General features: G+C 72.4%; 170 protein-coding genes, 5 tRNA genes and 1 riboswitch. Of the genes, 128 read left to right on the plus strand and 47 right to left on the minus strand.

Annotation, left to right across the window (positions count from 1 at the left end; translation table 11 throughout):
• Both IEY71_RS08135 and IEY71_RS08140 read right to left on the minus strand, forming a co-directional pair.
• Window positions 1–812, minus strand: an 812-nt coding sequence (locus IEY71_RS08135; protein ID WP_189084722.1) for an alpha/beta fold hydrolase, incomplete at its 3' end; no start/stop codon positions are given.
• Entirely contained in the window at window positions 799–1,314 is a 516-nt protein-coding gene (locus IEY71_RS08140; protein WP_189084723.1) for a hypothetical protein, read from the minus strand. The genes IEY71_RS08140 and IEY71_RS08135, both read right to left, overlap by 14 nt.
• 146 nt (window positions 1,315–1,460) lie before the next feature.
• Here IEY71_RS08140 and phnD point away from each other — a divergent pair, with 146 nt between their 5' ends.
• From phnD to IEY71_RS08220, 16 genes are all read left to right on the plus strand, one after another.
• Complete coding sequence (gene phnD / locus IEY71_RS08145; protein ID WP_189084724.1) at window positions 1,461–2,363, plus strand: phosphate/phosphite/phosphonate ABC transporter substrate-binding protein; 903 nt, start codon at window positions 1,461–1,463, stop codon at window positions 2,361–2,363.
• Entirely contained in the window at window positions 2,360–3,184 is an 825-nt protein-coding gene (phnC, locus tag IEY71_RS08150) for a phosphonate ABC transporter ATP-binding protein (RefSeq protein ID WP_229781583.1), read from the plus strand. The genes phnD and phnC overlap by 4 nt, the downstream gene beginning before the upstream one ends.
• Entirely contained in the window at window positions 3,171–4,040 is an 870-nt protein-coding gene (phnE, locus tag IEY71_RS08155; protein ID WP_229781584.1) for a phosphonate ABC transporter, permease protein PhnE, read from the plus strand. Before phnC ends, phnE begins: the two co-directional genes overlap by 14 nt.
• Window positions 4,037–4,798, plus strand: coding sequence for a tyrosine-protein phosphatase (locus IEY71_RS08160; protein WP_189084725.1), 762 nt, complete (start codon window positions 4,037–4,039; stop codon window positions 4,796–4,798). The genes phnE and IEY71_RS08160 overlap by 4 nt, the downstream gene beginning before the upstream one ends.
• On the plus strand, window positions 4,795–5,445 hold the full coding sequence (locus IEY71_RS08165) for a TetR/AcrR family transcriptional regulator (RefSeq protein WP_229781585.1): 651 nt from the start codon (window positions 4,795–4,797) through the stop codon (window positions 5,443–5,445). Before IEY71_RS08160 ends, IEY71_RS08165 begins: the two co-directional genes overlap by 4 nt.
• Window positions 5,446–5,543: 98 nt before the next feature.
• Window positions 5,544–6,209, plus strand: a complete 666-nt coding sequence (locus IEY71_RS08170; RefSeq protein ID WP_229781586.1) for a GntR family transcriptional regulator — start codon at window positions 5,544–5,546, stop codon at window positions 6,207–6,209.
• Between the two features lie 108 nt (window positions 6,210–6,317).
• Window positions 6,318–7,091: an MBL fold metallo-hydrolase gene (locus IEY71_RS08175; RefSeq protein ID WP_189084726.1), complete on the plus strand. Its 774-nt coding sequence runs from the start codon at window positions 6,318–6,320 to the stop codon at window positions 7,089–7,091.
• A gap of 25 nt (window positions 7,092–7,116) precedes the next feature.
• On the plus strand, window positions 7,117–7,902 hold the full coding sequence (locus IEY71_RS08180; RefSeq protein WP_189084727.1) for an NAD-dependent epimerase/dehydratase family protein: 786 nt from the start codon (window positions 7,117–7,119) through the stop codon (window positions 7,900–7,902).
• Window positions 7,899–8,885 (plus strand): phosphoglycerate dehydrogenase, encoded by a 987-nt coding sequence (locus IEY71_RS08185; protein WP_229781587.1) that lies wholly within the window; start codon window positions 7,899–7,901, stop codon window positions 8,883–8,885. Before IEY71_RS08180 ends, IEY71_RS08185 begins: the two co-directional genes overlap by 4 nt.
• Window positions 8,882–9,688: a hydroxypyruvate isomerase family protein gene (locus IEY71_RS08190; RefSeq protein ID WP_229781588.1), complete on the plus strand. Its 807-nt coding sequence runs from the start codon at window positions 8,882–8,884 to the stop codon at window positions 9,686–9,688. Before IEY71_RS08185 ends, IEY71_RS08190 begins: the two co-directional genes overlap by 4 nt.
• Entirely contained in the window at window positions 9,685–10,353 is a 669-nt protein-coding gene (locus IEY71_RS08195; protein WP_189084728.1) for a hypothetical protein, read from the plus strand. The genes IEY71_RS08190 and IEY71_RS08195 overlap by 4 nt, the downstream gene beginning before the upstream one ends.
• Window positions 10,350–11,576 carry a 3-oxo-tetronate kinase gene (otnK, locus tag IEY71_RS08200; RefSeq protein WP_189084729.1) on the plus strand — a complete coding sequence of 409 codons (1,227 nt, stop codon included), beginning with the start codon at window positions 10,350–10,352 and terminating at the stop codon, window positions 11,574–11,576. The genes IEY71_RS08195 and otnK overlap by 4 nt, the downstream gene beginning before the upstream one ends.
• A complete protein-coding gene (locus IEY71_RS08205) occupies window positions 11,573–12,238 on the plus strand; it encodes a class II aldolase/adducin family protein (RefSeq protein ID WP_189084730.1) in 666 nt (221 codons plus the stop codon). The genes otnK and IEY71_RS08205 overlap by 4 nt, the downstream gene beginning before the upstream one ends.
• Window positions 12,235–12,912: a substrate-binding domain-containing protein gene (locus tag IEY71_RS08210; RefSeq protein ID WP_189084731.1), complete on the plus strand. Its 678-nt coding sequence runs from the start codon at window positions 12,235–12,237 to the stop codon at window positions 12,910–12,912. Before IEY71_RS08205 ends, IEY71_RS08210 begins: the two co-directional genes overlap by 4 nt.
• Before the next feature lie 90 nt (window positions 12,913–13,002).
• Window positions 13,003–13,974 carry a nucleoside hydrolase gene (locus IEY71_RS08215; protein WP_194483596.1) on the plus strand — a complete coding sequence of 324 codons (972 nt, stop codon included), beginning with the start codon at window positions 13,003–13,005 and terminating at the stop codon, window positions 13,972–13,974.
• 86 nt (window positions 13,975–14,060) lie between these two features.
• Window positions 14,061–15,398: an MFS transporter gene (locus IEY71_RS08220; protein WP_189084733.1), complete on the plus strand. Its 1,338-nt coding sequence runs from the start codon at window positions 14,061–14,063 to the stop codon at window positions 15,396–15,398.
• A 99-nt stretch (window positions 15,399–15,497) separates the two neighbouring features.
• On the opposite strand, the gene IEY71_RS08225 is transcribed toward IEY71_RS08220, so the two are convergent.
• Window positions 15,498–16,220: a GntR family transcriptional regulator gene (locus IEY71_RS08225; RefSeq protein ID WP_229781589.1), complete on the minus strand. Its 723-nt coding sequence runs from the start codon at window positions 16,218–16,220 to the stop codon at window positions 15,498–15,500.
• Between the two features lie 121 nt (window positions 16,221–16,341).
• Window positions 16,342–17,178, minus strand: coding sequence for a BtpA/SgcQ family protein (locus tag IEY71_RS08230; RefSeq protein ID WP_189084734.1), 837 nt, complete (start codon window positions 17,176–17,178; stop codon window positions 16,342–16,344).
• Window positions 17,179–17,470: 292 nt separating this feature from the next.
• Here IEY71_RS08230 and IEY71_RS08235 point away from each other — a divergent pair, with 292 nt between their 5' ends.
• A complete protein-coding gene (locus tag IEY71_RS08235) occupies window positions 17,471–18,355 on the plus strand; it encodes an endo alpha-1,4 polygalactosaminidase (protein WP_189084735.1) in 885 nt (294 codons plus the stop codon).
• 88 nt (window positions 18,356–18,443) lie between these two features.
• Complete coding sequence (locus IEY71_RS08240) at window positions 18,444–19,805, plus strand: exodeoxyribonuclease VII large subunit (RefSeq protein ID WP_189084736.1); 1,362 nt, start codon at window positions 18,444–18,446, stop codon at window positions 19,803–19,805.
• Here IEY71_RS08240 and IEY71_RS08245 read toward each other — a convergent pair.
• Window positions 19,802–20,737, minus strand: coding sequence for an EamA family transporter (locus IEY71_RS08245; protein WP_189084737.1), 936 nt, complete (start codon window positions 20,735–20,737; stop codon window positions 19,802–19,804). The two genes, IEY71_RS08240 and IEY71_RS08245, sit on opposite strands and share 4 nt — an antisense overlap.
• Window positions 20,738–20,802: 65 nt before the next feature.
• Between IEY71_RS08245 and pdxR the strand changes: the two genes are divergently transcribed.
• From pdxR to IEY71_RS08260, 3 genes are all read left to right on the plus strand, one after another.
• The gene (pdxR, locus tag IEY71_RS08250; RefSeq protein WP_189084738.1) at window positions 20,803–22,254 is read left to right on the plus strand and encodes a MocR-like pyridoxine biosynthesis transcription factor PdxR; all 1,452 of its coding nucleotides are present in this window, start codon (window positions 20,803–20,805) and stop codon (window positions 22,252–22,254) included.
• 40 nt (window positions 22,255–22,294) lie between these two features.
• Window positions 22,295–22,879 carry a YdeI/OmpD-associated family protein gene (locus IEY71_RS08255; protein WP_189084739.1) on the plus strand — a complete coding sequence of 195 codons (585 nt, stop codon included), beginning with the start codon at window positions 22,295–22,297 and terminating at the stop codon, window positions 22,877–22,879.
• Window positions 22,880–22,967: 88 nt separating this feature from the next.
• Window positions 22,968–23,945: a cytochrome b/b6 domain-containing protein gene (locus IEY71_RS08260; RefSeq protein ID WP_373292258.1), complete on the plus strand. Its 978-nt coding sequence runs from the start codon at window positions 22,968–22,970 to the stop codon at window positions 23,943–23,945.
• Window positions 23,946–23,984: 39 nt separating this feature from the next.
• Here IEY71_RS08260 and IEY71_RS08265 read toward each other — a convergent pair whose 3' ends face one another.
• From IEY71_RS08265 to IEY71_RS08275, 3 genes are read right to left on the minus strand one after another with little or no spacing between them, the layout of a single operon-like run.
• Window positions 23,985–24,743 (minus strand): ankyrin repeat domain-containing protein, encoded by a 759-nt coding sequence (locus IEY71_RS08265; protein WP_189084741.1) that lies wholly within the window; start codon window positions 24,741–24,743, stop codon window positions 23,985–23,987.
• Window positions 24,740–26,008: an MFS transporter gene (locus IEY71_RS08270; protein ID WP_189084742.1), complete on the minus strand. Its 1,269-nt coding sequence runs from the start codon at window positions 26,006–26,008 to the stop codon at window positions 24,740–24,742. Before IEY71_RS08270 ends, IEY71_RS08265 begins: the two co-directional genes overlap by 4 nt.
• Window positions 26,001–26,678, minus strand: coding sequence for a FadR/GntR family transcriptional regulator (locus tag IEY71_RS08275; protein WP_189084743.1), 678 nt, complete (start codon window positions 26,676–26,678; stop codon window positions 26,001–26,003). Before IEY71_RS08275 ends, IEY71_RS08270 begins: the two co-directional genes overlap by 8 nt.
• Window positions 26,679–26,783: 105 nt before the next feature.
• On the opposite strand from IEY71_RS08275, the gene IEY71_RS08280 reads away from it, so the two are divergent.
• From IEY71_RS08280 to IEY71_RS08315, 8 genes are all read left to right on the plus strand, one after another.
• Window positions 26,784–27,878, plus strand: coding sequence for an amidohydrolase family protein (locus IEY71_RS08280; RefSeq protein ID WP_229781590.1), 1,095 nt, complete (start codon window positions 26,784–26,786; stop codon window positions 27,876–27,878).
• Window positions 27,879–27,941: 63 nt separating this feature from the next.
• Window positions 27,942–29,570 carry an ABC transporter substrate-binding protein gene (locus tag IEY71_RS08285; protein ID WP_189084744.1) on the plus strand — a complete coding sequence of 543 codons (1,629 nt, stop codon included), beginning with the start codon at window positions 27,942–27,944 and terminating at the stop codon, window positions 29,568–29,570.
• Between the two features lie 4 nt (window positions 29,571–29,574).
• Window positions 29,575–30,525, plus strand: a complete 951-nt coding sequence (locus tag IEY71_RS08290) for an ABC transporter permease (protein ID WP_189084745.1) — start codon at window positions 29,575–29,577, stop codon at window positions 30,523–30,525.
• Entirely contained in the window at window positions 30,522–31,412 is an 891-nt protein-coding gene (locus tag IEY71_RS08295; protein WP_189084746.1) for an ABC transporter permease, read from the plus strand. Before IEY71_RS08290 ends, IEY71_RS08295 begins: the two co-directional genes overlap by 4 nt.
• Window positions 31,409–32,263: an ABC transporter ATP-binding protein gene (locus tag IEY71_RS08300; RefSeq protein ID WP_189084747.1), complete on the plus strand. Its 855-nt coding sequence runs from the start codon at window positions 31,409–31,411 to the stop codon at window positions 32,261–32,263. The genes IEY71_RS08295 and IEY71_RS08300 overlap by 4 nt, the downstream gene beginning before the upstream one ends.
• On the plus strand, window positions 32,260–33,126 hold the full coding sequence (locus IEY71_RS08305; RefSeq protein ID WP_189084748.1) for an ATP-binding cassette domain-containing protein: 867 nt from the start codon (window positions 32,260–32,262) through the stop codon (window positions 33,124–33,126). Before IEY71_RS08300 ends, IEY71_RS08305 begins: the two co-directional genes overlap by 4 nt.
• The gene (locus IEY71_RS08310) at window positions 33,123–34,604 is read left to right on the plus strand and encodes a chlorohydrolase family protein (protein WP_229781591.1); all 1,482 of its coding nucleotides are present in this window, start codon (window positions 33,123–33,125) and stop codon (window positions 34,602–34,604) included. Before IEY71_RS08305 ends, IEY71_RS08310 begins: the two co-directional genes overlap by 4 nt.
• Window positions 34,605–34,763: 159 nt before the next feature.
• The gene (locus IEY71_RS08315; RefSeq protein ID WP_189084750.1) at window positions 34,764–37,109 is read left to right on the plus strand and encodes a transglycosylase domain-containing protein; all 2,346 of its coding nucleotides are present in this window, start codon (window positions 34,764–34,766) and stop codon (window positions 37,107–37,109) included.
• A gap of 71 nt (window positions 37,110–37,180) precedes the next feature.
• Here IEY71_RS08315 and IEY71_RS08320 read toward each other — a convergent pair whose 3' ends face one another.
• On the minus strand, window positions 37,181–37,819 hold the full coding sequence (locus IEY71_RS08320; RefSeq protein WP_189084751.1) for an MBL fold metallo-hydrolase: 639 nt from the start codon (window positions 37,817–37,819) through the stop codon (window positions 37,181–37,183).
• 178 nt (window positions 37,820–37,997) lie between these two features.
• Between IEY71_RS08320 and IEY71_RS08325 the strand changes: the two genes are divergently transcribed.
• A tRNA-Glu gene (locus IEY71_RS08325) sits at window positions 37,998–38,070 on the plus strand.
• 187 nt (window positions 38,071–38,257) lie between these two features.
• Here IEY71_RS08325 and IEY71_RS08330 read toward each other — a convergent pair.
• A complete protein-coding gene (locus IEY71_RS08330; protein WP_189084752.1) occupies window positions 38,258–38,956 on the minus strand; it encodes a TIGR00645 family protein in 699 nt (232 codons plus the stop codon).
• 210 nt (window positions 38,957–39,166) lie between these two features.
• Here IEY71_RS08330 and IEY71_RS08335 point away from each other — a divergent pair, with 210 nt between their 5' ends.
• From IEY71_RS08335 to IEY71_RS08410, 16 genes are all read left to right on the plus strand, one after another.
• Window positions 39,167–40,189 (plus strand): TerC family protein, encoded by a 1,023-nt coding sequence (locus tag IEY71_RS08335; RefSeq protein WP_189084753.1) that lies wholly within the window; start codon window positions 39,167–39,169, stop codon window positions 40,187–40,189.
• 124 nt (window positions 40,190–40,313) lie between these two features.
• Complete coding sequence (locus IEY71_RS08340; RefSeq protein WP_229781592.1) at window positions 40,314–41,174, plus strand: PP2C family protein-serine/threonine phosphatase; 861 nt, start codon at window positions 40,314–40,316, stop codon at window positions 41,172–41,174.
• Window positions 41,171–42,289 (plus strand): FHA domain-containing protein, encoded by a 1,119-nt coding sequence (locus tag IEY71_RS08345; RefSeq protein WP_189084754.1) that lies wholly within the window; start codon window positions 41,171–41,173, stop codon window positions 42,287–42,289. Before IEY71_RS08340 ends, IEY71_RS08345 begins: the two co-directional genes overlap by 4 nt.
• Window positions 42,289–43,926, plus strand: coding sequence for a serine/threonine-protein kinase (locus IEY71_RS08350; protein WP_189084755.1), 1,638 nt, complete (start codon window positions 42,289–42,291; stop codon window positions 43,924–43,926). Before IEY71_RS08345 ends, IEY71_RS08350 begins: the two co-directional genes overlap by 1 nt.
• Window positions 43,923–44,642, plus strand: a complete 720-nt coding sequence (locus IEY71_RS08355; RefSeq protein WP_189085140.1) for a hypothetical protein — start codon at window positions 43,923–43,925, stop codon at window positions 44,640–44,642. The genes IEY71_RS08350 and IEY71_RS08355 overlap by 4 nt, the downstream gene beginning before the upstream one ends.
• Before the next feature lie 150 nt (window positions 44,643–44,792).
• Window positions 44,793–50,114, plus strand: a complete 5,322-nt coding sequence (locus tag IEY71_RS08360; RefSeq protein WP_189084756.1) for an Ig-like domain-containing protein — start codon at window positions 44,793–44,795, stop codon at window positions 50,112–50,114.
• Window positions 50,115–50,142: 28 nt separating this feature from the next.
• Entirely contained in the window at window positions 50,143–51,111 is a 969-nt protein-coding gene (locus IEY71_RS08365; protein ID WP_189084757.1) for an AAA family ATPase, read from the plus strand.
• Window positions 51,108–52,418, plus strand: a complete 1,311-nt coding sequence (locus tag IEY71_RS08370) for a DUF58 domain-containing protein (protein WP_189084758.1) — start codon at window positions 51,108–51,110, stop codon at window positions 52,416–52,418. Before IEY71_RS08365 ends, IEY71_RS08370 begins: the two co-directional genes overlap by 4 nt.
• A complete protein-coding gene (locus IEY71_RS08375; RefSeq protein WP_189084759.1) occupies window positions 52,415–54,757 on the plus strand; it encodes a transglutaminase-like domain-containing protein in 2,343 nt (780 codons plus the stop codon). The genes IEY71_RS08370 and IEY71_RS08375 overlap by 4 nt, the downstream gene beginning before the upstream one ends.
• Window positions 54,758–54,766: 9 nt before the next feature.
• Window positions 54,767–55,324: an FHA domain-containing protein gene (locus IEY71_RS08380; protein ID WP_189084760.1), complete on the plus strand. Its 558-nt coding sequence runs from the start codon at window positions 54,767–54,769 to the stop codon at window positions 55,322–55,324.
• A gap of 124 nt (window positions 55,325–55,448) precedes the next feature.
• A complete protein-coding gene (gene leuC, locus IEY71_RS08385) occupies window positions 55,449–56,897 on the plus strand; it encodes a 3-isopropylmalate dehydratase large subunit (protein WP_189084761.1) in 1,449 nt (482 codons plus the stop codon).
• 2 nt (window positions 56,898–56,899) lie between these two features.
• A complete protein-coding gene (gene leuD, locus IEY71_RS08390) occupies window positions 56,900–57,517 on the plus strand; it encodes a 3-isopropylmalate dehydratase small subunit (protein WP_189084762.1) in 618 nt (205 codons plus the stop codon).
• Window positions 57,518–58,888 carry a UDP-N-acetylglucosamine 1-carboxyvinyltransferase gene (gene murA / locus IEY71_RS08395; RefSeq protein WP_189084763.1) on the plus strand — a complete coding sequence of 457 codons (1,371 nt, stop codon included), beginning with the start codon at window positions 57,518–57,520 and terminating at the stop codon, window positions 58,886–58,888.
• A gap of 44 nt (window positions 58,889–58,932) precedes the next feature.
• Complete coding sequence (locus tag IEY71_RS08400) at window positions 58,933–59,700, plus strand: lysophospholipid acyltransferase family protein (RefSeq protein WP_189085141.1); 768 nt, start codon at window positions 58,933–58,935, stop codon at window positions 59,698–59,700.
• A 37-nt stretch (window positions 59,701–59,737) separates the two neighbouring features.
• On the plus strand, window positions 59,738–60,829 hold the full coding sequence (locus IEY71_RS08405; RefSeq protein WP_372458615.1) for an NAD(P)H-dependent glycerol-3-phosphate dehydrogenase: 1,092 nt from the start codon (window positions 59,738–59,740) through the stop codon (window positions 60,827–60,829).
• Window positions 60,729–61,835, plus strand: coding sequence for a D-alanine--D-alanine ligase family protein (locus IEY71_RS08410; RefSeq protein ID WP_189084765.1), 1,107 nt, complete (start codon window positions 60,729–60,731; stop codon window positions 61,833–61,835). The genes IEY71_RS08405 and IEY71_RS08410 overlap by 101 nt, the downstream gene beginning before the upstream one ends.
• Before the next feature lie 9 nt (window positions 61,836–61,844).
• Here the strand turns inward: IEY71_RS08410 and IEY71_RS08415 are convergent, their stop codons facing one another.
• A complete protein-coding gene (locus IEY71_RS08415) occupies window positions 61,845–62,348 on the minus strand; it encodes a DUF3515 domain-containing protein (protein ID WP_189084766.1) in 504 nt (167 codons plus the stop codon).
• 24 nt (window positions 62,349–62,372) lie between these two features.
• Between IEY71_RS08415 and thiL the strand changes: the two genes are divergently transcribed.
• On the plus strand, window positions 62,373–63,368 hold the full coding sequence (gene thiL, locus IEY71_RS08420; RefSeq protein ID WP_189084767.1) for a thiamine-phosphate kinase: 996 nt from the start codon (window positions 62,373–62,375) through the stop codon (window positions 63,366–63,368).
• Here the strand turns inward: thiL and rsmD are convergent.
• Window positions 63,338–63,940: a 16S rRNA (guanine(966)-N(2))-methyltransferase RsmD gene (rsmD, locus tag IEY71_RS08425; RefSeq protein ID WP_189084768.1), complete on the minus strand. Its 603-nt coding sequence runs from the start codon at window positions 63,938–63,940 to the stop codon at window positions 63,338–63,340. The two genes, thiL and rsmD, sit on opposite strands and share 31 nt — an antisense overlap.
• Window positions 63,941–64,035: 95 nt before the next feature.
• Here rsmD and IEY71_RS08430 point away from each other — a divergent pair, with 95 nt between their 5' ends.
• Genes IEY71_RS08430 through mutM form a run of 10 tightly spaced genes read left to right on the plus strand, consistent with a single transcriptional unit; the run spans window position 64,036 to window position 74,738 of the window.
• Window positions 64,036–64,839, plus strand: coding sequence for a tetratricopeptide repeat protein (locus IEY71_RS08430; protein ID WP_189084769.1), 804 nt, complete (start codon window positions 64,036–64,038; stop codon window positions 64,837–64,839).
• Entirely contained in the window at window positions 64,836–67,037 is a 2,202-nt protein-coding gene (locus IEY71_RS08435) for an ATP-dependent DNA helicase RecG (protein ID WP_189084770.1), read from the plus strand. The genes IEY71_RS08430 and IEY71_RS08435 overlap by 4 nt, the downstream gene beginning before the upstream one ends.
• A 42-nt stretch (window positions 67,038–67,079) precedes the next feature.
• Window positions 67,080–67,571, plus strand: coding sequence for a pantetheine-phosphate adenylyltransferase (gene coaD / locus IEY71_RS08440; RefSeq protein WP_189084771.1), 492 nt, complete (start codon window positions 67,080–67,082; stop codon window positions 67,569–67,571).
• A 29-nt stretch (window positions 67,572–67,600) separates the two neighbouring features.
• Entirely contained in the window at window positions 67,601–68,584 is a 984-nt protein-coding gene (locus IEY71_RS08445) for an AAA family ATPase (protein ID WP_189084772.1), read from the plus strand.
• A 2-nt stretch (window positions 68,585–68,586) separates the two neighbouring features.
• Entirely contained in the window at window positions 68,587–69,963 is a 1,377-nt protein-coding gene (locus IEY71_RS08450; protein ID WP_189084773.1) for a DUF58 domain-containing protein, read from the plus strand.
• Window positions 69,953–72,259, plus strand: a complete 2,307-nt coding sequence (locus IEY71_RS08455; protein ID WP_189084774.1) for a transglutaminaseTgpA domain-containing protein — start codon at window positions 69,953–69,955, stop codon at window positions 72,257–72,259. Before IEY71_RS08450 ends, IEY71_RS08455 begins: the two co-directional genes overlap by 11 nt.
• A gap of 11 nt (window positions 72,260–72,270) precedes the next feature.
• Window positions 72,271–72,831, plus strand: coding sequence for a YceD family protein (locus tag IEY71_RS08460; RefSeq protein ID WP_373292251.1), 561 nt, complete (start codon window positions 72,271–72,273; stop codon window positions 72,829–72,831).
• A 9-nt stretch (window positions 72,832–72,840) separates the two neighbouring features.
• A complete protein-coding gene (gene rpmF, locus IEY71_RS08465; protein WP_067950558.1) occupies window positions 72,841–73,044 on the plus strand; it encodes a 50S ribosomal protein L32 in 204 nt (67 codons plus the stop codon).
• A 28-nt stretch (window positions 73,045–73,072) separates the two neighbouring features.
• The gene (gene rnc / locus IEY71_RS08470; protein ID WP_189084775.1) at window positions 73,073–73,783 is read left to right on the plus strand and encodes a ribonuclease III; all 711 of its coding nucleotides are present in this window, start codon (window positions 73,073–73,075) and stop codon (window positions 73,781–73,783) included.
• A 1-nt stretch (window position 73,784) separates the two neighbouring features.
• On the plus strand, window positions 73,785–74,738 hold the full coding sequence (mutM, locus tag IEY71_RS08475; RefSeq protein ID WP_189084776.1) for a bifunctional DNA-formamidopyrimidine glycosylase/DNA-(apurinic or apyrimidinic site) lyase: 954 nt from the start codon (window positions 73,785–73,787) through the stop codon (window positions 74,736–74,738).
• A gap of 9 nt (window positions 74,739–74,747) precedes the next feature.
• Here mutM and IEY71_RS08480 read toward each other — a convergent pair whose 3' ends face one another.
• Complete coding sequence (locus IEY71_RS08480; protein ID WP_189084777.1) at window positions 74,748–75,908, minus strand: variant leucine-rich repeat-containing protein; 1,161 nt, start codon at window positions 75,906–75,908, stop codon at window positions 74,748–74,750.
• A 51-nt stretch (window positions 75,909–75,959) separates the two neighbouring features.
• On the minus strand, window positions 75,960–77,069 hold the full coding sequence (locus tag IEY71_RS08485) for a GNAT family N-acetyltransferase (RefSeq protein ID WP_189084778.1): 1,110 nt from the start codon (window positions 77,067–77,069) through the stop codon (window positions 75,960–75,962).
• 127 nt (window positions 77,070–77,196) lie between these two features.
• Here IEY71_RS08485 and smc point away from each other — a divergent pair, with 127 nt between their 5' ends.
• The 5 genes from smc (at window position 77,197) to ffh (ending at window position 84,539) form a co-directional block, all read left to right on the plus strand.
• The gene (gene smc, locus IEY71_RS08490; RefSeq protein ID WP_189084779.1) at window positions 77,197–80,715 is read left to right on the plus strand and encodes a chromosome segregation protein SMC; all 3,519 of its coding nucleotides are present in this window, start codon (window positions 77,197–77,199) and stop codon (window positions 80,713–80,715) included.
• Window positions 80,716–80,780: 65 nt separating this feature from the next.
• Window positions 80,781–81,455: a hypothetical protein gene (locus tag IEY71_RS08495; protein WP_189084780.1), complete on the plus strand. Its 675-nt coding sequence runs from the start codon at window positions 80,781–80,783 to the stop codon at window positions 81,453–81,455.
• Between the two features lie 52 nt (window positions 81,456–81,507).
• Complete coding sequence (gene ftsY / locus IEY71_RS08500) at window positions 81,508–82,383, plus strand: signal recognition particle-docking protein FtsY (RefSeq protein WP_189084781.1); 876 nt, start codon at window positions 81,508–81,510, stop codon at window positions 82,381–82,383.
• A 22-nt stretch (window positions 82,384–82,405) separates the two neighbouring features.
• Window positions 82,406–82,894, plus strand: coding sequence for a hypothetical protein (locus IEY71_RS08505; protein ID WP_189084782.1), 489 nt, complete (start codon window positions 82,406–82,408; stop codon window positions 82,892–82,894).
• 61 nt (window positions 82,895–82,955) lie between these two features.
• Window positions 82,956–84,539 carry a signal recognition particle protein gene (gene ffh / locus IEY71_RS08510; RefSeq protein WP_189084783.1) on the plus strand — a complete coding sequence of 528 codons (1,584 nt, stop codon included), beginning with the start codon at window positions 82,956–82,958 and terminating at the stop codon, window positions 84,537–84,539.
• Between the two features lie 3 nt (window positions 84,540–84,542).
• Here ffh and IEY71_RS08515 read toward each other — a convergent pair whose 3' ends face one another.
• Window positions 84,543–85,694, minus strand: coding sequence for a glutamate--cysteine ligase (locus IEY71_RS08515; RefSeq protein ID WP_189084784.1), 1,152 nt, complete (start codon window positions 85,692–85,694; stop codon window positions 84,543–84,545).
• A gap of 289 nt (window positions 85,695–85,983) precedes the next feature.
• Here IEY71_RS08515 and rpsP point away from each other — a divergent pair, with 289 nt between their 5' ends.
• From rpsP to trmD, 4 genes are read left to right on the plus strand one after another with little or no spacing between them, the layout of a single operon-like run.
• A complete protein-coding gene (rpsP, locus tag IEY71_RS08520; RefSeq protein WP_189084785.1) occupies window positions 85,984–86,415 on the plus strand; it encodes a 30S ribosomal protein S16 in 432 nt (143 codons plus the stop codon).
• 4 nt (window positions 86,416–86,419) lie between these two features.
• Window positions 86,420–86,656, plus strand: a complete 237-nt coding sequence (locus IEY71_RS08525) for an RNA-binding protein (protein ID WP_189084786.1) — start codon at window positions 86,420–86,422, stop codon at window positions 86,654–86,656.
• A gap of 1 nt (window position 86,657) precedes the next feature.
• On the plus strand, window positions 86,658–87,269 hold the full coding sequence (rimM, locus tag IEY71_RS08530; protein WP_229781595.1) for a ribosome maturation factor RimM: 612 nt from the start codon (window positions 86,658–86,660) through the stop codon (window positions 87,267–87,269).
• A gap of 16 nt (window positions 87,270–87,285) precedes the next feature.
• Window positions 87,286–87,978 (plus strand): tRNA (guanosine(37)-N1)-methyltransferase TrmD, encoded by a 693-nt coding sequence (trmD, locus tag IEY71_RS08535; protein ID WP_189085143.1) that lies wholly within the window; start codon window positions 87,286–87,288, stop codon window positions 87,976–87,978.
• Window positions 87,979–87,990: 12 nt separating this feature from the next.
• Here the strand turns inward: trmD and map are convergent, their stop codons facing one another.
• Complete coding sequence (gene map, locus IEY71_RS08540; RefSeq protein WP_189084788.1) at window positions 87,991–88,758, minus strand: type I methionyl aminopeptidase; 768 nt, start codon at window positions 88,756–88,758, stop codon at window positions 87,991–87,993.
• Window positions 88,759–88,880: 122 nt separating this feature from the next.
• On the opposite strand from map, the gene IEY71_RS08545 reads away from it, so the two are divergent.
• The 10 genes from IEY71_RS08545 (at window position 88,881) to IEY71_RS08590 (ending at window position 97,301) form a co-directional block, all read left to right on the plus strand.
• On the plus strand, window positions 88,881–89,381 hold the full coding sequence (locus tag IEY71_RS08545; RefSeq protein WP_189084789.1) for a hypothetical protein: 501 nt from the start codon (window positions 88,881–88,883) through the stop codon (window positions 89,379–89,381).
• Window positions 89,382–89,578: 197 nt separating this feature from the next.
• Complete coding sequence (gene rplS, locus IEY71_RS08550) at window positions 89,579–89,926, plus strand: 50S ribosomal protein L19 (protein ID WP_189084790.1); 348 nt, start codon at window positions 89,579–89,581, stop codon at window positions 89,924–89,926.
• Between the two features lie 91 nt (window positions 89,927–90,017).
• Window positions 90,018–90,767, plus strand: a complete 750-nt coding sequence (lepB, locus tag IEY71_RS08555; RefSeq protein ID WP_189084791.1) for a signal peptidase I — start codon at window positions 90,018–90,020, stop codon at window positions 90,765–90,767.
• The gene (gene rnhB / locus IEY71_RS08560; RefSeq protein WP_189084792.1) at window positions 90,767–91,456 is read left to right on the plus strand and encodes a ribonuclease HII; all 690 of its coding nucleotides are present in this window, start codon (window positions 90,767–90,769) and stop codon (window positions 91,454–91,456) included. The genes lepB and rnhB overlap by 1 nt, the downstream gene beginning before the upstream one ends.
• Window positions 91,457–91,462: 6 nt before the next feature.
• Complete coding sequence (locus tag IEY71_RS08565; protein ID WP_189084793.1) at window positions 91,463–91,786, plus strand: DUF2469 family protein; 324 nt, start codon at window positions 91,463–91,465, stop codon at window positions 91,784–91,786.
• A 111-nt stretch (window positions 91,787–91,897) separates the two neighbouring features.
• Entirely contained in the window at window positions 91,898–92,254 is a 357-nt protein-coding gene (locus IEY71_RS08570) for a YraN family protein (RefSeq protein WP_189084794.1), read from the plus strand.
• On the plus strand, window positions 92,254–93,792 hold the full coding sequence (locus tag IEY71_RS08575; protein ID WP_189084795.1) for a YifB family Mg chelatase-like AAA ATPase: 1,539 nt from the start codon (window positions 92,254–92,256) through the stop codon (window positions 93,790–93,792). Before IEY71_RS08570 ends, IEY71_RS08575 begins: the two co-directional genes overlap by 1 nt.
• Window positions 93,789–95,084: a DNA-processing protein DprA gene (dprA, locus tag IEY71_RS08580; protein ID WP_229781596.1), complete on the plus strand. Its 1,296-nt coding sequence runs from the start codon at window positions 93,789–93,791 to the stop codon at window positions 95,082–95,084. Before IEY71_RS08575 ends, dprA begins: the two co-directional genes overlap by 4 nt.
• Window positions 95,085–95,166: 82 nt before the next feature.
• Window positions 95,167–96,063: a metallophosphoesterase gene (locus tag IEY71_RS08585; protein ID WP_189084796.1), complete on the plus strand. Its 897-nt coding sequence runs from the start codon at window positions 95,167–95,169 to the stop codon at window positions 96,061–96,063.
• A gap of 5 nt (window positions 96,064–96,068) precedes the next feature.
• A complete protein-coding gene (locus IEY71_RS08590) occupies window positions 96,069–97,301 on the plus strand; it encodes a tyrosine-type recombinase/integrase (RefSeq protein ID WP_189084797.1) in 1,233 nt (410 codons plus the stop codon).
• Between the two features lie 23 nt (window positions 97,302–97,324).
• Here IEY71_RS08590 and IEY71_RS08595 read toward each other — a convergent pair whose 3' ends face one another.
• Window positions 97,325–97,894 (minus strand): murein hydrolase activator EnvC family protein, encoded by a 570-nt coding sequence (locus IEY71_RS08595; protein ID WP_229781597.1) that lies wholly within the window; start codon window positions 97,892–97,894, stop codon window positions 97,325–97,327.
• A 348-nt stretch (window positions 97,895–98,242) separates the two neighbouring features.
• Here IEY71_RS08595 and rpsB point away from each other — a divergent pair, with 348 nt between their 5' ends.
• The 9 genes from rpsB to IEY71_RS08640 all read left to right on the plus strand — a co-directional run bounded on the left by rpsB (window position 98,243) and on the right by IEY71_RS08640 (window position 104,978).
• Complete coding sequence (gene rpsB, locus IEY71_RS08600; RefSeq protein ID WP_189084798.1) at window positions 98,243–99,154, plus strand: 30S ribosomal protein S2; 912 nt, start codon at window positions 98,243–98,245, stop codon at window positions 99,152–99,154.
• Between the two features lie 23 nt (window positions 99,155–99,177).
• Window positions 99,178–100,002 carry a translation elongation factor Ts gene (tsf, locus tag IEY71_RS08605; protein WP_189084799.1) on the plus strand — a complete coding sequence of 275 codons (825 nt, stop codon included), beginning with the start codon at window positions 99,178–99,180 and terminating at the stop codon, window positions 100,000–100,002.
• Window positions 100,003–100,198: 196 nt separating this feature from the next.
• Entirely contained in the window at window positions 100,199–100,936 is a 738-nt protein-coding gene (pyrH, locus tag IEY71_RS08610; RefSeq protein WP_189084800.1) for a UMP kinase, read from the plus strand.
• A 35-nt stretch (window positions 100,937–100,971) separates the two neighbouring features.
• Complete coding sequence (gene frr, locus IEY71_RS08615; protein ID WP_189084801.1) at window positions 100,972–101,526, plus strand: ribosome recycling factor; 555 nt, start codon at window positions 100,972–100,974, stop codon at window positions 101,524–101,526.
• A 9-nt stretch (window positions 101,527–101,535) separates the two neighbouring features.
• A complete protein-coding gene (locus IEY71_RS08620; protein ID WP_189084802.1) occupies window positions 101,536–102,552 on the plus strand; it encodes a phosphatidate cytidylyltransferase in 1,017 nt (338 codons plus the stop codon).
• A 20-nt stretch (window positions 102,553–102,572) separates the two neighbouring features.
• Window positions 102,573–103,127 (plus strand): DivIVA domain-containing protein, encoded by a 555-nt coding sequence (locus IEY71_RS08625; RefSeq protein ID WP_189084803.1) that lies wholly within the window; start codon window positions 102,573–102,575, stop codon window positions 103,125–103,127.
• Between the two features lie 174 nt (window positions 103,128–103,301).
• The gene (locus tag IEY71_RS08630) at window positions 103,302–103,868 is read left to right on the plus strand and encodes an aggregation-promoting factor C-terminal-like domain-containing protein (protein WP_229781598.1); all 567 of its coding nucleotides are present in this window, start codon (window positions 103,302–103,304) and stop codon (window positions 103,866–103,868) included.
• Window positions 103,869–103,923: 55 nt separating this feature from the next.
• Complete coding sequence (locus IEY71_RS08635) at window positions 103,924–104,229, plus strand: Rv1322 family protein (RefSeq protein ID WP_189084805.1); 306 nt, start codon at window positions 103,924–103,926, stop codon at window positions 104,227–104,229.
• Window positions 104,226–104,978, plus strand: a complete 753-nt coding sequence (locus IEY71_RS08640; RefSeq protein WP_189084806.1) for an alpha/beta hydrolase — start codon at window positions 104,226–104,228, stop codon at window positions 104,976–104,978. Before IEY71_RS08635 ends, IEY71_RS08640 begins: the two co-directional genes overlap by 4 nt.
• A 16-nt stretch (window positions 104,979–104,994) precedes the next feature.
• Here IEY71_RS08640 and IEY71_RS08645 read toward each other — a convergent pair whose 3' ends face one another.
• Both IEY71_RS08645 and IEY71_RS08650 read right to left on the minus strand, forming a co-directional pair.
• Entirely contained in the window at window positions 104,995–106,071 is a 1,077-nt protein-coding gene (locus IEY71_RS08645) for an AI-2E family transporter (protein ID WP_189084807.1), read from the minus strand.
• A 22-nt stretch (window positions 106,072–106,093) separates the two neighbouring features.
• Complete coding sequence (locus IEY71_RS08650) at window positions 106,094–107,707, minus strand: DivIVA domain-containing protein (protein WP_189084808.1); 1,614 nt, start codon at window positions 107,705–107,707, stop codon at window positions 106,094–106,096.
• Window positions 107,708–107,868: 161 nt separating this feature from the next.
• On the opposite strand from IEY71_RS08650, the gene IEY71_RS08655 reads away from it, so the two are divergent.
• Both IEY71_RS08655 and IEY71_RS08660 read left to right on the plus strand, forming a co-directional pair.
• Window positions 107,869–109,740, plus strand: a complete 1,872-nt coding sequence (locus IEY71_RS08655) for a DUF8094 domain-containing protein (RefSeq protein ID WP_189084809.1) — start codon at window positions 107,869–107,871, stop codon at window positions 109,738–109,740.
• Window positions 109,737–110,672: a tetratricopeptide repeat protein gene (locus IEY71_RS08660; RefSeq protein ID WP_189084810.1), complete on the plus strand. Its 936-nt coding sequence runs from the start codon at window positions 109,737–109,739 to the stop codon at window positions 110,670–110,672. The genes IEY71_RS08655 and IEY71_RS08660 overlap by 4 nt, the downstream gene beginning before the upstream one ends.
• A 22-nt stretch (window positions 110,673–110,694) precedes the next feature.
• Here IEY71_RS08660 and glgB read toward each other — a convergent pair whose 3' ends face one another.
• Together glgB and IEY71_RS08670 are read right to left on the minus strand one after the other, a co-directional pair.
• Window positions 110,695–112,875 carry a 1,4-alpha-glucan branching protein GlgB gene (gene glgB / locus IEY71_RS08665; RefSeq protein ID WP_189084811.1) on the minus strand — a complete coding sequence of 727 codons (2,181 nt, stop codon included), beginning with the start codon at window positions 112,873–112,875 and terminating at the stop codon, window positions 110,695–110,697.
• On the minus strand, window positions 112,868–114,910 hold the full coding sequence (locus IEY71_RS08670; protein WP_229781599.1) for a maltotransferase domain-containing protein: 2,043 nt from the start codon (window positions 114,908–114,910) through the stop codon (window positions 112,868–112,870). Before IEY71_RS08670 ends, glgB begins: the two co-directional genes overlap by 8 nt.
• Before the next feature lie 97 nt (window positions 114,911–115,007).
• Here IEY71_RS08670 and glgP point away from each other — a divergent pair, with 97 nt between their 5' ends.
• The gene (gene glgP / locus IEY71_RS08675) at window positions 115,008–117,587 is read left to right on the plus strand and encodes an alpha-glucan family phosphorylase (RefSeq protein ID WP_189084813.1); all 2,580 of its coding nucleotides are present in this window, start codon (window positions 115,008–115,010) and stop codon (window positions 117,585–117,587) included.
• Window positions 117,588–117,594: 7 nt separating this feature from the next.
• Here the strand turns inward: glgP and ybaK are convergent, their stop codons facing one another.
• Together ybaK and glgX are read right to left on the minus strand one after the other, a co-directional pair.
• Window positions 117,595–118,092 (minus strand): Cys-tRNA(Pro) deacylase, encoded by a 498-nt coding sequence (gene ybaK / locus IEY71_RS08680; protein WP_189084814.1) that lies wholly within the window; start codon window positions 118,090–118,092, stop codon window positions 117,595–117,597.
• On the minus strand, window positions 118,092–120,194 hold the full coding sequence (gene glgX / locus IEY71_RS08685; protein WP_189084815.1) for a glycogen debranching protein GlgX: 2,103 nt from the start codon (window positions 120,192–120,194) through the stop codon (window positions 118,092–118,094). Before glgX ends, ybaK begins: the two co-directional genes overlap by 1 nt.
• Before the next feature lie 53 nt (window positions 120,195–120,247).
• Here glgX and IEY71_RS08690 point away from each other — a divergent pair, with 53 nt between their 5' ends.
• The 15 genes from IEY71_RS08690 (at window position 120,248) to IEY71_RS08760 (ending at window position 135,814) form a co-directional block, all read left to right on the plus strand.
• On the plus strand, window positions 120,248–121,471 hold the full coding sequence (locus IEY71_RS08690) for a cysteine desulfurase family protein (RefSeq protein WP_189085146.1): 1,224 nt from the start codon (window positions 120,248–120,250) through the stop codon (window positions 121,469–121,471).
• 84 nt (window positions 121,472–121,555) lie between these two features.
• Window positions 121,556–122,695, plus strand: coding sequence for a tRNA 2-thiouridine(34) synthase MnmA (mnmA, locus tag IEY71_RS08695; RefSeq protein ID WP_189084816.1), 1,140 nt, complete (start codon window positions 121,556–121,558; stop codon window positions 122,693–122,695).
• Entirely contained in the window at window positions 122,696–123,442 is a 747-nt protein-coding gene (locus IEY71_RS08700) for an aminoglycoside 3'-phosphotransferase (protein ID WP_189084817.1), read from the plus strand.
• Between the two features lie 95 nt (window positions 123,443–123,537).
• Window positions 123,538–125,883, plus strand: a complete 2,346-nt coding sequence (ligA, locus tag IEY71_RS08705; protein ID WP_189085147.1) for an NAD-dependent DNA ligase LigA — start codon at window positions 123,538–123,540, stop codon at window positions 125,881–125,883.
• 38 nt (window positions 125,884–125,921) lie between these two features.
• Window positions 125,922–126,224, plus strand: coding sequence for an Asp-tRNA(Asn)/Glu-tRNA(Gln) amidotransferase subunit GatC (gene gatC, locus IEY71_RS08710; protein WP_189084818.1), 303 nt, complete (start codon window positions 125,922–125,924; stop codon window positions 126,222–126,224).
• Window positions 126,221–127,762: an Asp-tRNA(Asn)/Glu-tRNA(Gln) amidotransferase subunit GatA gene (gene gatA / locus IEY71_RS08715; RefSeq protein ID WP_189084819.1), complete on the plus strand. Its 1,542-nt coding sequence runs from the start codon at window positions 126,221–126,223 to the stop codon at window positions 127,760–127,762. The genes gatC and gatA overlap by 4 nt, the downstream gene beginning before the upstream one ends.
• Complete coding sequence (gene gatB / locus IEY71_RS08720; protein WP_189084820.1) at window positions 127,762–129,282, plus strand: Asp-tRNA(Asn)/Glu-tRNA(Gln) amidotransferase subunit GatB; 1,521 nt, start codon at window positions 127,762–127,764, stop codon at window positions 129,280–129,282. Before gatA ends, gatB begins: the two co-directional genes overlap by 1 nt.
• A 109-nt stretch (window positions 129,283–129,391) precedes the next feature.
• The gene (locus IEY71_RS08725) at window positions 129,392–130,027 is read left to right on the plus strand and encodes a hypothetical protein (RefSeq protein WP_189084821.1); all 636 of its coding nucleotides are present in this window, start codon (window positions 129,392–129,394) and stop codon (window positions 130,025–130,027) included.
• Window positions 130,028–130,070: 43 nt separating this feature from the next.
• Window positions 130,071–131,351 carry a DNA polymerase IV gene (locus tag IEY71_RS08730; RefSeq protein WP_189084822.1) on the plus strand — a complete coding sequence of 427 codons (1,281 nt, stop codon included), beginning with the start codon at window positions 130,071–130,073 and terminating at the stop codon, window positions 131,349–131,351.
• Window positions 131,352–131,414: 63 nt separating this feature from the next.
• On the plus strand, window positions 131,415–131,750 hold the full coding sequence (locus tag IEY71_RS08735) for a hypothetical protein (protein WP_189084823.1): 336 nt from the start codon (window positions 131,415–131,417) through the stop codon (window positions 131,748–131,750).
• An 82-nt stretch (window positions 131,751–131,832) separates the two neighbouring features.
• Window positions 131,833–131,943, plus strand: a riboswitch (TPP riboswitch).
• A gap of 35 nt (window positions 131,944–131,978) precedes the next feature.
• Window positions 131,979–132,617, plus strand: coding sequence for an ECF transporter S component (locus tag IEY71_RS08740; RefSeq protein WP_373292252.1), 639 nt, complete (start codon window positions 131,979–131,981; stop codon window positions 132,615–132,617).
• Window positions 132,614–134,104: an ABC transporter ATP-binding protein gene (locus tag IEY71_RS08745; protein WP_189084824.1), complete on the plus strand. Its 1,491-nt coding sequence runs from the start codon at window positions 132,614–132,616 to the stop codon at window positions 134,102–134,104. Before IEY71_RS08740 ends, IEY71_RS08745 begins: the two co-directional genes overlap by 4 nt.
• Window positions 134,101–134,958: an energy-coupling factor transporter transmembrane component T family protein gene (locus IEY71_RS08750; RefSeq protein ID WP_189084825.1), complete on the plus strand. Its 858-nt coding sequence runs from the start codon at window positions 134,101–134,103 to the stop codon at window positions 134,956–134,958. Before IEY71_RS08745 ends, IEY71_RS08750 begins: the two co-directional genes overlap by 4 nt.
• Before the next feature lie 8 nt (window positions 134,959–134,966).
• Complete coding sequence (locus IEY71_RS08755) at window positions 134,967–135,509, plus strand: nucleoside/nucleotide kinase family protein (protein WP_189084826.1); 543 nt, start codon at window positions 134,967–134,969, stop codon at window positions 135,507–135,509.
• 47 nt (window positions 135,510–135,556) lie between these two features.
• Window positions 135,557–135,814, plus strand: a complete 258-nt coding sequence (locus tag IEY71_RS08760; protein ID WP_189084827.1) for a hypothetical protein — start codon at window positions 135,557–135,559, stop codon at window positions 135,812–135,814.
• A 36-nt stretch (window positions 135,815–135,850) separates the two neighbouring features.
• Here IEY71_RS08760 and IEY71_RS08765 read toward each other — a convergent pair whose 3' ends face one another.
• The 6 genes from IEY71_RS08765 to IEY71_RS08790 form a co-directional block, all read right to left on the minus strand.
• Window positions 135,851–137,086, minus strand: coding sequence for a D-alanyl-D-alanine carboxypeptidase family protein (locus IEY71_RS08765; protein WP_189084828.1), 1,236 nt, complete (start codon window positions 137,084–137,086; stop codon window positions 135,851–135,853).
• Between the two features lie 55 nt (window positions 137,087–137,141).
• On the minus strand, window positions 137,142–137,489 hold the full coding sequence (locus IEY71_RS08770) for a metallopeptidase family protein (protein WP_189084829.1): 348 nt from the start codon (window positions 137,487–137,489) through the stop codon (window positions 137,142–137,144).
• A gap of 56 nt (window positions 137,490–137,545) precedes the next feature.
• A tRNA-His gene (locus IEY71_RS08775) sits at window positions 137,546–137,621 on the minus strand.
• 39 nt (window positions 137,622–137,660) lie between these two features.
• Complete coding sequence (gene orn / locus IEY71_RS08780; RefSeq protein WP_189084830.1) at window positions 137,661–138,284, minus strand: oligoribonuclease; 624 nt, start codon at window positions 138,282–138,284, stop codon at window positions 137,661–137,663.
• A gap of 64 nt (window positions 138,285–138,348) precedes the next feature.
• A tRNA-Arg gene (locus IEY71_RS08785) sits at window positions 138,349–138,421 on the minus strand.
• Window positions 138,422–138,461: 40 nt separating this feature from the next.
• Window positions 138,462–139,682 carry a cation:proton antiporter gene (locus tag IEY71_RS08790; protein ID WP_189084831.1) on the minus strand — a complete coding sequence of 407 codons (1,221 nt, stop codon included), beginning with the start codon at window positions 139,680–139,682 and terminating at the stop codon, window positions 138,462–138,464.
• A 124-nt stretch (window positions 139,683–139,806) separates the two neighbouring features.
• Between IEY71_RS08790 and nadE the strand changes: the two genes are divergently transcribed.
• Window positions 139,807–140,628: an NAD(+) synthase gene (gene nadE, locus IEY71_RS08795; RefSeq protein ID WP_189084832.1), complete on the plus strand. Its 822-nt coding sequence runs from the start codon at window positions 139,807–139,809 to the stop codon at window positions 140,626–140,628.
• Between the two features lie 115 nt (window positions 140,629–140,743).
• Here nadE and IEY71_RS08800 read toward each other — a convergent pair whose 3' ends face one another.
• The 3 genes from IEY71_RS08800 to IEY71_RS08810 all read right to left on the minus strand — a co-directional run bounded on the left by IEY71_RS08800 (window position 140,744) and on the right by IEY71_RS08810 (window position 142,841).
• Window positions 140,744–141,427: a hypothetical protein gene (locus IEY71_RS08800; RefSeq protein WP_189084833.1), complete on the minus strand. Its 684-nt coding sequence runs from the start codon at window positions 141,425–141,427 to the stop codon at window positions 140,744–140,746.
• Between the two features lie 81 nt (window positions 141,428–141,508).
• Window positions 141,509–141,748 carry a hypothetical protein gene (locus tag IEY71_RS08805; protein WP_189084834.1) on the minus strand — a complete coding sequence of 80 codons (240 nt, stop codon included), beginning with the start codon at window positions 141,746–141,748 and terminating at the stop codon, window positions 141,509–141,511.
• Between the two features lie 85 nt (window positions 141,749–141,833).
• Entirely contained in the window at window positions 141,834–142,841 is a 1,008-nt protein-coding gene (locus tag IEY71_RS08810; protein ID WP_189084835.1) for an aldo/keto reductase, read from the minus strand.
• A gap of 248 nt (window positions 142,842–143,089) precedes the next feature.
• On the opposite strand from IEY71_RS08810, the gene IEY71_RS08815 reads away from it, so the two are divergent.
• The 4 genes from IEY71_RS08815 to IEY71_RS08830 are packed head-to-tail and all read left to right on the plus strand — an operon-like array spanning window position 143,090 to window position 146,331.
• Window positions 143,090–143,632, plus strand: coding sequence for a single-stranded DNA-binding protein (locus IEY71_RS08815; RefSeq protein WP_189084836.1), 543 nt, complete (start codon window positions 143,090–143,092; stop codon window positions 143,630–143,632).
• A gap of 44 nt (window positions 143,633–143,676) precedes the next feature.
• Complete coding sequence (locus tag IEY71_RS08820; RefSeq protein WP_189084837.1) at window positions 143,677–144,162, plus strand: DUF6993 domain-containing protein; 486 nt, start codon at window positions 143,677–143,679, stop codon at window positions 144,160–144,162.
• Between the two features lie 5 nt (window positions 144,163–144,167).
• Entirely contained in the window at window positions 144,168–145,850 is a 1,683-nt protein-coding gene (gene ettA, locus IEY71_RS08825; protein ID WP_189084838.1) for an energy-dependent translational throttle protein EttA, read from the plus strand.
• Between the two features lies 1 nt (window position 145,851).
• Window positions 145,852–146,331 (plus strand): acyl-CoA thioesterase, encoded by a 480-nt coding sequence (locus IEY71_RS08830; protein ID WP_189084839.1) that lies wholly within the window; start codon window positions 145,852–145,854, stop codon window positions 146,329–146,331.
• A gap of 12 nt (window positions 146,332–146,343) precedes the next feature.
• Here IEY71_RS08830 and IEY71_RS08835 read toward each other — a convergent pair whose 3' ends face one another.
• The 3 genes from IEY71_RS08835 to IEY71_RS08845 form a co-directional block, all read right to left on the minus strand.
• On the minus strand, window positions 146,344–146,832 hold the full coding sequence (locus IEY71_RS08835) for a DUF2231 domain-containing protein (protein ID WP_189084840.1): 489 nt from the start codon (window positions 146,830–146,832) through the stop codon (window positions 146,344–146,346).
• Window positions 146,833–146,838: 6 nt separating this feature from the next.
• Complete coding sequence (locus IEY71_RS08840; RefSeq protein ID WP_189084841.1) at window positions 146,839–147,315, minus strand: QcrA and Rieske domain-containing protein; 477 nt, start codon at window positions 147,313–147,315, stop codon at window positions 146,839–146,841.
• Between the two features lie 168 nt (window positions 147,316–147,483).
• Window positions 147,484–148,365, minus strand: a complete 882-nt coding sequence (locus tag IEY71_RS08845; protein ID WP_229781600.1) for an acyl-CoA thioesterase — start codon at window positions 148,363–148,365, stop codon at window positions 147,484–147,486.
• Window positions 148,366–148,455: 90 nt separating this feature from the next.
• Between IEY71_RS08845 and IEY71_RS08850 the strand changes: the two genes are divergently transcribed.
• Window positions 148,456–149,136: a DUF8185 domain-containing protein gene (locus IEY71_RS08850; RefSeq protein WP_189084842.1), complete on the plus strand. Its 681-nt coding sequence runs from the start codon at window positions 148,456–148,458 to the stop codon at window positions 149,134–149,136.
• Between the two features lie 7 nt (window positions 149,137–149,143).
• On the opposite strand, the gene IEY71_RS08855 is transcribed toward IEY71_RS08850, so the two are convergent.
• From IEY71_RS08855 to pepN (IEY71_RS08895), 9 genes are all read right to left on the minus strand, one after another.
• On the minus strand, window positions 149,144–150,802 hold the full coding sequence (locus IEY71_RS08855) for an FAD-binding dehydrogenase (protein ID WP_189084843.1): 1,659 nt from the start codon (window positions 150,800–150,802) through the stop codon (window positions 149,144–149,146).
• Window positions 150,803–150,842: 40 nt separating this feature from the next.
• A complete protein-coding gene (locus IEY71_RS08860) occupies window positions 150,843–151,250 on the minus strand; it encodes a globin (RefSeq protein ID WP_189085150.1) in 408 nt (135 codons plus the stop codon).
• A 44-nt stretch (window positions 151,251–151,294) separates the two neighbouring features.
• Window positions 151,295–152,398: a mechanosensitive ion channel family protein gene (locus IEY71_RS08865; protein WP_189084844.1), complete on the minus strand. Its 1,104-nt coding sequence runs from the start codon at window positions 152,396–152,398 to the stop codon at window positions 151,295–151,297.
• A gap of 22 nt (window positions 152,399–152,420) precedes the next feature.
• Window positions 152,421–154,988, minus strand: a complete 2,568-nt coding sequence (gene pepN, locus IEY71_RS08870) for an aminopeptidase N (RefSeq protein WP_189084845.1) — start codon at window positions 154,986–154,988, stop codon at window positions 152,421–152,423.
• A 112-nt stretch (window positions 154,989–155,100) separates the two neighbouring features.
• Entirely contained in the window at window positions 155,101–155,808 is a 708-nt protein-coding gene (locus IEY71_RS08875; protein WP_189084846.1) for a response regulator, read from the minus strand.
• The gene (locus tag IEY71_RS08880) at window positions 155,805–157,124 is read right to left on the minus strand and encodes a sensor histidine kinase (RefSeq protein ID WP_189084847.1); all 1,320 of its coding nucleotides are present in this window, start codon (window positions 157,122–157,124) and stop codon (window positions 155,805–155,807) included. The genes IEY71_RS08875 and IEY71_RS08880 overlap by 4 nt, the downstream gene beginning before the upstream one ends.
• Window positions 157,125–157,134: 10 nt before the next feature.
• A complete protein-coding gene (locus IEY71_RS08885) occupies window positions 157,135–157,998 on the minus strand; it encodes an ABC transporter permease subunit (RefSeq protein ID WP_189084848.1) in 864 nt (287 codons plus the stop codon).
• On the minus strand, window positions 157,995–158,906 hold the full coding sequence (locus IEY71_RS08890) for an ABC transporter ATP-binding protein (protein WP_189084849.1): 912 nt from the start codon (window positions 158,904–158,906) through the stop codon (window positions 157,995–157,997). The genes IEY71_RS08885 and IEY71_RS08890 overlap by 4 nt, the downstream gene beginning before the upstream one ends.
• 116 nt (window positions 158,907–159,022) lie before the next feature.
• On the minus strand, window positions 159,023–161,572 hold the full coding sequence (gene pepN, locus IEY71_RS08895; RefSeq protein ID WP_189084850.1) for an aminopeptidase N: 2,550 nt from the start codon (window positions 161,570–161,572) through the stop codon (window positions 159,023–159,025).
• A gap of 127 nt (window positions 161,573–161,699) precedes the next feature.
• Between pepN (IEY71_RS08895) and IEY71_RS08900 the strand changes: the two genes are divergently transcribed.
• The 6 genes from IEY71_RS08900 to IEY71_RS08925 all read left to right on the plus strand — a co-directional run bounded on the left by IEY71_RS08900 (window position 161,700) and on the right by IEY71_RS08925 (window position 168,032).
• Window positions 161,700–162,686, plus strand: coding sequence for a DUF2332 domain-containing protein (locus tag IEY71_RS08900; protein WP_229781601.1), 987 nt, complete (start codon window positions 161,700–161,702; stop codon window positions 162,684–162,686).
• Between the two features lie 10 nt (window positions 162,687–162,696).
• Entirely contained in the window at window positions 162,697–163,221 is a 525-nt protein-coding gene (locus IEY71_RS08905; protein ID WP_189084851.1) for a ribose-5-phosphate isomerase, read from the plus strand.
• A gap of 10 nt (window positions 163,222–163,231) precedes the next feature.
• Window positions 163,232–164,236: an Fpg/Nei family DNA glycosylase gene (locus IEY71_RS08910; RefSeq protein ID WP_189084852.1), complete on the plus strand. Its 1,005-nt coding sequence runs from the start codon at window positions 163,232–163,234 to the stop codon at window positions 164,234–164,236.
• Window positions 164,237–164,331: 95 nt separating this feature from the next.
• Window positions 164,332–165,891, plus strand: a complete 1,560-nt coding sequence (locus IEY71_RS08915; protein ID WP_189084853.1) for a multicopper oxidase family protein — start codon at window positions 164,332–164,334, stop codon at window positions 165,889–165,891.
• A complete protein-coding gene (locus tag IEY71_RS08920; RefSeq protein WP_229781602.1) occupies window positions 165,878–167,332 on the plus strand; it encodes a sensor histidine kinase in 1,455 nt (484 codons plus the stop codon). Before IEY71_RS08915 ends, IEY71_RS08920 begins: the two co-directional genes overlap by 14 nt.
• 37 nt (window positions 167,333–167,369) lie before the next feature.
• A complete protein-coding gene (locus IEY71_RS08925; protein ID WP_189084854.1) occupies window positions 167,370–168,032 on the plus strand; it encodes a response regulator transcription factor in 663 nt (220 codons plus the stop codon).
• 77 nt (window positions 168,033–168,109) lie between these two features.
• Here the strand turns inward: IEY71_RS08925 and IEY71_RS08930 are convergent, their stop codons facing one another.
• A complete protein-coding gene (locus IEY71_RS08930; protein WP_189084855.1) occupies window positions 168,110–168,595 on the minus strand; it encodes a Dps family protein in 486 nt (161 codons plus the stop codon).
• 201 nt (window positions 168,596–168,796) lie between these two features.
• Between IEY71_RS08930 and IEY71_RS08935 the strand changes: the two genes are divergently transcribed.
• The 7 genes from IEY71_RS08935 (at window position 168,797) to clpX (ending at window position 174,055) form a co-directional block, all read left to right on the plus strand.
• Window positions 168,797–168,867, plus strand: a tRNA-Gly gene (locus IEY71_RS08935).
• A gap of 145 nt (window positions 168,868–169,012) precedes the next feature.
• A tRNA-Pro gene (locus IEY71_RS08940) sits at window positions 169,013–169,087 on the plus strand.
• Window positions 169,088–169,136: 49 nt separating this feature from the next.
• Window positions 169,137–170,591: a trigger factor gene (tig, locus tag IEY71_RS08945; RefSeq protein ID WP_189084856.1), complete on the plus strand. Its 1,455-nt coding sequence runs from the start codon at window positions 169,137–169,139 to the stop codon at window positions 170,589–170,591.
• An 84-nt stretch (window positions 170,592–170,675) separates the two neighbouring features.
• Window positions 170,676–171,173, plus strand: a complete 498-nt coding sequence (locus IEY71_RS08950) for a tetratricopeptide repeat protein (RefSeq protein WP_189084857.1) — start codon at window positions 170,676–170,678, stop codon at window positions 171,171–171,173.
• Between the two features lie 74 nt (window positions 171,174–171,247).
• Window positions 171,248–171,835: an ATP-dependent Clp protease proteolytic subunit gene (locus IEY71_RS08955; RefSeq protein ID WP_189084858.1), complete on the plus strand. Its 588-nt coding sequence runs from the start codon at window positions 171,248–171,250 to the stop codon at window positions 171,833–171,835.
• Between the two features lie 25 nt (window positions 171,836–171,860).
• A complete protein-coding gene (locus tag IEY71_RS08960; RefSeq protein ID WP_189085153.1) occupies window positions 171,861–172,538 on the plus strand; it encodes an ATP-dependent Clp protease proteolytic subunit in 678 nt (225 codons plus the stop codon).
• 239 nt (window positions 172,539–172,777) lie between these two features.
• On the plus strand, window positions 172,778–174,055 hold the full coding sequence (gene clpX / locus IEY71_RS08965) for an ATP-dependent Clp protease ATP-binding subunit ClpX (protein WP_189084859.1): 1,278 nt from the start codon (window positions 172,778–172,780) through the stop codon (window positions 174,053–174,055).
• A gap of 88 nt (window positions 174,056–174,143) precedes the next feature.
• On the opposite strand, the gene sepH is transcribed toward clpX, so the two are convergent.
• Complete coding sequence (gene sepH, locus IEY71_RS08970) at window positions 174,144–175,244, minus strand: septation protein SepH (RefSeq protein ID WP_189084860.1); 1,101 nt, start codon at window positions 175,242–175,244, stop codon at window positions 174,144–174,146.
• Between the two features lie 194 nt (window positions 175,245–175,438).
• Here sepH and IEY71_RS08975 point away from each other — a divergent pair, with 194 nt between their 5' ends.
• Window positions 175,439–175,732, plus strand: coding sequence for a DUF4193 domain-containing protein (locus IEY71_RS08975; RefSeq protein WP_189084861.1), 294 nt, complete (start codon window positions 175,439–175,441; stop codon window positions 175,730–175,732).
• 15 nt (window positions 175,733–175,747) lie between these two features.
• Here IEY71_RS08975 and IEY71_RS08980 read toward each other — a convergent pair whose 3' ends face one another.
• Window positions 175,748–176,194 (minus strand): DUF3093 domain-containing protein, encoded by a 447-nt coding sequence (locus IEY71_RS08980; RefSeq protein WP_189084862.1) that lies wholly within the window; start codon window positions 176,192–176,194, stop codon window positions 175,748–175,750.
• A gap of 38 nt (window positions 176,195–176,232) precedes the next feature.
• Between IEY71_RS08980 and dut the strand changes: the two genes are divergently transcribed.
• The 5 genes from dut to dxs all read left to right on the plus strand — a co-directional run bounded on the left by dut (window position 176,233) and on the right by dxs (window position 183,194).
• Entirely contained in the window at window positions 176,233–176,691 is a 459-nt protein-coding gene (gene dut / locus IEY71_RS08985) for a dUTP diphosphatase (RefSeq protein ID WP_189084863.1), read from the plus strand.
• Window positions 176,688–177,311 carry a DUF3710 domain-containing protein gene (locus IEY71_RS08990; RefSeq protein ID WP_189084864.1) on the plus strand — a complete coding sequence of 208 codons (624 nt, stop codon included), beginning with the start codon at window positions 176,688–176,690 and terminating at the stop codon, window positions 177,309–177,311. Before dut ends, IEY71_RS08990 begins: the two co-directional genes overlap by 4 nt.
• On the plus strand, window positions 177,311–178,156 hold the full coding sequence (locus tag IEY71_RS08995; protein ID WP_189084865.1) for a DUF3159 domain-containing protein: 846 nt from the start codon (window positions 177,311–177,313) through the stop codon (window positions 178,154–178,156). Before IEY71_RS08990 ends, IEY71_RS08995 begins: the two co-directional genes overlap by 1 nt.
• Before the next feature lie 156 nt (window positions 178,157–178,312).
• Window positions 178,313–181,123 carry an aconitate hydratase gene (locus IEY71_RS09000; RefSeq protein WP_189084866.1) on the plus strand — a complete coding sequence of 937 codons (2,811 nt, stop codon included), beginning with the start codon at window positions 178,313–178,315 and terminating at the stop codon, window positions 181,121–181,123.
• Window positions 181,124–181,247: 124 nt separating this feature from the next.
• On the plus strand, window positions 181,248–183,194 hold the full coding sequence (gene dxs / locus IEY71_RS09005; protein WP_189085154.1) for a 1-deoxy-D-xylulose-5-phosphate synthase: 1,947 nt from the start codon (window positions 181,248–181,250) through the stop codon (window positions 183,192–183,194).
• Window positions 183,195–183,246: the final 52 nt, after the last annotated feature.

Raw genomic sequence — 183,246 nt, forward strand, 5'->3', positions numbered from 1 at the left:
GCCGGGCCGAGGCCCGCGAGCACGGCGACGTGGCCGTCGCCTTCGCGGGCGTGCAGCTCGGGGTGGGGGAGCGCGGCGGCGATCCGCTCGGCGTGCGCGAAGGGGATGACCCGGTCGCCCGTTCCGTGCACGAGCAGCACGGGCGGCGTCACCTCGGCGAGGGCGACGCCCCAATCGTTCACGAAGGCGACGTCGTCGTCGACCCCGCCATCCGGTCCGAACGCGTCGGCGGCCTGGGCGTCTTCGCCGACCGCGCCCCACTCGCCCTCGAGCGCGGCCCAGTCCACCGGCAGGAACTGCTCGGGGTCGAACACCTCGTGCTCGGCGTAGGCGAGGCGGGCGGCCCGGCCGTCGCGCGCCGCGAGCAGTCCGCCGGGCGCACGCATACCGGCGAACCATCCCGCGCCGTCCACGCCCGTGTCGCCCTCGAACGGCGCCGGGCTCGCGACCGCGACGACGGCACCCACGAGGTCCGGGGCGAGTGCGCCGAGGGCGAGGGCGTGCGGCCCACCGCCCGAGTAGCCGGCCGCGATCGCCCGGGTGGCGCCGGCGGCGTCGAGCACGGCGAGGGCGTCGCGCGCGGCGCTCGCCACAGTGCGGCCGGGGTGCGGCGTCGAGCCGCCGAAGCCCGGCCGGGCGATCGACACGAGCCGCAGCCCCAGACGCTCCGCGTGCGCGACGAGCGGTGCCGGTGGGCGGCCGGTGTGCGGCGTGCCCGGATGCCACACGATCGCGGCCGAGGCATCCACTGGTCCCGTCTCGAAGCTGCGGATCGTGCGCCCATCGGGCAGCACGGTGTCACTGGCTCGCATCGTCGTCCTCCGCGTTCGCGCACTCGCTCGTCGCCCGCATCGTGAGCCGGGCGCGCTCGTCGTCGCCGGTTGCGACGACATCGACCGTGATGAGCTCTCGCCCGACGATCCGAATGTCGAGGTTCTCCCGGCGGTCGAGCGCCGTCACTCGCCGCTGCCACCCCTCCGCCTCGGGGAACGCGTCGCCGAGCGTCGCGGCCCACTCCACCCGGTCGAAGCCCGGATCGAGCTCGACGTGACGCCGGTGCACGGTCTGCTCGCCTCTGCCGGCAACCGGGCAGGGCTGCGTCATGACCTCGGCGGTGCGATCGAGCGCGCTCGCCGCGGGGACCGTCGCCTCGATCGCGTCGAGCTGTGCCGCGACAGCCGAGGCGGCCTGAGCAACGGTGCGCGTCTGCTGCGCCTCGGTGACCGCCACCGCGACCCAGACGGTCCCGCAGAGTGCGACGACGCCCGCCACCGGCAGGGCGACGCGCCAGAACTCCCGCCGCGCTTCCCCCATGCCAGCACGCTACCCGAGCGGGGTCACCGGTCGTTCACGATCCGTTCGATTCGGAGTCCGCCGGTCTCGTAATTGCCGGACACCTTCGGGAGTTGGAATACCGGTGGTCTCGGAATGCCGAGGCATCCCCCTTCCGAAAGGTCATCATGCGCCGCTTCACCCTGCCCGCCGTCGGCGTCCTCGGCGTCGCCGCCCTCGCCCTCACCGGCTGCCAGAGCACCGCCGGAGAGGCGGCCGCCGCCGACCCGAACGCGCCGATCACGATCGCGACGATCCCCGTCGGCGAGGACCCCACCGCCGAGAACCCCGTCGAGGTGTTCGCCGAGCTCCTCGAAGCGGCGACGGGCCGCGACGTCGAGATCACCGACGTGCCCGACTACCTGAGCGTCGTCGAGGCGATCCGGGCCGACCACGTCGACATCGGCATCATGAGCGGCTTCCCCTCGGCCCTCGCCGTGAACACGGGGGAGGTCGACGCGCTCGTCGCGTTCCAGGGCGACGATGCGCCGGTGTCGACCTGCGTCGTGCTCGACGACTCGCCCATCCAGGAGGTCGAGGACCTCGCGGGCAAGACCGTCGCCTTCGCCGACCAGGCGTCGAGCTCGGGCTACTTCATGCCCGTGTACATGCTGCACGAGGCGGGCCTTGAGCGCGACGCGGACTACGAGGCGATCTTCGCCGGCGGCCACGAGGGCAGCTTCGCCGCGCTCGCGCAGGGCCAGGTCGACGCCGCCTGCACCGCGGTCATGCTGACCCAGCTCGGCAAGCCGATGTTCCCCTTCGAGGACGGCGAGTGGCGCGCGGTCGGCGAGAGCCCGGCCATGCCGATCGCGGGCGCCGTGCTCGGCCGCCAGTCGCTCGACGCCGAGACCCGCAAGGTCATCCAGGACGGCATCGCCGAGGTCTTCTCGCCCGAGAACGCCGAGCGGCTCGGCGCGTACGGCTCCTTCGCCGCCGCCCCGCAGACTGTCGACCCGAAGGCCGAGGAGTTCGCCGGCTTCGCCGAGATCGCGGCCGTCGCCGGGGTCGAGCTCAAGGATCTGAAGTGACGCTCGTGGCGGGCGCGCACGAGGTCGAGCCGCGGGTGACGACGGCCGAACTGCGCCAGGCCCTGCCGCTCGTCACCGTGCGCGGCCTCGAGGTCGCCTACGACGCGCAGCGGGTGCTCGCGGGCGTCGACCTGGAGCTGTTCCCGGGCGAGATGGTGGCGCTGCTCGGCGCCTCCGGCTCGGGCAAGTCGACCCTCATGCGGAGCCTCACCGGCTTCGCGCCGATCACGGGCGGCGCGGTGCGGGTCGCCGGGCACGACGTCACGAATCTCCGCCGCGGGCAGTTGCGGACGCTCCGCAGCGAGGTCGGGCAGGTGTTCCAGCAGTTCAACCTCATCCCGCGGCTCAGCGTGCTGACGAACGTGCTCACGGGCGCGCTGCACGACGGGGGGCCCATCAACCTCGTCGGCGGCTTCTCGAGCGCGCACCGCCGGCGTGCGCTCGAACTGCTCGACCGGGTCGGCATCGCGCACAAGGCCCTCGAGCCCGCCCGATCGCTCTCGGGCGGGCAGCAGCAGCGCGTCGCGATCGCCAGGGCGCTCATGCAGCGGCCCAAGGTGATCCTCGCCGACGAGCCGGTCGCCTCGCTCGACCCGAAGCTCGCCGACTCGGTGCTGGAGCTGCTCCGCGAGATCGCGAGCGAGGACGGTATCCCCGTGCTCGTGAGCCTGCACGTGCTGCCGCTCGCGCTCGCGCACAGCGACCGCATCGTGGGCCTGCGCCGGGGCGAGATCCTCGTCTCCGGTCGCACATCGCAGCTGGATGCCTCGGCGCTCGCGCCGCTCTACGAGGATGAGGAGCCCGGCGATGACGAGCACTGAGCCGCGCAGCAGGGTCGCGACCGGCACCTCGGCGGGCGGCCCGAGCGCCGTGGACCCGGTGCTCGCCGCCGCCGAGCGGCAGCGCCTGGAGCGCGCGTTCCGGATGCCTCGCACCCGCTTCCTGATCGGACTGCCGGTCGCGGCGCTACTCCTGATCTGGTCGTTCAACGGCGCCCAGTTCAACTTCGTGAAGCTCGGCGAGGGCGCGGTGAACATGGGGGAGTTCCTCTCCCGGCTGTTCCCGCCGGACTTCTCGAAGCTCGGCACGATCCTCGCGCTGCTGCTGGAGACGTTCCAGATGGCCGTCGTCGGCACCGTGCTCGGCGCCGTGCTCTCGCTCTTCGTCGCGGTTTGCGCCGCCTCGAACATCGCCCCGAAGTGGCTGTACTACCCGACGCGCTGGTTGATGAACATCATCCGCTCGGTGCCGGACCTCGTCTTCGCGCTCATGTTCGTCTCGGCCGTCGGGCTCGGGCCCTTCGCCGGCATCCTCGCGATGACGCTCGGCTCCATCGGCTCGATCGGCAAGATCTTCGCCGAGGCGATGGAGCAGGTCGATCGCGGCCCCGTCGTCGCCATGCAGGCCGTCGGCGCCTCCAAGCGCCAGGTCGTGCAGTACGGCGTGCTGCCGCAGGCGGCGCCGCTGCTCACCTCCTACAGCCTGCTGCTGTTCGAGGGGAACGTGCGCGGCGCGACCATCCTCGGCCTCGTCGGGGCGGGCGGCATCGGCCTCGAGCTCACGACGGCGATGCGCATGTACGACTACGGCCACCTCAGCGCCATCATCATCTGCATCATCGTGCTGGTGACGGCCATCGACCAGGGCAGCGCCCTCATCAGAAGGAGAATCACATGACGATCATCGACGGCCCCGCGCTCGCCCTCAGCGCCCCGGTCAACCTCCGCGACCTCGGCGGCATCCCGATCGACGGGGGAGTGCTGCGCACCGGGCTCGCGATCCGCACCGACGATCTCGCCCTCGTGACGGAGGAGGCGGCCGACGAGCTCGTCGCCGCCGGTCTCACCGCGATCATCGACCTGCGCTCGGCCGACGAGGTCGCCATCAGCGGGCGCGGCCCGTTCGGCTCCCGTCCGGTCGCGTACCACCACCTCGCGCTCATGGCGAACGTGGGCGACTCGATGCGGACGCAGCTGCCGTTCACGCACGAGTCGATGGGGGAGTCCTACGTCGCGATGGTCGAGACCGCCGCGCCGCAGCTCGTGACGGCGCTGAACGTCGTCGCGCACGCCCCCGGGGCGACCGCGTTCCACTGCGCGGCCGGCCGGGACCGCACGGGTGTGCTCGCCGCGATGCTGCTGCTCGCCCTCGGCGCCGACGACGAGGACATCGTCATCGACTACGCCCGCACCGACGAGAACATGCCCGCGATCATGCGCCGCACGCAGGGCGTCATGGGGCCGCTGCTCGCCCGGCTCGGCTTCGACGAGGAGCGCCTGCGCGCCTCGCTGCCCGACGGGCCGATGGAGGTCTCGATGCGGATCCTGCTCGGCACGCTCCGCGCTCGCTACGGCGACCCGCTGACCCCGCTGCGCGACGCCGGGCTCTCGGCGGACACCGTGGCTCGCCTCCGCGCGCGGGCGCTCGCCGCGTGACGAGCCCCGCTCCGCTGGTCGCGCCGCCAGCAGCCGCCTCGACCGGGGCCGCGCACCGCCGCGGTCCCGGTCGGCCGCGCGACGAGGAGCTCGACGGGCAGCTCGTCGCGGCCACGCTCGCACTCATCGATGCCGGTGAGGAGGTGACGGTGGGCCGGGTCGTCGCCCGCAGCGGGGTGAGCCGAGCCGCGCTGTACCGCCGCTGGCCCTCGCTCACGACCCTCATCGCCGCGGCCCTCGACGTCGGCCGCGAGGTGCCGCCCGAGGTGGGCGACGCGGTCGGCCTCCACGAGCTGCTGCTCACCGGGCTCGGCCTCGGCGCCGACGGCGTGGCCCCCTCGGCCCCCGGCTACCCGGAAGCACGGTTCCGCCAGCGCATCCGCCTCGTCATGGCCGACCGCGCGCTGCAGCGGGCGTACTGGACCTCCCACGTCGCCCGCCGTCGCGTGCCGCTCGAACGCGCGCTCGCCGCGGGCGTCGCGCGCGGCGAGCTGCGCGCGGATCTCGACGTCGAGGCCGCGTTCGACGCCATCGCGGGCGTCGCCTACTACCAGCTCGTCGTGCGCGGCGAGCGGATCGACGAGCCCGCGGTCGTCGCGCGGATGCGCGCCGCGATCGAGCTGATCTGGCGGGGGATGCGGGCCTGAGCGGCGCCGCTCGAGCGGCGGTGACGGGCCGCTCGGGGAGTGGCGCGCCCCGGCGGAGATCGCGCTCCGGACCGGGGGCGTGGCCCTACACTGAGGGGATGATCGAGCGGACACCCACGAAGAGGCCGATTGCCGATCAGATGTACGACGTCCTGCTGCAGCAGTTCATGTCGGGGGAGCGCGGCGCCGGCCAGAGCCTGAACATCGGCGCGCTCTCGCGCGAGCTCGATGTCAGCCAGACGCCGCTGCGCGAGGCGCTGGCCCGGCTCGAGCACACCGGCCTCGTCGAGCGCGAGGCGCTCCGCGGCTACCGGGTCGCGCCGATGATGACGCGCACCGAGGTGCAGCAGCTCATGGAGGCGCGACTGCTGCTCGAGCCGAAGCTCGCCGAGCAGGCCGCGCTCCGCAAGACGGATGCCTTCATCGCCGAGTTGCGCGAGGCGGTCGACGAGTTCCACCAGTCCGCCGAGCTCGCCGACATCGAGACCGAGGGCTTCGACCTGTACTGGCGCTCGGACGACCGCTTCCACATGTGCATCGCGGCGCAGGCCGGCAATCGCTTCCTGGAGATGGCGTACGGCGCGCTCGGGGGACAGATCCAGCGCTTCCGGCTGTTCTCGAAGTTCGGCCGCACGGGGGCGCGGCGAGCGGCGCCCGAGCACACGGCGATCTTCGAGGCGATCGAGGCCGGCGACGGTGCGGCGGCCGCGGAGGCGATGCGGGCCCACGTGATCGGGGCGACGGAGCGACTACTCGGCGACTGATCGAGCGCTCGGCGACCGAGCGGGTCGGGCGGTGCCGGTGGGGCAGCCGTCGGGTCAGTTCCCGAGATTGTGCAATACTATAGTCCATACTATTTTGAGGAGGCGGCGATGGAGCGCGAAGGAACCGAGGCGGTGACCGGCGGCGGCGGCTACACGGCCACGCCGCTCGTCGAGGGCTTCCCGGGCAAGTCCGCCTCGCACGGCGCCTTCGGCTGGAGCAGCCTCTGGCTGCTCGACGACGGGGAACGCCGCGTGCTGATCGACGCGGGCCAGCCCGCGTACATCCCGCTCATCCACGAGGGGCTCGCTCGGCTCGGCCTCACCGCCGCCGACGTCACCGACGTGCTCATCACCCACCTGCACTGGGACCACGTGGCGAACTTCACGATGTTCGCCAACGCGACCACCTGGGTCGGGGAGGACGAGCTCGCCTGGGCCGCCGAGCAGCCGGCGGGGACGAAGTTCATCCCCGATCTGCACGTGCAGGAGCTGCTGCGCCGCCGCCAGGGCGTCGAGCGGATGCGCGCCGGGCAGGAGGTGCTCCCCGGCATCCACGCCCTCGCGAGCCCCGGGCACACCCCGCACCACCTCGCCTTCTTCGCCGAGCGCACCGACGACCGCTTGGTCTTCGCGGGCGACGCGGTGAAGAACCTCCACGAGCTCACCACCCTCCGCGCCGACTCGAGCCTGGACGACGAGGCGAGCACCGCCACGATCGACCGGCTGCGCTCGCTCCTCGGCGACACCGCGGGCCTGCTCGTGCCCGGCCACGACGTCGGGCTCGCGCTCGCCGACGGGGCCGTGCGCCGCGTGCGCCCGCAACGCGCCGAGATCGGCTACTTCGCGGATGCCGAGGGCGAACAGGACCGGAGCATCGGCTGACGCCGCTGCGAACGAAAGGACGACGATGACGACCGTGCTCTACACCGGCGGCACCGGCCGCATGGGCCAGGTGATCCGCGAGGGCCTCGCCGGCCGCTACGACCGGGTGGTGCTCTTCGCCCGCCGCGCCCCGGAGGGCGAGCTGTTCCCCGGCGAGGAGCTCGTGCTCGGCGACCTCGCGGAACTCGACCGGCTCACCGAGGCCGCCGCGGGCGTCGACGTGATCGTGCACCTCGGCGGCGTCGCCGATGAAGCGCCCTACGAGGCCATCCGCACCGCGAACATCGACGGTACATACCACGTGTACGAGGCCGCCCGCCGGGCCGGCGTCCGCCGCGTCGTGTACGCGAGCTCGAACCACATCGTCGGCTTCCACCCCTCCTCGGAGCTGCTCGACGAGTCGGCGGCCCTCCGCCCCGACAGCTACTACGGCGTCTCGAAGGCCTTCGGTGAGGCGCTCGCGAGCCTGTACCACGACAAGTGGGGCGTCGAGTCGGTGCTGCTGCGCATCGGCACCTTCCGCCCCGCACCCGAGGACACCCGTCAGCTCGCGCTCTGGCTCAGCTGGCCCGACGGCGTCGAGCTCGTCCGCTGCGCGATCGAGGGCGGCCCGGTCGGCTGCCAGGTCGTCTACGGCACGTCGGCGAACTCGGAGCGCTGGTGGAACGCCGACGCCGGCTGGAACGCCATCGGCTACCGGCCGAAGGACGACGCCGCCGACCACGCCGACGCGGTCGACCGCAGCAAGACCGTGCCCGCCTTCCACGGCGGCGCCTTCACCGCCGCCGACTACGAGGGAGGGATCTGGTGACCGGAACCGCCGACGTCCTCATCACGACCGCCTTCCTCCGCCCAGGCGACGAGGTCGACCTGATGCTCGGCGCCGCCGGGCTCTCCACCCGGCACGTGCCGGACCTCGCCGCCCTCGGCGAGGCGGAGCGCGCCGAACTGCTCGCCGGCGTCCGCGCCATCATCGCGGGCACCCTGCCGCTCACCGCCGAGCACCTCGCCGCGGCCGAGCGCCTCCAGCTCATCGTGCGAACCGGCGTCGGCTACGACAGCGTGGACCTCGACGCGGCCACCGCCCGCGGCATCCCCGTCTGCATCACGGCCGGAGCGAACCGCCAGGCCGTCGCCGAGCACGTCTTCGCGCTCATGCTCGCCGTCGCCCGCCGCGTGCCCGAGAACATCCAGAACCTGGCGGCGGGCAGCTGGCAGCAGCTCACCGGGCGCGAGCTCGCCGGCGCCACGCTCGGCATCCTCGGCCTCGGCTCGATCGGCAAGGCCGTCGCCACCATCGCCGCGGGCTTCGGCATGTCGGTCGTCGCCTACGACCCCTATTTCGACGAGGCGTTCGCGGCCGCCAACGGCATCCGCCGCGCCGAGCTCGACGAGGTGCTCGCCGAGTCCGACTTCGTCACCCTGCACCTCTTCCTCGACGACTCCACCCGAAACCTCATCGACGCCGCACGCCTCCGCACCATGAAGCGCGACGCGGTGCTCGTGAACACGGCCCGCGGAGGCATCGTCGACGAGGACGCCCTCGTCGCCGCCGTCCGCGACGGGGTCATCGGGGGAGCGGCGCTCGACGTCTTCGCCACCGAGCCGCTGCCCGCCGACAGCCCGCTGCTGCACACCCCCGGCATCCTCGCGACCACCCACGTCGCGGGCGCGACGCGGGAAGCCCGCGGCGAGTCCGGGCGGATGGCCGCGGCCAACGTCATCGACGTGCTGAGCGCCGCCGGCGCCCCCCGCTTCGTCGTGAACCCTGGCTACGAGGGGGTGCCCGCGTGATCGTCGAGACGGCCTCGGGGCCCGTGCGCCTCGCGGCGAACCTCAAGTGGATGTTCACCGAGCTGCCGTTCGAGCAGCGCTTCGACGCGGCCGCCGCGGCGGGATTCACCGCCGTCGAGTACGCCTCGCCGTACGAGTTGCCGGCCGAGCGGATCCGCGAGCTGCTCGCCGGTGCCGGGCTCGCCCAGGCGCTCATCAACACCCCGGCTGGGCCCGCGGGCTCGGCGACCGTCATGGGCGCCGGCTTCGTGCCGGGTGCGGGGGAGGAGTTCCGGGCCGGCGTGCTGCAGGCGCTCGACTACGCGACCGCCATCGGTGCGCCCGTCGTGCACGTCATGGCCGGGCTCCGGCCCGAGGGCGTCGACCCGCAGCTCGCCTTCGCCGGCTACGTCGCGCACATCGGCTGGGCGGCCGAGCAGGCCCGCGGCACCGGCATCCGCCTCGTGCTCGAGGCGATCAACAAGCGCGACCAACCCCGCTACGGCCTCGCCACGATGGAGACCGCCGCGGCCGTCGCCGAGGCCGTCGACCCGGAGACGGTCGGCGTGCTCTTCGACGTCTACCACGCGCAGATCGACGGCGGGAACGTCATCGAGCGCTTCGAACGGCTCGTGCCGCGCATCGGGCACGTGCAGATCGCCGACAACCCCGGCCGCGGCGAGCCCGGCACGGGGGAGATCGCCTACGAGCGCGTGCTCGCACGCATCGCCGCGAGCGAGTACGACGGCTGGATCGGGCTCGAGTACGGGCCGGTCGCCGGCACCGTCGACGGGCTCGGCTGGACGGAGAGGATCCGAGGATGACCGACCCGAGGATCGCGCTGATCAGCGCGACGCCGCTCGCCATCGCACCCGCCGCCGCGGCCATCGCCGCGCAGTTCCCCGAGGGCACGGTCTGGAACCTGCTCGACGACCGCCTGCTCGCGGACGCGCAGGGCGAGGGCGGGATCACCGCGCCGCTCGCCGCCCGGATGGACCGGCTCATCGAGCTCGCCATCGAGGGCGGCGCAGACGGCGTGCTGCTCACCTGCTCGCAGTACGGCGCGCGCGCCGAGCTGCGCGACCCCGCGGCCGACGGGGTGGCCGTGCTCGCCGCGGACGGCCCACTGTTCGACGCCGCCGTGGCGCTGGGCGCCGCCCGGGTGCTCCTCGTCGCCTCGCTCGACTCGGCCGCCGCCGACAGCTCGACCCGGCTCGCCGCCGCCCTCGACGCGGCCGGCGTCGCGACCGAGCTCGACACGCTCGTCGTACCGGCCGCCGCGAAGCCGCAGCCCGAAGCCGAGCTCACGGCCGTGCTCGCCGCGGCGATCGAGGCGGCCGCGCCGGGCTACGACGCCGTCGTGCTCGCCCAGTTCTCGCTCGCCCCGGCCGCCGCCGCCCTCGCCGAGCGCTTCGGCGTGCCGGTGCTCGACGCGCCCACGGCGGCGGCGAGCCGACTCGCCGCGGAGATCGCGAGGCGCGGCCGATGATCGGCGTCATCGCCGACGACGTGACGGGTGCGACCGACGTCGCGGCGGCGCTCAGTCGAGCGGGACTGCGCACCCTGCTCTCGCTCACGACAGAGCTCGAGCCGGGCGAGGTGGAGGCCGACGCGATCGTGATCGGGCTGAAGACCCGCTCGATCCCGGTCGCCGACGCGGTGGCGCAGAGCCTCGCGGCCCTCGCGGCACTGCGCGCGGCCGGTGCCGAGTGCGCCTACTTCAAGTACTGCTCCACCTTCGACTCGACGCCCGAGGGCAACATCGGGCCGGTCAGCGAGGCGCTCGCCGCCGAGCTCGGCGCGGCCCTCGTCGTGACGACCCCGGCGGCTCCGCTGCACGGACGCACCGTCACCGGCGGGCGGCTCTTCGTCGGCGGCGTGCCGCTCGACGAGACGCACATGCGCGAGCACCCGGTCACCCCGATGCGGGACTCCTCGGTGCCGCGGCTGCTCGCGCCGCAGCTCGCCGGCGAGGTCGGCCTGCTGCCGCTCGAGGTCGTCCGGGCGGGCGCCGCAGCGGTGCGCGACGCGGTCGCGGCCGCCGAGGCATCCGGCGTCGTCCAGCTCGTCGCCGACGCGGCCGAAGACGCCGACCTCGAAGTGATTGCGGAGGCGATCGACGGCGCACCGCTCGTCGCGGGCTCGGCGGGCCTCGTCGGCGCGCTCGCCCGGCGTCGCCCCGCGAGCGGGCGCTCGGCGAGCGCCCCGCCCGCCGGCCGCACCGCGATCATCGCGGGCAGCTGCTCGCGCCGCACGCTGGAGCAGATCGATCGCTTCCAGCGTTCCGGGGCGCCCAGCTACCGCCTGCGTGCCGAGCGCGGCGACACCGCCGAGGGCCTGGCCGCCGGCGCGCTCGCCTGGTGGGATGCGCACTCGGGCGACCGTTCCGCCCTGATCTACTCGTCGAGCCCCGCGGCCGAGCGCGACGCCGAATTCCCCGAGGCGGGCGAGCTCTACGAGCGCACCGCCGGACTCATCGCCGAGGGCCTCGCGGCGCGCGGCGTGCAGCGGCTCCTCGTCGCCGGCGGCGAGACCTCGGGCGAGGTCGTGCGCGCGCTCCGCATGGGCACCGCGGTCGTCGGCGAGGAGGCCGCGCTCGGCGCGCCCTGGATCCATGACCCGCACCGATCGCTGCACCTCGTGCTGAAGTCCGGGAACTTCGGCGAGCCCGGGTTCTTCGTCGACGTCGCCGAAGCGGGGGCCGGCGAGTGAGCGGCGCCGGGCCCGCGGCGCTCGCGGTCGAGCGCATCGCGCACGCCATCCACCGGCGCGGCCTCAGCCACGGACGCACCGGCAACCTGGCGGTGCGCGACGGCGAGCACATCCTGCTCACCCCGACCGGGGTCAGTCTCGGCGAGGTCGAGGCGGGGGCGCTCTCGGTGCTCGATGCCGAGGGGCGCCGGCTCGACGGGCCCCGCCCGACCAAGGAGGCGTTCCTGCATCTCGCGGTGCTCCGCACCCGGCCCGAGCTGAACGCCGTCGTGCACACCCACTCGCCGTACGCCGCCGCGCTGTCGTGCCTCGACGGGCTCGACCCCGAGGCGCCGCTGCCGCCGCTCACCGCCTACTTCGCGATGCGGGTCGGCGCGCTGCGCCTGCTGCCGTACCTCGCGCCGGGGGATGCCTCGGGCACCGCCCTCGTCGAGGAGGCCGCCGCCGCGAGCCACGCCCTGCTGCTGCGCAACCACGGGCCCGTCGTCGCCGGTAGCGATCTCGATGGTGCGCTCGACGCGCTCGAGGAGCTGGAGCACACCGCGCAGCTCTTCTTCCTCACCGCCGGGCACCGCACCGCTCCGCTCAGCGCGGAGCGGGTCGCGGCGCTCGCCCAACCGCCCATCCAGCCGCCTCTCGAGGGAAGGACCCCCGCCGCATGATCACCCTCTACAGCGGCCTCGTCGTGCGCCAGCCGCTCGTCGACTCGCTCATCCCCGCCTTCGAGGCGGAGACGGGCGAGCGCATCGAGGCGACCTTCGAGCCGACGACGGTGCTGCTCGATCGGATCGCCGCGGGCGAGCGCCCCGATCTCGTGCTCGGTGTCGCCGCTTCGGTCGGCGAGCTCGCGGCGCAGGGCGTGCTCGACCCCGAGACCGTCACCGAACTCGCCGTCTCGGCGATCGGCGTGGCGCGCCTGCCGGAGACACCGTCGCTGGCGGATGCCTCGGCCGAGGCGTTCCTCGACCGGCTGCTCGAGGCCCGGGCCGTCGCCTACTCGCTCTCCGGCGCGAGCGGGCTGCACTTCGCCGGGCTCCTGCGGGAGCGGGGCCTGCTCGAACGCCTCGACGAGCGCGCGGTGCGCTTCCCGGCCGGGCTCACGGCGGAGGCCGTCGTGGACGGCCGCGCCGAGCTCGCCATCCAGCAGCTGAGCGAACTGCGCTCGGTGGACGGGCCCCACCTCGTAGAGCCGATCCCGCACGAGCTGCAGTCCTACGCGCGCTTCGCGATCGGCGCGCGCATCGGTGCGCCGGCCGCCGCGCGAGACTTCGCGGCGTCGCTCGCGGGGGAGCGGGCGCTGGCGGCGTTCGAAGCCGTGGGGCTCAGCGCCCCCTGAACCGTGCCGGCCAGAGCCGGCATCCGACCACGGCCCGCAGGCCGGACGAGAACGAGAGAACAGAAGGAACAGACAATGAGGAAAGTAGTGGTGGACACCGACACCGGTGTGGACGACGCCCTCGCGCTGATGCTGCTCGCCGCCGATCCCGAGGTCGAGATCCTCGCGGTGCTGAGCGTCTTCGGCAACTGCCACGGCGACCGCGCCGCCGACAACGCGCGCTACGTGCTCGACACCTGCGGGCGCCATGATGTTCCCGTGTACCGGGGCTCCGACGTGCCGCTGAAGCAGGAGCTGAAGCTCTCGTCCGGCGTGCACGGCGACGACGGCTTCGGCAACACCGGGCTGCGCCCGGAGACGAGCGTGCCCGCCGAGCCGAACGGCATCCCGATCCTGCTCGACCTCGTCGCCGAGCACGAGGGCGAGATCGACTACCTCGCCCTCGGTCCGCAGACGAACCTCGCGAAGGCGCTCCAGCAGGAGCCGAGGTTGCTCGAGCGCTTGCGCAGCACGACGATCGTCGGCACGCTGGGCCCGGCGCTGTACCACGACACCGAGCCGTGGGCCGACCGTCGCTTCCGCGTCTCGCGCGACCCGAACGTGTCCTTCGACATCGACGCGGCCGAGATCGTCGCGAGCCACGAGGGGAACGTGACCTGGTGCGGTCCGTACGTGACCCGGCAGGCGCTCGTGCCCGAGGACTTCTTCCTCGAGCTCGCCGCCGAGACGAAGTCGCCGCCGGCGGAGCTCATCACCGCGATCAGCCACGACTACGCGGGCTTCTACTCGCGTTCGTACGGCCGGCCCGACACTGCGCGCGTGATGGGCATCAACGACAGCCTCGCGGTGGCGACGCTGCTGCGGCCGGAGCTCGTCGCGGGGGCCGTGCAGCGCCCGCTGCAGACCTTCGAGGACGAGGCGACGGGGGAGCGGTTCCTCGCCGGCGTGCACCCGGTGAAGGGCGAGACCCGCCCGATCCATCGGGTGATCTTCGACATGGACTTCGACGGCGTGCTGGAGCTCATCGGGGAGACGCTCCGCCGCCCGCTGCCCTGGCGTTAATCCTATAGCGCCCGCTATACTATTTTATTACCGACAACCTCACCCCGCTTCTGCGAAGGTGGCATCGAGCGAAGGAGCTCCCCCCGATGTCGAAACTCCAAGACCCCGCGCCCGCGTCGCGCGCCGAGGCCTCGCCCGTCCGGAAGCCCGGGCACGCCAAGCAGCTGTTCGCCCTCAGCGCGGGCCACGCGCTCGAGTGGTACGACTGGGCGATGTTCGGGCTCCTGTCCGTGTACATCGGACAGGCCTTCTTCCCGGGGGAGAACGCGGTCGCCGCGACCCTGAACTCGCTCGCGGTCTTCGCGGTCGGCTTCGTGGTGCGCCCGATCGGCGGCGTCGTCTTCGGCCTCGTCGCCGACCGGCTCGGCCGCAAGCCCGTCATGGTGGGGGCCGTGGCGGTCACCGCGGCGGCGAGCCTCGTCATCGGCATCCTGCCGACGCACGAGACGCTCGGCATCTGGGCCGGCGTCATCGTGCTGTTCTGCCGCATCATGCAGGGCTTCTCGACGGGCATCGAGGGCTCGCTCGGCGCGGCCTACGGCGTCGAGCTCGTGCCGGACCGCCCGGGCTACGTCGCCGGCTTCATGGCGACGTTCAACAACCTCGGCAACATGCTCGCCCCGCTCACCGCGTTCGTCACGAGCTCGCTGATCGGCCCCGAGGGCATGGCCGACTACGGCTGGCGCGTGCCGTTCATCCTCGGCGGCCTGCTCGGCTTCATCGTGCTGTGGCTCCGCCGCACCCTGCCGGAGACCCTGCCCGCCGCGTCGAGCGTCGCCGAGGGCAGCCGCGTCACCACCCGTCAGCAGACCGGCGAGGTCTGGAAGGGCGTCCGGAAGTACTGGCTCAGCATCCTCGCCGTCGTCTTCATCGTCGGCGCCATCCAGGCGTACAACTACACCTGGCTCTCGGGGCTGCCGTCCATCGCGACCGGTACCTACGGCGAGGACCCCACGGGCGTCTTCGCGGTGTCCACCTCGCTCGGCGTCATCCTCACCGTCGGCGCCTTCGTGCTCAGCCGCGTGCTCGACAAGTGGGACCTCTCGCGCTGGTTCGTGCTCGGCCGCCTGCTCGCGATCCCGACGATCTTCCTGGTGCTGCTCTACACGGGCAACGGTGTGGGCCCGCTCGCGGCCGTGCTCCTCGGCGGCTCCCTCGTGCTGCTGCTGAACCTCACGATCTTCAGCACCGTCGCGAACCTGATGATCCCGCAGCAGTTCCGCGGCACCGCCGTCGGTCTCGGCTACGGCATCGGCGTCGCGCTCTTCGGCGGCACCGCCTCGTACCTGTTCGTCTACCTGCAGAGCGTCGGCCTCGGGAACGTCTTCCCGTTCTACGTCGCCACGCTCTGCGCCATCAGCGTCGTGCTCTACCTCGTCGCGAAGCGCAAGAACGGCGTCTTCAAGGGCAAGCAGGCCGACTAGGCATCCAGATCGGCCGCGCCGTCGGTCCTCCGCGAACCGTGGGGGACCGGCGGCGCGTTCGTGCGCCCGGGGGCCGGCGCCCCATGACGCCGGGCATGCTCAGCGCGCGGGCGGCTCGGCCGTGCCGGCGCTCGCCGCGCGCTCGTCGGTGAGCGTGCGGCGCCTGGCTTCTTCGATGTGCGCGCGCATGAGCCGCACCGCGGCCTCCTCGTCGCCGCCCGCGATCGCGTCGTAGATGCCGCGATGCTCCGCCGCCGCTTCGAGCGCGTGCGTGCGGCCGGCCCGGCCGCTCAGCCGGAAGCGCTGCAACTGGCTGCCGAGCGCGGCGAAGGCGCGGTGCGTGAATGGGTTGCCGGTCTGCGCGCTGATGAGCGTGTGGAAGGACTCGTCGGCGACCCAGCTCGCCTTCAGCGTCTCGGGGTCGGCGAGCTCTCCCGCCCGCTCCATCGTCTCGATGGTCGCGAGCAGCCGGCCCAGGAACTCGGGATCCGCCTTCGTCGTCGCCTCGCCCGCGAAGCTCGGCTCGAACAGCAGCCTGGCGTCCATGAGCTGCACGATCTCGGAGGGGGAGAGGAGGGGCGCGACCTCGTAGCCCCGGAGCGGATGCCGCAGCACGAAGCCGGTCGGCTCGAGTCGGGCGAGCGCCTCGCGGATCGGCGTCGCCGACAGGCCCATCTCGCGGGAGAGGGCGCCGATGTTGAGCCGGTCGCCCGGTTCGCGCCGCCCGCCGATCATCTGCAGCAGCAGCTCGTCGTAGGCGCGGTCGGCGTACGGCACGCGGGTGGACCGCCGTCGCGACGGCGGGACGCGCTCTTCGCTCACTCGGGCTCCTCGGGGGTGGTCGGTCGTGCCTGCTCGAACCTATCGCGTCGCCGGCGCACGGCTCGGGGCCCGCGCCGTAGCGGCGCGGGCCCCGAGGTGCTGCGGGCGGGAGCTGGACGGCTCAGGCCGCCTTCTTGACCTGACCCGAACGCCAGAGCTGCACGAACTCGCGGGTCATCTCGCCGCTCGCGGGCAGGTCCATGTCGGCGTTCGGCTTCGAGCCGTAGCCGAACACGGCGCCGTCGGCGACCTCCGCGTAGGTGGCGGCGTGCTTCGCCGTCATGCCCGAGCCGAGGATGATCGGGGCGTCCGCGATGGCGTCCTTGACCTGGCGCAGACGGTCGAGGCTCGGCGGCATGCTCGTGTCGTCGCCGGCGAGGATGATCGCGTCGGCGCCGCCGCGGTGCAGCATGTCGGCCGCGATGACCGGCACGGGGCGCTCGACGAGCGGGCGCGCGTGCTTCGTCAGCAGATCCGCCAGCGTGAGGATGTGCTCGCCGCCGATGTGCTTCTTGTAGCGGGCCACGAGATGCGCCTCGCTGTTGATGATGCCCTGGTCGGTGACCGAGGCGTCGGTGAGGATGTTCAGCCGGATGAACTGCGCGTCGACCGCCGCGGCGATGCCGAGCGAGGCCTTCCACGAGTTGCGGAGGATGTTGATGCCGATCGGCAGCTCGGTCTGGCGACGCACCTCGCGGGCGACGACGGCGGCCGCGGCGACGGTCTCCGGCTCGATGGTGACGGGGTAGAAGGGGTAGTCGTGGAAGTTCTCGACGAGGAGGGCGTCCACGCCGCCCTCGGCGAGGGTGTTCGCGTCCTGCACCGCGCGGTCGATGACGTCGTTCAGATCGCCGGAGAAGGCGGGGGCGCCGGGCAGGGCGTACATGTGCACCATGCCGATGACGGGGGCCTTGCCGCCGAAGACGCCGTTGAAGCGGTCGAGGTAGGGGTAGCTCATGGGAGGGCTCCTAGGGGATGGGACGCGGGCGCGCGGCCGCCATCGGCCGGGCGACGCTGCGTCGACGGGGTTCGTCCGCTCGGCGCACACGCGCCGAACGGCGGCCGCGAGTGCGGCCCGGGGCGGAAAATGCCTGTCGACCGGCCGTTCTGCTCCCGTTGCTTCAAATAATATTGGATTCTTGTTGGAAGTCAAGGCGCGGGGTTCGACGTCAGCCACGGGGCGGCGGCGCGGTGGGCCGGAGCCCGCGACGGGCGTCGCCTGGTCGGGGATCGCGGCTAGGGTGGGGCGCATGCGGGGAGGGGCGGCGGGGCGCGGACGATGGCGTCGACTGGGCAGTGGGCTCGCCGCCGCCGGGATCCTCATTCTGCTCGCCGCCTGCGCGCCGAGCGGGGGAGCCGACGGGCCAGGGGGTGCCGAGGCGTCCGCGTCGGGCGTCGCGCCGACCGCACCGGGCATCGCCCTGCCGCCGGCGGGCGGCCTGCCGGACTATCAGCTCGGCGGGGCATACGAGCCGGCGGACGAGGTCAGCATCGTCGCGCGGGACCGTAGTGCTTCTCCGGCGGAGGGTCGCTACTCGATCTGCTACGTCAACGGCTTTCAGACGCAGCCCGGCGAGCTGCAGGACTGGCCCGCTGAGCTTCTCCTGCAGCGGGACGGCGCCCCCGTCTTCGACCCCGACTGGCCGGACGAGGCGCTGCTCGACCACTCCACGCCCGAGCGTCGCGAGGCCATCGCGGCGATCGTCTCGCCCTGGATCGCGGGCTGCGCGGCGGCGGGCTACGACGCCGTTGAGTTCGACAATCTCGACAGCTACACCCGCTCGCGCGGTGCGCTCGCACTCGACGGGGCGGTCGAACTCGCGCGGCTGCTGGTCTCCGCCGCGCACGAAGCCGGGCTCGCCGCCGGGCAGAAGAACGCCGCCGAGGATGCCGCGGTGCTCCGCGACCGCGGCGGCTTCGATTTCGCCGTGACCGAGGAGTGCGCCGCCTACGCGGAGTGCGGGGCGTACGCCGCGGTCTACGGCGACGAGGTCATCGACATCGAGTACAGCGACGAGCTGCCCGTGCCCTTCGGCGAGCTCTGCCGCGCGCCCGGCGCACCGGGCTCGATGGTGCTGCGCGACCGGCAGCTCACCGTGCCGGGCGATGCTGCGTACGTCTTCGAGACGTGTTGAGGAGCCGCCGAGAAAGGGATACCTATGCGTACCTTGATTTGAGCTTTCATGGCCGGAATGTCGGCGGCATACGGAATCATGGGATCCCATGGAGCAGTGTTCCCGCATTTCACGGACTGCGATCGATGGCGCGGGCGCCCGCAGTTCACCAGTGAGCGATGAACGTCGTAGCTCCGCGCCTTGCGACGTGCCGGGCGTGCACGCGATCGTGGGTGACGCGCTTGCCGCTGCCGGAGAGTTGCACCTCCCCGAAGCCGAGGTCCTGCGCGTCGAGCACGGTGCGAGCGGCGTGCGCCTGCTGCTCGGGGCGCGCGACGAGCGCGGCGAGCTCCGCACTGTCGACGCGGCGGTCGCTTCGCACTGTCGGCCGTACCTGCCGAAGGGACTCGCCCCTGGGGCTGTCCTCGATGTGCGCGGGCGGCTCTCCGTCGACGCTTCGGCGGGCCTGCGCCTGAAGATCGGCTTCGTCGCGCGTCGCCCTCCGCGCGACGGCCCGATTCATCGTGCCCGACGCGCGGCGCGTGAGCGCCTGCTCGCCGAGGGCGTTCTGCGGGCGGCAGCCATCGAACCGCCGCGGGCCCTGCTGGACGCGGCTCGCCGCGTGCTGTTGATTTCGCCGCCGGGCAGCGCTGGCCGCGCGGACTTCCTGGGCGAGGTTCGTCCTGCCCGCGACCTCGAGGTGCGCGAGATCGCGGTGCGGATGAACGGGGAGGCCGCGGCGCCCGAGCTCGCGAGGCGCCTCGCCGACCCCGGTGACGTCGACCTCGTCGTCCTCGTGCGCGGCGGTGGAGACTGGCGCGGCCTCGCGCTCTTCGACGACGAGCGTCTCATTCGAGCGATCCACGCGTGCCCGGTGCCCGTGGTGCTCGGCGTCGGGCACCGGAGCGACGATGAGCTGCTCGCGAATCGAGCGGGTGCAGGTCGGTTCAGCACGCCGACAGCCGTCGGACGCGAGCTGCGCGCGGCAGCCGGTCGACGACGGCGTCAGCGCGCGGCGAGCGCCTCGCCGGGTGCGCCCTACGAAGCTTCCCGTCGCAACTGGACCGCGGCTGGCCGCGACGAGCTCGGGCGGCTCCGACAGGAGCTCCAGCGCGCGCAGATCCAGCTCGAGCGTCAGCGCGCCCTGTACGCACTGGCGTCCGGAGCGCTCGCGGAGCGGGTGCTCCGACGGGTGCGGCGTCGCGCGCGCTGGCAGTTCGTCGCGGCGCTCGGCGGTGCGGCTGCGGCGATGGGCGTGCTCGCCGCGCTCGCTGCGCCGATCTGGCTGCTCGCCGGAGCGGCGGTGGTCGGCCTCGCCCTCGGAATCTGGCTCGGCCGCGGCGGCGCTCGCGCGCGTCGACCGCTCGCGGCGACCATTCGGCATCGGCCGCGCACCGACGAGGACTGGATTCGGCTCGCGACCATCGCCTCCCGGCCCCGAGAGCATCGTCGGCTGCTGCCGCCGCGCTAGCGATGCCGCGTACGTCTTCGAGGCGTGCTGAGGCGCGGGGCGAAGCCGATCACGAGACCGAGGGCGATGGCCGCCATCCCGAGCCAGGCGCCGGGCGAGGGGAGCGGTGCGCCGAGCGCCGCGGCGATGAGGGCCGCGGCCGGGGCGGCGGTGCCCGCGCACAGGCCGGCCGCGGCGGCGCCCATCCGGCCGACCCCCGTGAACCAGAGCACGAAGGCGAGCGCGGTGGCGATCGCGCCGAGATAGGCGATCGCGCCGAGCGCGGTCGGTGAGGCGAGCAGGGCGGGCTCCGGATGCTCGGTGAACGCCGAGAGCACGCCGAACGCGATCGCGGCGACGGCGCACGTCGCGGCCGAGTAGCTCCACGCGCCCATCCGCGGCAGCGCCCGGGCGCCGAAGAGCGTGAGGCCCGCCTCGCCCGCCACGAGGGCGAGGCCCATCAGCACCCCGAGCGGGTCCGCGCGGCCCCAGCCGGTCACGGCGATCGCCCCGACGCTGACGACGACGGCGCCGACGACGAGGCGGGGCGACGGGCGCCGGCCCGCCGCGAGCGGAGCCGCGAGTGCGAGCACGAGCGGGATGCAGCCGACCGCCGCGCCGAGGAACGCCGGTTCGGCGTGGGCGGTGCCGACGATCGTCGCGAGATTGAAGCCGACGAGGCCGGTCGCCGCCCCGCCGAGCACCCAGCCCAGATCGCGGAGTCGCGGCAGCACGAGGCGCACCCGGAAGATCCGCGCGAACACCACGATGGCCGCGACGGCCACGGCGTAGCGGGCGGACTGCAGGGCGAACACCGGCAGGGTGCGCGTCGCGTCGATGACCGCGACGCTGCTGCCGAGCAGCGCCATCGCGGCGAGTCCCGGCCAGAGCGCCCACCAGCCGAGCCCGGCGGTGCGGGATGGGGCGGTCGCCGTGAGAGAGGTAGTGGGCATGCCGCGAGCCTGCCCGCTCGAATGGACCATCGACAGGTGCCATCGATGATGGATAGATTGGGCCAATGCCGGGCGACGGATTCCTCCTGCTGGATTCGACCGCGGTGCCGCGCGGACGTCGCGCGGACTGGCTCGCCGGCGAACTGCGTGCGGCCATCGCGGGTGGCGCCCTGCGCGCGGGGTCCAGGCTGCCGGCGACCCGGGTGCTCGCGGGCGAACTCGGCTTCGCCAGGAACACCGTCGCCGAGGCGTATCGCCGGCTCGCGGAGGAGGCCCTCGTGGAGCCCCGCGTCGGCGTCGGCACGGTCGTCGCCGCATCGAGCGCGCGCAGCACGCGGGCGGCGGCGCCGCGAACGGCGAGGCCACGCTCGGCCTCATCGCGCGGCGACGGGCGCGTCGCACCGGCGCACTCCCCGCAGGGCCCGGCGCACGAGCCGATCGATCTCGCCGCCGGCCTGCCCGAGCTCACGGCGTTCCCCCGCGCGGCCTGGCTGCGCGCGGAGCGCGAGGTGCTCGCCGAGGCATCCCGGCGCACGCTCGGCTATCAGGACCCGGCCGGCGCCCCGGCGCTCCGCGAGGCGCTCTCGGCCTGGCTCGCCCGCTCGCGCGGCGTGGTCACCGAACCGGGCGGCGTCATCGTCACCGCCGGCGTCACCGGGGCGCTCGCGCTGCTCGCCGGGGCGCTCCTCGGCGAGGGACACGACTCGGTGGCGCTCGAGGATCCGGGCGCGACCGGCAATCGCCGCATCCTGGAGTACTGGATGCCGCGGGTCGAGCCCGTGCCCGTCGACGCGGACGGCCTCGTGGTCGAGGAGCTCCGACGGCGCGACGCCGACGCCGTCCTCGTGACGCCCGCGCACCAGTACCCGAGCGGCGTCGTGCTCGCCCCCGGGCGGCGGCGGGAGCTGGTGGCGTGGGCGGACGAACGGGCCCGCCGGCTCATCGTCGAGGACGACTACGACGCCGAGTACCGATACGACCGGCGGCCCGTGCGCGCGCTGCAGCCGCTCGCGCCCGAGCGCGTCGCCTACACCTCGAGTCTGTCGAAGACGCTCGCGCCCGCCCTCCGGCTCGGCTGGCTCGTGCCGCCGACGCGGCTCGTCGAGCAGCTCGTCGAACGGCAGTGGGCGAGCGGGCTGGGGTCGCCGGCGCTGCCGCAGCTCGCGCTGGCACGGCTGCTCGACTCCGGCGCGCTCGAACGGCACCTCCGGGCGATGCGGGCTCGACACCGGCTGCGCCGGGATGCCGCCGTCGCGGCGGTGCGCGCCCAGCTGCCCGAGGCACGCGTGCACGGCGTGGCCGCGGGCCTCCACCTGCTGCTGGAGCTCCCCGGCGGCGTCGACGATGCCCGGGTCGCCGCCGCGGCACGCGAACTGGGCGTGCTCGTGCAGCCGCTCAGCGTGCAGCGGCACCGCCCCGGCCCGCCCGGCCTCATCGTGCACTACGCGGCGACGCATCCCGCGCGCTTCGAACGGGCGATCGCCACGATCGCCCGGGCCGTCCGCGGCGCACGGTGAAGCACGCCTCCGTGTCGCCGGTCGTCGCTATCGTGGGCACGTGCCCGCAGAGTCCCCTGAGCCCTTCGTCGTCCCCGACGCCGCAGCCTGGCGCGCCTGGCTCGACGCCAACGAGCACGAGTCCGACGGGGTCTGGCTGCTGCTCGCGAAGAAGGGCACGCGCACGCCCACCTCGCTGAGCTACGCCGAGGCGCTCGACGAGGCCCTCTGCAGCGGGTGGATCGACGGGCAGAAGCGCAGCTACGACGAGGCGACCTTCCTGCAGCGCTTCACTCCGCGGCGCCGCGCCTCGCTCTGGTCGCAGCGCAACATCGGGCTCGTCGCCGCGCTCATCGAGGCGGGCCGCATGCGGCCGCGCGGCGAGGCCGAGATCGCGCGGGCGAAGGCCGACGGCCGCTGGGACCGCGCCTACGCGGGCTCGAAGACCGCCGAGGTGTCGCCCGAGCTGCAGGCGGCGCTCGACGCGGAGCCCGCGGCCGCCGAGCTCTTCGCGAGGCTCAACGCCACGAACCGCTTCGCGGTGCTGCACCGCATCGCGACCGCCCCGAGCGAGACGAGTCGCCGCAACCGCCTCGAGAAGCTCGTCGGCATGCTCGCCAGGGGCGAGACCCCATACCCGCAATGAGCCGCCCCGGCGCCCACCCTGGCGGGTGCGCGACATCGGGGCGGCGTGTGACGCGACCGAGTTGCACCCGTCGGGCAGTTTCGGCACGCTGAGTACCGTGCCGTCCTCCCCGCGCTCCGCGCTCGATCTCCGTTCGCCGAAGCGCCTCGCGATCCTCGCCGCCGGCGCGGTCGTGCTGCTCGGGCTCGCGGTGCTGCTCGCGCGCTGGCTGCGCACCCTGCCCGAGGTCGAGGCCTTCGTCGCGAGCTACCCCGGACACAGCCCGCTGCCGCAGGGGGCGCCCGTCGGCATCCCCGCCTGGCTCGGCTGGCAGCACTTCTTCAACGCGTTCTTCCTCGTGCTGCTCGTGCGCACGGGGCTCATCATCCGGTCCAAGGCGCGTCCGCCCGCGTTCTGGACGCGGGACAACACGCGCTGGCCGCGCACGAAGGGCGCCCCGCGCCGGCTCGGCATCTCCGTGTGGCTGCACCTCGTGGTCGACGCGCTCTGGGTGCTGAACGGGCTCCTCTACGTCGTGCTGCTCTTCGCGACCGGGCAGTGGCTGCGCATCGTGCCGACGAGCTGGGACGTGGTGCCGAACTCGATCTCCGTCGTGCTGCAGTACCTCTCGCTCGACTGGCCCGTCGAGAACTCCTGGGTCGCGTACAACGACGCGCAGGTGCTCTCGTACTTCGCCGTCGTCTTCCTCGCCGCGCCCCTCGCCGTGCTGACGGGGTTGCGGCTCTCGCCCGTCTGGCCGATGCAGGGCCGGCTCGCCCGGGTGTTCCCCGAGCGGCTCGCGCGAGCCGTGCACTTCCCGGTGATGCTGTTCTTCCTGCTCTTCACCTTCGTGCACGTCGTGCTTGTGCTCGCGACCGGGGCGCTGCGCAACCTGAACCACATGTACGCCTCGCGCGACGCGAGCGACTGGGTCGGCTTCGCGATCTTCGCCGTCTCCGTGCTCGCCCTCGTCGGGGCGTGGGTGCTCGCGCGCCCGCTGCTGCTGGCGGGCCTCGCCGGCCGGTTCGGCCAGCTGCGGCGGATGCCTCCTCCGCCGCCCGCGAAGCCGGCGACGCCGCGCGACTGACGTGCGGCGGGCCCGGCTTCGCGGGCCCGGACCGTCCGCTCAGCCGGCCGCGTCGATCTCGGCGACGATCGCGCTGAAGCCGCGCTGCTCGGCGAGCCGGCGCGGCAGCACCCCGTCGCCGTCCGGGATCGAGGGGTCCGCGCCCGCGGCGAGCAGCAGTCGCACGGTCTCGACGTGCTCGGGGCTGCCGTCGCCGAGCACGATCGCCTCGTGCAGGGCGGTCCAGCCGAGCCGGTTCACGTGATTCACGGGGACGCCGGCCGCGAGCAGGATGCGCACCGTCTCGACGTGCGCGTGCTCGCTCGCCGGGATGAGCGCGGTGCCGCCGTACCGGTTCGTGCTCGCGACGTCGGCGCCGTGCTCGAGGGTGAGGCGGAGGACCTCGTTGAGGCCTTCGGCGCCGGCGTAGAGGAAGGCGGAGTCCTCGATCGCGTCCTTCGCGTTCGGGTCGGCCCCGGCCTCCAGCAGCGCCTCGGCGAGATCGGCGCGGTCGGCGCGGGTGGCGGTGACGAGGACCGGTCGGTTCTCGGCATCTCGGGCGTTCGGGTCGGCGCCCTGGTCGAGCGCGCGCCGTGTCTCGGCGAGGTCGCCGGCGGCGGTCGCGGTGACGAGCAGTGCGGTCGCCTCGGCGGACGGCAGGGTCGGGGTCGCGGGCATAGGGGTGGCCTCCTCGGCGGGTGCGGTGGTGGGCGGGGGAGTCGTGGGGCTCGGACCGGCGGCGACGCAGCCGGCGAGGGTGAGTGCGGCCGCGGTGGCGAGGGCTACGGCCGCGGCCGTCCGAGCGCGTGTGGACCTCATGGGGACCTCCTGGTGGTGGCGGGGTCGGCGGTGGACCGTCGATTCGCGCGACGCGGCACGCGGGGGGACGCGAGCGGACCCCGGGGCGCGGGGCGCCCGGCGGCGAGGCCGAAGGCGAGCTGTGCGCCGGCGACGAGCGAGAGCCCTGCGATGAGCGGCGTCCACGGCACGCCGGCCGAGGAGAGCAGACCGAGTGCGAGCGGCCCGAGCGCGGCGACGGCGTAGCCGGCGCCCTGGGCGACCGCGGAGAACGCCGAGGTGCGCGCGGCGTCGGGCGCGCGGGCCACGATGAGCCCGACCGCGAGGCCGAACGCGGCGCTCTGGGCGATGCCCAGTACCGCGACGAAGGCGGGCGCGAGCGCGATCGGGGCGAAGGCGAGGCCGAGGATGCCGAGGACGGAACAGGCGGAGACGACGGCGATGACGCCCGACTGGGTGCGGAAGCCCGCGGCGATGGTCGGGGCGAGCAGGGCGGCCGGGATGCCGGCGACGCTCATCCAGGCGAGCAGCAGGCCCGCCTGGGAGGGGGCGAGCCCGCGATCGACGGCGATGGTCGGCAACCAGGCGGTCAAGGCGAAGTAGATGAGCGCCTGAGCGGCGAAGAACCCGGTGACCGACCACATGCGCGGCGCGCGCAGGATCGAGCCCGGAGCGCGCGGGGTCGAGCGCTCCGGCAGGCGGGCGGCCGCGCCCGACAGCCGCGGCAGGACCGCCCAGGCCAGCACGGCGGCCGCGACGACGGGCAGGCCCCAGAGCCCGACCGCGATGGCCGCGCTGTCGCCGGTGCGGCTGAGCATCGGCACGGCGAGGGAGGCGCCGAGTGCGGCGCTCGCGCCGAAGGCGGCCGTGTACACCCCGGACCAGAGTCCGTGGCGTCGGTCGAGGTGGGTGCGGACGAGCTGCGGCGTGAGGATGCCGAGGAGGGAGATGCTCGCGCCGACGACGACGGTGCCGAGCAGCAGCGGCACCGTGCCGAGCGGGCGCAGCAGCATGGCGAGCGCGAGGGCGCTCAGCAGGACCGCCGCCGCTCGGTCGGCGCCGAGCCGACGGGCGAGCGGGGGAGCGATCGGCGCCGCGAGCCCGAACAGCAGGACCGGGATGGTGCTGAGCCACGCGGCGCCGCTCGCACCCAGCTCGAAGTCGTGCTCCAGCTCCGGCAGGAGCGCGGCGACGCTCGTGATCGGCGAGCGCACGGAGAGGCCGATGCCGACGACGAGGGCGCCGGCCGCGAACGGCGCGCCGAGAGCGGCGCGCCGGTCAGCCATCGAGCGACTGCTCGCTCTGGTCGAGGACGCCGACCGCTGCGGCGGAGGCCGCGTCGACGTCGCGCCGCTCGATGGCGCGGAAGAGGGCCTCGTGCAGATCGGCGGTGTTCGGGTCCGCGTTGTTCGAGAGGCACGAGTTCTGCGCGACGGAGTGCCGGAGCGAGGCGTCGAAGCTCGCGTAGAGCCCGACGAGGAGCCGGTTGTGCGAGGCGCCCGCCACGCCGAGGTGGAACGCGACGTCGTGGTCGGCGAAGGCGTCGACGTCCTGCGCCTCGATGGCCGCACGGCGCCCGGCGAGGGCGTCGGCGAGCGCGGCCAGGTCGTCGTCGTCGCGGTTCCCGGCCGCTTCGCGGGCCGCGAGGATGTCCAGGGCGCGACGGACGGCGAGCACCTCCCGGGCGTCGGCGACGTCGATGGTGCGCCGGAGCGCGACCTCGGTGGGGTCGTCGGCGACGACGTAGGTGCCGTCGCCCTGCCGGGTCTCGAGCAGGCCGAGCTGCACGATCGAGCGCACCGCCTCGCGCACGGAGGGGCGGCTGACGCCGAGCTGCTCGGTGAGTTCCGCCTCGGTCGGGATGCGGGTGCCGACGGGCCAGGACCCGGAGGTGATCTCGGAGTGCAGGCGGTCGACCACGGTGTCGACGAGGGAGCGGCGCTGGATGGGTTTCACGATTCCATTCTCTTCTCTCGTGAATGTATGGTTATCATACATCTGACAAATCGCCTGGGAGATCGCCACGCGGTCGAGCCGCGCGAACGAAGGAGTTCAGCAGGGATGCCCGAAGCCACCACCGGCACCGCCGCACACCACGACGGCGCGCCCGCTCCCGGCCGCGTGGTCGCGGGCGGCCTCGTCGACGCCCACATCCACCCCGACAAGTCCAACTGGGGCGGACCATGGATGTCGCGCACCGCCGCCGCGGGACTCTCCGAGTTCATCGCCAACGATCTCGCGACGCAGCGCGGATACACGCGGAGCGTCGAGGAGCGCGCGTACGGGCTGCTCAGCACCGCGCTCGCGAACGGCACACTCGCCATGCGCGCTCACGTCGACGTGTCGAGCGAGCTCGGCCTGCGCAACGTGGAGGGCGTGCGCACGGCCGCGTCGCGGCTCGCGCCGTGGCTCACCGTGCAGATCGTCGCCTTCCCGCAGTTCGGCCTCCTGACGAATCCCGGCACGCTCGAGGTGATGGCCGCGTCGCTCGACGCCGGCGCGGACCTCGTCGGCGGGATCGACCCGCTCGGGCTCGAGGGCGACGTCGACGCCCACCTCGACGCGGTGTTCGGTCTCGCCGAGCGCAGCGGACGCGATCTCGACATCCACCTCCACGACGGCGGCGAGCCCGGCCTCGCGCAGATCCGCGAGATCGCCGCCTGCACCGTCGCGCGGGGCATGCAGGGCCGCGTCACCGTGAGCCACGCCTTCGCGCTCGCCGAGCAGAGCGCGCCGTCGCTCCGCGAGACGCTCGACCGGGTCGCGGAGGCCGGACTCTGGGTCACCACCTGCGCGCTCGGCGACGACCCCGTGCTCGACCCCGAGCTGCTCGAAGCGCACGGCGTCGAGCTCGCGCTCGGTTCGGACGGCGTGCGCGACTCCTGGACCCCGTTCGGCACGGGCAGCATGGTCGACCGCGCCCACCTCTTCGCCTATCGGACGGGCGCCATGACCGACGCCCAGCTCGAACGCGCCTACCGCATCGCCTCCGAGCAGGGCGGCCGCCTCCTCGGCATCCCCGAACTGTCCGCCCCGGCCGCCGCCGACGCCCCCACCCGGCTGGAGTTCGCGGGCGAGTCGCTCGCCCAGCTCGTCGTCGACCGCCCGGCCCCCGAGCGCGTCGTCCGCGACGGACGGACCCTTGCCGCGCGCTGAAGCCGCGCGACCCAGTTTCGCTCCATCCCCCCATCGAACCGACACACCGACGAAGGAGTTCCCGTGTCCCGACGCCGCATCACCCTCGCGACGGCCGCTTTGGCCGCCGCGGGGCTGGCCCTCACCGGCTGCACCGCGCAGACCGCGACCGGGGAGGGCGGCCTCGAGGTCGACCTCTCGAACCTCGCCACGACCACCGAGCCGGGCGCCGCGCCCGTCGAGCTCGTGAAGTGGAACCTCCCGTACGAGCCGATGTCGCTCGATCCCATGTACACGTTCAACTACGCCGAGAACACCGTCGTGGCCAATCTCTGCGACAGCCTCGTGCGCATGAAGCCCGACCTCAGCACCGAGCCGGGACTCGCGGCAGCGGTCACGCAGCCCGACGACACCACCGTCGTCTACACCCTCCGCGACGGCGTGACCTTCTGGGACGGCACCCCGCTCACCGCCGAGGACGTCGTCTACTCGCTGCAGCGCCAGACCGGCGAGACCACGACGAGCTACTTCGCGAGCTACTTCCAGAACGTCGCCTCGATCGCCGCGACGGCGCCGAACGAGGTCACGGTGACGCTCAGCCAGCCCGACGTGCTGTTCACCCAGGCGATGGCGACGGCCGCGGGCGCGATCGTGTCGAAGCAGGCCGCGGAGTCGGCGGGCGAGGCCTTCGGCACGCCGAACGGCGGCCTGCAGTGCACCGGCCCGTTCTCGCTCGAATCCTGGAGCTCGGGCAAGAACCTCCGGCTCGCGGCCAATCCCGGCTACTGGGACCAGGCGCTCGCGCCGAAGGCCGCCGCCCTCGAGTTCAGCTTCATCGCCGACGAGTCGACCGCGGTGAACGCCCTGCGCTCCGGCGACGTCGACGGGCAGTTCTTCTACCTCCCGCCGGCCGGCCTCACCCAGCTCGAGCAGAGTGACGAGGTCACCACCACCTACGGCAAGTCGCTCGTTTTCTGGACCATGACGACCACCGACTTCGACGGCGCGCTCGGCGACGAGCGCATCCGGCAGGCGCTCTCGCTCGCCATCGACCGGGAGGCGCTCACGAAGGTCGTCTTCCAGGGCGCAGGCATCCCGGCGACGAGCCTCGCGGGCCCGGACTACTGGGGGTACGAGCGCGACGCCTTCGAGGAGGCGTACGGCGAGTTCTCCGCCGAGCCGGATCTCGCCGCGGCGAAGGCGCTCGTCGCCGAAGCGGGCACCGTCCCGCCGATCGTGCTCGCCGTGCAGGGCAGCTCGGCCGTGCACGAGCAGACGGCGAACGTCATCCAGGCCGCGGGCCAGGCGATCGGCCTCGACATCCAGACGAAGGTGATCCCCGTCGAGCAGTTCGGCAACCTCTACTTCGACCCCGCCGCCCGGGACGGCATCGACGGCTTCTTCACCACCAACTACGGCAGCTTCGCGGACGCGCTCGACGTCTACCAGTTCTTCGCGAGCACCGACAGCCACAACTACACCGGGTGGGACCTCGCCGACGAGCCGCTCTTCGCCGCCCGCGCCGAGACCGACGACGCCGCGCGCGCCGCGCACGTCATCGAGGCGCAGCGCATCATCACCGAGCAGCTGCCCTGGATCCCGCTCGCCTACGAGCCCGTGACGCTCGTGCAGAACGACCGCATCTCGGGCGCGACGGCGTCCTTCGCCTACCTGTACGCGCCGTGGGCGGCCACGATCGGCGGGGTGGAGTAGCCGGATGTCCCTCGGCGCGTATCTGGCGCGGCGCACGGGCGGCCTGCTGCTCGTGCTCCTCGTCACCTCCTTCCTCGTCTTCGGGCTGCTCTACCTCGCCCCCGGAAGCCCGCTGGCGTTCATCCTCGGGCCCCGCGGCGGCACCCCGGAGCAGATCGCGGCGGTCACCGCGCAGTACCACCTGAACGACCCGTTCTTCGTGCGCTACGTGGCCTGGCTCGGCGACCTCCTTCGGGGCGACCTCGGCTACTCGATCGTGTACCGCCAGGACGTCTCCGACCTCATCGCCGGGCGCGTCGGCACCACGCTCGCCCTCGTGTCGATGGCGGCGCTGATCATCGCCGTCGTCGGCATCTCGGCCGGCACCCTCGCCGCGCTCCGCGGCGGCTGGACCGACCAGCTCACCTCCTCGATCGCGGCGATCGGCCTGTCCACCCCGTCGTTCGTGATCGGTGTGGCGCTCATCAGCGTCTTCGCCGTCGGACTCGGCTGGTTCCCCACGTTCGGCTCGGGGAGCGGCGGGCTGGACACCCTCGTGCACCTGGCGCTCCCGGCGCTCGCGCTCTCGGTCGCGAGCGCCGCGTACCTCGCCAGGATCACCCGGGCCTCGGTGCTCGAGGAGCGCGGGCGCGAGCACGTGCAGACCGCGACGGTCCGCGGCCTCGCGCCCGGCTACATCGTCCGCCACCACGTGCTGCGCAACTCGCTCGTCCCCATCGTCACGGTGCTGGGGCTGACGATCGCGACGCTCATCGCCGGGGCGGTGGTCGTCGAGAACGTCTTCGCGCTCGACGGCCTCGGCTCGCTGCTCGTGCGCGCCATCCTGCAGCGCGACTTCGCCGTGGTGCAGGCGGTCATCCTCGTGCTCGTCGTCGCCTTCGTCCTCGTGAACGCCGTCGTCGACGTGCTCTACACCTTCATCGACCCGCGCATCGCCCTCGGGAGCCGGAAATGACCACCCCATCGACCACCAGCCTGGCCGTCGCCAGAGTCGCCCGGGAACGACGCGGGGCCGGGCTCGCGAGAGCCGCCGGCGACCGGCTCGGCGTCGTCGGCTGCATCGCCGCGTCCGTGCTGCTCGTCATCGCCCTCGCCGCGGCGTTCGCCCCGGTCGTGGCGCCGTACGACCCGGACTACCCCGACCTGCTCGCCTCGCTCTCCGGGCCGAGCCCCGCGCACCTCCTCGGCGCGGACGCGCTCGGCCGGGACATCCTGTCCCGCCTCATCTGGGGCGCCCGCATCACGCTCGCGGGGCCCGGGCTCGTCATCCTCATCGCCACGGTGGTGGGCACGCTGCTCGCGCTGCTCGCCGCCTGGCGGGGCGGGCGCATCGACACCGCGATCAGCTGGCTGCTCGACGTGCTGTTCGCGGTCCCCGGCATCGTCTTCGGGCTCATCGCGGTCGCGATCTGGGGCCCGAGCCTCATCACCGTGGTCTGCGGGCTCGCGATCGCCTACGTGCCGTACGTCGCCCGCGTGGTGCGCGGCGCGGCGCTCCGCGAGCGGAACATGCCGTACGTGTCGGCCGCCTGGCTGCAGGGCCAGTCCGCCACCGGCATCACCTTCACCCAGATCCTGCCGAACGTGCAGCCGATCGTCGTGGCGCAGGCGGTGTCGTCACTGGGCTTCGCGGTCATCGACCTCGCCGCCGTGTCGTTCCTCGGGCTCGGGGTGCAGCCGCCGACGGCCGACCTCGGGCTCATGGTGAAGAGCGGCTTCGACTCCGTGCTGCGCGGCCAGCCCACCGAGGCGATCGCCGCCGGCACCCTCATCGTCCTGATCGTCTGGTGCGTCACCGTCATCGGCGACCGCCTGACCTCGAGTGCAAGGAGCATGCGATGACCGACCCCCTGCTGCGGCTCGATAACGTGCGAGCCGCCCTGCGCCTCCGCGGCGGCGAACAGGAGCTGTTGCGCGGCGTAAGCTTCACGATCGGTGCGGGGGAGGCGCTCGGCCTCGTCGGCGAGTCCGGCTCCGGCAAGTCCCTCACGACCCGGGCCATCACCCGGATGCTCGACCCCGCGTTCCGGGTCACCGGCGACATCGCCTTCGAGGGCGCCTCGGTGCCGCGGATGAACGCCCAGGCGCTCCGCCGCTACCGGCAGCGGGACGTCGGCATGATCTTCCAGGATCCGCGGGCCCACGTGAACCCGGTGCACCGGGTGGGCGACTTCCTCACCGAGGCGCTCGTGCGCGACCGCGGCGTCGATCGCCGCGACGCCGAGCGGCGGGCCGTCGAGCTCCTCGACGAGGTCGGGGTGCGCACCCCCGAGCAGCGGCTCCGCCAATATCCGCACGAGCTCTCCGGCGGGCTCCTCCAGCGCGTGATGATCGCGAGCGTGCTGCTCGCCGAGCCGAAGCTCATCCTCGCCGACGAGCCCACGACCGCGCTCGACGTCACCGCGCAGTCCGACGTCATGGCGATCCTCGACGAGCAACGGCGGGCCAGAGGCCTCTCCCTGCTGTTCATCACGCACGACCTCGAGCTCGCCGCGGCCTGCTGCGACCGGCTCGCCGTCATGTACGCCGGCGAGATCGTCGAACAGGGCGCGCACGTATACGAGGCGCCGAGGCATCCGTACACGATCGAACTCCTCGGCGCCCGGCCGAGCATCGAGCACCGCGTGGAGCGGCTGCCGGTGCTGCGCTACGACCGGGCCGCCCACGAACTGCTGAAGGCGGAGGCGTCATGACCCCCAACGAGACCCGCGCGACCGGCCCGGCGACGGCCGGCCGGGCCGAGCCCATCGTCGTCGCCCGCGGGCTGCGCAAGATCTTCCCGGGCCGGGCGGGGGACGAGCCCGTCATCGCCGTCGACGACGTCTCCTTCGAGCTCTTCCCGAACGAGTGCCTCGCGATCGTCGGGGAGTCGGGCTCCGGCAAGACCACCGTCGCCCGCATGCTCGTCGGGCTCGAGACGGTCACCGCGGGCGAGCTCGCCGTGCGCGGCGAATCGCGGGCCGCCGGCGTGAAGCGGCTCGCCGACCGCCGCCGCTGGGCCAAGGAGGTGCAGTACGTCTTCCAGGACCCGTACTCCTCCTTGAACGGCCGCCAGCGCATCGGCGACATCGTCGCGACGAGCGTCGCGCTCCACGCCGGGGACACCGCGACGCGGCGCGCCGTGCAGCGCCGCGCGCTCGAGATCCTCGACAGCGTCGGTCTCGACGAGCGCTTCGCCGCGAAGCACCCGCACCAGCTCTCCGGCGGCCAGCGCCAGCGCGTCGCGATCGCCAGGGCGCTCGCCGCCGACCCCGCGGTCATCGTGCTCGACGAGGCCGTCGCCGCCCTCGACGTCTCCATCCAGGCTCAGATCCTCAACCTGCTCGCCGACATCCGGGCCGCCCGTGAGGTCAGCTATCTCTTCATCTCCCACGACCTCGCCGTCGTGAACCAGATCTCCGACCGCATGATCGTGATGGAACAGGGCAGGGTCGTCGACGGCGGCCGCACCGCGGAACTCCTCGCCGAGCCAGTGCACCCCTACACCCGCTCGCTCCGCGCCGCCGTGCCGCGGCCGGGATGGCGCCCGGTGCGGCGCGAACGGCTCGCCTCGTGACCGCGCGACGGACGCTCGTCACCGCGGACTGGGTCGTCGCCCGGGCCGGGGAGCGGACCGCACTGCTCAGGCAGGGCGCCGTGCTCGTCGAGGGGGAACGGATCGCCGCCGTCGGCCGACCCGGCGATCCCGCGCTCGCCGGAGCGGTCGACGAGCGCATCGAGCTCGGCCGGAGCGTCCTCATGCCCGGCCTCATCGACCTCGACGCGCTCGCCGACCTCGACCACCTCCAGCTCGACGCCTGGGGCGACGCCGCCCACGAGCAACGCCTCGGCTGGTCGGCCGACTACGCCGCGCACGGCCGGCGCGAGGTGCTCTCGGCCGAGGACCGCTCCACGATGCGGCGGTACGCGCTCGCGCAGCTCGCGCTGCACGGCATCACGAGCTTCGCGCCCATCGCCTCGGAGGTGCACTCGGCCTGGGCCGAGCGGCACGACGATCTCCTTGACGTCGCGCGCACTGCCTCGGCGTTCGGACTGCGCGCCTTCCTCGGCCCGAGCTACCGCTCAGGGGTGCACGTCACCGACGAACGGGGCGTCGCCGCGATCCACTGGGAGGACGAGCTCGGCCGAGCCGGCTTCGCCGACGCGGTGCGCTTCCTCGACACGGTCGAACGCCTCGACGACCCGCTCGTCACCGGGATCCTCGCCCCGTGCCGGATCGAGACGCTGCGTGAGGAGCTGCTGCACGAGACCGGCCGGGTCTCGGCCGAGCGGGGCGTCCGGGTCCGGGTGCACGCCTTCCAGGACCACGCCGAACGCGAGCTCATCGCGGCGGCCAGCGGCACGACGCCGCTCGGCCTCATCGAACGGGCCGGCCTGCTGAACGAGCGCCTCGTCCTCGCGCACGGGGTCTACCTCGACGTGCATCCCGACGTCGCGGGCGAAGACCTCGGCGACCTCGCGGCGCTCGCCGGAGCGGGGGCCAGCATCATCCACTGCCCGCTCACGAACGCCAGATACGCCTTCCTCCTCGAACGGCTGTCCGACTACCTCGACGCGGGGGTGAACATCGCCCTCGGCACCGACTCGTTCCCGCCGGACCTGATCCGCGGCATCGACGCCGGGGTGCACCTCGCGAAGGCGCAGCACGGCGAGCTGTCGCGGGGATCGCTCGCCGAGTACTTCGAGGCGGCGACCCTCGGCGGTGCGCACGCACTCGGCCGTCCCGATCTCGGCCGGATCGCGCCCGGTGCGAGCGCCGACCTCGTCGCGTTCGGCCTCGACGAGTTCCGCACCGGACCGGTCGACGATCCGCTGCGCGCGCTCGTGCTCGCGGGATCCGCGCGGGACACCAGGTTCAGCATGGTCGCTGGCCGGCCTGTCGTGGTGGACGGGGCGCTGCCGGGCGTCGACCTCGCCGCGCTCGCGGTCGAGGCGCAGCGGATCTTCGAGCAGCTTCGCGCGGCCTACGCCGAGCGCGACGTGCGACCGGGGGACGGTCCGCTGTTCCCGGGCACGTTCCCGCTGCTCGGCTGACGAGCCGCCGGCCGGGGTCCAGCCGAGCGAAGCTCAGGGACACGCCGCGTTCCCGCCGAGGCTGGACATGGGGGAGGTGCTGGGGTTCCATTGAACGAGGGGCCCTCGTCCGGGGGGACGGCGGGCGACCGCGACGCAGCATCGGGGAGACAGACGCGGATGGATCGGAATCTCCGGAATCGGGACTTCATCGACCGGCGCACACCGCTCGGGGTGCTCGGCGGGCTGCTCGGGCTCGTCGTCGCCTCCGCGGCCGCGGGCGCGCTCATCGTCGCCGGCATGACCCCGGTGATCGGGCTCGTCGGCGCCTCCGCCACGCAGTCGATCGGCATGTTCGAGAGCCTTCCCGGGTATCTCGACATCGAGGAGCCCTCGGAGAAGAGCAACATCTACGCGACCGCGTCCGACGGCAGCCAGGTACTGCTCGCCTCGTTCTACGAGCAGAACCGCGTCGAGGTGGGCTGGGACCAGGTCGGGCAGTTCGTGAAGGACGCCGTCGTCGCGGGGGAGGACCCGCGGTTCTACGATCACGGCGGCGTCGACGTGCAGGGCACGCTTCGCGCGGCGGTGAAGACCGTCACCGGCGGCAATACCCAGGGCGGATCGTCGATCGCTCAGCAGTACGTCAAGAACGTCCGGGTGCAGGAGTGCGAGACCGAGTCCGGCGACGCGGCGATCGCGGAGGCGGAGGAGCAGGCGACGGCGGAGGGTCGGGAGCTCACGAGCGAGGAGCGCGACCAGCTCGTCGCGGACGCGAAGGAGAGCTGCTACGACAAGGTCACCGAGACCAGCCTCGACCGCAAGCTGAAGGAGGCGCGCTACGCGATCGGCGTCGAGAAGCGCTACTCGAAGGATCAGATCCTGCTCGCGTACCTGAACATCGCCGGCTTCGGCGGCACCGTGTACGGCATCGAGGCGGCCGCGAACTACTACTACGGCACGACGGCCGCGAACCTCAGCCTCGCGCAGGCCGCCTCGCTGGTCGCGATCGTGAACAACCCCGAGAAGTTCCGGATCGACCAGCCCGACAACGAGCGCAACGGCGCGGCCGACGGCTACCGGAACAACACCGACCGGCGCAACTACATCCTGCGCGAGATGCTGAAGCTCAAGAAGATCACCCAGGAGCAGTACGACGAGGCCATCGCCACGCCCGTGACCCCGACGATCGTCGAGCCGAGCACGGGCTGCCAGACGGCGGGCGGCAGCGCCTACTTCTGCGACTACGTCAAGACGATCCTGGAGACGGACCCCGCCTTCGGCGAGGACAGCGCGGAGCGCCTCGCGAACTTCCGACGGGGCGGCTACAACGTGTACACCACCCTCGACCTCGACCTCCAGGCCGCCGCCGAGGCCGCCATCGCCGAGAACGTGCCGCAGACCTACCCCGGCTGGGACCTCGGCGCGGTGATCTCGAGCGTGCAGGTCGGCACCGGCCGGGTCCTCGCGATGGCGCAGAACAAGATCTACAGCCAGGACCCGTCCGTGCTGGCCCAGGGGCCGCAGTACTCGAGCGTCAACTACAACACCGACTTCGACCACGGCGGATCGAGCGGCTTCCAGCCCGGCTCGTCCTACAAGGTCTTCACCCTCGCCGAGTGGCTGAAGGAGGGCCACGCGCTCACCGAGCGGGTCGACTCGAAGCCGAAGGCGAACTGGGGCTCGTTCCGGGACAGCTGCGACGGCACCCAGGTGGCGACCGGGTGGAACCCCAAGAACGACGCGAACGAGTCGGGCGGGAACTACACGGCGCTCGAGTCGACGACCGGTTCCATCAATACGGGCTACGTCGGGATGGCGAAGCAGCTCGACCTCTGCGGCATCCGCAAGACCGCCGAGGCCTTCGGCGTGCACCGGGCGAACGGCGGGCCGCTCGAGCAGTACCCCTCGACCATCCTCGGGACGAACGAAGTGGCGCCGCTCACGATGGCGATCGCCTACGCGGGCATCGCCAACGACGGTGTGACCTGCACGCCCGTCGTCATCGACCGCATCGTGGACCGCAACGGCGAGGAGCTCCCGGTGCCGCAGACCTCGTGCACGGCCGCGGTCTCACCTGAGGTCGCGGGCGCCATGCACTACGCGATGAGCCGGGTGATGTCCGGCGGCACGGCCACCGCGTCGAACCGCGCCGTCGAACCGTACGTGCCGCTGATCGGCAAGACCGGCACGACGGACGGCAACAAGGACACCTGGATGGTCGGCGCGTCCACCGCGGTCGCGACCGCCGCCGCCTTGGTGAGCGTGAACGGCGAGGCGAACCAGCGCGGCATCTACTTCGACAGCGGGCAGGCCGCGACCGCCCGGCACCGGATGTGGCCGCGCGTGATGTCCGTGGCCGCGGCGAAGTACGGCGGCGGCGAGTTCTCGATGGCCGGTCCCGGGCCGGTCGCGCCGCGCGCGGGCACCACGCCGACGGCGGACCCCACCGGTGCCGGTCAGGACTCCGCGGATCGCGGCGACGAGCCCGGACGCGGCGACGAGGGCGACGACTCCGACGACTGAGCCCCGCTCGCGGAGCACGGCGCCGTACGGCGCCGTTCGCCGGTCTGAGTTCGCCGCTCAGAGGTCGCCGCTCAGAAGTCGATCGTGTCGCCGGGCTCGAGCGCCAGGTACGCCGAGCCCGCCCGCTCGGCGGCCCACGCGAGTCGCGCGTTCGCGAGGTCCTTGCCGGCGCGCGAGAGCAGCATCTCGTGGGTCGGGAACGCCCGGCGCGGTGCGACCGCCTCGACGTAGTCCATCGCCTCGCTGAGCCGCATCCAGGGCGCGCCCGCGGGGGCGGCGAGCACGTCGACGTCGACGCCCTCGGGGGCGGTGAACGCGTCGCCGCCGTAGTACAGCGCGTCGTTCACGAGCACGCCGAGGTTGTCGATGACGGGGATGGCCGGGTGGATCACTGCGTGCCGGCCGCCGAAGAAGCGGAGCCGGAACGGGCCGAGCTCGCGCTCCTCACCGGCCCGCACGGTCTCCACCGCGTACCCGCTCGCGGCGGCGGCGACCCCGGCCGGCCCGAAGATGCGGGCGTCCGGGCTCTGCTCCAGGATGCGGTCGAGTTGGGCGGGCGTCCAGTGGTCGTCGTGCTCGTGCGTGATGACGACGGCGAGCGTGCCCTGCGCCTCCGTGATCGGCGTCGTGAACTTGCCCGGATCGATGAAGAGCCGGTCCCCGGAGTCCTCCAGGACGAGGGCGGCGTGCTCGAGCTTGGTGAGGCGCATGCCTCGAGCCAACACCCGCGCGGCGCCGTGCGCAAGCAGCGCTGGAGCGCGTGGTTCCGGCCTCCGTTCCGGTCCGCGGGCGGGGTCTCGGCGGCGGGCCGGGCTCGATTTGGAATGTGCTCCGAACGTGTGTCATACTCTTCGAGTTGCCGGAAACGGAACGAGATTCCGAAGACACGGCCCCATCGTTTAGCGGCCTAGGACGCCGCCCTCTCACGGCGGTAGCGCGGGTTCAAATCCCGCTGGGGTCACGATCGGCAACACGGCGCAAAGCCCTCGCGAAAGCGAGGGCTTTCGTCGTTTCCGGGCGGCGTTATCGGGCAGCGTTTCCGGGCAGCGTTTCCGGGCGCGGTTCCAGACCGTCGCCGCGTCGGCGCCGGAACGGCGGATGCCCCGGGGCAGGTGCTGCTCCGGGGCATCCGCCGTTCCTCGGCCGGGTCAGTGCCGCGGCGGCGCGGCCGCGTGCTCCTGCGGCGCGGGCGACGCGGCGACGGCCGCACCGTGCTCCGCTCCGGCGACCGGTACCGGGACGCCGTCGTGGGTCTCGCCGGGGTGGGCGCGGTGGTAGGACATCCGGTCGATCCAGGCGAGGGCGAGCGCCGACAGGATGAACACGCAGTGGATGATGACCTGCCACATCACGCCGGTGGAGGTGTACTTCTCGCCGTTCTCGACCGCGCCCTGCTCGGTGATCGCCCCGACCCCGATGAAGGTCTTGAGCAGGTGGATGGACGAGATGCCGATGATGGCCATCGCGAGCTTCACCTTCAGCACGTTCGCGTTGACGTGCGAGAGCCACTCGGGCTGGTCGGGGTGCCCGTCGACCTTGATGCGGGAGACGAAGGTCTCGTAGCCGCCGATGATGACCATGATCAGCAGGTTCGCGATCATGACCACGTCGATGAGGCCGAGGACGACGAGCATGATCTGCGCCTCGGTGAGGGCGTGCTCGAGGTTGAAGACGCCCTCGAGGAGGTGCCAGAGCTCCTTCAGGAACACCCACACGTAGATGCCCTGGGCGACGATCAGCCCGAGGTACAGCGGGGCTTGCAGCCAGCGGCTGGTGAAGATCAAGAGCCCGATGGCTTTCGACCACGGGGCGGTTCGGTAGGTGGGCGGCGTCGTCTGGGCGCTCATCGGTCTCCTCGATTTCCGGGGGTACGAGTCTATGTCCGCGATTCCGCTAGACTTCCCGGAGCGAAGGGGAGTATCCCGCGGTGCGCGAGCGCCGTGAGCCACGATCGTCAGTACGAACGCCGATGAAGACGTTCCGGGCGTGGCAGCGCGAGAGCGCGGAGGAGAGACTTTCGGGTTCCGTCAACCCCACAACTCCCCGAAAGGCCGCCTGTGCTCGAGCTCCCCATCTGGTTCGAAGTCGGATCCCTCGTGGTCCTGACCCTGATCCTCATCGCCGACCTGCTACTGGTCGTGAAGCGTCCCCACGTGCCCTCGTTCAAGGAGTCCACCCTCTGGGTCGTCTTCTACGTCGTGCTCGCGCTGATCTTCGCCGGCCTGATGTTCCTCCTCGGCGACGCCGAGCACGGCGGGCAGTTCCTCGCCGGCTGGTTGACGGAATACAGCCTCTCGATCGACAACCTGTTCGTCTTCGTCATCATCATGGCCAGGTTCCAGGTGCCGCGGAAACTCCAGCAGGAGGTGCTCATGGTGGGCATCATCCTCGCCCTGGTGCTGCGCGGCATCTTCATCCTGCTGGGCGCCTCGCTCATCGAGAACTTCAGCTGGATCTTCTACCTCTTCGGCGCCTGGCTGGTGTGGACCGCGATCGGGCAGATCCGCGGCGGGCACGACGACGAGCAGCAGAAGGACTCGTTCCTCATCCGGGGCCTTCGTCGCCGGGTGCGCCTCAGCGACGACTTCGACGGCGTGAAGCTGCGCACCACGATCGACGGTCAGCGCTTCTTCACCCCGATGCTCATCGTCTTCGTGGCGATCGGCACCACCGACCTGCTGTTCGCGCTCGACTCCATCCCGGCGATCTTCGGCATCACGCAGAGCCCGTTCATCGTCTTCACGGCGAACGTCTTCGCGCTGATGGGCCTGCGCCAGCTGTACTTCCTGCTGGGCGGTCTCCTGGAGCGCCTCGAGTACCTCAAGTACGGCATCGCCTTCATCCTCGCCTTCATCGGTGTGAAGCTCGTGCTGCACGCGATGCACGTGAACGAACTCCCGTTCATCAACGGCGGCCAGCACATCGAGTGGGCCCCCGAGATCTCCACCTGGATGTCTCTCGGCGTCATCCTCTCGGCCATGCTCGTCGCGACCGTCGCGAGCCTCGTCAAGGCGCGGATCGACGCGCGCCGTCGCGGGCACACCCTGATGGAAGAGGTGCCGCACTTCACCGAGGACTGACGCCGCGGCGTCACCTCGACCGAGCCGAACGGGCCGGGCCGCGCGGCCCGGCCCGTTCCTCTTGGTAGCGTGGTCTCCGGCTCGCCCGCGACCGGCGTGATCGAGCCGGCCAGGGGAGGCGAGCGTGGCGATCGACGACGAGGGGCGCACAGCACTGCCGCACGGCGGGGCGGTGATCGCCCACAGCGCGTCGAGCGACGTCGGTCGGGTGCGGCAGGTGAACGAGGACTCCTACCTCGCCGAGGCCCCCGTCTACCTGGTCGCCGACGGCATGGGCGGGCACGCGAAGGGCGATGCCGCGAGCCGGGCCGTGCTCGAGACCTTCCGGCGGCACCTCGAGTTCGGCCGCGTGTCGACACCGGAGCAGATCCTCGACGCCATCCACTCCTCGAACGAGGCCGTCCGCGCGCTCAGCGACGACGGCGAGCTCGGCACGGCGGTGGCAGGCACGACGCTCGCGGGGGTGGCCCTCGTGGACGCGGGAGCGGACGACGGGCTCCGCTGGATGGCCTTCAACGTCGGCGACTCGCGGGTCTACGCCTGGGACGGCCGTCGGCTCCGCCAGGTGAGCGTCGACCACTCCGCCGTGCAGGAGCTCGTGGACGCCGGGGTCATCCGCCAATCGGAGGCGGAGCGGCATCCGGAGCGGAACGTGATCACCCGAGCGCTCGGCGCCGAGGAGTCCGTGGAGCCGGACGTCTGGCTGCTGCCCACGGAGGGACGCCAGGTGTTCCTCATCTGCTCCGACGGCCTCACCAAGGAACTCGACGACCACGCCATCGCCGAGGTGCTCGCGACCGGCCGCGGCCACGCGCACGGCCTCGCCGGCGAGCTCGTCGACCAGGCGCTCGCCCGCGGCGGCCGCGACAACGTCACGGTCGTCGTCGTCGAGGCGGAGAGCGGCCACCACGGGGTCGACGAGGAGACGACCAGGGACCGTGCACCGGCCCCGGAGGACACGCTGCCCAGGAGGGGCGAGGCATGATCGAGTACATCCCCGACTCCGCCGCGAAGACGCTCGCCGCCGCGCGCGGCGAGGCGGCCATTCTCCTTCCCGCGGCCGCCTGGCAGGCGCACCCGGGGCTCTGGGACGCCCTCGGCGCCCCCGACCCCGTGGAGGCGGTGCTCGGCGAGCTCGCGCGCGACGGCATCACCGCCCTGCCGGAGTTCGCGCTCGTGGTCGCCGTCCCCGGCCGACTGCGGGTCGTCGTCCGCGGCGGGTTCCGGGTGCGCACCGCGGACGAGAGCGTGACCGCGGCCGGCGTCTCGACCTGGCACGAGCGGGCGCTCGAGGCCGAGGCGGTCTACGAGGTGCTCGCCCCCTTCGCGCGGGCGAGCGGCGCAGCGCCCCTGCCCCTCGTCGAGGGCGCGGTCCCCGCCCGTTCGCTCCGTCGCGGCGCGCTGGACGCTCCGGCGTCCCCGCCAGCGGATGCCGCAGCGGATGCCGTGGAGCCTGGCCCCGAGCCCGAGCCCGAGCCCGAGCCCGAGCCCGAGCCCGAGCCCGAGCCCGAGCCCGAGCCCGCACCGCTCGAGGCGCCCGCGAGCCCGGCAGCGCCCGAGCACACGCTCGTCCCCGCCGACGACGAGACGATCGTCATCGCGACCGGGGCCGCGAGCCAGGGCGCGCGAGACGCGACTCCCGCGGCGCCGGTGACGGGGGACCACGACGGGCTCACCGTCGCCGTCACGAAGCTGCAGCGCCTCCGCCGGGAGCGGGGGACCGGCCCGCTCGCCGATGCCCCGGCGGCCGAGCCGGAGACGCCCGCGCTGCGGCTCGTGCTCGCCGACGGACGCGAGGAGCCGCTGATCGGCGAGCTTGTGCTCGGCCGTTCGCCGAGCGCCGGCCGTTCGAGCGGATCCTCCCTGCCGAAGCTCGTGCAGATCGGCCTCGGCGACCCCGACATCTCGCGCTCCCACCTGCGGCTCACGGTCGAGGGCGGCACCGTCGTCGTCACCGACCTCCAGTCGAGGAACGGCACGACCGTGGTGCAGCCCGATCGAGCGCCGGTCAAGCTGCGCGCCGGAGAGCCCACGCCCGTGCTCGCCGGGACCGTGATCGACCTCGGGGGCGGTTGCACGATGCGCGTGGTGGCGGGCTGATGCGCCGTCCGCCCAGCGCCCCGCCGGAGCTCCCCGGCTACCAGTACGTCGACCTGCTCGGCTCGGGCGGGTTCGCCGACGTGTTCCTCTACGAGCAGCGCCTGCCCCGCCGCCGGGTCGCCGTGAAGGTGCTCGTCGCGGAGGAGCTCTCCCGCGATACCCGGGCGCAGTTCGTCGCCGAGGCGAACCTCATGGCGCAGCTCTCCGCCCACCCCTACATCGTCACGATCTTCCACGCCGACGTGGCCGCGGACGGACGCCCGTACTTCGTGATGGAGTACTGCTCCGGCCCGAGCCTGGCCGCCCAGCTCAAGCGCGAGCCCTTCCAGGTCGACGCGGCGCTGCGCACCGGCATACGGCTCGCGAGCGCCGTCGCGACCGCGCACGCCGCCGGCATCCTGCACCGCGACATCAAGCCCGCCAACGTGCTGACGAACGACTACGGCTGGCCGGCGCTGACCGACTTCGGCATCTCCTCCACCCTGGAGGGCGAACTGCCGGTGCACACGATGACCTTCCTCGGCGGTGGCGGCGACGGCGGATCGACCGGCGGCGGGCAGTCCGCCATCGGGCTCAGCGTGCCCTGGTCGCCGCCCGAGATGTTCGACGACGACCCGCGCCCCGATACGCGGAGCGACGTCTACGCGCTGGCCGCGACCGTGCATACGCTGCTGGCCGGGCGCTCGCCGTTCGAGCTGCCGGGGCGGTCGAACGGTTCGCTCGACCTGATCGGTCGCATCGAGCGCGGGGCCATCACGCCGATGGACCGGGACGACGTGCCGCCGAGCCTGCAGAGCGTCCTCCGTCGGGGTATGGCGGTCCGCCGCGACGATCGGTACGCGAGCGCCGTCGAGTTCGCGCGGGCGCTGCAGCGGGTCGAGCTCGAGCTCGGGTACGCGGCGACGGCGATCGAGGTGCCGACGCAACTGCTCGCCGCGCCGGCCGAAGCGGAGCCCGAGCCGGACGACGCCGCCGACGCGACCCGCGCCAGGGTCGCCTCCATTCAGGCCCAGCCTCCAGCACCGGACGCGGACGCGACGCGGGCGCGGGGGCCCGTGACGGTGACGGCCCAGGCCCCGCCGCCCGCTGCTCCGGTGGCGGCCGTCCCGCGACCGGCGGAGGAGCAGACGCTCGTGCGGCCCCGTCAGGTGCCCGCCCAGCCGAGCCCGCAGCCGGTCGAGGCCTCGACGCCGGCGGCGAAGGCGACGCCGCCCGCCGAGCGACGACGCTCGCGCCTCGGACTGATCATCGGCATCGCGGCCACGCTCGTCGTGGTGGCGGCGGTCGGCATCGCGGTGGCCCTGTCGGGGCAGCTCGCGGGGCCGCCCGAGGCCAGCCGGCCGCCGGTGGCCGACACCGAGGACGCGATCGCCGGTGCGCAGGTGCCGTCGCCCGTGATCGAGCCGGGCGTGGCCTCGGCCGACGGCACCTCGGTCACGTTCCGCGTCTCGCATAAGGATGCCGCGGACGGGGACCGGTACCGCTGGGCGCCGGCGGACGGCTCGGGGACGACGGCGGTGGCCGACGGCCCAGAGATCGTCGTGGCGCCGGTGGCGCCGGGGCAGAACGTCTGCATCGACGTGCAGGTGCAGCGGGGGAGCAAGACGAGCGAGCGCGTGCGGGGGTGCACACCATGAGGCCGTTGCGGATCGAGTTCTGCGGGGAGTGGTACACGGTCGAGGAGGGCGTGCCCTTCGGCATCGGCCGGGAGGCGGACCTCGTGATCGACGAGAACCCGTACCTGCACCGGGTGTTCCTGACGCTCCGGGCGGAGTACGGGCTGTGGTGGCTCGACAACGTCGGTCAGCTGCTGTCCGCGACCGTGTCGGACGCGACGGGGAGCGTGCAGGCGTGGCTCGCGCCGGGGGCCCGCCTGCCGATCGTCTTCCAGACGATGCACGTCATGTTCAGCGCCGGATCGACCGCCTACGACTTCACGGTGCACGCGGAGGACGACTTCTACAACACTTCGCTGACCGCCGAGATCTCCACCGCGGGCACGACCATCATGCCGGTGACGCTGACGCCGAGCCAGCGGCTCCTGGTGCTCGCGCTGTCCGAGCAGGTGCTCGTGCAGCCCGCGGGCCGGGCGACCGTGCCGAGCTCGGCCGAGGCGGCCGAACGGATCGGCTGGAGCATGACGACCTTCAACCGCAAGCTCGACAACGTGTGCGAGAAGCTCGACAAGATCGGCGTGGAGGGGCTCCGCGGCGGCCGGGGCAAGCTCGCGACGAACCGTCGCGCGCGCCTGGTCGAGTACGCGGTGGCCACCCGGCTCGTGAGCGCCGACGAACTCCCCTTGCTCGATCGGGCGCGCGAGGAGTCGGACGGCGCGCGGGCCGCGGAGGCCTGAGCCGAGCCTCAGGTCGACGGGGCATGGGGAGTCCTCCCCGTTTGGGGGGCCCCTCCCTGCGTGTTAGGTTGATGCGCGGCCCGGCACGCTCCGTCTGAGGAGACCGGGCCTTCGACGACGACCCGACGACGGCACCGAGGGGGGAGCGCTATGGGGTTCTTCGGCGCCCGCCGCCGCACGATCGCCACGGCGACCGCGCTCGCGGTCCTCGCAGGCGTGCCGGTCGGATTCGCGGTCCTCCATCAGGGCTTTCCCGTGACCGATCCCGACCTCCGAGTGCGCGAGGTCTGGGTGACGAACGCCGAGGAGCTCCAGATCGGCCGGCTCAATCGGCAGATCGACGAGCTCGATGCCGCCGTCGCCACGGCCGCGAGCGAGACCGACGTGCTCCAGCACGGTCTCGACGCCTTCGCCTACGACCCCTCCGTCGGATCGCTCGAGCGGATCGACCCCGCGTTCACGACGCTCGTGGAGCGGATCGATGTTCCGCCCGCGTCGACCGTGGCCTACGGCGGCGACGTTCTCGCGGTGCTGTCGCCGAAGGGCGAGCTCTGGGCCGTCCCGGCCGGCGGGACGCTGTCCTTCGACTGGCGGGGCACCGAACCGCTCGCCGAGCTCGGCGCCGGCGCCGACGTCGCGGTGAGCGAGCGGGGCACGATCTTCGCCAGCGACCCGAAGGCCGGCGAGCTGCTCTCGATCGAGCGCGGTTCCGAGACGCCCGCCGTGCGGGAGATCGGCGAGCTCGGCGACCACGAACTCGCCGCCGTCGGCGAACGGGCCGTCGTCCTCGAGCGCGAGCGCGGCGAACTCATCGTCGACGGTCGTCGGATCGAGCTGCCCGAGGGAGCGTTGCGCTTGCAGCAGTCGGGCCCCGAGGCATCCGAGGCGGTCATCGCGACGGACGATGCCCTGCTGTTCGCGCCGCTCGGCGGCGGTGAGGTGCGCGAGGTGGCGCGCGAGGGCGCGCCCGCCACCGAGAAGCTCTCGAGCGTCGCGGCGCCGGTCCGCGTCGGCAGCTGCGTGCACGGCGCCTGGGCGGAGTCCGGTCGGTACCTCGCCGTCTGCGACGGCGAGAAGCCGCGCGGCGTCGACCTCGAGCAGTCCACGGCGGGCGGCCGGCTCGAGTTCCGGGTGAACCGCGACGTCGTGGTGCTGAACAACCTCGCGAACGGCGACGCCTGGCTGCTCGACTCCGAGCTCCGGCTCGTCGACAACTGGGAAGAGGTGACGCCGCCCGAAGAGACCGACGAGCTCGAGGGCGACGAGAAGAGCGCCCAGCAGACCTTCGAGGACACGCTCGCCGAGCGGACCGAGCAGAACCGCCCGCCCGTCGCGCGCGACGACGACTTCGGCGTCCGACCGGGTCGCACCACCATCGTCGACGTGCTCGCGAACGACACCGACCCCGACGGCGACGTCCTCACGGTCGCGCGCACGAGCGAGATCGCCGAGGCCGCGGGCCGGCTCGACCTCATCGACGGCGGTCGCGCGCTCCAGTTCACGCCCGTGGAGGGCGCCGCGGGCACGGTCAGCTTCCGGTACACCGCCGACGACGGGCGCGGCGGCGTCGCCGAGGCGAACGTGAACCTGCGCATCGTCCCCGACAGTGAGAACCAGCCGCCCGCTCCGCTCCGGAACGGCGCCACGAGCGTCGAGCAGGGCCAGCAGATCTCCTACAACCTGCTCGCGGACTGGACCGATCCCGACGGCGACGACCTCTTCCTCGTCGACGCATCACCGACGAGCGGCGACGTCGTCCGCGCCAGCCCGGACGGCTTCGTGACCTTCGAGCACAAGTCCGCCGAGCTCGGGCTCAAGGAGGTCGCCTACACGGTCTCCGACGGGCGCACCGCCTCGACGGGGAAGTTCACCGTGGACGTGAAACCGGCGGGCGAGCTGAACCCCATCGGCACACCCGATTTCGCGCAGGCCTTCGTGGGCGAGAACGTGCTGATCGAACCCCTGCTCAACGACCTCTCGCCCTCCGGCGCACCGGTCGAGCTGCTCGGCGTCCCCGAGCCGCCGGAGCGGGCGACGGTCACCCCGAACCCCGAGCGCGGCACGATCGCGTTCTCGAGCAACACGCCGGGGGAGTACGTCTTCCTGTACGACCTCGGCGCCGGCGCGAACGTGAGCGTCGGGCTCATCCGGGTGCAGGTCGTCGAGCCGCCGGCCGACGCGCCGCCGCCGATCGCCGTCAAGGACACGGCCTATCTGCGCCCCGGGGAGCCGACCTCGGTGTCGGTGCTCGCGAACGACGTCTCGCCGTCGGGCCGGGTGCTCGCGGTGCAGTCGATCGACGACTCCGGCACCGACGACCTCGTCTCGGTCGAGCTCCTCACGAACACCGTCGCCCGGGTGAGCGCCTCCGAGGCGCTGGACCGCCAGCTGCAGTTCTCCTACACCGTCTCCGACGGGGTCAACACGGCGACGTCGACGGTGACCGTCGTGCCGGTGCCGCCCCTCGTGAAGCACCAGCCGCCGGTCGCGCTCGACGACTCCGCGATCGTCCGGGCCGGCGACATCGTCACCGTGCCCGTGCTGGCCAACGACTACCACCCGGATGCCGCGCCGCTGCACCTCGATCCCGAGCTCGACCTCAGCGGTGCGCCGGGAGTCCTCGCGTTCACCGACGGCGAGCAGCTGCGTTTCCAGGCGCCGCGCGAGGCCGGCGTGCACACCGTCGTGTACACGATCACCGACGACTACGAGCAGATCGCCCGTGCGACGGTCACGTTCACCGTGGTCGGCACGGACGCCGAGAACCGCGCCCCGCTGCCGACGCCGCTCACCTCCCGCACCTTCGCGGGCTCGGCGGTGACGATCGACGTTCCGCTCGACGGCATCGACCCCGACGGCGACTCCGTCGTCCTGACCGGGATCGACCAGGCGCCCGCGCTCGGGCGGATCCTCGAGCGCACCAGCACCTCCTTCACGTACCAGGCCTTCGCGGGCGGCAGCGGCACCGACGAGTTCCGCTACGTGCTGCAGGACACGAAGGGCGAACAGGCCGTCGGCACGATCCGGATCGGGGTCATCCCGCGTCCCGAGGTGCAGGCGCCGCCGAACGCCGTCGACGATGCGATCGAGATGAAGCCGGGCCGGACGGTCGGCGTCGACGTGCTGCTGAACGACTCCGATCCGAGCGGGTACAGCCTGCACGTCGCCGAGCTGCCCGAGATCGACGAGGGCATCGAGGCCGAGATCCGCGACCGGCGCCGGATCGTGGTCACCGCCCCGGAGGGCGAGGGCGCCTACACGATCCGCTACGCGATCTCGAACGGCCACGGCGGCACCGACACCGCGTTCCTGCAGCTCGCGGTCAGCGAGGACGCCGTCATCGACCCGCCGACCGCGGAAGACCAGGTGCTCGAGCCCGAGCGGCTCGTCGCGGGCGAGGACGCCGTCGTCGATCCGCTGAAGGACGCGACCAACCCGGGCGGCCTGGTCGAGGACCTCGTCGTCTCAGTCGAGGGCCCGAACGCGAACCGCGCCGAGGTCGCCGCCGACGGCACGATCTCCGTCCGGCCCGGCCGCGAGCGCTACGCGGTCGCGTTCCGGCTCACGAACGAGCTCGACGAGCTGTCGGCGATGGCCTTCGTCATCGTGCCGCCCGTGCCGGACGGCGACGCGGTGCCCGAGGAGACGCAGCGGCCGAAGACGCCGGAGGAGATCGCCGCGGAGGAGCGCGCGAAGTTCCCCGCGCCGTACCTGAAGAACCTCGGCGAGATCGTCGTGCCGATGAACGGCAGCATCGAGTGGAGCGTCTCCCAGCTCGTCGAGGTGCCGTCGGGCCAGCCCGCGACCGTGCTCTCCGCCTCCGCGACGAACTCGCGCTCCGACGTCATGCAGAGCGGCACCGAGCTGCGGTTCCAGCCGGCCACCGATTATCGCGGTCCCGCGACCGTCACCTTCGAGGTCACCGACGGCAAGGGGGCCGACGACCCGGTGGGCCGCCGCGCCATCCTGAGCTTCCCGGTGACCGTCGGCGATCCCGGCTTCAACGACGTCGCGCCGACCTTCACGCCGCGGAACGAGACGATCGAGGCCGGCGAGGCGCCGCTCGAGATCGACCTGCGCCAGATGACCGATCAGCCGAACCCCGACAACATCGCGAAGGTGAGCTACACGGGGCTCAGCGGGCAGACCCAGGAGATCCAGGCCGAGATCGTCGACGGTGCGACCCTCCGGATGCAGGCGCCGCTGGGCGTGCAGCCGGGCGCATCGACGAGGCTCTCCTTCCAGCTCGGCTTCAACGAGTTCACGGTGCCCGGCTACGTCGACGTGAAGGTGGTCTCCTCGACGCGGGCGAAGCCGCGCGCGGTGGCCGACCCCAACACCGGCGAGCTCGAGGTGCAGCGCGGCGGCTCGGTCACCGTCCCGGTGCTCGAGAACGACTTCAACCCCTTCGCGCAGGACGGCGTGCCGCTCCGCGTCGTCGCCGCCGAAGTCGTGAGCGTGGGCGCGAACGCGACGGCGAGCTTCACCCCGGAGGACGTCACGATCCGCACCGGCTCCGCGTTCACCGGCACGGTCACGGTGAACTACCGCATCGAGGACGGCACGAAGGACCCGAGCCGGCAGGCGCAGGGCCAGGTGACCGTCGTCGTCCGCGACGTGCCGGATGCCCCGGGCGCCCCGGCGATCGTCAGCGGCGGTGACGGCCGGGCGACCATCAAGTGGAGCGCGCCGGCGAACAACAACGCCGCCATCACCGGCTACGAGGTGCTCGGAGCGGGCGGGACCCGTGCGTTCGGCGCGGACGCCGCGGGCAAGAACCAGGTGATCGACGGGCTCACGAACGGCCGGGCGTACACCTTCCAGGTGCGGGCGATCAACAAGATGGGCGACGGCGACTACTCCAACGCCTCCGCCTCGGTGACCCCGTGGGGCACGCCGAGCGCACCGACGAGCGTGCGGGTGACCGCCGACGGCAACGCCCCGACGACGGTCCGCGCGAGCTGGAACGCCCCGACGGAGGACGGCGGTGGCCAGCTCAGGTACCAGGTGCGCTTCGACGGCGGCGGCTGGCAGGACGTGCCGGCCCGGGCGGCGAGCTTCCCGAACCAGGGCGCGGGCACGCACACCGTCGAGGTGCGCGCGGTGAACGGCGGCAACAACGCCGGACCGGGCGCTTCCGACCGGGTGACCGTGAACAACCCGCCCCCGCCGTCGCCGAGCGCCTCGGTCTACAAGGGCGGCGACAGCGGCTGCTGCCGCTACGTCGCGGGCCGGTACTCCGACTTCACCCCGGGCTCGTACACGGTCACCGTGGAGTACAAGCACTGGAGCACGAGCGCCGGCTGGACCTCGATGTCGCCGATGAACGTGAACCTCGGCACCGGCGGCACCTTCCAGACGCTGAGCTACCTGGGCGAGGTGAACCCGGCGGAGTTCCCGGCCGTGCGCATCCGCTTCCAGGGGCCGGGCGGCACCTTCTACAGCAGCGTCGCGAACTGGGGCGCACTCTGATGATTTCGACCGTGGAGGAACGAACGACATGGCAGTGACGCAGGAGCAGGCGGAGTGGTTCCGCGACGCCTTCGGGCGCCTGGTCGAGAACATCGACCGGGCTATCCTGGGCAAGCGCGACATCATCGCGCTCGTGCTGACCGCGATGCTCTCCGAGGGGCACGTGCTGCTCGAGGACGTGCCGGGCACCGGCAAGACCGTGCTCGCGAAGGCGCTCGCGAACACGCTCGACGGCACGAACTCGCGCATCCAGTTCACGCCCGATCTGCTGCCCTCCGACGTCACGGGCGTCACGATCTTCGACCAGACGAAGGGGCGCTTCGAGTTCCACCGCGGTCCGATCTTCGCCTCGGTCGTGCTCGCGGACGAGATCAACCGGGCCAGCCCGAAGACGCAGTCCGCGCTGCTCGAGGTGATGGAGGAGGGCCGCGTCACCGTCGACGGCGTCGGGTACGAGGTCGAGCGGCCCTTCATGGTCATCGCCACGCAGAACCCGGTCGAGCAGGCGGGCACCTACGCCCTCCCCGAGGCGCAGCTCGACCGCTTCCTCATCAAGACCTCGCTCGGCTATCCCGATCACGCCGCGGCCGTCGCCGTGCTGCTCGACTCGGCGAACCGGGCCCGCGCCGACGGCATCACGCCGATCATCGCCGCGAGCTCGATCTCCGCGATGGCGGCGCTGGCCGCCGAGGTGTACGTCGACGAGTCGGTCGTGTCCTACCTGAACGAGGTCGTCACGGCGACGCGGGAGCACCCGGATGCCGCGCTCGGCGTCAGCATGCGCGGCGCCCTCGCGCTCGCCCGCGCGGCGAAGACCTGGGCGATCGCGCAGGGGCGCGGCTACGTCACCCCGGACGACATCCGCGAGCTCGCGGTGCCCGTGCTCGCGCACCGCATCATCGTCGACCCCGAGGCGGAGTTCACCGGCGTGACCGCGAACGACATCGTCGCCCGCGCGCTGGCGGACGTGGCCCCGCCCGCCTACCGGGCGGCATGACGGGCGACGCCGGCACCGCGCCGCAGCCCTCGCAGTCCCGACTGGCCTTCCAGGCCGTCGGGCGCTCGCTCGCGCGCACGGGCGGGGAGCTCGGCACGCGGATCGCGGGGGCCTGGCGCGCGGTCGCGGCGTTCGCGCGGCCGGCGACGAGCCTCGTCTCGACGACCGGATGGCTCGTGCTCGTCGCGGCGCTCGTGTCCGCCCTCGTCGCCGTCGTCTTCGACTGGGTGGAGTTCGCGTTCCTCGCGGCCACCCTCGCCGGCGCGCTCCTGCTCGCCGTGCCCTTCGTGTTCGGTCGACTGCGCTATCGCGTCGGCGTCGAGCTCGAGCCGCGACGCGTCGTCGCCGGGGAACGCGCGCTGGGCCGGCTCGGCGTCGTGAACGACGGCACCGCGAAGTCGGTCTCCTCCCGGATCGAGCTGCCGGTGGGTGCGGGCTCGGCGGTGTTCCGCATCCCCTCGCTGGAGCCGCGCGCCGGGCACGAGGAGCTCTTCGCGGTGCCGACCAATCGCCGCGCCGTGATCGTCGCCGGCCCGGCGATCTCCGTCCGGGGCGACGAGCTCGGCCTGCTCCGCCGCACCGTGCGCTGGAACGACCCGGTCGAGCTCTTCGTGCACCCGGTCACCGCCAGGCTCCGGCCCTCGGCGGCGGGCCTCGTCCGCGACCTCGAGGGCGAAGTCACGAAGGTCATCACCGACCACGACCTCTCGTTCCACGCCCTCCGCGCGTATGAGCCCGGGGATCCGCTGCGGAACGTGCACTGGCGCAGCTCGGCCCGCACGGGCCGGCTGATGGTGCGCCAGTACGAGGAGACCCGACGCTCCGAACTCGTCCTGCTGCAGTCGACCGAGGAATCGCACTACGACGACGAGGCGGAGTTCGAGCTCGGGGTCTCGGTGTTCGCGTCGATCGCCGTGCAGCTGATCAAGGACGCCACGAAGACGGTCTGCGCCACCGAGCGGATGCGGCTGCGTACGACGAGCACGACGAGCCTGCTCGACGACAGCTGCCGCATCCAGCCCTACGCCCGCCGCGGCGGTCCGGCGCTCGGCGGACTGCGCGAACTGGTCCGGGACCGCATCCGCCTGGCGCCCGCCGCGAGCGTCGTGGTGCTCGTCACGGGCGGCGCCCAGCCGCTCAGCGAGGTGCGCGCCGTGCAGACGGTGCTGCCGCCGGAGATGCCGCTCGTCGCGATCCGGGTGCAGCGCGGCGCCGAGTCGCGCATCGCGAAGGTCGGCCGGAGCACGGTCGCCACGATCGGCGATCTCGGCGAGCTCGCCGCGGTGATGCGGAGGGTCCGGCCATGACCGCATCGCAGCCGATCCTCGCGCCCGCCTCGCCCGAGCGGCGGCCGTCGGCCGGCGGGGTCACGAGCACCCAGCTCGTCGACCTCGGCGTCCTCGCCGCGCTGTGCCTGCTCGCGGTGGCGGGGTACGAGACGAGCTTCGGCGGAATGGACTTCCTGCTCGCGGCCGTCGGCGGCCTCGTGGTCGGCACCGGCGCCGCCCTGCTCGGCTCGGTGCTGCGCCTCGGGGTGCTGAACACCGTGCTGCTCGCGCTGGCCGCCTACTTCCTGCTCGGTACGCCGTTCGCGATGCCCGGTCAGGGGATCGCCGTGGTGCTGCCGAGCCTCGACTCGCTCGCCGGCCTCGCGATCGGCGCGGTCTACGGCTGGGCCGACCTCGTGACGATCGCGGCTCCCGTCGAGGCGCCCTACTACGTCGCCGCGGTGCCGTACGTCGCGACCTGGCTCGTCTCGCTCGTCGGCGGGCTGCTCGTCCTGCGCTGGCTGCCTGCGCGCCGGACGGTGCTCCGCGCGGCCGTTCTGCTCATCGGGCCCGTGCTGCTCTATCTCTCGGGCATCCTCCTCGGCACGGACGAGGCCTTCCTCGCCGCGGTGCGCGGGGTCGCCTTCGGTGCGATCGCGCTCCTCTGGCTGGCGTGGCGCCGCCGCTCCGGCATCGAACAGGGCGGCGCCGACGGCGGCACGCTGCTCCGCCGCATCGGGGGAGCCGGTGCGGTCGTCGGCGGGGCGGTCGTGGTCGGCACCGTCGCCGGACTCGCGTTCGCGCCGACCGCGGCGGAGCGGTTCGTGCTGCGCGACGAGATCGTGCCGCCGTTCGACGCCCGGGAGTTCTCGAGCCCGCTCGCCGGCTTCCGCAGCTACACGAAGGACCTCGCCGAGGAGCCCGTGCTGCGGGTCAGGGGGCTCGAGCCCGGCGATGTGCTCCGGCTCGCGTCGATGGACGCCTACACCGGCCGGCTCTTCACGGTGGCCGGACCCGAGTCGGCGATCGACGGCGGCTATGCGATCGTCGGCGCGACGCTCCCCGAGCCCGCGCTCGCAGACCTCGGCGGCGAACGCCGCATCGAGGTCGAGTCGCTCGGCTACCACGACGTCTGGCTGCCGACCGTGGGGTACGGCGAGCGGCTGCAGCTCCTCGACGGCGCCACCGCCGCCCGCGCGGGCGACCTCCGGTACAACGCCGACGCGGGCACCGCGGTGCTGACGAGCGGGTTCCCGGTCGGCGGCCGCTACGAACTCGACGCGCGCACCCAGCTCCAGCCCGACCCCGAGTCGCTCGTCGATGTGCCGGTGGCGCGCCTCGAGCTGCCGCCCGTCGATCAGCTCCCCGACGTCGTCGCCGCGAAGGCGGAGGAGTACGCGGGCGAGGAGGAGAGTGCGATCGGCCGGATCCGCGCCATCGAGACCGGCCTGAAGACGAACGGCTTCCTGAGCCACGGGCTCGCCTCGGACTCGGTCGCCTCGCGCGCCGGGCACGGCGCCGACCGGCTCATCGAGCTGTTCACCCGCTCCCAGATGGTGGGCGACGAGGAGCAGTACGCCGCCGCGATGGCGCTCATGGTGCGGCACCTGGGCTACCCGGCCCGGGTCGTGATGGGCTTCGCGCCCGAGGTCCAGGAGGGTGCCGACGAGGTCGAGGTCCGCGGTGAGGACGTCACCGCCTGGGTCGAGGTCCCGTTCGAGGGCGTCGGCTGGGTGAGCTTCCGGCCGACCCCCGACCAGGTGGACGTGCCGCAGGAGCAGACGCCGCGGCCGAAGAGCGAGCCGCAGCCGCAGGTGCGCCAGCCGCCGCGCAACGAGGCCACCGACGACGAGCTGCTGACGACGGTGGAGATCGACGACACCGAGGACGAGAAGCGGGACCACCCCTTCGAGGTGCCGGGCTGGGTGTGGGTGCTCGCCGGTTCGCTCGGCATCCCGCTCGCGATCGTCTTCCTCCCGCTCCTGTTCGTCGCGCTCGCGAAGCGCCGGCGGCGGGCGCGTCGGCTCCGGGAACGGCCCGATCGCAGCTCGGCCGGTGCGTGGGACGAGCTCGTCGACCGCTACGCGGAACTGGGGCTCGAGCCCCCGGAGCGGGCCACCCGCCTGCAGACGGCGGCCGCACTCGCCGGGCAGTCGAGCGAGCAGGGGCTCGCGGGCGCCGAGTCGCTCGCGACCCTCGCGGCATCGGTCGACCGCGACGTCTTCGAGGGCCGGGAGCTCGACGAGGCGGTGGCGACCCAGCGCTGGACGGAAGCGGATGCCGTGGCCGCCGCCGCGACGGCCGCGGCCGGTCGGGTCCGGAGGATCGTGAGCCGGTACCGCTACGCGAGACGCCGGAAGCGGCGCGGCCGCCGCTAGGCTTGCGGCGTGGACGGGTCCGACTTCATCGTGCCGCCGCCGGGCCTCGTGCCCGGCGAGCCGCCGGCCGCCCCCGAGCGCGCCGCCAAGCCGGTCGAGCGCACGCTGCCCTCGTTCGCGCCGGGGCGGAGCGGGCCGCCCCCGCTCGTGCCGACGCCCGCCGGGCCGGTCGTGCAGGTCCCGCCGCCGCTCGACCCGGCGTACGAGGTCACCGGCGAGCGGGTGCGCTGGCGCCTCGTCGCCTCCGGCGGCGTCGACGCGGTCATCACGGGCCCCTCGGTCCTCGGCCGGGCGCCCCGCGTCGAGGATGCCGAGGGCGCTCGGGCGGCGGTGCCGATCGACGATGCGAGCCGGACCGTGTCGAAGACGCACGCGCTCGCCGTCCCGGCGGGGGAGGCGCTCGCGGTCACCGACCTGCACTCCACGAACGGCGTCCGCATCGAACGCGCGGGCGCCGAGCCGGAGGAGCTCGCACCGGGCGCGACGGGACTCGTGGGCGACGGCGAGGTGCTCGTGCTCGGCCGCCTGCGGCTGCTCGTGGCGAGACTGCCCTCGCCGAACGTGTAATCTGTCAGGGTGCGTGCACGGCGACTTCTGCTTCGGTGCCGCGGCGGGGCCTCGTTCTAGGCCCTTCCCCGCCGCGGAGTCCGTCGACGGCTGATTCAGAGCAGAACCGAAGGATGACCACCGCATGACCGCGTCAAGCGAACGCCCCCGCACCCTCGCCGAGAAGGTGTGGGACGACCACCTCGTCAAGCAGGGCGAGGACGGCACCCCCGATCTCATCTACATCGACCTGCACCTGGTGCACGAGGTGACGAGCCCGCAGGCCTTCGACGGGCTGCGGATGGCCGGGCGGCCCGTGCGCCGCCCCGACCTCACGATCGCGACCGAGGACCACAACACCCCGACGCTCGACATCGACAAGCCCATCGCCGATCTGACGAGCCGCACCCAGATCGAGACGCTGCGTCGCAACGCGGCCGAGTTCGGCATCCGCCTGCACTCGCTCGGCGACAAGGAGCAGGGCATCGTCCACGTCGTGGGCCCGCAGCTCGGCCTCACGATGCCGGGCATCACCGTCGTCTGCGGCGACTCGCACACCTCGACGCACGGCGCGTTCGGCGCGATGGCGTTCGGCATCGGCACGAGCGAGGTCGAGCACGTGCTCGCGACGCAGACGCTGCCGCTGAAGCCGTTCAAGACGATGGCGATCAACGTCGAGGGCACGCTGCGCCCCGGGGTCACGGCGAAGGACATCATCCTCGCGGTGATCGCGAAGATCGGCACCGGCGGCGGCCAGGGCTACGTGCTCGAGTACCGGGGCAGCGCCATCCGCGCGCTGTCGATGGACGGCCGGATGACGATCTGCAACATGTCGATCGAGGCCGGGGCCCGCGCCGGCATGGTCGCACCCGACGAGACCACCTTCGCCTACCTGAAGGGTCGCGCGCACGCGCCCGAGGGCGAGGACTGGGACGCCGCGGTCGAGTACTGGAAGACGCTGCCGAGCGACGAGGGCGCCGAGTTCGACGCCGAGGTCTTCATCGACGCCGACGCGCTCGAGCCCTTCGTCACCTGGGGCACCAACCCCGGCCAGGGCGTCTCGCTCTCCGACACCGTGCCCGACCCCGCCACGATCGACGACCAGCACGAGCGCGCCGCCGCCGAGCGGGCGCTCGAGTACATGGACCTCCGCCCCGGCGTGCCGCTCAAGGAGATCAAGGTCGACGCGGTCTTCATGGGCTCCTGCACCAACAGCCGCATCGAGGACCTGCGGGCCTTCGCGTCGATCGTCGCCGGCAAGCGGAAGGCCGACGGCGTGCGCGTCATGGTCGTCCCCGGCTCCGCGCGGGTGCGCCTCGAGGCCGAGGCCGAGGGGCTCGACAAGGTCTTCGAGGCCTTCGGCGCCGAGTGGCGCTTCGCCGGCTGCTCGATGTGCCTCGGCATGAACCCCGACCAGCTCGCCCCGGGGGAGCGCTGCGCGTCGACCTCGAACCGCAACTTCGAGGGCCGGCAGGGCAAGGGCGGCCGCACCCATCTGGTCTCCCCGCTCGTGGCGGCGGCGACCGCGATCCGCGGCACGCTCTCGAGCCCGTGGGATCTCGAACAGGCCGTGACCGAGGCGGAGGCGAAGTAATCGTGGAGAAGATCAGCACCGTCACCGGCGTCGCCGTCCCGCTGCGCCGCTCGAACGTCGACACCGACCAGATCATCCCCGCGGTGTTCCTGAAGCGCGTCACGAAGACCGGCTTCGACGACGCCCTGTTCCACGGCTGGCGCCAGGACCCGGAGTTCATCCTCAACCAGCCCGCCTACCAGGGCGCCAGCGTGCTCGTCGCGGGCCCCGACTTCGGCACCGGTTCGAGCCGCGAGCACGCCGTCTGGGCGCTCCGCGACTACGGTTTCCAGGTCGTCATCTCGAGCCGCTTCGGCGACATCTTCCGCGGCAACGCCGGCAAGCAGGGCCTGCTCGCCGCGCTCGTCGCCTACGAGGACATCGAGCGCATCTGGGAGGTCGTCGAGGCCGAGCCGGGAATGCCGGTCACGGTGGATCTCGTTGAGCGTACGGTGAGCGCAGGTGAGCTCACGGTGCCGTTCGAGATCGACGACTACACTCGGTGGAGGCTGTTGGAGGGACTCGACGACATCGGGCTCACTCTGCGCGAAGAAGAGGCCATCGCCGAGTTCGAACAGCATCGAGCGGCGTGGCGGCCAACAACGCTCCCGATCCGGGAGCCGGCGGAAGCAGGGAACTGAGTGAACACACTCGTTGATGACGCGAAGCAGCACGGGAGCGCAGTGGGACTCGAGGTCGACAAGATCACGATCAACGGCGGCAAGCCGCTGCGCGGCCGCATCGAGCTGAAGGGCGCCAAGAACCTCGTCACCAAGGCGATGGTCGCGGCGATCCTCGGCGATACGCCCAGCGTGCTGAAGGACGTGCCGAACATCAGCGACGTGCGCATCGTCCGCGGCCTGCTCGAGGTGCACGGCGTGACCGTCACCGAGGGCGAGGAGCCCGGCGAGCTCGTGCTCGACCCGTCCGGCGTGGCCCAGGCGCACATGGCCGACATCGACGCCCACGCCGGGTCGAGCCGCATCCCGATCCTGTTCTGCGGGCCGCTCCTGCACCGGCTCGGCGAGGCGTTCATCCCCGACCTCGGCGGATGCCGCATCGGCGACCGCCCGATCGACTACCACCTCGAGGTGCTCCGCAACTTCGGCGCCATCGTCGAGAAGCTGCCGAGCGGGATCCGCATGTCGGCCCCGAACGGCCTGAAGGGCGCGAAGGTCGAGCTGCCGTACCCGAGCGTCGGCGCGACCGAGCAGGTGCTGCTGACGGCGACCCTCGCCGACGGCATCACCGAGCTCACCGGCGCCGCGATCGAGCCCGAGATCATGGATCTCATCAACATCCTGCAGAAGATGGGCGCGATCATCACGGTCGACACCGACCGGGTCATCCGCATCGAGGGGGTCGACCGGCTCTCCGGCTACCGCCACCGCGCGCTCTTCGACCGCAACGAGGCCGCGAGCTGGGCCGCGGCGGCCCTCGCGACCGAGGGCGACATCTTCGTCGGCGGCGCCCGCCAGGCCGAGATGCTCACGTTCCTGAACGTCTTCCGCAAGGTCGGCGGCGCGTTCGACATCGCCGAGGACGGCATCCGGTTCTTCCACCCGGGCGGCGAGCTGAGCTCGACGATCATCGAGACCGACGTGCACCCGGGCTTCATGACCGACTGGCAGCAGCCGCTCGTCATCGCCCTGACGAAGGCGAAGGGCGTCTCGATCGTGCACGAGACCGTGTACGAGCAGCGCTTCGGCTTCGTCGACGCGCTCGTCGAGATGGGCGCGAAGATCGACGTGCACAAGGAATGCCTGACCGGCAAGCCGTGCCGCTTCGGCCAGCGCAACTTCAAGCACTCGGCCGTCATCTCCGGCCCGGCGAAGCTGACCGGTGCCGACATCGAGGTGCCCGACCTGCGCGGCGGGTTCAGCCACCTCATCGCGGCGCTGACGGCCGAGGGCCGATCGACCGTGTCGAACGTCGGCATCATCGCCCGCGGCTACGAGAACTTCATCGGGAAGCTCGAGCTGCTCGGGGCGGACTTCGAACTCGAAGGGTGAACGGCCAGGTGGCGAACGACGACGGCGCGGGTGAATCGAAGCCGGTGAGCGACCCGCCCACGGCGGGGGCGAAGCCGCGGTCCGAGACCCGGCGGCCCTCCTTCTTCTGGTTCCTCGCGGCGGTCATCCTGCCGATCATCAACCTCGGCGTGAAGTTCCGCTTCCACCACCGGGAGCGGATGCCGCAGTCGGGCGCCTTCGTGCTCGCGCCGAACCACTACAGCGAGATCGACCCGGTCGTGATGGGCGCCGCGAGCTGGAAGCTCGGGCGCGCCCCGCGCTTCCTGGCGAAGGCCTCGCTCTTCAAGGTCCCCGTCGTCGGCTGGGCGCTCCGCGCCTCGGGCCAGATCCCGGTCGAGCGCAGCGGCAGCCGTGGGCACGACGCCCTCCGCGCCGCCGAGGAGCTCGTCGAGAAGGGGCGGATGGTCATCGTCTACCCCGAGGGCTCGCTCACCCGCGACCCCGAGCTCTGGCCCATGCGGGGCAAGACGGGCGCGGTCCGCATCGCGCTCGAGCGCGGCATCCCGCTCGTCCCCGCGGCCCACTGGGGCACGCAGGCCCTCATGCCCCGCTACGGCAAGAAGCTGAGCCTGTTCCCGCGCAAGACGATCGACGTCGCCATCGGCGAGCCCGTCGATCTCACCCCCTACCGCGGCCGGCCGCTCGACCAGGCGACGATGGTCGCGGCCACCGCCGATCTGATGGATGCGATCGCGGAGCTGCTCGCCGAGCTGCGCGGCGAGCCGGCGCCCGCCGAGCGCTGGGACCCCGTCGTGCACGGTCAGAAGGAGACGGGCCGAATTGAAGACTAGGAGCGGCCCCCGCAAGCCCCACGGCACGCGCGTCGCGGTGCTCGGGGCGGGCAGCTGGGGCACGACCTTCGCGAAGATCCTCGCCGACGGCGGCGCCGACGTCATGCTCTGGGCCCGGCGGCCCGAGCTCGCGCGCGAGATCCAGGAGGCGCAGCGCAACAGCGACTACCTCCCCGGCATCAACCTGCCGCGGGGGCTCCGCTCGACCAGCCGGCTCGACCTGGCCCTGGCCGGGGCCGAGCAGGTGTACATCTCGGTGCCGAGCCAGTCGCTCCGCGACAACCTCGAGGCCATCACGCCCCACCTCCACGCCGAGGCCATCGTCGTCTCGCTGATGAAGGGCGTCGAGAAGGCGAGCGGCCTGCGCATGAGCCAGGTCATCGCCGAGGTGCTGCCGATCGACGAATCGCGCATCGCGGTCATCTCGGGCCCGAACCTCGCGCTCGAGATCGCGAAGGAGCAGCCGACGGCGGCCGTCGTCTCCTCCTCGAGCCTGGAGACGGCGCAGGCCGTCGCCTCGGTGTCGCGCAACCGCTACTTCCACTCCTTCGTGAACACCGACGTGCCGGGCACCGAGTTCGGCGGCGTGCTGAAGAACCTCATCGCGGTGGCGATCGGCATCGTCGACGGCGCCGGCTACGGCGAGAACACGAAGGCCTCCATCCTCACGCGCGGCCTCGTCGAGATGACGGACTTCTCGGTCGCGTACGGCGCGCAGCCGGAGACGCTCTCCGGCCTCGCGGGACTCGGCGACCTCATCGCCACGTGCCAGTCGCCGCTGTCGCGCAACAACACCGCGGGTCGGCTGCTCGGGCAGGGCTACCACCTGAAGGACGTCGTCGAGCGCATGCAGCAGACGACGGAGGGCTTGGCCTCGGTCGGCCCGATCCTCGAGCTGGCGAAGGCGAAGGGCGTCGCGATGCCCATCGTCGAGCAGGTGCGCCAGGTGCTCGCCGGCACGCTGGCTCCGCGCGACATCGCCCCGCACCTCACGACCGACGACGAGCCCCAGGGCGAAAGGACGAACGATGGACAAGCTCAGGGTGGTTCTGCTCTTCGGCGGGCGTTCAAGCGAGCACTCGATCAGCTGCGCTACGGCGGGGGGAGTGCTGGGGGCGATCGATCGTGACCGCTTCGAGGTGATCCCGGTCGGGATCACCCGCGACGGAGCGTTCGTGCTCGAGTCGGATGATCCGGCGCGCTTCGCTCTCGACCCGGCGCAGCTGCCCGAGGTCGTCGACAACGGCACCCGGGTGAGCTGGCCCGAGAGCGCCGTCTCGCGCGAACTGCGAGTCACGACCGCGTCCGCGGACGGCGGCTCGGACACGCGCTCGCTCGGCGACGTCGACGTGGTGTTCCCGATCCTGCACGGCCGCTTCGGTGAGGACGGCACGATCCAGGGCCTGCTCGAGCTGCTCGGCCTGCCCTACGTCGGCAACGGCGTCCTCGCCTCCGCGGCCGGCATGGACAAGCACGCGACGAAGACCCTGCTCGAGGGCGCCGGCATCCAGGTCGCCCCCTGGGTGACGCTCACCCGTGCGGCGCTCGACGCCGATCCGGTGCTGTGGCAGCGACGGGTGCAGGCGCTCGGTCTGCCCGTGTTCGTGAAGCCGGCCCGCGCCGGCAGCTCCGTGGGCGTCACGAAGGTGAGCGACTGGTCCGGGCTCGACGCCGCGCTCGATGTCGCGTTCGCCGAGGACCGCAGCGTGCTCGTCGAGTCCGCCGTGTCCGGGCGGGAGATCGAGATCGCGGTGCTCGAGGGACCTGAGCCCGGCGAGGTCGGCGTCAGCGTCGCCGGCGAGGTCATCGTCTCCGGCCGCGACTTCTACGACTTCGAGGCGAAGTACCTCGACGCCCCCGGCGTCGAGCTCGTCTGTCCGGCCGATCTGGGCGACGGCGAGCTGTTCGAGCTGCAGCGCGTCGCACGGCGCGCCTTCGAGGCGCTCGGCGCCGAGGGGCTCGCTCGGGTCGACGTCTTCCTGACCGACGAGGGCTACGTCGTGAACGAGGTGAACACGATGCCCGGCTTCACCCCGATCTCGATGTTCCCGACGTGCTGGCTGAACTCGGGGCTCAGCTATCCCGAGCTCATCACCCGCCTCATCGAGGTCGGGCACGCGCGCGGCGCGCGCTGAGCGGACGGCTCAGCCCTCGCTGGGCACCTCGCTGAGGTCGTCGACCGAGGTGCAGCCGCCGTCGGCGGGGATGACGCCGACGGCGTTCGAGAGGTCGGCGATCGCCGTGGTGCCGCCGACGACGTCGTTGTCCACGAGCACCTCGACGGCCGGCGTGCGGCCGTACGTGGTGAACAGGTAGCGCGGGGCGTCGGACTCGTCGATGATCCAATCGATGCCGTCGACGCTCACGCAGCGGTCGGTCGTCGGCCCGGGCACGGGCACGCCGCAGCGGAGCAGGACCGAGGCCGGCTCGCCCCAGGCTCCGGTGCCCTGTGCGTTCGTCTCCCGCTTCGGCAGCTCGGCGACGGTGTCCGGCAGGCGGACCACGAGCGAGGCGCAGTCGGCGTCCGAGGCCTCGGGGGCGGGGTCGAAGGGCACGATCGGGGCGCAGGCGGCGAGCAGCAGGGCGGCGGGGGCGGTCACGGCTGCGGCGCGCAGGGCGCGGCGGAGCCGGGCGGAGCGGAGAGACATCCAGGCCAGGCTAGCGTGGGAGCCATGGAAGACGCTCTGAGCGCCGCGACCTCGATCGGACGGCTCGGCGAGGACGCGGTGCTGGCCAGGGTGCTGCCGAGGCTCGCGCCCGGGGAGTCCGCGCTGCTCGGCGCGGGCGACGACGCCGCGGTGGTCGCCGCCGCCGACGGCCGCTTCGTCGTCACGACCGACCTCATGGTGCACGGGCCCGATTTCCGGCTCGCCTGGTCGACGCCGTACGAGCTCGGCTGGAAGGCGGCGGCGACGAACCTCACCGATGTCGCCGCGATGGGGGCGCGCCCGACGGCGCTGACGGTCGCGATCGCGGCCCCGCCGGAGCTCGACGTCGCCGTGCTGGAGGGCATCGCCGACGGCCTCCGCGAGGCGCTCGCGTGCCTCGCCCCCGGGGCCGGCGTCGTCGGCGGGGACCTCTCCGTCTCGACCGTGCTGACGCTCGCGGTGACCGCCTTCGGCGACCTCGAGGGGCGCACGCCGGTCCTGCGCTCGGGGGCCCGCGTCGGCGACGTGCTGGCGCACGCGGGCACCAGGGGCGATGCGGCGCGCGGGCTGGCGCTGCTGTTCGGCGAGGCGCGGGACGGCTCGGGGGAGCCGGATGCCTCGCTCGCCGCCGAGCTGCGCCGGCGCGAGCCGGAGCTCCTCGCCGCGCAGCTCGCCCCGCGGCCGCCCGTCTTCGCGGGCGTCGCCGCGGCGGCGGCCGGCGCCACCGCCATGCTCGACGTGTCCGACGGCCTCGCCCGCGACGCGCGGCGCGTCGCAGTGGCGAGCGGCGTCGGCCTCGACTTCGACGCCGCCGCACTGGGAGCCGACCCCAGGCTCGCCCTCGCGGGGGCTGAGGACCACGGGCTGCTCGCGACCTTCCCGCCGGGCACCGCGCTGCCGGCCCCCTTCGAGCGGATCGGACGCGTGGTCGACGGCCACGGCCGGCTGACGCTCGACGGCGAGCCCGTGGCGGCGCTGGGCTGGGACCCCTACTCGGGCTGGGACGGGCGCGCGGGCTGATCCTCGGCCACGGCCCACCACAGCGTCGTCTCGCCGTAGTCGCGGCGACGTTCGGGCTCGATCCCCGTGGGCCAGGCAGGTTCGGGGGAGCGCGAACTGCGCTCGACGACCACGAGCGCGCCCTCGGCGAGCACCGGGGCGAGCGCGGCGAGCTCGCGGGCGAGCTCCGGCTCGCCCAGCTCGTACGGCGGGTCGATGAAGACGAGGTCCCAGGGACCGGGCGCCGCGCCGGGCTCGAGGAAGGCCGCGACGCTGCGCTGAGCGACCCGGACGTTCGGAGCGGCGCCGCGGGGCGCCGCACGGCGCACGGCGTCGGCGTTCCTGCGGCAGATGTCCGCGGCGGGCTTCGCGCGCTCCACGAGCACGACCTCGGCGGCACCGCGGCTCGCGGCCTCCAGGCCCAGGGCCCCGGACCCGGCGTAGAGGTCGAGCACGCGGGCTCCGTCGATGGCGTCCCGCGCCTCCAGCGCGGAGAAGATCGCCTCGCGCACGCGGTCGCTCGTCGGCCGGGTGCCCGAGCGGGGGACGGCGAGGGTCTGGGAGCCGGCGAAGCCGGCGATGATGCGCGTCATGCTCCAGGCAGCTTAGCGGCGGCGGCCCCGGGACGGGCTCGTCATCCGTCGTCAAGGGGTCGCCCGTTCGGGGGTCGCGCTGTCATGATGGTGCCGTGGAGGAATCGACCGAACGTTCAGCCAATTCGTCCGAGCACCGGGGCACGCAGCAGCGCGAGATCGATCGGCTGTGGGACTTCGCCGATCCGGTGGCCAGCGAGGAGCGGTTCCGCGCGGCATCCGCGGATCCCGAGCGCAGCCCGCACAAGCGCGCCGTGATGGCGGCGCAGCTCGCCCGGGCGGTGGGGCTGCAGGGCCGCACCGAGGAGGCCCTCGCGGTGCTCGACGGGGTGGCCGCCGCGGCTCCCGGATCCGAGTCCGGGCCGGAAGCCGCCGAGCTGCGCGCCCGCGTCGCGCTCGAGCGCGGGCGACTGCACGCGGCCGCGGGCCGCCCGGAGGACGCGCTGCCGGAGCTCACCCGTGCCGTCCGAGAGGCCGCCGCCGCGGGCGCCGCCTTCCTGGTGCTCGACGGTCTGCACATGCTCGCGCTGACCGACGGGGGACACGAGGAGGAGTGGGCCGCGGAGGGCTTCGACGTGCTCGCCGGCTCCCGCGACCCCCGCGTGCTGCGCTGGGGCATCGCGCTGCACAACAACCTCGGCTGGACGAAGCACGACGCCGACGACCCGGTCGCCGCACTGCACCACTTCACCCTCGCCGCCGAAGCCGCCGAGCAGTACGGCAGCGCCGAGCAGCTGCGGGTCGCGCGCTGGTCGATGGCCCGGGCGCTGCGCACGCTGGGGCGCACCGAGGAGGCGCTGGCCATCCAGCGCGCGCTCGACGCCGAGCGCCCCGACGATCCGTTCGTGACGGCCGAGATCGAGGCGCTGACGGGGGTACGGCCTACGATCGAGGCATGACCGTCGCCGCAGCCGAGCCGAGTGTGGAGCCCGGCTCCTTCGCCCTGGAGTCGAAGCTCGCGACGGCGCTCGGCTCGCGCACGGCGCAGGCCGTCGAGCGCGCGTTCGGCTACCGCACCGTCGGCGAGTTCCTCTCGCACTACCCGCGCCGCTACGCGATGCGCGGCGAACTGACGGCGCTCGATTCGCTGCCGCTCGACGAGAACGTGACGATCGTGGCCGAGGTGCTCGAGGTCCGCGAGCGGCCCATGCGGCAGCGCCGCGGCTCGATCGTCGAGGCGAAGATCTCCGACGGCAACGGCGTGCTCATCCTGACGTTCTTCAACCAGTCGTGGCGGCAGAACGAGCTGCAGCCGGGCCGGCGGGGCATCTTCGCCGGCAAGGTCGGCTCGTACAAGGGCGCCAGGCAGCTCGCCCATCCCGACTACGAGCTCTTCGACGAGCAGACCCCGCGCACCGTCGACGAGGCCGAAGCGGTGCGCTGGGCGCAGGCGCCGATCCCGATCTACCCGGCGACCTCGACGATCGCCAGCTGGCAGCTCGCGAAGTCGATGGCGCTCGTGCTCGACGGCCTCGGCCGCGTCGACGACCCGCTGCCCGCCGAGGTGCGCGAGGCGCGCGGGCTCGAAGGGCACCGCCGGGCGCTCGAGCTGATCCACCGGCCCTCGACCGAGGGCGATTGGAAGGGGGCGCGGCGCACGCTGCGCTTCACCGAGGCCTTCGTCCTGCAGACCGCGCTGCTGCAGCGTCGGGCGGCGCTGCGCTCGCACGCGGCGATCGAGCGCCGGCCGAAACCGGGCGGGCTGCTCGAACGCTTCGACGCGGCGCTCGGCTTCGAACTCACCGAGGACCAGCACGAGGTCGGTCGCGAGATCGCCGAGGACCTCGCGAGCGCCGCGCCGATGAACCGGCTCGTCCAGGGCGAGGTCGGCTCGGGCAAGACCCTCGTCGCGCTGCGGGCGATGCTCGCGGTGGCCGACACGGGCGGGCAGGCGGCGCTGCTCGCCCCCACGGAGGTGCTCGCCGCCCAGCACGTGCGTTCCATCGCGAAGGTGCTCGGCCCCGAGCTCTCCGCCGAGCTCATCCCGACGCTCGTCACTGGCCAGCTGCCGGCCGCCGAGCGGCGCAAGGCGCTGCTCAGGGTCGCCGCGGGCCAGGCCCGCATCGTCGTCGGCACCCACGCGCTCATGGGCGACCGGGTGACCTTCGCCGACCTCGGCCTGGTCGTGGTCGACGAGCAGCACCGCTTCGGTGTCGAGCAGCGCGAGGCGCTGCGCCTGAAGGGCCGCACGGCGCCGCACGTGCTCGTGCTCACGGCCACCCCGATCCCGCGCACGGTGGCGATGACGGTATTCGGCGATCTCGACGTCTCGACCATCCGGCAGCTGCCCGCCGGTCGCGCCGGCATCACCTCGCAGGTGGTGCCGCTCGCCATCCGTCCGGCCTGGCGGTCCCGCATCTGGGAACGGCTCGCCGAGGAGCTCGCCCAGGGGCGGCAGGCGTTCGTCGTCTGCCCGGCGATCGACCAGAAGCAGACGGAGGACGACGGCGAGCCGCTCGAGCCCGCCGAGACGGACGCCGCGCCGGCGGCCACCGTCCTCGCGACCCTCGCCGAGCTGCGGGAGCATCCGCAGCTGGGCTCGGCCCGCATCGAGCCGCTGCACGGCCGCATGGCCGCCGACGAGAAGGACCGCGTGATGCGCGCCTTCGCCGCGGGCGACATCGACGTGCTCGTCGCCACCACGGTGATCGAGGTCGGCGTCGATGTCCCGAACGCGAGCGCCATGGTCGTCGTGGACGCCGATCGCTTCGGCGTCTCGCAGCTCCATCAGCTGCGCGGTCGCGTCGGTCGCGGCGGGGTGCCGGGGCTGTGCCTCCTGGTGACCCGGGCGGTCCCCGGCTCGGTCGCGCTGCAGCGCGTCGAGGCGGTCGCGGCGACGCTCGACGGCTTCGAGCTCGCCCAGGTCGACCTAGAGCTCCGCCAGGAGGGCGACGTGCTGGGCGCGCGGCAGTCGGGCGGGCGCTCCTCGCTGAAGCTGCTGCGGGTGGTGCGCGACGCCGAGCTGATCGGCGAGGCACGCGGCCACGCCGCCGAGGTCCTCGCGGCCGACCCGGGCCTCGCCGGGCACCCGGCGCTCGCGGAGGCCGTGCGCCGGCGGCTCGACGACGAGGCGAGCGAGTTCCTGAGCAAGAGCTGAGGCGGCCGGCTCGGCGGCTCCGCCGGGCACTACGCTGGAGCCATGCAGCGGATCGCCGTCGTTCCCGGCTCGTTCGACCCCGTCACCCTCGGACATCTCGATGTCATCGGGCGTGCCGCCGGGCTGTACGACCAAGTCCACGTGGTCGTGGTGCACAACCCCGACAAGAGCGCCCTCCTCCCCATCGCGCAGCGCGTCTCGCTCATCGAGCAGTCGATCTCCGACGCGGGCATCCAGGGCGACATCGTCGTGGCGAGCTGGAGCATGGGGCTGCTCGTCGACTACTGCACCGATGTCGGGGCGAGCGTGCTCGTCAAGGGCATCCGCTCCCAGCTCGACGTGGCCTACGAGACGCCGATGGCGATCGTGAACCGCCACCTCGCCGGCGTGGAGACCGTCTTCCTCCTGCCGGATCCGGCGAACGCCCACGTGTCGAGCTCGCTCGTGCGGCAGGTCGCCTCCCTCGGCGGCGACGTCGGGCCCTACGTGCCCGCCTCCGTCGCGGACTACCTCGCGGCGGCGATGACGCCGTGAGCGAGGCGGGCGCTGCGACCATGACGGGGATGCCTGATCCCGGCATCGACGAGGTCGGCGCCCGCGCCGCGGCCATCGTGGAGAACGTCGAGACGGTCATCAGCGGCAAGCGCGACGCCGTGGTCGCCGCGCTCACCGTGCTCCTCGCCGAGGGGCACCTGCTGATCGAGGACGTGCCGGGCGTCGGCAAGACGATGCTGGCGCGCTCGCTCGCGCGCTCCGTCGATCTCACCGTGAGCCGCATCCAGTTCACCCCGGACCTCCTGCCGAGCGACGTGACGGGCGTCTCGGTGTTCGACCAGTCCTCCCGCAGCTTCACCTTCAAGCCGGGCCCGGTGTTCGCGAACCTCGTCATCGGCGACGAGATCAACCGCGCCAGCCCGAAGACGCAGTCGGCCCTCCTCGAGTGCATGGAGGAGCACCAGGTCACCGCGGACGGCGTGACCCACCGCCTCGGCCGCCCCTTCGTCGTCGTCGCGACGCAGAACCCGGTCGAGATGGAGGGCACCTACCCGTTGCCCGAGGCGCAGCGCGACCGCTTCATGGCGCGCATCTCGATGGGATATCCGGCGCAGGCCGACGAGCTCGCGATGCTGTCGACCCGCGAGACGGCGAGTCCGATCGAGCTCGTCGACCCCGTCGTCGGGCTGGAGGAGCTGCAGGGCATGATCCGCACGGTGTCGCGGGTGTTCACCTCCGCACCGGTCAAGGAGTACGCGGTCGAGCTCGCCCGCGCCACGCGCGACGACCGGCAGCTGCGACTCGGCGCCAGCCCGCGGGCGACGCTGCAGCTCGTCCGCGCCGCCAAGGCGCACGCCGCGATGCACGGCCGGGACTTCGTGCTCCCGGACGACATCGACGCGCTCGCCGTGCCGGTGCTCGCCCACCGCCTGGTGCCGACGAGCCGGGCGCTCGGCTCGCACGACCACGACAGCGGGCCGCTCATCGACGCGGTGGTCCGCCGCATCGTCGCCGACACGCCGGTGCCGATCGGCAGCGCGCGAAGGGACTAGCCGTGCCGGCATCCACCCGCCGTCAGCCGCGCACCGTCCCGCGGCTGACGCGGCGCGGCACGGCGCTCGTCGTGATCGGCGCGGTGCTCGCCGGCGTGAGCCTCCGGTTCGATCTCCGCGACGTGCTGCTGCTCGCCTTCGTCGCGATCGCGATGCCCGTCGTCGGGCTCTGCTACGCGGCGCTGCGGATGCCGAAGCTCGCGGTGACCCGCGTCTTCGCGCCCGCCACGGTGGCGGCGGGCGGGTCGACGCGGGTGCGGCTCACCGTGCAGAACCGTTCTCGGCGACCGTTCGACGGGGCGAGGTGGCGCGACGAGGCGCCGGCGCCCCTGCTCGCACCGGGGGAGGAGATCCTCCCCGGCGTCGGACCGTGGGAGCGGACGCTGCCGAGCGGCGACGACACCGTCCGGCTCGACTACCTGCTCCGCACCCCGCGGCGCGGTGCGTACCCCGTCGGCCCGCTGCAGCTCTCGCTCGGCGACCCGTTCGGGCTCGCCGTGATGCGGCGCGCGGTCGGCGGGGAGCGCGAGCTGCTGGTGACGCCGCGGGTCACGGCGATCGACGGGGCTGTCGCCCGGACGGCGTCCGTGGACGGCACCCGGCACGGTCTGCAGCGGCGCACCCACCCCAATTCCGACGAGTTGATCGCTCGCGAGTACCGCTACGGGGATCCGCTCCGGCGGGTGAACTGGGCGGCGACGGCGAGGCGCGGCGAGCTGATGGTGCGCGAGGAGGAGCAGCGGGGCGACGCGGAGGCGCGACTCCTCCTCGACTCGGCGCCGCGCAGCCGGGGCGACGACGCGCATCGCGGGGACGCGCCGGACTTCGAGTTCGAGCTCGCCGTGGAGGTCGCCGCGTCGATCGGCATCCACCTGCTGGACCGCGGATACCGGCTGCGGCTCGACCCGCTCGAGGAGGGCGCGCCGGGGCGGGGCGAGTACCGGGAACCTGGCGGCGGGGCCGCCGTGCTCCTCGAGGACCTCGCCCGGATCCCCGCACCCGGTGCGTCGCGCCGGCGGGAGCACGGCGGTGCGCGCCCCGCCCGCGACGAGCGCGCCGGCGGCGCGGCACGACTCACCGCCACGCGGGACCGACGCGCACCCATGCCGGGATTCGCGGTCCTCGTCCGGCCGACCGAGGAACGGCTGGCCGAACTCGCCGCACTCCGTCCCGCCTTCGCCCCGGCGGTCGCCGTGGTGCTGCCGACGGTGGCGGAACGCTCGGTCGATGCCCTCGAACGGGCGGATTGGCGGGTGGTCCGCATCCGTCGCGCCGCCGAGCTGACGACCGCGTTCGGTCCCGGGCGGATGCCGGTGCCGCCGGCCGCCCGCGAGACGACGTGGGACGAGTTCCTGGCGGGTGAGCGCGATGCGCCGTGACCGGGCCCCGCTCAGCCGTTTGCAGTCGGTGGCGCTGAGCGGATCCGCCTTCCTGCTGCTCGTGAGCGCGGTAATGGCGCTGGGCCCCTTGCTCGCCGGGGCCGGCTGGTGGTGGCTCTGCGCCGCCACCGCGGCCGCGGTGCTCTTCGGCGGGGCTGGCCTCCGGGCCATCCGCGTCCCCGCCTCCCTCGTGCCGGTGGGGGAGCTCGGCGTCCTCCTGCTGGTGCTGACCCTCTTCTTCGGCGGGGCGAGCTCGTTCCTCCTCCTGATCCCCACCGCCGACACCTTCGGCCTCTTCGGGGAGCTCCTGGGCGGGGCGCAACGGACCATCCAGCAGCAGTCGGTCCCGGCCGTGGTCGTCCCGCCGCTGGCCTTCGCGCTCGCGCTCGGGACCGGACTGCTCGCCGTCGCGGTCGACCTCGCCGTGCACACGCTCAGGCTCCCGGCGCTGGCCGCGGCCCCGGCGATGGTGCCGATCCTGGTGCCCGGATTCCTCATCGAGGACGGCGCGGAGGTCGGCACGCTCGTGCTCGCGGCCGCCGCGTTCCTCCTCCTGCTGCGCGTGGACGTGCGGGTGCGGCGCCGCGCCGCGCTCGCCCAGCACGACGACGACGAGGTGCGCATCACGGCGCCGCAGCGCATGCCGATCGGATCGACCCTGCTGCCGACCGTCGGGCTCGCCGCCGCCGGGCTCGTCGCCGCCTCGCTGCTCACCGCCTCCACCCCGAGCGTCTCGACGAGCCTGCTGCTCGGCACCGGGGGCCAGGGGGCGCTGTTCGCGCGCGGCGTGAGCCCGTTCCTCGACCTCGGGCGCGACCTGCGCCGGCCGGACGCGGTGCCTGCCTTCAGCTACGTCGCGCGCGATGGCGACCGGCCGTACTTCCGGCTGCTCACGATCGATCGTTTCGACGGCGAGGTCTGGGGCCCCGGCGAGCGCCGCATCGACGGCGACAACGCGGTCGCGGAGTTCCCCACCCCGACGGGTCTCGGCGACGAAGTGGCCCGCTCGCAGCACCCCATCGACGTCACGGTGCAGCAGCTGCGCACCACCTGGCTGCCGCTGCCGTACCCGGTCGCCTCGGTCGAGGGGCTCGACGGCTCCTGGTTCTGGGATCGCGGCTCCCTCGCCGTGCGCAGCGCCGACAGCGACACGAGCGGGCAGCAGTACCGGGCGACCATGCTCGAGATCGAGCCCACCGCCGAGCAGCTCCGTGCCGCGGGGGACCGCATCCCCGAGTCGATCCAGGAGTTCACCGCGCTCCCCGAGGACGTCCCCGCGTCGATCCGCGAACTCGCCGGGGAGCTGGGGGCGCGCGGAGGTACCGCCTACGACCGGGCCGTCGCCATCCAGGAGTATCTGCGCGGCGCGGACTTCAGCTACTCGGTGGAGGCGCCCGTCGAGGAGGGGTACGACGGCGGCGGGCTCGACGTGATCGCGGAGTTCCTGGAGCAGCGCGAGGGGTACTGCGTGCACTTCGCCTCGACGATGGCCGTCCTCGCCCGGGAGCTCGGCATCCCCTCGCGCATCTCCGTCGGCTACACCGCGGGCACGCCCACGACGAAGCGCGTCGAGAACGTCTCCGTGGTCCAGGTCGACAGCCAGGACCTGCACGCCTGGCCCGAGCTCTACTTCCAGGGCGTCGGCTGGGTGCCCTTCGAGCCGACGCCCGGCCGCGGAACGGTGCCCGACTACTCCCGCCCCGGCGCGAGCGAGACCGCCCCGGCGCCCGAGCGCGTGCCGGGGACGCCGGCACCCACGCCCGGCGCCCGGCCCGATCTCGACCCGGAGCGGCAGCTCTCGGGCGGCCGGACGTCCGCGGCGACGAACGACCCGGCGGTCTGGCCGCTCGTCGCCCTCGCGCTCGTGGTACTCCTGCTCCTGCCGGCGGCCGTTCGGAGCTGGGTGCGTCGGGTGCGCGTGCGCCGGATCCGCCGCGGCGATCGCGGGGCGGATGCCGCGTGGCGGGAGGCCATGGCCACCGCGAGCGACCTCGGGTTCCCCGCCGGGGCCGACGACGCACTGACCCCGCGCGAGGCCGCCGAGGCACTGCTCGACGAGCTGGGCGGCGTCGACGAGGGGGCGCGCAGGGCGCTGCACGCGCTGCGGGATTCGGTCGAGCGAGCCAGGTACGGTCCGCCCGGGACCGCGGCGCCGGCGTCCGAGGAAGCGCTCGTCGAGCTCGTCGCCGCGCTGCGCGCCGTCGCGTCGCCCGTCGCCCGGTGGCGCGCCCGGCTGCTGCCGGCGTCGTTGCTCGATACGGCGCGGGCGGGCCGGCGGGCGGCTGCGCGCGCGTAGAATGGCCGATCGTGGCCCATCACGATTCCCCGTACCGCATCACCGTGCGCGACCTCATGCACCGCCCGGGCGAGATGCGCGAGGTCGAGCTCGATCTCGCCGCCCCCGCCCAGCTCGGCGAGGGCCTGGTCGCCGTCCGCGAGGGCTCCGAACTCGAGCTCGACGTCCGACTCGAGTCCGTGCACGAGGGGATTCTCGCGAGCGTCGAGCTCGACGCGGTGGCCGAGGGGGAGTGCAGCCGGTGCCTCATCGACATCGCCCTGCCGGTCGAAGTCGAGTTCCAGGAGCTTTTCGCGTATCATTCTGGGGAAGCTTTCGAGTATGAGGTTCAAGACGACCACGTGGATCTTGAACCGCTCATCCGAGATGCGGTGGTGCTGGCACTGCCCTTCCAGCCGGTGTGCCGGCCTGATTGCCCGGGTCTCGACCCTGTGACCGGGCAGCGTCTGGCTGATCATCCGGAACTCGTCACCCCCGAGCAGCGCGACCCGCGATGGGCCGCGCTCGCGGGGTTCGAGGCTTCCGAAGACCAGGGCGCTGCCGAGGGCAGTGCTGATTCTGAGAGAGATTGAGAGAGAGACATGGCTGTTCCCAAGCGGAAGAAGTCACGCGCCAACACCCACGCGCGCCGTTCGCAGTGGAAGGCCGAGGTCCCCACGCTCGTCAAGACCGTCGAGAACGGCAAGGTGACCTACAGCCTCCCGCACCGCGCACGCGTGGTCGAGGACTCGGCGGGCACCCCGCTCTTCCTCGAGTACAAGGGCCGGAAGGTCGCCGACGTCTAGTCGGCCCTCGGACTCCGAACGACCGGTCGTGGCGCGCGCGCGGCAGACGGGACCTGCGGATCGAGACCTCGTAGCGCTCCAGGAGACGCTGCAGATCGAGATCGACCCCGAGCTGCTGCTGCTCGCGCTCACGCACCGGTCGTTCGCGTACGAGAACGGCGGCATCCCGACGAACGAGCGACTCGAGTTCCTCGGCGACTCGATCCTCGGGCAGGCCGTCACGGTGCGGTTGTTCCGCGATCACCCCGAGCTCGACGAGGGCGAGCTGGCCAAGCGCCGGGCGAGCCTCGTCTCGAGCGCCGCGCTCGCAGAGGTCGGCCGCGCGATCGGGCTCGGTCCGTTCATCCGGCTCGGCCGCGGTGAGACGATGACCGGCGGCGCCGACAAGCCGTCGATCCTCGCCGACACGGTCGAGGCCATCATCGGCGCGACCTACCTCGACGCCGGCGACGACGCGGCGACGGCGCTCGTGCTCCGCCTCGTCAGCCCCCTCATGAGCGACCCCGCTCGCTTCGGTGCGGCGATGGACCCGAAGACGAGTCTGCAGGAGGCCGCGGCCCGCCTCGGCGCCCCGCCGCCCGTGTACGAAGTGGCCGAGAGCGGCCCCGATCACAGCAAGCACTTCCTCGCCACCGTGTCCGTCGGCGAACTCGTCCGGGCATCCGGCGAAGGATCGAGCAAGAAGCAGGCCGAGATGGCCGCGGCGCTCGAGGCCTGGACCTCGCTGAACGCGAGCTGAGGTGCCCGAGCTTCCCGAGGTCGAGGTCGTCCGCGCCGGCCTCGCCCCCGCCGTCACCGGCGCCCTCGTCACCGGGGTCGAGGTGCTCGACCAGCGTTCGCTGAAGCGCCACGACCCGGCGAGCGGCGACTTCGAGCGCGGACTCGTCGGCACCCGCTTCGCCGCCGCGGTCCGCCGCGGCAAGTTCCTCTGGCTGCCGATCCTGCCCGGGGAACCGGCCGGGCGGACTCAGGCGTCAGACGCTCCCGCCGCCCCGCGCGCGCTCGTCGCCCATCTCGGCATGAGCGGTCAGGTGCTGCTGCGCACTCCCGACCATCCCGGCGGCGACGCGCACGCCCGCATCCGCATCCATCTGGAGCACGAGGCGCACGGCGAGCTCCGCGTCGACTTCGTCGACCAGCGCATCTTCGGCTCGATGGCGATCGACCGCATGGCGCCGACGCCCGACGGCCGCCCCGCCGGATTCTCAGCCGAGGTCACGGGGGAGTGGGCGGGCTACGTCCCCAGCCAGGTCGCGCACATCGCGCGCGACCCCCTTGATCCGGCCTTCGACGAGCGGGCCTTCCTCGCGGCGTTCGCGAAGCGGCACTCCGCCGTCAAGCGGGTGCTGCTCGACCAGACCCTGGTGAGCGGCATCGGCAACATCTACGCCGACGAGTCGCTCTGGGCGGTGCGCCTGCACGGCGAGCAGCCGGCGTCGAGTGTGAGCGCGCGCCGGGCCCGCGAGCTGCTCGAGGCCGTGCGCGGGGTGCTGCAGAAGGCCCTCGCCGAGGGCGGCACGAGCTTCGACGCCCAGTACGTCAACGTGAACGGCGCCTCGGGGTACTTCGCGCACTCGCTGAACGCGTACGGGCGCGAGGGCAAGGCCTGCCCGCGCTGCGGCACGCTCATGGTGCGGGAGCCGTTCATGAACCGCAGCTCGCACTTCTGTCCGCGCTGTCAGCGGCTGCGCTGACCGCGCTGCTCAGCCCGGCATCGGGGCGTGGATCTCCTTCGCCCAGTCCCGGATCGCCTGCCGCTCGGCGTCGGTGCAGACATAGCCGTACCCGAGCGTGGCGTCTCCGACGGTGAGGGACTGCAGGCCGAGGTAGCTCAGCGCGTAGCAATCCGACATGACCTCGCTGCTGCCCTGGAACAGCCCCGCGTTCTTCAGCTTCATCGCCGGCCCATCCTCGCCGCCGGCGGTGGTCGCCGCGTCGATGCTCTGGTACAGGTGCGCCAGTTCGTGCAGCGTGGTGAGTCGGGCGGCCTCGCCGCCGCCGAGTCGGTGCTCCCGCGGGAGGACGTGCACGATCAGCTGCTCCGGCGTGTTGGTCACGCAGCCCGCCGTGGTGCGCTCCGGGTTCTTCGACGCGCTGCACTTCGAGTCCGCATTCCACTGGATGTCGATGAAGCCGTTCCCCGCGCTGTCGACGAGCTGCTCCTCGTCGGTCCCAGATGCGTTCGCGCGACGACCCTCCGCGGCCGTGATGCGGCCCTGCAGATCGGAGCGGTATTGCGCTGCGCGCTCGGCGAGCAGCCGTGCTTGCGCCGCTCTCACCGTCTCGAGGGCTGTGCTCGCCTCGAGTGCTCCCACATCGGCCTGGAGCCGTTGGAACCTGGCGGGCTGCGTGACCAGGGGAGCGACGGGATTCCCGTCGAGCTGGGCTGCGAGCCTCTCGTACTCCGCGCTCTCGGTACGGATGACGGCGAGCTGGTCCTCGAACGTCGAGGCGGTGGGACCGGTCCCGCCTGACCCTCCACCCGCTGCGACAGAGGTGGCGAGCCCGGTGATCGCCACGGCGGCGATCACGATGACCGCGACGAGGGTCACGCACCCGCAGCCGGCGAAGATCCAGCCGAGTCCCGTGCGGCGCGGTGCGACCGGTGGCGCGGCCGGACCACTCCGGTGCGGCGCGCCGGCGTGGGGCGGAAGACCGAAGGCGGACGGCGCGGTGATCTGCGTCTGCGCTGAGCCGGGGTTCACCTCGGCGATCCACTGACGCAGCCGGGGGTACGTGCTCGGGTTGGCGAGGATGAAGGCGTGGAGATCGTGACGCCGGGTCGCGATGTCGGCCAGCTGTTGCGGGGGAGTGGCAGGGTTGCCTGCGGCGATCAGCTCGGGGTCATCGGGGGCTCCGGTCACGCCCGCAACTCTACCCAGGGGCCCGGCCGCGTCCGCCGGCTCTGCCGCGCGTCAGCTGAGCGACGTGGGACGGCGGTCTGCTGCCACCCGCCGCTCCCACACGGCCGACAGCCCGTACGGCCGGAAGCCGAGTCCGAGGTTGATGCGCAGCATGTGCGCGTTCTCGTCGGCGTTCCAGGTGTGCACCCGGGTGCGCTCGGGCGCCGCCTCGTGCAGTGCGACGAGGTTCGCGAGCTTCAGCAGCAGGCCGAGCCGGTGGCCGCGGTGGGGGCCGAGCACGATCGTGTCGTCCTGGTAGGCGACGGGGCGACCGGGCGGCAGCTCGAGCACGGTGTAGCCGGCGACGTCGCCGCCCGCGTCGACGACGGCGCAGCTCAGCAGCGTCGTGCCGCCCGAGAGGAGCTCCGACTCCCAGGCGCGCACGCGGGCGCGATCCCAACGCTCCGCGTCGATCTGCAGCGCCCCGGCCGGGATGTCGCGGCTCATGTGCTCGCGGGCCGCGGCGTACGCGTCGACGAGCGAATCCGGCGCGGCATCCCGCCAGGCCACCACGCGGTAGCCGGCGTCCGCCGCGGATGCCTCGACCGCGCCGAGCTGCGCCTGCAGCTCCGTGGCGCGGCCGGCCGTGTCCAGCAGGCTCACCCGCTCGATCTGGCCGAGCTCGTAGCCGGTGGCGGCGGCGAAGCCGGCCGCGGCCGAGTTCGCGGGGATCTCGGCGTCGCCGGCCGTCTCGGCGGGCGCCCTGAGCCCGTCGCCCGGTCCGGGGAGGCTCGCCTCGGGGTGGTCGGAGAAGGAGTCGAGGGCGAGCTTGCCGGCATCGAGCGCCGCGCGCTCCGCCACCTCGAGGAGCGCGCGGCCGATGCCGCGACGGCGGTGCCGCGCGGCGACCACGACGTGCACCTCGGCGGACTCGGCCTCCGGGTCCTCGTCCCACACCGCGGACGAACGGCCGAGGAGCTCATCGCCCTCCCAGGCGCCGAACGCCACCCGACGCAGGTGCGTGCCGCGCGCCGCGGCGAGCAGCTCCGCCGCGCTGAGGGCGAAGTCGTCGTCGCCCCACGTCTCGTGCTCGATCGCCGCGAGCAGTAGCGCCGCCTGCTCGAACTCGCGGGCGGCGGGGACGCCGAGGCGCTCGGGGACCGGGATCTGACGGATCTCCATGCCCTTCAGCGTACGGGGCGGCCGCGAGCGGGCCCGCGCCTGTCCGGCATCCTGCGGCGTTCCGCCGCGCCCGCGCGGGAGAACTCGGCTACGGTAGTCCGCAGCGCCCGGAGCAGGAAGGTGGGACGTGTACCTCAAGAGCCTCACGCTCAAAGGCTTCAAGTCCTTCGCCCAGCCCACGAGCTTCGCCTTCGAGCCCGGGGTGACCTGCATCGTCGGGCCCAACGGCTCCGGCAAGTCCAACGTCGTCGACGCCCTCGCCTGGGTGATGGGCGAGCAGGGGGCCAAGACCCTCCGCGGCGGCAAGATGGAGGACGTCATCTTCGCGGGCACCTCGACCCGCGGCCCGCTCGGCCGCGCCGAGGTGAGCCTCACGATCGACAACGCCGACGGCGCCTTGCCGATCGAGTACAGCGAGGTCACGATCTCGCGCACCCTGTTCCGCAGCGGGCAGTCGGAGTACGCCATCAACGGCGAGCAGTGCCGGCTCCTCGACGTGCAGGAACTGCTGAGCGACTCCGGGCTCGGTCGGGAGATGCACGTCATCGTCGGCCAGGGCCGCCTCGACTCGGTGCTGCACGCCAGCCCCGAGGACCGCCGGGGCTTCATCGAGGAGGCGGCGGGCATCCTGAAGCACCGTCGGCGCAAGGAGAAGACCCTCCGCAAGCTCGAGGCGATGCAGACCAATCTCACGAGGCTCTCCGACCTCGCGGGCGAGATCCGCCGGCAGCTGAAACCGCTCGGCCGCCAGGCCGAGGTCGCGCGCGAGGCGGCAGGCATCGCCGCCGTCGTCCGCGACGCAAAGGCTCGGCTCCTCGCCGACGAACTGACCGGCCTGCGCCGCGCCCTCGAGGAGCACGGCCGCAGCGAGCACGAGCGGCACGCCGAACGGCTCGTCCTGCAGGAGAAGCTCGAGCAGCACCAGGCCAGGGTCACCGCGCTCGAGCAGACCTTCGAGGGCGACGAGGTCGATCGGGCGCGCTCGCTCGGCTTCGAGCTCGAGCAGGCGCAGAGCGCCCTCCGCGCCGTCGACACGCTCGCCCGCCAGCGGATCGCCCTGCTCGGCGGGCAGAGCGAGACGCAGGAGACGGCGCCGACCGTCAGCCGGCAGGACATCGTGCACGCCATCGACGCCCTCGAAGCGCTCCGCGACGGCATCGGCACGGCGGCCGCCGAGCTCGACCTCGCGCACGAGGCCACGGGGGTCGCCCGCGCGGCGCTCGACGAGGTCGACGCCGAGATCGCGAAGCAGAGCGCACTCGTCTCCGCCTACGACCTCGAGCTCTCCAAGCTCGCCGGTCAGGCCGACGCGGCCGCGTCGAAGCTCGCCTCCGCCCGCGGCGAAGTCCTCCGGCACGGCAATGCCCTCGAGGCGGCCGACGCCCGCCGCACCGCGGCCGCCGCCGCGCTCGCCGAGGCCGAGCAGCAGGCCGAGAGCGACGACGCCGGCGAGACCGATCTCGACGAGGCGTACGAGCTCGCCCAGGCGGCGGTGTTCGAATCCGAGGCCGAGATCGAGCGCCTCCGGGAGGAGCTGCACGGGCTCGAGCGCGAGCAGGGCGCCCTGCAGGCGCGCACCCAGGCGCTCTCGCTCGCCCTCGATCAGCGCGACGGCTCGGCCGCTCTCGTCGCCGCCGGTGTGCCGGGTGTGCGTGGCCTGCTGGCCGAGGGCATGCAGGTGCGCTCCGGCTTCGAGGCCGCGATCGCCGCGGCGCTCGGCTCGCTCGCCGACTCCGTGCTGGTGGACGACCGGGATGCCGCGTTCCGCGCCGTCGCCGCGGCGGCGGACGGCGATCTCGGGCGCGTGTCGATCACCCTCGCCGACGCGGGCGGCGTCCCGGCCGCCGCCGCGCCGCCGGACGTGCCGGGGCTCACGCCGGCCGCCGAGGTCGTCACGGCGCCGTCTGGCGTGCGTGCATTGCTCGCGGAAGTGCTCGTCGCCGACGACCTCGACGCGGTGCGCGCCGCGGAGCCCGCGCTCGCGAAGCTCGATCGCCTGGTGACGGTGATCACCCGCGACGGGACCGTCGTCGGCCGCTTCGTGCTGCGCGGCGGCTCCGGCCGCAAGCAGAGCCGCATCGAGCTCGTCGCCGAGCGAGACGAGGCCCAGAACGCCCTCGACGAGCTGCGCGGGGCGCTCGAGCGCAGCCGCACCGCCCTGGCCGAGGAGCGCACCGCGCACGAGCAGGCGAAGCAGGTCTCCAAGCAGGCGCTGACCGCGCTCCGTGAGTTCGACGCCCAGCTCGCCCAGCGTACCGAACGGCTCAACCGGGCCCGGGTGCAGCTCGAGGCGGCCGACGCCGAGCTCGATCGCCTGCGCCAGGCGGCGGCGAGCGCCGAGGGGCGCGTCGGCGAGGCCGAGACCGCCGCCGAGGCGGCCAAGGCGGCGCACGAGGCGGCGCGCGCGGTGCCTAGGCCCGTGCTCGACGCTTCGATGCGCGACGGTGCCGTCGCAGCGCTCGACGCCGCGCGCGAACGCGAGGTCGAGGCCAAGCTCGCGGTGGAGACGATCCGCGAGCGGGTGCGCTCCGAGGAGGCTCGCATCGCCCAGCTCGAGCGCCAGTTCGACACCGAGCAGCAGCAGGCGGTCGAGGCAGCCCGGCGCGCCGTCATCCGTCGGGCCCAGCTCGAGGCGGCGAGCCGGGTCGCCGAGGCGCTGCCCGCCGCGCTCGCCTCCGTCGACGCCTCCGTCGCCGAGGCTCGCGTCGCGCTCGGCCGGGCCGAGGCCGAGCGGGCGAGCCGCAACGAGCAGCTGCAGGCTGTGCGTCGCGAGGAGTCCCAGGTGCGCGAGCGCCTGCAGTCGGTCACCGAGGACGTCCACGGCCTCGAACTGCGGATCTACGAGAAGAAGCTGCACGCGGCCTCGCTCGCCGAGCGAGCGGAGTCCGAGCTCGGGCTCACCGAAGAGGTGCTCGTCGCCGAGTACGGCCCGGAGCAGGAGGTGCCTCCGGAGACCGAGGACGGTGAAGCCACCCCGTACTCGCGCGAGGTGCAGCAGCGGCGGCTCGCGCAGGCGGAGCGGAAGCTCGCCCAGCTCGGCCGGGTGAACCCGCTCGCGCTCGAGGAGTTCGCGGCGCTCGAGCAGCGCCACCAGTTCCTCACCGAGCAGCTCACCGACCTCGCGAACACCCGCAAGGACCTGCTGACGATCATCGAGGAGATCGACGGCAAGATGGAGGCCATCTTCCGCGCCGCGTTCGAGGACACCAGGGACGCCTTCACCGAGGTGTTCCCGGTGCTGTTCCCCGGCGGCACGGGCAGCATCTTCCTCACGAACCCCGACGACCTGCTGAGCACGGGCATCGAGGTCAGCGTGAAGCCGGCCGGCAAGAAGATCGAGCGGCTGTCGCTGCTCTCCGGCGGTGAGCGCTCGCTCGCCGCGGTCGCACTGCTGATGGCGATCTTCAAGGCGCGCCCCAGCCCGTTCTACATCATGGACGAGGTCGAGGCGGCGCTCGACGACGCGAACCTCGGCCGGCTGCTGACCACCTTCGAGTCGCTCCGCGAGGCGTCCCAGCTCATCGTCATCACGCACCAGAAGCGCACCATGGAGATCGCCGACGCCCTCTACGGTGTCTCGATGCGCCAGGACGGCGTCTCCGCCGTCGTCGGTCAGCGGGTCCGCGAGGAGCGCGCGGCGAGCTGAGCGACGCGCGGGCGGCGGGGAGCGCTCCCCATTGCCGGATCCCGGCGGATGGCTAGGCTGGCCGCATGAGCACCGTCAGCACCGCACCTCGTTCCGCGCTCCGCGCCCTCGCGATCGTCGCCGCCGTCGCGGCGCCGCTCGCGCTCAGCGGCTGCTTCCCGATCGACGTGACGAACGCGCAGCGCATCGACGGCGGCGGCACGAGCGCGGGCGACGACCCGATCGTCGAGACCGACGCCGCCGAGCTCGACGAGCTCTCCTTCGAGGACGGCGCGCTGCTCACCTCCGCCTCGACCGCCGAGTGGGCCGACGGGCTCATGTTCGACGACGGGTGGACGCTCACCAGCCCGGACGACGGCAACGGCAACTGGGGCTACACCTCGGCCGACGGGGCCTGCACGGCCGCCTACTGGCAGGGCTTCATCGGTGACGTCGACACCAGCTCGGGCGACGACCGCATCGCCACCGACGAGATGCTCGCCGTCGTGTTCGGAGCCACCGCGGCCGAGGTCGGCGAGGTGGCGGTCGACGGCGGCTTCGCGCTCGGCGTGCCGGGCAACGACGACGTCGACACCCGCTACGTCGTGGGCGACGACGGCACGGTCCAGTGGGTCGTCGCCGGACGCGCCCTCGCCCAGCCCGGGCTCGGATTCACGCTCACGATCGACTGCACGGGGCAGGACCCGGAGGCTGTGCTCGACGCGCTCAACGAGCTCTCGGCCATCGCCGTGGTGCCTTGAGCGCACTCGGCGCGTGCTCCGACGGGCATCGCTGAACGAATAAGCTCGACGCATGGCAGAACGCGCATCCTGGTCGCTCGGTTCGGCGCTCCGAGGCATCTTCGGTGCGAAGACGATCGACGACGAGACCTGGGACGATCTCGAGGCGGCGCTCATCACCGCGGACTTCGGCCCCGCCGTGACCGAGGAGATCGTCGAGCAGATCAAGGCGCAGGTGGAGCGGTACCGCACCACCGACCCGCGCGACGTCCAGCGGATGCTCCGCGAGGTCGTCGAGGAGCGGCTCGCGAAGTACGACCCGACGCTCCGGCTGACCGAGCGGCCGGCGGTCGTCCTCGTCGTCGGCGTCAACGGCGTCGGCAAGACCACGACCATCGGCAAGTTCGCCCGCTTCCTCCGCAGCTACGACCGCAGTGTCGTCGTCGGGGCGGCCGACACCTTCCGCGCCGCCGCCGTCGATCAGCTCGCGACCTGGGCTGAGCGCGCCGGCGTCGGCATCGTACGCCCGGAGCGCGAGGGGCAGGACCCGGCATCCGTCGCGTTCCAGACGGTCGAGCAGGCCAAGCGCGACGGCACCGAGATCGTCGTCATCGACACTGCGGGCCGGCTGCACACGAAGGGCGGGCTCATGGACGAGCTCGGCAAGATCCGCCGCGTCGTCGAGAAGCAGGCGCCGATCAGCGAGGTGCTCCTGGTGCTCGACGCCACGACCGGGCAGAACGGCCTCGCGCAGGCCGAGGCCTTCATCGAGCACGGCGGGGTGACCGGCCTCGTGCTGACGAAGCTCGACGGCAGCGCGAAGGGCGGCTTCGTGCTCGCGGTGCAGGAGAAGACCGGCCTGCCGATCAAGCTCGTCGGTCAGGGCGAGGGCATCGCCGACCTGACCGGATTCACCCCGCACGTCTTCGCGCAGAAGCTCGTCGGGTAGGCGCGGAAGAGAGGGGCGCGACATGGCCACCGAGCACGACTACTTCGGCGTCGTCGGGGACTACTGGTCGGAAGACGTCGAGTACGCGGATCAGCGGGTCGAGGTCGTCCTGGATGCCGAGGGGGAGTCCGCCTCGACCGCGGCCCTCGACGCGGCAGCCACCCTCGTCGGCGAGCTCGAGCTCGTCGACGACGAGCTCCGCGGCGCCTTCGTCGGCCAGCTCGACTCGGGCTCCTCGCCCGTGGTGCGGTTCCTCGACACCCTGCTCGACGCCGATCTCGAGCAGGCGGAGGACATCGAGGCCGCGATCGGGCGCGAATCCGGCGACCGACAGGTCGACGCGCTGCGCTCGCTGAGCCTCGTGCGGGTCGATCTCCGCCCCGAGGCCGACGGCGATGGCGAGCCCTTCGCCGAGTTCGAGTACGGCCTCGCGCCCGACGACACCGACGAGCGGCTCGTCGCCGTCATCGACGTCGCTCGCGAGATCGTCGACGTCCGTTTCGAGGGCTGAGCCGGGCGCGGCGCCGCGCTGGCCCGCGAGGTCCAGGGCATCCCGATAGAATCGGCCTGTTATGGCTACCTTCGGAACCCTGTCTGACCGCCTCGCCGACACCTTCAAGCACCTCCGCACGAAGGGCAAGCTGTCGGCCTCCGACGTCGACGGCACCGTTCGGGAGATCCGTCGGGCGCTGCTCGACGCCGACGTCTCGCTCGACGTCGTCAAGCAGTTCACCGCTCGCGTGCGCGAGCGGGCGCTCGGCGACGAGGTCAACAAGGCGCTGAACCCCGCGCAGCAGGTCGTCCAGATCGTCAACGAGGAGCTCGTCGGCATCCTCGGCGGTCAGCAGCGGCGCCTCCAGTTCGCGAAGAACCCGCCGACGGTGATCATGCTCGCCGGCCTCCAGGGCGCGGGCAAGACCACGCTCGCCGGCAAGCTGGCGAAGCACCTCGTGAAGGAGGGGCACACGCCCATCCTCGTCGCGAGCGACCTCCAGCGCCCGAACGCCGTGAACCAGCTCCAGGTCGTCGGCGGCCAGGCCGGCGTCCCCGTCTACGCGCCGGAGCCCGGCAACGGCGTCGGCGACCCGGTCAAGGTCGCGAAGGACGGCGTCGCGCACGCGGCTCGCGCGCAGCACGACGTGGTCATCATCGACACCGCCGGTCGGCTCGGCGTCGACGCCGAGCTCATGAAGCAGGCCTCGAACATCCGCAAGGCGACGAACCCCGACGAAGTGCTGTTCGTCATCGACGCGATGATCGGTCAGGACGCGGTCGCCACGGCGAAGGCGTTCCAGGACGGCGTCGACTTCACCGGCGTCGTGCTCTCCAAGCTCGACGGCGACGCGCGCGGCGGCGCCGCGCTCTCGGTCGCCTCGGTCACCGGCCGGCCCATCATCTTCGCCTCGACCGGTGAGGGGCTCGACGACTTCGAGCCGTTCCACCCCGACCGCATGGCGAGCCGCATCCTCGACCTCGGCGACATCCTCACGCTCATCGAGCAGGCGCAGCAGGCCTTCGACGAAGAAGAGGCGATGAAGGTCGCCGAGAAGCTCGCGAGCGAGCAGTTCACGCTCGAGGACTTCCTGAAGCAGATGCAGCAGCTCCGCGGCGCCGGCTCGATCAAGAAGATGCTCGGCATGCTGCCGGGCGCCGGCGGCATGAAGCAGCAGCTCGAGAACTTCGACGAGCGCGAGATCGTGCGCACCGAGGCGATCATCCAGTCGATGACGCCGGCGGAGCGCAAGAACACGAAGCTCCTGAACGGCTCGCGCCGCCTCCGCATCGCGAAGGGCGCCGGCATGACGGTCACCGACGTGAACCAGCTCGTGCAGCGCTTCGAGCAGGCCGCGAAGATGATGAAGACGGTCGCGCGCGGCGGCGTGCCGCAGATCCCCGGCATGGGGCCGATCCCCGGCGCCGGCGGCTACGGCGGCGGCAAGCGGCAGTCGGCCAAGAACAAGAAGAAGTCGGGCGGCTCGCGCTCGGGCAACCCGGCGAAGCGGGCGGCCGAGAACCAGGCCATCGCCGAGGGCCGTCCGGTCGCCGGCAACGCCGAGGAGCCGAAGGGAGCCGGGTTCGGCCTCGGCGGCGCGAAGGCGCCGACCCCCTCGGCCGACGACCTGGCGAACTTCCAGAAGCTGCTCGGCGGCCGCTGAGGCTCAGCGCCGCGCCGCGTCCATCCCCGAGCGCAGCTCGTGGGCCAGATGCGCGACGACGGCCTTGAGATCTCCGGCGTTCGCCTCGGCGACCTGCAGCTGACGCTGGGCGCTCGCGCCCTCGGCGACCATGCGGGTCACCCCGGCGAGTTCCGCGCTGCAGCCGAGCCGTTCGGCGACGGGGGAGAGGCGCTCGACCAGCTCGAGCAGGTCCTCGGCGACGGGGCGCTCGGTGCCCGAGGCATCCGTGATCACCACGGCCTGCAGGCCGTACCGGGCGGCGCGCCACTTGTTCTCCCGGCTGAACCAGGGCTGCAGCACCGTGAGCGCCTCGCCGTGGTCGAGGCGGGTGCTCATCCACTCGACGAGGCACTGCACGAGCGCCCCGATGGCGCCGAGCTCCCGAGCGGTGGAGACACCGTCGCAGACCCGCACCTCGACCGTGCCCCAGCGGGGCGACGGGCGGATGTCCCAGCGCACCTCGCTGTGGTCCTCGATGACCCCGGTGCGGCGGAGATCCTCGACGTAGCGCTCGTAGGCGGCCCAGTCCGGCAACGGGTACGGGAGCCCGGCGGTCGGCAGCTGCTGGAACATCAGCGCCCGGTTGGACGCGTAGCCGGTGTCCACGCCCGCCCAGAACGGGCTCGATGCGCTGAGCGCCTGCAGATGCGGGAGGAACGTGAGCAGGCCGTCGAGGATGGGCAGCGCCTTGTCGCGGTCCTCGATGCCGACGTGCACGTGCACGCCCCAGATCATCATGTTGCGGCCCCACCAGCGGGTGCGCTCGATGAGCTTGTGGTACCTCGGCTTGTCGGTGAGCTGCTGGTCGTACCACTGGCTGAACGGGTGGGAGCCGCTGCAGATCAGCTCGTAGTCGCCGAGCTCCTCGACGACGGCGCGCACCTCGGCGAGCTGGCCCTCGAGATCGGCGACGGCGGCGGGCACGGTCGCGTGCACGCTGCTCACGAGCTCGACCGTGTTCGTCAGGAGCTCCGAGGTGATGAAGGGGTGCTGTCCGCCCGGACTGATCGAGTCGAGCAGCTGCAGCGCCCGGTCGGCCACCGAGGCGAGCTCGCCCGTCTCCCGATCGACGATGGCGATCTCCCACTCGAGGCCGACGGTCGAACGGGGGGAGTCGGCGAACTCGATTGGCATGGGCGGCCTTTCTCGGGACGGATGCCGTGCGGCCCATCATGACACGGCCGGTGCCCCCGGCCGCACGTACGACGCCGCATGACGGGGACCCGATCGACCGTGCGCACACTCGCGGGCGACACGGCGCCGCTCTGGTTCGCGGCGGCCGCCCGGATCTGGCAGAATAGGCGGTTGGACCGCCGCCCGACCCTCTATCAGGCCGTGGTCCGCCCATTTCGAGCTTCCGCCGGGTGTGCACCCCACGCTCCAGGCGATCGGTTCAACTCTCGTTACATCTTCCAGGAGAATCGTGGCTGTCAAGATCCGTCTCAAGCGGCTCGGCAAGATCCGTGCCCCGTACTACCGCATCGTCGTCGCCGACTCGCGCACCAAGCGCGACGGTCGTGTGATCGAGGAGATCGGCAAGTACCACCCCACCGAGGAGCCCTCGTTCATCGAGGTCGACTCGGAGCGCGCCCAGTACTGGCTCTCCGTCGGCGCGCAGCCGACCGAGCAGGTCCGGGCCATCCTCAAGCTCACCGGCGACTGGGGTCGCTTCAAGGGCGACAAGGACGCCGTCTCGACCGTCAAGGTCGCCGCGGCGAAGGAGGCCTTCGTGGCCGACGACAAGAAGAAGCCGGTGCTCAAGCCCAAGGCGGAGAAGCCGGCCAAGGTCGAGGAGGCCCCCGCGGCCGCCGAGGCCGAGGCCCCCGCCGACGAGACCGCGACCGACGAGGCGTAACGTCTTGCTCAGGTCCGCGCTCGAGCACCTCGTCAAGGGCATCGTCGAACACCCCGACGAGGTGAAGGTCGTCTCCGCGTCGAGCGCACGTGGCGAGGTCCTCGAGGTTCATGTGAACCCCGAGGACCTCGGCCGCGTCATCGGACGCGCCGGCCGCACCGCCAAAGCGCTCCGCACCGTGGTGACCGCCCTCGCGGACGGTCGCCGTGTCCGGGTCGACGTCGTCGACACCGACGCCTGACGTGGCGCGCGACAAGCGCCCCCAGCAGTTGCGGGTCGGGCGCCTCACCAAGGCCCACGGGCTGAAGGGCGCCATCAAGCTCGAGCTCTACACGGACGACCCCGAACGGCGGTTCGTCCCCGGAGCCGAGTTCTCCCTCCAGGTGCCTGCCGAGTCCCCGTGGCACGGCAAGCACCTGGTCTTCCGGGAGCTCCGCTGGTACAACCAGCAGCCGGTCGGCTTCTTCGACGGCGTCGACGACCGCACCGCGGCCGAGACGCTGGTCAAGGCGATCCTCTGGGTCGACATCGATGAGGCCGCCGAAGCCGCCGACGCCGAACCGGACGCCTGGTACGACCACCAACTCGTCGGACTCGCCGTGCTGCGCGACGGCGTCCGCGTCGGCGAGGTCGCGCACGTCGACCACCTGCCGGCGCAGGACCTGCTCGTCGTCAAGACCGCGTCGGGCGAGGTCATGGTGCCGTTCGTCGCCGCGATCGTCCCCGAGGTCGACCTGGAGGCGGGCACGCTCACGGTGACGCCGCCGGCCGGGCTCTTCGAGGAGCTGCCGGACGACGCCGAGCCGGCGCCGCGCGACGCCGAGGCATCCGCTGACGGCGACGACGCGGACTAACGAAGGAGACGGGGCCATCCGGATCGACATCGTCACGATCTTCCCGAGCTTCTTCGACGTGCTCGACCTGTCGCTGCTCGGCAAGGCCAGGCAGTCCGGCCTCATCGAGGTCGCCGCCCACGATCTGCGCGACTTCACGCACGACCGGCACCGCACGGTCGACGACACGCCCTACGGCGGCGGCGCCGGCATGGTCATGAAGCCGGAACCCTGGGGCGAAGCCCTCGATGCGATCGTCGGCGAGGGCCCCTCCGACGCCCTGCTCGTCGTGCCGTCCCCGGCCGGCGAGCCGTTCACGCAGCAGCTCGCCCGCGAGCTCGCCGCGGAGTCCCACCTCGTCTTCGCCTGCGGCCGCTACGAGGGCATCGACCAGCGCGTCGTCGACCACTACGCCACCCGTATGCGGGTGCGCCTCGTGTCGCTGGGCGACTACGTGCTGAACGGCGGCGAGGTCGCCGTCATGGCGATGATCGAGGCCGCCGGCCGGCTCGTCCCTGGCGTGGTCGGCAATCCGGAGTCGCTCGTCGAGGAGTCCCACGAGGACGGCCTGCTCGAGTACCCGAGCTACACGAAGCCGCAGCAGTGGCGCGGCCTCGAGGTGCCGCCCGTGCTGCTCTCCGGCAATCACGGCCGAGTCGCCGAGTGGCGCCACGAGCAGCAGCTCGAGCGCACCCGCGCGGTCCGTCCGGACCTGCTGCCGCCCGAGTAGGGCGCGCCCGCGTCAGCCGCGGGCGGTGAGCACGATCGGGTCGCCGTCGGTGATGGCGATCGTGTGCTCCGAGTGCGCGCCCCGCGAGCCGTCGGCGCTGCGCAGCGTCCAGCCGTCGGGGTCGGTGAAGATCCGATCGGTCGTCTCGAGCCACCAGGGCTCGATCGCGAGCACGAGCCCCGCCTTCAGCGGCATGCCGCGCCCGGGCCGCCCGGAGTTCGGCACGTGCGGGTCGCCGTGCATGGTGCGGCCGACGCCGTGGCCGCCGAAGTCGGTGTTCACGAGATAGCCCGACGCCTTCGCGACGTCGCCGATCGCCCGCGAGATGTCGCCGATCCGGTTGCCGACGCGCGCCGCGTCGATGCCCGCCGCGAGCGCCTCCTCAGTGGTGGAGATGAGTCGGAGGTCAGCTTCGCGGGGCGTGCCGACGACCACCGAGATCGCGGAGTCGGAGACCCAGCCGTTCACCGAGGCCGCGAAGTCGAGGCTCAGCAGGTCGCCGTCGCGCAGCACGTAGTCGTGGGGGAGGCCGTGCAGCACCGCGTCGTTCACGGAGGTGCAGATGACCTTGCCGAAGGGGCTCGCACCGAAAGAGGGGTGGTAGTCGATGTAGCAGCTCTCGGCGCCGGCCTTGCGGATCATCTCGTGCGCGAGGGCGTCGAGCTCCAGCAGGTTCATGCCCGGCTTCGCCGCGGCGGAGGTGGCCTGCAGCACGCTGGCCACGAAGCGGCCGGCGGGCCGCATCTCCTCGATCTCGGCGGGGGTCCTCAGTTCGATCACGATCATCCTCTCCGAGACCATTCTGGCGGATGCCGCGGGCGCGGCCTCGCCGTCCAGTCTCCAGGCTCCGCCCTGAGTGAACACCCGGTGCGCTCACAGCGCGCCGAGGTTAGCCTGTCGGCATGCTCCTCAGGCGCCTCTTCTACCGCTGGCAGTTCGTCGCGGTGATCGCGCTGCCGCTCTGGCTGGTGATCGGCTGGGCGTTCTTCGGGGCCGGCGGCTGGGGCACGCTCGGGCTCGTGATCACGGTGCCCGCCGCGTTCCTCACGCTGCTCGTCGTGGCGCTGCTCGTGAACGCCCGCCCGACCGCCCGCTCCGAGCGGGCCGCGTCCTGGCTCGACGTCGGCGTCCTCGGCGCCTGGCAGCTCGCGATCATCGGCACCGGGTTCTACGGTGCCACGGCCACGCTGTTCAGCGTGCTCGCCATCGTCGGCGCCGTCGCCGCGTTCTGGGTCGCGCTGTCGCAGCTCGTCGCGGACGGCTCCCGGCGGATGCGCGCCACGATGGCGGAGTTCGAGCGGCAGGCCGCCGCGCAGAGCGGGCAGCCGGTGCCCGGCCCGCAGAAGCCGCCGTTCGACGACGGTGACGGCGACGTCATCATCGTGCACGAGGTCCGCGACTGAGACCGGACGCGCGTCCGAGTCATCCGCCGCCGTGCCGTGTTGGCGGGCGACGCCGCGATCTGGCAGAATAGACGCTTGTGCCGCTGCTCGGCCCTGCCTCCGGGGAGCCTGCGACGCGCTCACGCGCGAGGCGGCACCGCACTCTTTCCAATTCTGATCCGCGTTCGACCGGTGGCGGGCGCAGAGAGCGAACCATCATGCACATCCTCGACCACGTCGACGCCGCGAGCCTGAAGTCGGACATCCCCGACTTCCGCCCGGGCGACACCGTCAAGGTGCACGTCAACATCGTCGAAGGCACGCGCTCGCGCGTCCAGGTCTTCCAGGGCGTCGTCATCGGCCGCTCGGGCGAGGGCGTCCGCGAGACCTTCACGGTCCGCAAGATCAGCTTCCAGGTCGGCGTCGAGCGCAAGTTCCCGGTGCACTCGCCGATCATCGACAAGATCGAGGTCGTCACCCGCGGTGACGTGCGTCGCGCGAAGCTCTACTACCTGCGCGAGCTCCGCGGCAAGAAGGCCAAGATCAAGGAGAAGCGCGAGAGCTGAACCGCTCGCGTCGAAGCGCCTGTCCGAGCTCCCCGCCCCTACACTGGGACGGGGAGCTCGGCGTTTTTCCGAGCGAATGACACGGGGTTCCATGACAGACGAGACGCAGTCCACCGCGACCACCGACGACCGCGGGCAGCAGAAGCAGGGCAGGAAGCGCGGGGTGCTACTGTTCCTCCGCGATCTGCTGATCATCTTCGTGGTCGCGGTGCTGGTGTCCTTCCTGATCAAGACGTTCCTGATCCGCTCGTTCTTCATCCCGTCGCAGTCGATGGAGCAGACGCTCGAGGTCGACGACCGCATCATCGTCAACGAGCTCGTCCCCGACGTCGTCCCGCTCGAGCGCGGCGACGTCGTGGTGTTCCGCGATCCGGGCGGCTGGTTGCCCGTGCGCGAAGAGCCGCAGCAGCCGCCGCTCGTCGCGGCGGTCGACTGGTTCCTCGCCTTCGTCGGCCTCTCGGCGCCCGACTCCAACGACCACCTGGTGAAGCGCATCATCGGGCTGCCGGGCGACCACGTGGTCTGCTGCAACGCGCTCGGCCAGATGAGCGTCAACGGCGTGCCGCTCGACGAGCCCTACGTGGCGCTGCCCCCGGGCGAGACGCGGGTCTCCCGCGACGACTTCGACGTCACGGTGCCCGAGGGCTCGCTCTGGGTGATGGGCGACAACCGCTACAACTCGAAGGACAGCCGCTACAACGGCGACACCCCGCTCAAGGGCTACGTGCCGGTCGACAACGTCGTCGGGCGCGCGTTCGTCGTGAGCTGGCCGCTGTCGCGGTGGGCGTGGCTCGACAACTACCCGGAGGTCTTCGCCGGCGTCGACGAGGGCTCGGGCTGATGGCCGCCGCCGCGCCCACGATGCGCTTCGAGCGGGAGCTGCTCGACGGCGGCGCCTCGCTCGTGGTCGCCTGCGACGAGGTCGGTCGTGGCGCGCTCGCCGGCCAGGTCGCGGTCGGGGTCGTGGTCGTCGACGCCGGGATGCGACGGATGCCGGCCGGGCTCCGCGACTCGAAGCTGCTCGCCGAGCCCAAGCGCGAGCTGCTCGCGCCGCGGGCCGCTGCGTGGGTGCGCGCCTCCGCCGTCGGCGAGGCGAGCGCGGCCGAGATCGACGAACTCGGCATCATGGCGTGCCTCGGGCTGGCCGGGGCGCGCGCGTTCGCCGCCGTCCGGGAGCTCGTCGACGTGCCCTTCGGCGCACCGCTGGTGCTCGACGGCAACTACGACTGGCTGAGTCAGGCGATCGAGCATCACGCCCGCGTCATCACGCGCATCAAGGCGGACCGGGACTGCGCCTCCGTCTCGGCGGCCTCGGTCATCGCGAAAGTGCATCGCGACCGGGCGATGCGAGCGGCGCACGTCGATTGGCCGGTCTACGGCTGGGACGAGAACAAGGGCTACTCGTCGCGCGCGCACTTCGAGGCGATCGCGGAGCACGGCCCGAGCGAGCTGCACCGCCGCACCTGGCTTCACGATCGTTCGCGCGAGGCTGAACCTGCCGCCGCGCTCTTCGAGCTCGGCGTAGGATGATCAGCGATGGATGAAGACGAGTTCGACGACTACGACCGCGAGGTCGAGCTGGCCCTGTACCGGGAGTACCGCGACATCGTGTCGCAGTTCCAGTACGTGGTCGAGACCGAGCGTCGCTTCTACCTCGCGAACGAGGTGGAGCTGGTCCGCCGCGACACCGAGCACGACTTCTACTTCGAGCTCACGATGAAGGACGTCTGGGTCTGGGACGTCTACCGCGCCGACCGCTTCGTGAAGAGTGTGCGCGTGCTGACCTTCAAGGACGTGAACATCGAGGAGCTCGCCACCCGCGAGTTCGAGCTGCCGAAGGAACTCGCGCTCGACGAGTAGTCCGCGCTCGTCCGCACCTGCTGCTATGCGCGGCGCCCCCTCCACCGATCCGCCCGGCACGACCGTGCCCGCGCCGGTCGTTGGCGAGGCTGGGTCGCGGAGGTGGTGCGGATGTCCCACAACGCAGAACTCGGACGCCTCGGCGAAGACCTCGCCGCAGCGCACCTGGAGGCTCGAGGCTTCCGGCTGATCGAGCGCAACTGGCGGTGCAGGCACGGCGAGATCGACGTCGTCGCGGCCCATCGGGCCTGCACGGTGTTCATCGAGGTGAAGACGCGGGCGGGGGAGCGCTTCGGCCATCCGTTCGAGGCCATCACCCCGGTGAAGCTCGCCAGGCTCCGCCGTCTCGCCGCGATGTGGTGCGAGGCGAAGGGCGCCATCGCGGGGCCTCCCCGCATCGACGCCGTCGCGGTGCTCGTCAGACCGGGCGAGTCCGCGGTGATCGAGCACCTCGAAGGCATCGGCTGATGCCGGTCGCACGCACGCGGTCGGTGGCGCTCCTCGGCCTCAGCGGATCCATCGTCGAGGTCGAGGCCGACCTCGGCAGCCAACTGCCGGCGTTCCTCGTGATCGGCCTGCCCGATGCCGCCATCGGCGAGTCGCGCGAGCGCGTCCGGGCGGCCGCGGCCAATTCCGGATGCCCCCTCCCGGCACGCCGGCTCACCGTCAACCTGTCACCGGCCACCCTGCCCAAGCACGGCTCCGGCTTCGACCTCGCGATCGCGATCGCCTGCCTCGCCGCGGCGGGGCGCCTCGACGCCAGCTCCGCGGGATCGCTCGTGCATCTTGGCGAGCTCGGCCTCGACGGCCGCCTTCGGCCGACCGACGGCGTGCTGCCCGCGGTGCTCGCCGCGCGCCGGGCCGGGGCCGATCGGGTCATGGTGCCGACGGCGAACGCTCCCGAGGCGGCGCTCGTCGACGGGATCGAGGTGGTCGGGGTGGCCTCGCTCGCCGAGGCGGTGGCCTGGCACGGCGGCGATGTCGAAGTGGTCCCCGTCGACGCGGTCCTCCCGGCTGACGCGCCCGAGCCGCCGCTCGTCCATACCGGCGACCTCGCCGATGTGGTGGGCAATCCCGAGGCGGTGGCGGCGCTCATCGCGGCTGCGGCCGGCGGCCATCACCTCGGGCTCTACGGGCCGCCGGGCGCGGGCAAGACGATGCTGGCATCGCGCTTGCCCGGCATCCTCCCCGACCTCGCGCTCGACCAGTCGCTCGAGGTGGCGTCGCTGCGCTCGCTCTCAGGGCTCGGGGTCGGTGGCCTCTCAGCGAGGCCGCCCTTCGAGGCGCCGCACCACACTGCGAGCGCGGCCTCGATCATCGGCGGAGGCGGCCGCCTCATCCGACCCGGCGCGGCGGCGCGGGCCTCCCACGGGGTGCTCTTCCTCGACGAGGCGCCCGAGTTCCCCGCCTCGGTGCTCGACGTGCTGCGCCAGCCGCTCGAATCCCGTTCGATCTCGATCCACCGGGCGAGTGCGATCGCCTCGTTCCCGGCGAGCTTCCAGCTGGTGCTGGCGGCGAACCCCTGCCCGTGCGGACAGTGGTCGCCGAAGGGCGAGTCGTGCACCTGCGCACCGAGCGTGAAGCGGCGCTACCTCTCCCGGATCTCCGGCCCGTTGCGCGACCGGCTCGATCTCGAGCTCTGGGTGCCGCGGCTGACGACGACGGCGAGCGCGGGCGAGGGCGGGCGGGTGTCCAGCGACGAAGCCCGACGACGGGTGGAACTCGCTCGGACGGTGGCCGCGGAGCGCTACCGCGGAACGCCGTGGCGGACCAACGCCGAAGTCCCGGGACCGTGGCTGCGCGGCACCGGAGGCATGCATCCGGGCCACCGGGCGACCGTCGCGATCGACCGGGCGTTGGAGAGCGGCGGGCTCACCATGCGCGGCTACGACAAAGTGCTGCGGCTGGCCTGGACCCTGGCTGATCTCGATGGCGCCGGCGTGCCCGATGGCGACCATGTCGGGCAGGCGAACGTGCTGCGGAGGGCCCCGTTGTGGGCGGCGTGAGCGACCTCGTGTCCGCCGCGCTGCAGCAGGCCGAGCCGCTCGTGACCGCGATGCGGGCGGCCCCGCGCACACCCGCGCAGCCGTTGTCCGGCGATGCGGCGCGTCGAGCCCTGCTCGGCGTCCTCGCCGAGCCCGGCGACGGCACGCTCGGCGCCCTCGTCGCGTCGCTGGGGGCCGAGGGAACGGTGGCGCTGGTCGCAGGGGAGCGTCGGGCCGAGGAGGTCTTCCGTGCGCGGCAGGATCTCGCCCTCGATCCGGGCGTTCGTGCCGTCGAGGACGGGCTCGAGCGGTGGCGGCAGCGTCTCGACGCCGGCGCGTTCCTGCGCTCCCTCGAGGCGGCCGAACGTCTCGGCGCCCGCCTGCTCGTCCCCGGGGACGACGCCTGGCCCGTCCGGCTCGACGACCTCGGCATGCATGCGCCGCTCGCCCTCTGGGTCCGCGGCGACCCTGGACTCGTCGGCGCTGAGGCGAGCCTCGCCGTGGTCGGGGCTCGCGCGGCGACCGGCTACGGCGAGCAGCTCACGCTCGACGCGGTCGCCGGGCTCGTCGATCGCGGCTGCACGATCGTGTCCGGCGGCGCCTACGGCATCGACGGGGCGGCGCACCGGGCCGCACTGCGCCGCGGCGGAGCGACCGTCGCCGTACTCGCGGGCGGACCCGATCGGCTCTACCCCCAGGGGCACGCGGCGCTGCTCGGCGAGATCGTCGAGCGCGGGGCCGTCGTCTCGGAGCTCCCGTGCGGCGCTGCGCCGACGAAATGGCGGTTCCTCGCGCGCAACCGGGTGATCGCCGCGTTGAGCGATGCCGTCGTCGTCGTCGAGGCCGGGTGGCGCTCCGGCGCGCTCAACACAGCGCACCACGCGGCATCGCTCGGTCGTCCGGTCGGCGTGGTGCCGGGGCCGGTCACGAGTCCGGCGTCCGCGGGGTGCCATCGCCTGCTCCGGGAGCAGGATGCCGTCTGCGTCACCGACGCCGCCGAGATGGCGGAGCTCGTGGGTCGGGGCGACGACGGGCTTCTCGCGCTTCCCGATGACGCGTCGCAGCGGTGGGCGGGGTCGCGAAGCGGGGACGCGGGCCGGAAGGCTCAGGCGGGCCCTGAGGTCGTCGGCGCCGGCCTGCGCGGCGTCGAGATCCGGCTGCTCGACGCGATGAGCGTCCGGGTGCCGCGCAGCGTCGCCGAGCTCGCCGCCCGAGCCGGGCTCGAGCCGTCCCGCGCGCTCGGGGCGCTCGGCACGCTGGATGCGCTCGGGCGGGTTCGGCGCACCACCGACGGGTGGCTCATCCGACGATGAGCGGAACTCCTCCCGACCACGCCGAGGCGCCGCCCGCCGGTGGCAGGGGTCCGCCGTAGGCTGTGCCTGGGAGGCCAGACGGATGCAACTCGGCAGATACCCGGCAGCGCACACGACGATCGCGCACCTGAGCGACATGCACCTGCTCGCCGGCGGTGCCCCGCTCGGTGGCGCAGCCGACACGGTTGCGGCGCTCGATCGGGCCGTCGACCAGCTGGATCGGCTCGGCACCGTCCTCGACGCGATCGTCGTCACCGGCGACATCGCGGATCTCGGCGAGCCCGACGCCTACCGGCTGGCGCGTGCCGCACTCGATCCCCTCGCCGAGCGCGCAGGCGCGGAACTCGTCTGGGTGATGGGCAATCACGACGAACGCGAGCCCTTCGCCGCCGAGCTGCTCGACCTTCCACCGAGCCTCGAGCCGCTGCACCGCGTGGTCGAGCTCGGCGGAGTACGTCTCGTCTCCTTCGACGTCTCCGTGCCCGGCTGGCACCACGGCGCCGTCGACGAGGCGCGCGCCGACTGGTTGTCCGCGGTGCTGGCGGAGCCCGCCCCCATGGGCACCGTGCTCGCGGTGCACCACGCGCCGATCCCGACGCCGATCGCGCTGATGGACGTGCTCGAGTTGCAGGGCCAAGCACGACTCGCCGAGGTGCTGCGGGGGAGCGACGTCCGCCTGATCCTCGGTGGGCACCTGCACTATCCGAGCGCCGGGAGCTTCGCGGGCATCCCCGTCTCGATCGCCGGCGCCACCGCCTACACGCTCGATGTCAGCGCCCCGCCGCGCGAGCTGCAGGGTGTCGACGGCGGCCGATCGTTCTCGCTCGTGCAGCTCTTCGACGACGGGCACCTGGTCTCCGTGGCGCCGCTCGGGCCGAATACGGTGATCTCCCGCTTCGACGAGAGGTTCCTCGACGAGCTCTCGGCGCTCGATCCGCCGGCGAGGCTCGAACGCTTCTCGCGCAAGCGAACGGAGTGACGCCGATGAGTGCGCTCGACCCCGTCATCGAGGACTACCTCGCCCACCTCCGAGACGAACGCCGATACTCGGTGCACACCATCGCGGCATACGCGGCCGATCTCGCCGACCTCGCCCGCTTCGCAGACGGGCGGCGCGGCACGGCGAGTGAACCGCCAGCCGGCCAAGCGGGATCGCCCGATCGCGACGGCGCGCCCACCCGCGACCGTGGGCCCGCCCGCGACGATGAGTCTGCCCGCGACGGTGGGCCCACCCGCGACCGTGGGCCCGCCCGCGACGATGAGTCTGCCCGCGACGCTGGGCCCGCCCGCGACGGTGGGCCCGCCCGCGACGGTGGGTCTGCCCACGACGCGGCGCCGGTCGACGACGCGCCGGTCGACGACGCGGCGGGCGCCGAGCTCGATCTCGCGCTGCTCCGAGACTGGCTCTGGGATGCGGATCAACGCGGACTCGCCCGTGCAACGCTCGCCAGACGAGCCGCCACCGCCCGAGGCTTCGCTGCCTGGCTGGCCGCGAGCGGTCGCGCCGCGAGCGACGCGGGCGCCAGGCTCCGCGCTCCCAAACCGCAGCGCACGCTCCCTCGCGTCTTCAGCCGCGACGCCGCCGACGGCCTGCTCGCGGAACTCGAGGAGGCCGCGGCCGAGGGGGACCCGAACGCCCTGCGGGACCATGCGGTCGTCGAACTGCTCTACGCGGCCGCCCTGCGCGTCTCTGAGCTCGTCGGCCTCGATCTCGACGACCTCGACCGCTCGAACCGAACGGTGCGCGTGCTCGGCAAGGGGGCGAAGGAACGCGTCGTGCCGTACGGCGCCCCGGCGGCGCGTGCGCTCGACCGCTATCTCGAGTTCGGCCGGCCGGCACTGCGGGCGCGGGCGGCCGCCCGAACGGATCCCTCCGCAGCGGCCTCAACGGCCCGGACGTCTCGCCGCGCGGGCGGTCGGGGTGCGTCGGACCGCCCCGGTCCCGCCGTGTTCCTCGGGGCCCGGGGCGGCCGACTGAACGCGAGGAGCGTGCACCGCCTCGTCGCCGGCCTCCTCGCCGAGGTGCCCGGCGGCGGCCCGGCCGGTCCGCACGCATTCCGCCACACGGCGGCCACGCATCTGCTGGACGGCGGGGCGGAGCTGCGAGCGGTGCAGGAGTTCCTGGGGCACGCGAGTCTCGGCACGACCCAGATCTACACGCACGTCTCGGCCGAGCGGCTGAAGCAGAGCTACCGCACCGCCCATCCTCGAGCCTGACGGGGCGCGCCCGGGCGGAGAGCTCAGTCGAGCGGGAGCAGGACCGCACGGGGCACCGAGCCGAGCAGCAGCATCGGCGAGACGTACTCGCCGTGCAATCGGACGCCGAAGTGGACGCAGGCCCCGTCGCAGTGGCCGCCGCTCGCGACGGTGCCGAGCGGCTCGCCCGGGGCGACTGCCGATCCGGCCTCCACGAGCGCCGACACCGGTTCGACGGCGCTCACGTAGCCGTCGCCGTGATCGATGGCGACGAGCGGCCGCCCGGCGACCGCGCCGACGAAGCTCACGGTGCCGGCCGCGGGCGCGCGAACCGGCGTGCCCGCCGCTGCGGCGAGGTCGATGCCGCGATGGCCCGACGCGTATGGAGTGGGCGGCGCCCGGAACGGAGCGGTGATGGTCGCAGGCGGATCGAGCGGCCAGCGCCACCGCGCGGTTGCCGTGGAGTCCGCAGTCGGCGAGGCGCCTCCGGATGCGGTGGGGGCCGCGGGAGCGTCCGCTCGGGCCTCCGCGGAGTGCGCCGAGGCGAGGGCGCCCATCGTGAGCGCGCCGCACACGAGGAGGAGCAGGGGGATGGGGCGATGCAGTCGGGGCATGCCTCGACTCTGCTCCCGCCGGACGGGCCGTCAGCCGGACGCGCGCGAACTCGTGCAGTCGCCGGCTGGCGCGCGTGCTGTGGAGGACGAGGCATCCGCCCGCCCCCAGCGACACGGGTGTCGATCCCGCGTCCGACCGTGGCCCGCCCGGCGAACTGGTAGAGTGGAGCCGCACCTCGCATGTCGAGGTGACTCCGCGTGCCCATTCGGCCGCCGATCCCACTCAGTCCGACTCCACGCGAGTCGCTGCTCAGCAGCGAATCGCCGGTGCGGCGGGATCGCGCCGGGCACCAGGGCTTCCGGCCGCCGGTCGGCAGCGTACAACTGAGAACAGAAGGAGAACGGCTCATGGCCGTCGTCACCATTCGCCAGCTGCTCGACAGCGGCGTGCACTTCGGGCACCAGACCCGCCGCTGGAACCCGAAGATGAAGCGCTTCATCTTCACCGAGCGCTCGGGCATCTACATCATCGACCTGCAGCAGTCGCTCGCCTACATCGACAAGGCGTACGACTTCGTCCGCGAGACGGTCGCCCACGGCGGCACCGTCCTCTTCGTCGGCACGAAGAAGCAGGCGCAGGAGTCCATCGCCGAGCAGGCGACCCGGGTCGGCCAGCCCTACGTGAACCAGCGCTGGCTCGGCGGCCTCCTCACCAACTTCAGCACGGTGTCGAAGCGCCTCGCCCGCATGAAGGAGCTCGAGGAGCTCGACTTCGAGGGCACCACCTCGGGCTTCACGAAGAAGGAGCTGCTGCTCAAGAAGCGCGAGCTCGACAAGCTCCACAAGTCGCTCGGCGGCATCCGCAACCTCTCGAAGACGCCCTCGGCGCTCTGGGTCGTGGACACCAAGAAGGAGCACCTCGCGATCGACGAGGCCAAGAAGCTCGGCATCCCCGTCATCGGCATCCTCGACACGAACTGCGACCCCGACGAGGTGCAGTACCCGATCCCGGGCAACGACGACGCGATCCGCTCGGTGAGCCTGCTCACCCGCATCATCGCCGACGCCGCCGCCGAGGGGCTCATCGAGCGCCACCAGAAGCCGGAGGAGAGCGGCAACGTCTCCGCCGTCGAGCCGCTCGCCGAGTGGGAGCAGGAGCTCCTGCAGCAGGGCGCCGCGACCGAGAAGGCCGTCGAGACCGAGGCTGAGGCCAAGGCCGAGGCCGCCGAGATCGTCGACGAGGCCGCGACCGAGATCGCCGCGACCGAGTCCGAGGCAGACGCCGAGGGCGAGGCCGCTGCCGCCACCCCCGCCGAATAAGTCCCCGAAGGAGACAGCCAGACATGGCAATCAGCATCGCTGACATCAAGGCCCTGCGCGAGCAGCTCGGCACGGGCATGGTCGACACCAAGAAGGCGCTCGAGGAGGCCGGTGGCGACCTCGAGAAGGCCACCGAGATCCTGCGCCTGAAGGGTGCCAAGGGCAACGCCAAGCGCGCCGACCGCTCGACGAGCGAGGGCCTCGTGGCCGCCAAGGAGTCGGCCGCGGGCTACACGATGATCCAGCTCGCCTGCGAGACGGACTTCGTCGCGAAGAACGAGAAGTTCATCGCCCTCGCCGACAAGGTGCTCGACGCGGTCGCCGCCGCCGGCGCCACCGACGTGGCGTCCGCCCTCGCCGCGCCCGCCGACGGCAAGACCGTCGGCGAGCTGATCGACGAGCAGGCCGCCACGCTCGGCGAGAAGGTCGAGCTCTCGAAGGTCGCCACGCTGAGCGGCGAGCAGTTCGCCGTCTACCTGCACAAGACCTCGAAGGACCTGCCCCCGCAGATCGGCGTCGTCGTCGCCTACACGGGTGACGACGCCGAGACCGCGCGGGCGATCGCGCAGCACATCGCGATGTTCGACCCGACGTACCTCACGCGCGACGAGGTGCCGGCCGACATCGTCGAGAAGGAGCGCGAGCTCGTCACCGAGATCAGCCGCAACGAGGGCAAGCCCGAGGCCGCCCTGCCGAAGATCGTGGAGGGTCGTCTCACCGCGTTCTTCAAGCAGGTCGCCCTGCTCGAGCAGGACTACGCCCGCGACAACAAGCAGCAGGTGAAGAAGGTGCTCGACGACGCCGGCCTCACCGTGACCGGTTTCGCCCGGTTCAAGGCCACGGCGTAACGCCGATGAGGAGGAGTCCGGATCGCTCGTCGATCCGGACTCCTTTTCTGTGCGCCCGAGAGGCGCGCACGTGCCCAGACGGGCGCACGCCTGGCCCCGCCCTCCTCGTCGGGCGGGATTCCCAGGCTCCGTACGGCTCCACCACGAGGCCGACGCACTAGTTTGAACTCAGACGAGCGGGAAGGAACCGACACCCATGACCGAGACGCCCAAGCGACGCAGGGTCCTCCTCAAGCTCTCCGGCGAGTCGTTCGGCGGCGGCGCCCTCGGCGTCAACCCCGACGTCGTCAGCCAGATCGCCCGTGAGATCGCGGATGCCGCGCGCACCGTGGAGATCGCGATCGTCGTCGGCGGCGGCAACTTCTTCCGCGGCGCCGAGCTCAGCCAGCGCGGCATGGACCGCGGGCGCGCCGACTACATGGGCATGCTCGGCACCGTCATGAACTCGCTCGCGCTGCAGGACTTCCTCGAGCAGGCGGGTGCGGAGACCCGGGTGCAGTCGGCCATCGAGATGACGCAGGTCGCCGAGCCGTACATCCCGCGCCGCGCCGAGCGCCACCTCGAGAAGGGGCGCGTCGTCATCTTCGGCGCCGGCGCCGGTCTCCCGTACTTCTCGACCGACACCGTCGCCGCGCAGCGCGCCCTCGAGATCGGCGCCGACCTCGTGCTCGTCGCGAAGAACGGCGTCGACGGCGTCTACTCGGACGACCCGCGCACGAACCCCGACGCGCACAAGATCGACCGCATCAGCTACCAGGAGGCGCTCCAGCGCGGCCTCAAGGTCGTCGACTCGACCGCGTTCAGCCTGTGCATGGACAACGGCATGCCGATGCAGGTGTTCGGCATGGAGCCGGCCGGCAATGTCACCGCGGCCATCCTCGGCGCCGACTTCGGCACCGTCGTGGCGAACGGCGTGGAACCCGTCAGTCGATAGACTGACCAGAGGCTTAGAACCGTAAGGAGTTCGACGTGATCGCGGATGTACTTTCCGACGCCGGTGTGCGCATGCAGAAGGCCGTCGAGGCGGCGAAGGAGGATTTCGCCACCGTGCGAACGGGTCGTGCGAACCCGCAGCTCTTCCAGAAGATCATGGTGAGCTACTACGGCACGCCCACCCCGCTCGCCCAGCTTGCCTCGCTCGCCAATCCGGAGGCGCGCACGCTCGTCGTGACGCCCTACGACAAGAGCGCGATGAAGGACATCGAGCAGGCCATCCGCGACACGCCGAACCTCGGGGCCAACCCGAACAACGACGGCAACGTCATCCGGGTGACGCTGCCCGAGCTCACCGAGGAGCGCCGCAAGGAGTTCGTCAAGATCGTCCGCTCGAAGGCGGAGGACGCCCGGGTCTCGGTGCGCAATGTGCGCCGCAAGGCCAAGGACGACCTCGACGCGCTGAAGGGCGAGGTCGGCGACGACGAGGTGGCTCGCGGTGAGAAGGAGCTCGAGCAGGTGACCAAGGCGCACGTCGACCAGATCGACGAGGCGCTGAAGCGCAAGGAAGCCGAACTCCTCGAGGTCTGAGGGCAGCGGATGTCGGGCGTTCCCGAGGAGGAGCGCGACGGGGGATCGGGGCAGGAGCCCGCGTCGCGCGGTGAGTTCCGCGCTCAAGTGCAGGCGCGGAAGGCCGATCTCGAGCGGCAGTTCGGGGCGAGGAAGGCCGATTTCGAACGGCAGTTCGAGGCCGGCAAGGCCCAGTTCGATCAGGCGCAGGAGCGCATCCAGGCGCGCACCGGGCGCAACCTGATCCTGGCGGTGCTGATCGGCGTCGTCTTCGGCGGCGCCCTGTTGCTGAGCCTGCTGTTCCTCAAGGAGCTGTTCATGCTCCTCGCCGTGCTGATGGTCGGCTTCGCGAGCTACGAGCTCGCGCAGGCGCTGCGCAAGGGCTCGTACCTCGTGCCGCGCATCCCGACCGTCGTCGCGGCCGTGGTGGCCGTGCCCGTCGCGTACTATGGCGGACCTGGCGGGCAGCTGCTCGCGGTCCTCGGCGGCATCCTGCTGGTGACGCTCTGGCGTCTCGTCGAGCAGGCGTTCCCGAAGTCGGTCGCAGGCTCCAGAGGCCTCGTGCGCGATCTCGCCGCCGGGGCGTTCGTGCAGGGGTACGTGACGTTCCTCGCGTCCTTCGCCGTCGTGCTGACGGCGGCCGACGGCGGGCAGTGGTGGACGCTCGCGTTCATCATCATCGCGGTCGGCGCGGACACCGGCGCCTACGCCGCCGGACTGATGTTCGGCAAGCATCCGATGGCCCCGGTGATCAGCCCGAAGAAGACGTGGGAGGGCTTCGCCGGGGGAGCGCTGGCGAGCCTCGTCGCCGGTGTGCTGCTGTCGGTGTTCATGCTCGGCAACACGTGGTGGTTCGGGCTCATCTTCGGCGCCGCGGTGCTGCTCACGGCGACCCTCGGCGATCTCGCGGAGTCGCTCATCAAGCGGGATCTCGGCATCAAGGACATGAGCTCGTGGCTCCCCGGGCACGGTGGCTTCCTCGACCGCCTCGACTCGATCCTGCCGTCCGCCGCAGTTGCCTTCGTGGCCTTCCAGCTCTTCGGGTGAGCGTGCGCAATACTGGAGCGGTGTCTTCTCCCTTTCCGCGCGCACGAAAGCCCAAGCTCGGGTACCACACCGGCGAGGTCGACGAGTTCCTGAGGCTGGCGCGTCGCGCCTACGACGGCACTCCGGCGCCTGGAGACCGGGCGATCACGGCGGAGTCGATCCGGCTGACCGCGTTCGGCATGCAGAAGCACGGCTACTCGACCGACCACGTGGATGCCGCGCTCGAACGTCTGGAAGACGCCTTCGCCGCGCAGGAGCGCCGCACCTCCGCACTGCTGTACGGCCAGGAGGCGTGGCTGCGGGAGGCGCGCACCACGGCGCAGGTCATCGCCAACCGCCTCGGGCGTCCGGAGCACCACCGCTTCGAGCGGGTGAACCCGCTCGTCACGGGGTACCGGGTCGAGGACGTCGACCGCTTCGCGGACAAGCTCACGCGGTACTTCCGCGACGGCTGGCCGATCTCCGTCGACGATGTGCGCACGGTGACCTTCCGGCCCCAGCGCGGCGGCTACCGCGAGGCGCAGGTCGACCTCGTGCTCGACGCCGTCGTCGACGTCATGCTGGCCGTGCGATGAGCCACGCGGTCTGGCTAGACTCGGAGCATCGTGGGTAGGCACTCTGACGCAGGCGCGCCACGCGCATCCGATCCCTCCTCGCCCGGTTCGGCGAGCGGCGCGGTCGTGGCATCGGCTCCGGCAGCGCCGCGCTCGAGTTCCGCCGTACGCTCCAGGCTGAAGCAGGCGCTGACCGTGGGCTTCGCCTCGGCGGCGAGCATCGGCATCATCCTCGTCAACCTCGTCGACCCGACCGTCGACGCGCGCGCCACGGCGTCCGGTGTCGAGTTCGCCGCGGCCGGCGACCGCTTCGACGGACGAGCGGTGCAGGACCTCGAGCTCGCGGGCGAGTACACGCTGTCGGTGGGCCGCGAGGACTACGCGGTCGAGAAGAAGCCCGAGCCCATCGTCGAGGCCCCCGCCGCCGTCGCCTGGGCGCCGCCCGCGGTCACCCCGGATCCGGGGTCGGCCCAGGGATACGCCGCCGGCGCGGTCGCCGCACGCGGCTGGGGTTCCGGGGAGTTCGACTGCCTCGTGGCGCTGTGGAATCGCGAGTCGGGCTGGCGGGTGAACGCCCACAACAGTTCGAGCGGGGCGTACGGCATCCCGCAGGCGCTGCCCGGTTCGAAGATGGCCAGCGCGGGCGACGACTGGGAGACGAACGCCGCCACCCAGATCGAATGGGGCCTCGGATACATCCAGGGCCGCTACAGCTCGCCGTGCGGCGCGTGGGCCCACTCCGAGTCCGCCGGCTGGTACTGACGCCGGCGCCGCCGTCCGGCAGGCGCCCTCGCCACCTCGCCATAGACTGGTTCGCATGGCACCCTCGCACCGCTCCCGTGGGCGGGCCGCGCGCGCACGCGAGCCGCACCAGGAGCTCGACGTCGAACGGCTGACCTCGGGCTGGCGTCGGAGCGAGACCCGGCGCGGCCGCGAGTGGAACGTCCAGCCGGTCTCCGAAGCGCAGGCGCAGAAGGCGTACGCCTGCCCGGGCTGCGGTCAGCAGATCGCACCGGGCACCGCCCACCTCGTGGCGTGGCGGGCGGACGGCGTGCTCGGCGATGCGGCGGACCTCTCCGCACGCCGGCACTGGCACACCCACTGCTGGAAGGCGGGCACATGACGCAGCACGACTCGGCCGAGAGCGCCCCGGTGGAGATCCGCGCGGGCGTCGAACTCCCCGCCGTCAGAGAACCGATCGAACTGGTCACGAGCGACGGGCTGCGGCTCGTCGGTGAACTCGCCGTGCCCGAGGGGCGCCCGCCGGTCGCGACGCTCGTCACGCTGCATCCGCTGCCCACCGCCGGCGGCTTCATGGACTCGCACATCCTGCGGAAGGCGGCGGCCAGGCTTCCGGCTCTCGCGGATCTCGCGGTCCTGCGCTTCAACACCCGGGGGACGACGTCCCCGCGGGGGACGAGCGACGGCGCGTTCGGCGAGGGGGATGCCGAGCGGGCGGACGTCGCCGCGGCGATGGACTTCGTCGAGGCGCGGAACCTCCCGCACCCGTGGCTGCTCGGCTGGTCGTTCGGCACCGAGCTCGCCCTCAAGTACGGCCTGGAGCATCGCATCGACGGCGCCATCCTGCTGTCGCCGCCGTTGCACCGGACGAGCGAGGCCGAACTGCGGCGCTGGCAGGACGCCGCCCCTCGCCTCGTCGCGCTCATCCCGGAGTTCGACGACTACCTGCGCCCCGCGGAGGCGGCGACCAGGTTCGCCGGCGTGCCGCGGCTCGAGCGGATCGACGTCGCGGGGGGTCGGCACCTGTGGGTCGGCGAGACGCAGACCAGGCGCGTCCTCGACGAGATCGTCGCGGTGGTGAACCCCGCGGCCGCGCCGTTGCCCACGAGCTGGCCGCTCGCGAGCGCCTGACCCACTGCTGCGCGCCTCAGCGCTCGTTCTGGCGGGGGATGACGACCTGCTTGATGATGAGCTGGAGCGACGCGGCGATGGGGATGGCGACCAGGGCGCCCAGCACGCCGAGGAGCGCACCGCCCGCGAGCGCCGCGACCACCACGAGCGCTGCGGGCACCTTGACGGCCCGATTCATGATGCGCGGGCTCAGCACGTATGCCTCGACCTGCATGTAGACGACGTAGTAGACCGCGGCGACGAGCGCGGTGAGCGGCGAACCCAGCCCCGGGATGAGGCAGACCAGCACGATCAGGATCGAACCGGTCAGCGTACCGACGAGCGGGACGAGCGAGAAGGCGAACGCGACGAAGGCGAGCACCGCGGAGAACGGCGCCTGGATCACCGAGAGGAAGACGAAGCTCGCCATGCCGTTGATGGCTGCGAGCGACACCTGGCCGATGACGTAGCGTCCGACCGACTGGGTGATCTGCTCCGTGAGGTCGGCGAAGCGGGGGCGGCGCGAGGCAGGCACGAGCTGGTAGATCCCGCGCTTCATGGTGTTCAGCGACGCCGTGAAGTAGAGCGTGAGGATGACCACGATGATGACGGCGAAGAGGCCGGATCCGAGGGCCACGGCGACCTGCCAGACGCCGCCCGCGAGCTCGCTGATCTTGTCCGGGTCGCTCACGAAGTCGACGACGCCCTTCGAGACGCTGTCCCAGATCTCCTGGACGTTCAGGAGCGGGAACTGCTCCTGCAGCGACTCGAGCGTGCCGGACACCCATTCGGTCGAGTTCAGATTGGCGACCAGCAGCGGCACCCGCTGCACGAGCTGGCCGACCTGTTCGACGATGATCGGGATGACCGCGAGGAGCAGTGCGGCGACGAGGGCCGCGACGCCCGCCATGACGACGAGGATCGAACTCCAGCGGGGGAGTCCGCGCCGCTCGAGCCAGGCGATCGCCGGCTCGAGCCCGAGGGCGAGGAAGAGGGCCGCCCCGACATAGGTGAGGATCGTCGAGAGGCTCGCGAGCGACATCAGGATCAGCAGCCCGACGCCGACGCCGAGCGTGCCGACGAGCCCGACCCGGAACGCGTTCTGGATCTTCATGCCGGGTGCAGCCCCGCCCTCGCTACTTGGTGTCCGCGGCGACCTGCTCCGCCTGGGTCAGGACCCCGCGGAGGCTCTCGAAGTACCCGGCGACGGCGTCGCGCTCGATGCGGATCTGCGAGAGCCGGTCCTCGGCGTCGGCGACGAGGGCGCGGGTGCGCTCCTCGGCGTCTGCGATGAGCTTGCGGGCCTGGTCGTGGGCGGCCTGCACGCGGGAGTGCGCCTCGTCCTCCGCACGGGTGCGGAGCTCGGCGATCTCGGCGCGGACCTCGGTTTCGAGCCGCTCGACCTCGGCCCGGCTCGCGGCGGTCCGCGCGACCGCGTCGGCGAGCTCGGCGTTCGCCTCGTCCAGGAACTTCTTGGTCTCGGCGACGCCCTGCTGGTGGGCGGCGAGCAGCTCCTGCTCGGCTTCGTCGCGCTTCGTCGCGAGCTCGGTCTCGAGGTCGATGCGGGCCTGCTCGATCTCGCGGGTCTTCCGGTTCACCTCGTGCGTCGTCTTCTTGCGCATCGAGGTGAGCTGGTTGTCGAGGTCGATGCGGGCCTGCTCCGCCTCGGCCTCGAAGTCCGCTCGGGCCTGCTCCTGCTCGAGGGCGAGGTCGGCCCGCATCTGCTCGAGCTCCGCGGCGTGCCTCGCCCGGATCCGCTCGAGCTCGTGGGCGAGCTTCTGCTTCGCGGCCTCGGCTTCGCGCGCGCGATCGATGGCGGCCTGCTCGCGGGCGAGCTCGAGCTCCTCGCGACCGGCGGCGAGCTCACGGGCGAGGTCGGCGCGGGCCTGCTCGAGCTCGTGCCCGAGGGCGGTGCGCTTCTCGGCCGCCTCGGCGGCCACGGCGGCGCGCGCCTCGTCGCTCTCGCGGGCGAGGTCGAGTCGTGACTGCTCGGTCTCGGCGGCCAGGTCCAGACGGACCTGCTCACTCTCCTTCGCGAGCTCGGCCCTGGCGCGGTCGAGCTCGACCGCGACCTCGGCGCGGGTCTGCTCGGTCTCCTGCGCGAGCCCCGCCGCCGTGGTCTTCGCCTCGTTCGCCTCGGCGTGCGCCTCCGCCAGCAGCTCGGACGCGCGCCGCTCCGCCTCGGAGAGGGTCGCGGCGGCCTCGCGCTTCGCACTCGCCCGGAGCTCTGCCGTCTCGGTCGAGGCCGAGCTGCGGATCGCGGCGGCGTCACGGGCGGCCTCCTGACGCAGCTGCTCGCTCGTCTCGTGCGCGCGAGCGACCATGTCGTCGGCCTCGGCGCGGGCGTTCTCGAGCACGCGGCTGGCCTGGGCGCGCGCCTCGGAGACGCTCCGCTCGGCGAGCTCCTTGGCGTCGGACTTCAGGACGTGCACTTCGTCCTCGGCGGCGCGGCGGAGCTTCTCGGCGTCGATGTCGGCCTGGGCGATCAGCCGGGTGGACTGCTCCTCGGCGACGCGCAGCGTGTTCTCGAGCTTGGTGCCGAGGCCGGAGAAGGTGGGGCTGCCGACCTCTTCGAGTTCGGCCGTGAGCTCTTCGATCCGGGCGAGGAGCCGCTTGTTCTCCTTCGACGCCTCGGCCGACTGGGTGTTCGCGGCGATGATGTCGCGACGCAGGCCGTTGATCGCCTTGTCGACTTCGTCCTTGTCGTATCCGCGGAACACCTGGGTGAACTCGGTCTCTTCGACGGCCATTCTTCCTCCGTGTCGGTCCCGCGACGGCGAAAAGGCGCGCGGGAATCGCCTCCGATTGTACGGGTAGGAGGCGCAGCCGGGGATTTCGTCTTCAGCTGGCGGTTAGGAGACGCTCAGGCGCGCTGGGTAGTGTGGAATGTCTTTGCCCCTGGAGGTCCTCCGTGCGATTCGTCCTCGCCATCGTGGCGTTCGTCGCTGCCGCCGTGCTGATCGGGCTGGGCATCGCCCAGCGCACGGTCTTCCTCGAGCCTGCCCGGGTGTCGCTCACGGCGACCGTCGACGAGTCGGTCGACTACGTCGTGATCGAGCCCGACGCGCTCGCCGCGCACCCCGGCAAGCAGACGCTCAGCGCCGCCGGCGACGGCTCGGTCTTCCTCGCCTATGGGCGCTCGTCCGACGTGGAGGCCTGGGTGCGCGCGAGCGACCACGTGACCATCGGCTACGACGCCGAGACCGACGAGCTCGTGAGCGAACGGGTCGACGGGGTGACGGACACCCCGACCGAGGAGCCGCCCGTGGCCGGCGCGGTGGAGCCGGCGACGCCGGCGACGCCTGAGGCGCCGGAGACGGAGGCCGACACGGCGACCGTCTCGCCGGCGGGGTCCGACCTCTGGCTGGACCAGTTCACGGGCGACGGCCGTGTCACGACCACGATCGCGGCACCCGAGGGCATCTCCGTGATCGTGGCCTCCGGCTCGGAGGACGCGGTGCCCGACCGGCTCGCCGTCGCCTGGCCGCTCGACAACTCCACGCCCTGGGCGGGTCCCCTGCTCGTCGGGGGCAGCGTCATGTTCCTCGTCGGCCTGGTGCTCCTCCTCCTCGGCATCCGCCACCACCGCCGCTCGCGCGGCCCGCGGCGCAACCTCCCCAAGGGGCCGCGCGGTCTCCGCCGCCGCCCTGCGCCGAGTCAGGCCGAGCAGTCGCAGGCGCTCGGCCGCGGGCGTCGGGCGCTCCTCGCCCCGCTCGTGCTGGTGCCCGCGCTCGCGCTCTCCGCGTGCTCGTCCGACTACTGGCCGAGTTTCGAGCAGCCGGCGCCGAGCGAGGAGGCGACCGCGACGCCCGGTCCGACCGAGAGCGAGGCGCCCGCCGAGGGTGAGCCCACCGAGGCGACCGTGCCCGCGGTCACCGAACCGCAGATGGAGCGCATCATGCGCACGATCTCGGAGTTCACCGTCGCCAACGACGAGGCGCGGGCGAGCGACGAGCTCGAGACCCGCTTCACGGGCCCTGCGCTCGAGGCACGGGCGGCCGACTACACGATCCGCGGCACCCTGCCCGATCAGACGCAGGTGCTCGCCATCCCGCCGGGTCCGCTGTCCGTGATGCTCCCGCAGCAGACGAGCGCCGATCCGACGACTGGATGGCCGCGCACCGTGCTGACGGTCATGGAGTCCTCCGACGACGCCGCGGTCGCCCCGACGGCGCTCGTGCTCCAGCAGGATTCGCCGCGCGACCAGTACCACGTGCTGTACACGATGTCGCTCGTGCCGGGGCCGGAGTTCCCCGACGTCGCGCCCGCGTCGATCGGCGCGCCGATCATCGCGCCCGAGTACAAGGGTCTCTCGCTCGCACCGTCCCAGGTCTCGACCGCGTTCGCCGACATCCTGATGAAGGGGGCCGAGAGCGAGTACGCACCGCTGTTCGACCTCGAGGGCACCGACCTGGACGACACGCTCAACGCGACCGCGCGGGCGAACGAGGTCCAGGGGGCGAACCCGACCATCACGCTGAGCGTCTCCGCCGTCGCGGGCGACGCCCCCGTCGTCGCGCTCGCGACGAACGACGCGGGCGCGCTCGTCTCGACGCTCGTGCGCCGCACCGAGCAATCGCGGCCGAACGACGGCGGCACGACCGGCTTCAAGGAGGACACGCCCGCTCGCGCGCTGTCCGGCTTCACCGAGCAGAGCGCGAAGGGCGTGCAGTCCACTCGCGATCTGCAGCTGCTCTTCTACGTGCCGGCCGTCGGCACGGATGAACCCATTCGGCTCCTCGGCTGGTCCGAGAGCCTCGTCAGCGCCTCGGAGGTCCAATGACGAACTCGAACGACCCGATCGGCCTGCGCGGAGCGGTCGACCTCTCCTCGCTCGCGCAGCGCCCTCAGCCGTCGGCGGACGGCACGGCTGCGGCAGGCGGAGGCTCCGATCCGCTGATCGTCGAGGCCGACGACCAGAGCTTCGGCCGGGTGCTCGAGCAGAGCAAGACGGTCCCGGTGGTCACGGCCCTCTGGGCCGGGTTCAGCGAGCCCTCCATCGAGCTCGTCGACCGGATCGCCCGACTGGTCCGCGCTCGCGACGGCCGGCTCCTGCTCGCCGCCGTCGACGCGGAGCGGAGCCCCCAGCTCGTGCAGGCGCTGCAGGCCCAGTCCGTGCCGACCGTCGTCGCCCTCGTCGCCGGGCAGCCGGTGCCGCTCTTCGCGGGCTCGCAGCCCGACGAGGTCATCGAGCAGCTGTTCGACCAGCTCCTCGAGCTCGGCGCGCAGCACGGCGCCGACGGTCGGATCGATCCCGGCGCCACGGCTGGAGACGAGTCGGCCGAGCCGGTCGAGGCCCCGCTGCCGCCGCTCCACCAGGAGGCGTACGACGCCATCGAGCGCGGTGACTACGCGGCCGCCGAGACGGCGTACCGCACGGCGATGGCGCAGGACCCGCGCGACCAGCTCGCGGTCGCCGGGCTGGCTCAGGTGCGCCTGCTCGGGCGCCTGCAGGGCAAGAGCCTCGACGAGATCCGGAACGCCGCGGCATCCGCCCCGGGCGATCTCGACGCGCAGCTCGCCGTCGCCGACCTCGACCTCTCCGGCGGGCACATCGACGACGCCTTCGACCGGCTGCTGAGCCTGTTCCCGACGCTCGACCCGGAGGGCAAGGCGGCCGTGCGCGAGCGTCTCGTGGAGCTGTTCGAGGTCGTCGGCACGGAAGACCCCCGGGTCGCCGTGGCGCGCCGCCGGCTCGCGAGCCTGCTGTACTGAGGCGGGCGGGCCGACCCTCGGGTCATCCCTCCAGGCGGAACCAGAGCGCCCCGAGCGGCGGCAGCGTGACGGCGGCCGACGCCGGCCGTCCCGCCCAGGGCGTGTCGACCGCCTCGACCGCGCCCAGATTGCCGACGCCGGAGCCGCCGAACTCCAGCGCATCCGAGTTCAGCACCTCGACCCAGCGGCCGGCTGCGGGCAGTCCGAGCCGGAAGCCCTCGTGCGGCCGGCCGGCGAAGTTGACGACGCAGAGCAGGGGAGTGCGCTCCCGGTCGTAGCGGAGGAACGCGATCACGTTCTCGGCCGCTGCGCCCCCGTCGACCCACTCGAAGCCGCTCGCGTCGTCGTCGAGCTGCCACAGCGACGGCAGCTCGCGGTAGACGCGGTTCAGCCGTGCCACGAACTCGGCGAGCTGGCGGTGCGAGGGCTGATCGAGGATCCACCAGTCGAGCCCGCGCTCCTCGCTCCACTCGGAGAGCTGGCCGAACTCCTGCCCCATGAACAGGAGCTGCTTGCCGGGGTGCGCCCACATGAAGGCCAGGTAAGCGCGCGTGGTGGCGAGCTGCTGCCAGTGGTCGCCCGGCATCTTGCGCACGAGGGAGCCCTTGCCGTGCACGACCTCGTCGTGGCTGATCGGCAGCACGTAGTGCTCGCTGAACGCGTACTGGAACGAGAAGGTGAGCTCGTGGTGGTGGTGCGCCCGGTACAGCGGATCGTGGGCGACGTACTGGAGCGTGTCGTGCATCCAGCCCATGTTCCACTTGTAGCCGAAGCCGAGCCCGCCTGAGGAGGTCGGCGCGGTGACGCCAGGCCACGCCGTCGACTCCTCGGCGATCATCACGATGCCCGCGTTCCGCTTGTACGCGGTCGCCGTCGCCTCCTGGAGGAACGCGATCGCCTCCAGGTGCTCGCGGCCGCCGTGCTCGTTGGGGAGCCATTCACCCTCGGCGCGCGAGTAGTCCAGGTACAGCATCGAGGCGACCGCGTCGACCCGCAGCCCGTCCACGTGGAACTCCTCGAGCCAGAACAGCGCGTTGGCGACCAGGAAGTTCCGCACCCGCGGATTGCCGTAGTCGAAGACGAGCGTGCCCCAGTCGAGCTGCTCGCCGCGCCGCGGGTCGGCGTGCTCGTAGAGGGGTTCGCCGTCGAAGCGGGCGAGGGCCCACTCGTCCTTCGGGAAGTGGCCTGGGACCCAGTCCATGATCACGCCGATGCCGGCCTGATGCAGCCGGTCGATGAGGTACCGGAGGTCGTCGGGCGTGCCGAAGCGACTCGTGGCCGCGTAGTAGCCCGTCACCTGGTACCCCCAGGACCCGCCGAAGGGGTGCTCGGCGAGCGGGAGGAACTCGACGTGGGTGTAGCCGAGCCAGTCGAGGTACTCGATGAGCTCGTCGGCGACGTCGCGGTAGCCGCGCCCGGGGCGCCACGAGCCGAGGTGGAGCTCGTAGATGCTCATCGGGCGCTCGTGGACCGAGTGCGCGGCCCGCTCGGCGAGCCACGCGGCGTCGCCCCAGCGGTGCTCGCTCGTCGAGACCACCGAGGCCGTCGCCGGCGCGTGCTCGGCTTGCCTGGCCATGGGATCGGCCTTCATGATCCAGCTGCCGTCCGCGGTGAGCAGCTCGAACTTGTACCGTGCGCCGGCCTCGACGCCCGGGACGAACAGCTCCCAGACGCCGCTCGCGCCCATGCTGCGCATGGCGTGCCCGCGGCCGTCCCAGCGGTTGAAGTCGCCGACGACGCGCACGGCGCGCGCCCTCGGCGCCCACACCGTGAACGCGGTCCCGGTGACGGTCGCCCCGGTGCCGCGGTGGCTGCGGAGGTGGGCGCCGAGCGCGCGCCAGAGCTCCTCGTGCCGTCCTTCGCCGATGAGGTGCAGGTCGAGCTCGCCGATGGTGGGCTCGAAGCGGTACGGGTCGTCGGCGGTCCACTCGCTGCCGTCGGCGTACCGGGCGCGGAGGAGATACCCGCTCGGCGCGCCGTCGTCGCCGCCCGACCAGATCCCCTCGCCGAGATGACGGAGCGGGATGACCCGGCCGTCGTCGAGGAGCGCGTCCACGGAGTCTGCGAGCGGTCGGCGCGCCCGGATCAGGGTGCGCGCAGCGCCGGGCGTCTCGCCGCCGTGCTGGCCGAGCACGGCGTGCGGGTCGGCCGAGCGACCCTCGGCGACGGCGGTCAGGAGCTCGTGCGGGACGGCGTCAGTCATGGGCGATCCTCTCCGAGGCATCCGCGGCGCGAGGCCGCACGTGCAGCACGTGCGCCGGCCGGGTGAACGCGTCGAGCCGGACGTAGGCGTCCGCGCCCCACTCCCAGTGCTGTCCCGTCACGAGGTCCTCGACGTCGAAGGTGCTGCCCGGCGGCAGGCCGAGCGCGTCGAGCTCGAGGTGCACGGTCGTCTCGCGCACGGAGTGCGGGTCGACGTTCGCGACGACGATCAGCGTGTCGTCCGCCCCGGTGCCGGTGAACTCGGCGGCGAGCCGCTTCGAGTAGACGAGGACGGCCTCGTCGTCGCTGCGGTGCACGTGCAGGTTGCGGAGCTGGCCGAGAGCGGGGTGCTCGGCTCGGATGCGGTTCAGGATGCCGAGGTAGAGCGCGAGCGAGCGGCCCTCCGACTCGGCGAGCGCGAAGTCCCGGGGCTTGTACTCGTACTTCTCGTTGTCGATGGCCTCCTCCGCGCCGGGCCGGGCGACGGACTCGAACAGCTCGAAGCCCGAGTAGACGCCCCACGTGGGGGCGGCGGTCGCGGCGATCGTCGCCCGGACGGTGAACGCCGCCGGGCCGCCGAACTGCAGGTACTCGGTGAGGATGTCGGGGGTGTTCACGAACAGGTTCGGCCGCAGGAAGTCGGCCGTGTCCCGGGCGAGGCCGAGCAGGAACTCCTCGAGCTCCTCCTTCGTGTTCCGCCAGGTGAAGTACGTGTAGGACTGCTGGAACCCCGCCATGGCGAGCGCCTGCAGCATGGCCGGCCGGGTGAACGCCTCGGCGAGGAAGACGACGTCGGGCTCCTCGGCGTTCACCGTGGCGATCAGGCGCTCCCAGAACGCGAGCGGTTTGGTGTGCGGGTTGTCGACGCGGAAGATGCGGATGCCCTGGGCGATCCAGTGGTGCACGATCCGCAGGACCTCGGCGAAGAGGCCCTCCGGGTCGTCGTCGAAGTTCACTGGGTAGATGTCCTGGTACTTCTTCGGCGGGTTCTCCGCGTAGCGGATGGTGCCGTCGGGCAGCACGGTGAACCACTCCGGGTGGTCCGCGACCCAGGGATGGTCCGGGGAGGCCTGCAGGGCGAGGTCGAGGGCGACCTCGATGCCCCGCGCGGCGGCCTCGCGCACGAAGCGGCGGAAGTCGGCGAGCGTGCCGAGATCGGGGTGGATCGCGTCGTGCCCGCCCGGGGTGCCGTCGGCGAGCGGTCCGCCGATCGCCCAGGGCGAGCCGGGGTCGTGCGGCCCGGGGTCGAGGGTGTTGTTGCGCCCCTTGCGGTTCGTGACCCCGATCGGATGGATCGGCGGGAGGTACACGACGTCGAATCCCATCGCCGCGATGCCGTCGAGGCGCTTCACCGCGGTGCGGAAGGTGCCCGATTTCCAGCTGCCGTCGGGGCGCCGTTTCGCGCCCTCCGAGCGGGGGAAGAACTCGTACCAGCTGCCGACCCCGGCCCGGCGGCGTTCCACGAGCAGCTCGCGCTCGGGGGAGTCGCCCGCGAGGCGGCTGAGCGGTCGCAGCTCGAACTCCGCGAGGGCCGGGTCGTCGACGAGACCGCGGCGCTCCGCGGGATCGAGCTGCGGATCGCGCAGCCGGGCCGCGAGCGCGGCGATCGCCCGTCGGGCGGCGGCCGGTCGCTCCCGCTCGGCTGCCGCGCGGTCGAGGAGCCGGGCGCCGAGCTCGTACATGAGGTCGACGTCGACGCCCGCGTCGATCTTCACGGCGGCATCGTGCCGCCACGTGCCGATCTCGTCGTCGAAGCCGGTGACGTGCCAGTGCCAGCGGCCGGTCTCGTCGAGCTGCACCTCGGCGGTCCAGCGGTCGGTGCCCGACCCGGCGGTCCGCATCCGTCGGCGCAGGACGCGCCCGCTCGGCGCGGTGAGCACGAGGAGCGCCCCCACGAGGTCGTGCCCTTCCCGGAAGACCGTCGCCCCGAACGGCACCACCTCGCCCTCGAACGCCTTCGGATGCCAGCGCGGGTCTGGCAGGGCCGGGGTGAGCCCGGTCACGGGGATGCGGTCGGCGGCGAGGCGGAACGTCACCCTCCGAACGTTAGCGCAGCCCGGTTTCGACACGCTCGGCGGTGAGCGGTGATGCGGAGTTCACACAGCGGACACGAGGGCCTCCTAGTCTGAGGGGGTGAAGTCGATCCGGAAGTTCACCGTCCGTGCCGTCGTCCCCGAGCGTCTCGCCGCGCTCGAGAAACTCGCGGCGAACCTCCGCTGGGCGTGGCACGAGCCGACGCGCCGGCTGTTCGAGCACATCGACCCGGAGGCGTGGGCGCGTTCCGAGCACGACCCGGTGACGTTCCTCGGCGAGGTCGAGCCCGCCCGGCTCGAGCAGCTCGCCGCCGACGACGAGTTCGTCGCCCGCGCCGAACGCGAGCAGGCCGAACTCGACGCGTATCTCGGTGAACCGCGGTGGTATCAGCGGCTCGAGGGGGAGCGGCCGGAGCTCGTGGCGTACTTCTCGCCGGAGTACGGCATCGCGGCGGCCCTACCGCAGTACTCGGGCGGCCTCGGCATCCTCGCCGGCGACCATCTGAAGGCCGCCTCCGACCTCGGCGTCCCGCTCGTGGCCGTCGGCCTCTTCTACCGCACCGGGTACTTCTCGCAATCGCTCTCGCCCGACGGCTGGCAGGAGGAGCGCTATCCCGCGCTCGACCCCGACGGGCTGCCGCTCGCGGTGCTCCGCCGGCCCGACGGCAGCGCGGTGCAGGTCTCCCTCGCACTGCCCGACGGCGGCACCCTGACCGCGCGGGTCTGGCGCGCGGCGGTGGGCCGGGTCACCCTGCTGCTGCTCGACACCGACGTCCCCGCGAACGGCGACGAGCTCCGCGGCGTCACCGACCGGCTGTACGGCGGGGGCAGCGAGCACCGGCTCCTGCAGGAACTGCTGCTCGGCATCGGCGGGGTGCGGGCGCTGCGCGCCTGGAGCGAGCTCGTTGGCGCGCCCGAGCCCGAGGTGTTCCACATGAACGAGGGGCATGCCGGTTTCCTCGGCCTCGAGCGCATCTCCGCCGCGATCGGCGAGGGGCTCACGTTCCCCGAGGCGCTGCAGCTCGTGCGCGGCGGCACCGTGTTCACGACGCACACCCCGGTGCCCGCCGGTATCGACCGCTTCGACCGTGCGCTGGTGGAGCGCTACGTCACCTCCGAGCTGCTGCCCGGCGTCGCCCCCGCCGACGCGCTCGCCCTCGGCGTCGAACCCGGTGCCGACCCCGCGACGAGCGCGTTCAACATGGCGGTGATGGGGCTGCGCCTCGCGCAGCACGCGAACGGCGTCTCCGAACTGCACGGACGGGTGAGCCGCCGCATGTTCGCCGATCTCTGGCCGGGATTCGACGCCGAGGAGGTGCCGATCACCTCCGTGACGAACGGCGTGCACGCGCCCAGCTGGACCGACCCCGCGCTCATCGCGCTCGCCGAACGCACCCTCGGCACCGACGACAGCGAACACGCCGACTGGCAGAACCCCGCCCTCGGCGACGCCGAGCTCTGGGCCGTGAAGCGCGAGATGCGCGCGCGACTCGTCGACGAGGCGCGGCGCCGCCTCGTCGCGAGCTGGCAGGAGCAGCATCCCGGCGGCCAGGCACCCGAGTGGATGAGCCGAGCACTCGACCCCGACGTGCTGACCGTCGGTTTCGCCCGACGGGTGCCGACGTACAAGCGACTCACCCTCATGCTGCAGGACCCGGAGCGCTTCGCCGCGATCCTCACGGACCCGGTGCGCCCCGTGCAGTTCGTCATCGCCGGCAAGGCGCACCCGGCCGACGACGAGGGCAAACGGCTCATCCAACGGCTCGTGCAGTTCGCCGCCCGACCGGAGCTGCGGGAACGCATCGTCTTCCTGCCCGACTACGACATCGGCATGGCCGAACTCCTCTACCCGGGCTGCGACGTCTGGCTGAACACCCCGCTGCGGCCGCTCGAGGCCTGTGGCACCTCCGGCATGAAAGCGGCGATGAACGCCGCGCTGAACCTCTCCATCCTCGACGGCTGGTGGGCCGAGTACGCCTCGGACGACTTCGGCTGGGTCATCCCTTCCGCGGACTCGGCGGGCGATGAGGGCGAGCGCGACGAGCGGGAGGCCGCAGCGCTCTACGAACTGCTCGAGCACCGGATCGTCCCGGCCTTCTACGACCGGCCGGACCCCGCGGAGTCCGCCGGGTTCTTCGAGCGCGACGCCGACGGCGTCCCGGGGGAGTGGCTCCGGATGCTGCGCGCCACCCTCACCCGGCTCGTCCCGGAGCTCGGGGCCGACCGGATGGTGCGCGAGTACGTCGAGCGGCTCTACGGCCCCGCGGCCGAGCGACGCCGGGCCCTCGTCGCCGACGGTGCGCGGGGCGCCAGGGATCTCGCCGCGTGGAGCGCCAGAGTGCGCGCCGCCTGGCCGGAGGTGCGCGTGCTGCACGTCGAGTCCGGCGGGCTCGATCAGCCCGCGGTCGGCGACGAACTGCACGTGCGCGCCGAGCTCGCCCTCGGCGGCCTCGACGACACCGACGTCGCCGTCGAGCTCGTCTCCGGCCGCAGCCGAGCCGACGACTCCCTCGCCGAACCGCGGACGACCCGGCTCGCGCGGCTCGGCGACGGAGCGTACGGCGGCACCGTCACGCTCGACCGCGCCGGCGCCTTCGGCTACACGGTGCGCGTCGTGCCCTCGAACCCGCTGCTCGCGGGGCCGGCCGAACTCGGCCTCGTCGCGCTCGCCGAGGGCTGAGGCCGGGTCAGCGCGCGCGGGCGATCGGCGCGTAGCTCCCGGCGGTCACGCGGAGGAGGTCGTCGGGCGCGAGCTCGAGGTCGAAGCCGCGTCGCCCGCCGGAGACGAGGATCGACTCGAAGAGGATCGCGGTCTCGTCGAGCACCGTCGGCAGCGCCGCCTTCTGGCCGATCGGACTGATGCCGCCGACGACGTACCCGGTCTTCCGCTCCGCGAGGGCGGGGTCGGCCATCTCCGCCCGTTTGCCCCCGACCGCCTGCGCGAGCGCCTTCAGGTCGAGCTGCTCGGCGACCGGCACGATGCCGACCACCAGGGCGCCGTCGACGGACGCCAGCAGGGTCTTGAACACGCGCTCGGGCTCGACGCCGAGCTTCTCCGCCGCCTCGAGGCCGAACGCCGCGGCACGGGGGTCGTGATCGTAGGCCCGCGGCACGAACGCGACTCCCGCCGCGGTGAGCGCCACCGTCGCCGGGGTGCCGGCCGCGGGTTCGGCGCGCCTGGCCATCAGACGGCTCCGCTCTCGGGCTCGGCGCCCTCCGGCTCGGCTCGCAGCAGCTGCATCGACCATGCGGCGACCGGCAGCCCGGCGCCCGGCGCGAGCGTCCGAGCGACGGCCTCGGGCTCCTCCAGTGCCGAGTCCCAGAGCAGCGTGTAGCCGGCGACGCCCGCGTGCGCGGGCAGCACCACCTCAGTGTCCTCGGAACGGGCGTGCACGACGAGCAGGATGCGGTTCGGCGGCTCGTGCTCCGGCGTCGAAGCGGCGAGGTACTGCAGCGTGCGCTCGGCCGGCGAATTCCAGTCGTCGATGCCCATCGACTCGCCCTCGGCGTTGTACCAGTCCATCTGCGTCGCGCTCGGCGTCGTCTCGCCGAACACGCCGTAGCGGACCGGGCGGAGGGCCGGGTTCTCCGCGCGGAGGCGGATGAGCGCCCTGGCCGTGCGGTGCAGCGCAGCAGCCGACTGCGGCCGGTCCTCGTCCGACCACGCCAGCCAGGTCAGCGGCGAGTCGTGGCAGTACGCGTTGTTGTTGCCGCGCTGCGTCCGCCCGTACTCGTCGCCCGCGGTGAGCATGGGAACGCCCGCCGAGAGCAGCAGGGTGCCGAGGAGGTTCCGGATGCTGCGCCGCCGCGCGGCGCGCACCTCGGGGTCCGCGGCCTCGCCCTCGACCCCGTGGTTGTACGAGCGGTTGTGATCGGCGCCGTCGCGGTTGTCCTCGCCGTTGCCGAGGTTGTGCTTGACGTCGTACGCGGTCAGGTCCGCGAGGGTGAAGCCGTCATGGGCGGTGATGAAGTTCAGGCTCGCGAGCGGGCCCCGCTCCGGCGAGAAGGTGTTCGCCGAGCCCGCGAGCCGTGTCGCGAAGCGACCGATCCCGCTGCCCGCCGAACCCGTCTCGCGCTCCTGGCGCAGATCCGTCAGCCAGAAGTCGCGCATGCGGTCGCGATAGCGGTCGTTCCACTCGCTGAATCCGGCGGGGAAGCCGCCCGTGCGCCAGCCGTCGGGACCGAGGTCCCACGGCTCCGCGATGAGCTTCGACGCGCCGATCACCGGATCGTCGAGCATCCCGCGCAGCAGCGGGTGCTCCGGGGTGAACGCGCCGTGGTCGTCGCGGCCGAGGGTCGCGGCCAGGTCCAGCCGGAACCCGTCGACGCCGAGCTCGCCCGCCCAGTACCGCATCGAGTCGAGCGCGAGACGCACCGTCTGCTCCCGGCCGAAGTCGAGCGTGTTGCCGCACCCGGTCGTGTCGACGTAGCGGCCGTGCGCGTCGTGCCGATAGTAGGCGGCGTTGTCGATGCCGCGGAAGCTGTACGTCGGCCCCTCGCGGTGCTCCTCCGCAGTGTGGTTGTAGACGACGTCGAGCACGAGCTCGAGGCCCGCCTCGTGCAGGCGCCGCACCATCCCCGCGAACTCGCGTCGCACCCCCGCAGCGCCCTCCGCCTGCGCCGCCGCGCTCGCGTACGCGCCGTGCGGCGCGAAGAAGCCGAGCGTGTTGTAGCCCCAGGCGTTCACCCGCCCCTGCCGGACGAGCCGCTCCTCCGAGACGAAGGCGTGCACGGGCAGCAGCTCGACCGTCGTCACCCCGAGATCGCGCAGGTAGTCGAGCGAGGCGTCGTGCGCGAGCCCGGCGTAGGTGCCGCGCAACGCCTCGGGCACCGCCGGATTGCGCTTACTGAAGCCGCGCACGTGGGTCTCGTACACGACGGTGCGATCGAGCGGGATCCGAGGCGCGGCCACGCCGCCCCACTCGAAGCCGTCGCCGTCGCCCAAGCGGCCGAGCGCGACCCCGCGCCAGGACCCGGCGTCGGCGCGCACCAGCCCCCGCGCGTAGGGGTCGAGCAGATCGTGCACGGGGTTGAAGGCGTGCTCCACGCCGGCCGGCCCGTCCACCCGGATCGCATACCGCGCGCCGGGCGTGAGCGCGCCCGAACGCCCCGACCAGACACCGTGCTCGTCGCGCTCCAGCGCGACCCGGTCGACCGCCCACTCCAGATCCCCGTCGTCGAAGACGACGAGCTCCACCGCCGAGGCATGCGCCGACCAGATGCGCACCGCACCGCCGTCGACGCCGGGGGAGGCGCCGAGCTCGCGCAGGGGATCGGGGGCCGACATGCGATCTACAGTAGTTCGTGGACCACATGCCACCGGCAGGAGAGGAGAGCGGCGTGCCCGTCTACCTCGACCATGCCGCGACGACCCCCATGCGGCCCGAAGCCGTCGCCGCACTCACCGCCGCGCTCGCCACGGTCGGCAACCCGGCGTCGATCCACAGCGCCGGCCAGCGCGCCAAACGCTCCCTCGAGGAGTCCCGCGCCGTCGTCGCCGCGACCCTCGACGCCGACCCCATCGAGCTCGTCTTCACCGGGAACGGCACCGAGGCGATCAACCTCGCCATCAAAGGCCTCTACTGGCAGCGTCAGCACGACGCCGTCAGGCCGCGGATCGTGCTGCCCGCCGGCGAGCACCACGCCACCCTCGACACCGTCGAATGGCTCGCCGCCCACGAGGGCGCAGAGATCGTCGAGCTCCCGGTCGACGAGCTCGGCCGCCTCGACATCGACGCGCTCGCCGCGGAGCTCGAGGCCGACGCCGGGCGGATCGCACTCGTCACGATGCTCTGGGCGAACAACGAGGTGGGCACGGTGCAGTCGGTGGCCCGGGTCGCCGAGCTGACGGCCGCTGCGGGCGTGCCGCTCCACCTCGACGCGGTCGCGGCCTACGGGCAGTTGCCCGTCGGCCTTCACGCCTTGCGCCGCGAGACGGGCGCCAAGCCGGGCGAGGGACTCGTCGCGATCAGCGTCTCGGCGCACAAGATCGGCGGACCGGCCGGCATCGGCGCCCTCGTGCTCGACCGCACCGGACGTATCGAGCCGCTCATCCACGGCGGCGGACAGCAGCGGCGGGTGCGCTCGGGCACGCAGGATGTCGCGGCGGCGGCGTCCTTCGCGGCCGCCGCGGAGACGGTGGCGCTCCGGCTCGAGGACGACGCCGCCCGCATGGCGGCGCTCCGCGACCGGCTCATCGAGGGCGTCGCCGAGGCGGTGCCCAGTGCGGTGCTGTCGGGCGACCCCGCGCCCGCCGGCCGCCTGCCCGGAAACGCGCACTTCGCCTTCCCGGGCTGCGAGGGCGATTCGCTGCTCTTCCTCCTCGACGCCGCCGGCGTCGCGGTCTCGACCGGCTCGGCATGCCAGGCCGGGGTTCCCGAGCCCTCCCACGTGCTGCTCGCGATGGGCCGCAGCGAGAGCGAGGCGCGCGGTGCGCTCCGCATCACCCTCGGCCACGACTCGAGCGAGGCCGACGTCGACGCCTTCCTCGCGGCGCTGCCGGCGGCCCACGAGCGGGCGGCCAAGGCCGGGCTCGCCGCCCGCCGCACCTCCTTCGATCGCTGAGGCCGGCGCGCGGCATCCGTGCCGAGCCCGACCGATCCGCGCCATCCGGCCGCCGCCCAGCCGTGACTTCGTAGACTGGGACGCATGCGAGTGCTAGCAGCCATGTCCGGGGGCGTCGACAGCGCCGTCGCCGCGGCGCGCGCGGTCGAGGCCGGCCACGACGTCGTCGGCGTGCACCTCGCGCTCAGCCGCATGCCGGGCACGCTCCGTACCGGCAGTCGCGGCTGCTGCACGATCGAGGACTCGATGGACGCCCAGCGCGTCGCGAACCTGTTGGAGATCCCGTACTACGTCTGGGACTTCTCCGAGCGCTTCAAGGAGGACGTCGTCGACGACTTCGTCGCCGAGTACACCGCCGGGCGCACGCCGAACCCCTGCATGCGCTGCAACGAGCGCATCAAGTTCGCCGCGCTGCTCGAGAAGGCGCTCGCGCTCGGCTTCGACGCCGTCGTCACCGGCCACTACGCGAAGGTGCTGCCGGGCGCCTCGGGCGAGCTGGAGCTGCATCGCGCGAGCGCCGAGGCCAAGGACCAGAGCTACGTGCTCGGCGTGCTCACTGCGGAGCAGCTCGCGCACGCCTGGTTCCCGCTCGGCGACACCCCGTCGAAGGAGCTCGTGCGCCAGGAGGCGGAGCGACGCGGGCTCGCGGTCGCGCGCAAGCCCGACTCCTACGACATCTGCTTCATCCCCGACGGCGACACCAAGGGCTGGCTCGCCGATCGCGTGGGCGAGACCCCCGGCGACATCGTCGACCGCACCGGCGCCGTCGTCGGCAGCCACGACGGCGCGCACGCGTACACGGTCGGCCAGCGCCGCGGCCTCCGCCTCGGCACGCCGGCGCCCGACGGGCGGCCCCGCTTCGTGCTCGAGGTGCGGCCGAAGGAGAACACCGTCGTCGTCGGCCCGAAGGAGGCGCTCGCCACGGCCGAGATCGCCGGGTCGCGGTTCAGCTGGGCCGGGCTCGACCCCGTCGCCTCCGGGCTCGTCGCCGCCGACGGCGAGGACTTCGACTGCGAGGTGCAGATCCGGGCGCACGCCGACCCGGTGCCCGCGGTCGCCCGCATCGATCGCGACGACGACGGCTCGGCGGAGCTCGTGGTGCGCCCCGCGCAGCCGCTCGACGGCGTCGCGCCCGGCCAGACGGCCGTCGTGTACGTCGGCACGCGGGTGCTCGGGCAGTGCACCATCGACCGCACGGTCAGCGCCGTCCCGGTCGGCGCGTAGATGGGCGAACCCGAGCTCGCGGGCCAGCGACCCGAGGCCGAGGTCGTGCGGCCGGCGAAGGTGCTCGAGCTCGCCGCAGGACGCCCGACGACCCCGCTGTGGCGGAACGAGGCGGGCGGACTGACCTTCCGCATCGAGGGCGAGCGCGCGAGCGTCGTGAAGTGGAACCCGCCCGGCTCGGGCGAGTCGCTCGCCGACGAGGCCGAGCGGCTGCGCTGGCTCGCGGGCCGGCTGCCGGCGCCGCAGGTACTCGAGGTGGGAGCGGATGCCTCCGGCGAATGGCTGCTGAGCGAGGCCATCCCTGCCCGGTCCGCCGTCGACGAGCGCTGGCTGGCCGAGCCGGGCGCCGCGGTGCGGGCGATCGCGGAGGGGCTCCGGCGGCTGCACGCGCTCGAGCTGGCCGACTGCCCGTACGACTGGGGCGTCGCGCACCGGCTCGACGTCCTGCGCCGCGACGGCCTGCCGGTGCCGGCGGAGCTGCGCGACCCGCCGCCGGTCGAGCCCGTCGTCTGCCACGGCGATCCGTGCGCGCCGAACACGCTGCTCGGCGACGACGGCCGCTTCGCGGCGATCGTCGATGCGGCCAGGCTCGGCGTCGCGGACCGCTGGGCCGACCTCGCGGTGGCGAGCCTGAGCCTCGACTGGAACTACGGGCCGGGCTGGCAGCCGACGTTCTTCGCCGCGTACGGCGTCGAGCCCGACGAGCCACGGCTCGCCTACTACCGCGCCCTCTGGGACGCCGAGTGAGTGTCGCCGGTCCTCCGTAGGATTGGCCTGTGAGCGAGACGAATGCGGCGAGCGAGACCACGACTGCGAGCGAGTTCCCGGCCGATTTCGAGGGCATGAGCTTCGACGAGGCGCGGGCGGAGTCCGAGCGGCTGGCCGAGCGGATCGAGGCGGCGCGGCTCGCCTACTACGGCGACGGCGACTCGACGCTCTCCGATGCCGAGTACGACGCCGACTTCCATCGCCTCGAGGCGCTCGAGCGCGCGTTCCCCGAGCTCGCCGGCCAAGACAGCCCGACGCAGCAGGTCGGCGCCGCCATCGTCTCGGCCGGCTTCCCCGAGCACGAGCACGCCGAGCGCATGCTGAGCCTCGACAACGTGTTCTCGATCGAGGAGTTCCGCGACTGGGCGGCGAAGACGCAGGCCGCTGCCGGGCGGCCGGTGCACTGGCTGTCCGAGCTCAAGATCGACGGGCTCGCGATCAGCCTCGCCTACCGCGACGGCGTGCTCGAGACCGCCACCACCCGCGGCGACGGCCGGGTCGGCGAGGACATCACCGAGAACGTCGACTGGATCCCGGTGATCCCGCGCGAGCTCACCGGCGAGGGCTTCCCCGCGTTCTTCGAGGTGCGCGGCGAGGTGTTCCTGCGCACGGTCGACTTCGAAGCGCTGAACGAGCGCCAGCACGAGCTGCAGGCGGCGTACGAGGCCGAGCAGCTCGCCAAGGGCCGCCCCGCCGACGAGATCCCCACGAAGTACCCCGAGTTCGCCAACGCCCGCAACACCGCGGCGGGCAGCCTGCGGCAGCGGCGCGAGAAGAAGGGCCCCCTCGAGCTCGAACTCATGCGCGAACGACTCGGCCGGCTCGCACTGTATCTGCACGGCATCGGCGCCTGGCAGCATCCCGAGGTGCGCGAGCAGTCCGAGATCTACGGCCTCCTCGCGGGGTGGGGCCTGCCCGTCTCGCCGCACTCCCGGCTGTTCTCGTCCGTCGACGAGGTCACCGAGTTCATCGCGGACCGGGGCGAGCACCGCCACGACGTCGAGCACGAGATCGACGGCATCGTCGTGAAGGTCGACGAGCTCGCGCTGCACGACGAGCTCGGCGCCACGAGCCGGGCGCCGCGCTGGGCCATCGCGTACAAGTACCCGCCCGAGGAGGTGCACACGAAGCTCCTCGACATCGCCGTCGGGGTCGGCCGCACCGGTCGTGCGACGCCCTACGCGATCATGGAGCCGGTCAAGGTCGCCGGTTCCACCGTGCGCCAGGCGACGTTGCACAACCAGCAGGTCGTGAAGGCGAAGGGCGTGCTCATCGGCGACACCGTCGTGCTGCGCAAGGCCGGCGACGTCATCCCCGAGATCCTCGGCGCGGTCGAGCAACTGCGCGACGGCACCGAGCGCGAGTGGCAGATGCCCGAGCGGTGCCCCGAGTGCGGCACGCCGCTCCGGCCCATGAAAGCGGGCGACATCGACCTCCGCTGCCCGAACGCGAAGTCCTGCCCCGCGCAGGTGCGCGGTCGCATCGAGCACATCGGCTCGCGCGGCGGCCTCGACATCGAAGCGCTCGGCGAGGTGACCGCGGCGGCGCTCACCCAGCCCACCGTGCCGGCCGAGCCCCCGCTCGCGACCGAGGCCGGCCTGTTCGAGCTCACGCTCGACGAGCTCGTGCCGATCGAGGTCGTCGTGCGCGACGCCGAGACCGGCGAGGTGAAGATCGACGAGCAGACGGGCGAACCGGTCCGGCGGCTGCCATTCCAGAAGCTCGGCCCCGCGAGTTACCCGCCGGGTACCGAGTCCATGAGCCCCGCCGAGCGCCGCGCCGCCGGCGTGCGCAAGGACTACCGCGAGGTCGGTCCCTCCGAGGCGGCCACGAAGCTGCTCGCCGAGCTCGAGAAGGCCAAGACCAAGCCGTTGTGGCGACTCATCGTCTCGCTCAACATCCGGCACGTCGGCCCGGTCGCGGCGCGTGCCCTGGCCGAGTGGTTCGGCTCGCTCGACGCGATCCGGGCGGCCGACCGGGCCGAGCTCGCCGAGGTCGAGGGTGTGGGCGGCATCATCGCCGACTCGCTCCTCGAGTGGTCCGAGGTGGACTGGCACCGCGAGATCGTCGAGCGCTGGGCCGCCGCGGGCGTGCAGTGGGCGACGCCCGGACACCCTGGCCCGGGCGCGGCCGTCGCGGCGGGTGGCGTGCTCGCCGGGCTGACGGTCGTCGCCACGGGCAGCCTCGAGGGCTTCACGCGGGAGGGCGCCCAGGAGGCCATCATCTCCGCGGGCGGCAAGGCCGCGTCGAGCGTCTCGAAGAAGACCGACTACGTGGCCGCGGGCCCGGGCGCGGGCTCCAAGCTGGCCAAGGCCGAGGAGCTCGGCATCCCCGTCCTCGACGCCGAGCAGTTCCGGCTGCTCGTGACGGAAGGCCCGTCCGCGCTCGGCGACTCGATGCCCGGCGACGCGCTCGAATAGACTGGCAGGCATCCCCGTCACGACACGTTCGGAGCAGCATGCCTGAAATCAGTGCGGAGCAGGTCGCCCATCTGGCGAACCTCGCTCGCATCGCGCTCACCGAGGAGGAGATCGCGCACCTCACCACCGAGCTCGGCCAGATCATGCAGGCCGTCGAGCAGGTGAACCAGGTCGCGACCCCCGACGTCCCGCCGACGAGCCACCCGATCCCGATGCAGAACGTCTTCCGCGCCGATGTGGTGACCGACGACGTGCTGAGCCCCGAGCAGGCGCTCTCCGGCGCGCCCGAGCGCGACGGCGACCGCTTCGTGGTCTCCGCGATCCTGGGGGAGGAGCAGTGAGCCACTCCGACGAGCTGATCCGTCTCAGCGCCGCCGAGCTCGCCCGCCGCCTCGGTCGCGGCGAGGTGAGCTCCGTCGAGGCGACGCAGGCGCACCTCGACCGCATCGCCGCCGTCGACGGCGCCGTGCACGCCTTCCTCCACGTGAACGCGGAGGGCGCCCTGCGCGCCGCCGCCGAGGTCGACCGGGCCCGTGCCGCGGGCGAGTCGCTCGGCGAGCTCGCCGGCGTGCCCATCGCCATCAAGGACGTGCTCGTGACCGAGGGCATGCCCTCGACGTCCGGCTCGAAGATCCTCGAGGGCTGGATCCCGCCGTACGACGCCACCCCCGTGCGCAAGGTCCGCGAGGCGGGCCTCGTGCCGCTCGGCAAGACGAACATGGACGAGTTCGCGATGGGCTCCTCCACCGAGCACTCGGCCTACGGCCCGACGCACAACCCGTGGGACCTCGACCGCATCCCCGGCGGCTCGGGCGGCGGCTCCGCCGCCTCCGTCGCGGCCTTCGAGGCGCCGCTCGCCCTCGGCAGCGACACGGGCGGCTCGATCCGACAGCCCGCGCACGTGACCGGCACGGTCGGCGTGAAGCCCACCTACGGCGCTGTGAGCCGCTACGGCTCGATCGCCCTGGCCTCCTCGCTCGACCAGATCGGGCCCGTCACCCGCACGGTGCTCGACGCGGCGCTGCTGCAGGATGTCATCGCGGGCCACGACCCGCACGACTCCACCTCGATCGCCGAGCCCTGGCCCTCGATGGCCGAGGCGGTGCGCCGGGCCGACGTGCAGGGCCTGCGCATCGGCGTCGTCAAGGAACTCGACACCGACGGCTTCCAGGCCGGCGTCCGTCAGCGCTTCCACGAGTCGCTCGAACTGCTCGAGCGCAACGGCGCCGAGATCGTCGAGGTCGAGGCACCGAACTTCGAGCACGCGATCGCCGCGTACTACCTCATCCTGCCCGCCGAGGCCTCCTCGAACCTCGCGAAGTTCGACTCGGTGCGCTTCGGCCTCCGGGTGACTCCGCAGGGCGGCGGCACGGTCGAGCAGGTCATGGCGGCGAGCCGCGAGGCGGGCTTCGGCCCCGAGGTCAAGCGCCGCATCATCCTCGGCACCTACGCCCTCTCGGCCGGCTACTACGACGCCTACTACGGCAGCGCCCAGAAGGTGCGCACCCTCGTGCAGCGCGACTTCGACCAGGCCTTCGCGAAGGTCGACGTGCTCGCCACGCCGACCGCGCCGACGACGGCCTTCAAGCTCGGCGAGAAGCTCGACGACCCGCTCGCGATGTACCTGAACGACATCGCGACCATCCCGGCGAACCTCGCCGGCGTGCCCGGCATCTCGCTCCCCGCCGGCCTCGCGCCGGAGGACGGCCTGCCCGTCGGCATCCAGTTCCTCGCCCCGGCCCGCCAGGACGCCCGCCTCTACAACGTCGGCGGCGCCCTCGAGCGGCTGCTCGAGGCGGAGTGGGGCGGCCCGCTGATCGCGAAGGCCCCCGACCTCTCGACCCACGAGCTCACCGCGACCGAGGAGGGCGCACTCTGATGGCGCGCGTCGAACTGATGGACTACGAGCAGGCGCTCGAGCTCTTCGAGCCGGTGATCGGCCTCGAGGTGCATGTCGAGCTCAACACCGAGACGAAGATGTTCTCGCCCGCCCCGAACCCGGCGAACGAGAAGTACCACGGCGCGGCGCCGAACACGCTCGTGTCGCCGGTCTGCCTCGGGCTGCCCGGCTCGCTGCCGGTCGTCAACGGCGAGGCGGTCGAGAAGTCGATCTCGCTCGGCCTCGCCCTGGGCTGCTCGATCGCCGAGTCGAGCCGCTTCGCCCGCAAGAACTATTTCTACCCGGACCTCGCGAAGAACTACCAGATCTCGCAGTACGACGAGCCGATCGCGTTCGACGGCGAGGTCGAGGTTGAGCTCGCCGACGGCCGTACCTTCCAGGTGCCGATCGAGCGGGCGCACATGGAGGAAGACGCGGGCAAGCTCACGCACGTCGGCGGCGCCACTGGCCGCATCCAGGGCGCCGAGTACTCGCTCGTGGACTACAACCGTGCCGGCGTCCCGCTCGTCGAGATCGTCACCCGGCCGATCTTCGGCGCCGAGGGCGACGCGCCCGAGCTCGCCAAGGCCTACGTGTCGACGATCCGCGACATCGCGATCTCGCTCGGCATCTCCGAGGCCCGCATGGAGCGCGGCAACCTGCGCTGCGACGCGAACGTGTCGCTGCGTCCGCGGGGCGCCGAGCAGCTCGGCACCCGCACTGAGACGAAGAACGTGAACTCCTTCCGTTCGATCGAGCGGGCGGTGCGCTACGAGATCCAGCGGCAGGCGGCGATCCTCGCGAAGGGCGGCGCGATCACGCAGGAGACCCGGCACTGGCACGAGGACACGGGCACCACGAGCCCTGGCCGCCCCAAGTCCGACGCCGACGACTACCGGTACTTCCCCGAGCCCGACCTGGTGCCCGTGGTCCCGTCGCCCGAGCGCGTGGCCGAGCTGCGCGACGCGCTGCCCGAGCCGCCGGCGGCCCGCCGTCGCCGGCTCAAGGCCGAGTGGAGCTTCACCGACCTCGAGTTCCAGGACGTCGTGAACGGCGGCCTGCTGAACGAGGTCGCGGCCACGGTCGCCGCCGGTGCGAGCCCCGCCGCCGCCCGCAAGTGGTGGACGGGCGAGCTCACCCGACTCGCGAACGCGAGCGAGACGGATGCCGCGTCGCTGGCCTCGCCCGAGCACGTCGCCGAACTCGCCGCCCTCGTCGAGGCCGGCACGCTCACCGACCGTCTCGCCCGCCAGGTGCTCGAGGGGGTCGTGGCCGGCGAGGGCTCGCCGCAGCAGATCGTCGACGCCCGCGGGCTCGCCGTCGTCTCCGACGACGGCGCCCTCATCGCGGCGATCGACGAGGCGCTCGCGGCGCAGCCCGATGTGCTCGCGAAGATCCGCGACGGCAAGGTGCAGGCCGCCGGTGCGGTCATCGGCGCCGTCATGAAGGCGATGCAGGGCAAGGCGGATGCCGCACGCGTCCGCGAGCTTGTGCTCGAGCGCGCGGCCGCCGCGGAGTAGTCGCCGCACTCCCGCGGGAGCCGGTGCCGAGTCCTCGGCACCGGCTCTCAGCCGTTTCGGGGCCGCGCTCGGTACGATCGCCTTCCCCACCAGGATTGACGAGGACAGCATGGGATTCTTCGACCGACTCTTCGGCGCTCCCGAGGAGCGCCCCGCCGCCCAGCCCGCCCCGCGGGCCCGAGCCCTGAGCGACGACGAGCTCGCGGTCGAGCGCTACCGCTACCTGCTGCGCACGGCCCCGCCCGAGTCCATCGAGCAGGTGCACGCCGAGGCCTTCGCGAAGCTCACGCCCGAGCAGCGCCAGCAGGTGTTCCAGGCCCTCAGCGAGCAGGCGCCGGCGGGGGAGCGCCTCGTGTCCGACGAGCCCAGCGCGCTCGCCCGGGCGGCCACGCGCCAGGAGCTCCGGGCTCCGGGCAGCATGGAGCGCGCGTTCCAGGGCGGCGGGCGCGGCGCGGCCGCCGCGGCGGGCGGTCCTTCGTTCGGACAGATGCTCGGCGGGTCCATGCTCGGCACCATTGCGGGCGTGGTGGTCGGCTCGGCGATCGCCCAGGCCTTCCTGCCCGACCCCGGCGCGTTCGAGGCCGGTGGCGAGGGCTCGGCCGATCAGGGCGGCGACGCCGGGGCCGATCAGGGCGGTGACGCCGGCTCGGTCGATGCCTCGGGCGCGGATCAGGGCGGCTTCGGCGACGGCGGCTTCGGTGACTTCGGCGGCGGCGATTTCGGCGGCGGCGACTTCGGCTTCTGACCGCCGGGCCGGCGATGTCGGCGGCGGGGGATAGGGTCGCAGCATGAGCAAGCAGGACGGCTCGTCGAGGCAGGTCACCACCGGCCCCGTCGACGACTCCGGCACCCCCATCCTCCACGTCGACATGGACGCGTTCTTCGTCTCCGTCGAGCTGCTGAGCCGACCCGAGCTGCGCGGCAAGCCCGTGCTGGTCGGCGGCACGGCCGGGCGAGGGGTGGTGTCGGCGGCGAGCTACGAGGCGCGCCGCTACGGCGTGAACTCCGCGATGCCCATGTCGGTCGCCCTGCAGCGCTGTCCGAACGCCATCGTCCTCCGGGGCGACTACCGCAAGTACAGCGAGTATTCGCGTCGGGTGCTCACGATCTTCGAGTCGGTCACCCCGCTCGTCGAGCCGCTCTCGATCGACGAGGCGTTCCTCGACGTCTCGGGGGCTCGGCGACTGCACGGCAGTCCGGCCGAGATCGCCTGGAGCATCCGCGAGCGCGTGCGGGCCGAGACCGGGCTCACCTGCTCGGTCGGCGTCGCGGCCTCCAAGTACGTCGCCAAGGTGGCCTCCGGTCGGGCGAAGCCCGACGGCATGCTCGTCGTCCCCGCCGACGAGACGGTCGCGTTCCTCCACCCGCTGCCGGTGTCCGCGCTCTGGGGCGTCGGCCGGGTCACCGAGCAGTCGCTCGCGAAGCTCGGCCTGCACACCGTCGGCGACGTCGCGGCCATGCCGCCCGAGGCGCTCGAGCGCGCGGTCGGGCCGGCGCTGGCCGAGCGCCTGCTCCGCCTCGCCAACGGCGACGACCCGCGCGAGGTGTCGACGCACCGCGTCGAGAAGTCCATCGGGCACGAGACGACCTTCGGGCACGATCTCGCCGATCCCGCCGAGATCCGGCGTTCCCTGCTCGACCTCTCGGGCAACGTCGCGGTCCGGCTGCGACGGGCGGGCATGGTGGCACGAACGGTCGTGCTGAAGCTGCGCTACGACGATTTCCGCACGATCACGCGCTCGCGAACGCTCGCCGAACCGACCGATGTCGCCCGTCGCATCTACGACGAGGCAGTCGAGGCGATGTCCGGGCTCGTCGGCCGGGGCGAGCGGGTGCGACTCATCGGGGTGCGGGGCGAGCAACTCCGGCCCGCGGACGGCGGTTTCGCACTGTGGGACCCCGACGAAGAGTGGCGCGATGCCGAGCGCACGATCGATCAGGTCGTGGCGAAGTTCGGCACGGGTGCGGTGAAGCCAGCGGCGCTCGTGGGGCGCGCGCCCGAGCGATCGGCGGCGGGCGCGCGATTCAGGCAGCCGTTCGAGGGCGGCGATCGCCCGGCCGACCACTGAAGCGGCGCACCGGGCCGAGCGCAAGCCCTGGAGTCCGATCGTCGGCGCGGGTACCGTGGTCGCATGGCTGAATTCGTGCTCGACCTCGCAGAGAACGTCGCCGGTGTCGGCGTCAAGACCTCCTACGGAGACGCCGTCGACCTCGACGGCACCACGGTGATCCCCGTCGCGCTGGGCTGGTACGGCTTCGGCGGCGGCTCGGGCACCGACGACGAAGGGCAGTCCGCCTCGGGCGGGGGTGGCGGCGGCGCATCCATTCCGCTCGGCGCATACGTCGCCCGCGGTGGCGGCGACGTCCGCTTCGAGCCGAACCTCATCGGTCTGCTGCTCGCCGCGACGCCCCTCGTGTGGGTCGCCGGCAAGGCGCTGAAGGGCGTCATCCGCGCGTTGAAGCGCTGAGCGACGCGCACGACGCACGTCGCGCCGCGACGACGTGCGACGACGCCGGTCGGCCCATGCCGGCCGGCGTCCGCGTATACTCGTGCTCGAACACGGGAGTCCGGTGAGCCGGGCTGAGAGGAAGGTGCTCCAACCTTCGACCGTCGAACCTGATCTGGGTCATGCCAGCGCAGGGAGATCGATCTCTTCAATCCCGTGCCGCTTTCCACTGAAGAAAGGGCACGTACAGTGCACGCGAACGCGAACCAGCAGTCCACCATCGAGCGGCCCGCCAAGCGGGCCCGCGACCTGCGCTGGCGGGTCGTCGACATCGTCGTCGCCGCCGTCATCGGCGTCGCGACGGGCCTCCTCTTCCTGCTCTGGAACAACCTCGGCTACGCCTGGTTCTCCGCAGCCGACGCCCTCACCCCCGGCCTCGGCGGCATCGCCGTCGGCATCTGGCTCATCGGCGGCGTCCTCGGCGGGCTCATCATCCGCAAGCCCGGTGCGGCGCTGTTCGTCGAGCTCCTCGCAGCCGTCGTCTCCGCCCTCGTGGGAAACCAGTGGGGCATCGAGACGCTCTACTCGGGCATCGCGCAGGGCCTCGGCGCCGAGCTGGTCTTCGCGCTCTTCGCCTACCGCCGCTTCGGCCTCGTGCCCGCGATCCTCGCGGGCGCGGCCGCCGGCGCCGCGGCCTGGCTGCTCGAGCTCTTCACCTCCGGCAACCTCCAGAAGTCGCCCGAGTTCCTCGGCCTGTACTTCACCACGATCGTGATCTCCGGCGCGGTGCTCGCCGGTGTCCTCGGCTGGATCATCGTGCGCGCGCTGGCCGCGACGGGGGCGCTCAGCCGCTTCGCCGCCGGACAGGACGTGACCCAGCGGGTATGAGCGGCACGGTGAGCGGGCGCGTAGCGCCCGCGGGCGTCGAGGCCCGCGGCTGGGGCTGGCGGCACGCCGGCCGCCGTCGCTGGGCGATCGACGGGCTCGACCTCAGCATCGCGCCGGGGGAGCGGGTGCTGCTCGTCGGACCTTCGGGCAGCGGCAAGTCGACGGTGCTCCACGCCCTTGCCGGCGTGAACGGCGGGGCAGAGGAGGGCGAGTCGGTCGGCGAACTGCTCATCGACGGCCTCCACCCGGCCGATCGACGCGGACGGTCGGGCCTCGTGCTGCAGGACCCTGACTCGCAGGTGGTGCTCTCGAGGCTCGGCGACGATGTCGCATTCGGCTGCGAGAACCTGGGCGTCGAGCGGTCGGAGATCTGGGCCCGCGTCCGGGACGCGCTGGATGCGGTCGGCCTGCAGCTGCCGCTGGATCATCCGACGAGCCGGCTCTCCGGCGGGCAGAAGCAGCGGCTCGCCCTCGCGGGGGCGATCGCGATGCAGCCCGGCCTGCTCCTCCTCGACGAGCCGACGGCGAACCTCGATCCGGCCGGGGTCGCCGAGGTCCGCGACGCCGTATCCCGCGTGCTCGATCGCACGGGGGCGACCCTCGTCGTCGTCGAGCACCGCGTCGACGTCTGGCACCGGCTCGTCGAGCGGATGGTGGTCCTCGGTCGCGACGGCCGGGTGATCGCCGACGGCCGGCCGGCCGAGGTGCTGGTGTCCGCGCGCAGCGAACTGCTCGCGGCCGGCGTCTGGGTGCCCGGCGAGCCGCTCGAAGTCGGTTCGGCGCGCGCCGTCGCGATGCCGGACGACGATCCGCTGCTGCTCGGGCACGAGCTGACCATCGGCCGCTCCGCCGGTCGGCCCCTGCTCGCCGAAATCGAGCTCGCCGTCCCGGCCGGCGCCTCGACCGTGCTCACCGGGCCGAACGGGGCGGGCAAGTCGACGCTCGCACTGACGATGGGCGGCCTGATCCGGCCGCTCGCCGGCCGGGTCGCCGCGGCGCCTTCCCTCGCGAGGGGGCTCGGCGCCGATCCGGCGCGCTGGCGCTCCCGCGAGCTGCTGAGTCGGATCGGCACCGTGTTCCAGGAGCCGGAGCATCAATTCGTCGCCCGGACGGTGCGGGCCGAGCTCGGTGTCGCGCTCCATGCGCTCGGCGCGAAGGACTCGGCGGCGCGCATCGATCCGGTGCTCGAGCGCCTCCGGCTCGACCATCTCGCCGAGGCGAACCCGTTCACGCTCTCCGGCGGCGAGCAGCGCCGGCTCACGGTCGCCTCCGTCCTCGTCGCCCGCCCCGGCGTCGTGATCCTCGACGAGCCCACGTTCGGCCAGGACCGGCTGACCTGGATCGAGCTCGTCCGGCTCGTGCGTGAGCTCACCGACGACGGCGTCGCCGTGCTCTCGGTGACGCACGACTCGGCGTACCGCGAGGCGCTCGGCGACGTCAGGTACGCCCTCGGCGCCGATGCTCTGGCAGCAGGCAGGGCGGCATGACGGGCCGGGTCGGGCGTGCCCAGCCGGTCACGACGATCGTCGGCCGGCCGCCGATCAGCCCTTCCGAGGAGGGGACGGATGCCTCGCGGCGCCCCCGCCTGCGGTTCCTGCCCCGGGTGAATCCCGTCACGAGGCTCGCCGCCGCGATCCTCGTGACGACGCCGCTGCTCTTCACGATCGACTGGCTGAGCGCCGCGATCGCCCTCGTGCTGCAGCTCGCGCTCTTCCTGGCCGCCGGGGTGCGGCCGTCGGCCATGTTGCGACGCTGCTGGCCGATCCTCGTGGCGGCGCCGCTCGCCGGCGTGTCCATGCTGCTCTACGGGCGTCCGGCGGGCACCGAGTACTGGAGCTTCTGGCTCGCGCGAATCACCGACGGCTCGATCGAGCTCGCGATCGCCGTCACGCTGCGCGTCCTCGCCATCGGTCTGCCCGCGGTGCTGCTCTTCCTCGACGTCGACCCGACCGAGCTCGCCGACGGCTTGGCCCAGGTGTGGCGGCTGCCGTCGAGGTTCGTCCTCGGCGCGCTTGCCGGAGCGCGCCTCATCGGGCTGTTCCTCGACGACTGGCGGGCGATGGCGATGTCGCGGCGCGCCCGTGGCATCGGCGATCACGGCGCCGTGCGGCGCTTCGCGACGATGGCGTTCGCGCTCCTGGTCCTCGCCATCCGGCGCGGTTCGAAGCTCGCGACGGCGATGGAGGCTCGGGGGTTCGGCGCGCGGACCGCGCGGAGCTGGGCCCGCCCATCGACGGTCGGCGCGGCCGATGCCGTGCTTCTCGCCATCGCCCTCGCGGTGGCCGCGTGCGCGATCGGCGGTGCGATCCTCGCCGGCACCTTCCACCCGGTGTGGTCGTGAGCGCGGCGATGCCCGCGCCCAGCGCGGCGGCGCTCGCCCGCGTCCACGAGCTGCTCCGGCGCCGTCGGCCGTCCCTCGTGGCGATCGACGGGCCGAGCGGTGCGGGGAAGACGACGCTCGCCGAGTCCGTGGCGGCCGAGTGGTGTCGCCGTCCGGTGCTCGTCCACCTCGACGAGGTGTACCGCGGGTGGGAGGGGCTCGACGAGGGCGCCGAGGAGCTTCGTCGCCACCTCGTGCCGGCGATCCAGGCCGGGCGGGTCGGCCGGGTCCGCGGGTGGGACTGGTCGCGTTCGCGCGTCGTCGACGGGCGCAGCTTCCGTCCGGGTCGCCCGCTCCTCATCGAGGGGTGCGGCGCCTTCGCCGCGGTCGCCGACCAGCCCGGGGCGGTGCGCATCCTGGCCGCTGCGCCGCTCGGCGAACGGCGCGGCCGCGCGCTCCGGCGCGACGAGGGCGCCTTCGACCCGTACTGGGAGCTGTGGGAGACCCAGTGGCGGCGCCACCTCTCGCGCGGGCGGGGCGGGGTCGTTCCCGACCTCGTCATCCGCGCCTGATGGCGCGCGCTCTCCCGCGGACGCGGCACCGGGGCTACGGTAGTGCCATGACTGCAGACAGCGCACCCGCCGAATACCTCGCCGAGTTCGTCGACGGCCCTCTGGAAGGCGAGTTCGACCGTCGCGCCCTCGTGGGCGACGGGTCGGAGGCCCGGATCGGCATGGTGGCTGCGGTCGACGGCCTCGAGTCCCTGTTCTGGTACGACCGCATCGACGAGCGTGAGGTGGCCGGGGAGCTCCGGGCACGATTCCGATTCGACCCGAGCGATTCCGACCCCGTCGAGGCCGACGAGGAGAACGACTGAGCCGAGCGGCGCGGCGTCGACGGCCTCCGCGCGGACTCAGCGGGCCTGCTGGCCCTCGATGAACGCGCCGATGATGGCGCCGGGGTTCAGCAGCCGCCACATCGGGCCGGGATCGCCGATGGCCGTCTCGAGCCGCACCCCGGTCGACAGCGTCTCGCCGGCGACCGGCACGCGCACCTCGCCGACGATCCGATCCGCAGCAGCGGTCGAGAACGGCTCGACCACGAGCTCGGGGTCGCCGGGGGCCGCGCCCCACGCGCCGGCCTCCCGCGTCCCCGCGGCCAGCAGGGCGGAGCGCTCGCCCCAGGGCGCCCTGGCCTCGCCGTAGCGGCCGCCCTCGGTGATGACCGGCACCGCGGCCGAGGCCGCGGGAACGCTCTGCACGAAGCCCGCGATCGCCGGGTCCAGCGTCTCGTAGTCGGGCATCCGCACGAAGGCGACCACCGCGTCCTCCGCATCGTCGGCAGCCCCGAGCGGCGCACGGCCCACGAAGACGAGGCCGGCCTGGTCGGTGTAGCCGCGGACGATCGCGTCCACCCCGTCGTCGCCGGCGTGGTCGACCGTCAGGGGGATGTCGCGCTCGCCCGGCAGGGTCGTGCCGTCGACGATCGAGGCGATGGTCGGCTGCGCGAGTGCCAGCGCCGCGAGTCGGGCGACGTCTTCGGCGGTGCCGACGCTGCCGCCTGAGAGTCCCGTCGCATCGGCGACGCGGAGCGTCTCGAAGCCGTGCTCCTCGAGCCATCCGTTCGCGCGCTCCACGTAGGCATCGACGCTGCCGAACGCCCACCGGGCGAGCGTGTCCGCGTGATTGTTGCTGCTCGCGAGGAGGACGGCCCGGGTCACGTCGCGCTGCGACCAGCGATCGCCGGGGGAGACGGGGAGCGTGCGGGTGCCGTCCTTCTCGGCCTGCAGGTACTCGCTGTAGTCCTGCGGTCCGATGGTCAGCTCCGCGCCGGCCCTGTCGGCGGGGAACGGCAGCGCCTCGCTCGTCACGAGCACCGTCACGAGTTTCGCGGCGGCGCCGATCGGCAGCGGCGCGGGGTCGCCCGCGGTCGCCAGCACGACCGGCTCCTCCGCCACGCGCGCGACCGCGCTCGCCCCATCGCCGGGGAGTGCGAGCGACGACGGCGACTGGACCGCGGGCGGAGCAGCGGCGACCACCTGCACCTCGGGCAGCGGCCCGAGCAGCATGGCCGGAGCGTAGACGCCGACGCCGAGGATCGCGATCGCTCCGGCGACGATGCCGATCGTGCGGCCGGGCGAGAAACTCATGGCACCAGGCTACCGGCGTGCGCCTGCGACTCCGCTCGACGGCGCCGGGCGTCGCTCAGGCCCAGCCGAGCTCGTGCAGTCGCTCGTCGTCGATGCCGTAGAAGTGCGCGATCTCGTGCACGAGCGTGACGTGGATCTCGTCGCGCAGGGTCTCCTCGTCGTCGCAGATCGCCAGCAGCGGTTCGCGGTAGAGGATGATCCGATCGGGCATCTCGCCGAAGCCGTAGCGGTCGCGGTCGGTGAGCGCCGTGCCGTCGTAGAGGCCGAGCAGGTCGAGCGATCCGTCCTCGGGCCGATCCTCGACGACGAACACGACGTTCTCGAGCCCGTCGACCATGTCGTCGGGCAGTTGGTCGAGCTCGTCGACCACGATGCGTTCGAAGGCCTCGGCGTCGAGTTCCATGCGTGCTCCTCACCCGGATGCAGCGATGGCCCCGACGCGGTGTCGGGGCCATCGGATGGGGTGAGTAACGGGGCTTGAACCCGCGACCTCCTGGACCACAACCAGGCGCTCTACCAACTGAGCTATACCCACCATGCGCCACCGCAGAACGCGGGAGGCAACTCCACGAGCTTACACCACGTCGGGCGTGAACTCGTCCACTACGGCGGCCGAGATCGCCTGCAACTCCTGGCTGGTGGGACCGGGGTCGGCGACGAAGACGGCGCGACGGTAGTAGCGCAGCTCGAGGATCGACTCGAGGATGTCGGCGAGGGCACGGTGCCCGCCGTGCTTCGCCGGCGCGTTGAAGTACGCGCGCGGGAACCAGCGCTTCGCCAGCTCCTTGATCGAGGAGACATCGACGTTGCGGTAGTGCAGGTGGGCGTCGAGCCGGGGCATGAACTTCGTCAGGAAGGCGCGGTCGGTGCCGATCGAGTTGCCGGCGAGGGGCGCCTTCTGCTCCTCGGGGACGTGCTGGAGCACGTACTCGAGCACCTGGTACTCGGCGTCGGCGAGCGAGACGCCGCTCGGGATCTCGTCGATGAGGCCGGACTCCGTGTGCATCGCGCGCACGAAGTCGTTCATGTGCTCGAGCGCGCTCGCATCGGGCTTGATGACGATGCTGATGCCGTCGTCGACGGGGTTCAGCTCGTAATCGGTGATGACGACGGCGATCTCGACCAGTTCGTCGACCTCGAGGTCGAGTCCGGTCATCTCGCAGTCGATCCAGACCAGTCGGTCGCTCGCGCTTGCCATGCGGCGAGTCTACCGGCGAGCGGGGCGGCGGCCGGGAGCGGTCTCCGGAGGCGGTGCGCCGGCGTCCCCCCGGAGAGATTCGAACTCCCGACCAAGTGGGTAGAAGCCACCTGCTCTGTCCACTGAGCTACGGGGGGCCGGCACGACCGCCGAAGACAGCATAGCGAGCCCGGAGCCTCACCCCTCCGTCGGCACGTCGAGGCGGTCGGGGCTGGGAGCGCTCGGGGCGTCCGCCGCGCGACGCCTGAGCGAGAGCGCGACGAGCGGGAACACGAGCACCGAGAGCATGCCGGCGCCGACGAGCGCCGCCGCCGTGCCGCTCGGCAGTTCGCCGCGATCGACGCCGATCGCGGTCACCGCGACGATGATCGGCAGGCCGGTCGCGCCGAAGAGCAGGGTCGCGCCGCGGTCCCGCCAGTCGCTTCCCTGCGGGGCGGCGAGCATGGAGGGGACGCCTCGCACGACGAGCAGGAGCAGCACGAAGATGGGGAGCAGGAGCAGGTTCCGCGGGTCCGAGGTGAGGCCGGCGAGGTCGAAGGTCACGCCCGTGTTGATGAAGAAGATCGGCACGAGGAAGCCGTAGCCGATCGCTTCCAGCTTGCGCTCGATGAGCTCCGTGTCCGGCTCGGGTGCGCCGTTCAGCAGCAATCGGTACAGCACACCCGCCGCGAACGCGCCGAGCAGCATGTCGAGGTCGAGCACCGTGCTGAGCGCGACGAGGGCGGCGAGGATGAGCAGCACGAGTCGCACCGCAAACTGTCCGCTCGTGCGCAGCGTCGCGGTGATGACTCGGTGCAGGCGACGACCGGCGCCGCTCGCGGCGGCCCAGATCGCGAGACCCGTGATCACCGCGAACGCGAGCAGGACGAGGGTCGCGACGCCGGGCGCGCGCCCGCTGAGGAAGAGCGAGATCGCGATGAGCGGGCCGAACTCGCCGACGGCGCCGATCGCGAGAACGCCGATGCCGAAGGGAGTGCGCAGCTCGCCGGCGTCGCGGAGCACCGGCATGATCGTGCCGAGCGCGGTCGAGGTGAGCGCGATGCCGATGAATGCGGCGGCTGGCAGGGACGGGGCGAGGAGGGCGGCGATGCCGACGCCGGCGCAGAGCGACACGATCCAGCCGATGGTCGCGCGGCGCAGCGGCCGGCCCCGGATCGTGCGCAGGTCGATCTCGTTGCCGGCCAGGAAGAACAGCATGGCGAGGCCGAAGTCGGCGAGCATGCCCGTGAAGTCGTCGGGCCGGATCCAGCCGAGCAGCGAGGGGCCGAGCACGAGGCCGAGCACGATCTCGAAGACCACGAGCGGGATCGCGACGAGCCTGCCGACGCCGCGGACGAGCAGCGGCGCGGCGACCGCGACGGCCGGGAAGAGCACGAGCGTGCCGATCGAAACATCCATGGTTCCCCCTCCGGCGCCGATCGCCCGGGACCGGCGTATCCGATGCCGCGGGCGCTGCGCTGTCGCCGAGCGTAGCGCGCGGCCGCGTAGCACGGCCGAAACACGCGAGCGCTAGGGTCGAGGCATGCGAGCGATGCAGGCCACGATCATCGAGGAACTCCATGTCCGCCCCCGGATCGACGCAGCCGAGGAGGTCGCGGAACGGGTGCGGTTCCTGCAGGACTACCTGCGCCGAACGGGGGCTGCCGGCCTGGTGCTCGGCATCAGCGGCGGGCAGGACTCCTCGCTCGCCGGCCGGCTCTGCCAGCTCGCAGTCGAGGGCCTGCGGGCGGACGGGCTCGAGGCGAGCTTCGTCGCCGTGCGCCTGCCCTATCGCGTGCAGCACGACGAGGCCGACGCGCAGCTCGCGCTGGACTTCATCCGCCCCGACGAGCGGGTCGTCTTCGACATCGGTCGTGGCGTCGACGGCGTCGACGAGGAGTACGCCGATGCGCTCGGCACCGAGTTGAGCGACTTCGGCAAGGGCAATGTGAAGGCCCGGATGCGCATGATCGCGCAGTACGCGATCGCGGGCGAGCGCCGGATGCTGGTCGTCGGCACCGACCATGCCGCCGAAGCGGTCACCGGCTTCTTCACGAAGTTCGGGGACGGCGGTGCGGATCTGCTTCCGCTCACCGGCCTCACCAAGCGCCAGGGGCGCTCGCTGCTCGAGGTGCTCGAGGCGCCCGAGCGGCTCTACCTGAAGATTCCCACGGCGGATCTCCTCGACGACGACCCGGGCCAGTCCGACGAGGCGAATCTCGGGCTGAGCTACCGCGATCTCGACGAGTACCTCGAGGGTGGGGAGGTCGATGACGCGGTCGCCGAGCGCATCGAGGCCCGCTATCTGCAGACCCGGCACAAGCGCGAGACCCCGGCGTCGAAGTTCGACGACTGGTGGCGGTAGCCGCTGCGCCGGGCGACTCGAGCGCAGAATGAGGAAGCCCCGTCGGACCGGTTCGGTCCGACGGGGCTTCTTCCGTGGTGGTTTGCGGCACGCGGCCGCCGCCGAGTGGGCGCGCTCAGCGCGCCGAGTCGCTGGGGGCGAGGGGAGTCGTGGCAGCGGACTCCGGTACGGACGACGACTGAGCCGCGGTCGCCACGGGAACGGTGCGGGCGTCCGCCACCGCGTCACTGTCGCGGAACCGCTCGTGATGCTGCGTCGCGACCCAGGCGTCCTGCTCGTCCATGACCGACTGCTCCGGCGCCTGGCGCTGCGAACGCCACCGCTCGAGATCGTTCTGGAACTGGCGCTTGGTGCGTGAAGGACGGCGCTGCCATTCGAGCAGGCGGTCGCGGAACTCGGCCACCGCGGGGTCGAGCTGGTACCCGAACGTCGCGGAGGCGCGCTTGAGCTCGTGCAGCTGGTGCGCCGACCAGTTCGCGGCGACATCGGCACCGCGGATCGGAAGGGTCCGGACGAGAATGTCCGCCTGCCCGACCGCGCGGTCGGCCAGCACCTGCTCCTGCGGAGTCAGGGAGTTCCAGACGGATGCCTCGGTCGCCGCATCGACGAGCGCGGCGATCGCGGCCGTCTTGAGCTCGCGGTCGCGTTGGGCGACCACTCGCTTGACCGCTCCGCTGGCGATCCACGCCGCGAGCAGACCGGCGGCGAGCACCGCGAAGAAGAGCACGACGGCCGAGAAGACCGCGGGCCGCGAAGCGCTCGAGTCGAGCCAGGAGATGAGATCAGTCCACCACTGCATGAGCGCAGCGTAACCGGCGCTCCGGCGTGCGCTCGCACGTGCGCGCGGCGTGCCATGAAGCCGCCACGCTCTGCTGCCGAATCAGCGGAAGACCTCGGCCGCGTCGCGGGGTGACCAGAACTCGCCGAGATCGATGCCCTGCCGCCCGCCCGGGAGCACCCGCCGCGAGCTGAAGCGTTCGACGCCGCCGATCTCGCGGCGGCGGATGTGGCCGAGCAGCGCGCCGTCGCTCGCCGCGACCCGCCACAGATCGGGTGCGGCCGCGGCGAAGTTCAGACCGGGGATGCGGTCGGGGAACGGCTCACGGATGGAGATGGTCATGGACATGTCGCTCCTCTCTTCGTGCAGCCGGCCCTGCGTCTGCTTCGAAGGTACGGGCGACCACCGACATCCGGACGGAACTGTCTCAGTCCCGCGCGGTGCCGTCGACGGCGAGCGGTTCGATGGCCGCGATCTCCGCCTCGTCCAGCGCCGGTGCGTCGAGCGCCGCGACGTTCTGCTCGAGTTGCTGCACGCTCGACGCGCCGATGATGGCGCTCGCGACCTGCGGCTGCCGCAGCACCCAGCTGAGGGCGAGCTGGGCGAGCGTCTGCCCGCGGCGCTGCGCGATCCCGTTCAGGGCGCGGGCGCGCTCGAGGTACGTCTCGCCGATTCGCTCCGCGCTCAGGAAGCGGCTCGTCGCCGCGCGTGAGTCCGCGGGGATCGCCCCGTCGAGGTAGCGGTCGGTGAGGAGCCCCTGCGCGAGCGGCGAGTAGACGATCGCCGAGGCGCCCACCTCGTCGAGCACGGGCAGGAAGCCGCGCTCGATGTGGCGGTCGAACATGGAGTAGCTCGGCTGGTGCAGGGTGAGCGGCACGCCCTCCGCGGCGAGCGCCTCGGCGGCACGCGCGGTCTCCTCCGGCGAGTAGTTGGAGACGCCGACGTACAGCGCCTTGCCCCGGCGGACCGCCGTGGCGAGGGCGCCCATCGTCTCCTCGATCGGGGTGTCGGGGTCCGGGCGGTGCGAGTAGAACACGTCGACGTAGTCGAGTCCGAGTCGAGCGAGGCTCTGGTCGAGCGAGGCGAGCACGTGCTTGCGGGAGCCCCACTCGCCGTACGGTCCCGGCCACATGTCGTAGCCCGCCTTGCTCGAGACGATGAGCTCGTCGCGGTACCGGCCGAGCCCGGTGGTGAGGATCCGGCCGAAGTTCGTCTCCGCCGAGCCGGGCGGCGGCCCGTAGTTGTTGGCGAGGTCGAAGTGCGTGATGCCGAGGTCGAAGGCGCGGTGCACGATCGCGCGCTGCCGATCGAGCGGCCGCGCGTCGCCGAAGTTGTGCCAGAGCCCGAGCGAGAGCGACGGCAGGCGGAGCCCGCTCCGCCCCACGCGGCGGTAGGGCATGCGGTCGTAGCGCGCGGAGCCGGCGATGTGGGTCATGCCCTCATCCTGGCCGATCCGAGCGGCGACGGGGGACACCGGGATCTCGATCGCATCGCCCGGTTCGCGACGCTCGTCCCCAACGGCGCGCGCCAATCGGAGACTCTCCACAGAAGCAGGCTCTGGGGCCCTCAGAGCGCGCGGTCCCGAGCAGGCTGAATCGCACGCGGCATCCGGGGCGATCCCGGCACGAGCGCCCCGGATGCCGCCAGGGCGCCGGCTGGCGGCGCCCGGAGAGCGAGGAGACCATGAACGAGGACAACATCGCCGTGACCGGGATCGTCGGCAGCGACCCGCGAACCTATGTGACGGCGAAGGGGGTGCCGATCGTGTCGTTCCGGCTCGCGTCGTCGCGACGCGTGTTCGATCGCGAGCGGGGCGAGTGGCACGACGGCGAGACCAACTGGTACACCGTGTCGGCCTTCCGGCGGTTGGCCGATCACGTCGGCTTCTCGGTGCGCAAGGGCGAGCACGTCGTCGTCACCGGACGGCTGCGCATCCGGGCCTGGCAGACCGCGGAACGGCAGGGCACCACAGCGGAGATCGATGCCGAGGCGATCGGCCACGACCTGAACTGGGCGATGACCCGCCCCCGGCGCATCCAGCCCGGGCCGAACGACGGCGCCCGGCAGAACGGCGAGACGGTGCGCGAGGACCGCGAGGCCGACGCGGTCGGATTCGCGTCTGAGGCACGCGACTCGCGCACCGAGCAGCTCGAGGAGCTCGAGGAGGGGGAGCTCGACGCGGCGTTCGACGAGGCCTTCCAGGCCCTCGCCGGCCCGAGCACCTAGACTCGTGGGGTGCGGCGATCGCCGCCCCGAGCGAGGAGCGAGCGATGCGACGGCGAGCGAGTCAGGTGACGGGTGCAGCGGCGCTGACGTTCGCGACCGCGGTCCTCCTGGCCGGATGCTTCGGGGGCGCCCCGAGCCCGAGCGACAGCGCACGGCCGAGCCCTGACGCGAGCACCCCGCCGACCGCGGTCGAGCCACTCGTGCTGCAGCCCGACGCCTCGGCCGACGAGAACCTGCCCTTCTTCGATCAGGTGAACACCGGCGTCGTCGCCGCGAATGCCGCCGCGGGCGGGCGCGACTTCATCGACGCCCTCGTCGCGGCCGGGTTCGACAAAGCGGCGATGTCGGTGACGGCCGACCAGACGACGCTCGGCGAGCCCGCCGACTCGATCCAGTTCGCCGTCGCGTTCCAGGGCGCCTGCCTGGTCGGTCAGTACGGCCCGAAATCGGGCGGCTACCACGGAGCGGTGCGCCCGGTGCTCGGCGACGGCGGATGCCTCATCGGACAGACCCGGCCCATAGACTGGTAGGCGACATGGCTGAATACATTTACTCGATGGTGCGCGCCCGCAAGGCGGTCGGCGACAAGGTCATTCTCGACGACGTGACGATGGCGTTCCTCCCAGGAGCGAAGATCGGTGTCGTCGGCCCGAACGGGGCGGGAAAGTCCACGATCCTGAAGATCATGGCCGGACTCGACCAGCCCTCCAACGGCGAGGCCCGGCTCACGCCCGGCTTCTCGGTGGGCATCCTCATGCAGGAGCCCGAGCTCGACGAATCGAAGACGGTGCTCGAGAACGTCCAGGAGGGCGTCGGCCCGATCAAGGGCAAGATCGACCGCTTCAACGAGATCTCGCTCCTGATGGCCGAGCCCGACGCGGACTTCGACGCCCTGCTGGCGGAGATGGGCACGCTGCAGGAGGAGATCGACGCGGCTGACGCGTGGGACCTCGACTCGCAGCTGGAGCAGGCGATGGACGCACTGCGATGCCCGCCGGGCGACGAGCAGGTGTCGGTGCTCTCCGGCGGTGAGAAGCGTCGTGTCGCGCTCTGCAAGCTGCTGCTGCAGAAGCCCGACCTGCTGCTGCTCGACGAGCCGACCAACCACCTCGACGCCGAGAGCGTGCTGTGGCTCGAGCAGCACCTCGCCAAGTACCCCGGCGCTGTGCTCGCCGTCACCCACGACCGGTACTTCCTCGACCACGTCGCGGAGTGGATCTGCGAGGTCGACCGCGGTCGCCTCTACCCCTACGAGGGCAACTACTCGACGTACCTCGAGAAGAAGGCCGAGCGCCTCGAGGTGCAGGGCAAGAAGGACCAGAAGCTCCAGAAGCGCCTGCGCGAGGAGCTCGACTGGGTCCGCTCCAACGCGAAGGGGCGCCAGGCGAAGTCGAAGGCGCGCCTCGCCCGCTACGAGGAGATGGCGGCCGAGGCCGAGCGCACGCGCAAGCTCGACTTCGAGGAGATCCAGATCCCGCCGGGCCCGCGTCTGGGCGACATCGTCCTCGAGGCCAAGAACCTGCAGAAGGGCTTCGGCGACCGCAAGCTGATCGACGGTCTGAGCTTCTCGCTGCCGCGCAACGGCATCGTGGGCATCATCGGCCCGAACGGCGTCGGCAAGACCACGCTCTTCAAGACGATCGTCGGCCTGGAGCCGCTCGACGCCGGCGACCTGAAGATCGGCGACACGGTCAAGATCTCCTACGTCGATCAGAGCCGTGGCGGCATCGACCCGAAGAAGACCCTCTGGGAGGTCGTCTCCGACGGGCTCGACTACATCCAGGTCGGCAAGACCGAGGTGCCGAGCCGGGCCTACGTCTCGACCTTCGGCTTCAAGGGCCCCGACCAGCAGAAGCCGGCGGGCGTGCTCTCGGGCGGTGAGCGCAACCGCCTGAACCTCGCGCTCACCCTCAAGCAGGGCGGCAACCTCCTCCTGCTCGACGAGCCCACGAACGACCTCGACGTCGAGACCCTCTCGAGCCTCGAGAACGCGCTGCTCGAGTTCCCCGGCTGCGCCGTGGTGATCACTCACGACCGGTGGTTCCTCGACCGCATCGCGACGCACATCCTCGCCTACGAGGGCACCGAGGAGGACCCCGCGAACTGGTACTGGTTCGAGGGCAACTTCGAGGCGTACGAGGCGAACAAGGTCGAGCGCCTCGGTGCCGACGCCGCGAAGCCGCACCGCTCCACCTACCGCAAGCTCACCCGCGACTGACATGCGGCTGCACGTGCCGACCCCGCTCCGCTGGAGCGACCTGGACGCGTACGGGCACGTCAACAACGCCCGGATGCTGAGCCTCCTCGAGGAGGCTCGCATCCAGGCGTTCTGGGTGAACGACGACGGCTCCGTCGAGCACGCCGTGGGCGCGTCCACGGCCGTGCTCGACGCGACGCCCGGGGCGACGACGGTCACGCTCATCGCCAGGCAGGAGGTCGAGTACCTCGCGCCGATCCCGTACCAGCGGCTCCCGCTCGACATCGAGCTCTGGATCGGCCACATGGGCGGGGCGAGCCTCGACGTCTGCTACGAGGTGTACTCGCCGCTCGGAGCCGAACCGCGCACGCTCTACACGCGAGCCTCGACGACGATCGTGCTCGTCGACGCTGCGAGCGAGCGCCCTCGGCGCATCACCGACGACGAGCGCGCGGCCTGGGAGCCGTACCTCGAAGCCCCGGTCGCGTTCCGGCGAGGCTGAGCGAGTCGCGGCTCACCGCTCCAGCGGAGTCTCGCTGAAGCCGCCCTCCCAGACGGCTCGGCTCCCGGACTCGCCGATCGCGACGAGCGTGATGACGGTCCCGGTTCCGACGGCGAGGCTCGCGACGATCAGCACGAGGGACGCGGCGACGCTCGCCCCGCGTCCCCTCGGCCGCCGTTCGAGGAGCGCCCAGGCGGACACCGCCACCGCGACGACGAGCGATCCGACGAGCCACGGCACGATCGACTCGCCCCGCGCGGTGTGGTCCTGGATGAGGGGCGCGGGCGGAACCCGCACCTCCAGCCATTTTCCGGCCTCGATGGTGACGAGGCCGAGCGGCAGCAGCAGTGCGGTCCCGATCAGGGCCGGCAGCCAGAGCGTCCGACGTGCGCGGGGCCACGCCGCGAGCACGACGAGCAGCAGCGCGCAGAGCGGAGTGAGCACGACGACGGCGTGCACGAGCAGCACGTGCAGCGGCAGTCCCGCAATCTCGTAGTCCACCGTGGGTCACCCGGAGACGACGACGCGATCCCCGTCGACCTCCACCGGGATCGCGGTCAACGGCTTCAAGGCGGGTCCCTGCAGCACGTCGCCGGTCGCAGCATCGAACTTCGATCCGTGGCAGGGGCAGTCGAACTCCGCACCCGCCGCGGCGACCACGCACTGCTGGTGGGTGCAGATGGCGCTGAACGCCATCACGGCCCCGGCGGTGCGTTGCGAGAGGAGGATCGCCTCCCCGTCGACCGTCGCCGCGACGCTGCCGCCGACGGGGACGTCCGCGAGCTTGGCGAGCTCGCTGCCCGGCGCGAGGGCCGGAGCGGACTCGCCCCCGCTCCCGCTGCCTGAGCCGGTGGTCGAGTCGGAGCCTCCGTCCGCGTCGCCGGACGGTGCGCCGCCGGTCGCGCAGGCGGCGAGCACCAGCGCTCCGCCGGATCCGCCGAGCGCGATGAGCGCGCGTCGGCTGAGTCGAGTGGCATCGGACATCGGCGACCTCCTCGTCCCCGACCTCGGCGGGCCGGTGAGGCGATTCTGCCCCAAGTCGACGGCCGGCGGAGGAATGCTCAGCGTGCGTCCAGCTCCCGGCGCGTCCCAGTCTGCACCGGCACCGGCACCGGCACCCGCATCCGCATCCGCACCGCCCGCAGCACCGGATCAGTCGAAGGAACCCGGGTTCGGCACCCGGACCATCCCCTCCTGGGCGACGCTCGCGACGAGCACGCCGTCTCGCGTGTAGATCCGGCCGAGCGACAGCCCTCGCCCGCCTGCCGCCGACGGCGACTCCTGCGTGTACAGCAGCCACTCGTCGACGCGCGCGTCGCGGTGCCACCACATGGCGTGGTCGAGGCTCGCGATCTTCAGGCCGGGCGTCGTCCAGGCGACGCCGTGGGCGCGCAGGATGGGCTCGAGGATCGAGTAGTCGCTCGCGTAGGCGAGTGCCGCACGGTGCTGGTTCGGGTCGTCGGGCAGCCGGCCGAAGGCGCGCATCCAGACCGCCTGCCGCGGCACCCGCTCGCCCTCGACCTCGAGGTAGATGGGGGAGGGGACGTGGCGCATGTCGAACGCCCGCTCGCTGGCCCAGTAGCGGGCGACGTCGTGGTCGACCTTGCCGAGCACGTCGGCGGTGGAGGGCAGGCTCTCCGGGTCCGGCAGATCGCTCGGCATCGCGAGCTGGTGCTCGAGCCCGTCGTCGCGGGTCTGGAATGACGCGATGAGCGAGAGGATCGGCTCGCCGTTCTGGAAGGCGTGCGTTCGCCTGGTGGAGAAGGACCGGCCGTCGTGCAGGCGGTCCACTGAGAAGGTGATCGGGTGCTCGACGTCGCCCGGGCGCAGGAAGTACCCGTGCATCGAATGGATGACCCGCTCGGGCTCGACCGTGTGCATCGCCGCCATGAGCGACTGGGCGAGCACCTGCCCGCCGAAGACGCGCCCGAGCGGCATCCACTGCGAGGGACCGGTGAAGATGTCCTCGGTGGTGCGCGCGCCCGTGGTCGTCAGGTGGAGCGTGCTCAGCAGTCCATCGATGGGTCCGTTCACCCGTGCCTCCAGCGAAAAGCTCCTGCGCGCTCCGGATCGAGCGCGCGGCGCGGACGTCCGGCCGCCGCCCCTTGGTAGTTTAGACAGGACATGGTTCAGCACTTCACGCTCGCCGACAGCCTGTCGCTCGGCGACCTGCACACGTATCTGCAGCGGGCAGCTCGCGTCGACGAGGGCTCGGTGCGGCTCATCGCCGGCTCCGGCATCCTCGCCGTGTACTCCGCGATCCTCTACCCCCGCGGCATCCTCGACGAGACGCCGACCGTGCTCGGTCTGCGCACGTTCGGGCTCGAGGAGACCGAGGACTTCGACATCGTCGTCCCGCTGCGCTCCCTCACCGATCGCATCGCCCGGGCGAAGGCCGACGTCGACCCCGAGGACCCGTCGCGGCCGGTGACCATGTCCCGCCCGCACGAGGTAAGCACGGTGACCTGGGCCGGCATCTCGCCGCCGCGCGGCGGCTGGCGCTCGATCGGCTCGACCGACGCCGCCACGCTCGAACGAGCCGCGCGCGCAGGCATCGACGAGGTCGCCGAGGCGATCCCGGACGGCACCGGCGAGCAGCTCGTGCAGCGGGTCCGCTCCGAGGTCTGGGGGCGCGGGGTCGAGGGGCTCGAGTACGTCCCCGCGGGTGCGGCGTTCGCGACGTTCAGCCTCGGCTTCCTGGGCGACGACGAGGTGTCGATGTTCGAGACCGGTCCGTGGACCAGGCTCTCGACGAAACGCGGCCACGTGCTCGTGCGCCAGCGTCCCTGGTCGCTGAAGAGCTGACCCCGGCTCAGCCCGCCGCGATCGCGCGCCCGGCGGCTCGCCCGCTGAAGAGGCAGCCGCCGAGGAAGGTGCCCTCGAGCGCGCGGTAGCCGTGCACGCCGCCCCCGCCGAAGCCGGCGGCCTCGCCGACCGCGTAGAGGCCGGGCACGGGCTCGCCGTCCGCGCCGAGCGCCCGCGAGGACAGGTCGGTCTGGATGCCGCCGAGCGACTTCCGCGTCAGCAGGTGCAGCTTCACCGCGATGAGCGGACCGTTGGCGGGGTCGACGAAGCGGTGCGGCGCGGCGACGCGGATGAGCTTGTCGCCGCGCGAGGCGCGCGCGCCCCGGACCGCCGCGAGCTGCGCATCCTTGCCGAAGTCGTTCTCGAGCGCCCGGTCGTGCGCGAGGACCTCGCGGGCGATGTTGGCGGTGTCGAGCTCGACGTCAGGGGAGCGGCGACCCATCTCGGCGAGGAGCTCGTCGAGGGTGTCGGCGACGATGAAGTCGGCGCCGTGCTCCTTGAACGCCTCCACGGGCGCCGGGGCGCCCGAGCCGAGCCGCTGGGCGAGCAGCTTCAGGTCCTTGCCTGTGAGATCGGGGTTCTGCTCGCTGCCGGACAGCGCGAACTCCTTCTCGATGATCTTCTGGGTGAGCACGAACCAGGAGTGCCCGTAGCCGGTCGCGACGAGGTGCTCGAGCGTGCCGAGCGTGTCGAAGCCGGGGAAGAGCGGCGCCGGCAGCCGCGAGCCCGTCGCGTCGAACCAGAGCGACGAGGGCCCGGGCAGGATGCGGATGCCGTGCAGCGGCCAGATCGGATCCCAGTTCTGGATGCCCTCGACGTAGTGCCACATGCGGTCGCCGTTCACGAGCCGGGCCCCGGCGTCGGCGGTGATCTGCAGCATTCGCCCGTCGACGTGGGCCGGCACGCCGGAGAGCAGCTCGGCCGGCGGGGTGCCGAGGCGCTCGGGCCAGAACTGCCGGACCAGCTCGTGGTTGCCGCCGATGCCGCCGCAGGCGACGACGACCGCGGGGGCGCGGACCTCGAACTCGCCCACCACGTCGCGATTGCTCGGCGCCCCGCGTTCCGCGTCGTCGTCGGCGAGGACCGCACCGCGCGCGCCGACGACGGCGCCGCCCTCGACGATGAGCTCGTCGACCCGGTGGCGGTGCCGGAACTCGACGAGGCCGGCCGCCTCGCCGGCCTTCACCCGGGCGACGAACGGGGCGAGCACGCCCGGGCCGGTGCCCCAGGTGATGTGGAAACGGGGCACCGAGTTGCCGTGCCCGAGCGCGCGGCCGTCACCGCGCTCCGCCCAGCCCACCACGGGGAAGAAGCGCACGCCCTTGCCGTGCAGCCAGTCGCGCTTCTCGCCGGCGGCGAACTCGAGGTAGGCCTCGGCCCAGCGGCGACCCCACTCGTCCTCCTCGCGGTCGAAGCCTGCGGTGCCGGCCCAGTCCTCGCTCGCGAGCTCGAGCGAGTCGCGGATGCCCATCCGCCGCTGCTCGGGGGAGTCGACGAGGAAGAGGCCGCCGAAGGACCAGTGCGCCTGCCCGCCGAGGCTCGCGGCGGGCTCCTGGTCGAGGATCAGCACGCGGCGGCCGGCATCGACCAGCTCGGAGGCGGCGACCAGGCCGGAGAGGCCGGCGCCGACGATGATCGCGTCGGGGGTGCGGTCGGATGCTGCCACGTGGACTCCTTCGTCGCTTCGGGTGGTGGCGGTGCAGGGCTCAGTCGTCGAAGGTGTTCACCATCGCGAATGCGGCTCGCTGCAGATAATCCCACAGCGTGGCCTCGGCGAGGGGCGGCAGCTCGAGAGAGTCGACGGCGCGGCGCATGTGCGCGAGCCATCGGTCGCGCGCGTCGGGGTTGACCTTGAAGGGCAGGTGCCGCATCCGCAGTCGCGGGTGGCCGCGCTCCTCGCTGTAAGTCCCGGGCCCGCCCCAGTACTGCTCGAGGAAGAGCTGCAGGCGCCTGGCGGCCGGACCCAGATCCTCCTCGGGGTACATCGGCTTCAGCACGGGATCGTCGGCGACGCCGCGGTAGAACTCGGCGACGAGCCGTTCGAAGGTGGGGCTGCCGCCGACCGACTCGTAGAAGGTCTGGCCGAGCCCGGGGCCGTGCTCGCTGCCGCGCAGCTGCACCCCGGCGGGCGGGAGCTTCGTCGGCTCGTTCGCTTCGCTCACAGCGTGGTCCCTTCGTCGTCGGCCGGGCGTCGCTTCGCGGCGCGAGACGGCTTCGCCTTCGGAGTGTACGGTTCGGCGCCGGGGACCACGGCGTTCGGCGCCGTCCGGGGCGGGCGAGCGCCCTTCACCCTGGTGACGCTGTCGAAGCCGGCGAGCACCACGGAGTTCATGCTCGGCAGCTTCACGCCCATCTCGTCGAGCGAGTGCTTCAGGCGGACGCGCAGCTCGCGCGCGACGTCGTCCTTCGAGGAGGTGCGCACCTTCATCACGATCCGGATGACGAGCGCTTCGGCGGAGATCGACTCGAGGCCCCAGATCTCCGGCTTCTCGAGGATTCGGCTGCGCCACTTGCTCGACTTCGCCATCTCGGTGGCGGTGCGCAGCATCTCGGTCTCGACGGCTTCGACGTCGGCGTCGTACGGCACCGCCAGGTCGAGGATGACGCGGGCCCAGCCCTGCGACATGTTGCCGACGCGGAGGATCTCGCCGTTGCGGACGAACCAGAGGGTGCCGTTCACGTCGCGCACGGTGGTCACCCGGATGCGCACCTCCTCGACGATGCCCGTCGCCGGTCCCAGGTCGACGACGTCGCCGACGCCGAGCTGGTCCTCGACGACCATGAACAGGCCGTTCAACGCATCCTTCACGATGTTCTGCGCGCCGAAGCCGAGGCCCGCGCCGATCGCCGCGGAGAGCAGCGCGAACGAGCCGAGCAGCGTGTTGTCGATCGTGTTCACGATCATCAGCACGACGACGATGAAGAGCGTGACGTTGACGATGTTGCGGAGCACCGAGCCGAGCGTGCGGGTGCGTTGCACGAGCCGCACGGCCGCGAGCGGGGAGGCCTGCAGCGCCTGCGTGTCGGTGACGTCCTGCTTCTTCTTGACCCCGGAGACGATCTGCTTCACCACGCGGTCGATGACGAAGTGCAGCACCCAGCGGATCAGCAGCGCGATGCCGACGATGAGCAGGATCGCCACGAGCTTGCCGACGATGGTGCCCCAGTGCTCCGACCAGAACGTCGCGATATCGGTCCAGAATCCGGGGTCGACGGGGGTGTCCTCACCGTCGACCGGGGGCGTTTCAGCGAACACGAGCATGATGGCCCGAGTCTAGTGAGCGCTACTGGGCATCGACGGTGAGGGACGCGGCGTCGCGTTCGCGGGCCGCGAGCGCACGGTCGAGCTCGGCGAGCTTCTCCGTGACGAGCCGCGCGAGCGGGGCCGGCTCGGGGTTCCGGGCGAGCCAGTCGCGGGCGAGCTCGGCGAGCCCTTCGTCGACCAGGGCGACGGGGAAGAGCCCGCGCACGATGATCGCGGCCATGTTGAAGCTGCGGCTCGCCCACACCTCTTGCAGCTCGTCGAAGTACGCGGCCGCCGTCGGGGCGAGCAGCTCGGCGGGGCGGGCCCGTCGCCAGCCCTCGGCGATCGCGCGGGCCAGGTCGTTGGAGAGCGAGGCATCCCGCATCACCCGCTCCCACGCCGCCTGCTTGACCGCGGGGTCGGGGCGCGCGGCGCGGGCGGTCTCGGCGAGCTGACGCCCCTTCGCGGTGTCGTCCGCGGCCAGGGCGCGGTCGATCTCGGCGTCGCTCGCCACGCCGAGCGCGGAGCGGGCGATGACGAGCTCCCAGCGCAGGTCGAGGTCGACCTCGAGGCCGGGCAGGGCGGTGCCGCCGTCGGCGAGCCCGGCGAGCAGCTCGGCGTGGGCGGAGCTGGACGCGATGCGGGTGAACGCCTTCACGAGCTGCAGCTGCGCGTCGGAGCCGGCCTCGGAGAGCTCGGCGAGCGCCCAGATCGCGTCGCCGGCCTCGCCGACGATCCGCTCGCGGTGCTCGTCGGCGAGGTACTGCGAGAGCGCGAGCTCGAGCCGGGCGAGCGCGAGCCCGCGCGCCGAGGACTGGGTCTCGCGCCCGATATTCGCGAGCACGAGCCGCACGAACGCCGAGGCGGGCAGCTCGGCGTCGCGGACGGCGTCCCACGCCGAGCCGAGCACGACGGCCCGCGCGACGGGGTCGTCGATCGCCGAGAGGTGGTCGACCGCGGTGGCGAAGGACTCGTCGTCGAGACGCACCTTCGCGTAGCTGAGGTCGTCGTCGTTCACGAGCAGCAGCGCGGGGCGGGCGAGTCCGACGAGCTCCGGCACCTCCGTCGCCGCCCCGTCGAGGTCGAGCTCGACGCGGTGCACCCGCACGAGACGCTCGTCGCGGAGCTCGTAGGCGCCGATCGCGACGCGGTGCGGACGCAGCGTCGGGTGCTCGGCGGCCGCGGTCTGCTCCACGCGTGCCGCGGTGATGCGGCCCGAGGCATCCGTGTCGATCACCGCGCGCAGCGTGTTGACGCCCGCGGTCTCGAGCCAGCGCGCCGACCAGTCGGCGAGGTCGCGGCCGCTCGCCCGCTCGAGCTCGGCGAGGAGGTCCGCCAGCGTCGCGTTGCCGCCGCCGTGCTTCGCGAGGTACGCGCCGACGCCCTGCTGGAAGGCGTCGAGGCCGACCCACGCCACGAGCTGCTTCAGCACCGAGGCGCCCTTGTCGTAGGTGATCGCATCGAAGTTCACCTCGACGTCGGCGATGCTCGGGATCTCGGCGACGATCGGATGCGTCGAGGGCAGCTGGTCCTGCTCGGCCGCGTGGGTCTTCTCGTCGCTCGCGAAGGTGGCCCAGACACCGGTGAACTCGGTCACGCGCGAGGTCGCGAGCGTCGAGGCCCAGGTGGCGAACGACTCGTTCAGCCAGATGTCGTTCCACCAGCGCATCGTCACCGAGTTGCCGAACCACATGTGGCTGAGCTCGTGCAGCACGACGATGGCGCGCTGCTCGCGGCGCGCGTCGGACACCCGCGAGCGGAACAGGTAGGACTCGTTGAACGTGACCGCGCCGACGTTCTCCATTGCGCCCCAGTTGTACTCGGGCACGAAGATCTGGTCGTACTTGCCGTAGGGGTACGGCACGCCGAAGGCCTCCTCGTAGAACGCGAGGCCCGCGGCGACCGTGCCGAACATCATCTCGGGGTCGGCGTACTCGGCGAGCGAGGCCCTGGTGAAGAGCCCGAGCGGTACCTCTCGGCCGTCGACGCTCGCGGCGCTGCCGTGCCAGCTCGCGTACGGTCCGGCGACCACGGCGACGATGTAGCTCGAGATGACGGGGCCGGTCTCGAAGCGCCAGACTGCGTTCGGCGTGCCGGCGATCGGTTCGGCCTCGGGCGACGGCGCGTTGCTCAGCACCGACCAGTGCGCCGGGGCGCTGATCGTGAAGCGCACGGCGGCCTTGAGGTCGGGCTGGTCGAAGACGGCGTAGACCCGGTTCGCCTCGGCGACGGCGAACTCGGTGTAGAGGTACCGTTCGCCGTCGACCGGGTCGACGAAGCGGTGCAGTCCCTCGCCGGTCTTCGAGTACGCGTTCGTCGAGACGACGCGCAGCTCGTTCTGCTCCGCGAGCCCGTCGAGGCGGATGCGCACGCCGTCGCTGACGACGGACGGGTCGAGCGCTCGGCCGTTCAGTGTGAGCTCGTGGATCGTCTCCGTGTTCGCCTCGATGAACGTCGCGGCGCCGGCGACGGCGGCGAAGCGGGCGGTGGTCTCACTGCGGAAGGTCTCGCCGTCGTCGGTGAGGTCGAGCACGACCTCGTAGCTCGGCGCGCCGACGATCGCGGCCCGCTCCTCGGCTTCGACGCGGGTGAGGTTGGCAGCAGGCATGGACGATCCCTTCGTAGCGATGGCGCCGCACCAGCCTAGCGAGCCGCGCCCGGCCGCCGGCGGCCGCTCGTGCAGCGCCGGCGGCCGCTCGCGCGGCGTCGGCGCGGCGCGATCAGCCGAGCAGCCCCTGCTCGTAGGCGAGGATCACGAGCTGCACCCGGTCGCGCGCGCCGAGCTTCTGCAGCACGCGCCCGACGTGGGTTTTCACGGTCGACTCGGACAGGAAGAACCGCTCGGCGAGCTCGGCGTTGTTCAGCCCCTCGGCGATCGCCAGGAGGATCTCCCGCTCGCGCGCGGTGAGCGCGTCGAAGCGGCCGGGCTCCGGACGCCGTGCGGCCCGCTGGCCCGTCGCATCGTCCGATGCGGGCAGCTCGGCGGCGAAGAGCTCGAGCATGCGCCGCGTCACCCGCGGCGAGAGGGCCGCCTCGCCGCTCGCGACCGTGCGGATGGCGGCGACGAGCTCCTGCGGTCGCACGTCCTTCAGGAGGAAGCCGCTCGCGCCCGATCGGATCGCCGCGAAGGCGTACTCGTCGAGGTCGAAGGTGGTGAGCACGATGATCCGGACCTCGGGATGCCGGGCGCTGAGCTCGGCCGTCGCGGCGATGCCGTCCATCCCGGGCATGCGCACGTCCATGAGCAGCACGTCGACCGCGGTCTCGCGCGCGAGGGCGAGCGCGGCGAGCCCGTCTCCCGCCTCGCCGACGACCTCGATGCCGGGCTCCGCGTCGAGCACGAGGCGGAAGCCGGTGCGGACGAGGGCCTGGTCGTCGACGATCGCGACCCGGACGGGGCCGGCGGTGGGCAGGGCTTCGATGGTCATTCCGGGGTCCCGTCGTCGATTCGTTCGTGGGGGTCTTCGGTGCCGCAGGGCTCGGCCGGTGTGACCGGGAGCGTCGCCCGGAGCCGCCAACCGCGGGCGCCCCGCGGCCCCGCGTCGAGCGTGCCGCCGTACAGTGCGATGCGCTCGCGCAGCCCGGCGAGGCCGCGTCCGGCGCCGCGCGTCACCGGCGCGTCGCCCTGTGGCGGCGGGGCGTCGTCCTCGACGAGCACCTCGACCTCTCCCGGGCGGTGCTGGAGGCGCACCTCCACATGCTGGGCGTTCCTGCCGTGGCGGAGGGCGTTCGTCAGCCCTTCCTGCACGAGGCGGTAGACCGCGAGCGCGACGGCGGGGTCGGCCTCCGGCACGCCGCTCGTGGTGAGCCGCACGGGCATGCCGGCCTCGCGGAAGCCGTCGATCAGCTCCGGGATGGCCGAGAGACCCGGCTGAGGCGCGAGCTCGGCCGGACTGCCGCCCGGCTCCCGGAGGACGCCGAGCATGCGGCGCATCTCGCCGAGCGCGCTGCGCCCCGTCTCGGCGACGGAGCGCATGGCCTCGGCGGCGCGTTCCGGGTCGCGCGAGGCGGTCGCGGCCGAGCCGTCGGCGAGGGTCACCATCACGGTGAGCCCGTGCGAGACGATGTCGTGCAGTTCGCGGGCGATGCGGGCCCGCTCGGCCGCCGCGGCGAGCTGGGCCTGCTGGTCGCGCTCCCGTGCGAGGTCGTGCGCGCGGGCGATGAGCGCGAGGAGGTACCGCCGCCGGTTGCCCACCGTGACCCCGATGAGCGTGACGATGAGCATGATCGCGGCGTACTGCGAAGAGGTGGCCACCGGGCCGCCGAACGGGGAAGGGGCGACCCACGCCTCGAGGTAGGCGCTCAGCGTGGTCACCCCGACGGAGCCGCCGAAGCCGATCCAGGCGGCCTTCGTCGAGCGGTACACCCCGAGCGCGTAGAGCGCGTAGAGGATCGGGAATCCGTCGCTCATGCCGAACGGCGCGACCATCAGGCAGACCGACCAGGCGATGCCGGTCAGCAGCCACGGTCGGGTTCTCCGGAACAGCAGCACGGCCGCGCCGCCGATCGCGATGCCGACGACCTGCAGCAGGGTGGCGACCAGGGGCGGCGTGGGCGAGTCCGAGGCGATGACCATCGTGGCGATGAACGTCGGGACGACGTAGAGCGCGGCGAGGATCGAGTCGGTGAGCCGCGGATGGCGGGCCCAGAACTGTCGGATGACCCCGGGCGGCTTCGGCAGACGGAGCTCACCCCCGACCGCCGGAACGGGGCGGTCGGGGGTGAGCGGTGGCGCGTCCGGCATAGGCAGGACTCTACGCGTCGCGGCGCTTCAGCAGCACGGCGGCGCCGGCGAGTGAGACTGCCAGCCAGGCGAGGACGACGAGCAGGCTCTGCCAGGCGTTCGGCCCCGGGAGGGTCGCGGGGTCCGCGCCGATCGTCATGAACATCGTCATCCCGGCCGAGGAGAGCAGATACGGCATGAGGTCGGACGCCCACTCGGCGGGGATGAGCCCGAGCACCGTCGGCAGGAGCAGCAGGATGCCGAGCACGGCGGCGATGCCGCCGGCGCTGGACCGGATGATCGTCCCGATGCCGAGCGCGAAGACCGAGACGAGCGCGAGGTACAGCGCTGCGCCGCCGAGGACGAGCAGCACGTTCTCGGCGAACAGCGAGACGTGCACGCCGCTGCCCGCGAAGATCGCCGCGGCGACGCCGAACGCCGCGAGGTTCGTCACGACCCCGACGACGAGGGTGGCGACGAACAGGACGACCGCCTTGCCGGCGAGCGCGGGCAGTCGCTTCGGTACCGCCGAGAGGGTCGACCGGATCATGCCGGTGGTGTACTCGCCGCTGATGATCAGGACGCCGAGGACCGCGACGACCAGCTGCCCGAAGTAGGTGCCGAAGACGGCCGACTGCAGCACCATGCCGGTCTGCTCGGCCGGCGGCGCGGCGGAGACGTCCATGCCGCTCATGCCGTTCGCGAGGCTGAACGACATGAGCACGGCCATGCCGAGCGAGATCGCGACGACGATGAGGTACGACCAGACGGTCGAGCGGAGGCTGCGGAGCTTGATCCACTCCGAGCGGAGGATGCCGCCGAAGCTCAGCCGGGCGGTGTGCGGGAGCCGGGGACCGCCCTGGACGGGGCGGGCCGCAGTGGTGGCGGTGGTCATCGGACGGCCTCCGTACGGTACTCGACGGCGTCCGCCGTGAGGGCCAGATAGGCCTCCTCGAGCGACGCGTTCTGCGGGGTGAGTTCATGGATGGCGAGGCCGTTGGCCGCCGCCAGATCGCCGATGCCGGCGGCTTCGAGGCCGGTGATCTCCAGCAGTCCGGCCTCGGAGCGGATGATGACGACGTCGGGCGCCGCGAGCAGCTCCGCGAGCTGGGAGGCATGCGGCGAGCGGACCCGCACGCGCTGGCGGGTGCCGGCGGCGATGATCTCCTCGACGGGCGCGTCGGCGATGATCTCGCCCCGGCCCAGCACGATGAGGTGGTCGGCGGTCTGCGCCATCTCGCTCATCAGATGCGAGGACAGGAAGACCGTGCGGCCCTCCCCGGCGAGGTGCCGGACGAGCTGGCGCACCCAGAGCACGCCCTCGGGGTCGAGCCCGTTCACGGGTTCGTCGAGGATCAGCACTGACGGGTCGCCGAGCATCGCAGCGGCGATTCCGAGGCGCTGACCCATGCCGAGCGAGAAGCCGCCGACGCGCTTGCGGGCGACGGACTCGAGGCCCGTGAGCTCGATGACCTCGTGCACCCGGCGCTTGGCGATGCCGTGCGTCGCGGCCATCGCGAGGAGGTGGTTCTCGGCGGTGCGCCCGGTGTGCACGGCCTTCGCGTCGAGCAGGGCGCCGACCTCGTGCAGGGGCGCGCGGTGCTCGGCGTAGGGCTTGCCGCCGACCGTGACGGATCCCGTGTCGGGTCGGTCGAGGCCGACGATCATGCGCATGGTGGTCGACTTGCCGGCGCCGTTCGGGCCGAGGAAGCCCGTGACCTGCCCGGGGCGCACCTCGAACGACAGATCGTGGACGGCGGTCTTCGCGCCGTAGCGCTTGGTGAGCGCGGTTGCGGTGATCATGCCTTCGACGGTACGCAGCCCGCCAGCTCCGCGCATCGCCCTCGGGAATGGCAGACGGGCGGTGCGGTGGTACCCGGGTACTACCGCACTGCCCGTCCACGGTGCCGCTGCGCCGCCTACGCCGCGTCGCGCTCCTGCGCGGCGAGGGCGCGCTCGACGCCGGCGACGTTCTCGACGACGAGGCGGCGCAGCGCCGGCGCGGCGTCGGCGTTCGCCGCGAGCCAGGCGTGGCTCGCCTCGACGAGCTCGCGGTTGGCGAGGGTCGCGGGGTAGAGCAGCTCGACGAGCTTCTCGGCGATGGCGTAGCTCCGCTCGGTCCAGACGCGGCCGATCATGTCGAAGTAGCGCGGCACGAACGGCGTGAGCAGCTCGCGGTCGCCGGCGCGGACGAAGCCCGCGGCGGTGGTGCGCACCACCGAGTTGGTGGCGGTGTCCGCCTCGACGATCGAGTCCCAGGCGCGCTGCTTGCCCTCGGCGGTGGGGATGGCGGCGCGGGCGTGCGCCGCGGACTCCTGCCCGGTCGCGGTCTTGTCGGACTCGAGGCGGGCATCGATCTCGGCATCGCCGGCACGACCGGCGGCGACGAGGGCGATGAGCAGCTCCCAGCCGAGGTCGGTGTCGATGTCGAGGCCGTCGAGGCTGCGCTCACCCGCGAAGAGCGCGGCGAGCTCGTCGATGTGGCTGCCGGACTCCGCGAGGGCGGCGAAGTACTTCACGAACTGGAACTGCGCGTCGCTGCCGGCCTCCGCCTGCTGCGCGAGCTCCCAGAGGCCGTCGGCCAGGGAGCGGCGCGCGTCGGCGCGCCGCTCGGGTGCCACGTAGGAGCTCGCCGCCAGCTGTGCGTTCGCGAGCACGATGCGCAGCGTCGTCGACTCGGTCTCGGCGGCGATGTTGCCGAGCACGAGCTCGAGGTAGTCGCTCGCGCCGGTCTCGGCGTCGCGGGTCGCGTCCCACACGCTCGACCACACCATGGCCCGGGCGAGCGGGTCCTCGATCTTCGACAGGTTCTCGATCGCGATCTTCTGGGAGGCCACGTCGAGGCGGATCTTCGCGTAGGCGAGGTCGTCGTCGTTCAGCAGCACGAGGTCGGGGCGGGCGCGGCCGAGCAGCTCGGGCACCTCGGTGCGCTCGCCGTCGACGTCGAGCTCGACCCGGTGCTCGCGCACGAGCTTGCCGTCGACCAGGTTGTAGAAGCCGATGGCGAGGCGGTGCGGGCGGATCGTGGGGTAGTCGGGGTGCGCCGACTGCAGCACCGCGAAGGAGGTGATCGCGCCGTCGGCGTCCGAGGTGATCTCGGGACGCAGGGTGTTCACGCCCGCCGTCTCGAGCCAGAGCTTCGACCAGCCCGACAGGTCGCGGCCCGACGCGGTCTCGAGCTCGGTGAGCAGGTCGGCGAGGGTCGTGTTGCCCCAGGCGTGCTTCTTGAAATACGCGGACACGCCCGTGAAGAACGCCTCGATGCCGACCCACGCGGCGAGCTGCTTCAGCACCGAGCCGCCCTTGGCGTAGGTGATGCCGTCGAAATTCACCAGCACGTCCTCGAGATCGCGGATCTCCGCGACGATGGGGTGCGTGGAGGGCAGCTGGTCCTGTCGATAGGCCCAGCTCTTCTCCATCGAGTTGAACGTCGTCCAGGCGTGCACCCACTCGGTCGCCTCGGCGGTGGCGATGGTCGAGGCCCACTCGGCGAACGACTCGTTCAGCCAGAGGTCGTTCCACCACTTCATCGTGACGAGGTCGCCGAACCACATGTGCGCGAGCTCGTGCAGGATCGTGACGACGCGGCGCTCCTTGATCGCGTCGGTCACCTTCGAGCGGAACACGTACACCTCGGTGAAGGTGACCGCGCCCGCGTTCTCCATCGCACCCGCGTTGTACTCCGGCACGAAGAGCTGGTCGTACTTCGCGAACGGGTAGGGCACGTCGAACTTGCCCTCGAAGTACGCGAAGCCCTGCTTCGTCTTCTCGAAGATGTAGTCCGCGTCGAGGTACTGCGACAGGCTCTTCCGACTGAACACCCCGAGCGGGATGACCCGGCCGTCCGAGCTCGTGAGCTCGTCGCGCACCACGTCGTACGGGCCTGCGATGAGCGCCGTGATGTAGCTGGACATGCGCGGGGTGGGCTCGAACGCCCAGGTGGCCGTGCCCTCGCCTGCGGCGACCGGCTCGGGGGTCGGCTGGTTCGAGACGACCTGCCAGTGCGACGGTGCGGTCACGGTGAACCGGAAGGCCGCCTTGAGGTCGGGCTGCTCGAACACGGCGAACATGCGCCGCGAGTCGGGCACCTCGAACTGGGTGTAGAGGTAGACCTCGCCGTCGGCGGGGTCGACGAAGCGGTGCAGGCCCTCGCCGGTGTGCATGTAGCGGCCGTCGGCGACGACGACGAGCTCGTTCTCGGCGGCGAGGCCGGGCAGCTGGATGCGGACGCCGTCGCTGACCTCGGCGGGGTCGAGGGCGACCCCGTTCAGGGTGACCGAGTGCACCTCGGCGGTGATGGCGTCGATGAACGTCGAGGCGCCGGGCGTCGTCGCCTGGAACCGGACGGTCGTCGTCGAACGGAACACCTCGGGGCCCGTCGTGACGTCGAGGACGACGTCGTAGTCGTGGACCTGGACGAGCGCGGCACGCTCCTCGGCTTCCAGGCGGGTGAGGTTCTCTCCGGGCACGTGCGCTCCTTCGCTTCATCGACGCGGCTCGTGGCCGCAGGCAACGCCGACCAGCCTACTCGCGCGACCGCGCTCGCGCCCGGTCGCAGCGGTTCCGCTCCGGGCGAACCCGACGTAGCGTGGCGGCATGCGCGAGACCATGAATCCGGATGCCTCGACCGCCGCTCGCTACCGGGCCTTCGCCGAGGTCGAGGCGCGCGGGATGTCCGCGACGTACGAGGCGTGGGCCGCGGGCGTGGCCGGGGACCGCCCGACGATCGCGCTGATCGAGGAACTGCCGGTCGCGAAGCGGCAGCCGAACCTCGTGTTCAGCGCGGCGCGGTTCCAGGGCGCGCCGCTCGGCCCGTACGCCGTGCTGCGGGACTGGCTGCACCGGCACTGGATCGAGGTCCGCGCCACGGTGCTCGACCACGCCACGCAGACGAACGAGGCCGGCCGCTGCGCGCTGCACCTCCCGGTGCTCGCTGCGCTGCCGGGCCCCCTCGCCCTGCTCGAGGTCGGCGCGTCCGCCGGGCTCTGCCTGTACCCGGATCGCTACGCCTACCGCTACGACGAGCGGCCGCCGATCGAGCCGAGCGACGGCCCGAGCCGGGTCGTGCTCGACTGCGAGACCAACGGTCGGGTCCCCATCCCCGAGCGGTTGCCGGAGGTCGTCTGGCGGGCGGGCATCGATCTCAACCCGCTCGACGTGACGCACGCCGACGACCTCGCCTGGCTCGACGCGCTGATCTGGCCCGAGCACGACGACCGCCGCACCCGGCTCCGCGAGGCGGCCGCCATCGTCGCCGCCGAGCCGCCCCGCCTCGTCGCGGGCGATCTCGTCGAGGAACTCGCCCGCCTCGCAGCCGAGGCGCCGGCCGGGGCGACGCTCGTCGTGCTGCACACCGCGGTCATCGCGTACCTCGACGAGGAGGCCAAGCGGCGCTTCGTCGCCGAGGTGCGGCGGCTCGACGGGCACTGGCTCTCCGTCGAGGGGCGCAGCGTCGTCCCCGGCATCGCGGCGCGCGAGGACGCGCCGAATGCCTCGAGCGACTTCGTGCTCGCCCTCGACGGGGAGCAGCTCGCGTGGGTGCAGCCGCACGGCCGGGCCATCCGCTGGATCGGCACTCCCTAGAATCGTCAGCATGCGCATCCACATCGCGACCGACCACGCCGGCCTCGAGTTCAGCCGGACCCTGCAGGCCCACCTGACGAACGGCGGGCACGAGGTCGTCGACCACGGCCCGGCCGAGTACGACGCGCTGGACGACTATCCCGCGTTCTGCATCAACGCCGCCCTCGGCGTCGCCCGCGACCAGGCGGCCGGCGTCCGCGCGCTCGGCGTCGTCTTCGGCGGTTCCGGCAATGGCGAGCAGATCGCGGCCAACAAGGTGCGCGGCATCCGCGCCGCCCTCGTCTGGAGCATGGACACCGCGATCCTCGCCCGCGAGCACAACGACGCCAACGTCATCTCCATCGGTGCGCGCCAGCACACCGTGGAGGAGGCCATCCGGTACATCGACGCCTTCATCGCGGAGCCGTTCTCCGGCGATGAACGTCACGTGCGCCGCATCGCCCAGCTCGCCGAGTACGAGACCACCGGCGACATCGCCGGCAAGGGCGTCGACACCTCGGCCGGCTCGGCGCAGGTGTCGGAGCCCGAGGCGTAGGGCGCGCCGGATGCCAGAGGGCCACTCCGTCCATCGCATCACCCGCCAGTTCGAGCGCAACTTCGTCGGGCACCTCGTGCACGTGTCGAGCCCGCAGGGGCGATTCGCCGAGGGGGCTGCGCTCCTCGACGGCCGGCGGATGACCGACGCGCGCGCCGTCGGCAAGCAGATGTTCCTCGGCTTCGAGGGCGACCGCTGGCTGCGCGTGCACCTCGGCATCTACGGCGCCTGGGACTTCGCCGGCGACATCCTCCTCGACCCGACGATCGCCTCCGCGAACGGTCGCATGGGGCAGACGAACATGCGCGGCACCTTCCTCGACGGCCCGAACCCCGACGCCGTCGTGCTCGACGCCGCCGGCGAGAACTCGCTGACCTCCATCGGTGCGCCGCGGCGCACCCGGCTGCGCATGGCCGAGTCGGAGAAGGAGGGGGACACCGCCTGGTCCTTCCCGCCCGAGCCGGTCGGCCAGGTGCGGGTGCGTCTGCTCACCGACACCGTCTGCGCCGACCTGCGCGGGCCGACCGCGTGCGAGGTGCTCGACCCGGCCCAGGTCGAGGCGACGGTCGCGAGGCTCGGCCCCGATCCGCTGCTCGACGACAGCGCCGAGGCGGAGGAGCGCTTCGTCTCGACGGTGCGGCGCAAGCCCACGCCGATCGCGCTGCTGCTCATGGATCAGAACGTCGTCGCCGGCATCGGTAACGTCTACCGCGCGGAGCTGCTGTTCCGGGCGGGCCTCAACCCGCACACCCCGGGCCGGCTCGTGCCGGAAGAGACCGTGCGGGAGCTCTGGCACGACTGGGGCCGGCTCCTGCGCGTCGGCGTCGAGACCGGGCAGATGATGACGATGGACGGCCTCGAGGGCGAGGCCTACCGCGCCGCGATGGCGAACCGCGACGACCGCCACTGGGTCTACAAGCGGGAGGGCCTGCCGTGCCGCGTCTGCGGCACGAACATCGTGCTCGAGGAACTCGGCGCGCGGAAGCTCTACTGGTGCCCCTCCTGCCAGGCGTGAGCCTGCGTCGCGGCTGAGCGGCGGGGGATAACCCCCGCCACGATCCGGACGGGTGCCGGATGGGGCGGGGCGATCGCGCTCGCGAGGCTGGAAGCATGCTCGGTACCAGCACGCGACCAGCCAGACCCTCGCCGATCCGGCGTCCTCGCGCGACCCTCGTCTCGGGGCTCACCGCGCTCGCGGCCGGCGGGCTCGTGGCGCTCGCCTTCGCGGGCTGCGGCGTCGTGACGCCCGGCCCGGTTTCGACGATCGGGCGGATCGACTTCGATCGCCCGCTCGCGATCCCGCCGATCGCCGAGTCGAGCGTGGACGCCGACGGCACCCGGGTCTTCGCGCTCACCGCGCAGGCCGGCACCACCGAGTTCGAGCCCGGCGTGCCGAGCGAGAGCTGGGGGTTCAACGGCGGCTACCTCGGCCCGACGCTCGTCGCGGACCGCGGCGAACGGGTGCGTGTCGAGGTGCGCAACACGCTCGACGAGCCGACCACGGTGCACTGGCACGGGATGCACCTGCCCGCGGCGATGGACGGCGGTCCGCACCAGATGGTCGCGCCCGGCGCCACCTGGGCGCCCGAGTGGCTCGTCGCGCAGCAGGCCGCGACGCTCTGGTACCACCCGCATCCGCACGGCGAGACCGAGACGCACGTGTCCCGAGGCCTTGCCGGACTCGTCCTGCTGCACGACGACGCCGAGCGCGCCCTCGGGCTGCCGGCCGAGTACGGCGTCGACGACGTGCCCGTGATCGTGCAGGACACCGGGTTCAGCGCCGAGGGCCGTCGCGAGGCGGCGCAGCGGGGCTACGCGGGAGCGCTCGGCGACGAACTGCTCGTGAATGGCACCCGCTCGCCGTACTTCGAGGCCGGTGACGAGCTTCTCCGGCTGCGGCTGCTGAACGCGTCGACGGCGCGCAGCTACGCCTTCGCCTGGGCCGACGACCGTCCGGTGCGATTGATCGGGACCGACGGCGGACTGCTCGACGCGCCGGTGGAGCTGCCGGAGCTCCGGCTCTCGCCGGGGGAGCGGGCCGAGGTGCTCGTTCGGCTCACCCCCGGGGAGCGGCTCGTGCTGCAGTCCCGCATGACGCCGGAACTCGCCGGGCTCGTCGGACCGGTCGCGCAGACGAACGGGGCGGCCGATGGCTTCGACGTGCTCGAGCTGCGCGCTGCCGAGCAGCTCCGAGCAGCGACCGCCGATCCCGACGCGCTCATCCCGCTGCCGCCGCTCGAGGACGGCGAGCTCGCCGCCGATCGCCGCTTCGTCCTCGACGACAGCTTCGAGATCAACGGCCACGCTATGGACCTCGGCCGCATCGACGAGACCGTCACGGTCGACACGCTCGAGCGCTGGACCGTCGTGAACGACACCGCGCTCCCGCACAGCTTCCACGTGCACGACGTGCAGTTCCGACTGGCTGCGGTGGCCGGTGAGCCCCCGCCGCCGGAGCTCGCGGGCTGGAAGGACACGATCTTCGTCGAGCCCGAGACCGAGTACGTGCTGCTCCTCCGCTTCGCCGACTACGCCGACCCGGACACGCCGTACATGTACCACTGCCACCTGCTGTGGCACGAGGATCAGGGGATGATGGGGCAGTTCGCCGTCGTCGAGCCGGGTCAGCGTGCGACGATTCCCGAGGGGACCGACCATGACCACCACTGATGCGCCCGACACCGAGCAGCCGACCACCCACACGAATCGCGAGGCCATGAGCACCGAACCGGCCAACAGCCCATCCGCCGAGACGTCGCCGCGGAAGCGCGGACGCGGCTACGGCGCGCTCTGGGCCGCGGTGCCGCGGGAGCTCGGCTTCCTCATCCTCACCATGCCGATCGCGGTCGTCGGCCTCAGCTTCGCCGCCACCGTGTTCTTCACCGGAGTCGGCCTGCTCGCCCTCGTCGTCGGCGTGTTCGTGATGGTGGGCGCGTTCTACGTGGCGCGCGGCTTCGGCACCCTCGAGCTCGTCCGCCTCGAGTGGGCCGGCCGCCCCCGCATCGAGCGGCCGGACTGGGCCCGCGACGGGCGTGAGGCGGGATTCTGGCGGGCCGCCTTCGTGCCCTTCGTCGACGGGCACTACTGGCTGTACGTGCTGCACACGCTCATCGTCAATCCGATCGTGAGCATCTTCACGTGGACGGTCACGATCGTCTGGGTGTCGATGGCGCTCGGCGGCACCACCGGCTGGTTCTGGCAGCGCTTCATCCCCGAGAGCGACCGCGGCTTCTGGCTGAACGAGTGGCTGCTGGACCGGTTCTTCCCGGGCAACGACTTCTCCTACGACGTCGTCGCGGGGGAGCGGCTGCTCGAGTTCGTGCTCGGCGTGATCTTCCTGCTCACCCTCCCGTACGTGTTCCGAGGGCTCACGCTGCTGCACGAGGCCGCGGCGCGCGGCCTGCTCGGCGCCTGGCGTTCCGAGGCGCTCGAGGTCGAGGTGGCGCAGCTCGCCGCCTCGCGCGGCGCCGCGGTGCAGGCGGAGGATGCCTCGCTGCGACGCCTCGAGCGGGACATCCACGACGGCCCGCAGCAGCGGCTCGTCCGGCTGCAGATGGATCTCGCGACGATCGAGCGGCGCATGGAGCGCGACCCGGACGCCGCCCGGGAGCTCATCGGCGAGGCGCGGGAGCAGGCGCGCGAGACGCTCGACGAGCTCCGCGCCCTGTCGCGGGGTTTCGCGCCGCCGCTGCTGCAGGACCGGGGCCTCGCGAGCGCACTCGAGTCGCTCGCCTCCCGGAGCCCGGTGCCGGTGGTGTTCGAGAACCTCCTGCCCGCGGCCAGCGGGCTGCCGGCGGCGATCGAGCGGAACGCGTACTTCGTGGCGGCCGAGCTGCTGACGAACGTCGTGAAGCACTCCGACGCGACGAGCGTGCGGCTGCGGGTCGCCGTGCGCGACGCGGGCCCGGCCGGGCACTGGCTCGACCTCTGGGTCACCGACAACGGCTCTGGCGGCGCGCGTCTGGAGGCGGGGCACGGGCTCGCTGGGCTGCACGAGCGCGTGCTCGGACTCCGCGGCCAGTTCCTCGTCGACAGCCCTCCGGGCGGCCCGACGATCATCGGCGCGCACATCCCGTTCCTGCCGGAGACGCCGAGCGTCGACGGCGTCTGACGCATGGCGGGTCGCCCCGCGCCGCTAGGGTTGGGGCATGCCAGACCCCGCCCGCGGCCAGCTCCGCGTCGTGCTCGCCGAGGACTCGGTGCTCCTGCGCGAAGGGCTCGTCCGGCTCTTCGACGAGGCCGGGTTCGAGACGGTCGGGTCCTACCCGGATGCCGAGCAGCTGCTCGCCTCGGTCGCCGAGGATCTGCCCGACGTCGCGGTGCTCGACGTGCGCATGCCCCCGAGCTTCCGCGACGAGGGCGTGCGCGCGGCGATCGAGCTGCGCCGCCGCTATCCGAGGCTCGGGGTGCTGCTGCTCAGCCAGTACGTCGAGGGCACCTACGCCCACGAGCTGCTGAGCTCCGGCGAGGGCGGCATGGGCTATCTGCTGAAGGACCGCGTCGCTTCGCTCGACGAGCTCGACGACGCCGTGCGCCGGGTCAGCGACGGCGGGACCGTGCTCGACCCGCAGGTCGTCCGCGAGCTGCTGAGCCGTCGTGCCGATCCGCTCGAGAGCCTCACGCCCCGTGAGCGCGAGGTGCTCGAGCTCATGGCCGAGGGGCGCACGAACGCGGGCATCGCCGCACAGCTGTTCATCGGCGTCGGCGCGGTCGAGAAGAACGTGACCTCGATCTTCCAGAAGCTCGGCCTCGAGGACTCCGGCACCGATCATCGCCGGGTGCTCGCCGTGCTCGCCTGGCTGCAGCGCTGATCCCCGGCCGGCGTCCGGGCATGAGGAGGGGCCGGGATCCTCGCGGATCCCGGCCCCCCCGTCGTCGGTGCCGAGGCTCAGCTCACGCTGAGGTGCGCCGAGAGGAACCAGCGGTCCTTGTCGAGGCCCTGACGGATCGCGATGGCGATGTCCTGGCTCGACGGGTCGAGCGTCTCGAGGCCCTCGATCGCGGCGTTCACCTTCTCGGTCGCGACGTCGATCTGCGCGATCACGTCGGCGATGGTGTCCTCGGACGGCTTGAAGCCCGCCTTGGGGTTCGCGCCCGCGGTCTGCTTGGCGACGGTCGCGAGGCGGGCGTCGATCGGCAGCCCGAGTGCGATCACGCGCTCGGCGGCCTCGTCGGCCCAGCCCTGCGCGTGCTCCACGACGGTGTCGAGGAACTCGTGCACCGGCAGGAAGTTGATACCGCGGACGTGCCAATGCGCCTGCTTGCCGTTCACGGCGAGCGTCACGAGCTCGTGCACGATCGGGGTGAAGAACTGGGCCACCCCGGAGGCGACCTCGGCGTTCGCGCCGGTCTTCGGAGCCATGGTGTCGGTCATCTGTTCCGCCTTCCCTTGGTCGTTGTCTGCTTCAACGCTACGCAGCTCACGATCTATTTCAAGCAAGGGAAGGCAGGGCTTGCGAAGGGGAGGCGTACCTCACTACGGTCGGATGCCGCACTCAAACGAGCCGCGCACGCACCCCGTGCGCGGCGACCCCGCCGATGTGCACTACGATCGAACCGTGCCGTCAGGCGCATCGGGGATGTAGCTCAATGGTAGAGCCTCAGTCTTCCAAACTGATTACGCGGGTTCGATTCCCGTCATCCCCTCCGATTCAGCTCCGTCCGCGCTCGGCCGCGGCATCGCTCCGGTGTCATGAGCAGCCCCGCGCCGTGCAGTAGACTTTCTCGGGTCATCCGCGTCCCGGCCTGCTTCGGCATGCCCTCGCGGGTGGCGACGAGTTGAGTAGCGACTCGGGGCGTAGCTCAGCTTGGCTAGAGCGCCCGCTTTGGGAGCGGGAGGTCGCAGGTTCGAATCCTGTCGCCCCGACGAGTCGCCTGGCTCGACACGAACTTCCACACAACAGGAGAACTTCCACATGCCGACCACTTCGGTTGAGAAGCTGAGCCCGACGCGCGCCAAGCTCACCATCACGGTGACGCCCGAGGAGCTGAAGCCCAGCATCGCCCACGCGTACGAGCACATCGCCGAGCAGATCAACGTGCCCGGGTTCCGCAAGGGCAAGGTGCCGCCGCCCATCATCGACCAGCGCGTCGGCAAGGCGGCCGTGCTCGAGCACGCCGTCAACGAGGGCCTCGACGGCTTCTACCGCGCCGCCGTCACCGAGCACGAGCTGCGCCCGCTCGGCCGCCCCGCGGCCGACATCGTGGAGTGGCCGAACGAGAAGGACTTCTCGGGCGACCTGCTGCTCTCGATCGAGGTCGACGTGCGCCCCGAGATCGAGCTGCCCGCCTACGACGGCCTCGAGCTCACCGTCGACTCGGTCGAGATCGACGAGAACGAGGTCACCGAGGAGCTCGACCGTCTGCGCAGCCGCTTCGGCACGCTGATCACGGTCGACCGTCCCGCGAAGACCGGTGACTTCGTCACGCTCGACCTCGTCGCCGAGATCGACGGAGCCCAGGTCGACACCGCCAACGGCATCTCCTACGAGGTCGGCTCGGGCGAGCTCCTCGCGGGCATCGACGAGGCGCTCGACTCGCTCACCGCGGGTGAGACCACCACCTTCACCTCGAGCCTGCTGGGCGGCGAGCACGAGGGTGCCGAGGCCGAGATCACCGTCACCGTCACCGCCGTCAAGGAGCGCGAGCTCCCCGAGGCCGACGACGACTTCGCCCAGATCGCGAGCGAGTTCGACACCATCGCCGAGCTCACCGAGTCGCTCAAGGAGCAGGTCGGCCGCAACAAGACCTTCGGTCAGGGCACCCAGGCGCGCGACCTGCTCGTCGACAAGCTCATCGAGCTCGCCGACGTCCCGGTCGCCGACTCGGTCATCGAGGACGAGGTGCACCGCCACCTCGAGTCCGAGAACCGCCTCGAGGACGACGAGCACCGCGCCGAGGTCACCGAGGCGAGCACCAAGTCGTTCAAGTCGCAGATCATCCTCGACAAGATCGCCGAGGTCGAGAACGTCCAGGTCAGCCAGGACGAACTCACCCAGTACCTCGTGCAGGGTGCTGCTCAGTACGGCATGAACCCGCAGGAGTTCGTCCAGATCCTCAGCGAGCAGGGCCAGATCCCGGCGATGGTCGGCGAGGTCGCCCGCAACAAGGCGCTGGCGATCGCGCTCGGCAAGGCGAAGGTCACCGACGCCGACGGCAAGGCCGTCGACCTCAGCGAGTTCACCGCCGTCGGCGAGGACGAAGCCGAGGCCGAGGCCGAGGTCGTCGCCGAGGCCGAGGAGATCGTCGAGGAGGCCGAAGAGGCCGAGAAGCCCGCGCCGAAGAAGCGCGCCACGAAGAAGGCGAGCGACGAGGCGGAGGGCGAGAAGCCCGCGCCGAAGAAGCGCGCCGCCAAGAAGTCGGACGCGTAAGCAGCTGATTCCGTGAGCGGGGGTCGGGCCGATGGCCCGGCCCCCGCTCGCATTCCGCCACGACGGCGAAGGGACGGACGCACGATGACCGCAGCGGACTGGCAGGACACCGTCGACGCCGTCTGGGCGGATGCGGACGTCCTCGGCGACGCCGAGGTGATCCGCAGGATCGACGCGCTCGCGGCCGAGTTGCCCGGCAGCGACCCTCGCGGCGCCTTCGAGGCGGCGGGAGCCCGCGACGCGGCGGGCTTGGAGGACGAGGCCGTCGCCGGCTATCGGCGGGCGCTCGCCCTCGGGCTCGCGGGGCGGTCGCGGGTGGAGGCGCTGATCCAGCTCGCCTCGACGCTGCGGAACCTCGGCCGGCCGAGCGAGTCGCTCGCGCTGCTCGACGAGGCCTCGGCCGACCCGCACGACCTCGGCGACGCGGTGACGGCGTTCCGGGCGCTCGCACTCGTCGATCTCGGGCGCGAGCGGCACGCGGCGGCCGAGCTCGTGGCCGCCCTCGTTCCGCACCTGCCGCAGTACCGCCGTTCGCTGGCCGCGTACGCCGCGGCCCTGGGCGGCGACGCGTCATCCGCCTAGGGCGAACAGCCCCGTTCCGCGCCGTTGCACCGGATAGATTCGATTCAACGCGACAACGAAACGGAGCGACATCCATGGCCGAACAGACCCCGCAGCCGGGTGTATTCGATCGACTGCTGAAGGACCGCATCATCTGGCTCGGTTCCGAGGTGCGCGACGACAACGCGAACGAGATCGCCGCGAAGCTCCTGCTGCTCGCCGCCGAGGACCCGAAGAAGGACATCTACCTCTACATCAACTCGCCGGGCGGTTCGATCACGGCGGGCATGGCGATCTACGACACGATGCAGTTCGTGCCGAACGACATCGTCACGGTGGGCATCGGCATGGCGGCCTCGATGGGGCAGCTGCTGCTGACCGCGGGCACCAAGGGCAAGCGCTACATCACCCCGAACGCGCGAGTGCTCCTGCACCAGCCGCACGGCGGCTTCGGCGGCACCGCGAGCGACATCCAGACCCAGGCCCAGCTCATCCTCGACATGAAGAAGCGCCTGGCGGAGATCACGGCGGCGCAGACCGGCAAGTCGGTCGAGCAGATCAACGCCGACGGCGACCGCGACCGCTGGTTCTCCGCGCAGGAGGCGCTCGAGTACGGCTTCGTCGACCACATCCGCGAGTCCGCGCTCGACGTCGCGGGCGGCGGCGGAACGAACCAGGCGTAACGAGAGAGAGAACGAGCGAATGACAATGCAAGCCTTCACCGGTCCTGCGAACGGCGGCACCGCCTTCTCCGGCGTGCAGGCGCCCGGCTCGCGCTACATCCTGCCGAGCTTCGAGGAGCGCACGGCCTACGGCTTTAAGCGCCAGGACCCGTACGCGAAGCTCTTCGAGGACCGCATCATCTTCCTCGGCGTGCAGGTCGACGACGCGTCGGCCGACGACATCATGGCGCAGCTGCTCGTCCTCGAGTCGATGGACCCCGAGCGCGACATCATGATGTACATCAACTCGCCGGGCGGCTCCTTCACCGCGATGACCGCGATCTACGACACGATGCAGTACATCCGTCCGCAGATCCAGACGGTCGTGCTCGGCCAGGCCGCCTCGGCGGCTGCGGTCATCGCCGCTGCCGGCACGCCCGGTCGTCGCCTCGCGCTGCCCAACGCCCGAATCCTCATCCACCAGCCCGCGATGGGCGAGGCGGGGCACGGGCAGGCCTCGGACATCGAGATCCAGGCGGCCGAGATCCTGCGCATGCGCACCTGGCTCGAGGAGACGCTCTCGAAGCACTCCAAGCGCAGCCAGGAGGAGGTCAACAAGGACATCGACCGCGACAAGATCCTCTCGGCCGAGGAGGCCCTGCAGTACGGTCTCATCGACCAGGTGCTGACTTCCCGCAAGACGCTGCCCGCGCTCACGAGCTGAGCCCGGCACCTCCGATGACGAACGGCGCGCTGGACGACCGGCGCGCCGTTCGCCGTCTCTTCGTCCGGCCGGATGGGGGCTGCGCCGCGTGGAGTTCGTTCCTCGACGACCCCCGCCGGTACTTCCGGCACCTGATCGACTGAAGCGGATCGCCACGCCGTCGCCGATCCTGCGCCGCTCCGCCGCAACGACGCCGGCACGGGTTAGGCTCGGAGCAGACCGCTGAGAGGGAGGATGCGATGGCACGCATCGGAGAGAGCGCAGACCTGTTGAAGTGCTCGTTCTGCGGAAAGAGCCAGAAGCAGGTCCAGCAGCTCATCGCGGGCCCCGGCGTCTACATCTGCGACGAGTGCGTCGAGCTCTGCAACGAGATCATCGAGGAGCGTCTCGCCGAGGCCGGCGAGACCGAGGCCGGCGAGTTCGAGCTGCCGAAGCCGAAGGAGATCTTCTCCTTCCTCGAGGAGTACGTGATCGGGCAGGAGCCCGCGAAGCGCGCCCTCGCCGTCGCCGTCTACAACCACTACAAGCGCATCCGCGCGAAGACCACGCTGACCACCGCCGACCGCGCCCACGACGACGTGGAGATCGCCAAGTCGAACATCCTGCTCATCGGCCCGACCGGGTGCGGCAAGACCTACCTGGCCCAGACGCTCGCGAAGCAGCTGAACGTGCCGTTCGCCGTCGCCGACGCCACGGCCCTCACCGAGGCCGGCTACGTCGGCGAAGACGTCGAGAACATCCTGCTGAAGCTCATCCAGGCCGCCGACTACGACGTCAAGCGCGCCGAGACCGGCATCATCTACATCGACGAGGTCGACAAGATCGCGCGCAAGGCCGAGAACCCGTCGATCACCCGCGACGTCTCCGGCGAGGGCGTGCAGCAGGCCCTGTTGAAGATTCTCGAGGGCACGGTCGCCTCGGTGCCTCCGCAGGGCGGGCGCAAGCACCCGCACCAGGAGTTCATCCAGATCGACACGACGAACGTGCTGTTCATCGTCGCGGGTGCGTTCGCCGGGCTCGAGGACATCATCTCCTCGCGCGCGGGCAAGCGCGGCATCGGCTTCGGCGCACCGCTGCATTCGAAGCGCGAGGACGCGGAGCTCTTCAGCGAGGTGCTCCCGGAAGACCTGCACAAGTTCGGCCTCATCCCCGAGTTCATCGGCCGGCTGCCCGTCGTGGCGACCGTCACGCCGCTCGACCGCGAGGCGCTCATCGAGATCCTCACCGAGCCGAAGAACGCGCTCGTGAAGCAGTATCAGCGCATGTTCGAGCTCGACGGCGTCGCGCTCGACTTCGAGCAGGACGCGCTCGAGGCGATCGCCGACCTCGCCGTGCTCCGGCAGACCGGCGCCCGAGGACTCCGCGCCATCATGGAGGAGGTGCTCGGCCCGATCATGTTCGAGGTGCCGAGCTCCACGGGGGTCGCCCGGGTCGTCGTCACGAAGGCGGCGGTCATCGACAACGCGGCGCCCACGATCGTCCCGGCGAAGCAGCGCCGTCAGGAGAAGTCGGCCTGACGCCCCGCGCCTTGGCGGCAGGGCGCTTCAGTCCGCGGCGCCTGCGGCGTCGGCGACGGCTGCAGTCGAGCGTCCGAGCAGCGTGAGGTCAGGCGAGGTCGTCGTCCGGGCGCGCGCCGAAGACGATCTCGTCCCAGCTCGGCATGGACGCCCTGGAGCTCTTCTTCGCGGGGGTTGCGGCCGCGCGTCCGCTGCTCTGCTGCTTGCCGCCCCAGAGGCTGCGTGCGGCCTTGCCGGGCCGGTCCTCGCCGGGCTCGGCCTTCGTCTTCGGGCTCGACTCCGCGACCGGTTCCGCGGGGAGCGGCAGCTCGGGCTGTTCGAGCAGCGGTGTCGCCTCGGCCGGCTTCGACGCGGCGGCCTCGCCGGCCGACTCGCGCTCGCCCCGGCGGCGTCGGAGCGCCTCCAGGAGGTCGGCCGTCTCGCCCATGACCGGAGCCGGCTCGTCGGCGCGCTTGATCGCGGCGCGGGTGACGGCCGGACTCGACTGCGGCGTGCTGCGGGCGTAGGGGAGCGGTTCGAGCTGCGGGGCGGTGTCGAACTCGCCGTGCTCCGGCTCCTCGAGCGTGAACGCGCCGCTGTCGAAGCGGGAGGCGTCCCCGTCGACCGCGCGCAGGCGAGGAATCAGGCCGCCCTTGAGCTCGCCCTGCTGCGAAAGTGTGATCGCCTCGGAGTTGAGCGGCTGGAGGGCCTGCTTGCGCGGCTCGAAGCTCCAGCGGGCGTCGTGGTCGATCTCGTCGACGGTGAACTCGAGCTTGACCATCCAGCCGCGCTCCTCGTCCTTCCAGCTCGCCCAGCGCTCACCGCTCGCGCCCAGGCGGGCGAGGCGGTCGCGGATTGCGGAGCCGAACGAGGCCGGCTCGTCGCCGTCGGGTTCGATCGCCGTCGCGACGGGCACGGCGAGGGCGGAGTTCACGATGTGCTCGCGCTCGGCGACCACGGGGCCCTCGAAGCGGCGGATGTACTCGACCGCGGCTCCGGTGATCTCCGCGACATCCTCGGCGGACAGACCGGAACGGATGTGCGCCTGGATCTCGCGGGGCGGGATCTTCGGCCCCTGGTGCTGTTCGGGCTGGGCCTGCCGGATGCGCGATTGCAGCACGTCGTCCACCACGATCCGGAAGCGCGCGCCGTCCTCGGTCGCCACGAGGAGTGCGCCGTCCTCGACTCCGATCACCTTCAGTTCCTGCATCGCGAGAACCCTTCCGTGCCTGCGTTCCCGCCAAGGATGCCACGCGAACGGGCCGTGCTCCGGGAATACCCCGGGCGTGCCGGAAGTTGACCAGGCAGCGAGAGCCGAAGGGCTCTCGGGCGATGGTTTGCTTACGCCGATGATTTCATGCAGACTAACGCCGCCGAATCCTCGGCGTGAAGGAATGGATGGGAATGGCAACCGACTACGACGCCCCGCGGAAGACCGAAGACGACTCGGAGTCGATCGAGGCCCTCAAGGAACGCGTCCCCGACAAGATGTCGGGTGTGGTCGACGTCGAAGACGCCGACAACCCCGGTAGCTTCGACCTCGCTGGCGCCGACCTCTCGGATGTCGAGCTCGACGTCGTCGTGCTCCCGCCGCAGGCCGACGAGTTCACCTGTGTCAGCTGCTTCCTCGTGAAGCACCGCTCGCAGATCGACCACGAGACGAAGCTTGGGCCGATCTGCCTCGAGTGCGCCGCCTGAGCGACGTACCCGCACCTACTCCGGCCGTCGCGATCCGTTGATCGCGGCGGCCAGTTCTTTGGGCCGGCGGCTCGAGACGAGCCAGTACGGGGTGGGGTCGGCCGGGTCGACGATCGGGATGCGCACGACGGGCTGCACCCAGCCCCGGATGACGAGGAACGCCCGCGCGTCGAGCCCGGTGCCCCGCTCCGCCCGCGCCGCGGCGTCCTCCGCGGCGACCGCCTCGCCGGTGTGCGCGAGGTCGATCTCGGCCCGCCCGGCGCGGAGTCGTCCGTCGCGCACCTCGACGATCGGCGCCGTGAGGCTGAGCGCCCCGACCACGGCGAGGTAGAGCACGATCCCCGTGACGATGCCCGCCGGCATCGAGACCGGGGCGAGCACCAGGATGCTCGACGGGACGAGCAGCAGGCTCACGATGTAGATCCAGGGAGTGGGCCAGAGTTTCTCGCGGTACACGGGCATGTCTCTATCCCACCAGACTTCTGCACTACCCTCGAACGGTGAGCGATTCCGTCGACGTCCTGATCACGGCCGAGCGGGTCCCGAGCTACGCCCACCCGGGCGACGCCGGAGCCGACCTGCACGCCGCCGAGTCCATCGTCCTCGCCCCCGGTGAGCGCGCCACCGTCGGCACCGGGGTGTCCATCGCGCTGCCCGAGGGCTACGTTGCCTTCGTGGTGCCGCGCTCCGGGCTCGCGTTCAAGCACGGCATCACCATCGTGAACGCGCCGGGCACCGTCGACGCCGGCTACCGCGGCGAGATCAAGGTCGCGCTGCTGAACACCGACGCACGCGAGCCGTACGCCATCGAGGCGGGCGACCGCATCGCCCAGGTCGTCGTCATGCCGGTGAGCCGCGCGCGCTTCGTCGAGGTCGAGCGCCTGCCGGGCAGCGATCGCGGCGAGGGCGGGTTCGGATCGACGGGGTTCGGCGAGCAGAAGCAAGGAGCGAACGCGTGAGCGAGATCGAGAACGCCGGGAGCGCCGAGCGCCCCGTCGACCACCCCAAGTCGGCCCCCGAGGACCGCGAGACCGCCGGGCCGTTCGACGAGTCGGAGGCGAACCCCGTTCGCCCCTACGTCGATCTCGGCGGGGTCAAGGTGCTTCCTCGCGAGGGCCTGCACCTGCGTCTCGAGGTCGAGGAGGGCTCGAAGCGCGTCGTCGCGGTCGGCCTCGACTACGCGAACTCCACGCTGCAGGTGCAGCCGTTCGCGGCACCGCGCTCGAGCGGGCTCTGGCACGAGATCCGCGAGCAGATCGCCGAGCAGATCGCGCGGCAGGGCGGCACCACGCGCGTCCGCGACGGGGCGTTCGGGCCCGAGCTGCTCGCGCAGATCCCGGTCGCGGCCGCCGACGGCGCCACCGGCCGGATGCGCCTCGCCCGCTTCGTCGGCGTCGACGGGCCGCGCTGGTTCCTCCGCGGCGTGATCGCGGGGGAGGCGGCGGTCGACCCCACTGCCGCCGCGCAGGTCGAAGACCTCTTCCGCTCGATCGTCGTCGTCCGCGGCACGACGCCGATGCCGCCGCGCGACCTGATCCCGCTGCGGATGCCGGCGACCGGCGCCCAGCCGCAGCAGTGATGTCGGGCGACGCCGAGCGGCGCGATGGCGCGCCGGCCGACGAGGCGCCCCTCGATGCGGCGCACCGTACCGCCGGCTCCGACGGGGCGGACGGTTCCCGATCGGCCGCGGAGCCGGGCGAGCGCTCCGAGCTCGCCGGGGAGTTCGGCCGTCAGCTGGCGGCGGCGGCGGAGCGCAGCGGGCTCGGTGCGCTCGCTCGCGACGAGCGCCTGAGCGGGCGCGACCTGCTCACCGCGATCGGCGGCGTCCGAGGCATCCTCGAGGCCCTGCTGCCCGGCCTCGTCTTCCTCGTCGTCTACAGCTCGCTGACGAGCTTCGCGCACCTCGAGACCCAGGCGGCGCTTATCCCGGCGCTCGCGGCGTCCGTCGGGCTCGCCGTCGTCTTCACGATCGCGCGGGTGGTGGTCAAGGGGCAGCCGACGCAGGCGATCGCCGGCCTCGTCGGCGTGCTCGCCTCGGCCGGGCTCTCGCTCTGGACCGGGCGCGCCGAGGACAACTACGTGCTCGGCTTCTGGACGAACGGCGTCTACGCGACCGTGCTGCTCGTCTCGGTGCTCGTCCGCTGGCCGGTGATCGGGCTGATCGTCGGCTTCCTCATGAACGACGGCCTCGCCTGGCGGCAGGATCGCCGCAAGCTCCGCGCCGCGCAGTTCCTCACCCTCGTCTGGGTCGGGCTCTTCGTCGCCCGGCTCGCGGTGCAGCTGCCGTTCTACTTCGCGCAGAACGTCGAGGCGCTCGGGGCGACCCGACTGCTCATGGGGGTCCCGCTGTACGCCCTCGTGCTCGTCTTCACCTGGCTCGTCGTGCGCGCCGTGTACCCGGCGAAGGATGCCGCCGCCGAGTGATAGAGTTATCTCGACGTCGAGATAAATAGCTCGAACCCGCGGGGCGGGGCGGCGCTGGGGCCATTAGGTTACCCTTGCTGGATCGGCCCCCTGTCTGACGAGCAAGATGAAGTGCCGCGATGCGTTCGCGGCAGGCTTCGCGAAGGAGAGGACATCGTGTCTGCAGTGAACAGTTTCGGGGCGAAGGACACGCTCCGCGTCGGCGACGAATCCTACGAGATCTTCCGCATCGACACCGTGCCCGGGTACGAGAAGCTCCCCTTCAGCCTGAAGGTGCTGCTCGAGAACCTGCTGCGCACCGAGGACGGCGCGAATGTCACGAAGGAGCAGATCGAGGCGCTGGGCTCGTGGGTTCCCACGGCCGAACCCGACACCGAGATCCAGTTCACGCCGGCGCGCGTGGTCATGCAGGACTTCACCGGTGTGCCCTGCATCGTCGACCTCGCCACGATGCGCGAGGCCGTCGTCGCCCTCGGTGGCGACCCCAACAAGATCAACCCGCTCTCGCCCGCCGAGATGGTCATCGACCACTCGGTCATCGCCGACCTGTTCGGCACCGAGAACGCGCTCGAGCGCAACGTCGAGATCGAGTACGAGCGCAACGGCGAGCGGTATCAGTTCCTGCGCTGGGGCCAGACGGCCTTCGACGACTTCAAGGTCGTGCCGCCGGGCACCGGCATCGTGCACCAGGTGAACATCGAGCACCTCGCGAAGGTCATCTACGACCGCTCGGTCGACGGCGTCGTTCGCGCCTACCCCGACACCTGCGTCGGCACCGACTCGCACACCACGATGGTCAACGGCCTCGGCGTGCTCGGCTGGGGCGTCGGCGGCATCGAGGCCGAGGCGGCCATGCTCGGCCAGCCCGTCTCGATGCTCATCCCCAAGGTCGTCGGCTTCAAGCTCTCGGGCTCGATCCCGACCGGCGTGACCGCGACCGACGTCGTGCTCACCATCACCGACATGCTCCGCAAGCACGGCGTCGTCGGCAAGTTCGTCGAGTTCTACGGCTCGGGCGTCGCCTCGGTGCCGCTCGCGAACCGCGCGACCATCGGCAACATGAGCCCCGAGTTCGGCTCGACCGCCGCGATGTTCCCCATCGACGACGTCACGGTCGACTACCTGCGCCTGACCGGGCGCAGCGAGCAGCAGCTCGCCCTCGTCGAGGCCTACGCCAAGGAGCAGAAGCTCTGGCACGACGCCGAGAACGAGCCGGTGTTCTCCGAGTACCTCGAGCTCGACCTCTCCACGGTCGTGCCGTCGATCGCCGGCCCGAAGCGCCCGCAGGACCGCATCATCCTCTCGACCGCCAAGGAGCAGTTCGAGAAGGACCTGACGAACTACGCCGAGGTCGACCACGACCTCGTCGACCTCGAGATCGCCGAGTCGTTCCCCGCGTCCGACCCGCCCGCGAACTCGCCGGAAGACGAGTACAGCCAGCACGTGCACCACCACAAGAGCCACGCGCCGACCTCGATCTCGAAGCCGACGCAGGTCGTCGAGGCCGACGGCACCGAGTACACGCTCGACCACGGCGCCGTCACGATCGCGGCGATCACCTCGTGCACGAACACCTCGAACCCCTCGGTCATGCTCGCGGCGGGTCTGCTGGCCCGCAACGCCGTGAAGAAGGGCCTGAAGGCCAAGCCGTGGGTGAAGACCACGCTCGCGCCGGGCTCGAAGGTCGTCACCGACTACTACGAGAAGGCCGGCCTCACGCAGGACCTCGAGGACCTCGGCTTCTACACCGTCGGCTACGGCTGCACCACGTGCATCGGCAACTCGGGCCCGCTCATCGAAGAGGTCTCGGCCGCCATCCAGCAGAACGACCTCGCGGTGACCGCGGTGCTCTCGGGCAACCGCAACTTCGAGGGCCGCATCAACCCCGACGTGAAGATGAACTACCTCGCGTCGCCGCCGCTCGTCATCGCCTACTCGCTCGCCGGTTCGATGAACTTCGACTTCGAGACCGACGCGCTCGGCACCGACCCCGATGGCAACGACGTCTTCCTGCGCGACATCTGGCCCGACGCGGCCGAGGTGCAGGCGACGATCGACTCGTCGATCAGCGAGGACATGTTCACCACGCAGTACGCGAGCGTCTTCGAGGGCGACGAGCGGTGGCGCACGCTGCCGACGCCGACCGGTTCGACGTTCGAGTGGGACGAGAAGTCGACCTACGTGCGGAAGCCCCCGTACTTCGAGGGCATGACCATGCAGCCCTCGCCGGTGTCCGACATCTCGGGCGCCCGCGTGCTCGCGAAGCTCGGCGACTCGGTCACGACCGACCACATCTCGCCCGCCGGCTCGATCAAGGCCGACAGCCCCGCCGGCCACTACCTGACCGAGCACGGCGTCGAGCGCAAGGACTTCAACTCCTACGGCTCGCGCCGCGGCAACCACGAGGTGATGATCCGCGGCACCTTCGCGAACATCCGACTGCGCAACCAGCTCCTCGACGGCGTCGAGGGCGGCTACACGCGCGACTTCACGAAGGCCGACGCGCCGCAGTCGTTCATCTACGACGCCTCGCAGAACTACCAGGAGCAGGGCACTCCGCTCGTCATCTTCGGCGGCAAGGAGTACGGTTCCGGCTCCTCGCGCGACTGGGCGGCGAAGGGCACGAGCCTGCTCGGCGTGAAGGCGGTCATCACCGAGAGCTTCGAGCGCATCCACCGCTCGAACCTCATCGGCATGGGCGTCGTCCCGCTGCAGTTCCCGGTGGGGGAGTCGGCCGACTCGCTCGGGCTCGACGGCACCGAGATCGTCTCGATCTCGGGCCTCGAGCAGCTGAACGAGGGCACGACCCCGAAGACGGTCCACGTCGTCGCCGAGCCGAGCGAGCACTCGCCGGCCGGCAAGCAGACGGTCGAGTTCGACGCGGTCGTCCGCATCGACACGCCCGGTGAGGCCGACTACTACCGCAACGGCGGCATCCTGCAGTACGTGCTGCGCTCGCTCGTCTGACGCGGGCGGCGACTCGGCGAGGCCGGGCGTTCCATTCAGGGAGCGCCCGGCCTCGGCCGTTCCGGTCGCGTAGAATCGACGGATGCCGCACCCCCACTTCGCGGCGCACGGAAAGGCGGCGCAGATGACCCTGCTGGAGACGATCAGAGGTCCTCGCGACCTCGACGGTCTCACGAGGGAGCAGCTGGACCAGCTCGCGGTGGAGGTGCGCGAGCATCTCGTCGCGAACGTGGCGAAGACGGGCGGACACCTCGGCCCGAACCTCGGCGTGGTCGAGCTGACCATCGCGATCCACCGGGTGTTCTCGTCCCCTCAGGACGCCATCGTCTTCGACACCGGGCACCAGTCCTACGTGCACAAGCTGCTCACCGGGCGCCAGGACTTCTCGACCCTGCGCCAGAACGGCGGGCTCGCCGGCTATCCGCAGCGCAGCGAGTCCGAGCACGACATCGTCGAGTCCTCGCACGCGTCCAGCTCGCTGTCCTGGGCCGACGGCATCTCGAAGGCCTTCGAGATGACCGGGCAGCACGACCGTCATGTCGTGGCCGTCGTCGGCGACGGGGCGCTCACGGGCGGCATGACGTGGGAGGCCCTCAACAACATCTCCGACGACAACACCCGCAAGCTCATCGTCGTCGTCAACGACAACGGCCGCTCGTACGCCCCGACCATCGGCGGCATGGCCCGCTTCCTGAACTCCGTGCGCACGAAGCGCACCTACCGCAACCTGCACCTCTCGAGCCGCGAGGCCTTCGAACGGCTGGGCGGGCCCGCGAAGGCGTTCTACCGCGGGGTGCGCGGTGGCCTGCACGGCTTCCTCTCGCGCTTCACCGACAACGAGGCGCTCTACTCGAACCTCGACATCAAGTACGTCGGTCCGGTCGACGGGCACGACGAGCACGCCATGGAAGACGCCCTCCGGCAGGCGAAGAACTACGGCGCCCCGGTCATCGTGCACGCGATCACCGAGAAGGGCCGCGGCTACGAGCCCGCCCGCAACGACGTGGCCGACCAGTTCCACGCCGTCGGGCAGATCGACCCGGAGTCGGGCGAGCCGCTCGACACGAGCGGTGCGAAGAGCTGGACGAGCGTGTTCGCCGACGAACTCGTGCAGCTCGCCGAGCAGAACGAGCGGCTCGTCGGCATCACCGCGGCCATGTTGCGCCCCACCGGCCTGCACCGCATGGCCGAGCGCTTCCCGTCCCGCGTCTTCGACGTCGGCATCGCCGAGCAGCACGCGGTCACGAGTGCGGCCGGGCTCGCCTTCGGCGGGCTCCATCCCGTGGTCGCCGTCTACGCGACCTTCATGAACCGCGCCTTCGACCAGCTGCTGATGGACGTCGCGCTGCACAAGGCCGGCGTCACCTTCGTGCTCGACCGCGCCGGAGTCACCGGGCCCGACGGGCCGAGCCACCACGGCGTCTGGGACCTCTCGATCCTGCAGGTCGTCCCCGGTATCCGGATCGCCGCCCCGCGCGACTCGGTCCGGCTCGCCGAGGAGCTCGGCGAGGCGGTCCGCGTCGAGGACGCGCCCACGGTGCTCCGCTTCCCGAAGGGCTCCGTCGGCACCGAGTACCACGCGGTCCGGCGGACGCCCGACGGCGTCGACGTGCTCGTGGAGTCGGAGCGCCGCGACGTGCTCATCGTGACCGTCGGTCCGATGGCGGGCATCGGCCTCGACGTGGCGCAGCGGCTCGAGGCGCACGGCATCGGGGCGACCGTGATCGACCCGCGCTGGGTGGTCCCGGTGCCCGAGAGTGTCGTGCGCCTGGCCGCCGACTATCGCCTCGTCGTCTCACTGGAGGACGGGGTGCGCGTCGGCGGCGTGGGCACCCGCATCCGGCAGGATCTCCGTGAGGCCGGCGTCGACACCGCCGTGACCGAACTGGGCCTGCCCGACGAGTTCCTCGACCACGGCTCCCGTGCCGAGATCCTCGAGCGCGTGGGGCTCACTCCGCAGCACATCGCCCACGACGTCACCGCGATGGTGCTCGGCACGAAGCTGCCGCACGCCCGCGGCGTCTCCGGCGACACCGGCGCGCAGCCGGTCGTCGCCCGCGCGGCCGACTGAGCCCGCCCGCACGCCGGAACGGGAACGGCCCGCGACGATCTCGTCGCGGGCC

The organism is Agromyces mediolanus (genome assembly GCF_014648575.1).
Lineage (GTDB): Bacteria > Actinomycetota > Actinomycetes > Actinomycetales > Microbacteriaceae > Agromyces > Agromyces mediolanus.

What these genes read in the sequence shown, in the direction of transcription:
- ffh (WP_189084783.1), top strand. Translation starts at nt 82,956, where the DNA reads ATGGCTACCTTCGGAACCCTGTCTGACCGCCTCGCCGACACCTTCAAG.
- IEY71_RS08830 (WP_189084839.1), top strand. Translation starts at nt 145,852, where the DNA reads ATGCGGCTGCACGTGCCGACCCCGCTCCGCTGGAGCGACCTGGACGCG.
- IEY71_RS08160 (WP_189084725.1), top strand. Translation starts at nt 4,037, where the DNA reads ATGACGATCATCGACGGCCCCGCGCTCGCCCTCAGCGCCCCGGTCAAC.
- IEY71_RS08545 (WP_189084789.1), top strand. Translation starts at nt 88,881, where the DNA reads ATGCTCCTCAGGCGCCTCTTCTACCGCTGGCAGTTCGTCGCGGTGATC.
- rpsB (WP_189084798.1), top strand. Translation starts at nt 98,243, where the DNA reads ATGGCCGTCGTCACCATTCGCCAGCTGCTCGACAGCGGCGTGCACTTC.
- IEY71_RS08875 (WP_189084846.1), bottom strand. Translation starts at nt 155,808, where the DNA reads ATGACCATCGAAGCCCTGCCCACCGCCGGCCCCGTCCGGGTCGCGATC.
- IEY71_RS08920 (WP_229781602.1), top strand. Translation starts at nt 165,878, where the DNA reads ATGACCACCACTGATGCGCCCGACACCGAGCAGCCGACCACCCACACG.
- pepN (WP_189084845.1), bottom strand. Translation starts at nt 154,988, where the DNA reads ATGCCTGCTGCCAACCTCACCCGCGTCGAAGCCGAGGAGCGGGCCGCG.
- IEY71_RS08360 (WP_189084756.1), top strand. Translation starts at nt 44,793, where the DNA reads ATGGGGTTCTTCGGCGCCCGCCGCCGCACGATCGCCACGGCGACCGCG.
- IEY71_RS08245 (WP_189084737.1), bottom strand. Translation starts at nt 20,737, where the DNA reads ATGCCCACTACCTCTCTCACGGCGACCGCCCCATCCCGCACCGCCGGG.
- IEY71_RS08745 (WP_189084824.1), top strand. Translation starts at nt 132,614, where the DNA reads ATGAGCGGCACGGTGAGCGGGCGCGTAGCGCCCGCGGGCGTCGAGGCC.
- IEY71_RS08660 (WP_189084810.1), top strand. Translation starts at nt 109,737, where the DNA reads ATGACGAACTCGAACGACCCGATCGGCCTGCGCGGAGCGGTCGACCTC.
- IEY71_RS08790 (WP_189084831.1), bottom strand. Translation starts at nt 139,682, where the DNA reads ATGGATGTTTCGATCGGCACGCTCGTGCTCTTCCCGGCCGTCGCGGTC.
- IEY71_RS08305 (WP_189084748.1), top strand. Translation starts at nt 32,260, where the DNA reads ATGACCCCCAACGAGACCCGCGCGACCGGCCCGGCGACGGCCGGCCGG.
- IEY71_RS08410 (WP_189084765.1), top strand. Translation starts at nt 60,729, where the DNA reads ATGGACAAGCTCAGGGTGGTTCTGCTCTTCGGCGGGCGTTCAAGCGAG.
- IEY71_RS08815 (WP_189084836.1), top strand. Translation starts at nt 143,090, where the DNA reads ATGAACGAGGACAACATCGCCGTGACCGGGATCGTCGGCAGCGACCCG.
- IEY71_RS08960 (WP_189085153.1), top strand. Translation starts at nt 171,861, where the DNA reads ATGCAAGCCTTCACCGGTCCTGCGAACGGCGGCACCGCCTTCTCCGGC.
- IEY71_RS08280 (WP_229781590.1), top strand. Translation starts at nt 26,784, where the DNA reads ATGCCCGAAGCCACCACCGGCACCGCCGCACACCACGACGGCGCGCCC.
- dxs (WP_189085154.1), top strand. Translation starts at nt 181,248, where the DNA reads ATGACCCTGCTGGAGACGATCAGAGGTCCTCGCGACCTCGACGGTCTC.
- IEY71_RS08980 (WP_189084862.1), bottom strand. Translation starts at nt 176,194, where the DNA reads ATGCCCGTGTACCGCGAGAAACTCTGGCCCACTCCCTGGATCTACATC.
- IEY71_RS08765 (WP_189084828.1), bottom strand. Translation starts at nt 137,086, where the DNA reads ATGAGTTTCTCGCCCGGCCGCACGATCGGCATCGTCGCCGGAGCGATC.
- glgB (WP_189084811.1), bottom strand. Translation starts at nt 112,875, where the DNA reads ATGACTGACGCCGTCCCGCACGAGCTCCTGACCGCCGTCGCCGAGGGT.
- IEY71_RS08770 (WP_189084829.1), bottom strand. Translation starts at nt 137,489, where the DNA reads ATGGAACTCGACGCCGAGGCCTTCGAACGCATCGTGGTCGACGAGCTC.
- rpmF (WP_067950558.1), top strand. Translation starts at nt 72,841, where the DNA reads ATGGCTGTTCCCAAGCGGAAGAAGTCACGCGCCAACACCCACGCGCGC.
- IEY71_RS08755 (WP_189084826.1), top strand. Translation starts at nt 134,967, where the DNA reads ATGCCCGCGCCCAGCGCGGCGGCGCTCGCCCGCGTCCACGAGCTGCTC.
- IEY71_RS08750 (WP_189084825.1), top strand. Translation starts at nt 134,101, where the DNA reads ATGACGGGCCGGGTCGGGCGTGCCCAGCCGGTCACGACGATCGTCGGC.
- nadE (WP_189084832.1), top strand. Translation starts at nt 139,807, where the DNA reads ATGCGAGCGATGCAGGCCACGATCATCGAGGAACTCCATGTCCGCCCC.
- IEY71_RS08140 (WP_189084723.1), bottom strand. Translation starts at nt 1,314, where the DNA reads ATGGGGGAAGCGCGGCGGGAGTTCTGGCGCGTCGCCCTGCCGGTGGCG.
- IEY71_RS08210 (WP_189084731.1), top strand. Translation starts at nt 12,235, where the DNA reads ATGATCACCCTCTACAGCGGCCTCGTCGTGCGCCAGCCGCTCGTCGAC.
- otnK (WP_189084729.1), top strand. Translation starts at nt 10,350, where the DNA reads ATGATCGGCGTCATCGCCGACGACGTGACGGGTGCGACCGACGTCGCG.
- IEY71_RS08865 (WP_189084844.1), bottom strand. Translation starts at nt 152,398, where the DNA reads ATGCTCGTGTTCGCTGAAACGCCCCCGGTCGACGGTGAGGACACCCCC.
- IEY71_RS08515 (WP_189084784.1), bottom strand. Translation starts at nt 85,694, where the DNA reads ATGCCAATCGAGTTCGCCGACTCCCCCCGTTCGACCGTCGGCCTCGAG.
- thiL (WP_189084767.1), top strand. Translation starts at nt 62,373, where the DNA reads ATGGAAGACGCTCTGAGCGCCGCGACCTCGATCGGACGGCTCGGCGAG.
- IEY71_RS08905 (WP_189084851.1), top strand. Translation starts at nt 162,697, where the DNA reads ATGCGCATCCACATCGCGACCGACCACGCCGGCCTCGAGTTCAGCCGG.
- IEY71_RS08365 (WP_189084757.1), top strand. Translation starts at nt 50,143, where the DNA reads ATGGCAGTGACGCAGGAGCAGGCGGAGTGGTTCCGCGACGCCTTCGGG.
- rsmD (WP_189084768.1), bottom strand. Translation starts at nt 63,940, where the DNA reads ATGACGCGCATCATCGCCGGCTTCGCCGGCTCCCAGACCCTCGCCGTC.
- IEY71_RS08315 (WP_189084750.1), top strand. Translation starts at nt 34,764, where the DNA reads ATGGATCGGAATCTCCGGAATCGGGACTTCATCGACCGGCGCACACCG.
- IEY71_RS08240 (WP_189084736.1), top strand. Translation starts at nt 18,444, where the DNA reads ATGGAGCAGTGTTCCCGCATTTCACGGACTGCGATCGATGGCGCGGGC.
- IEY71_RS08375 (WP_189084759.1), top strand. Translation starts at nt 52,415, where the DNA reads ATGACCGCATCGCAGCCGATCCTCGCGCCCGCCTCGCCCGAGCGGCGG.
- tig (WP_189084856.1), top strand. Translation starts at nt 169,137, where the DNA reads ATGCCGACCACTTCGGTTGAGAAGCTGAGCCCGACGCGCGCCAAGCTC.
- pyrH (WP_189084800.1), top strand. Translation starts at nt 100,199, where the DNA reads ATGACCGAGACGCCCAAGCGACGCAGGGTCCTCCTCAAGCTCTCCGGC.
- IEY71_RS08595 (WP_229781597.1), bottom strand. Translation starts at nt 97,894, where the DNA reads ATGCCCCGACTGCATCGCCCCATCCCCCTGCTCCTCCTCGTGTGCGGC.
- IEY71_RS08565 (WP_189084793.1), top strand. Translation starts at nt 91,463, where the DNA reads ATGGATGAAGACGAGTTCGACGACTACGACCGCGAGGTCGAGCTGGCC.
- IEY71_RS08235 (WP_189084735.1), top strand. Translation starts at nt 17,471, where the DNA reads ATGCGGGGAGGGGCGGCGGGGCGCGGACGATGGCGTCGACTGGGCAGT.
- ligA (WP_189085147.1), top strand. Translation starts at nt 123,538, where the DNA reads ATGAGCTTCGACGAGGCGCGGGCGGAGTCCGAGCGGCTGGCCGAGCGG.
- IEY71_RS08170 (WP_229781586.1), top strand. Translation starts at nt 5,544, where the DNA reads ATGATCGAGCGGACACCCACGAAGAGGCCGATTGCCGATCAGATGTAC.
- IEY71_RS08570 (WP_189084794.1), top strand. Translation starts at nt 91,898, where the DNA reads ATGTCCCACAACGCAGAACTCGGACGCCTCGGCGAAGACCTCGCCGCA.
- IEY71_RS08300 (WP_189084747.1), top strand. Translation starts at nt 31,409, where the DNA reads ATGACCGACCCCCTGCTGCGGCTCGATAACGTGCGAGCCGCCCTGCGC.
- IEY71_RS08805 (WP_189084834.1), bottom strand. Translation starts at nt 141,748, where the DNA reads ATGACCATCTCCATCCGTGAGCCGTTCCCCGACCGCATCCCCGGTCTG.
- ybaK (WP_189084814.1), bottom strand. Translation starts at nt 118,092, where the DNA reads ATGGCCAGGCGCGCCGAACCCGCGGCCGGCACCCCGGCGACGGTGGCG.
- ettA (WP_189084838.1), top strand. Translation starts at nt 144,168, where the DNA reads ATGGCTGAATACATTTACTCGATGGTGCGCGCCCGCAAGGCGGTCGGC.
- IEY71_RS08915 (WP_189084853.1), top strand. Translation starts at nt 164,332, where the DNA reads ATGCTCGGTACCAGCACGCGACCAGCCAGACCCTCGCCGATCCGGCGT.
- IEY71_RS08455 (WP_189084774.1), top strand. Translation starts at nt 69,953, where the DNA reads ATGCGCCGTGACCGGGCCCCGCTCAGCCGTTTGCAGTCGGTGGCGCTG.
- IEY71_RS08620 (WP_189084802.1), top strand. Translation starts at nt 101,536, where the DNA reads ATGTCGGGCGTTCCCGAGGAGGAGCGCGACGGGGGATCGGGGCAGGAG.
- IEY71_RS08330 (WP_189084752.1), bottom strand. Translation starts at nt 38,956, where the DNA reads ATGAGCGCCCAGACGACGCCGCCCACCTACCGAACCGCCCCGTGGTCG.
- IEY71_RS08700 (WP_189084817.1), top strand. Translation starts at nt 122,696, where the DNA reads ATGGGCGAACCCGAGCTCGCGGGCCAGCGACCCGAGGCCGAGGTCGTG.
- IEY71_RS08840 (WP_189084841.1), bottom strand. Translation starts at nt 147,315, where the DNA reads ATGTCCGATGCCACTCGACTCAGCCGACGCGCGCTCATCGCGCTCGGC.
- IEY71_RS08220 (WP_189084733.1), top strand. Translation starts at nt 14,061, where the DNA reads ATGTCGAAACTCCAAGACCCCGCGCCCGCGTCGCGCGCCGAGGCCTCG.
- IEY71_RS08885 (WP_189084848.1), bottom strand. Translation starts at nt 157,998, where the DNA reads ATGACCACCGCCACCACTGCGGCCCGCCCCGTCCAGGGCGGTCCCCGG.
- orn (WP_189084830.1), bottom strand. Translation starts at nt 138,284, where the DNA reads ATGGCAAGCGCGAGCGACCGACTGGTCTGGATCGACTGCGAGATGACC.
- IEY71_RS08175 (WP_189084726.1), top strand. Translation starts at nt 6,318, where the DNA reads ATGGAGCGCGAAGGAACCGAGGCGGTGACCGGCGGCGGCGGCTACACG.
- IEY71_RS08350 (WP_189084755.1), top strand. Translation starts at nt 42,289, where the DNA reads ATGCGCCGTCCGCCCAGCGCCCCGCCGGAGCTCCCCGGCTACCAGTAC.
- IEY71_RS08180 (WP_189084727.1), top strand. Translation starts at nt 7,117, where the DNA reads ATGACGACCGTGCTCTACACCGGCGGCACCGGCCGCATGGGCCAGGTG.
- IEY71_RS08995 (WP_189084865.1), top strand. Translation starts at nt 177,311, where the DNA reads ATGTCGGGCGACGCCGAGCGGCGCGATGGCGCGCCGGCCGACGAGGCG.
- IEY71_RS08645 (WP_189084807.1), bottom strand. Translation starts at nt 106,071, where the DNA reads ATGAAGATCCAGAACGCGTTCCGGGTCGGGCTCGTCGGCACGCTCGGC.
- IEY71_RS08820 (WP_189084837.1), top strand. Translation starts at nt 143,677, where the DNA reads ATGCGACGGCGAGCGAGTCAGGTGACGGGTGCAGCGGCGCTGACGTTC.
- IEY71_RS08640 (WP_189084806.1), top strand. Translation starts at nt 104,226, where the DNA reads ATGACGCAGCACGACTCGGCCGAGAGCGCCCCGGTGGAGATCCGCGCG.
- IEY71_RS08585 (WP_189084796.1), top strand. Translation starts at nt 95,167, where the DNA reads ATGCAACTCGGCAGATACCCGGCAGCGCACACGACGATCGCGCACCTG.
- IEY71_RS08975 (WP_189084861.1), top strand. Translation starts at nt 175,439, where the DNA reads ATGGCAACCGACTACGACGCCCCGCGGAAGACCGAAGACGACTCGGAG.
- gatC (WP_189084818.1), top strand. Translation starts at nt 125,922, where the DNA reads ATGCCTGAAATCAGTGCGGAGCAGGTCGCCCATCTGGCGAACCTCGCT.
- IEY71_RS08890 (WP_189084849.1), bottom strand. Translation starts at nt 158,906, where the DNA reads ATGATCACCGCAACCGCGCTCACCAAGCGCTACGGCGCGAAGACCGCC.
- rplS (WP_189084790.1), top strand. Translation starts at nt 89,579, where the DNA reads ATGCACATCCTCGACCACGTCGACGCCGCGAGCCTGAAGTCGGACATC.
- ftsY (WP_189084781.1), top strand. Translation starts at nt 81,508, where the DNA reads ATGGCAGAACGCGCATCCTGGTCGCTCGGTTCGGCGCTCCGAGGCATC.
- IEY71_RS08345 (WP_189084754.1), top strand. Translation starts at nt 41,171, where the DNA reads ATGATCGAGTACATCCCCGACTCCGCCGCGAAGACGCTCGCCGCCGCG.
- IEY71_RS08950 (WP_189084857.1), top strand. Translation starts at nt 170,676, where the DNA reads ATGACCGCAGCGGACTGGCAGGACACCGTCGACGCCGTCTGGGCGGAT.
- IEY71_RS08355 (WP_189085140.1), top strand. Translation starts at nt 43,923, where the DNA reads ATGAGGCCGTTGCGGATCGAGTTCTGCGGGGAGTGGTACACGGTCGAG.
- IEY71_RS08320 (WP_189084751.1), bottom strand. Translation starts at nt 37,819, where the DNA reads ATGCGCCTCACCAAGCTCGAGCACGCCGCCCTCGTCCTGGAGGACTCC.
- IEY71_RS08930 (WP_189084855.1), bottom strand. Translation starts at nt 168,595, where the DNA reads ATGACCGACACCATGGCTCCGAAGACCGGCGCGAACGCCGAGGTCGCC.
- IEY71_RS08880 (WP_189084847.1), bottom strand. Translation starts at nt 157,124, where the DNA reads ATGCCGGACGCGCCACCGCTCACCCCCGACCGCCCCGTTCCGGCGGTC.
- tsf (WP_189084799.1), top strand. Translation starts at nt 99,178, where the DNA reads ATGGCAATCAGCATCGCTGACATCAAGGCCCTGCGCGAGCAGCTCGGC.
- IEY71_RS08810 (WP_189084835.1), bottom strand. Translation starts at nt 142,841, where the DNA reads ATGACCCACATCGCCGGCTCCGCGCGCTACGACCGCATGCCCTACCGC.
- IEY71_RS08760 (WP_189084827.1), top strand. Translation starts at nt 135,557, where the DNA reads ATGACTGCAGACAGCGCACCCGCCGAATACCTCGCCGAGTTCGTCGAC.
- phnE (WP_229781584.1), top strand. Translation starts at nt 3,171, where the DNA reads ATGACGAGCACTGAGCCGCGCAGCAGGGTCGCGACCGGCACCTCGGCG.
- IEY71_RS08910 (WP_189084852.1), top strand. Translation starts at nt 163,232, where the DNA reads ATGCCAGAGGGCCACTCCGTCCATCGCATCACCCGCCAGTTCGAGCGC.
- sepH (WP_189084860.1), bottom strand. Translation starts at nt 175,244, where the DNA reads ATGCAGGAACTGAAGGTGATCGGAGTCGAGGACGGCGCACTCCTCGTG.
- lepB (WP_189084791.1), top strand. Translation starts at nt 90,018, where the DNA reads ATGACAGACGAGACGCAGTCCACCGCGACCACCGACGACCGCGGGCAG.
- IEY71_RS08635 (WP_189084805.1), top strand. Translation starts at nt 103,924, where the DNA reads ATGGCACCCTCGCACCGCTCCCGTGGGCGGGCCGCGCGCGCACGCGAG.
- IEY71_RS08230 (WP_189084734.1), bottom strand. Translation starts at nt 17,178, where the DNA reads ATGAGCTACCCCTACCTCGACCGCTTCAACGGCGTCTTCGGCGGCAAG.
- IEY71_RS08415 (WP_189084766.1), bottom strand. Translation starts at nt 62,348, where the DNA reads ATGTCTCTCCGCTCCGCCCGGCTCCGCCGCGCCCTGCGCGCCGCAGCC.
- IEY71_RS08725 (WP_189084821.1), top strand. Translation starts at nt 129,392, where the DNA reads ATGGGATTCTTCGACCGACTCTTCGGCGCTCCCGAGGAGCGCCCCGCC.
- IEY71_RS08590 (WP_189084797.1), top strand. Translation starts at nt 96,069, where the DNA reads ATGAGTGCGCTCGACCCCGTCATCGAGGACTACCTCGCCCACCTCCGA.
- IEY71_RS08370 (WP_189084758.1), top strand. Translation starts at nt 51,108, where the DNA reads ATGACGGGCGACGCCGGCACCGCGCCGCAGCCCTCGCAGTCCCGACTG.
- coaD (WP_189084771.1), top strand. Translation starts at nt 67,080, where the DNA reads ATGCAGCGGATCGCCGTCGTTCCCGGCTCGTTCGACCCCGTCACCCTC.
- IEY71_RS08800 (WP_189084833.1), bottom strand. Translation starts at nt 141,427, where the DNA reads ATGCAGTGGTGGACTGATCTCATCTCCTGGCTCGACTCGAGCGCTTCG.
- glgX (WP_189084815.1), bottom strand. Translation starts at nt 120,194, where the DNA reads ATGTCGGCCCCCGATCCCCTGCGCGAGCTCGGCGCCTCCCCCGGCGTC.
- phnD (WP_189084724.1), top strand. Translation starts at nt 1,461, where the DNA reads ATGCGCCGCTTCACCCTGCCCGCCGTCGGCGTCCTCGGCGTCGCCGCC.
- IEY71_RS08270 (WP_189084742.1), bottom strand. Translation starts at nt 26,008, where the DNA reads ATGGCTGACCGGCGCGCCGCTCTCGGCGCGCCGTTCGCGGCCGGCGCC.
- IEY71_RS08955 (WP_189084858.1), top strand. Translation starts at nt 171,248, where the DNA reads ATGGCCGAACAGACCCCGCAGCCGGGTGTATTCGATCGACTGCTGAAG.
- leuC (WP_189084761.1), top strand. Translation starts at nt 55,449, where the DNA reads ATGACCGCGTCAAGCGAACGCCCCCGCACCCTCGCCGAGAAGGTGTGG.
- IEY71_RS08485 (WP_189084778.1), bottom strand. Translation starts at nt 77,069, where the DNA reads ATGGAGATCCGTCAGATCCCGGTCCCCGAGCGCCTCGGCGTCCCCGCC.
- IEY71_RS08730 (WP_189084822.1), top strand. Translation starts at nt 130,071, where the DNA reads ATGAGCAAGCAGGACGGCTCGTCGAGGCAGGTCACCACCGGCCCCGTC.
- IEY71_RS08575 (WP_189084795.1), top strand. Translation starts at nt 92,254, where the DNA reads ATGCCGGTCGCACGCACGCGGTCGGTGGCGCTCCTCGGCCTCAGCGGA.
- IEY71_RS08445 (WP_189084772.1), top strand. Translation starts at nt 67,601, where the DNA reads ATGCCTGATCCCGGCATCGACGAGGTCGGCGCCCGCGCCGCGGCCATC.
- IEY71_RS08495 (WP_189084780.1), top strand. Translation starts at nt 80,781, where the DNA reads ATGAGCACCGTCAGCACCGCACCTCGTTCCGCGCTCCGCGCCCTCGCG.
- IEY71_RS08505 (WP_189084782.1), top strand. Translation starts at nt 82,406, where the DNA reads ATGGCCACCGAGCACGACTACTTCGGCGTCGTCGGGGACTACTGGTCG.
- mnmA (WP_189084816.1), top strand. Translation starts at nt 121,556, where the DNA reads ATGCGAGTGCTAGCAGCCATGTCCGGGGGCGTCGACAGCGCCGTCGCC.
- pdxR (WP_189084738.1), top strand. Translation starts at nt 20,803, where the DNA reads ATGCCGGGCGACGGATTCCTCCTGCTGGATTCGACCGCGGTGCCGCGC.
- IEY71_RS08650 (WP_189084808.1), bottom strand. Translation starts at nt 107,707, where the DNA reads ATGGCCGTCGAAGAGACCGAGTTCACCCAGGTGTTCCGCGGATACGAC.
- IEY71_RS08900 (WP_229781601.1), top strand. Translation starts at nt 161,700, where the DNA reads ATGCGCGAGACCATGAATCCGGATGCCTCGACCGCCGCTCGCTACCGG.
- IEY71_RS08265 (WP_189084741.1), bottom strand. Translation starts at nt 24,743, where the DNA reads ATGAGGTCCACACGCGCTCGGACGGCCGCGGCCGTAGCCCTCGCCACC.
- IEY71_RS08290 (WP_189084745.1), top strand. Translation starts at nt 29,575, where the DNA reads ATGTCCCTCGGCGCGTATCTGGCGCGGCGCACGGGCGGCCTGCTGCTC.
- IEY71_RS08850 (WP_189084842.1), top strand. Translation starts at nt 148,456, where the DNA reads ATGGTTCAGCACTTCACGCTCGCCGACAGCCTGTCGCTCGGCGACCTG.
- rnhB (WP_189084792.1), top strand. Translation starts at nt 90,767, where the DNA reads ATGGCCGCCGCCGCGCCCACGATGCGCTTCGAGCGGGAGCTGCTCGAC.
- IEY71_RS08925 (WP_189084854.1), top strand. Translation starts at nt 167,370, where the DNA reads ATGCCAGACCCCGCCCGCGGCCAGCTCCGCGTCGTGCTCGCCGAGGAC.
- IEY71_RS08295 (WP_189084746.1), top strand. Translation starts at nt 30,522, where the DNA reads ATGACCACCCCATCGACCACCAGCCTGGCCGTCGCCAGAGTCGCCCGG.
- clpX (WP_189084859.1), top strand. Translation starts at nt 172,778, where the DNA reads ATGGCACGCATCGGAGAGAGCGCAGACCTGTTGAAGTGCTCGTTCTGC.
- IEY71_RS08735 (WP_189084823.1), top strand. Translation starts at nt 131,415, where the DNA reads ATGGCTGAATTCGTGCTCGACCTCGCAGAGAACGTCGCCGGTGTCGGC.
- gatB (WP_189084820.1), top strand. Translation starts at nt 127,762, where the DNA reads ATGGCGCGCGTCGAACTGATGGACTACGAGCAGGCGCTCGAGCTCTTC.
- IEY71_RS08195 (WP_189084728.1), top strand. Translation starts at nt 9,685, where the DNA reads ATGACCGACCCGAGGATCGCGCTGATCAGCGCGACGCCGCTCGCCATC.
- IEY71_RS08435 (WP_189084770.1), top strand. Translation starts at nt 64,836, where the DNA reads ATGACCGTCGCCGCAGCCGAGCCGAGTGTGGAGCCCGGCTCCTTCGCC.